256 protein-coding genes and 1 pseudogene (2 of these 257 only partly in view) are annotated in these 223,549 nt (G+C 47.0%); 138 read left to right on the plus strand and 119 right to left on the minus strand.

Going from position 1 to position 223,549, the window contains the following annotated elements; genetic code table 11:
* The 3 genes in view from KNQ03_RS00330 to KNQ03_RS00340 are tightly spaced (at most 28 nt apart) and all read left to right on the plus strand, a layout consistent with a single transcriptional unit that may run on beyond the window.
* On the plus strand, positions 1–22 hold the end of the coding sequence (locus KNQ03_RS00330) for a phosphotransferase family protein (protein ID WP_214722904.1). The gene continues 758 nt to the left of window position 1, outside the view; only the last 22 of its 780 coding nucleotides appear in the window; the start codon falls outside the window, past its left edge; the stop codon is at positions 20–22.
* A gap of 28 nt (positions 23–50) precedes the next feature.
* Positions 51–656 carry an AAA family ATPase gene (locus KNQ03_RS00335; RefSeq protein WP_214722906.1) on the plus strand — a complete coding sequence of 202 codons (606 nt, stop codon included), beginning with the start codon at positions 51–53 and terminating at the stop codon, positions 654–656.
* Entirely contained in the window at positions 653–1,285 is a 633-nt protein-coding gene (locus tag KNQ03_RS00340; RefSeq protein WP_214722908.1) for a DUF3108 domain-containing protein, read from the plus strand. The genes KNQ03_RS00335 and KNQ03_RS00340 overlap by 4 nt, the downstream gene beginning before the upstream one ends.
* Before the next feature lie 245 nt (positions 1,286–1,530).
* On the opposite strand, the gene KNQ03_RS00345 is transcribed toward KNQ03_RS00340, so the two are convergent.
* The gene (locus tag KNQ03_RS00345) at positions 1,531–3,474 is read right to left on the minus strand and encodes a CDP-glycerol glycerophosphotransferase family protein (RefSeq protein WP_214722910.1); all 1,944 of its coding nucleotides are present in this window, start codon (positions 3,472–3,474) and stop codon (positions 1,531–1,533) included.
* Positions 3,475–3,854: 380 nt separating this feature from the next.
* Between KNQ03_RS00345 and KNQ03_RS00350 the strand changes: the two genes are divergently transcribed.
* The 8 genes from KNQ03_RS00350 (at position 3,855) to KNQ03_RS00385 (ending at position 12,546) form a co-directional block, all read left to right on the plus strand.
* Positions 3,855–5,351: a glycosyltransferase gene (locus tag KNQ03_RS00350; protein WP_214722911.1), complete on the plus strand. Its 1,497-nt coding sequence runs from the start codon at positions 3,855–3,857 to the stop codon at positions 5,349–5,351.
* Between the two features lie 34 nt (positions 5,352–5,385).
* Positions 5,386–6,252: a UTP--glucose-1-phosphate uridylyltransferase GalU gene (gene galU / locus KNQ03_RS00355; protein WP_064300048.1), complete on the plus strand. Its 867-nt coding sequence runs from the start codon at positions 5,386–5,388 to the stop codon at positions 6,250–6,252.
* 93 nt (positions 6,253–6,345) lie between these two features.
* A complete protein-coding gene (locus KNQ03_RS00360) occupies positions 6,346–6,621 on the plus strand; it encodes a hypothetical protein (protein ID WP_214722913.1) in 276 nt (91 codons plus the stop codon).
* 408 nt (positions 6,622–7,029) lie between these two features.
* The gene (locus tag KNQ03_RS00365; protein WP_214722915.1) at positions 7,030–7,227 is read left to right on the plus strand and encodes a hypothetical protein; all 198 of its coding nucleotides are present in this window, start codon (positions 7,030–7,032) and stop codon (positions 7,225–7,227) included.
* 322 nt (positions 7,228–7,549) lie between these two features.
* A complete protein-coding gene (locus tag KNQ03_RS00370) occupies positions 7,550–8,362 on the plus strand; it encodes an ankyrin repeat domain-containing protein (RefSeq protein ID WP_214722917.1) in 813 nt (270 codons plus the stop codon).
* A gap of 208 nt (positions 8,363–8,570) precedes the next feature.
* Positions 8,571–9,245, plus strand: a complete 675-nt coding sequence (locus KNQ03_RS00375; protein ID WP_214722919.1) for a 5'-methylthioadenosine/S-adenosylhomocysteine nucleosidase family protein — start codon at positions 8,571–8,573, stop codon at positions 9,243–9,245.
* Between the two features lie 204 nt (positions 9,246–9,449).
* Complete coding sequence (locus KNQ03_RS00380; protein WP_214722921.1) at positions 9,450–11,492, plus strand: acyltransferase family protein; 2,043 nt, start codon at positions 9,450–9,452, stop codon at positions 11,490–11,492.
* A 37-nt stretch (positions 11,493–11,529) separates the two neighbouring features.
* Complete coding sequence (locus tag KNQ03_RS00385) at positions 11,530–12,546, plus strand: SMI1/KNR4 family protein (protein ID WP_214722923.1); 1,017 nt, start codon at positions 11,530–11,532, stop codon at positions 12,544–12,546.
* Between the two features lie 243 nt (positions 12,547–12,789).
* On the opposite strand, the gene KNQ03_RS00390 is transcribed toward KNQ03_RS00385, so the two are convergent.
* The 5 genes from KNQ03_RS00390 to KNQ03_RS00410 form a co-directional block, all read right to left on the minus strand.
* Positions 12,790–16,311 carry a CDP-glycerol glycerophosphotransferase family protein gene (locus KNQ03_RS00390; RefSeq protein WP_214722925.1) on the minus strand — a complete coding sequence of 1,174 codons (3,522 nt, stop codon included), beginning with the start codon at positions 16,309–16,311 and terminating at the stop codon, positions 12,790–12,792.
* A gap of 164 nt (positions 16,312–16,475) precedes the next feature.
* Positions 16,476–18,047 (minus strand): glycosyltransferase, encoded by a 1,572-nt coding sequence (locus KNQ03_RS00395; RefSeq protein WP_214722927.1) that lies wholly within the window; start codon positions 18,045–18,047, stop codon positions 16,476–16,478.
* Positions 18,048–18,192: 145 nt separating this feature from the next.
* Positions 18,193–20,085: a glycosyltransferase family 2 protein gene (locus KNQ03_RS00400; RefSeq protein WP_214722929.1), complete on the minus strand. Its 1,893-nt coding sequence runs from the start codon at positions 20,083–20,085 to the stop codon at positions 18,193–18,195.
* 165 nt (positions 20,086–20,250) lie between these two features.
* A complete protein-coding gene (locus KNQ03_RS00405; protein WP_214722931.1) occupies positions 20,251–20,631 on the minus strand; it encodes a hypothetical protein in 381 nt (126 codons plus the stop codon).
* Positions 20,632–20,746: 115 nt separating this feature from the next.
* Positions 20,747–20,986, minus strand: a complete 240-nt coding sequence (locus KNQ03_RS00410; protein WP_214722933.1) for a hypothetical protein — start codon at positions 20,984–20,986, stop codon at positions 20,747–20,749.
* 281 nt (positions 20,987–21,267) lie between these two features.
* On the opposite strand from KNQ03_RS00410, the gene KNQ03_RS00415 reads away from it, so the two are divergent.
* The 14 genes from KNQ03_RS00415 (at position 21,268) to KNQ03_RS00475 (ending at position 31,507) form a co-directional block, all read left to right on the plus strand.
* Positions 21,268–22,008, plus strand: coding sequence for a hypothetical protein (locus KNQ03_RS00415; protein ID WP_214722935.1), 741 nt, complete (start codon positions 21,268–21,270; stop codon positions 22,006–22,008).
* A gap of 573 nt (positions 22,009–22,581) precedes the next feature.
* A complete protein-coding gene (locus tag KNQ03_RS00420) occupies positions 22,582–23,883 on the plus strand; it encodes a suppressor of fused domain protein (RefSeq protein WP_214722937.1) in 1,302 nt (433 codons plus the stop codon).
* Positions 23,884–23,899: 16 nt separating this feature from the next.
* Positions 23,900–24,439: a hypothetical protein gene (locus KNQ03_RS00425; RefSeq protein WP_214722939.1), complete on the plus strand. Its 540-nt coding sequence runs from the start codon at positions 23,900–23,902 to the stop codon at positions 24,437–24,439.
* 30 nt (positions 24,440–24,469) lie between these two features.
* Positions 24,470–25,192, plus strand: a complete 723-nt coding sequence (locus KNQ03_RS00430) for a DUF2750 domain-containing protein (protein ID WP_214722941.1) — start codon at positions 24,470–24,472, stop codon at positions 25,190–25,192.
* 1 nt (position 25,193) lies between these two features.
* Positions 25,194–25,772: a hypothetical protein gene (locus tag KNQ03_RS00435; protein WP_214722943.1), complete on the plus strand. Its 579-nt coding sequence runs from the start codon at positions 25,194–25,196 to the stop codon at positions 25,770–25,772.
* 133 nt (positions 25,773–25,905) lie between these two features.
* Positions 25,906–26,445: a hypothetical protein gene (locus tag KNQ03_RS00440; RefSeq protein ID WP_214722945.1), complete on the plus strand. Its 540-nt coding sequence runs from the start codon at positions 25,906–25,908 to the stop codon at positions 26,443–26,445.
* 87 nt (positions 26,446–26,532) lie between these two features.
* Complete coding sequence (locus KNQ03_RS00445) at positions 26,533–27,705, plus strand: SMI1/KNR4 family protein (RefSeq protein WP_214722947.1); 1,173 nt, start codon at positions 26,533–26,535, stop codon at positions 27,703–27,705.
* Positions 27,706–27,715: 10 nt separating this feature from the next.
* Positions 27,716–28,195, plus strand: a complete 480-nt coding sequence (locus KNQ03_RS00450; RefSeq protein ID WP_214722949.1) for a hypothetical protein — start codon at positions 27,716–27,718, stop codon at positions 28,193–28,195.
* 15 nt (positions 28,196–28,210) lie between these two features.
* Positions 28,211–28,843, plus strand: coding sequence for a hypothetical protein (locus KNQ03_RS00455; RefSeq protein ID WP_214722951.1), 633 nt, complete (start codon positions 28,211–28,213; stop codon positions 28,841–28,843).
* A gap of 22 nt (positions 28,844–28,865) precedes the next feature.
* Positions 28,866–29,348 carry a DUF2691 family protein gene (locus KNQ03_RS00460; RefSeq protein WP_214722953.1) on the plus strand — a complete coding sequence of 161 codons (483 nt, stop codon included), beginning with the start codon at positions 28,866–28,868 and terminating at the stop codon, positions 29,346–29,348.
* 88 nt (positions 29,349–29,436) lie between these two features.
* Positions 29,437–29,823, plus strand: coding sequence for a hypothetical protein (locus KNQ03_RS00465; protein WP_058705264.1), 387 nt, complete (start codon positions 29,437–29,439; stop codon positions 29,821–29,823).
* A gap of 21 nt (positions 29,824–29,844) precedes the next feature.
* Positions 29,845–30,849: a DUF2716 domain-containing protein gene (locus KNQ03_RS16970; protein WP_251140216.1), complete on the plus strand. Its 1,005-nt coding sequence runs from the start codon at positions 29,845–29,847 to the stop codon at positions 30,847–30,849.
* 5 nt (positions 30,850–30,854) lie between these two features.
* Positions 30,855–30,980 (plus strand): hypothetical protein, encoded by a 126-nt coding sequence (locus KNQ03_RS17140; protein ID WP_256443264.1) that lies wholly within the window; start codon positions 30,855–30,857, stop codon positions 30,978–30,980.
* A gap of 17 nt (positions 30,981–30,997) precedes the next feature.
* Positions 30,998–31,507, plus strand: coding sequence for a hypothetical protein (locus tag KNQ03_RS00475; protein ID WP_133208731.1), 510 nt, complete (start codon positions 30,998–31,000; stop codon positions 31,505–31,507).
* 165 nt (positions 31,508–31,672) lie between these two features.
* On the opposite strand, the gene relB is transcribed toward KNQ03_RS00475, so the two are convergent.
* The 3 genes from relB to KNQ03_RS00490 form a co-directional block, all read right to left on the minus strand.
* A complete protein-coding gene (relB, locus tag KNQ03_RS00480; protein ID WP_133208730.1) occupies positions 31,673–31,897 on the minus strand; it encodes a type II toxin-antitoxin system RelB family antitoxin in 225 nt (74 codons plus the stop codon).
* 498 nt (positions 31,898–32,395) lie between these two features.
* Positions 32,396–33,343 carry a DUF2268 domain-containing putative Zn-dependent protease gene (locus KNQ03_RS00485; RefSeq protein WP_149427217.1) on the minus strand — a complete coding sequence of 316 codons (948 nt, stop codon included), beginning with the start codon at positions 33,341–33,343 and terminating at the stop codon, positions 32,396–32,398.
* Positions 33,344–33,590: 247 nt separating this feature from the next.
* Complete coding sequence (locus KNQ03_RS00490) at positions 33,591–34,142, minus strand: hypothetical protein (protein WP_214722955.1); 552 nt, start codon at positions 34,140–34,142, stop codon at positions 33,591–33,593.
* Positions 34,143–34,218: 76 nt separating this feature from the next.
* Here KNQ03_RS00490 and KNQ03_RS00495 point away from each other — a divergent pair, with 76 nt between their 5' ends.
* The 6 genes from KNQ03_RS00495 (at position 34,219) to sstT (ending at position 38,441) form a co-directional block, all read left to right on the plus strand.
* Positions 34,219–34,551 carry a hypothetical protein gene (locus tag KNQ03_RS00495; protein WP_371743229.1) on the plus strand — a complete coding sequence of 111 codons (333 nt, stop codon included), beginning with the start codon at positions 34,219–34,221 and terminating at the stop codon, positions 34,549–34,551.
* A gap of 278 nt (positions 34,552–34,829) precedes the next feature.
* Complete coding sequence (locus KNQ03_RS00500; RefSeq protein ID WP_214722957.1) at positions 34,830–35,087, plus strand: hypothetical protein; 258 nt, start codon at positions 34,830–34,832, stop codon at positions 35,085–35,087.
* Between the two features lie 43 nt (positions 35,088–35,130).
* Complete coding sequence (locus KNQ03_RS00505) at positions 35,131–35,775, plus strand: hypothetical protein (protein WP_214722959.1); 645 nt, start codon at positions 35,131–35,133, stop codon at positions 35,773–35,775.
* Positions 35,747–36,427 (plus strand): hypothetical protein, encoded by a 681-nt coding sequence (locus KNQ03_RS00510; protein WP_214722960.1) that lies wholly within the window; start codon positions 35,747–35,749, stop codon positions 36,425–36,427. Before KNQ03_RS00505 ends, KNQ03_RS00510 begins: the two co-directional genes overlap by 29 nt.
* Positions 36,428–36,533: 106 nt before the next feature.
* Positions 36,534–36,842, plus strand: coding sequence for a hypothetical protein (locus KNQ03_RS00515; RefSeq protein ID WP_214722962.1), 309 nt, complete (start codon positions 36,534–36,536; stop codon positions 36,840–36,842).
* 327 nt (positions 36,843–37,169) lie between these two features.
* Complete coding sequence (sstT, locus tag KNQ03_RS00520; RefSeq protein ID WP_058705288.1) at positions 37,170–38,441, plus strand: serine/threonine transporter SstT; 1,272 nt, start codon at positions 37,170–37,172, stop codon at positions 38,439–38,441.
* A 75-nt stretch (positions 38,442–38,516) separates the two neighbouring features.
* On the opposite strand, the gene KNQ03_RS00525 is transcribed toward sstT, so the two are convergent.
* The 3 genes from KNQ03_RS00525 to KNQ03_RS00535 form a co-directional block, all read right to left on the minus strand.
* A complete protein-coding gene (locus tag KNQ03_RS00525; protein ID WP_214722964.1) occupies positions 38,517–38,903 on the minus strand; it encodes a hypothetical protein in 387 nt (128 codons plus the stop codon).
* Positions 38,904–39,063: 160 nt separating this feature from the next.
* Positions 39,064–39,840 (minus strand): phosphatidylserine decarboxylase, encoded by a 777-nt coding sequence (locus KNQ03_RS00530; RefSeq protein ID WP_214722966.1) that lies wholly within the window; start codon positions 39,838–39,840, stop codon positions 39,064–39,066.
* 129 nt (positions 39,841–39,969) lie between these two features.
* Positions 39,970–40,281, minus strand: a complete 312-nt coding sequence (locus tag KNQ03_RS00535; RefSeq protein ID WP_214722968.1) for a DUF2834 domain-containing protein — start codon at positions 40,279–40,281, stop codon at positions 39,970–39,972.
* Between the two features lie 206 nt (positions 40,282–40,487).
* Between KNQ03_RS00535 and KNQ03_RS00540 the strand changes: the two genes are divergently transcribed.
* A complete protein-coding gene (locus KNQ03_RS00540) occupies positions 40,488–41,312 on the plus strand; it encodes a hypothetical protein (RefSeq protein ID WP_214722970.1) in 825 nt (274 codons plus the stop codon).
* 81 nt (positions 41,313–41,393) lie between these two features.
* The gene (locus tag KNQ03_RS00545; RefSeq protein ID WP_214722972.1) at positions 41,394–41,954 is read left to right on the plus strand and encodes a TetR/AcrR family transcriptional regulator; all 561 of its coding nucleotides are present in this window, start codon (positions 41,394–41,396) and stop codon (positions 41,952–41,954) included.
* A gap of 24 nt (positions 41,955–41,978) precedes the next feature.
* On the opposite strand, the gene KNQ03_RS00550 is transcribed toward KNQ03_RS00545, so the two are convergent.
* Entirely contained in the window at positions 41,979–42,557 is a 579-nt protein-coding gene (locus KNQ03_RS00550) for a LysE family transporter (protein WP_214722974.1), read from the minus strand.
* Positions 42,558–42,686: 129 nt separating this feature from the next.
* Here KNQ03_RS00550 and KNQ03_RS00555 point away from each other — a divergent pair, with 129 nt between their 5' ends.
* Entirely contained in the window at positions 42,687–43,568 is an 882-nt protein-coding gene (locus tag KNQ03_RS00555; RefSeq protein WP_214722977.1) for a LysR family transcriptional regulator, read from the plus strand.
* Here KNQ03_RS00555 and KNQ03_RS00560 read toward each other — a convergent pair.
* Positions 43,560–43,811, minus strand: coding sequence for a hypothetical protein (locus tag KNQ03_RS00560; RefSeq protein WP_251140217.1), 252 nt, complete (start codon positions 43,809–43,811; stop codon positions 43,560–43,562). The genes KNQ03_RS00555 and KNQ03_RS00560 overlap by 9 nt on opposite strands.
* Positions 43,812–43,886: 75 nt before the next feature.
* On the opposite strand from KNQ03_RS00560, the gene KNQ03_RS00565 reads away from it, so the two are divergent.
* Positions 43,887–45,161, plus strand: coding sequence for an alkaline ceramidase (locus KNQ03_RS00565; RefSeq protein WP_214722979.1), 1,275 nt, complete (start codon positions 43,887–43,889; stop codon positions 45,159–45,161).
* 629 nt (positions 45,162–45,790) lie between these two features.
* A complete protein-coding gene (locus tag KNQ03_RS00570; RefSeq protein ID WP_214722981.1) occupies positions 45,791–46,270 on the plus strand; it encodes a DUF4825 domain-containing protein in 480 nt (159 codons plus the stop codon).
* Positions 46,271–46,326: 56 nt separating this feature from the next.
* Here the strand turns inward: KNQ03_RS00570 and KNQ03_RS00575 are convergent, their stop codons facing one another.
* From KNQ03_RS00575 to KNQ03_RS00585, 3 genes are all read right to left on the minus strand, one after another.
* Positions 46,327–47,232: a TerC family protein gene (locus KNQ03_RS00575; protein ID WP_035397719.1), complete on the minus strand. Its 906-nt coding sequence runs from the start codon at positions 47,230–47,232 to the stop codon at positions 46,327–46,329.
* Positions 47,233–47,460: 228 nt separating this feature from the next.
* Entirely contained in the window at positions 47,461–48,411 is a 951-nt protein-coding gene (locus KNQ03_RS00580) for a TIGR03571 family LLM class oxidoreductase (protein WP_214722983.1), read from the minus strand.
* A gap of 11 nt (positions 48,412–48,422) precedes the next feature.
* Complete coding sequence (locus KNQ03_RS00585) at positions 48,423–49,625, minus strand: MFS transporter (RefSeq protein ID WP_052169465.1); 1,203 nt, start codon at positions 49,623–49,625, stop codon at positions 48,423–48,425.
* A 311-nt stretch (positions 49,626–49,936) separates the two neighbouring features.
* On the opposite strand from KNQ03_RS00585, the gene KNQ03_RS00590 reads away from it, so the two are divergent.
* Together KNQ03_RS00590 and KNQ03_RS00595 are read left to right on the plus strand one after the other, a co-directional pair.
* Positions 49,937–50,266: a winged helix-turn-helix transcriptional regulator gene (locus KNQ03_RS00590; protein ID WP_023468096.1), complete on the plus strand. Its 330-nt coding sequence runs from the start codon at positions 49,937–49,939 to the stop codon at positions 50,264–50,266.
* Positions 50,267–50,335: 69 nt separating this feature from the next.
* A complete protein-coding gene (locus KNQ03_RS00595; RefSeq protein WP_214722985.1) occupies positions 50,336–50,953 on the plus strand; it encodes a hypothetical protein in 618 nt (205 codons plus the stop codon).
* Between the two features lie 58 nt (positions 50,954–51,011).
* Here the strand turns inward: KNQ03_RS00595 and KNQ03_RS00600 are convergent, their stop codons facing one another.
* The 5 genes from KNQ03_RS00600 to KNQ03_RS00620 all read right to left on the minus strand — a co-directional run bounded on the left by KNQ03_RS00600 (position 51,012) and on the right by KNQ03_RS00620 (position 52,647).
* Entirely contained in the window at positions 51,012–51,314 is a 303-nt protein-coding gene (locus KNQ03_RS00600; protein WP_023468098.1) for a hypothetical protein, read from the minus strand.
* A 109-nt stretch (positions 51,315–51,423) separates the two neighbouring features.
* Positions 51,424–51,657 carry a hypothetical protein gene (locus KNQ03_RS00605; protein ID WP_214722987.1) on the minus strand — a complete coding sequence of 78 codons (234 nt, stop codon included), beginning with the start codon at positions 51,655–51,657 and terminating at the stop codon, positions 51,424–51,426.
* A gap of 49 nt (positions 51,658–51,706) precedes the next feature.
* The gene (locus tag KNQ03_RS00610) at positions 51,707–52,105 is read right to left on the minus strand and encodes a hypothetical protein (RefSeq protein ID WP_214722989.1); all 399 of its coding nucleotides are present in this window, start codon (positions 52,103–52,105) and stop codon (positions 51,707–51,709) included.
* 25 nt (positions 52,106–52,130) lie between these two features.
* Positions 52,131–52,331, minus strand: coding sequence for a hypothetical protein (locus KNQ03_RS00615; RefSeq protein ID WP_214722991.1), 201 nt, complete (start codon positions 52,329–52,331; stop codon positions 52,131–52,133).
* Positions 52,332–52,347: 16 nt separating this feature from the next.
* Positions 52,348–52,647, minus strand: coding sequence for a hypothetical protein (locus KNQ03_RS00620; protein WP_214722993.1), 300 nt, complete (start codon positions 52,645–52,647; stop codon positions 52,348–52,350).
* Between the two features lie 189 nt (positions 52,648–52,836).
* Here KNQ03_RS00620 and KNQ03_RS00625 point away from each other — a divergent pair, with 189 nt between their 5' ends.
* Together KNQ03_RS00625 and KNQ03_RS00630 are read left to right on the plus strand one after the other, a co-directional pair.
* Complete coding sequence (locus KNQ03_RS00625) at positions 52,837–53,754, plus strand: NAD(P)-dependent alcohol dehydrogenase (protein ID WP_214722995.1); 918 nt, start codon at positions 52,837–52,839, stop codon at positions 53,752–53,754.
* A gap of 93 nt (positions 53,755–53,847) precedes the next feature.
* A complete protein-coding gene (locus KNQ03_RS00630) occupies positions 53,848–54,600 on the plus strand; it encodes a collagenase (protein WP_251140218.1) in 753 nt (250 codons plus the stop codon).
* A gap of 381 nt (positions 54,601–54,981) precedes the next feature.
* On the opposite strand, the gene KNQ03_RS00635 is transcribed toward KNQ03_RS00630, so the two are convergent.
* Entirely contained in the window at positions 54,982–55,293 is a 312-nt protein-coding gene (locus tag KNQ03_RS00635) for a hypothetical protein (protein ID WP_214722998.1), read from the minus strand.
* A 404-nt stretch (positions 55,294–55,697) separates the two neighbouring features.
* Positions 55,698–56,756: a serine hydrolase domain-containing protein gene (locus KNQ03_RS00640; RefSeq protein ID WP_214723000.1), complete on the minus strand. Its 1,059-nt coding sequence runs from the start codon at positions 56,754–56,756 to the stop codon at positions 55,698–55,700.
* Between the two features lie 109 nt (positions 56,757–56,865).
* Between KNQ03_RS00640 and KNQ03_RS00645 the strand changes: the two genes are divergently transcribed.
* Complete coding sequence (locus KNQ03_RS00645) at positions 56,866–57,741, plus strand: MerR family transcriptional regulator (RefSeq protein WP_214723002.1); 876 nt, start codon at positions 56,866–56,868, stop codon at positions 57,739–57,741.
* A 145-nt stretch (positions 57,742–57,886) separates the two neighbouring features.
* Here the strand turns inward: KNQ03_RS00645 and chbG are convergent, their stop codons facing one another.
* Genes chbG through KNQ03_RS00670 form a run of 5 tightly spaced genes read right to left on the minus strand, consistent with a single transcriptional unit; the run spans position 57,887 to position 61,838 of the window.
* Positions 57,887–58,579 (minus strand): chitin disaccharide deacetylase, encoded by a 693-nt coding sequence (gene chbG, locus KNQ03_RS00650; RefSeq protein WP_214723004.1) that lies wholly within the window; start codon positions 58,577–58,579, stop codon positions 57,887–57,889.
* Positions 58,572–58,874 (minus strand): PTS sugar transporter subunit IIB, encoded by a 303-nt coding sequence (locus KNQ03_RS00655; RefSeq protein WP_047390543.1) that lies wholly within the window; start codon positions 58,872–58,874, stop codon positions 58,572–58,574. Before KNQ03_RS00655 ends, chbG begins: the two co-directional genes overlap by 8 nt.
* Positions 58,871–59,170 (minus strand): PTS sugar transporter subunit IIA, encoded by a 300-nt coding sequence (locus tag KNQ03_RS00660; RefSeq protein WP_214724268.1) that lies wholly within the window; start codon positions 59,168–59,170, stop codon positions 58,871–58,873. Before KNQ03_RS00660 ends, KNQ03_RS00655 begins: the two co-directional genes overlap by 4 nt.
* Positions 59,171–59,199: 29 nt before the next feature.
* Positions 59,200–60,519 (minus strand): PTS cellobiose transporter subunit IIC, encoded by a 1,320-nt coding sequence (celB, locus tag KNQ03_RS00665; RefSeq protein ID WP_214723006.1) that lies wholly within the window; start codon positions 60,517–60,519, stop codon positions 59,200–59,202.
* The gene (locus tag KNQ03_RS00670; protein ID WP_214723008.1) at positions 60,516–61,838 is read right to left on the minus strand and encodes a 6-phospho-beta-glucosidase; all 1,323 of its coding nucleotides are present in this window, start codon (positions 61,836–61,838) and stop codon (positions 60,516–60,518) included. The genes celB and KNQ03_RS00670 overlap by 4 nt, the downstream gene beginning before the upstream one ends.
* Positions 61,839–62,012: 174 nt before the next feature.
* Between KNQ03_RS00670 and KNQ03_RS00675 the strand changes: the two genes are divergently transcribed.
* Positions 62,013–62,729 carry a GntR family transcriptional regulator gene (locus KNQ03_RS00675; protein WP_058713528.1) on the plus strand — a complete coding sequence of 239 codons (717 nt, stop codon included), beginning with the start codon at positions 62,013–62,015 and terminating at the stop codon, positions 62,727–62,729.
* A gap of 99 nt (positions 62,730–62,828) precedes the next feature.
* Here KNQ03_RS00675 and KNQ03_RS00680 read toward each other — a convergent pair whose 3' ends face one another.
* The 18 genes from KNQ03_RS00680 to KNQ03_RS00765 all read right to left on the minus strand — a co-directional run bounded on the left by KNQ03_RS00680 (position 62,829) and on the right by KNQ03_RS00765 (position 85,175).
* A complete protein-coding gene (locus KNQ03_RS00680; RefSeq protein WP_193748182.1) occupies positions 62,829–63,047 on the minus strand; it encodes a hypothetical protein in 219 nt (72 codons plus the stop codon).
* 682 nt (positions 63,048–63,729) lie between these two features.
* Positions 63,730–65,616, minus strand: a complete 1,887-nt coding sequence (locus KNQ03_RS00685) for a DUF4084 domain-containing protein (protein ID WP_149427252.1) — start codon at positions 65,614–65,616, stop codon at positions 63,730–63,732.
* 210 nt (positions 65,617–65,826) lie between these two features.
* Positions 65,827–68,094 carry a putative bifunctional diguanylate cyclase/phosphodiesterase gene (locus KNQ03_RS00690; protein WP_149427253.1) on the minus strand — a complete coding sequence of 756 codons (2,268 nt, stop codon included), beginning with the start codon at positions 68,092–68,094 and terminating at the stop codon, positions 65,827–65,829.
* Positions 68,095–68,330: 236 nt separating this feature from the next.
* Positions 68,331–69,506, minus strand: coding sequence for a hypothetical protein (locus KNQ03_RS00695; protein ID WP_214723010.1), 1,176 nt, complete (start codon positions 69,504–69,506; stop codon positions 68,331–68,333).
* A 37-nt stretch (positions 69,507–69,543) separates the two neighbouring features.
* Positions 69,544–69,882, minus strand: a complete 339-nt coding sequence (locus KNQ03_RS00700; RefSeq protein ID WP_214723012.1) for a hypothetical protein — start codon at positions 69,880–69,882, stop codon at positions 69,544–69,546.
* Positions 69,883–69,900: 18 nt separating this feature from the next.
* On the minus strand, positions 69,901–70,182 hold the full coding sequence (locus KNQ03_RS00705; RefSeq protein WP_214723014.1) for a hypothetical protein: 282 nt from the start codon (positions 70,180–70,182) through the stop codon (positions 69,901–69,903).
* A 31-nt stretch (positions 70,183–70,213) separates the two neighbouring features.
* On the minus strand, positions 70,214–70,639 hold the full coding sequence (locus tag KNQ03_RS00710; RefSeq protein WP_251140219.1) for a hypothetical protein: 426 nt from the start codon (positions 70,637–70,639) through the stop codon (positions 70,214–70,216).
* Between the two features lie 234 nt (positions 70,640–70,873).
* Entirely contained in the window at positions 70,874–71,728 is an 855-nt protein-coding gene (locus tag KNQ03_RS00715; protein ID WP_050677785.1) for an NmrA family NAD(P)-binding protein, read from the minus strand.
* Between the two features lie 53 nt (positions 71,729–71,781).
* A complete protein-coding gene (locus tag KNQ03_RS00720; RefSeq protein WP_055967752.1) occupies positions 71,782–72,201 on the minus strand; it encodes an RrF2 family transcriptional regulator in 420 nt (139 codons plus the stop codon).
* A 36-nt stretch (positions 72,202–72,237) separates the two neighbouring features.
* On the minus strand, positions 72,238–72,531 hold the full coding sequence (locus KNQ03_RS00725; protein WP_023468121.1) for a hypothetical protein: 294 nt from the start codon (positions 72,529–72,531) through the stop codon (positions 72,238–72,240).
* Positions 72,518–73,396: an NmrA family NAD(P)-binding protein gene (locus tag KNQ03_RS00730; protein ID WP_023468122.1), complete on the minus strand. Its 879-nt coding sequence runs from the start codon at positions 73,394–73,396 to the stop codon at positions 72,518–72,520. The genes KNQ03_RS00725 and KNQ03_RS00730 overlap by 14 nt, the downstream gene beginning before the upstream one ends.
* A 233-nt stretch (positions 73,397–73,629) precedes the next feature.
* The gene (locus KNQ03_RS00735; protein ID WP_214723015.1) at positions 73,630–74,151 is read right to left on the minus strand and encodes a hypothetical protein; all 522 of its coding nucleotides are present in this window, start codon (positions 74,149–74,151) and stop codon (positions 73,630–73,632) included.
* Positions 74,152–74,284: 133 nt separating this feature from the next.
* Entirely contained in the window at positions 74,285–74,641 is a 357-nt protein-coding gene (locus tag KNQ03_RS00740; RefSeq protein ID WP_214723017.1) for a DUF7878 domain-containing protein, read from the minus strand.
* Positions 74,642–74,669: 28 nt separating this feature from the next.
* Positions 74,670–75,563 (minus strand): DMT family transporter, encoded by an 894-nt coding sequence (locus KNQ03_RS00745; RefSeq protein WP_214723019.1) that lies wholly within the window; start codon positions 75,561–75,563, stop codon positions 74,670–74,672.
* A 140-nt stretch (positions 75,564–75,703) separates the two neighbouring features.
* Positions 75,704–79,432, minus strand: a complete 3,729-nt coding sequence (locus tag KNQ03_RS00750; protein ID WP_214723021.1) for an ABC transporter permease — start codon at positions 79,430–79,432, stop codon at positions 75,704–75,706.
* 64 nt (positions 79,433–79,496) lie between these two features.
* On the minus strand, positions 79,497–83,201 hold the full coding sequence (locus KNQ03_RS00755; protein ID WP_214723023.1) for an ABC transporter permease: 3,705 nt from the start codon (positions 83,199–83,201) through the stop codon (positions 79,497–79,499).
* 210 nt (positions 83,202–83,411) lie between these two features.
* Entirely contained in the window at positions 83,412–83,933 is a 522-nt protein-coding gene (locus KNQ03_RS00760; protein ID WP_214723025.1) for a GNAT family N-acetyltransferase, read from the minus strand.
* A gap of 15 nt (positions 83,934–83,948) precedes the next feature.
* Positions 83,949–85,175, minus strand: a complete 1,227-nt coding sequence (locus KNQ03_RS00765; RefSeq protein WP_214723027.1) for an MFS transporter — start codon at positions 85,173–85,175, stop codon at positions 83,949–83,951.
* Positions 85,176–85,648: 473 nt separating this feature from the next.
* Between KNQ03_RS00765 and KNQ03_RS00770 the strand changes: the two genes are divergently transcribed.
* Positions 85,649–86,167, plus strand: a complete 519-nt coding sequence (locus KNQ03_RS00770; RefSeq protein WP_214723029.1) for a hypothetical protein — start codon at positions 85,649–85,651, stop codon at positions 86,165–86,167.
* Positions 86,168–86,212: 45 nt separating this feature from the next.
* Here the strand turns inward: KNQ03_RS00770 and KNQ03_RS00775 are convergent, their stop codons facing one another.
* A complete protein-coding gene (locus tag KNQ03_RS00775) occupies positions 86,213–86,650 on the minus strand; it encodes a hypothetical protein (RefSeq protein WP_064299957.1) in 438 nt (145 codons plus the stop codon).
* Positions 86,651–86,797: 147 nt separating this feature from the next.
* The gene (locus tag KNQ03_RS00780) at positions 86,798–87,391 is read right to left on the minus strand and encodes a TetR/AcrR family transcriptional regulator (protein ID WP_064299956.1); all 594 of its coding nucleotides are present in this window, start codon (positions 87,389–87,391) and stop codon (positions 86,798–86,800) included.
* Positions 87,392–87,625: 234 nt separating this feature from the next.
* Here KNQ03_RS00780 and KNQ03_RS00785 point away from each other — a divergent pair, with 234 nt between their 5' ends.
* On the plus strand, positions 87,626–88,510 hold the full coding sequence (locus KNQ03_RS00785) for an ABC transporter ATP-binding protein (protein ID WP_064299955.1): 885 nt from the start codon (positions 87,626–87,628) through the stop codon (positions 88,508–88,510).
* A 47-nt stretch (positions 88,511–88,557) separates the two neighbouring features.
* The gene (locus KNQ03_RS00790; RefSeq protein ID WP_214723031.1) at positions 88,558–90,168 is read left to right on the plus strand and encodes an ABC transporter permease; all 1,611 of its coding nucleotides are present in this window, start codon (positions 88,558–88,560) and stop codon (positions 90,166–90,168) included.
* A gap of 67 nt (positions 90,169–90,235) precedes the next feature.
* Here KNQ03_RS00790 and KNQ03_RS00795 read toward each other — a convergent pair whose 3' ends face one another.
* Positions 90,236–91,306, minus strand: a complete 1,071-nt coding sequence (locus tag KNQ03_RS00795; protein ID WP_214723033.1) for a peptidyl-alpha-hydroxyglycine alpha-amidating lyase family protein — start codon at positions 91,304–91,306, stop codon at positions 90,236–90,238.
* Between the two features lie 169 nt (positions 91,307–91,475).
* Between KNQ03_RS00795 and KNQ03_RS00800 the strand changes: the two genes are divergently transcribed.
* The gene (locus tag KNQ03_RS00800; protein ID WP_214723035.1) at positions 91,476–92,507 is read left to right on the plus strand and encodes a zinc-binding dehydrogenase; all 1,032 of its coding nucleotides are present in this window, start codon (positions 91,476–91,478) and stop codon (positions 92,505–92,507) included.
* 64 nt (positions 92,508–92,571) lie between these two features.
* On the opposite strand, the gene KNQ03_RS00805 is transcribed toward KNQ03_RS00800, so the two are convergent.
* Positions 92,572–93,066 (minus strand): hypothetical protein, encoded by a 495-nt coding sequence (locus tag KNQ03_RS00805; RefSeq protein WP_214723037.1) that lies wholly within the window; start codon positions 93,064–93,066, stop codon positions 92,572–92,574.
* Positions 93,067–93,206: 140 nt separating this feature from the next.
* On the opposite strand from KNQ03_RS00805, the gene KNQ03_RS00810 reads away from it, so the two are divergent.
* The 4 genes from KNQ03_RS00810 (at position 93,207) to KNQ03_RS00825 (ending at position 96,732) form a co-directional block, all read left to right on the plus strand.
* Positions 93,207–94,184: a DUF389 domain-containing protein gene (locus KNQ03_RS00810; RefSeq protein WP_214723039.1), complete on the plus strand. Its 978-nt coding sequence runs from the start codon at positions 93,207–93,209 to the stop codon at positions 94,182–94,184.
* Positions 94,185–94,208: 24 nt separating this feature from the next.
* Positions 94,209–94,559 (plus strand): potassium channel family protein, encoded by a 351-nt coding sequence (locus tag KNQ03_RS00815; protein ID WP_050677800.1) that lies wholly within the window; start codon positions 94,209–94,211, stop codon positions 94,557–94,559.
* Complete coding sequence (locus tag KNQ03_RS00820; RefSeq protein WP_214723041.1) at positions 94,556–95,788, plus strand: chloride channel protein; 1,233 nt, start codon at positions 94,556–94,558, stop codon at positions 95,786–95,788. Before KNQ03_RS00815 ends, KNQ03_RS00820 begins: the two co-directional genes overlap by 4 nt.
* Before the next feature lie 89 nt (positions 95,789–95,877).
* Positions 95,878–96,732 (plus strand): LysR family transcriptional regulator, encoded by an 855-nt coding sequence (locus KNQ03_RS00825; RefSeq protein ID WP_214723043.1) that lies wholly within the window; start codon positions 95,878–95,880, stop codon positions 96,730–96,732.
* Positions 96,733–96,802: 70 nt separating this feature from the next.
* Here the strand turns inward: KNQ03_RS00825 and KNQ03_RS00830 are convergent, their stop codons facing one another.
* The 4 genes from KNQ03_RS00830 to KNQ03_RS00845 all read right to left on the minus strand — a co-directional run bounded on the left by KNQ03_RS00830 (position 96,803) and on the right by KNQ03_RS00845 (position 99,261).
* Entirely contained in the window at positions 96,803–97,090 is a 288-nt protein-coding gene (locus KNQ03_RS00830; RefSeq protein ID WP_064299947.1) for a putative quinol monooxygenase, read from the minus strand.
* A 54-nt stretch (positions 97,091–97,144) separates the two neighbouring features.
* A complete protein-coding gene (locus KNQ03_RS00835) occupies positions 97,145–97,807 on the minus strand; it encodes a type 1 glutamine amidotransferase domain-containing protein (protein WP_214723045.1) in 663 nt (220 codons plus the stop codon).
* A 163-nt stretch (positions 97,808–97,970) separates the two neighbouring features.
* A complete protein-coding gene (locus KNQ03_RS00840) occupies positions 97,971–98,357 on the minus strand; it encodes a hypothetical protein (protein WP_214723047.1) in 387 nt (128 codons plus the stop codon).
* Positions 98,358–98,400: 43 nt separating this feature from the next.
* Positions 98,401–99,261 (minus strand): alpha/beta fold hydrolase, encoded by an 861-nt coding sequence (locus tag KNQ03_RS00845; RefSeq protein WP_214723049.1) that lies wholly within the window; start codon positions 99,259–99,261, stop codon positions 98,401–98,403.
* A gap of 243 nt (positions 99,262–99,504) precedes the next feature.
* On the opposite strand from KNQ03_RS00845, the gene KNQ03_RS00850 reads away from it, so the two are divergent.
* Together KNQ03_RS00850 and KNQ03_RS00855 are read left to right on the plus strand one after the other, a co-directional pair.
* Positions 99,505–100,188, plus strand: a complete 684-nt coding sequence (locus KNQ03_RS00850) for an ABC transporter permease (protein WP_058704043.1) — start codon at positions 99,505–99,507, stop codon at positions 100,186–100,188.
* A 1-nt stretch (position 100,189) separates the two neighbouring features.
* Complete coding sequence (locus tag KNQ03_RS00855) at positions 100,190–101,080, plus strand: ABC transporter ATP-binding protein (RefSeq protein WP_214723051.1); 891 nt, start codon at positions 100,190–100,192, stop codon at positions 101,078–101,080.
* Here KNQ03_RS00855 and KNQ03_RS00860 read toward each other — a convergent pair.
* The 3 genes from KNQ03_RS00860 to KNQ03_RS00870 all read right to left on the minus strand — a co-directional run bounded on the left by KNQ03_RS00860 (position 101,069) and on the right by KNQ03_RS00870 (position 103,369).
* Positions 101,069–101,680 carry a YdeI/OmpD-associated family protein gene (locus KNQ03_RS00860; RefSeq protein ID WP_214723052.1) on the minus strand — a complete coding sequence of 204 codons (612 nt, stop codon included), beginning with the start codon at positions 101,678–101,680 and terminating at the stop codon, positions 101,069–101,071. The two genes, KNQ03_RS00855 and KNQ03_RS00860, sit on opposite strands and share 12 nt — an antisense overlap.
* Positions 101,681–101,744: 64 nt before the next feature.
* Positions 101,745–102,830: a diguanylate cyclase gene (locus KNQ03_RS00865; RefSeq protein ID WP_214723053.1), complete on the minus strand. Its 1,086-nt coding sequence runs from the start codon at positions 102,828–102,830 to the stop codon at positions 101,745–101,747.
* A 155-nt stretch (positions 102,831–102,985) separates the two neighbouring features.
* Positions 102,986–103,369: a hypothetical protein gene (locus tag KNQ03_RS00870; RefSeq protein ID WP_023468155.1), complete on the minus strand. Its 384-nt coding sequence runs from the start codon at positions 103,367–103,369 to the stop codon at positions 102,986–102,988.
* 141 nt (positions 103,370–103,510) lie between these two features.
* On the opposite strand from KNQ03_RS00870, the gene KNQ03_RS00875 reads away from it, so the two are divergent.
* The 4 genes from KNQ03_RS00875 to KNQ03_RS00890 all read left to right on the plus strand — a co-directional run bounded on the left by KNQ03_RS00875 (position 103,511) and on the right by KNQ03_RS00890 (position 107,232).
* On the plus strand, positions 103,511–104,515 hold the full coding sequence (locus tag KNQ03_RS00875) for an ABC transporter ATP-binding protein (RefSeq protein ID WP_149427279.1): 1,005 nt from the start codon (positions 103,511–103,513) through the stop codon (positions 104,513–104,515).
* Positions 104,512–105,306 carry an ABC transporter permease gene (locus tag KNQ03_RS00880; RefSeq protein WP_208796383.1) on the plus strand — a complete coding sequence of 265 codons (795 nt, stop codon included), beginning with the start codon at positions 104,512–104,514 and terminating at the stop codon, positions 105,304–105,306. The genes KNQ03_RS00875 and KNQ03_RS00880 overlap by 4 nt, the downstream gene beginning before the upstream one ends.
* The gene (locus KNQ03_RS00885; RefSeq protein ID WP_133208690.1) at positions 105,303–106,094 is read left to right on the plus strand and encodes an ABC transporter permease; all 792 of its coding nucleotides are present in this window, start codon (positions 105,303–105,305) and stop codon (positions 106,092–106,094) included. Before KNQ03_RS00880 ends, KNQ03_RS00885 begins: the two co-directional genes overlap by 4 nt.
* A 148-nt stretch (positions 106,095–106,242) precedes the next feature.
* Entirely contained in the window at positions 106,243–107,232 is a 990-nt protein-coding gene (locus tag KNQ03_RS00890) for a DUF2268 domain-containing putative Zn-dependent protease (RefSeq protein ID WP_214723055.1), read from the plus strand.
* 149 nt (positions 107,233–107,381) lie between these two features.
* Here KNQ03_RS00890 and KNQ03_RS00895 read toward each other — a convergent pair whose 3' ends face one another.
* From KNQ03_RS00895 to KNQ03_RS00910, 4 genes are all read right to left on the minus strand, one after another.
* Complete coding sequence (locus tag KNQ03_RS00895) at positions 107,382–108,158, minus strand: hypothetical protein (protein WP_214723057.1); 777 nt, start codon at positions 108,156–108,158, stop codon at positions 107,382–107,384.
* An 85-nt stretch (positions 108,159–108,243) separates the two neighbouring features.
* Positions 108,244–108,666, minus strand: coding sequence for a MarR family winged helix-turn-helix transcriptional regulator (locus KNQ03_RS00900; protein ID WP_214723059.1), 423 nt, complete (start codon positions 108,664–108,666; stop codon positions 108,244–108,246).
* A 19-nt stretch (positions 108,667–108,685) separates the two neighbouring features.
* Positions 108,686–109,105: a MarR family winged helix-turn-helix transcriptional regulator gene (locus KNQ03_RS00905; RefSeq protein ID WP_029341581.1), complete on the minus strand. Its 420-nt coding sequence runs from the start codon at positions 109,103–109,105 to the stop codon at positions 108,686–108,688.
* Between the two features lie 153 nt (positions 109,106–109,258).
* Positions 109,259–109,789 (minus strand): hypothetical protein, encoded by a 531-nt coding sequence (locus tag KNQ03_RS00910; RefSeq protein ID WP_214723061.1) that lies wholly within the window; start codon positions 109,787–109,789, stop codon positions 109,259–109,261.
* Positions 109,790–109,988: 199 nt separating this feature from the next.
* Between KNQ03_RS00910 and arr the strand changes: the two genes are divergently transcribed.
* From arr to KNQ03_RS00925, 3 genes are all read left to right on the plus strand, one after another.
* Positions 109,989–110,390, plus strand: coding sequence for an NAD(+)--rifampin ADP-ribosyltransferase (arr, locus tag KNQ03_RS00915; RefSeq protein WP_064299934.1), 402 nt, complete (start codon positions 109,989–109,991; stop codon positions 110,388–110,390).
* A 20-nt stretch (positions 110,391–110,410) separates the two neighbouring features.
* Complete coding sequence (locus KNQ03_RS00920) at positions 110,411–110,926, plus strand: hypothetical protein (protein ID WP_149427283.1); 516 nt, start codon at positions 110,411–110,413, stop codon at positions 110,924–110,926.
* Positions 110,927–111,030: 104 nt separating this feature from the next.
* On the plus strand, positions 111,031–111,207 hold the full coding sequence (locus tag KNQ03_RS00925; protein ID WP_156501836.1) for a hypothetical protein: 177 nt from the start codon (positions 111,031–111,033) through the stop codon (positions 111,205–111,207).
* A gap of 17 nt (positions 111,208–111,224) precedes the next feature.
* Here KNQ03_RS00925 and KNQ03_RS00930 read toward each other — a convergent pair whose 3' ends face one another.
* Complete coding sequence (locus KNQ03_RS00930) at positions 111,225–111,656, minus strand: Rrf2 family transcriptional regulator (RefSeq protein ID WP_058265849.1); 432 nt, start codon at positions 111,654–111,656, stop codon at positions 111,225–111,227.
* Between the two features lie 163 nt (positions 111,657–111,819).
* On the opposite strand from KNQ03_RS00930, the gene KNQ03_RS00935 reads away from it, so the two are divergent.
* Both KNQ03_RS00935 and KNQ03_RS00940 read left to right on the plus strand, forming a co-directional pair.
* Positions 111,820–112,455 carry an NAD(P)-dependent oxidoreductase gene (locus tag KNQ03_RS00935; protein WP_058704052.1) on the plus strand — a complete coding sequence of 212 codons (636 nt, stop codon included), beginning with the start codon at positions 111,820–111,822 and terminating at the stop codon, positions 112,453–112,455.
* Between the two features lie 128 nt (positions 112,456–112,583).
* Positions 112,584–112,766 carry a hypothetical protein gene (locus KNQ03_RS00940; RefSeq protein ID WP_058704053.1) on the plus strand — a complete coding sequence of 61 codons (183 nt, stop codon included), beginning with the start codon at positions 112,584–112,586 and terminating at the stop codon, positions 112,764–112,766.
* A 56-nt stretch (positions 112,767–112,822) separates the two neighbouring features.
* Here KNQ03_RS00940 and KNQ03_RS00945 read toward each other — a convergent pair whose 3' ends face one another.
* The 4 genes from KNQ03_RS00945 to KNQ03_RS00960 form a co-directional block, all read right to left on the minus strand.
* Positions 112,823–113,104 (minus strand): hypothetical protein, encoded by a 282-nt coding sequence (locus tag KNQ03_RS00945; RefSeq protein WP_214723063.1) that lies wholly within the window; start codon positions 113,102–113,104, stop codon positions 112,823–112,825.
* An 89-nt stretch (positions 113,105–113,193) separates the two neighbouring features.
* Positions 113,194–113,562, minus strand: coding sequence for a hypothetical protein (locus KNQ03_RS00950; protein ID WP_214723065.1), 369 nt, complete (start codon positions 113,560–113,562; stop codon positions 113,194–113,196).
* Positions 113,555–114,358 (minus strand): hypothetical protein, encoded by an 804-nt coding sequence (locus KNQ03_RS00955; RefSeq protein ID WP_214723067.1) that lies wholly within the window; start codon positions 114,356–114,358, stop codon positions 113,555–113,557. Before KNQ03_RS00955 ends, KNQ03_RS00950 begins: the two co-directional genes overlap by 8 nt.
* Before the next feature lie 26 nt (positions 114,359–114,384).
* Complete coding sequence (locus tag KNQ03_RS00960) at positions 114,385–114,927, minus strand: GNAT family N-acetyltransferase (RefSeq protein WP_064300890.1); 543 nt, start codon at positions 114,925–114,927, stop codon at positions 114,385–114,387.
* A gap of 215 nt (positions 114,928–115,142) precedes the next feature.
* Between KNQ03_RS00960 and KNQ03_RS00965 the strand changes: the two genes are divergently transcribed.
* From KNQ03_RS00965 to KNQ03_RS00975, 3 genes are read left to right on the plus strand one after another with little or no spacing between them, the layout of a single operon-like run.
* A complete protein-coding gene (locus KNQ03_RS00965; protein ID WP_058704058.1) occupies positions 115,143–115,772 on the plus strand; it encodes a DedA family protein in 630 nt (209 codons plus the stop codon).
* Positions 115,773–115,826: 54 nt separating this feature from the next.
* Positions 115,827–116,954 carry an MGDG synthase family glycosyltransferase gene (locus KNQ03_RS00970; protein WP_064300891.1) on the plus strand — a complete coding sequence of 376 codons (1,128 nt, stop codon included), beginning with the start codon at positions 115,827–115,829 and terminating at the stop codon, positions 116,952–116,954.
* 17 nt (positions 116,955–116,971) lie between these two features.
* Positions 116,972–117,658, plus strand: a complete 687-nt coding sequence (locus KNQ03_RS00975) for a polysaccharide deacetylase family protein (RefSeq protein WP_064300892.1) — start codon at positions 116,972–116,974, stop codon at positions 117,656–117,658.
* A gap of 46 nt (positions 117,659–117,704) precedes the next feature.
* On the opposite strand, the gene KNQ03_RS00980 is transcribed toward KNQ03_RS00975, so the two are convergent.
* Together KNQ03_RS00980 and KNQ03_RS00985 are read right to left on the minus strand one after the other, a co-directional pair.
* Positions 117,705–117,953 carry a hypothetical protein gene (locus KNQ03_RS00980; protein WP_064300893.1) on the minus strand — a complete coding sequence of 83 codons (249 nt, stop codon included), beginning with the start codon at positions 117,951–117,953 and terminating at the stop codon, positions 117,705–117,707.
* An 82-nt stretch (positions 117,954–118,035) separates the two neighbouring features.
* Positions 118,036–119,145: a GGDEF domain-containing protein gene (locus KNQ03_RS00985; protein ID WP_214723069.1), complete on the minus strand. Its 1,110-nt coding sequence runs from the start codon at positions 119,143–119,145 to the stop codon at positions 118,036–118,038.
* 155 nt (positions 119,146–119,300) lie between these two features.
* Here KNQ03_RS00985 and KNQ03_RS00990 point away from each other — a divergent pair, with 155 nt between their 5' ends.
* Both KNQ03_RS00990 and KNQ03_RS00995 read left to right on the plus strand, forming a co-directional pair.
* A complete protein-coding gene (locus tag KNQ03_RS00990; RefSeq protein ID WP_050677833.1) occupies positions 119,301–119,834 on the plus strand; it encodes a DUF402 domain-containing protein in 534 nt (177 codons plus the stop codon).
* A complete protein-coding gene (locus KNQ03_RS00995) occupies positions 119,831–120,316 on the plus strand; it encodes an NUDIX hydrolase (protein WP_214723071.1) in 486 nt (161 codons plus the stop codon). Before KNQ03_RS00990 ends, KNQ03_RS00995 begins: the two co-directional genes overlap by 4 nt.
* A gap of 36 nt (positions 120,317–120,352) precedes the next feature.
* Here KNQ03_RS00995 and KNQ03_RS01000 read toward each other — a convergent pair whose 3' ends face one another.
* Positions 120,353–120,850 (minus strand): DinB family protein, encoded by a 498-nt coding sequence (locus KNQ03_RS01000; RefSeq protein WP_214723073.1) that lies wholly within the window; start codon positions 120,848–120,850, stop codon positions 120,353–120,355.
* A 90-nt stretch (positions 120,851–120,940) separates the two neighbouring features.
* Between KNQ03_RS01000 and KNQ03_RS01005 the strand changes: the two genes are divergently transcribed.
* The 5 genes from KNQ03_RS01005 (at position 120,941) to KNQ03_RS01025 (ending at position 124,405) form a co-directional block, all read left to right on the plus strand.
* Positions 120,941–121,705, plus strand: coding sequence for a helix-turn-helix domain-containing protein (locus KNQ03_RS01005; protein ID WP_214723075.1), 765 nt, complete (start codon positions 120,941–120,943; stop codon positions 121,703–121,705).
* Positions 121,696–122,331, plus strand: a complete 636-nt coding sequence (locus KNQ03_RS01010; protein WP_214723077.1) for a M15 family metallopeptidase — start codon at positions 121,696–121,698, stop codon at positions 122,329–122,331. Before KNQ03_RS01005 ends, KNQ03_RS01010 begins: the two co-directional genes overlap by 10 nt.
* Positions 122,328–122,573 (plus strand): phage holin, encoded by a 246-nt coding sequence (locus KNQ03_RS01015; RefSeq protein ID WP_023468184.1) that lies wholly within the window; start codon positions 122,328–122,330, stop codon positions 122,571–122,573. The genes KNQ03_RS01010 and KNQ03_RS01015 overlap by 4 nt, the downstream gene beginning before the upstream one ends.
* A 134-nt stretch (positions 122,574–122,707) precedes the next feature.
* Positions 122,708–123,844 carry a GGDEF domain-containing protein gene (locus tag KNQ03_RS01020; protein ID WP_214723079.1) on the plus strand — a complete coding sequence of 379 codons (1,137 nt, stop codon included), beginning with the start codon at positions 122,708–122,710 and terminating at the stop codon, positions 123,842–123,844.
* Positions 123,845–123,910: 66 nt separating this feature from the next.
* A complete protein-coding gene (locus KNQ03_RS01025; protein WP_214723081.1) occupies positions 123,911–124,405 on the plus strand; it encodes an Imm64 family immunity protein in 495 nt (164 codons plus the stop codon).
* Positions 124,406–124,458: 53 nt separating this feature from the next.
* Here KNQ03_RS01025 and KNQ03_RS01030 read toward each other — a convergent pair whose 3' ends face one another.
* Together KNQ03_RS01030 and KNQ03_RS01035 are read right to left on the minus strand one after the other, a co-directional pair.
* On the minus strand, positions 124,459–124,752 hold the full coding sequence (locus tag KNQ03_RS01030) for a hypothetical protein (RefSeq protein ID WP_029341604.1): 294 nt from the start codon (positions 124,750–124,752) through the stop codon (positions 124,459–124,461).
* A 200-nt stretch (positions 124,753–124,952) separates the two neighbouring features.
* Positions 124,953–125,630: a hypothetical protein gene (locus KNQ03_RS01035; RefSeq protein ID WP_214723083.1), complete on the minus strand. Its 678-nt coding sequence runs from the start codon at positions 125,628–125,630 to the stop codon at positions 124,953–124,955.
* A gap of 124 nt (positions 125,631–125,754) precedes the next feature.
* On the opposite strand from KNQ03_RS01035, the gene KNQ03_RS01040 reads away from it, so the two are divergent.
* Positions 125,755–126,828, plus strand: coding sequence for a threonine aldolase family protein (locus KNQ03_RS01040; protein ID WP_214723085.1), 1,074 nt, complete (start codon positions 125,755–125,757; stop codon positions 126,826–126,828).
* On the opposite strand, the gene KNQ03_RS01045 is transcribed toward KNQ03_RS01040, so the two are convergent.
* The gene (locus tag KNQ03_RS01045; RefSeq protein ID WP_035397549.1) at positions 126,798–127,205 is read right to left on the minus strand and encodes a MerR family transcriptional regulator; all 408 of its coding nucleotides are present in this window, start codon (positions 127,203–127,205) and stop codon (positions 126,798–126,800) included. The two genes, KNQ03_RS01040 and KNQ03_RS01045, sit on opposite strands and share 31 nt — an antisense overlap.
* 82 nt (positions 127,206–127,287) lie before the next feature.
* Here KNQ03_RS01045 and KNQ03_RS01050 point away from each other — a divergent pair, with 82 nt between their 5' ends.
* The 3 genes from KNQ03_RS01050 to KNQ03_RS01060 all read left to right on the plus strand — a co-directional run bounded on the left by KNQ03_RS01050 (position 127,288) and on the right by KNQ03_RS01060 (position 129,056).
* Complete coding sequence (locus KNQ03_RS01050) at positions 127,288–128,037, plus strand: SDR family NAD(P)-dependent oxidoreductase (protein ID WP_055967881.1); 750 nt, start codon at positions 127,288–127,290, stop codon at positions 128,035–128,037.
* Between the two features lie 559 nt (positions 128,038–128,596).
* Positions 128,597–128,773 (plus strand): hypothetical protein, encoded by a 177-nt coding sequence (locus KNQ03_RS01055; RefSeq protein WP_156323164.1) that lies wholly within the window; start codon positions 128,597–128,599, stop codon positions 128,771–128,773.
* Between the two features lie 34 nt (positions 128,774–128,807).
* Positions 128,808–129,056 carry a hypothetical protein gene (locus tag KNQ03_RS01060; protein WP_149427300.1) on the plus strand — a complete coding sequence of 83 codons (249 nt, stop codon included), beginning with the start codon at positions 128,808–128,810 and terminating at the stop codon, positions 129,054–129,056.
* A 68-nt stretch (positions 129,057–129,124) separates the two neighbouring features.
* Here the strand turns inward: KNQ03_RS01060 and KNQ03_RS01065 are convergent, their stop codons facing one another.
* Complete coding sequence (locus tag KNQ03_RS01065) at positions 129,125–129,451, minus strand: DUF3139 domain-containing protein (protein WP_214723087.1); 327 nt, start codon at positions 129,449–129,451, stop codon at positions 129,125–129,127.
* 363 nt (positions 129,452–129,814) lie between these two features.
* Between KNQ03_RS01065 and KNQ03_RS01070 the strand changes: the two genes are divergently transcribed.
* Positions 129,815–130,009: a hypothetical protein gene (locus KNQ03_RS01070; protein WP_064300907.1), complete on the plus strand. Its 195-nt coding sequence runs from the start codon at positions 129,815–129,817 to the stop codon at positions 130,007–130,009.
* Positions 130,010–130,212: 203 nt separating this feature from the next.
* Here the strand turns inward: KNQ03_RS01070 and KNQ03_RS01075 are convergent, their stop codons facing one another.
* Positions 130,213–130,629 (minus strand): hypothetical protein, encoded by a 417-nt coding sequence (locus KNQ03_RS01075; protein ID WP_214723089.1) that lies wholly within the window; start codon positions 130,627–130,629, stop codon positions 130,213–130,215.
* Between the two features lie 264 nt (positions 130,630–130,893).
* Here KNQ03_RS01075 and KNQ03_RS17195 point away from each other — a divergent pair, with 264 nt between their 5' ends.
* Together KNQ03_RS17195 and KNQ03_RS01085 are read left to right on the plus strand one after the other, a co-directional pair.
* A complete protein-coding gene (locus KNQ03_RS17195) occupies positions 130,894–131,799 on the plus strand; it encodes a methyl-accepting chemotaxis protein (protein ID WP_214723091.1) in 906 nt (301 codons plus the stop codon).
* Between the two features lie 172 nt (positions 131,800–131,971).
* A complete protein-coding gene (locus tag KNQ03_RS01085; RefSeq protein WP_058705061.1) occupies positions 131,972–132,907 on the plus strand; it encodes a cation diffusion facilitator family transporter in 936 nt (311 codons plus the stop codon).
* A gap of 47 nt (positions 132,908–132,954) precedes the next feature.
* Here KNQ03_RS01085 and KNQ03_RS01090 read toward each other — a convergent pair whose 3' ends face one another.
* A complete protein-coding gene (locus KNQ03_RS01090; RefSeq protein WP_023468204.1) occupies positions 132,955–133,272 on the minus strand; it encodes a hypothetical protein in 318 nt (105 codons plus the stop codon).
* 175 nt (positions 133,273–133,447) lie between these two features.
* On the opposite strand from KNQ03_RS01090, the gene KNQ03_RS01095 reads away from it, so the two are divergent.
* Complete coding sequence (locus KNQ03_RS01095) at positions 133,448–134,647, plus strand: MFS transporter (RefSeq protein WP_214723093.1); 1,200 nt, start codon at positions 133,448–133,450, stop codon at positions 134,645–134,647.
* A gap of 375 nt (positions 134,648–135,022) precedes the next feature.
* Positions 135,023–135,763 carry a sugar nucleotide-binding protein gene (locus KNQ03_RS01100; protein ID WP_214723095.1) on the plus strand — a complete coding sequence of 247 codons (741 nt, stop codon included), beginning with the start codon at positions 135,023–135,025 and terminating at the stop codon, positions 135,761–135,763.
* Positions 135,764–135,812: 49 nt separating this feature from the next.
* Here the strand turns inward: KNQ03_RS01100 and KNQ03_RS01105 are convergent, their stop codons facing one another.
* Both KNQ03_RS01105 and KNQ03_RS01110 read right to left on the minus strand, forming a co-directional pair.
* The gene (locus KNQ03_RS01105) at positions 135,813–136,952 is read right to left on the minus strand and encodes a globin domain-containing protein (RefSeq protein WP_214723097.1); all 1,140 of its coding nucleotides are present in this window, start codon (positions 136,950–136,952) and stop codon (positions 135,813–135,815) included.
* Between the two features lie 139 nt (positions 136,953–137,091).
* Entirely contained in the window at positions 137,092–138,705 is a 1,614-nt protein-coding gene (locus KNQ03_RS01110) for an ABC transporter substrate-binding protein (RefSeq protein WP_251140220.1), read from the minus strand.
* Positions 138,706–138,825: 120 nt separating this feature from the next.
* Here KNQ03_RS01110 and KNQ03_RS01115 point away from each other — a divergent pair, with 120 nt between their 5' ends.
* Together KNQ03_RS01115 and KNQ03_RS01120 are read left to right on the plus strand one after the other, a co-directional pair.
* Positions 138,826–140,061 (plus strand): MDR family MFS transporter, encoded by a 1,236-nt coding sequence (locus KNQ03_RS01115; RefSeq protein ID WP_214723101.1) that lies wholly within the window; start codon positions 138,826–138,828, stop codon positions 140,059–140,061.
* 15 nt (positions 140,062–140,076) lie between these two features.
* Positions 140,077–140,649 carry a GNAT family N-acetyltransferase gene (locus KNQ03_RS01120; RefSeq protein ID WP_214723103.1) on the plus strand — a complete coding sequence of 191 codons (573 nt, stop codon included), beginning with the start codon at positions 140,077–140,079 and terminating at the stop codon, positions 140,647–140,649.
* A 60-nt stretch (positions 140,650–140,709) separates the two neighbouring features.
* Here KNQ03_RS01120 and KNQ03_RS01125 read toward each other — a convergent pair whose 3' ends face one another.
* Entirely contained in the window at positions 140,710–141,468 is a 759-nt protein-coding gene (locus tag KNQ03_RS01125) for a hypothetical protein (RefSeq protein ID WP_214723104.1), read from the minus strand.
* Position 141,469: 1 nt separating this feature from the next.
* The gene (locus KNQ03_RS01130; RefSeq protein ID WP_214723106.1) at positions 141,470–141,793 is read right to left on the minus strand and encodes a PadR family transcriptional regulator; all 324 of its coding nucleotides are present in this window, start codon (positions 141,791–141,793) and stop codon (positions 141,470–141,472) included.
* Between the two features lie 159 nt (positions 141,794–141,952).
* On the opposite strand from KNQ03_RS01130, the gene KNQ03_RS01135 reads away from it, so the two are divergent.
* The 4 genes from KNQ03_RS01135 (at position 141,953) to KNQ03_RS01150 (ending at position 145,124) form a co-directional block, all read left to right on the plus strand.
* Positions 141,953–142,723 carry a CPBP family intramembrane glutamic endopeptidase gene (locus KNQ03_RS01135; RefSeq protein WP_214723108.1) on the plus strand — a complete coding sequence of 257 codons (771 nt, stop codon included), beginning with the start codon at positions 141,953–141,955 and terminating at the stop codon, positions 142,721–142,723.
* A gap of 85 nt (positions 142,724–142,808) precedes the next feature.
* Entirely contained in the window at positions 142,809–143,474 is a 666-nt protein-coding gene (locus KNQ03_RS01140) for a GntR family transcriptional regulator (RefSeq protein ID WP_174316277.1), read from the plus strand.
* Positions 143,474–144,406, plus strand: a complete 933-nt coding sequence (locus KNQ03_RS01145; protein WP_214723110.1) for a DMT family transporter — start codon at positions 143,474–143,476, stop codon at positions 144,404–144,406. The genes KNQ03_RS01140 and KNQ03_RS01145 overlap by 1 nt, the downstream gene beginning before the upstream one ends.
* Before the next feature lie 16 nt (positions 144,407–144,422).
* The gene (locus KNQ03_RS01150; protein WP_214723112.1) at positions 144,423–145,124 is read left to right on the plus strand and encodes a DUF554 domain-containing protein; all 702 of its coding nucleotides are present in this window, start codon (positions 144,423–144,425) and stop codon (positions 145,122–145,124) included.
* Positions 145,125–145,168: 44 nt separating this feature from the next.
* Here KNQ03_RS01150 and KNQ03_RS01155 read toward each other — a convergent pair whose 3' ends face one another.
* Both KNQ03_RS01155 and KNQ03_RS01160 read right to left on the minus strand, forming a co-directional pair.
* The gene (locus tag KNQ03_RS01155; protein ID WP_149427316.1) at positions 145,169–145,639 is read right to left on the minus strand and encodes an NUDIX hydrolase; all 471 of its coding nucleotides are present in this window, start codon (positions 145,637–145,639) and stop codon (positions 145,169–145,171) included.
* A 3-nt stretch (positions 145,640–145,642) separates the two neighbouring features.
* Positions 145,643–146,389: an arylamine N-acetyltransferase family protein gene (locus KNQ03_RS01160; protein ID WP_214723114.1), complete on the minus strand. Its 747-nt coding sequence runs from the start codon at positions 146,387–146,389 to the stop codon at positions 145,643–145,645.
* Between the two features lie 237 nt (positions 146,390–146,626).
* Between KNQ03_RS01160 and KNQ03_RS01165 the strand changes: the two genes are divergently transcribed.
* The 3 genes from KNQ03_RS01165 to KNQ03_RS01175 are packed head-to-tail and all read left to right on the plus strand — an operon-like array spanning position 146,627 to position 149,501.
* Positions 146,627–147,493 (plus strand): ABC transporter substrate-binding protein, encoded by an 867-nt coding sequence (locus KNQ03_RS01165; RefSeq protein ID WP_371743245.1) that lies wholly within the window; start codon positions 146,627–146,629, stop codon positions 147,491–147,493.
* Positions 147,494–147,552: 59 nt separating this feature from the next.
* Positions 147,553–148,536 (plus strand): FecCD family ABC transporter permease, encoded by a 984-nt coding sequence (locus KNQ03_RS01170; RefSeq protein ID WP_371743230.1) that lies wholly within the window; start codon positions 147,553–147,555, stop codon positions 148,534–148,536.
* Entirely contained in the window at positions 148,533–149,501 is a 969-nt protein-coding gene (locus KNQ03_RS01175) for a FecCD family ABC transporter permease (protein WP_214723118.1), read from the plus strand. The genes KNQ03_RS01170 and KNQ03_RS01175 overlap by 4 nt, the downstream gene beginning before the upstream one ends.
* Before the next feature lie 105 nt (positions 149,502–149,606).
* On the opposite strand, the gene KNQ03_RS01180 is transcribed toward KNQ03_RS01175, so the two are convergent.
* The 3 genes from KNQ03_RS01180 to KNQ03_RS01190 are packed head-to-tail and all read right to left on the minus strand — an operon-like array spanning position 149,607 to position 151,663.
* On the minus strand, positions 149,607–150,536 hold the full coding sequence (locus KNQ03_RS01180) for an ABC transporter ATP-binding protein (protein ID WP_214723120.1): 930 nt from the start codon (positions 150,534–150,536) through the stop codon (positions 149,607–149,609).
* On the minus strand, positions 150,536–151,225 hold the full coding sequence (locus KNQ03_RS01185) for an ABC transporter permease (RefSeq protein WP_149427320.1): 690 nt from the start codon (positions 151,223–151,225) through the stop codon (positions 150,536–150,538). The genes KNQ03_RS01180 and KNQ03_RS01185 overlap by 1 nt, the downstream gene beginning before the upstream one ends.
* A gap of 24 nt (positions 151,226–151,249) precedes the next feature.
* Entirely contained in the window at positions 151,250–151,663 is a 414-nt protein-coding gene (locus tag KNQ03_RS01190; RefSeq protein ID WP_058265893.1) for a DUF4064 domain-containing protein, read from the minus strand.
* 187 nt (positions 151,664–151,850) lie between these two features.
* Between KNQ03_RS01190 and KNQ03_RS01195 the strand changes: the two genes are divergently transcribed.
* Together KNQ03_RS01195 and KNQ03_RS01200 are read left to right on the plus strand one after the other, a co-directional pair.
* Positions 151,851–152,153 carry a DUF2089 family protein gene (locus tag KNQ03_RS01195; RefSeq protein ID WP_214723122.1) on the plus strand — a complete coding sequence of 101 codons (303 nt, stop codon included), beginning with the start codon at positions 151,851–151,853 and terminating at the stop codon, positions 152,151–152,153.
* A complete protein-coding gene (locus KNQ03_RS01200) occupies positions 152,150–152,434 on the plus strand; it encodes a hypothetical protein (RefSeq protein WP_050677872.1) in 285 nt (94 codons plus the stop codon). The genes KNQ03_RS01195 and KNQ03_RS01200 overlap by 4 nt, the downstream gene beginning before the upstream one ends.
* A gap of 114 nt (positions 152,435–152,548) precedes the next feature.
* Here the strand turns inward: KNQ03_RS01200 and KNQ03_RS01205 are convergent, their stop codons facing one another.
* On the minus strand, positions 152,549–155,770 hold the full coding sequence (locus tag KNQ03_RS01205; protein ID WP_214723124.1) for an ABC transporter permease: 3,222 nt from the start codon (positions 155,768–155,770) through the stop codon (positions 152,549–152,551).
* Between the two features lie 414 nt (positions 155,771–156,184).
* Between KNQ03_RS01205 and KNQ03_RS01210 the strand changes: the two genes are divergently transcribed.
* The gene (locus KNQ03_RS01210; RefSeq protein ID WP_214723126.1) at positions 156,185–156,508 is read left to right on the plus strand and encodes a DUF3784 domain-containing protein; all 324 of its coding nucleotides are present in this window, start codon (positions 156,185–156,187) and stop codon (positions 156,506–156,508) included.
* Between the two features lie 99 nt (positions 156,509–156,607).
* Here KNQ03_RS01210 and KNQ03_RS01215 read toward each other — a convergent pair whose 3' ends face one another.
* The gene (locus KNQ03_RS01215; RefSeq protein WP_149427324.1) at positions 156,608–157,075 is read right to left on the minus strand and encodes a GNAT family N-acetyltransferase; all 468 of its coding nucleotides are present in this window, start codon (positions 157,073–157,075) and stop codon (positions 156,608–156,610) included.
* A 119-nt stretch (positions 157,076–157,194) separates the two neighbouring features.
* Between KNQ03_RS01215 and KNQ03_RS01220 the strand changes: the two genes are divergently transcribed.
* A complete protein-coding gene (locus KNQ03_RS01220) occupies positions 157,195–157,806 on the plus strand; it encodes a DUF3885 domain-containing protein (RefSeq protein ID WP_214723128.1) in 612 nt (203 codons plus the stop codon).
* A 505-nt stretch (positions 157,807–158,311) separates the two neighbouring features.
* Here KNQ03_RS01220 and KNQ03_RS01225 read toward each other — a convergent pair.
* Genes KNQ03_RS01225 through KNQ03_RS01235 form a run of 3 tightly spaced genes read right to left on the minus strand, consistent with a single transcriptional unit; the run spans position 158,312 to position 160,850 of the window.
* Positions 158,312–158,689, minus strand: coding sequence for a VOC family protein (locus tag KNQ03_RS01225; protein ID WP_214723130.1), 378 nt, complete (start codon positions 158,687–158,689; stop codon positions 158,312–158,314).
* A 17-nt stretch (positions 158,690–158,706) separates the two neighbouring features.
* Positions 158,707–159,870 (minus strand): MFS transporter, encoded by a 1,164-nt coding sequence (locus KNQ03_RS01230; RefSeq protein ID WP_064300940.1) that lies wholly within the window; start codon positions 159,868–159,870, stop codon positions 158,707–158,709.
* Positions 159,867–160,850 carry an ROK family protein gene (locus KNQ03_RS01235; RefSeq protein ID WP_214723132.1) on the minus strand — a complete coding sequence of 328 codons (984 nt, stop codon included), beginning with the start codon at positions 160,848–160,850 and terminating at the stop codon, positions 159,867–159,869. Before KNQ03_RS01235 ends, KNQ03_RS01230 begins: the two co-directional genes overlap by 4 nt.
* Before the next feature lie 264 nt (positions 160,851–161,114).
* Between KNQ03_RS01235 and KNQ03_RS17200 the strand changes: the two genes are divergently transcribed.
* The 4 genes from KNQ03_RS17200 (at position 161,115) to KNQ03_RS01255 (ending at position 163,688) form a co-directional block, all read left to right on the plus strand.
* The gene (locus KNQ03_RS17200) at positions 161,115–162,020 is read left to right on the plus strand and encodes a methyl-accepting chemotaxis protein (protein WP_214723134.1); all 906 of its coding nucleotides are present in this window, start codon (positions 161,115–161,117) and stop codon (positions 162,018–162,020) included.
* A 108-nt stretch (positions 162,021–162,128) separates the two neighbouring features.
* Positions 162,129–162,617: a GNAT family N-acetyltransferase gene (locus KNQ03_RS01245; RefSeq protein ID WP_133208596.1), complete on the plus strand. Its 489-nt coding sequence runs from the start codon at positions 162,129–162,131 to the stop codon at positions 162,615–162,617.
* A gap of 34 nt (positions 162,618–162,651) precedes the next feature.
* The gene (locus KNQ03_RS01250) at positions 162,652–163,230 is read left to right on the plus strand and encodes a GNAT family N-acetyltransferase (protein WP_214723136.1); all 579 of its coding nucleotides are present in this window, start codon (positions 162,652–162,654) and stop codon (positions 163,228–163,230) included.
* A complete protein-coding gene (locus KNQ03_RS01255; protein WP_214723138.1) occupies positions 163,212–163,688 on the plus strand; it encodes a GNAT family N-acetyltransferase in 477 nt (158 codons plus the stop codon). The genes KNQ03_RS01250 and KNQ03_RS01255 overlap by 19 nt, the downstream gene beginning before the upstream one ends.
* 40 nt (positions 163,689–163,728) lie before the next feature.
* Here the strand turns inward: KNQ03_RS01255 and KNQ03_RS01260 are convergent, their stop codons facing one another.
* A complete protein-coding gene (locus tag KNQ03_RS01260; RefSeq protein ID WP_214723140.1) occupies positions 163,729–164,781 on the minus strand; it encodes a C45 family autoproteolytic acyltransferase/hydrolase in 1,053 nt (350 codons plus the stop codon).
* 162 nt (positions 164,782–164,943) lie between these two features.
* Between KNQ03_RS01260 and KNQ03_RS01265 the strand changes: the two genes are divergently transcribed.
* Positions 164,944–166,650 (plus strand): methyl-accepting chemotaxis protein, encoded by a 1,707-nt coding sequence (locus tag KNQ03_RS01265; RefSeq protein ID WP_214723142.1) that lies wholly within the window; start codon positions 164,944–164,946, stop codon positions 166,648–166,650.
* 127 nt (positions 166,651–166,777) lie between these two features.
* Here the strand turns inward: KNQ03_RS01265 and KNQ03_RS01270 are convergent, their stop codons facing one another.
* Complete coding sequence (locus KNQ03_RS01270) at positions 166,778–167,281, minus strand: DNA topology modulation protein (RefSeq protein ID WP_214723144.1); 504 nt, start codon at positions 167,279–167,281, stop codon at positions 166,778–166,780.
* A gap of 81 nt (positions 167,282–167,362) precedes the next feature.
* Between KNQ03_RS01270 and KNQ03_RS01275 the strand changes: the two genes are divergently transcribed.
* Positions 167,363–167,785 carry a hypothetical protein gene (locus KNQ03_RS01275; protein WP_214723146.1) on the plus strand — a complete coding sequence of 141 codons (423 nt, stop codon included), beginning with the start codon at positions 167,363–167,365 and terminating at the stop codon, positions 167,783–167,785.
* Between the two features lie 250 nt (positions 167,786–168,035).
* Here KNQ03_RS01275 and KNQ03_RS01280 read toward each other — a convergent pair whose 3' ends face one another.
* Complete coding sequence (locus tag KNQ03_RS01280) at positions 168,036–168,782, minus strand: bacteriorhodopsin (protein WP_214723148.1); 747 nt, start codon at positions 168,780–168,782, stop codon at positions 168,036–168,038.
* Positions 168,783–168,933: 151 nt separating this feature from the next.
* On the opposite strand from KNQ03_RS01280, the gene KNQ03_RS01285 reads away from it, so the two are divergent.
* The gene (locus tag KNQ03_RS01285) at positions 168,934–169,374 is read left to right on the plus strand and encodes a VOC family protein (RefSeq protein ID WP_214723150.1); all 441 of its coding nucleotides are present in this window, start codon (positions 168,934–168,936) and stop codon (positions 169,372–169,374) included.
* 19 nt (positions 169,375–169,393) lie between these two features.
* On the opposite strand, the gene KNQ03_RS01290 is transcribed toward KNQ03_RS01285, so the two are convergent.
* Both KNQ03_RS01290 and KNQ03_RS01295 read right to left on the minus strand, forming a co-directional pair.
* On the minus strand, positions 169,394–170,662 hold the full coding sequence (locus tag KNQ03_RS01290; protein ID WP_214723152.1) for an NAD(P)-binding domain-containing protein: 1,269 nt from the start codon (positions 170,660–170,662) through the stop codon (positions 169,394–169,396).
* Between the two features lie 36 nt (positions 170,663–170,698).
* On the minus strand, positions 170,699–171,145 hold the full coding sequence (locus KNQ03_RS01295; protein ID WP_214723154.1) for a MarR family winged helix-turn-helix transcriptional regulator: 447 nt from the start codon (positions 171,143–171,145) through the stop codon (positions 170,699–170,701).
* A 121-nt stretch (positions 171,146–171,266) separates the two neighbouring features.
* Here KNQ03_RS01295 and KNQ03_RS01300 point away from each other — a divergent pair, with 121 nt between their 5' ends.
* The 3 genes from KNQ03_RS01300 (at position 171,267) to KNQ03_RS01310 (ending at position 173,000) form a co-directional block, all read left to right on the plus strand.
* Positions 171,267–171,746 carry a GNAT family N-acetyltransferase gene (locus KNQ03_RS01300; protein ID WP_214723156.1) on the plus strand — a complete coding sequence of 160 codons (480 nt, stop codon included), beginning with the start codon at positions 171,267–171,269 and terminating at the stop codon, positions 171,744–171,746.
* A 154-nt stretch (positions 171,747–171,900) separates the two neighbouring features.
* Positions 171,901–172,518, plus strand: coding sequence for a flavodoxin family protein (locus KNQ03_RS01305; RefSeq protein ID WP_055968026.1), 618 nt, complete (start codon positions 171,901–171,903; stop codon positions 172,516–172,518).
* Positions 172,515–173,000 carry a YusW family protein gene (locus KNQ03_RS01310; protein WP_230088549.1) on the plus strand — a complete coding sequence of 162 codons (486 nt, stop codon included), beginning with the start codon at positions 172,515–172,517 and terminating at the stop codon, positions 172,998–173,000. Before KNQ03_RS01305 ends, KNQ03_RS01310 begins: the two co-directional genes overlap by 4 nt.
* 40 nt (positions 173,001–173,040) lie before the next feature.
* Here the strand turns inward: KNQ03_RS01310 and KNQ03_RS01315 are convergent, their stop codons facing one another.
* The 5 genes from KNQ03_RS01315 to KNQ03_RS01335 all read right to left on the minus strand — a co-directional run bounded on the left by KNQ03_RS01315 (position 173,041) and on the right by KNQ03_RS01335 (position 176,057).
* A complete protein-coding gene (locus KNQ03_RS01315) occupies positions 173,041–173,826 on the minus strand; it encodes an endonuclease/exonuclease/phosphatase family protein (protein ID WP_214723158.1) in 786 nt (261 codons plus the stop codon).
* Positions 173,823–174,353 carry a GNAT family N-acetyltransferase gene (locus tag KNQ03_RS01320; RefSeq protein WP_214723160.1) on the minus strand — a complete coding sequence of 177 codons (531 nt, stop codon included), beginning with the start codon at positions 174,351–174,353 and terminating at the stop codon, positions 173,823–173,825. Before KNQ03_RS01320 ends, KNQ03_RS01315 begins: the two co-directional genes overlap by 4 nt.
* 283 nt (positions 174,354–174,636) lie before the next feature.
* On the minus strand, positions 174,637–175,098 hold the full coding sequence (locus KNQ03_RS01325; RefSeq protein WP_214723162.1) for a hypothetical protein: 462 nt from the start codon (positions 175,096–175,098) through the stop codon (positions 174,637–174,639).
* Positions 175,095–175,304 (minus strand): helix-turn-helix transcriptional regulator, encoded by a 210-nt coding sequence (locus KNQ03_RS01330; RefSeq protein ID WP_214723164.1) that lies wholly within the window; start codon positions 175,302–175,304, stop codon positions 175,095–175,097. Before KNQ03_RS01330 ends, KNQ03_RS01325 begins: the two co-directional genes overlap by 4 nt.
* A gap of 471 nt (positions 175,305–175,775) precedes the next feature.
* Entirely contained in the window at positions 175,776–176,057 is a 282-nt protein-coding gene (locus tag KNQ03_RS01335; protein ID WP_149427343.1) for a hypothetical protein, read from the minus strand.
* A gap of 213 nt (positions 176,058–176,270) precedes the next feature.
* Here KNQ03_RS01335 and KNQ03_RS01340 point away from each other — a divergent pair, with 213 nt between their 5' ends.
* From KNQ03_RS01340 to KNQ03_RS01360, 4 genes and pseudogenes are all read left to right on the plus strand, one after another.
* Positions 176,271–176,447 carry a hypothetical protein gene (locus KNQ03_RS01340; protein ID WP_169738094.1) on the plus strand — a complete coding sequence of 59 codons (177 nt, stop codon included), beginning with the start codon at positions 176,271–176,273 and terminating at the stop codon, positions 176,445–176,447.
* Between the two features lie 80 nt (positions 176,448–176,527).
* Entirely contained in the window at positions 176,528–177,580 is a 1,053-nt protein-coding gene (locus KNQ03_RS01345) for a flavin monoamine oxidase family protein (RefSeq protein WP_214723166.1), read from the plus strand.
* Positions 177,577–178,488: a PhzF family phenazine biosynthesis protein gene (locus KNQ03_RS01350; protein WP_214723168.1), complete on the plus strand. Its 912-nt coding sequence runs from the start codon at positions 177,577–177,579 to the stop codon at positions 178,486–178,488. The genes KNQ03_RS01345 and KNQ03_RS01350 overlap by 4 nt, the downstream gene beginning before the upstream one ends.
* A pseudogene (locus KNQ03_RS01360) lies at positions 178,460–179,066 on the plus strand (HAD-IA family hydrolase). The gene KNQ03_RS01350 and the pseudogene KNQ03_RS01360 overlap by 29 nt, the downstream one beginning before the upstream one ends.
* 40 nt (positions 179,067–179,106) lie before the next feature.
* On the opposite strand, the gene KNQ03_RS01365 reads toward KNQ03_RS01360, so the two are convergent.
* The 3 genes from KNQ03_RS01365 to KNQ03_RS01375 form a co-directional block, all read right to left on the minus strand.
* A complete protein-coding gene (locus tag KNQ03_RS01365) occupies positions 179,107–180,288 on the minus strand; it encodes an MFS transporter (RefSeq protein ID WP_214723174.1) in 1,182 nt (393 codons plus the stop codon).
* Between the two features lie 17 nt (positions 180,289–180,305).
* The gene (locus tag KNQ03_RS01370) at positions 180,306–180,899 is read right to left on the minus strand and encodes a TetR/AcrR family transcriptional regulator (protein ID WP_023468277.1); all 594 of its coding nucleotides are present in this window, start codon (positions 180,897–180,899) and stop codon (positions 180,306–180,308) included.
* A 117-nt stretch (positions 180,900–181,016) separates the two neighbouring features.
* Positions 181,017–182,069 carry a YrzE family protein gene (locus KNQ03_RS01375; RefSeq protein WP_050677910.1) on the minus strand — a complete coding sequence of 351 codons (1,053 nt, stop codon included), beginning with the start codon at positions 182,067–182,069 and terminating at the stop codon, positions 181,017–181,019.
* A 282-nt stretch (positions 182,070–182,351) separates the two neighbouring features.
* On the opposite strand from KNQ03_RS01375, the gene KNQ03_RS01380 reads away from it, so the two are divergent.
* From KNQ03_RS01380 to KNQ03_RS01390, 3 genes are all read left to right on the plus strand, one after another.
* A complete protein-coding gene (locus tag KNQ03_RS01380; RefSeq protein ID WP_029341672.1) occupies positions 182,352–183,653 on the plus strand; it encodes a hemolysin family protein in 1,302 nt (433 codons plus the stop codon).
* 300 nt (positions 183,654–183,953) lie between these two features.
* Positions 183,954–185,246 carry a globin-coupled sensor protein gene (locus tag KNQ03_RS01385; protein WP_064300965.1) on the plus strand — a complete coding sequence of 431 codons (1,293 nt, stop codon included), beginning with the start codon at positions 183,954–183,956 and terminating at the stop codon, positions 185,244–185,246.
* A 112-nt stretch (positions 185,247–185,358) separates the two neighbouring features.
* Positions 185,359–186,021, plus strand: a complete 663-nt coding sequence (locus tag KNQ03_RS01390; protein WP_167507565.1) for a hypothetical protein — start codon at positions 185,359–185,361, stop codon at positions 186,019–186,021.
* A gap of 143 nt (positions 186,022–186,164) precedes the next feature.
* Here KNQ03_RS01390 and KNQ03_RS01395 read toward each other — a convergent pair whose 3' ends face one another.
* On the minus strand, positions 186,165–186,794 hold the full coding sequence (locus tag KNQ03_RS01395; protein WP_371743231.1) for a serine/threonine protein kinase: 630 nt from the start codon (positions 186,792–186,794) through the stop codon (positions 186,165–186,167).
* A 145-nt stretch (positions 186,795–186,939) separates the two neighbouring features.
* On the opposite strand from KNQ03_RS01395, the gene KNQ03_RS01400 reads away from it, so the two are divergent.
* The 5 genes from KNQ03_RS01400 to KNQ03_RS01420 are packed head-to-tail and all read left to right on the plus strand — an operon-like array spanning position 186,940 to position 191,097.
* Positions 186,940–188,418, plus strand: coding sequence for a carboxypeptidase M32 (locus KNQ03_RS01400; protein ID WP_214723176.1), 1,479 nt, complete (start codon positions 186,940–186,942; stop codon positions 188,416–188,418).
* Positions 188,418–189,140 carry a glycerophosphodiester phosphodiesterase gene (locus KNQ03_RS01405; protein WP_251140221.1) on the plus strand — a complete coding sequence of 241 codons (723 nt, stop codon included), beginning with the start codon at positions 188,418–188,420 and terminating at the stop codon, positions 189,138–189,140. Before KNQ03_RS01400 ends, KNQ03_RS01405 begins: the two co-directional genes overlap by 1 nt.
* Before the next feature lie 13 nt (positions 189,141–189,153).
* A complete protein-coding gene (locus KNQ03_RS01410; protein ID WP_023468285.1) occupies positions 189,154–189,624 on the plus strand; it encodes a hypothetical protein in 471 nt (156 codons plus the stop codon).
* Positions 189,614–190,171 carry a guanylate kinase gene (locus KNQ03_RS01415; RefSeq protein WP_029341679.1) on the plus strand — a complete coding sequence of 186 codons (558 nt, stop codon included), beginning with the start codon at positions 189,614–189,616 and terminating at the stop codon, positions 190,169–190,171. Before KNQ03_RS01410 ends, KNQ03_RS01415 begins: the two co-directional genes overlap by 11 nt.
* A 50-nt stretch (positions 190,172–190,221) precedes the next feature.
* Complete coding sequence (locus tag KNQ03_RS01420; protein ID WP_214723178.1) at positions 190,222–191,097, plus strand: phosphotransferase family protein; 876 nt, start codon at positions 190,222–190,224, stop codon at positions 191,095–191,097.
* Between the two features lie 94 nt (positions 191,098–191,191).
* Here KNQ03_RS01420 and KNQ03_RS01425 read toward each other — a convergent pair whose 3' ends face one another.
* The 4 genes from KNQ03_RS01425 to KNQ03_RS01440 form a co-directional block, all read right to left on the minus strand.
* Positions 191,192–191,437, minus strand: coding sequence for a hypothetical protein (locus KNQ03_RS01425; protein WP_023468288.1), 246 nt, complete (start codon positions 191,435–191,437; stop codon positions 191,192–191,194).
* A gap of 85 nt (positions 191,438–191,522) precedes the next feature.
* Entirely contained in the window at positions 191,523–192,008 is a 486-nt protein-coding gene (locus KNQ03_RS01430; protein ID WP_214723180.1) for a tetratricopeptide repeat protein, read from the minus strand.
* A gap of 72 nt (positions 192,009–192,080) precedes the next feature.
* Entirely contained in the window at positions 192,081–192,524 is a 444-nt protein-coding gene (locus tag KNQ03_RS01435) for a MarR family winged helix-turn-helix transcriptional regulator (protein ID WP_023468290.1), read from the minus strand.
* 71 nt (positions 192,525–192,595) lie between these two features.
* Positions 192,596–193,672: a GTP pyrophosphokinase gene (locus KNQ03_RS01440; RefSeq protein ID WP_231681756.1), complete on the minus strand. Its 1,077-nt coding sequence runs from the start codon at positions 193,670–193,672 to the stop codon at positions 192,596–192,598.
* 140 nt (positions 193,673–193,812) lie between these two features.
* On the opposite strand from KNQ03_RS01440, the gene KNQ03_RS01445 reads away from it, so the two are divergent.
* Positions 193,813–194,949 carry a Six-bladed beta-propeller, TolB-like protein gene (locus tag KNQ03_RS01445; protein WP_149427355.1) on the plus strand — a complete coding sequence of 379 codons (1,137 nt, stop codon included), beginning with the start codon at positions 193,813–193,815 and terminating at the stop codon, positions 194,947–194,949.
* A 131-nt stretch (positions 194,950–195,080) separates the two neighbouring features.
* Here the strand turns inward: KNQ03_RS01445 and KNQ03_RS01450 are convergent, their stop codons facing one another.
* Positions 195,081–195,503, minus strand: a complete 423-nt coding sequence (locus tag KNQ03_RS01450; protein WP_029341685.1) for an organic hydroperoxide resistance protein — start codon at positions 195,501–195,503, stop codon at positions 195,081–195,083.
* Between the two features lie 109 nt (positions 195,504–195,612).
* Between KNQ03_RS01450 and KNQ03_RS01455 the strand changes: the two genes are divergently transcribed.
* On the plus strand, positions 195,613–196,044 hold the full coding sequence (locus tag KNQ03_RS01455) for a MarR family winged helix-turn-helix transcriptional regulator (protein ID WP_069940681.1): 432 nt from the start codon (positions 195,613–195,615) through the stop codon (positions 196,042–196,044).
* Between the two features lie 17 nt (positions 196,045–196,061).
* On the opposite strand, the gene KNQ03_RS01460 is transcribed toward KNQ03_RS01455, so the two are convergent.
* Positions 196,062–196,517 (minus strand): hypothetical protein, encoded by a 456-nt coding sequence (locus KNQ03_RS01460; protein WP_023468294.1) that lies wholly within the window; start codon positions 196,515–196,517, stop codon positions 196,062–196,064.
* Positions 196,518–196,643: 126 nt separating this feature from the next.
* Here KNQ03_RS01460 and KNQ03_RS01465 point away from each other — a divergent pair, with 126 nt between their 5' ends.
* Genes KNQ03_RS01465 through KNQ03_RS01480 form a run of 4 tightly spaced genes read left to right on the plus strand, consistent with a single transcriptional unit; the run spans position 196,644 to position 200,345 of the window.
* A complete protein-coding gene (locus KNQ03_RS01465) occupies positions 196,644–197,135 on the plus strand; it encodes a PH domain-containing protein (RefSeq protein ID WP_064300972.1) in 492 nt (163 codons plus the stop codon).
* The gene (locus tag KNQ03_RS01470) at positions 197,132–198,580 is read left to right on the plus strand and encodes a PH domain-containing protein (RefSeq protein ID WP_214723182.1); all 1,449 of its coding nucleotides are present in this window, start codon (positions 197,132–197,134) and stop codon (positions 198,578–198,580) included. The genes KNQ03_RS01465 and KNQ03_RS01470 overlap by 4 nt, the downstream gene beginning before the upstream one ends.
* A 34-nt stretch (positions 198,581–198,614) precedes the next feature.
* The gene (locus KNQ03_RS01475; protein WP_214723184.1) at positions 198,615–199,535 is read left to right on the plus strand and encodes an alpha/beta hydrolase; all 921 of its coding nucleotides are present in this window, start codon (positions 198,615–198,617) and stop codon (positions 199,533–199,535) included.
* An 18-nt stretch (positions 199,536–199,553) separates the two neighbouring features.
* The gene (locus tag KNQ03_RS01480) at positions 199,554–200,345 is read left to right on the plus strand and encodes a PP2C family serine/threonine-protein phosphatase (protein ID WP_214723186.1); all 792 of its coding nucleotides are present in this window, start codon (positions 199,554–199,556) and stop codon (positions 200,343–200,345) included.
* Between the two features lie 35 nt (positions 200,346–200,380).
* Here the strand turns inward: KNQ03_RS01480 and KNQ03_RS01485 are convergent, their stop codons facing one another.
* The gene (locus KNQ03_RS01485) at positions 200,381–200,527 is read right to left on the minus strand and encodes a hypothetical protein (RefSeq protein WP_023468299.1); all 147 of its coding nucleotides are present in this window, start codon (positions 200,525–200,527) and stop codon (positions 200,381–200,383) included.
* A 148-nt stretch (positions 200,528–200,675) separates the two neighbouring features.
* Here KNQ03_RS01485 and KNQ03_RS01490 point away from each other — a divergent pair, with 148 nt between their 5' ends.
* Positions 200,676–201,272, plus strand: coding sequence for a DUF1129 family protein (locus tag KNQ03_RS01490; RefSeq protein ID WP_029341691.1), 597 nt, complete (start codon positions 200,676–200,678; stop codon positions 201,270–201,272).
* 21 nt (positions 201,273–201,293) lie between these two features.
* Positions 201,294–202,478 carry a hypothetical protein gene (locus KNQ03_RS01495; protein ID WP_214723187.1) on the plus strand — a complete coding sequence of 395 codons (1,185 nt, stop codon included), beginning with the start codon at positions 201,294–201,296 and terminating at the stop codon, positions 202,476–202,478.
* Between the two features lie 47 nt (positions 202,479–202,525).
* Here the strand turns inward: KNQ03_RS01495 and KNQ03_RS01500 are convergent, their stop codons facing one another.
* The gene (locus KNQ03_RS01500) at positions 202,526–202,936 is read right to left on the minus strand and encodes a hypothetical protein (RefSeq protein WP_214723189.1); all 411 of its coding nucleotides are present in this window, start codon (positions 202,934–202,936) and stop codon (positions 202,526–202,528) included.
* An 82-nt stretch (positions 202,937–203,018) separates the two neighbouring features.
* Entirely contained in the window at positions 203,019–204,482 is a 1,464-nt protein-coding gene (locus KNQ03_RS01505) for a potassium/proton antiporter (protein ID WP_214723191.1), read from the minus strand.
* 160 nt (positions 204,483–204,642) lie between these two features.
* Between KNQ03_RS01505 and KNQ03_RS01510 the strand changes: the two genes are divergently transcribed.
* The 10 genes from KNQ03_RS01510 to KNQ03_RS01555 all read left to right on the plus strand — a co-directional run bounded on the left by KNQ03_RS01510 (position 204,643) and on the right by KNQ03_RS01555 (position 215,302).
* The gene (locus KNQ03_RS01510; protein ID WP_023468304.1) at positions 204,643–205,515 is read left to right on the plus strand and encodes an SDR family NAD(P)-dependent oxidoreductase; all 873 of its coding nucleotides are present in this window, start codon (positions 204,643–204,645) and stop codon (positions 205,513–205,515) included.
* A gap of 223 nt (positions 205,516–205,738) precedes the next feature.
* The gene (locus KNQ03_RS01515) at positions 205,739–206,224 is read left to right on the plus strand and encodes a GNAT family N-acetyltransferase (RefSeq protein WP_214723193.1); all 486 of its coding nucleotides are present in this window, start codon (positions 205,739–205,741) and stop codon (positions 206,222–206,224) included.
* A 73-nt stretch (positions 206,225–206,297) separates the two neighbouring features.
* On the plus strand, positions 206,298–207,347 hold the full coding sequence (locus tag KNQ03_RS01520) for an oxidoreductase (RefSeq protein WP_050677930.1): 1,050 nt from the start codon (positions 206,298–206,300) through the stop codon (positions 207,345–207,347).
* Between the two features lie 183 nt (positions 207,348–207,530).
* A complete protein-coding gene (locus KNQ03_RS01525; RefSeq protein ID WP_058703424.1) occupies positions 207,531–208,607 on the plus strand; it encodes a C39 family peptidase in 1,077 nt (358 codons plus the stop codon).
* Between the two features lie 139 nt (positions 208,608–208,746).
* Positions 208,747–210,450: a DUF2339 domain-containing protein gene (locus KNQ03_RS01530; protein ID WP_214723195.1), complete on the plus strand. Its 1,704-nt coding sequence runs from the start codon at positions 208,747–208,749 to the stop codon at positions 210,448–210,450.
* Positions 210,451–210,584: 134 nt separating this feature from the next.
* Complete coding sequence (gene efeO / locus KNQ03_RS01535) at positions 210,585–211,403, plus strand: iron uptake system protein EfeO (RefSeq protein ID WP_214723197.1); 819 nt, start codon at positions 210,585–210,587, stop codon at positions 211,401–211,403.
* A 2-nt stretch (positions 211,404–211,405) separates the two neighbouring features.
* Entirely contained in the window at positions 211,406–212,638 is a 1,233-nt protein-coding gene (gene efeB, locus KNQ03_RS01540; protein ID WP_251140222.1) for an iron uptake transporter deferrochelatase/peroxidase subunit, read from the plus strand.
* Entirely contained in the window at positions 212,622–214,295 is a 1,674-nt protein-coding gene (locus tag KNQ03_RS01545) for an FTR1 family protein (RefSeq protein ID WP_214724278.1), read from the plus strand. The genes efeB and KNQ03_RS01545 overlap by 17 nt, the downstream gene beginning before the upstream one ends.
* An 86-nt stretch (positions 214,296–214,381) precedes the next feature.
* Positions 214,382–214,843 (plus strand): YflT domain-containing protein, encoded by a 462-nt coding sequence (locus KNQ03_RS01550; RefSeq protein ID WP_023468312.1) that lies wholly within the window; start codon positions 214,382–214,384, stop codon positions 214,841–214,843.
* Positions 214,844–214,936: 93 nt separating this feature from the next.
* A complete protein-coding gene (locus KNQ03_RS01555; RefSeq protein WP_214723199.1) occupies positions 214,937–215,302 on the plus strand; it encodes a YciI family protein in 366 nt (121 codons plus the stop codon).
* Positions 215,303–215,457: 155 nt separating this feature from the next.
* Here KNQ03_RS01555 and KNQ03_RS01560 read toward each other — a convergent pair whose 3' ends face one another.
* Both KNQ03_RS01560 and KNQ03_RS01565 read right to left on the minus strand, forming a co-directional pair.
* The gene (locus tag KNQ03_RS01560) at positions 215,458–215,775 is read right to left on the minus strand and encodes a hypothetical protein (RefSeq protein ID WP_214723201.1); all 318 of its coding nucleotides are present in this window, start codon (positions 215,773–215,775) and stop codon (positions 215,458–215,460) included.
* Positions 215,776–215,854: 79 nt separating this feature from the next.
* On the minus strand, positions 215,855–216,391 hold the full coding sequence (locus KNQ03_RS01565) for a flavodoxin family protein (protein ID WP_214723203.1): 537 nt from the start codon (positions 216,389–216,391) through the stop codon (positions 215,855–215,857).
* Positions 216,392–216,536: 145 nt separating this feature from the next.
* Here KNQ03_RS01565 and KNQ03_RS01570 point away from each other — a divergent pair, with 145 nt between their 5' ends.
* Positions 216,537–217,205, plus strand: coding sequence for a hypothetical protein (locus tag KNQ03_RS01570; RefSeq protein ID WP_029341707.1), 669 nt, complete (start codon positions 216,537–216,539; stop codon positions 217,203–217,205).
* On the opposite strand, the gene KNQ03_RS01575 is transcribed toward KNQ03_RS01570, so the two are convergent.
* Positions 217,193–218,044: an alpha/beta fold hydrolase gene (locus tag KNQ03_RS01575; protein ID WP_214723205.1), complete on the minus strand. Its 852-nt coding sequence runs from the start codon at positions 218,042–218,044 to the stop codon at positions 217,193–217,195. The genes KNQ03_RS01570 and KNQ03_RS01575 overlap by 13 nt on opposite strands.
* A gap of 113 nt (positions 218,045–218,157) precedes the next feature.
* Here KNQ03_RS01575 and KNQ03_RS17235 point away from each other — a divergent pair, with 113 nt between their 5' ends.
* The 3 genes from KNQ03_RS17235 (at position 218,158) to KNQ03_RS01590 (ending at position 220,493) form a co-directional block, all read left to right on the plus strand.
* Positions 218,158–219,162: a helix-turn-helix transcriptional regulator gene (locus tag KNQ03_RS17235; protein ID WP_214723207.1), complete on the plus strand. Its 1,005-nt coding sequence runs from the start codon at positions 218,158–218,160 to the stop codon at positions 219,160–219,162.
* A 159-nt stretch (positions 219,163–219,321) separates the two neighbouring features.
* On the plus strand, positions 219,322–219,648 hold the full coding sequence (locus KNQ03_RS01585) for a hypothetical protein (protein ID WP_050677942.1): 327 nt from the start codon (positions 219,322–219,324) through the stop codon (positions 219,646–219,648).
* A gap of 344 nt (positions 219,649–219,992) precedes the next feature.
* Positions 219,993–220,493 carry a hypothetical protein gene (locus KNQ03_RS01590; protein WP_214723209.1) on the plus strand — a complete coding sequence of 167 codons (501 nt, stop codon included), beginning with the start codon at positions 219,993–219,995 and terminating at the stop codon, positions 220,491–220,493.
* A 69-nt stretch (positions 220,494–220,562) separates the two neighbouring features.
* Here KNQ03_RS01590 and KNQ03_RS01595 read toward each other — a convergent pair whose 3' ends face one another.
* Complete coding sequence (locus KNQ03_RS01595) at positions 220,563–221,285, minus strand: SDR family oxidoreductase (protein WP_050677944.1); 723 nt, start codon at positions 221,283–221,285, stop codon at positions 220,563–220,565.
* Positions 221,286–221,396: 111 nt separating this feature from the next.
* Between KNQ03_RS01595 and KNQ03_RS01600 the strand changes: the two genes are divergently transcribed.
* On the plus strand, positions 221,397–221,750 hold the full coding sequence (locus tag KNQ03_RS01600) for a winged helix-turn-helix transcriptional regulator (RefSeq protein WP_069940701.1): 354 nt from the start codon (positions 221,397–221,399) through the stop codon (positions 221,748–221,750).
* Positions 221,751–221,764: 14 nt separating this feature from the next.
* On the opposite strand, the gene KNQ03_RS01605 is transcribed toward KNQ03_RS01600, so the two are convergent.
* Entirely contained in the window at positions 221,765–222,739 is a 975-nt protein-coding gene (locus KNQ03_RS01605; protein ID WP_214723211.1) for a hypothetical protein, read from the minus strand.
* A protein-coding gene (locus KNQ03_RS01610) for a DUF58 domain-containing protein (RefSeq protein ID WP_214723213.1) crosses the window boundary here: on the minus strand, positions 222,736–223,549 show its 3' portion. 233 nt of this gene lie beyond the right edge of the window; only the last 814 of its 1,047 coding nucleotides appear in the window; its start codon lies off the right edge, out of view; the stop codon is at positions 222,736–222,738. The genes KNQ03_RS01605 and KNQ03_RS01610 overlap by 4 nt, the downstream gene beginning before the upstream one ends.

A 223,549-nucleotide genomic window follows, 5' to 3' on the forward strand; every position in this document is an offset into this window, starting at 1 on the left:
CTCATATTTTTTTAATACTTAAGTATATACAGGTAGGAGGAACGCCATTCATGAGAACCATCATCTCGATCCAAGGGGCTATGGCATCCGGGAAGACGACGCTTGCGCAAGCGCTCGAAGACGCTTACCCGGAGTTGCATGTCTATTATGAAAATCCGTATCCGATCGTTCAAAAAAGAAAGGAGCTCGAATTAGACATCCGTACCGAAGACGGATTCGTTGAGAATCAGCGCTTGTTCATTCAAGCGGAACTCGAACGGTTTCGCCATTTTCCCGACGGACACATCATATTAGATCGTGGTCCGGAAGATCTTGAATTTTATACGCTTCATTATCCACAGGTACATGGGTATGACTGGGATATGGAATTCCGTTTAAAGACAGAACTAGAGGCATTAAGAAGATGCCGATCAGACCTGATTCTTTATTTACGGGCACCAGACCATCTCTTACGAGAGCGGCGCGACGCCGATCAGACAAGAACGCGCCAATCTTTCGCACAACACGAATCGCTTTGGAAACTTGAAGAAAACTGGTTTGAACGGTTTCCGGTACATCCGATTGATACGACAGCGAAAACGCTGGAGCAAGTCCGACAAGCAGCGGTTCATCGGTTGGCTGTCACCGGAATCTTAGGAAGGGAGAATGAGATATGAATGTAAAAGGGATGACCTATCCCCTCATCGAGGGAAAAGACGAAAAACAGGTTTACTGGATAGAAAAAGGAGAATCGGTTCAGATTGGACAGACTTACGAAACGATTCGGTTAGAAAAAACATCACATCAATCCATCCTTGTACGGGAGCAAGAATTAGTGTCAGAAAAAATTGGCAATCGAACGATTCGTTTGACGATGGATGCAGAAAGTTATGCGCCGCTCGAATTCGTCGAGTACCAAGAAGGTGTTCAAACCGTTCATGCGTTGTATCGAACGGATGAAGTCGTGATCACGCGAGGAAATGAGCAATCTGTCTTGCCCATCCGTACGAAAAGTGTTGATCTGTTTTCAATCGAATTTTTGTTGCGAGTATTACCACTGGCTGTCGATTCGACGCTCTCGTTTAGCGGCTTTAGTGCCGTTTCCGGACGTGAGGTGCCGGTTCAGGTGCAACCTCTGCGGTACGATCTATTGATGACCGAGTCAGGCGAACACCTAGAGACACTTTGCGTTCACGTTGCGTTTGGTGAACGTGTTCAGTATTACTGGATTGATCCAGTCAAGCGGGAGCTGTTAAAGCAGTCCTCACAGATTGCGGACGGGATCTCGTTGGAATTTCGTCGATGAAAAAAAGAGCTGACTCAAAAGTTGGTCTCTACAAAGAAAAGGGTGGCAGAATGATGATCTGCCACCCTTTTCTCGTGAAAATGACGCGTCACACGCCACTCCTACAGGAAAAAGCGCATTATGCGCTGTCAGAGACAAACAAGACCCGTTTTCCTGCTTAAATGAAGCAGGAAAACTGGCTTGTGTCTCGCCTGAGGAAAGGGCGTGAAAAGACGCGTCATTCTTTTTTGAGTCAGCTCCATTTGTTATAGCTGAAAATGGTGTTGCATCGCTTCGAAAATCCGTTTACTTGCTTTTGTATCGTCAAACGCATAGATGTGACTGAGGTGACGTTTGAACTTTTTAGGCATCTTCGATTCGCGTAGTGACTCCATCAAGGCGTCTCTTGTTTCGATGACGTCTCCTGGTAACAAATCCGTCGATTCGCCGGCGTTATCTTCGCCAACTAAGATAGGTGGGCGGTAGTAGATGACCTTTTTGTGCATCAAGGAAAAATCGAGACCGACACTCGAATAATCTGTGATCAACACATGATGATTTTCAAGTAGCTCCTTGACTGTGAACGCATCCTGACTGATGACATCGACGAAGTCCGAGAGGAACAAGTGGCTGAATTTTTGGAAGTTGCGATGAAGATAGAACGAGACTTCAATTTTGTTGTCCATCACTAAGCTTTTTAATCGTTCGTCCGTGATCAACGCTTGAAACTCCCGGTAATAGTCGCTTTCCATGAACTGTTCGTCTGAATACGTATCGAGTTTCGGTCGCCACGTCGGCATGATCAGTAGCTTTTTCCGGTTCTTGTATCGCTTGAGCCAACGTGATCGTTCCGTGATCAGGTGATCGAATCGGGCGAGACCCGTCACGATGATTTCGTCAGGATGAAAACCGTAATCGCGGGCGATGAGTTGTTTTTCCCGCTCCGAGGAGACGACGAATAAGTCGGTAAATGGATGCGGCATCTTTTTCCCATAAATGTGACTAACATCTTTTGATCCGATGACACCGTGTTGCAAGAACAGCTTTTGTTTCGTTTGCATCAATGCTTCCGTGTGATAGGTAGCGAACGGTAATGCATAACTTGAAGAATGCGTATGGCAGAGAATGTCTGCTGCTTGGACGACCTCGATGTTCTCTGGTGACTTGTAGAACACGATATGGTTCTCATATCCGACAAGATTTTTGAGGTCCGGACTCGACCGACTGATGATGTAGAAGATATTGAAGCGCTTCTGATGCTGGTCAACGAGATACTTGAAGAAAATCATCCCATTATCTTGTGCTTTATCCGGATATTCAAAACAGATAATTGTCTTCTTATTTGGATCCAGTCCAAGTAACGGTTGAGGGTCCGCGTAATACTCGACGGTCTCGACCGGCACCGGTATTAGACGCATCGCAAGTCGTTCCGACACGGTTGAATAGGGGCGGACCAACACGTCATGTTGATCATTTAACGATAACCAGTGCTCATCGTTCAAGAGTTCCGGGTGATTTTTGAAGTGACGAATCCGCGGTGTGAAACCAGAGATCGGCATCTCACGAATCGTAAATCCGAACATGAGGTCATAGATGTTCGCATTGAACGCGTCGTAGTTATACCGGTCACCGAGTAACTGCTCGACGAGTTTTGGTTCGATCACGGCTTCGACTTCTGTCTTGAAGCGACGAGCATCAACTGGTGTGACGCTGAAGCGATTAATCGGCAGAGCGATTTTTTGTTCCTGATGTCTGATTTTAATGAAGCAATGTGGCTGTTTCACTTCGAAATACTTTGAGTGAAACGAAAACTTCAATAGAAGGACGTCGTCTTGACGAGTGATGCCCTCAAATAGGACGTCTTGATCATAAAAATTCATGATGGACGGTTTTTTGTTATAGATCAGACTGAGCTCGTCGTCTTGGTCGATGAAAATGAAATAGGAATGTTTCCCTTGTTTGATGTAGCTATTCGGTGCGATGTCCAGTGGTTCCGAAAGATGTTTGAACGAAATCGGTTTACCGGATTCATCGACGAATTTAACAGGATGATTCTTTTTTTTGAAGATATCGAGCAATGTATCAATCGATAGCACAAAGGCTGTCTCAATTTTTTGGAGTGGTATCAGTTGTTCATTGATCGATAACTGTAGGCTTTGGTGCGGAAGATTCTCGATCAAAAACGTATGATCACGACAAGTGATTTTCATTGGTGCATGGCTTCCTTTCATACTCTGATTCAGTCGTTCTTAAACTACATCACTTACCATACAATATCTTCCGATTTCTGCAAAGATGTAGATTGATTGGAAACCAATGCAGTATAGTCTACTGGCTGAAGGATATTGGGAAAAGACAGACGTTACCGTATCTTCGACAGATCATTGGTTGCAGAACCATGACAATGATTGGATATTATGCAAAACCGATTGACTTTGTTCGTAAAAAAGGAGATAAATAGAAACTGTATTGGTAAATGCGACTAGTATCGCAAGAGGTTTATGAAAAAGCAAAGTCGGCTATATATAGAGGTTGAACTCACAGAAAAAAACAGGGATCAATCTTGAAGGGTGAAGGGGAGTAATGACAGATGCTGTATACGGTAACATCGACATTACCACCAAAACACGGTGGTAGAACGAAGTCGTTATTGAGTCGAATCGCGCTCATGGAACAAGAACTTGGCGCCGGTTCAACAATCGTTACGACGAACTACAATGCCAACTACATGGAAGTCTACGAATTGTTCCGAACAGAAGAGAAGGTCGGTCCGAAAGTACAATTTGAAAATATCTACGATTGGCTATCAGATTACAAATTGTTAAGTATTCCAACGACTCGTTTTCGTAACAAACCGATCATCAAAGAAACAGCGCGCGAAATCGAAGGATTAAAAAGCGTCGAGAAAAAAGGCAGTGACGCCGTTCGTTATTATGATGAGGAAGATGAGTATGTCCTCTACCGTAAATTTTACCCTGAAACGCAAGTCGTTGAATTCGAGGATTTCATGACGAACGCTTCCCGTAAAAAAGTCGAGCGCTGGGAATATAACGTCTACGGCCAATTGCACCGAAAGACAATTTATTCGCCGGTCCATCATGGAAAGATGATGGAAGAGTTGTATGATTCGGAAGGCAATGTCTATTGTAAGAAGTTCTACAATGAAATGGCGCGCCAGAAGCTTATCTTGATTCAGTTATACCGGAACGGCAGAATGTACAAAGCGTTCAAAAAAGAGAAGGACTTATTTGAGTATTACTTCAATCGATTGTTTAAAGACGGTGATGTCTTGTTCGTCGATGCGCGTTTACTGGACCGCTCGATTCTCAACATCAAAGCAGACGTCAAACGAGTCATGGTCATCCACAACTCACACTTGGATGGTTCGACCGTCAAAGGATCATATACGACGATGTTCTCGGAATCCGATAAAGTGACACGTTTCATCAGTCTGACGAACCATCAAAAAGAAGACATTTTGGAGCGGTATAACATCCCGGAAGAGAAGATTTCCATCATTCCGCACTTCATCGTCCCAGAACAAACGCAACGACGCGAACAGGTCAAGGATCAATTCTGTTTCATCGGTCGATTCGGTTTGCAAAAACAGATGGATCATTTGATCAAGAGTTATGCGATCTTCAAACAATCCGGTCACGCGACGAAGCTTGTGCTCTACGGCATGGACGAACAAGGGCAACTGGCGATGATGGAGAGTTTGATCGAGGAACTCGGCTTACAGGACGATATCGAAATCCACGGCTTCACGTCGAATCCGGCAGAAGTGTTCCGGGAATCGAAAGCCTCACTGTTGACGAGCGAATTTGAAGGATTTGGACTGACCGTCATGGAAAGTATCAATGTCGGCTGTCCGGTCATTTCTTATGACGTCAAATACGGACCACGCGAAATCATCGCCCACGGCGAGAACGGCTACCTCGTTCCAGCGAACGACATGGAAGCTTTTGCTGCCGCGATGGTGCAACTCGTCGAACGACCACTCGAGCGCGTCGAGACGAAGCCATCGCTGTACCTCGAGACGGCTGTAAAGAACTACGGACGATTACTAGAAGAATTAAGCAACTAAACCTACTACTTGACTGATGAAGAGGATGAACGTTATGAAGAAAATCACGAAAGCCATTATTCCAGCAGCAGGACTCGGGACACGTTTCTTGCCTGCGACAAAAGCAATGCCAAAAGAGATGTTACCGATTCTCGATAAACCGACGATCCAGTATATCGTCGAAGAAGCGGCAAAAGCCGGCATCGAAGATATCATCATCGTCACAGGTAAACACAAACGGGCCATCGAAGATCATTTCGATAACCAAAAAGAACTCGAGATCACGCTCGAGAACTCTGGGAAGACGGAATTACTCGAGAAGGTTCAATTCTCGACGAACCTCGCGAACATCTTCTATGTCCGCCAAAAAGAACAAAAAGGTCTCGGTCACGCCATTTTGACGGCAAAACAATTCATCGGGAACGAACCGTTCGCAGTCTTACTCGGGGACGATATCGTCGAGTCGGATGATCCGGCAATTAAACAATTGATGGACGTCTACGAGCAGACGGAAAAATCAGTCATCGGTGTACAAGAAGTCCGTCCCGAAGATACGCATCGTTACGGCATCATCGATCCTGTTTCACAAAACGGACGACTGTATGACGTGAAGAAATTCGTCGAAAAACCGGCTCCAGGCACAGCACCATCGAACCTCGCGATCATGGGACGTTACGTGCTGACACCGGATATTTTTGATTATCTAGCGAATCAAGGAGAAGGGGCAGGCGGTGAGATTCAATTAACGGATGCGATTGAGCGATTGAATGCGGATAGCCAAGTCTATGCGTATGATTTCGAGGGTAACCGTTATGACGTCGGAGAGAAACTCGGTTTTGTCAAGACGACGATTGAGTATGCCTTGAAAGATGCAGAGATGCGTGACGAGCTGAAAGCTTTCATCAAGACACTAGACATTTAACATGATGGACCACTCTGACATGATTCAGAGTGGTTTTTTTGTAATTCATGAAACCAATCCGTCTAGTCGAAAAGTAGAAAAAGGAGAAGAGAGGTGCTACATATGTTAACGTGGCTCGGTATGAGGACTGATAAAAAAGCAGGACGACAATTTTTCACAGGTGTCGAAAAGAAAACAATTTCCCTAATCTTGCTTCTATCGCTTGTGATCTTGAAGGGTGTGAAGTGGGGAATGACAGGACTCATCCCAACTGCATTTTTCAGTGATCCAATCGTTTCCGTGTTACCAGGCGTGCTTGGCGTCCTAACAGCAGTCGTTTTCATGCTTTTTGTAGAGCGCTCCCTGCATGATAAGTCGAGTGAAAAGTAAGAGATACACGAAGACCACCTGAAATTGGTCGATTCAGATTGAAGACAATGTGCAATTTTTCTCTAATTGAGAAAGATTGCGCTTTTTCGTTCATCTCGAATCATTTTTCAGAGTCAAGCTTCTCGCGGCTGCTCCTGCTTGTTTTTCTCTAGAAGGCGATTTTGAGCGAAAAAAATGCTTATGTGATTTTTTTTATCAATTCATTCAAATCAAACGAGAAATTGTTGATTTCGTTTCATAAATTGTTAGGTAGAACGTAATTGTCTCCTCGTTAAAAATAGGATAAAACCTTTTTTTAAGTTGAATTGGTAAAAAATAAATGTAATTATATAAATATAGTAAAATTGAAATGTTTTACTTCTATAAATGTAAAATAAAGTATGGAGAATTGAGAGGTGATACAGAAAGATGAAAAATCAAATTTTAGAAAGTGTTTTCGCAGCAATGTTTTTTCTTATTTTTCTAATGTTTTTTGAAGGAATGCCGAAGTCGACTGATACATGGGTCGAATATGGAATAAAGTCTGTGGCAATTGCTGTCATTTTCCTAATAACGGAAGGTGTTTTTTCTAAAAAATCTCTCAAAAAAAACATATCAAATCAATAAAGTATTCAATTGTTCTATTGCTGAGTACACGATAGAAGAAAGCCCACATGTGCTTCATAATGTGGGCTTTCTTCCATACAAAGTGATCAGTGAAATATATTACGATATGACGAATCCATTATTTTCACGATGTTTATCTATGCTCTGATCATGATTATTTTTCTTTTAATTCTAACGATCTCCCTAAAATCAATAAATGTCATGAGTGACGAACTGAACTTGGTACAAAAGACATCAGATGTTCAAAGGCGTTTTTGCGCATGACAACTGATTGTTGTTGTAAAATGAGAACAACGACGGAACAGGTGAGGGGCGAACGGACATGACGAAACGATCCATCCAAGATGCTGCTTTTTTAGGCAAACGAAAACAAGTAATGCGCTGCATCGAACGTGGTGACGATCTGAACGAACTGGATGAAGAAGGATTTGCGGCGCTTCATTGGGCGATTCAGGAAGGGTACCTACGGATCGTCGAATTGTTGCTCGATCACGGCGCGGATGTCAACCTTCCGAATCAGGACGGGATGTCACCGTTGCATATTGCGCTATATGATCAAAAGACCGACATTGCGTTACTTTTGATCAAGCGAGGCGCTCATCTTGATTTAGATGAACACGGATTCTCAGCGCTTCATTTAGTAGCGGGGCGTGGCGGCAATAAAAAAGTCTTACGGAAACTAGCGCAGAACGTCGAGTTGTTACATCAACGGACCGATGACGGGGAAGGTGTGACACCGCTACATTATGCGGCGCAGGAAGGTAAGTCGAAAAAAGTCCAGCTATTACTGGAGGCAGGAGCAGAAGTCGATGCTGTCGGATTAGATGGATTCACGCCGCTGTATCTCGCAGTCGGAAATAATCATCCGAAAGCGGTCAAAGTGCTTCTAAAGGCGGGAGCCGACATCGAGGCGGAAAACGTCGCGGATGGCGATACGGCAGTCCTCGCATTAGCGAGTGCTTACGGCTATGAACGGGTCGTCCGGTTATTGCTCTCTTATGGAGCCGATCCACTGCATCGAAACGAAGACGGGCGGACAGCGCGTGATGCGGCACTGGATAATGAACACCATCAGATTGCGGAGATATTGCGCCAAAAAGAGATTGATGCGTTATCTGAGGAAGAGAATAAGTGAACGGTGGACGACAAGACAGGAAACATCTGCGGATGTGTCCTGTTTTTAATTTTTAAAGGATTTTCAAATTGTTTTGTCAAAATAGTGATAAAAGAATACATATTCACCGTTGAAAAGCTTGTCTTATCACGAACGTAATTGAACGTTTTAGGACTAAGGTGGATGGGAGAATAATATCCGCATTAAAAAGATAAAGGAGAACGATGGAATGATCGGAATCAGCATCGCCACCACATGGGAGTTTGACGCGACACTTGCGTATTTTCATATCTCGCCTGAAGAAAGAATCACTTATCCGTATGGTGAATACTTCACGCGTGAGATAAACGGGAAGACACTTCTGTTTTACAGCACGGGCGTTCGAAAAGTAAATGGCATCGGAGCGAATCAATATATGATCCTCCGTTTCTCATTGACGAAGGTCATCGTTGCAGGAACGTGTGCCGGGATTGATCCGAGGTACGACGTACTCGACATCATCGTGCCGGATCGTGCCGTTCAATATGATTGCACGGTCAAAGAGATTGAACCACTGATCAAACCCTCGTTCGCCGTCGATCTCGATGTATCGAAGTATGGCAACGACTTTCATCTCGGAACGATCGGAACGGCAGACCGTGCCGTCGTCATGTGGCGAGACTATATAGAACTGCGGGATAACGGATTGACGATTGCCGATACGGAAGCGGGGGCTATCGCGTACATCTGTCAGAAAAATGCAGTCGAATGTATCATCATCAAAGGTATCTCCGATTTTCCGACCGAAGAGAAAGAAGAAAATGCTGTCGAAGCAAACGTCGAACAGATGCGGATCTATATCGAGAACACACCAAAAGTCATGCAACGGATTTTTGCCGACTACTTATACCGGGTTCTAACGTAATCTTTCATCAGTGCACTTCTTTTACATATTTTCCAAGTTTCTTGCGGTAATATAGTTCAGTAGCATTGTATTTTTTGAAATATGTTCTATCATAGTGAATGGAAACGTTTTCTTAAAATGGTGAGTACATACCGAACTGTACAAGAAATGCGCTGCAATCGTCAGGATTCGTAGGTGTAGAAGTAGATGGAGGGACATAGAAGCATGCAGGAATGGAAAGTATCTGGTCAACCGGGTCAGAAACGGATTGATATTGAAAGCCGGTTTCGCCCGGAAATCGAAGGGTTACGCACGGTAGCTGCCTTACTCGTCGCGATCTATCATATTTGGTTCAATCGTGTCTCAGGAGGTGTCGATGTCTTCTTCGTCATCTCGGGTTTTTTGATCACGACATCGATCATCTCGACGATCAACCGGACAGGGGAGTTCAAATTCCTGCCGTACGTGACAAAGTTGCTGAAACGACTCTTGCCATCCGTTTTGTTCATCTTAGGCGTCGTGTTAGTACTAAGCACATTTTTATTACCGGCATCGATTCTCGGGAAAACAATTCGTGAAGTCGTCGCCTCGATGTTCTTTTATCAAAACTGGCAACTCGCCGTCTCAAGTACGGATTACTTAGACGCGACCCAGATGAAGTCACCCGTCGAACATTTTTGGGCACTATCGATCCAGTGGCAGTTTTATATGATTTGGTTCGTTCTGTTCTCGTTCATCTTATGGATGATGAACACGTATCAGATTCGGTCGATTAAAGCCGTCCTGAACGGTCTGCTTGGCTTCTTGTTCGTCACGTCACTCGCTTACTCGATCTACCTGACAGAAGTGAATCAGCCGTGGGCGTATTTCATTACGCCGACGCGGGTCTGGGAATTTGCCTTAGGTAGTCTGTTATGTGTGAACTTGTCGGCGATTCGTGTTCCGAAGTGGATAGCGACAATCATCGGCTGGGTCGGTCTGCTTGGCTTGCTGACGACTGGTGTTCTGTTTAACGTCTCGCAAATGTTCCCTGGCTATATCGCACTCTGGCCGATGACGTGCGCCTTGATGATCGTGTTATCAGGAACGCAAGAGACACGATTCGGATTAAAACGATTCCTCGGATCAAAGCCGATGGTCAAACTCGGTGGGATCGCGTTCGGGATTTATCTTTGGCACTGGGTGTTGCTTGAGTTCTATCGCTACAATGTTCAACAAACGCCAGGTCTGCTCGTCGGGACACTGATTATCGTTGCATCGATCGGTTTATCCTACTTGATGACGGAATGGATTGAAAAACCGATTCGCACTTCGACTGTCAATCGGACAGCATTCAAGAAGCTAGGTGCGCTGTTGACAATCAACGTTTTGTTGATTGGATCCTTACTCGGACTCGCTTATATGGAAGAGCAAGAGCTGAAACAAGCGGTCAGCAAGAATAAGTATCCGGGTGCTTTAGCGATCGAACAGACACTGCCTGTACCGAAGCAAGATCCGTTCCCGTCTTATGCGAACGTCTTCAATGACTTACCGCTCGTCCATACGGATGGTAGCAACCAAGGGCTGCAAAAGACGGAAGCGAAAGTCGGTGAATACGGGAAGACGAAGGATTATAAAGCGACGATTGCGCTCGTCGGAAGCTCGCACTCGGAGCAATGGTTCGGTGCATTGCATGAAGCAATCAAAGGAACGGACATCCGTTTACTCAATCTGACGCGGTCAGGAACACGTTTTTCGACCGGCTATGAACCGGACTCCTTAAAAGGAATCTGGAACCAGAACGTCTTGAACTATTTGAAGGATGCCGATGTTGATTTGATCATCTCGCACGTGACTGCAGCGGATGCTTCAAAAGACAGCATCCATCAACAAATGGTCGACCAGATGCAGTTCGTCAAAGACGAGTATGGGATCGATGGTCTAGCACTCCGGGATAATCCACGATACGATTTCAACGTACTCGAGGCGCTCGAGACGACAAGCATCGCGGATACGACGAAACAGATGAATACGCAACCGAACCAAACGGATGAGGCGTACTGGAAACAGTTCGAAAAAACGAACCAGTCGCTCCATAAGCTGGATTTGACGCGTTACTTCCACGTCAAAGGCGAGTATCGCCCTGTCATCGGCAATGTCGTCATCTATCGTGACAACAGCCATATGACGAATACGTATGCGGAAAGTTTTGCTCCGATGTTCAAGAAAAAGCTCGACGAAGTGCTCGCGGACAAATTAGCGAGTACAACAGCTAACACGAACCAATAGAAATTTAGAACGTGTCGTGAAGCTTAACGAGGAGGCAATGAAAGAAACCATGGCAAATGTTAAGGCAAAGTTTAATCGGTGCTTAAAACTAATCGAAAAATACCCACAAGCTTTCATAGTGGGGAATGGGTCAACGGAAAATGAGATTCTTGAAGTCGAACATCGTCTTCAGGTCACGTTTCCGCCAATGTACAAAGAATTTCTAAAAAAGTTCAGTTATCTGGCTACGCATGATGAAGAGATCTGGGGAATCAGTCCATCAAACAACCAGTTAGATCTTGTATTTAGACTTGAAAAATATAATGAGGAACTCCGTAGCAAATCTCAAAGTGAAGTTCCTTCACATTTATTAGGAATACAAGTAGAGGACTTTAATTTGTCGCTTGTATGCCTAGACTTACATGCCATGACCTACAATGATCAAGACGCAAAAGTATGTTTTTACCCAAGTGATGAACATTATTATTCGGATTCTTTTGTACAAGTATTATTTGAGGTGTGTGATAGTGCCGTGACATCTTATTTAGAGGATGCAGAGAAGGTTCCATCACCAACTACTAAAAAGGTGAGTGCGATCAAGACGGAGCACAAGGATGTTTATTTCGAAGCAAAAGCATTGATCCATGCACATCCGGAGTTATCTGAGTTCGGAGAAGGGATTTCGGATGCTGAAGTCGAGGCAATTGAAAAAGAGTTAAACGTTACCTTACCTGAAAGTTACGTGATTTTTTTGAAAGAATTCGGAGGGGGTATCTTTGGAGACAACCAGTTTTTTACGATGTTCAATGATGAATTAGTAAAAACGAATCTCGAATTGTATCATCCAACAGAATTTGAGCATGCTCTTTCAAAACATCTAGTAGCTGTCTATTTTGATGATCTTGAGGAATTTTATGCGTGTCTTGATTTCAAAAATGTAGTGAATGGTGAGCCTAAAGTAGTGTATCGAGAAGTGAACGTACCGGAAGAAGACTATGATGATCGTGATGCATTCAAATCGTTCTCCGATTTTCTCTACTACATTATTCAAGACACCATTGAGGTCAATAGCTAATATCATCCGATCGACTACGTAAATGCTCGATTTTTCCGTCAAACGTATAAGCAACGTAATGAAACGGCTTGAGTCCAGAATTCAAAAGGACTCAAGCCGTTTTCCTATTCTCAGCATGACTTAACGTATGAACCATGCAGAAGGGCTGAACGAAAACACAGAAAAACTCCCTTCAAAATAAACGGTTGAAAGAATGAAACCGTCTGTTTTGAGAGGGAGCGTTTATTCAACAGATTGAAACAATTAAACGGAATAACTGCCGTCCGGTTGCTCAAGTAATTCGAGTGCTCCAGTGCGAATCTGTGGATTCGTTCCGAAGTACGCATCGACGACGCGGGAAGCGGCGAAGCCGTCCTCCATCGGACCGTACGTCGCACGGAACGTATCGAGTTGCGCTTGATACATTTTCGTCAGACGCGGAATGTCCGATAAGGCGTGAAGCAAAGCCTCTTCCGTCTCTAAGATGGGTCCCGGAAGATCGTTGTAGTAATCGAGATAGAATCCGCGCAGCGTGTCCCGATAGAGATCAAGGTCATACGCATAGAACATCATCGGTCGATTCATGTTCGCGAAGTCGAAGAAGACAGAGGAATAGTCCGTGATCAGCAGATCCGTGATCAAATACAGTTCTTGAATATCCGGATAGGCCGTCACGTCAATGAATTGTTCCCGGTGCTGTACTGGAATCTTCGGTTTTTTCGTGACAAGCACGTGCGTCCGAATCAAGAAGACGTACTCATCGCCTAACGCTTCCGCGACCCGGTCGAAATCAAACGGATAGTCGAAGTAGAACTTCCCTTTGCCAAGCGATTGATGATCGCGGAAGGTCGGTGCATACAAGATGACTTTTTTGCCTTCCGGCAGTTGCAACTGCGTCCGAATCCGCTCGATCGTTGCTTCATCATTCGCCGTAAAGAAGAGGTCATTTCGCGGATAACCGGATTCGACGACAGGACCGCTATACTGGAATGCACTTCTAAAGATGTTCGTCGCATAAGGACTCGGAGACAAGAGGACGCTCCATTGCGCGATCGAATTCGTCACTCGTTCGACGTAGCCTTCATCCCGTCCATGGATCTCATCTAAGTCGAACAACATCTTCTTCAACGGCGTGCCGTGCCACGTCTGGATGTACGTCGTCTCTTTCCGCCGCGTCATGTAGTGCGGGAAGTTCTGATTGTTGACCCAGAACTTCGCCGTTGCCATGTAATAGAAGTAGGCGGGAGACAGGCGTTTGACGACTTTCGCGTTCGAATCACTCAGATAGAGCTTTTTGTTATAGATCCAGACGACTTTATAGCCGAGAGCTTGCTTCTTCAGTTCTTCGTAAATGTAACGCGGGCTGTCCGCGTAATGTTTACCGAGACCACTCTCGAAGACGACGAGTTTCGGGTCGACCGGTAAGACGCGTTGCATGAGTCGATATCCTGCCTTCATCGTCGGGAAGTAGAACCGGCTACGACGATAGACCTTAAAGAGGATGTTCGCCGCTTCGTTCGTCTGAATCTTCTCTAAAAGACTCGTCTGCTTCGTATAGTTCGCGATTGTTTGATAGACCTGATCGGAATAGGTCGTATCCGTTTTCGTCAAGAAGACGTCAGCGCGGCGTTTGAATTCGTCATCCATCTCAAAATGACGGCGTGCCGTCGCATCGAGATCCTTGAACAAGTCATCGATCGTCTTCGAGATCCGCCCCGGTAATTCGTTTTCGAGATCGAGATACGAACCGAGCGGACCGATGAAGCGTTTCGGGTCGAATTGCAGGTAATGGACCGGTCGCTTCAAGAAACTGAAGTCAAAGGCGACACTCGAGTAGTCAGTGACGAGCAAGAGGCTTTCCTTTAACAACCCTTGGACATCACGTTCGCCTTGATGGATGACCGTGATCGGTAAGTTCTCGAAGTGACTCGAATATTGCTGCATGTTCGGATGCAGGCAAAGGACGATCTGGAGACGATGTTGTTTTGCGTATGCATGCAGACGCTCACTCGATAGGAACGCTTGGTACTGCTGATAATATTCCGATTCGAAGAACTGGAGTGGCGTCTGTAACCACGAGCGCCACGTCGGAATGACGAGCATCTGACGTTTGACTGGGACGTCGTCGTTCAAGAGGGCATCAAAACGAGACAAACCGGTGATTTTGACCTCTCGCTCAGCGTAGCCCATGTCTTGTGTGACGAGTCGTTTCTCACGCTCGGAACTGACGAGGAACAGATCCGTATCGAAGGCAGCGGCAAACTTGCCGTACTGGTCATTCATGTTCTTCGTTCCGAGAACCCCGTGTTGGATGAAGACACGATCCGCCCGCATCTTCCGTTTGAACGGTTCGGACCGGAGCGGATACAAGTATTCCGCATGATGTGTCCCGATGACCTTCTTCGCCATCAACGAGTGATAGATGTGTTCCTTCGATTTAATCGGCAAGACGTTTCCGAGCGGAGCGACTTGTGCGTATTCGTTCGACGTCGGATCGATGACGTAATAGACCGGTCGCTCCGGATGGGTCTCGCGCATATACTTGAAGAAGTGATATCCGTTGTCCTGCGCTTTATAGGGACGTTCTCCGACGAGCCACGTGTTCTTCTCGGCAAACAGCCGGTAGAGCGGGGCGAACGTCATCAGATGATTCAGATAGGCGTAATTTTCATTCGTAAACTCGGTCATCTCAAACGATAGATTCCGGTGACCGACCGTGTAGTACGGGATGATGTGCATCGTCGACGTATCATCTTTCCCTAACGCTTCCGGTGTCAGTTGACGCGTGATGTACCGGGCGCGACCGAGACGGTGTAATTTTGGTTCCGACCGGTGATAGAAGTCGAGCGCGACGAAGGCGTCATACACCCCTTCTTGTAATTGCGCTGCTTGATAGAGTTGCGACCAGTGGATCGTCGCCGTGTAGTGATAGCGATACAATCCGAATTTTTTCGCGCTCGTCTCATTTTGGTACACCCAATCGATTGGGACCGGTACTTGATTGCCACTTTCCCGGTGAACGAGGAGCAAACGTCCCGTCTTGATGAACGCGTGACGGGTAAAGGCTTTCCCGCTGATGATTGTCGTCGCTTTCGTCTCATTGCGGACCGCATCGATTTGGATCTTCGGCTTCGTCTGCGGTTCTTTATTCAACAACAGTCGCAGGTTGCCTTTTAGATCGGTATACAGCTGGACGAATTCGTTGAACGTCTCATCCATCAATGGCACGAGCGGCGCGGGAATCTGCGTGTCAACGAAACGTCCTAGCAGAATCTGGCGGGTGAAGACGGATGCATCGAGCGTAGCATGACTCGGTAAGCCGTCAGACTCCCATTTGTGTATTTGCTCTGGTGTGAGGTGTTCGACTTTTTTCGTAAACGTCAGCCAGAGTGAAAAACGACCGACTGGATAGGCAGTCTCTTGATCGGCTTCGACAGACTCGATTTCAACGAGACCGTCCTCTTCGACTGTCGGAACGTCCGCATCCTGCATCTGAGCAGCGTGTTGACTCAGCTGAGAGACGAGCGTATGCGGCAGTTGGAAAGAGAAGCGATGATCGTGCTGTTGGTTCGGCACTTCAAGGACCGTCTCTTGCAAACGATCGCGAATGAGTAACGACGTGATCGTCAGCAACGGATCGTTTAATTGACCGGATAGCGTATAGTCTGTCGGCGAAGATTGAATCTGTAACGACTCTTTTAACGCCGATCGTTTAAGTTTCTTTGGTTTCTTCGGAAGTACAGTGTGCCCGAATTGGAGCACCCGGAGAACAGATTTAAACAGCATGGAATCAAGGGACCTCCTACTAGGTGATATTTTATGAAAGCGTTATCTTCCATTAGCATTCTATCACAATCAATAGCTAAAACATCCCAAATTTTGAAAAACAATACGGACTTTGGTGGATAGACGAAAAAAACCTTCTCACAGAGGAGAAGGTCAATAACCGATTAGTCGAGCTCACTCAAAAGCGTTAACCAGTTTGTCGTAAAGAGATCATCAGAAAACCGATTGATCGAGTGCAGGGCGGCTTCTCCCATTTGACGGCGTAGAGCGGGCTGCTCCATCAAGCGGATCGCTGCTGCTGCAAAAGCTGACGTGTCATCGGGTGGAACGATATAACCGGTCGTCCCGTGCGCGATGATTTCACGCGGACCATAACAGATGTCATAGGCGATGACCGGAACACCATGACCCATGCTCTCAAGGATTGCCATCCCGAACCCTTCAGATTGCGACGTGAAGATCGTCGCGACGGCGCCATGATAGGCGTCTTGAATGTTCGTGATGAATCCGTTGAATCGGATCTGTTTCGTCAGTGACAGTTCCTTGATCAACGCGTGGAGATCCTTTTCGAGCTGATCGTTGTAACCGAAGCCATAGAAATCAAGGAAAGCATTTGGATGCTGGTCGACGATCTTCCGCATGATACGGATACTGGCAGCGACATCCTTTTTGATTTGAATGCGCGAGACGACGATGAACCGATTCGGATCAGGTTCAGGAAGAACCGTATAATCCGCTTCCGGCACCGCACCGACACCGTGAGGAATCGCATGGAAAGTCTCCGGATGACCAAACTGATCGGTCATATGTGCTTGTTGCCGAGGAGTTGCCGTGATGACTCGATCCCACTCGTCGATGCGACCAAATAACGTATCCCAGACACCGCTGACCGTTGCCGTCCCGTTGAAGGGGGAGACGAAGTGATTGCTGTGTCCGAAGGCGATTTTTTTGATATTCGGATGCTTGACGTCCAAGATGACCGCATCTAAATTCTTTTTCGGTAGGTTGGCAAGACGATCCCGGTATTCGGACGAGATCAAGACCGCTTCATGCTGACCTAACAGCTTATTCAAGACGAACGTATTAAAGGTCGCCGGATCATTGAACTGTTTTTCCTGACCGGCTTCGAAATAAAACAGATGACTCCAGTCCGCTGAATTGATTTTATGCCAAATCGTTAAATAACACGTCCCGTCACTATGGAAGAAGGAGCGAGAGACCGGCTTGTTCGACGTAAACGAATACTGGATCGTCTGCACCAACTGACCGTTATCCAGATATTCTTCGCGGCGCAGGCGATGACGATTCTCTGAAAAATAATCGATGAAGCTAAGCTGACCGTTAGTATCAAACCGGGCGTACTGGACGTATGTACCATTGTCGAACAACCGATACGAATCTTTTTCGGCGCGACTCGCGTCGAGGAACAACGTATACCGCTTTTCCCAGCGTGGAATCAATTCGGCTTTCGAAGAGACGACGGACCGTTTGTCTGCCTGGCGACGTGCTAAAAAATTGATGACGTTGACGACTTGGATGCGAGGATCAAGCAACCGTGCCTCGACCATTTCTTGATGAATCGTTTCAAGATTCGGTTGAATCCCTAACGTCACGAGCGTCACGTTTCGCTCCGGATCAGCTGCGATGATCGCATTCGCTCGTTTAATGACTGCTTTTGATAAACCGCCACGCTGGGTCGCTAACGTATTCAATGTAAAAAACAAATCTCGTTTCATAGGGCATCTCCTTATACAGCGCTTACAATTTTAATGAGCGTCATGAAATGTGAATCTCTTTGGTGAACCTTGCCCATACTATAGCATACAATGTTGGAATAATAAGGAACCTAGGGATGAAATGAAGATGTCCCTAGGCATATCGTTAAGCTTCATGAATGGGTTGAACGAATGAAAGATTGGCTGTGATGTACGTATCCTGAGCCGTTTTCAAGCGTGGGGTGCCTTTCGATGACAAAACGATCTTCTCAATCGAAAGAACCGTACCCGGTGTATTTTTTGTCGGTAGTTCGTTTTTAAAGTCACGATCAGCATACTGTTTACAAGTCTTTAAAATCCGGACTGTTGTCGGAAGATCAGTCAGATACGTCTCGTCATCAATCATAGGCGGAAGATGGACGTATTTTTTGTTTGCCGTGACGTAAGCACCATCAACCGTGACGAGTCGTGGTGTGCCGGCCAGTGTCAACTGAAGATCGGAAATCGCCAGCAATTGCCCGACTTCAAGTGCTGTCTGCTTATGCTCGAATTCCAGATCGTCATACAAGAAAGCCTTCTCGAGTACGACGACTTGCGTCGGTGCATCGACATGATACTTCGTCGCGTCGATTTTCTGTACAGGTGATCTGGATTCCTCGGGACGAAACTCGACTTTAAGTTGCTGGTAATGCAGATGCATCCCATTGACACTACTCGGTAACGTCATCCGGACGACGAACGGATGATAGTCGTCATGGATCAGCATCAATTGGAATGGATATGAATGTCGTTCGAGTGCCTCCGTCGGAATGAATAATTCAGTCCCTTCGATATGGAACGGAACGGCGGTTTCCGTTGCTTCATCGTTAGGCGCGATTAAGAGAACTTGATCGACCGAAGCCGTGTCGTCTTTGAGTAATTGTACGACTTCATAGAATACACCATCAACGAGACGCGTGCCTGCATACGTGGCAAAGAACGGCTCAAGGACAGGTCCGAGATGATGTAATGATTTTGGCATCCGGAAATAAAGGCGGTTCTCCGATACATAGCGCCGGGCTTTATGTTTTTGGACGAGGAGCGTGATGAAGGCGACGAAGCTGTCGTAATCTTTTTGCTGAAGCAAGGCGTACTGCTTTTGGAAGATGTCATCGAAAATGAAATCGGCTGGATCTGCACCATGACGTTCAAAGATTGTGATCATCTCGCGGAATAAATCAAAGAAGGTCTGATGTTGCGGATGCTCAAGGAACCGTTTGTTGTTGAACAGACGGGAGAGGAAATCCATCTCGATCAGACGGCTCAAGGCATGAGTCTTGGCGACTGTCGGAATATCCAGTTCAAGCGTTTTCTCAAGCACCTGTAAATTAAAGGTCGTCTTCTCGAAGATGCTCGTCTGTCCGACTAACGAATCATTCATCGCGAATCGGTTGACGTGATAGACAGGTGCCGGATTCATCGAAGCCGTTTGACATTTGGAGATGGCTTCGAAGAAGAAAAGTTTATCTTCACCGAACTGCATCGGGCTGAACCGGATGTTATGCTCGATCAAGACGGAGCGCTTCAGGATTTTCCCAGGAGGTCCAACCGCGCGAAATACTTTGTCGATTTCATACGGGACAAGCTGATTGGCAGTCGTGAACGACGCGAACCGCCCAACTTTTTGAATCGACGTGTCGGTATGTTTGATCGTTTGACCGAATGCGATATCGGCATCGTTTGAAGCGGCTTGCGCGACGAGTTGAGGGAATCCGACCGGATCGAGGCGATCATCAGCATCTAAGAACGTGACGTATGTACCTGTCGCTTCTTCGATTCCGACGTTTCGCGGATGGGCAGGACTTCCCGTATTTTCGGGGAGTTCGATGATGCGAATGAAATCCATCGTTTGTGCAGCCGTGTGGAGAATCGACAATGATTCGTCCGTCGAACCGTCATCAACGAAAATCGCTTCCATCGTTGAATGATCAAGCGTGAGTGCCTGAATCGACGCGATACAAGTCGAGAGATACGTCGCTTTATTGTATACAGGAATGATGATTGAAACAATTTTCCCCAACAGTAATTCCCACCTTAAAGAAAATATTTTAAAAAATACCATTTGAACTGTAACACAAAATGGATGCTCTTAAGCGTAAGAAAGGTGAGAAAATACAAAAAAGACGATGACCCGATCAAAGAAGGGAGTCATCGACCATTTAAATGCGGTCATAAAAAATTGGAATTACTTGATTCCAATGTTCTCAAGATATTTTTTTTCAGAGTCATCGATTTTACGGCTGATTTGTTTCGTATACGTCTTCCGCGCGTAAGTAGATCCTTTTTTCTGATAAATGGCTCTTTCTCCTCCAGATGATTGGTCGTAATAGATTTCGATTAAATCTTGATCCTCATAGACGATGACGCCCGTTTCTCCAGAATTTCGCTTTAGTTGTCGATCAACCTGTTGCTGCTTCAAGTATTGATTTTCAGATTTGAAGACTTGATCGATGGCTGCATCATATTTCTGTTTTGCTTTCTCACTCGTCGTATTTCCGTCTTGATCGTAATCGCTACATCCTGCTAGGCAGACGATCGAAAAAAGTAGGAAAGATAAAAGTTTCATTTTCAAGTATGAACACCTCCGAAGTACACGTTTTGTATTACCGATAGTGTACATCAAGGCAACCCTTCATATGTAACGTACTTGAGAAATAGGGAAGTGTCCTAGGGTGGGCAAGTTATAGTTCAATCGCATCGATGACGCCTTCAGGATATTCCCAGACGTTTCCTTCGATGAGCCATTGGTGGTGGCAGTTCGGACAAGCGACTTCCGAAGAGAAGTCATACTGGATTTCTACACCTAAGCGCCGCTCCTCGTGCGATACACTATGTAAATCTTCAATGAGAATTTCATCCTTGAATTTCTCGCGACAACGCGGACATTTGAATTTCGAATAATGACTGATGACCGTATACATTCGATTCAACCCCTTAATAAAGAATTAGTATCGTTTACAGTATAATGATAACGCTTACATATAAAAGTATTAATTTTGAATTGTAATCAAAATGGAATATATCAACTGATTTGGATTTTGATATATAGAGATCTCGAAGAAAAACTTTAAAAGGAATTACCCGTACTTATACATCCGTTCAATCCAATTGAGGCATATTTTTAGTCTAGATCAATAAAAAGTGCCTTAAGATATAAGTTGAAACCACCATATCATTACAGCTTTTAAGAGAGGTGAAAATCATGTTAGAACTCGAAGTGTTATATATTGAGAAAAATGCAAATAATGAGTTGGATATTAACTATTTTGATCCAAAAAATGAACCATTGATCTTTATGTTTCAAAGGATGTTGAAAAAATTAAAGGTACAATTTCCGAAATACAGTTCGCTTTATGTTATTTTTTATGAAAGTTTAACAGAAGAAGAAAAACTAAAAATCAGAAGTGAAAATGGTGAAGGACGCGAATATTATTTTAAAGAAACTAAGATGGAGGAATTAAAGTCAAAAAAGAATTTAGATTTTTTAAAAGAAACGTTGAGTACTTTATTAGAAGGAATTAGACATTCAATATTCCGAGAATGTATAACTAATGATGAATTAAATAAAATAGAAAATTATGTGTATGAACAGAACTTTATATTCGTACAGAACATAGGCAGGAAAAATAACAAAACGAAAACAATGAGAGCTACTCTAAAAGCAAAATTGACACCTGTAAATCTAAATTTGTATCTAGTGATTACTAATATGAAGTCTCGGAAAAGCCTATATGATGGATGTATATTTGAATTACCGCAATCAGTCATTATACCGTTAAGAAGTATATTGAACCCTATCTCTTTATATGGATATGAATTGTATTGGGAAAATGAGAATACGATCGACATCATCATAAACACAGTGGGAGATAGATTACGAACCAAAATTTATCGGAAGAATGATGACTCTGTTTTGGTTAAGCAACAAAAAATAAAGGCTTAAAGAAAGCATCATTTTTTTCCAAGTGATTGCGACATGGAGTCGCTCTTAACATGCAATTCGTTTCTTCTGTTCACTAGATGCTACACTTAAACCAACTATTACACATAAAAGGATGATATGGATGTGGAAGGCACTATTGTTTAATTCTGTTTGGATGGGTATCACATTGCCGATTCTTTTAAGTATTACTTTTACAATTTTACACCCTCTATTCGTTTCTGGTAATAATGGTGTTCTCATGATTGTCGTTGCGTTAATCATTGGTATAATTGATGTTTACCTATCAATTCGGATTTGGACATGGATCGAAGGAAAGTCCTACAAACGAAAACGGTCCATGTGAGTGAAGCCTAACGGATGAACACTTTAAAAAGTCGCTTTACCTTTTTACATTGCTATGAGATGGCTTCGGTATTGAACCGGAGTCATTTTTGTCGTTTTCAGATGTCACGATACCCTCCATTAGGAAAAAATAAAAAATCCCAAAATTGTATTATGAAATATATAATATATGGTAGAAGATATTTATTGGAAATGACATTTTTTAATGTCATGAAATGAGGATATAAAAATATGAATTACATAGAACACTTAGAAGCCCATTGTGGTGAAAGTACTGGTCACCTTGAGATGGAAGAATTACAAGATCATGCGATTCAATTGTTGCAGTTTCAAAATGCACCGTTTGCGAATGCGAATACCGTGACATCACTTGGATTATTGCATCACCCATTGCAATTCGAGAACGGTGCCGTTATCCATCAAGAAGTGATGCTGTCTGTCATGCAACAAGATGCCGAGTCGGATTTAATTGAATTGATCTATCGCTTGACGCTGGAAGCATTAAAGACTGGACACGCTTATGATTTAGGCGAGTACTTACCGATGCCGGTTGGGTTGTTATCGAAGTACGACTTCGCTGCCCTATACGTGACGACACCGTTCTACTTTGAAGAATCATTTCAAGTCTATAAAGGGAACGCGGCATTCGGGGAACCGGAGACGGTGTTACCAGTCTGGTTCGTACCCATCTTTGCTTCGGAAGTTGCTTACATCGAACAATACGGTACTGAGGAATTTAATGAGATGATGTATGAAACTGAGATGCAGCTACTTAATTTAAAGCGACATCCGCTTGTGGGAGACGATGAAGCGATCGAAGCATTGAACGCTAAGAGACAACTCTTCATTCTCGAGTGTGAAATCACGGATGCGTTTTTTGAAGACGAGATCCAACGACCGTTCGTACTAAATGGACCGTTAGCGAAGGCGTATCACATGAGTGTTGAATCGGGAGAACAAGGCGATACAGATCAAAATGAAACTTTCCTGTTTGATTTTCTAAATCATCAAAATCGTTTTCCGATCTACGCGACCTTTTTTGCTTTTGAAGAGGAAGACAAAGACAACAGGGCTTTTTTCTCGCAACATCATATGTCGTTCACTTCACATGTCTTGTCTAGACAGAAACAAACGAACGGTTGGTTACGTGGAAAACGAACATCGACAAGTGAGAGTCATTTTTTCACGGTAAAGATTGAAAATGCTAGGATGCTCGAACTCATCCTTGAACACGCTTATAGAGTTGCGTCGATGAACGAACTGTTCATGTTTTCGTATTCCAATCGCTTGTCGATTCAACAAGAGGTCGAAACGACGTACCGAAAAACACGTGTCTTAGAAGATCGGTTCGTTTATCCGGAAGATACGACCGTCGTGATTGTCGGTCATGATGGAACAATGCTTTATCTGCTATCGAACGAAGAACCCTTCGCTTATGATCTTCGGACGGACTGGGCGAAACGACTACGACAACAGTTACCGAACGATACGATGATTCGCCAGCTCAATGGCGAATTGTTCGCAGACCTATAAGAGTGGAGGGAACTTCATGCAACTCATCAAACCAATGAACGGTCAGAATCATTTTTGGCTGTTCGAAAAGGATGGACGGACACTCTACACGTTTCACGGCATCATGGGAGAGAGATTGAAAGAACCAATGAGTGAGCAAAAGTTCTCGCGCTTTTTTAATCTAGATGCCTATATCCGAGAACTCGTAGCTGAGAAAGAAAAGGAAGGATACTCGGTCGTTCAAGAAGCGGATTACCACGAAGTTGTCGTCGAAATCTTTTGTCAGGATACAGAGTATGACGTCATCTTTGAGCATCGTTCGAGCATTGAAGAAGACCTCAACGGTTTTCTTTTTGAAATCGGCAACGGGTATTTTGTTGAAGATGAATATGGTCCGGAAGCGATCGAATTCGTCCTTCATATCTTGGAGCCGTCCTATATCGTTGAACCCGTCATTGATTATTTTAAGGACCAGTTTGATCTGAAGAAAATCCGAATGGGGCAGGCAAAAGTTCATTATGGGAGACGATTGACCGGGCTTTATCCCACAGGCAAGAACTTTAACCGAAAAAATTAAACACAAAATGTATAAGAAGGAGTCACATAGATGACATATCAAATCGGTTTACCAGGTGTCACAGAAGAGAGACTACAAGAGGTAGAAGCAGAACTTGGCTTCGAGCTTCCGAAAGAACTACGAAATAGGTACAAGCACGAAAACAAATTCAGCATCGGCGAATGGGAGTTTCATCCGATCAAGGACGAACAATATATCAAGCGGACATGGGACGACCTTGTTCGTGTCAACACGACGGATGCGGAGGACTACCCATCCGGTTTCTTACGAATTGCCAGTGACGGAACAGGTGATGAACTCGGATATCAGCTTCCGGACACAGAGACGATCGTCTTGTGGGACCACGAAGAACAAGAACTATTTCCGGTAGCACCGACGTTGAATGCGTTCGTTGAAAAGGAACAACAAATGGAACAGAGTGCTGAACAAGCAGAAGACTTCTTACAGACAGTTCTCGAGACAGGTGCTGTCTATGGTCTATCGAAGTTGGAACAGTCGGGCTGGGCGTACTGTCCGTCGAATCAAGAGGAAACAGACGTCCTATTATTCTTTTCGACGGAAGCGGCGGCAAAAGCACTGCAGACGAAGGAATGGGCGAACTATCATCTGATTCGCTTAGATCTGGATTTGTACATGAATGGCTGGTTACTGAGCATGATTAACGACGGACTGTATTGTGGCTTGGATTGGGGACCGGAGCTCGTCGGACTTGAGCTAGATCCAGAAGATGTCCTAGCTGATCTGGAGGGTTAACATGATTCAGACACTCAGTAAACAGGTGGATGGCATTACGTACTTTTGGTACTTGTATCGTGATGGTCGAACAATCCAGACCTATCACGGTGTCACCGAGCAATGGAAGCTTGATCAAGATGTCAGAGATGAGAAGGAAGAACAGTACTCGACGAGGCGTCAAGCGAAACGACGGATGGAGGAACTGATTGCCGAGAAACAAGCGGAAGGATACAAGCAGGATGATATTTACGGGATACAACCTGGACGAAAGGAACGCGAGAAGTTTCGACGACGGACGTCCTGGTTCGCCTATCTTCTGGTGGGACTTGGTCTGTTTCAGTTCGTGACACCGTTCTCTGTCTTACCAATTGTAGTATTTGGAATGGGTATTCCCTTGATGTTTTTAGCTTTTATCGGTAAAGATTATCTTCCTACATGGCTTCGAATTGTCTGCTTCATTAGTTACTTTTTCATGCACGTGATTCATCAGCAGGAATCGTACATCCCGTATCTTTTCCCGGTTCTTTCGATAGGCACGGGAATACTATTATGGTTTCATCTTCGAAAAACGAGACAACAAATGAAAGTGGAGCAATGACATTTTTAAAAGGAGATGAAACATGCCGCTTCTAGATAAGTTATTACAAGACCCTATCGTTTCTGATCTACCACGTCTTCACACCGCTCTTCTTGCCAAAAATCGTGGCTTACGCAAAGCGTGGTTAGTACATATGGATAGATTCATTGAAGAAGCGAATACGTGGAACTTCGAGCGACAGCGAACGTTTGTGAGTTGGTTATTATCTACCTGTGAAGGAGAGACAGACGCTTCATTCCTCTTGATTCATCCGCTAAAAGAACGTCTTCTAAAACCGACTTTGAAGAAGTGGATGAAAGAGATGCCGGATGACGTCCGACCGTATCGCTGGTATGGTCTTTTCTTTGATGAAGATGACCGTTACATCTACTTACAAGAAGCGATTACGCGAGGTGGAAGACGGGAGCAGTTAGCGATCGAGAGAATGATTGACCATCTTTTGTACGGGTTATGGTATTCCTTCCATCATCTCGATGAAGATTTGTATTTAGGAGAAAAAGAGGAAGATGCTGCAACCTTAACAGAGGCTTGGTTACTAATCGAGCAACTCGAAGATGCACTTTTCAAATCGGAATGTATTAACGAATGGCAGAAGATGAATCAAACCTTAACGGATTGGATTCGTTTCCGGCAAGAGCAAACCACCGGATTCATGGAGTGGCGGATGCAATAAGAATCAAAGGGTTAAGTTTGATTAATCCAATGGCATTAGCAAGTTGGAAATGTCCTCTCCGTTATATTTAAGAAAGAGGTATACACCATGAAAAAACTAGGCACGTTTACAAGTCACAAAGGGAATTTGATTGTCTCGGATCCTGCTTTCCTTGAGCCGGATATAGAATACAACGTGACAATTCCAGTTGAACAAGGTTCGATTTGGACGGTCTTCTATGACGAAGATGAGTTCGAATCAATCAATTTGCTTTACCTAACAATGAATGAAGAAACGAAGATGGATCCATCCGATTTCGAGCCTTTATCCGATCTAGTCGTCGTCGATTCAGCGCAGCTCGTCGTCATGAACACAGCGGATTACGGGAGACGGGAAGCCATCGACTGGGAGATTCGAAATACGCTAGAGTTAGACGAAGAGATCGACCCGTTCTATATCGCAATCTCAGATGAAATGATGGAAGATGAAATCTTCCTGTTTCCGTTCGGTGTCGCCGTTCAGTTAATGGGGGACGGACACTATGAAGTCTTTGTCCGACGAGAAGACGGTAACGAGACAGGTATCGCAATCGTCCTCGGGGAACATGAGGCTTTTGAAGAACACGATGACGAGGAAGACGTGTCACTAGAAGACGTTGAAGTTCCACGACTGAATCATCAGAACACTGCTTTACCAGACGATGTCTTTCTTACGAATATCCTTCAGGCTATGCGACTCTTTTATGTGAACGATCAAAAATTCTTGAAATACAGTATTCCAATCGAAGGTGAGAAGATGGAGCACAAGCTGTATTTGTATGATTATTCATCCTCCATCCAAAACTATCAAGTGTCCGTGGAGAGTCCTTGTCCAGAAGCCCGCATCCAAGCATTCGAGACCAATCATTTTGCGATTCCGGAGTGGTATAAAGAGATTTTGAGAGTCTGTAACGGTATGCGTTTTTCCGAAGAGTTGAACTTATACGGTATACCGCTGACGAGCTGGAACGGGTTATCGCATGAGACTCAAGACAATCTCTCGGTTAGTCTTGATGAATACGCGTTAACCGAGTTCGATGCAATCCGCGACAAATACTTCTTTTTTGGTTCGTCGTTTAAACAGGACGAATACTATGCGGTATTGAAAGAGCGTCCGGACGAAGCCGTCTATCGCTTCGACTATAGAACGTTAAAACTCAAACCGAAGGCAACGACTTTCCAAGATATCGTCCGTGATGCATGGCGCGCGTGTAATCTGAAAGCACTCCATAAAAGAATGTGAGGATGATCTCATGAAAATAATCTATTCCCGTGAAGACTTACTCGCTCTCGAAGATCCCTTTGAATATGAAGTGAGTCTGCCGATTCGCATCAGAGAACTTCCGGCTTCCGTCATCGAAGAGGAGCTACCGGATAGCCGTGAACAATTAGATCGCCTTCTGAAAGAGGGCTATACCTTGGTCATTCAAAAACCGCGAATTCCGAACCCTCCCGTATTCGCGGGGTTACACGTGATAGCAGAGAACACGGTCATGAAATTATATGTCTACGAGGCGGATCATTGTGAAGATGCGTTATGGGATGTCCTGTCCGAGAATGAATACAATCGGCACTGGGCATATTTTTTACTGAAGAAAATCGAAGGTGTCAGATTCGAATTGCCTTATACGAATGAAGCTCAAAGTTCGCTAAAACTGTCTAATCTCAAAACAAATGAACTCGTACATCTACGATTTGAAACCAATCAAAGCGTAGCGTGTCAATGGGAATGAAAAAGGAGATACTTCATGAAAACGTATCTTGAAGAGCATAGCGATGCGACAAGCATCTTTCCATGGCTTGCGGATGCGAGTTCATCAATTCGCTGTCTATGTGTGGTCGGTGAGATGCTTTTGTTTCCAGAAGACATCGTCGCATTCAAACAAATCAGTAGTGAGATGTTCCGTGATGAGCTAAAGCAAAAGCGTGCGTTGAGTACCTATCGCTTTTATGTAGTAGTGTGTGTCGGAAATGAGTTTCAGTCCAAAAGAATCTTTGATTATTACAAGCTGTGGCGTCTACTCGAACGAGAAGAGACGCTCGATGGCTTCACCTCCCGAATGGAAGTACCGGTTCAAGTGGGCAAAGAACCGTACTACGTTGGAATTGCTGAATTTGGTATCAAACAGCTCACAACAGCCGTTAAGATGATTAGTGATTCTCCAGCTATGTATACCATTATTTGTGGGAATCATGATCGACCGTCACACTGTCAGGAGCTACTTGATCAGGTACTCGACATCGGCTTAACAGAAAGTGGAAATTTACCAGTCGTCGAGATGGTCACGACACTAACCGCACAAGGTTATGCCGTCTGCACGTGGGGAAGTTCGAGTGAAGAACAGGAACTACAGTGTTTTTATACGGCAGCCTTCTTATAACAATGTAGAAAGAAGGAATTCGATGAGTCTGCGTGGCGTATCGTTTGAAATTCCGAATGAACCGGGACGTGTCTTGCTCGATATACTAAGTGCGATCGAGATGAAAGCGTATGATTGGTTTCTTCGTAATTTTGATTTTCCGATCCAAGCAATGGACGGGGAATGGTATGACAGTTTAGAAGAGTTTTTAATCGATCAGAAAGCGACAGGACATGAATTAGCGAAATGGCTAAGGGGACCAAGCAATTACCTGATCTTTGCTGAATTATTTGCATTTCAACGTGGTCAGACTGAAGAAGTGGGAACAAGTTATGAGTGGTTTCAGGAAAGCAATTGTCAAATCGCGATTTTGGTATATGACTGCATGTACGTCGATATCTATTGCAAGGAGCAGCACGTATCTGAAGCATTTTATGAGAACGCCATGAGACGTGGATATACCGGAATCGAATGGGTGACAGATGACAATGATCCTCGCACCCGTTTGTCGGTATGGGCAGAATAAGACACTGTTCAGACGAATAGATGTAATCGGTAAGCGTTCAAGATGAGAGACATGAACTACGAAGTGTTGATAAAAGGAGAGAAAAATCATGAACCAAGAGATGGAAGAGTTTGTTCAAGCGGTCCATCGGACGGTCGTTCAGGACGGTATGGCAGATTATAAGGACATCTATGAAGAAGAAGTCGATCCAAACGTCAATGACTATACGGCCTGCATCGCGTTTTACCAACAGTCGAGCGAAGCGGATCAAAAACGAATGAGACAGATGATTGAACAGACGATCATCGATACGGTTTCCCATGTATTTAGTATCATCGATGGGAGTTCAGGACTAAATGGATCTGCGCTTGAAGCGAAACTGGCACTTGTCCGAGTTGACGAAGCAGGAGATCCGGTCGATACCGTAGAGACAGATGGTGCATTGCAAGATACGTTTTTAGGCTACATAGAAGATCGTGACTTGAACGCATTGTGATGGAGGGAGCGGAAACCACTCATGATCCAACTGACAAAACAAAACGGCTCGGATACGCTCTACCAAACAATCTATACAGAGGGACGCCTCATCGTTCAACATCAAGGAATCGTTGGAGCGTGGGTGAAAGCAGAAAACGTAAAGCAAATGCGCGTCTCGCGCTTCAAACGATTAGGTGTACAGATTTTGCAGCTGATCGAGAAGTTTGAACGTCAAGGCTATCGCGAGCTGAACGAGACCGATTATACGGAACTGGTAGTCCAGTTTTCTTATGAAAAGGATCAGAAAGAAACAGCGCTCGAGCGACGTCACATGATGGAAGAAGTAATCAATGATGGTTTGCTTCATACGGGGAACGGCTACTGCGAAGGGGGAGATATCGGTAGCGGTACGACGAATATCTTTTACCATGTCCTTGATGTCGAGGCAGCCATTGCACTAATTTTTGAAGAAATGAAAGCACGCGATGTACAAGACGAACCAAAAATTGCAGTACAAGAAGGAGCAGCGTACACCGTTCTATATCCTCAAGGAGCGACGTTCGATTTGATTGGTGAAGGTAAACCATGGAGCTGGATTCCGATGACGCAAGCGGAGGACGAGAAGATATGGCATGTCATTGATCAACAATTTCAATTCACACCCAGTACGACAGTTTTCCCCTCATACCATGCCCCAAGTCCGTTCATTACATACGAAGTGGATTATGAGAAACGCGAAGAAATCGAGCAAACGTTAAAGCGTATTCTGACCGAGCTGACCGTTGAAGGGGAACGCGTCATGGCACTCGATTGGAATCATCAAGGATACTGGATCGACCCAAGGCGCCCGTTTCTTCGAAATGAAGAAGGAGACTGGATGATTCCAGCAGTTCCAGATGGCGATTACTCCTTTTTCATCGCTCGTGATTTTCGCTGGGGATATCTCGGTCATCCGTGGGAACATAGCATCACGTTGTTTGGAGAAGATCTGATCTCTGCTTTCCAAGAGACAGAGAGTTTTACGAACGAAATCCGAAAAGGGTGAGTAAGATGAAAATGACCTTTCAACGAAACGACTGGATCGATGTGTTCCGGGAACTACTACCACGCGGCGATTGGAAAGACCTCGTCCGTCTAATTACAACAGCCTTTAAAATTAAATTGATGATGAACTGAAATGGAGTGTACCTATAATGAATTCTTATAAAAATCCAGAAGTAATATTGATAGTACTACTAATCATATCTGGTTTTCTATTTTATTTTGGGAATCAGATGACTGCTGCTCCTGGAAGTAGCAGTGGGAATGGTAATTTAGCGATTCTTTCTATGATTGCACTTGTTTTCATTATTCCTATTTTTATTTTTTTCTTAATGATTACTCTAAAGAATCTAAGATTAAAATTAGGTTATTTAGTAACTATGATAATACTCTCTTTGTCGTATGTGATTGTTGGATTCTTGTATCAATCAAACGAGTATTCGAAATACAAAAACTTGGTTAAAGAAATAGTATTAGCCAAAGGCGTGACTAAAGATTTGGATTATATAGATAGCATAACCAGTGGTATTTTTTCTCCATTTATGAATTCACAGTTCTTCAATTTGAATACGTATGTCATGTTTGTCTGTTTCGTGATTTTTGTAAGTAGCATGATTATTTTATATTTTAAAAAAGAAGAACACGGCGACCGCGGCATTTAAACGATGGTTTCGTTCGATGGTAAATCTTAAGACTCAATCTCTGAAAGCTAGAGATTGAGCCTTTCATTATTCTTATTGATCCAGGATATGATGACCTCGCTTGTGGGAGTTCCATTTTCTTGAGAGATTTTTGAGCCCCATTCTCAAACTCTACTGTATATGCTGTCATCCTAAATCAAGTTCCTTCATCATGTCGTCGAAAGAGATTACTTCTGATTTTTTACGGTGTGCTGACATAGAATCATGATAGAGTTGTAAATCGATTTCGCCTTCGATGCGGTCGAGGACGGCATCACGAACAAGTGTTGAAATCGTAATGTTCTTTGCCTTCGCATATTCCTTGATGAGTCGTGCATCCTCATTATCCAGACGTACAGAAATGGTTCTCATGATTATTAGCTCCTTTGTAATACATTGAAATACAAATTGAGGTTTTAGTACATAGGATCGGTCGATAATCTTGAATAATGACTCTTTGAAGAGCTGAAATTCGAATTGTAAATATCCTAGATAAGTACGATTAAATCTAAAAAAGTGAATGAAATAATTTTCAAATTGAAGTAAACATAGTCATTCATCTTTGTTTTGACCATGTTTAGGGAGGCGATGATCATGATAAGTTCTTTCATTCTCCTCGTTTCCGACAACAGGATATGCAACAAACGCTGCTCCGTATCGATTACAGAAAGACAAAAAGTGTTTTAAATTGAAGAAAGATCAAGGTACAGATCTGTTTAAAGCATCTGTATCTTGATCTTTTTTTGTCATAGATATTGGTCCATATTAAGATGTCATTGATCGCGATAGAGAAATTTCCCTATGACACGTAAGCTGTTATTTTTATTTCATCTGTCTGTTTTTATGGAATGTATCAAAAATATAGTTCTCTCACTGAAGTAACTCTTGGTATTTGTATCCTTTCAAAAGATCAGCTTCACCTTTAAAGGACCATTCATCTATTTTAGAATCTGGATGTAATTTAAAATAATGGTCTAGGATATCGTGTCCTAAATTGTAGTTACTCCAGCGGGGAATGTCTTTTTGGGGACTACCGCCTACAAGGTCCTCGTAAGTAGCTTCACCAGTTTGAATCAATTTTGCGACATGTTTGATTGTCGCATCATCCATTGGTTCATCCCACGGGGCCTTCACATTTTTTAGGACTCGATCAGCAAAAGCATCTGCTTTTCCTTCAATAATAACCGAATCGAGTAATTTATTCATCTGATATTCGGGTCTATCTTGAAGAATTAAATGATGGTATTCATGTGCAACGGTGTAGGCGAGAGCATCTTTATCAAAATCTTCCGCCAGATATAGCACGACCGCATCTTTGTACGTTCCTGCTGCTACTCCACCCATAGGCTCGGTCATCGTCGTATATTCCGAGTTGATCGGTACGATGAAAATCGTACTCTTTTTCTTTGGAAGAACTTTATGCGAAGCAGTGTAGTTTTTTGTGATGATTTTTTTAATCTCGTCTTGTCGTTCTTCCAGAGCATCGATTCGATCAAGCAGTGCTTGCTGATAAGCAGTTGATTGTAGCATGAAGAAACCTTTTAAAGAAGTAGTATCAAAATCTTCTTTTTCACCCGTTTTATCGATATCGCTAAGGACATATTGTACGTAATTTTTTTTACTCATTTCAGTATCATTATCTTTGAGTGAAGCTTTTAAGTATTTTTGATAGGGTGAATAAAGAGGTACGATATTTACTTCACCGTCATTGTTGATTTCAATGGACTCGGATTTGTATTTTTCGCTTTGCCCCTCTTCCGAGCATGCAGTTAAAACAAGTAATGGAACACATAACAAAGGTCCAAATATTCTTTTCAAAATATGATCATCCCTTCAACACATACATGAATAACCTGGAAGATTATTTAAAAAATAAATAATCACTAAAATAAAGATAGCATCCCTTCTCTTTACAGTCAAAATATGTAATTTTAGAATAAGAAATGCTGTTTATTTATTCCCTACACGTAATAATTGAAGAGACTAAAACTAGTACTAAGGATTAGTAATTAATTTCTTAAAATTAAAGAAACTCGCCATTATTTTCTTTAGCACAGTTTCACTTTTATTTTGTTGCCTCTGCTTCATACTTTTCTAAAAATTCATCAACAGAGACCTTTTCATTTACTTCACTCGTTGATTTACTCGAGGAAATGGTGTGGGACGGTCCTTTTAAATCATCTGGACTTGATTGGATTTCGAGCACTAATGTATCACCTAAACCCGTTTCAAGCCCACTTCCGAAGCTAAAAGTTCGTGTTACATAAGCTTCAGCATAATTTCGTTGATTTTCGGAATACACTTTTACGTTAGAAATCTTATAACTAAATGAATGTAGCTTTTGTTTATCCACTTTTGTACTAGATAGAAAAATTAATACAGCCTCGTCGCGTGAAGATAATCTCGATTGATTGGTGTGTGCTAACGGCGTATTGTTTAAAAAATCCGCTTTTTGTTGCTCCAGGACTTTCGTGAAAAAAGTGAGGGCTTGCTCCTTTGAAATCGAGCTTTCAGATTTTTCCTGTGAAATATTAGAAGTCGCTATTGCGTTACTTATCAAAAAACCAGAAGATAGAAGTACACCTAAAGAGAGTGATAATAAAATAGTTTTCTTCAATATCAAAACCTCTTTCTGTTGTATGGATAATGTTACTATATAACAAAAAAAACCAAAAAAGGAAAGGTTGAAAAAGATGGGTAAATCGAATTCTAAGAAAAAGAACAGAAAGAAAATAGTCCTGATATGTTTCGGAACGTTAGCTATCATCGTACTACTCATGCCAATCCTATCACCGGTTCTGTTTACGGATGCTTCGCCGAGAGGTGCTTTAAGACACGAACTTTATAAAGAAGGATATTTCTATCAAAGTTACTTTGCAATCATTTCGGAACAAGATCCGCAAGCGGAGCGTTACAACATGTTTTGGTTTGATTGGAAAAGTGAAACAGGCGGAACTCCTTTTGTCTGTTATTCAAAGAAGGTGAATGAAGAAAAGTACGCGGTCTCTTGTGGTACAGGTCCATGACCTGATTTTTCGGACAAGAATCTTACATATAGAAAAGTGAATACATCATGCGAAATAGGAGTGCAGACTGGTGCGATGAAAGCGTACATAGTTCTGCACTCCTTTTGTGGAAAATGGAGATTTGAGAGAAAAAATCATACGTCAAACATCATAAATGTAGACCAGACATAGGAAAAATTTCAATGAAACTTAATAAAGGAAAATATCGTAATTAATAGTTGTATAATAACTTCATGAAGCAAACATATTCAAAGAATACATAATCGGAGGAGACGTCGATGGTGGTACCGTTTCTTGGTCTTGGTGTCGGGATATTCTTGTTGACGTTAGGCATCTATTTCATCCGCTCAAAGCATGCGAAAAAGACACCGTTAGAAGGACATGGGGATAGCGTCGGCACGGTGGATTCATTCGTACTCAGTATCATTCTGTCAATTGGCGTCATCTTATTTTGTTCGTTGACCGTCAGACATTATGGTTACGTCTGTGTCTTAGGTGGACTGTTCATACTATACGTGGTCAGCGCAGCATGGTGAGACCTATAAGAATGTAGAAGGTAAGATAAAAGGAGCACAAATCATGATTCAATTAGTAAAACAAATCGGCGATCGTGTGTATCACATCGTCTTTCACCAAGAGGGGCGCACTTTATTCTGCCGGGAAGGTGTTGCCCGAAAAGAGCAAGCAGTCGATAGCGAGGACATGATGGAAAGGAATGAAGAGTCCGCAACGAAGCGGATCGTCTTCAAGAATTCGTTCCTCGCGTATCGGCAGAAAAAAACGTGGGTCCGTGAAAAATTAGACGATGGATACATCCGTTCACCTTTTGCTCTGTCTGAAGTGATGGATTTTCGAGCGGACCGACGCATCATAAAGTTGCGTATTTTAAGCGCTTTACTCGTTCTGTTGAGTGGATTACTGACGCTAACAGATATCTTGCCAATCCCAGGATACATAACACTCGTCGTTCTAATGATTTTCTGGCCGATACATCTCGAAGGGAAATCTGCACGTACTCGCATGTATCGCTGGTCAGGAGCACTTTTCATGTTCGCGTTAGCGGGCTCATCAAAAAACTATCTATCACCAATCAATCTCTCGATTAACGGAACGGTCTGTCTCATTTCAGGGTTCATTCTCCTGTTGTACGCGACAGAACAATTACAGGAACTTGCGACGAAAGGAATCACATATCATGACGAATCAACAAACGAAGGTGATTGAACTCAAACGCGACAATGGTCAAACGACCGACTACTGGGTCAGTTACCGGATGGGGCGCACGCTGTATCAGGTATCCGTGCAAGAACAAGCGGATGGTCAAACGGATGAAGGGGAGGTCGTCAAAGAACGTTTTCCGTTCTATTTCGGGATGAAGACACGAATGCTTGAGTTAGCGGAAGCGAAAGTAGCCCTTGGTTTTCGACCATTGACCGAAGCGGAGAAAGCAGCGCCCGTCATCGAGGAAGAGGAAGCGCAGCTCGATCCTGCTTTCTTTAAGCCCGCGATCCGATACGCTTGGTTGATGCTTGGTCTTGGTATCCTTCTTTTCCTTCTTCCTTCGCCGATCCTAAACGGACTCGCGTTCGGACTTGGCTTATACATTTGGTATGAGACATTCGGGCAGCCAGGAATACCGCGCAGCTATCAACGGTATTTCCACGGGATGCTTGCGGGATTGACGATCTTACAGGTGCTATCGGTGTTAGAGTTCGAGCGCGTCGTGCAACCGTACTATGCGACGATTTGTGTGATTTCCGCTATCGTACTAGTAATGCTCGTCGTTCAGCACCGCTTGAAAGAGACCGATCAAATCGGTCAGGAGGAAAGTGTTCGGGTTAGGAAAATGAAAGACTATCCTGATTTGGATCTTTAAAAACTCATTTGCTTAACTTTTGGAAGACTTGAAAATTTTATGATGCTGTAAAATATAGGTATCATTTAAATTTTTTTAGGCATTCTACAGAAGAGGAGAGTAAATAATGGACGTCATCCCAAATGATCAATTGATTTTAGAAATGATCTTGCTTGTCTGGGCAATCGGTGCACTTGTCATCATTATTACGCAAGTACGAAACACGAGAAGTGTAAAAGCGAGTCTGTTACGATGTACTATCGTGAATCTTGTATATACAGTTATCATTTCGCTAACGTGGTTTTACGCAGTGGCTATCGATGGATTCAGTCAGGTGTTTGGTGTGTATTTCTTTGTAGGGATGTTTTTGATTCTCGAGATTGTATTCCTTGTTGTTCTCTTGATTGTCAAACGCAAAAAATCAACTGTCTCATGAGGAGTAAAGGAAGGTCATTTAACACTCATAAAAAAGATTTAGTTTACATAATGAAGTAGGAGAAGGAACGCATCTTCTTCTACTTTTTTTGTAATTATGCAATCGATTGCATTCGTATGCTCACTTAACATCCAGGAAAAGGAATCATATTTCTTGCAAAAAACTAGTTTTTATTTCACACGATTTATGCAAAAATAGAACACAACAAACTGCGAGAATTTTTAGAAAAGTGAATGACTAGACTATTCATCCTTTTGAGTAGAAGAGAGAAGTCATCGTTTTTCGAATTCTAAATAACTTATTTTTTGTAAGCCTGGAGGGGAACGTATGAAATTGTTGAAGATGTGGAACCAAATCAGTTTAGTGAAACAAATCGCGATTGGCTTGATCGTAGGGATTATTTTAGCCGTCACGATTCCTGAAGTAGCGAGTTCTTTGACCATCTTTGGAACATTATTTGTTTCCTCACTAAAGGCAGTCGCGCCGATTTTGGTCTTTTTCCTAGTTATGGCTTCGATTGTGCAACATAAAAAGGGACAGCAAACGAACATGAAATCAATCATCTTTTTGTATCTACTCGGTACGTTCTTAGCCGGGGCGATTGCGGTCGTCGTCAGCTTCCTGTTCCCGGTCACGATTACACTTAAAGAGAGCACGGAGGAACTGACAGCGCCGGGTAACGCGGTCGAAGTCCTCAAGACACTCGTCCTCAACATGGTCGATAACCCGGTCAATGCATTAGTCCAAGCAAACTACATCGGCATTCTGACATGGGCGATCATCTTAGGGCTAGCACTCAAAAATGCGTCAGATTCAACGAAAACGTTCATCTCGAACTTCTCAGATGCACTTGCGAAAATGGTAGGTTGGATCATCAAGCTTGCTCCGCTCGGTATCATGGGGCTCGTCATCGGTTCGATTACGGAGAACGGTCTCTCGTCACTTCTCGATTACGTGAGTCTGTTAGGGTTACTGATTGGCACGATGCTTGTCGTCGCATTGATTGTCAATCCATTGATCGTCTACATCAATGTTCGTCAAAACCCATATCCGCTCGTCTTCAAATGTCTACGTGAGAGTGGGATCACAGCATTCTTCACACGAAGTTCTGCAGCGAACATTCCAGTCAATATGGAATTGTCTAAGAGGCTCGGTCTTGATAAAGAGACGTACGGGATTTCAATTCCGCTTGGTGCAACGATCAACATGGCGGGAGCGGCCATCACGATTTCCGTCTTGACGCTTGCTGCCGTCAATACGCTTAATATTCAAGTTGATCTTCCGACAGCCATCATCTTAAGTGTCCTCGCTGCTGTCTGTGCGTGTGGCGCATCTGGTGTCGCTGGCGGATCACTTCTCTTGATTCCGCTCGCGTGTAGCTTATTCGGGATTCCGAATGACGTTGCGATGCAAGTCGTCGCTGTCGGATTCGTCATCGGTGTATTGCAAGATTCATTTGAGACAGCGCTCAACTCGTCAACAGACGTTCTATTTACGGCGACAGCTGATTACAGAAAACGTTTGAAAGAAGGCGAGCAGCTGTCAATCAATCGTCAGTCGATGAATGAAGCTGTGTCTGAAAAAGTCGTCAACGGCTGATCAGCTTCTCTACTATCATCATGATCTAAATAAGAAAAGGCATCCTCAACTGGGATGCCTTTTCTTATAGACAAATTAACCTTCTCCTAAAGCAACGTACTTTTTTAATTTCCCGTTGAAACTCACTAGCAGGATGTCATTTCTTTCTTTAGAAGAGTATAGGGCGGTACCCTTGGAGAGTTTCGTAGCAGTCCCATTATCAAAATCGTCTCTATCCGAACTTCTTCTTTTAATTTCTCCAACTTTTTTATTCTGAGTGACTTCGGTTTTCTCTGCCCATGCTACATCTGATTTGTAGATCGTATCATTGAATTGAAAAATATCTGCTTTAGAATCTTCGCTCAATACTTCGGATGCCGTCGGTTTTTCACTAGTACTTTGCATTATCTCTTCATTATTACAACCAACTAATATCCATACAGCCATAATTGAGAAAGCGCAAGATAAAACGACTTTTTTCATAACATAACCTCTTTCTCATTTTTATATGTTATTCCATGTCGATATCTGTTAACTTCAACTGTTCTTCATGGTTGCCATCCCATTGAACAGTGGTTTCCTTTAGTCTAGCAAATTCAAATGTTTTCTTAGTCAGGAATCTTAACAAAAAGGGAATCCATTTTTACGGGATCCAGCGTCCGATCTGCTCACCCATCTTGACGCGACGTTCAATGCCTGGTGCGAGTTCGACGGTGTCCGGTGGCAAGACGAGGATGAAGGTCGAACCGAACGAGAAGTAGCCGAACTCTGCACCACGCTCCAGCAGTCGTCCTTGATGTGTCTGAACGATCGTATTGACGTTCAGCGCACCGACCATGACGTGCTCGATTGCGCGGTGATCGACTTGCAGACGCGTGACCCGACGATAGTTTCGTGTCAACGGACGTTTGCTGAATCGTAGCCCCATGTCATTGACGGGTGCCGATTCTCGCCCCAGTGTATAACTCGTCGTGATTTCGCCCGTGACTGGCGAGTGGACACGGTGATAGTCGGTCGGACTCAAATAGAAAATCAAGGCGACACCGTTCGCATACTCCTGGGCGCGTTCGCTCGAGCCAATCAGCTCAGCAACGGTATAGTCCTGTCCTTTGATCGTAAACCGGCTATCTTGCGTTAATGCTGGGACGATGGAGAGGACGGCGTCACTCGGACTGACGAAGGCATCCGGCGCGGTTGCGATTGGTCGCATACCGGGACGTAACTCGCGTACGAAACAATCGTGCAGCGAGGTAAACGAATCAACGGACTTCAGCGCTTGATCCGTCTGAATGTGATAGGTGCGAATAAAAGGTCGGATGAGCGGTTTACTAAAGCGACTCATCGCAAACCGTTTTAGTGTGTTCGCAACAACGGGTCGAGCATTTAAGTGGACGATCGTATCAAAGATGGCTTTCTTCATGAGGTAAAAACTCCTTTAAGTTGTAATCTACCTCTTAGGATACGGTCGAATTCTGTTGATAGACGGAGTCGCTTTCTTAAGTTTGTCTTAAGAAAAACACGTACCGAAGATGCGGCACGTGTCAGAACGTCATGATTTTCGAGTCAACAAATAGAGTAGAGGTCCGAACGCACCAATCGCGAGGGTGATGATCGCCCAAAGCGGAAAGCTTCGTCCGGTACGACGTGTATCATGGCGGAGCCAAACGATGATGAAGAGGGCGCAGAGAATCAGGTCGACGAAAATCTGGAGCGTCGCCGTGTTTTGTGTCGCTTCCGCAAAGATGCCAAGTACACCAAAGTCAATTATCGAAAACGCGGTTAAAACAGCGAAAGCGATCGTAATGATGAGCAATAAAGGTTTCGGGATGGTGTCTACAAATGAAGCTTGAGATTCTTTCATGAAGGATCCTCCTCGTAAATGTAGTGTTTACTACAAATAAATGTAGCATGTACTACAATCGAACGTCAATCGAGGATATGTAGAAGGAAAGTTATTACCCTGATCCGTCAAATAACGAAATGTGATGCTGTTAAATTTGGTATAATACGGAAAAAGAAACGTAGGATGATGAGAAGGGACGGAGCGAACATATGAAGGTAAAGCGATTGCGAACAATCTTCGCCTGTAGTGCGGCTGTAGCCTTATTGATGAGTGGAGCGAGTATCGGAAGTGGAAGCAGTCTTGTCGAAGCAAAAGTGGTCCAGACGAAAAAAGCATTCGATTATAAAAAATACCGTGCCGATCAATTGAAGGTCATCACGAAGTACGGCAACATCTTATCGGATCTTAGCTCCAAATCCCCAATCAAAATTCCTTCTTATTATCAAAATGAAGCATATCGGACTGCGGTCGAGCAGTATAATCCGAAAGTAGAAAAATACGATTCAGATAACGTGAAGGAGTCAAGAAAAATCAGAGCGATGCGAGTCGATCTAAAAGCAGTCGATACATCGTCTGAGAAAAAAGCGTTCGATAAACGAATGGCCGCAATGAAAAAAGAAGTCAAACGACTCGTCAAGGTCGAGCAGGCATTAGCGAAGGAAAGCAAGCCACTCTATCAAGAAGTCATGGATTACGAGCGACAACAAATGGAAGCGTTCGTCGCCCAATATGGACCGATTGATCCGACATTGACATTGATTAAGTCACTTCCATACGTTCAGGAACTCGAACGAAAACTGATCAAGAAAAAAATCAGTAAGCAAGACCGAGCAGAGCGCGTAGATCGCGCAGCTGAAGCGATGGTACGAGAACGTGAGACGTCGAGTGGGCGAGTCGGACCCGAGCGTGGGAAAGTGACGATCTTGATTTACGAGAATAAATTCGAGGAAGCAGCAGCTGTCTTTGAAGAAGCGAAACAGCTGACGAAAGACGAGAACGTCCGACTGGATCTTGCTTTCAAGAAGATCATCAATCGCTTTTTAAAATGAAGCATCCTTCGTGGATGCTTTTTTGCGTAGTGCCTGTTTCTTAAAATCGAGTATGATGGAAAGGGAAGGAGTCGATCGGATATGGATAAGTTTGAACAGAAGCGACAGGATTATACGCATCACATCGCAAAAGCGACGTTAGCATCAAGCATCAAGGAGATGAGTCTGAAGAAAATGGCGACCGCTGCCGGGACGAGTGACCGGATGCTGATGCATTATTTCAAGGATAAACAAGACATCGAGACCGCGGTGTTGACCGCGATTAGCCAAGAACTGATTGATTTACTGCAGCAACCAGATTTAAAACTCGAGTTCACGGCATTCGTCCATTTTTTGCGACAAGCAATCGATGAGCCACGAATCAAGCCATATTTGAATCTTTGGTTCGAGATCACCCACCTCGCAACGAGTCAGGGAGAACCGTATACGTCGATCACGCGGACGATTGGAGAATCGTTCGACGATTGGATTAAACAGATCTATGTACCAACAGAGGGGGAAGATGTCGAACAGCAAACAGCGTTGCTCTTCGTCTTCACGGAAGGACTCGTCGTCTTAAATAAGATCGGCTTACAAGAGCGGATGGACGCGGCAGTGGAAGCAATGATTGCATTAAAAAAGGACAACATGCCTCGCAACTGAGGTGTGTTGTCCTTTTTCTGCATCTCACTGAAAAATCGTCACAGCTGAATAAAGGAGTAAGCCACACATGATGACGCGAAACGCGACATCATATCTTTGAAATAACGAACGAAACAGGGAGCCACTTCCTGCCCAAAGCAATAAGGCGATCCACCCGAGAATGATGGCATACGACGTGTATTGAACGGTTTCTACAGTAGACGTGCTGTGCGGCAGAATGAACGTCGATAAGGCGGTCAAGAAAAAGAGGATACTCTTGACGTTGATGAGTTGGAACAACAGACCGGATAAAAATGTCGCTGGCACGGTATCGATCTGACTTGCTGTCTGTTTCGGGAAACCAATCTTATAGGCAAGATAGACGAGGTATGCGGCACCAAGCCACTGCAGAATCAGTTTAATCATAGGCAACGTCGCTTGTAAAACTGTCGTCCCTAATGCGCTGACCAACCCGAGTATCATGAACCCTAGTAAGATTCCGGTATTAAATCGCCAAGCACCACGAAAACCGAAGTGGCTCGATTCATGCATGACTAACAGATTACTTGGTCCAGGTGTGATGGACGTAATGATGACATAAGATAAAAAAGCAACAACATTCATAAGAAAACTCCTTTTTCATTCTATCGAATACTTGAATTCTAGTGTAAGATGACAAGATCGATAAATAAAATTGAAATAAAAAATCATGTCATCATTTTTTTCGATGGATGATGGAAGGAGAGTCTTGGAATGGAAATTCGCCATTTAATCAGCTTCTTGAAGATCATTGAGACGAGGAGTTATACGGCAGCAGCGAGTGACCTCGGCTACACACAATCGACGATCACGTCCCATATGCAATTGCTTGAACAAGAAGTAGGCGGTGCTTTGTTTTTCTATGCCAATCGTACGCTTCAGCTTACACCGCTAGGTCAGGAAATCATCCCGCTTGCTGAAGACTTACTAGCGACACACGAGAAAATCAAGTCGATTCAACAACAGGATCCCTTTGAAGGCGTCTTGAAAGTCGCAGCGCCAGAGTCACTGACGATTTCTCGTCTTGGTTCCGTCTTACAGACGTTCATGACAGCATATCCGAAAGTCAACATCATCTTATCAAATGGGACATGTCAGGAAAATCAAGACGAACTCTTACATGGACGGGTCGATGTCGCCTTGATGCTGTATCCGATGTTTTCCACCGAACGTTGTACGCATGATGTTTTGACAGAAGAGAAGATCGTCATCATTGGTCATCCGACGATGCCGGATCATTTTGACGCGATTCGATCTTCCGCAGACGCATACGTCTATCTGACGAATGAAGAAGGGTGTAGTTACCGAACGATGTTTGAGGCGTGCGTCAGAAACCAAGACATCTCGTTTCAGACACAGGAATTGTGGAGTATCGGGGCGATCAAGAAGATGGTGATGAACGGTCTTGGTTTTGCTGTGTTACCGTATGTGACGGTAGCAGATGAAGTGGAAGCAGGTGCGATAAAAATCATTCAACATGATGAGACGTTTGAACCGATGTATGCCCATCTGCTTACGAAACAGTCGAAGTGGGGCTCACCCGTGACACGCGCGTTTCAGGAAATCGTCCTGGACCAATTCACGAAGTCAAAGTGAATCGAGTATCTCGACCCAGACTTGATAATAGATTTCTTCATCGAGGTGAACCGTTGCCGACCGTACGCGATAGTCTGGGTTCTCCGCTAAATAAAAAGCAAGAGTCGTCGCGACTTTAAAGTCAGGGGTGCAATATCCGGTGATTGAACGACCATGAATCTCATTCGTGATCGAGTCCGCCCAGACTTCTGCTTCACGTAATGTCTCGAACTGAAGCATCTCTTCCTTCCAACGAATCGACATCTTATGTCCTCCTCTACTGTAGTTAATGTTAGTATATGGAAGAAATAGTGTGTTACTCAAGGGGGAACGTTAGACATGAGTCGTTTTGGAATACATCAGGAAGTAATCAATCCGCCGCTCGGTGCCGCCTTCATCGGTTATCACCGAGAAGAAGGTGTCGCAAGCATACACGATCCGCTATATGTCACAGCGAGCATCTTTGAAAGTGAGCAGACGACATCGGTTTTCGTCAGCATCGATAACATCGGTTTGCTCGTCGCCGATACCGATACCATCCGTGAAGGCATCGCGGACCGGCTAGACGTGTCGAAGGAAAAGATCACGGTCGTTTACACACATACACATTCAGGTCCAGCGACAGTGGGAACTGAACCGTTGACCGTCGCCTACAAAACGATCTTGACGCAACAAGCGATCGTATCTGCCGTCAAAGCAAGCGAAGCGATGCAGTCGGTCGAGATTGGTTGGGGTGTGACGTCTGGAAAGCTTGGCGTCAACCGACGGGAGAAAAGGAATGGTCACGCGGTGATGGGAACGGATCCGCTGGGAGTGACGGATGACCGAATCGGAACGCTATTGGTTCGACGTGCCGATGATGCGTGTCTCGTCGGAGCCTTCGTTTTCTGTACAGCGCATCCGAACGTCTTGAAATCAGACAGTGTCGTCTTATCCGGTGATTATCCGGGTGTCGCTCGAACGATACTCGAACAGGCACTCGGCTGTCCAGTCGTGATCGTCCAAGGGGCGACGGGGAACATCAATGCGAAATATCGCGGTGACCTAGCAAGTCTACAGAAGATGGCGTTTGCTTTAAGTGGACACGTCTTGACGACGATTCCAGACGTGTCGTTTCAACCGTTAACGCACCACCGGATTCAGTCGATGATTTATCCGATGCGCTTAACAGAAATACCGGTTGCGGACGTATTGCAAGACATGGCAACTTACGCTGAACAGACATGGGGCGTCAGCGCAGCACGCTGGTTGGCGTACGTTCAAGAGCAATTGGGAACAACACTCACTATCCCGCTTGAAGTTCAATTGTTTGAACTAAACGAAGGTTCGTTCTCAGGCATCCCGATGGAGCCGTTCTGTGAAACAGCGTTACAGATTCAACAGATGCGTCAAACGGAACTCGCCTTTTTCGGAGGCTATACGAACGGTTATATTGGTTATTTGCCGACAGCGGAAGAACATCCGCACGGTGGATACGAAGTGGCGATCAATCCTGTCGTCTACGGTCCAGTAACGGGGCTCTGGATGCCACCTGTACCGGAAACGGCAAACGGCATCGTGCATCGTATCCGACAACTCTATGAAACGAACAACAACCCGGCTTCTCTCGTCTGAGAGACCGGGTTGTTATGATTACGATTTGATTTTTCTGATGATCCAGAATAAAGCAAAAGCGATTCCGCATGTTAGGAAGATGAATAAAAAGAGCAGAATGAGTAAGTTAGACATTTGTAACATCAAAAACCTCCGTGAATAGGTATAACATTATTTTCGAACTTTCGAATAGTAATAGAGTAACATAGTAATTAACAATATATAGGGAAATGACTTGTTGTTTTCTATATTTTTTAAATGAGTTACTCATTATATGAACGAATAGCTATTTTATTCCATTATAATTGAGATGGAAAATATCATGATTATCAAAAGATGTATTCTTAGTGTTGTCATCACGTAATTATTCCTCAGTTTGATTTTATCCTTCAGCATCGGATATACGATCGATTGGATTCCGGAAGTAACTTTAGCTCAAAAGATAAAAGGTTACGCTTTTGAAGGGTTCACTCGTTTTAATTTTATTTAGCTTTTAATTGCTGTAGGTGTAGGTACTTTGTACAGCCTATTCTACTTAAAACCAAGATCATCGAGTTCACTAAAGCGTTGATTTCCTTTATTTTGAAACTTTTCTTTATTTGTTTCGTTTATTAGGATGAGAACGAGTCAACGTATTAGGGGAAATAAATATGAAAAAGACAGTTGGCGCAATCGTCTTAGCGGGCGGTATGCTAATACTCGGTGGTTGCGGAACCACCGCAACACAAACCGATTTGTTTAATCAACAAGGTACATATCTCGGCGACAATAGTAGCGTACGAGAAATCGTCCAACAGCTACCTCATGGTGATCAGTTGAAGAAGATGGAACTTTCGACGAAGGATAAACCGTATCAACTCACGTTACGTTATGCTGGATATGAAGAAGGACAGGTCGAACAAAAAAGTAATCGTACGGCAATCTACAATGCAACAGCGCTATTCACTTTGATTCCGAATGTCGACCACGTCAACATGACGATCGAGGATGCTTCGTATCACTTTACGAAACAACAGCTGCGCGATTGGTACGGGAATGACTTTACGACGTACGATAATGAAAAAGCGTTAAAGGCGTTTACGAAGCCTTTTATCGAAGATGAACTGAAAGTAAAAGAAATACTGAATTGAAAAGAAAAAGTGGAAGTAGATGAATTTTCATCACTTCCACTTTTTTATACTATTGATTATTTCCCTGGCTTCGTCTTGTAGAAGCTGTAGAAGACGCTGATCAGGATCACGAGGACGATCGTACCGAGTGACATCCAGATTGGCATTTTGTAGACGTCACTGAAGATCATCTTCGCTCCGATGAAGACGAGCATGAAGCTAAGACCGTGTTTCAAGTAGTAGAAACGATCAATCAAGTTCGCGAGGACGAAGTAGAGACTACGGAGTCCAAGGATCGCCATGATGTTCGCATAGAAGATGATGAACGGGTCACGCGAGTACGCGAAGCTTGCTGCGACCGAGTCGACGGCGAAGACGATATCCGAGATCTCGATGAAGACGAGCGCGATCAAGAGTGGCGTGAAGAACAACTTCCCATCAATCCGTTTCGCGAACTTACCAGACGAGATGTCTTGCGTGATCGGTAAACGTTTCTCTAACCAACGAATCGTTTTGTTCTCTTCGAGCGACGTCTCTTGACCGATGTTTTTGTACATCATCCAACCAGTGTAGACGAGGAACGCTCCGAAGATGTAGTAGACCCAAGCGAAGTTCTCAAGCAACGAAACACCAGCGACGATGAAGATGACGCGGAAGAAGATTGCACCAAGAATACCCCAGAATAAGACTTTGTGCTGATACTTCAATGGAATCGCGAAGTATGCGAAGACGAGCGAGAAGACGAATACGTTATCGATCGCGAGAGCCTTCTCGATGAAATAAACGCTCGTATATTCGATTGCAGCGGAACTTCCTTGATCGAAGTAGAGCCAGCCACCGAAGGCGACGGCAATCGCGATCCAGACGAACGTCCACGTCCAGGCCTCCCGAAGCGAAACTTCATGTGCCTTACGATGGAAGACTCCAAGGTCAAGGGCGAGCATGATGAAAACGATGGCTAGAAAAGCAATGAGTAGTGTCAACAGCGCTTCCTCCTTTAAGGTAATTGTTATCTTGAATTTATTATAAGGTCATGAGAACTCAAAAGTAAAGCGAAAAATGTTTGGAATGTGCAATTGGTTAAAAAACAATCCCCGAAAGTGGACGAATGTATTCGACGTGATGTGCAATGAAACGACATGAAACCCAGTTCCGAAAAGGTACTGGGTTTCATGCATGTGACTTTTAATTATAAAGTGATTTTTAAGGCATCATGATAAGGGAGGAAAGTGCGGCACGACGTACGTTCCGAGTTCATCGATGACGTCTTCCGCTGATCGCTCACCGTCGAATAGGGCGAAGAACAAATGATTGACGCCAAGCTCGCGGTACAATTCTAGCAACTCGATCAGTCGATTGCGCCCGATCCGAAAACCGAGTCGAATCGGTGTCGCTTCCTCGTTCGGATCCGCGGATAAATCAAGATGCATCGGCATCGAAAACGGGCGGAACGTTGTGTTACCGGCTGCTTGACTGGCAGCACGCCATTGTTCGATGGCACGTGCTTGTTCGAACGGTCCTTGCGGATAATACATCCAGCCGTCACCGTTTTTTGCGAGCCAGTCCATATCCTGCTGTGCGAAACCCGTGATCATCGTCGGGATTTTTTTCTTTGGTCGTGGCACGAGTGTCGCACCACGGACTTCTCCATACGTCGAATCAATTTGCGGATAATCTTCATATAAAGCTTGTTCCATCACTTGCAGTGATTCCTTGAACTGAGCACCACGACTTGGGTGATCGACACCGAGTCCATGGAAGTCGGCTTGCCGGTCACCGGACGAAACACCGAGAATCAGGCGTTCCGGGAACAGCGCATTAATCGTCGCGACTTCTTTCGCAGAGCGTAACGGATGACGGAGCGGCAAGACGAGTGCTGACGTTCCGAGAGCAATCTGTTTCGTCTGACTAAGGAGATGCGTCCCGTATATCAGCATGTCATGAATCTGTCCGACAGCCGGATCAAGAAAATAAGGATCCTTCAATAAGACGTCGCGTAACCAGAGTGTCGTAAAACCATAGTTCTCTGCTTTTTGTGCGAGCTCGACTTGATTGGCAAGCGTCGGCGTTCGCATCTTGAAATTCTCGAGCGGGACGTGGAGACCGAGCGTGAGCTCGCCCTCCCGGTACATCCGCTGATAACTTGCATGATCGTTCAACATAGTAGTCCTCCTTATTGATGTTCGAGACGACGCGAGACACCAGTCAAGATGACGGCAAGAATGACCATGATCCCGCCGACCCATGGTGTGTGGACGAGACCGATCGTATCGGTGACGAGACCACCAATCGTTGCTCCGAGTGCGATCCCAATATTGAAGGCTGCGATATTCAAGGCAGACGCAACATCGACTGCTGCTGGGACATATTTTTCAGCCAACTGAACGATATAGAGCTGGAGTCCAGGGACGTTCATGAACGCAAGGAGTCCCATTAAGATGATACCGATGATACCGGCGACCTTGAACGGAATCATGAACGAGAGGGCGATCATGACGATGGCATGGATGATGAACATATAGAACAACGCTTTAATCGGATTACCGTTCGCGAGTTTTCCACCGACCGTGTTCCCAATCGCAACCGCGATTCCGTAGACGAGCAGAATGATACTGATCAAGCTCGGACTGATTTTCGTGACGTCCTGCATGATTGGTGTCAAGTACGTAAAGGCGACGAACGTTCCACCGTAACCGAGGGCAGTGATCAAGAAGCCAAGCATCAAGCGTCCGTTCGTCAACAATTTGAACATGTCGGAGAACTTAGCAGGTGGTGATTGTTTCAAGTCTTTTGGAATCAAGAAGAAGCTTGCGATGATCGCGATGATGCCGAGTGCAGCAACCGCGAAGAACGTCGCGCGCCAGCCGAATGATTGACCGATGAATGTCCCAAGTGGAACACCTGTGACCGTTGCGACTGTCAGACCTGTGAACATCAAGGCGATGGCACTCGCTTTTTTATGCTCCGGTACGAGCTGGACGGCAATCGTCGCACCAATCGAGAAGAAGACGCCGTGCGAGAAGGCAGTGATGAAACGGGCGACGATCAACAATTCAAACGTCGGTGAAATCGCGGAAACGAGGTTACCAGCAATGAAGACGACCATCAATGCCATCAGTAACGTTTTCCGATTCATTCGGTTCGTTAGTGCTGTCAAAATCGGAGCACCGACAGCGACACCGATCGCGTAACCAGAGATGATGAGACCAGCGAGTGTGATGCCGATATTTAAATCACCAGCGATCGCTGCGAGCAGTCCGACGGGAACGAATTCCGTCGTACCGATCCCAAAGGCGCTGATTGCTAAGGCAAGTAGGGCAAGTCCGCCGTTTCTTGGGACCTGTTCCTCCTGGATCCGTGAGTTTAATTGATTCATGGGGATTCCTCCTAAAAATGATTTCAGTAGGGATCGTGTTCAGTGGGCCCGACCGAACATGATCCGATTGACATGACCCCAGCATAACCGGGGTGTTTCCTTTCGGGAAGTACGTACTTTAAAGTGCGATAAGCACTAAAAAGTACCCTACTCCTTCATTTAGATGCAAGGTCTAAAAGGAGGTTGTACTTTCCGTTGACAATTGCTATCATATAGCCAGCTAATCTGCTTGGGAAGTACGCACTTTCAAGTACGATAGGCACTAAAAAGTACCTATACCTTTAATTGAATCACGAAAGGATGGAACATATATGCCATACAATATCCCGGTCGAAGCAACACTTGAAGTCATCGGTGGAAAGTGGAAGGTCGTCATCATGTGTCATTTGATCAAAGGCGAGCGTCGGACGAGTGAGCTCCGCAAGCTGATGCCGACAATCACTCAAAAAATGCTGACGCAACAATTGCGCGAGTTAGAAGAAGACGGCGTCATCATCCGGACGGTCTTTGAACAAGTCCCACCGAAAGTCGTCTATTCGTTATCCGAGTACGGCTGGTCGCTGAAGCCGATTCTTGACGCGATGTGCGCATGGGGAGAAGGACATATCGATTTGACGGGTGGAGAAGTCGTCTCGTCATGACGAACAAAAGTGAGTCTCGCTCGAGGCTCACTTTTTTGAGTACATCATATACAGAATAGGGGTAGACAGATGGAACAACCAATCGTTCAATTTGATTCGATTACCGTTAGTTTTGAGGATAAAGCCGGCAGACGCCAGTCAATAGAGGAGTTTGCACAAGGATTCGAGCATGGCATCTTATTTTTCGGTCATCCACCGGAAACTAGCGACATCAAAGTCGTCTTGGATTTGAAGACAAACTTTGGTGAACGGACGTTTCGGTTTAACTTTTGCCGAATGGACCGGGCAATCGGCCATTATCTAATCGATGGGTTGGTCTGGAAATGGGTCATCTTGTGGGAATGGTATTACCAGGAGAGTTATCAAACGGGTGAGTCCTACCATATCAATCGTCCAAAGGAAGGAATTCGTGATTTTTATCGACAAATCGATGTACAAAATGAGACCTGTTCGAATGATTATTTAGAGTCAGGCATTCTCGAGGAGGACGTATCGTGTACGGATAGTTATACAAATTTTGAGAACCTAGATTGGGTCACCGAAGGAGATCCGATTAATACATTAGAACGGATGCGGAACCAAGGTGTCTTTTTCGAGTATTATTTTAAAACCTGGATTGATTTAGAGCATTCATTGCCCGCGATTCGACGCGTCATGGATGAATTAGATGTACATACACCTGAATAACATTTGAATGAAACGAGCACCGCTCCCTCTGTCGTCGACAGAAGGAGCGGTGCTTTGGTTAGAACGCTTTACGTTGACCTTTTAAAATCGTCTGTTGCAGAGGACCAAAGTCCCCTGGAACCGTCCGTTCCATGAACAGGTACGGTTTTCCATCGACGATGAATTTTCGATCTCCAAGATACTCGAAGTGGCGACCGTCATCCTTTAATCTTCGCTTAACAGCTTGAATATGGTCTTCATGATGGATGAACCGCTCGTTAAACGTCATGACGATATTTCCTTTTTTGAATCCGAGTAAGAAGACATAGTAGAACCAATATCCAACGAGACAAATACCAACGGCCAATAACAAATCATACATGTGTGTCGATCTCCTTTCGTGTATACAGATTTTTACGAATATTACTGTAAAAAGATTCAATCAATTTCAATTAAAAGTAAAAAAATATTCATCTGAAGATGAATACTCGTTATTTTTGAGCGATATATTTTTTTTGATCGAAATCATATTTAAATTCAACGATCATCCAATCATCACCCGTTGGATTCCGATACGAGTAAAAGAGCGATGTCTGTTTTTCTGGATACACGACTGTACTGTCATCAAAAGCTTTTCCAATCTTAGAGTAATCTTCTGTGCGGTGAGCCGTCATGACACCTAGCCCCTTACCAGAAAGAATATGATCGAATTCAGCTATCGTCATGCCTGGTTTAAATTTCTTTCCTGGCAAGAGTCGTTTTTTCGAAGGCGTTTTAGGGGTGCGCAAGATATAACGTGTGACCTTTTTGTATCGTTTTGAAGATCAGATGCATGCGCTGTAAAGACCAATGATCGTTTTTTTCATCGTACGGATAAAATGAGAAAGCGTATAAAGCATAGTCGTCTTTAATCTCACTCAATACTACACTGTGATTGAGTGTCGTGACGCCATGTTCTTTTTTTATGTATTTCTTAAACGATTTTCCGTAAAGTGACTTTGCGACGTCTGTCGCGGTCATGCCGAGTTTTAGCTTTTTGTAAGATGTATACTCCTTAGTCACTGCATCGACAGAATGAGGTGCGAAAATAGCACCAATCATCGAAAGCGTGATCAGAAGCGCGAAGAGTACTTTCAACTGAATAAGGTGTGATTTTTTCGTACGTGCCATCATGATTGTGTCTCCTTTGACAAACTTATTAAAAACCGTGCGATTCTTTTCGTTTGAGATACCAGAGTAGTCCGAGGGTAATACAAAAACCAATCGCACCTATGATTCCGATGAACAGGAAACCAACGAGATCACTGCCGATGTTCTTTTGAAAAAAATAGGATGAACCAAAAATCGCAGTGGTAATCATGAAAATATTGCGTAGATGGCGAAGTACTTGGACTATCATGGAGAACCCCTCTTTCTTAGTTTTTCGTTCGACGGATCTCGGTCGCGACAATCGAGTCCTTTGCAAACGTCACTTGAATCGTGTCACCCGTCTGAATGGCAGACGTGTTATCCGTTTTGCCATACACGATCGTGTCACTTGTGACGCGAATCTCTGTCAATGCATACTGTTCGTCCGGTTTTTGTTCGCTCGGAGCAACGAATAACGTATCCCCTGTAATTTTCTCGACGATACGTGCATCGTTCTCGTGTGTACAGGCACTAAGCAGTATACAAAGGAATAGGATAAAAGCAAAAAGCCACCGACGTGTCGGCATGAACCAAGCACCTGCTTTCGTCTGTTAATAGGGTTAGATGAAATCGTATGATTATATAAATTTTACCAGTTGAGACATCGATTGATGTAAAACAAAAAAATCTTTCTTACTCCAAAATAACAGGAATTCAGATTGAAATCGGCGTATGATTAAGGGAATACCATCATCTCGATATGAGGAGGCATTACGATGAAGGCAGCCATCTGTACCCGCTACGGATTCCCGGACGTCTTGCACATCACAGAGGTACCTCGTCCGGTTCCAAAATCAAACGATCTACTGATTAAAGTACATGCATCTGCCGTCCATTCCGGAGATCGTCGCATGCGTTCGCTCGATGTCCCACTGTTAGGGAAACTTCCAATGCGTCTGGCTGTCGGCTTCAAGCGACCGCGACAACCAATCCTTGGCGTTGTTCTTGCCGGTGAAGTCGTCGAAGTCGGTCAAGACGTCAAGCAGTTCCAAGTCGGAGACCGTGTCCATGCCTTGACGGGATTTGGCTTCGGTGGATACGCCGAATATGCGTGCGTGTCTGAGAAACGTTGCATTGCTAAAATGCCACAGCACGCATCGTACACGGAAGCCGTCTGTCTCCCGTTCGGTGGTACGACGTCGCTCCATTTCTTCCGGAAACTTCAAATCGATCAGATGAAGACAATCTTGATTTACGGTGCGTCAGGCGCTGTCGGGACGGCTGCCGTTCAAATCGCTAAAGCAAAAGGGCTGCAGGTGACGGCTGTCTGTAGTGGACGAAACACGGAAAGGGTCAAAGCGCTCGGTGCCGATCACGTCATCGATTATACAAAGGACGGTTACGATGGATTGTTGCTGAAGTATGATGCAGTCTTCGATGCTTCCGGAAAAATCAATAAGACGCAAGCGAAACGGCACGTCAAACAAAATGGCGCCTTTGCATCCGTCGCGGGACAAGGTGTGGCGAGAGAACGGAAAGAAGATCTACACTATTTAAATGAACTGTTTGAAGCGGGACGATTCAAAGCCGTCATCGACCATATCTATTCACTTGATGAGATCGTCGAAGCGCATCGTTATGTCGATACCGGGCAAAAGTTCGGTAACGTCGTCGTGTTAATAGCAAACGAATGATTCATCGAACCACCTGATTCAGGTGGTTTTTTTATGGTTATCCAATATATGTTAAAATAAAATAGGCTATTTTAAGGATGGGGGGATATAGCGATGATGAAACAGATTCATGCGTTTGAGACAAAAACGGACTATGAGAAATACGAAGCGGTCACGCATCGCTTTCGAACACGGTTAGACGAGTATCAAACGATCTTACAAGAGAAGTATCAACTGATCGACGTACCGAAAGGAATCGTTTGGACGTCAGCGGAACTCGCGACGACCGTCTTCTCGGACATTCCGATCCCAGCATTTACGAATAAGGACTTGATTTACATATCACCAGACGTTGCAGAATGGCGAACGTTATTTTTGTCTCAACTCGATGGGAAGGACGTACCGCATATTCGAGCATTCTACGAAACGCTTGCGGAAGATCACGTCTTGACGATTGCTGGTCATGAACTGACGCATCACTTGGATTTGTTCGTTGATGAATTCGACGATGAGAGAGAAGACGGAATCTGGTTCGAAGAGGGGATGTGTGAGTATCTACCCCGGAAGCATTTGTTGTCGGACGAAGCATTCAAGCGAATTACGACAATTGAGACAGAGCTGGTCGAGCTCTTTCAGGAGGAGTATGGAGCGCGCTCGATTGATCAATTTGGGAGTGCCTCCTATGCCGGTAGTCTGTCGAGTATCATGTTTGATTATTGGCGGAGCTTTCTCGCAATCCACCATCTCATCGAGGAACGATATGACGGGGACGTCTTACGCGTTTTCGAAGCATATCGGAACTGGCATGAACAGGGGCGGATTGTGCCGCTCTCGACATACTTTAATCTTCAGACGGTAAGACGCTAAGCTGTATTTGTAGTGGAGGAGGGCTTATGAATCGTTACAGTATTCTTTCGTTATCTGCATTCATCTGTTTTTGTTTCTTATTTTTCTTGATGAAGAGCGGAGTCAGTCTGAAAGGGTTTGGAACTCTCTATATCCTGCTTCTGTTTATCGTTCCGTTAGTCGGCGTATACACAGGGTACAAAACGAAGCATCGAGTACTTAGATGGCTATTCGTTGGTATCCATCTTATTATGTTCTGTATGATGTCCTATTTGCTGTTACTAGCTTACGGTATTTCTGAGCCGTAAAAAGGTTAAGCGAAAAGGTCAGTTGATTCCGAGTAAAAAAGAATCTTCTGACCTTTCGTGATATGTAGTATGAAATTAGAAAGCATCACGTGATTTAGTTTCGCTTGGGCAAACTGGTCGTCGTGCCCATCTCGACGACGTGATCATCTTGAAGACGATACAAGAAATATTCCTCTTTTTGAAGTCCTTGCCCCTGTACTTTTACGGCAATCTTATAGCGTTTTTCCTTATCGCGATGTTTGTCGTCATAAGCAGAGTGGAGGGAGACGACACGAGCTGGACCGTATTTTTTCTCGACATAGGTCTCAACTTTTGTGCTGACGTGCTGCTCGAATCGTTTATCGTATCGGACGTCTAAGTAAAACAGCAGTCCTCCTAATAGGAGTAAGGCAACCAAAACGTTCATTCCGACTTTTTTCAATTCATCACTTCCGATCGTTCCATAGCATTAAACCTAGAAAAGCTGTTACTGATGATCGGAAGACGATGCATCATAACAGCGATTGAATCATTAAGTTGAAAAATCTACATCATGTGAGTGATTGTTTTAAAGATCGACTCCAACTAATTTAAGAATGATGACGATTGTGATAGCTGAGAGCGCAAAAGAACCGGCAAAAGCAAGCTGTTTTTTCAAAAGTATCTCCTCCTTATGAAAAGGTTACCATTATTATGCCATTAAGTAAGATGTCTGTAAAATTAATTCCAATTAGAACCCTGGATTTTCATCATAAAATTTTAGGAATAGATGACAACATCCCCACTCCTCGTTTTGTCAAGAGAGCAGGGATTTTTCATGTTTCCTACATTCTACTTTATTAATAGTCGATGAATCGCCCTTGCCTCAGCATATGTCGATTCCTGTCCGAACCAACGATAAGTGAGAGTTGATAATGGCGAAGTTCCAGTGTCATTCAATAAAGCGATAGATAAATTATTCTTCCGATCAACGATTAAAAACTGTCCGCCTGATCCTACTCCCCATAACAGAGGATTTTTAGCATTTGATTCTAACCACCAAAGATATCCATATCCTGAAAAACGATCGACGTCCGAAATCTTAGAGTAAGCCATTGTACTCTCCTCAACCCACTTGATTGGAATAACGGATCGTCCTTTCCACTTACCATCTTGGGCATAAAGCGCACCAAATCGGGCAAGGTTTTCGGCAGACATATAAAATCGATACATCGGAATGGATGTTTCTTCATTCTTTTCATAAGTGACATGAGAAGGGCTGAATGTTTTCATGCCAACAGGCTTGGCGATCCATTGTTCAAAAGCATCTCCGATTTTCATTTTCGTCTCTTTCTCAAGAATAAGACCCAACATGTTAAAATCCCAATTGTTATAGTAATAAAAACTTCCTGGAGTATGACTTTCACGTTTTGGACGTAAATCTTTCATTCGTTGTGATTCACCCAATGCGTTTAAGTAGATACCTGATCGTGCTTGTAATAAGTCCCGAATTGTTGCGGACTTCTCTTGTTTCGTTAAGGGTTGCTTGGAATCATCGACAGAGAGTTGTCCCAATGTCATATCCAAGTCTACTAACCTTTTTTCCTCTGCAATCCCAAATAGTGCACTGATGATGCTTTTACGAATAGAAGCAACATTATACAATTCGTTCGAAGAGCCGATGGATGCCACTTGTTGGGTATCCTGAATTGCATATAATGCGTCCGACTCATTGCGTTTCATCTGCTGTTGAAGACTTATCTTCAACTGTTCAGTATCTGTTTTACTTTGAAGTGAAATATTTTCATTATCTGTTTCGTTTTGTACGAACGGGCGGGTAAGATGGACGAAAAGACTACCAATTACGATTAGAGATAAAAATAAAAGAGTACGTTTCCTTCTTGACTTCATAGTTCAGTTCTCCTTCAATCAATGTTGTGATGACACTGATTGATTATCAACCTTCAAGTAACTTTAAGGTCAAGCTTTCTATAAAATATAGTTTAAAAGGAGAGATAACTTGAGTTTATTTAAAATTGGAGAGGCTGCAAAACAAAGTGGGATACCTGCATCGACACTACGATATTATGATCAGATTGGTCTGATCCGTTCGCGTCAAATCGATTCACATAGTAAGTATCGATATTACACACAACACGACATCACACATATGAAAATCGTCCAGCATCTGCGCAGGATGAATTTTTCTCTTGAAGAAGTTCAACTTTTTTTAAACGAAAGAGATGTGAATCTTCAACTTGGATTGTTAGATAAGAAGAAACAAGAAATTAAGTTAAAGCGGTTGGCACTTCTTCAGACTGAGAAGGAAGTGCATCGCCGAATCGAATTTATAGAAAAGGAATTAATTTCATCAACAATCACGAAAAAGGATAGTTGGGAAATAGTAGTGAAACATTTTGATGAACGACCTATTCTATCGAAGCGAAAGATTTTCGACAGAGGCGGAATTGATATCTATCAAGACGCGTTTCTACAGTTACTCAAAGAAAATTCGTTTGAGGATGTACCCGTTACATCGCTCGTGTTACAGCATCATCATATCCAACTAAATGAAGAATTTTCTCACTTCGAAAGACATCTTCCAGAAATCGATTTAGAGGTAGGCGTGCTTCTTCCTTCCATGACATCCCCGTTTCAGAATGCGACTTTGCCTAGTGGTAGTTATGCTTGTATTGTGAGTAGAGGTATGGCAGGGAAGGAACGTTTTCGTAAATTATATTCATTTCTACAAGAATGGCTTCAAGAAAACAACTATAAAGTCGAGGGACCATTAATTGATATCGTCTTAACAGACCTCACTCAGTTAACTGCGATTGATTATACGGAAGATATACTTTCTGAGACTCAATTTCGCATTACACCAAATAATGCGTAGTGTGAAAGCAACAATCATTTTGTACTTTAATTTTATATATGTAAAATTAATTCTAAAAAAATCGCAATTTCTTATTACAACGTTTCATAAAGAAAATGACAACATCCCTACTCCTCGGTTCGTCAAGGCAGTAGGGATGTTATTTTCATGTCCACCAATCCGGTGGAGTATATCTCGTTAAAAGATCTTTCTCGACGAGTCGCTGATTCACATAAGATGTGACGCTTCGAAGTAGCGCATCCATGTTGGCAGGGTGCACCATGACCTCAACGGATGAACCGGGTGTGATTGAATCAAGTGTCGCAAACGAAACGCCCTCTCCATAAAACCGCTCATCGAAGCGATTCGTCAGCCAGAGATCCCGGTGCTTCTCGTTCCCCGCAGCACGGAACGTCGTTTGATATTCGTTAGCGAGATCGACGATGATGGAATCGATCGCCGACCAGCCGTGGATATGATGGTGACTGTCTAAGTGGTGCAACGACAGCCCGGTAGCAAGAAAAGCTTCAATCTGGGCTTTCCATTCTAGGTAGACGTCTTCAGGATCCGGTGGCTCTTCTTTCAAAAAGCGACTCGTGAAGCGGAACGTTCCGTCCTCCTTCGTTAACGACTGACTTGTCGAAGCGAGCGGTTTTCCCCAAGAGAGCACGAGATGTACGCCGACATGCAGGTCCGGGTGTTGCTGAGAAAGTCGAACAGCTTCTTCGACCGCATGTCCGTTCATCATCAGCGTCGTCGAATTGACGGGACCGTAAAGATGACTCTCGATGATGCCTTGGTTAATACCCGTCGTCAAACCGAAATCATCAGCATTGACGATTACACGCGTCTTAGGCATGTGCCGTGCCAGTCAGCGAGAGTGCTTGATCAAGCACTTGATCGCCCTTCATCAACCCGTATGCCATGTTGTCAATCACAGCAACCGGCACGTTAACTGCTGTACGGATTTTGTTCTCGAGGTAGCGGACTTGCGGACCGATCAAGATGACGTCCATCGTCGTATGTTCCTTTAGTCGCGATTCGGGTACTGCTTCGATCGTTGCGTCAAGCCCTCGTGCTACGGCTTCCGTCCGCATTTTTTCTACTAAGATTGAAGTGGACATGCCTGCTGAGCAGACGAGTAAGATATTCATTTCGCTTCCTCCAGTCGATTGATTTTAGTGATCATGTCGATCATCTCGGTCGCCAGTTCCTTGACCGTCATCGCCGTCATCAGATGATCTTGAGCGTGGACGAGTAGGACACTCATCTCGTTGCTCGTTCCTCGTGCTTCTTCTTGCAAAAGTTCCGTTTGAAGTTTGTGTGCTTCAAGAAACGAGGTTTCAGCTTCTTCCAGCTTTTCTTTTACGAGCGCAGCGTCGCTGCGTTTGGCAGCGGCGATCGCCTCAAACGCACTTGATCGTGCATTTCCGGCATGTAAGATGATCATGAACGATAATTGTTGGATTGATTCTGTTTTCAACTGATTTTCTCTCCTTCGTGGATGCTGTCTTTGTTTCGATTGATTTCGGCAGTCATGGCGCGTGCTCCTGCTACGACGAACGGGATGTAAATGAGTGTCGCGAGCGTCAAGTTGAACACCTGAAGCAGGACACCGCGGATGCTGCCACCGGTGACAAGATACCCGCTGATGATCGGTGGTGTCGTCCATGGTACGATGGCGACCGTCTTTGGAACCATCCCGGTTGATAGTGCAACATATGAGACGACCGTCAAGACGACCGGTGCAAGAATGAATGGAATCAACATGACCGGGTTGAGCACGATCGGCATGCCGAAGATGACCGGTTCGTTGATGTTGAACAGACCAGCTGGAGCGGATAGCTTAGCGACTTGATGATAGGGATGATTGCGTTGTTTCCTTATGACGATGAAGATCGCAAGTAGAAGTGACAATGTCGTACCAGAGCCACCCATGAAGACGAACGCATCGAGAAACGGTTTCGTTACGGTATACGGGACGTCATAGGCGGAGGCGCCAGCTTGAAATGCAGCTAAGTTCTGTTCGATCAGCGGCAGGTAGATTGGCTCGATGACCGACCCGATGATGTTCGTGCCGTGTAGACCGAAGAACCAGAGGACATGGTTCAACAAAGCGATGATCAGACCAGCGGCAAGCGAATCACCGAAGCCTTGAAGCGGTTGCTGAATCGCCTTGAAGATGACCTCGAAAATGCTGAGCTCGAGTTTTACTTGAATGAACAACTGGATTGCAGCAACGACCGTCAAGATGATCATTGAAGGAATCAATGCTTGGAACGATCGGGTGACACCACCGGGCACACCGTCCGGCATCCGGATCGTCAGCTTCGTATGAATGAGAAGGCGGAACGCTTCCGTCACGAGGAGCGAGACGATGATGGCGACGAATAAGCCTTGTGCGCCGAGCCAAGCGAAGCTAAGTCCCCAGTCCTTCGTGACTGGAACAAGCATGACGTAAGACGCAATTGACAGGATACCAGCGGCAAGACCGTCGATATCGTAGGACCGTGCCAAGTTATAGGCAATCGAGAAAGCGACTAGTAAGCCGAGGATCGCGAAGGAGGCATTCCAGATGTTGCCACCGAGCCGTTGCCAACTGCCTTCACCAAAAGCGTTATTCATCGAGCCGACGAAGTCGAGCGACCAGCTGCCGAGCTGGATGGCAGGGAAGTTATTGATCAGGATCGCGAGCGAACCGACGATGATGAGCGGCATGACGGAGACGAACCCGTCACGGATGGCGACGAGATGGCGCTGGGAACCGATCCGTCCGGCGATTTCAATGAACTTGTTCATGAGAGAACCTCCTTAAGTTGGAATTGGGGTAAGTACGGGTGATGCGCGCGAAACAGCTCTTCAAGTAAAGCGTCGATCCGTTTTTCGTCTTGGATCAATGGGTTCATCAGGGCAGCGAGATAAGCATCCTCATACTTCCCGGAGATGGCGGCTTGAATCGTCAGTTGCTCGAATGTCTTTAAGTTCGTGATCAGTCCACGGACGGAGAGTGGTAAGCTACCGATCGACAGAGGTCGCGGTCCTGCTTTTGTGATGACGGCGTTGACCTCGATGACCGCATCTTCCGGTAAGTCACGGATCGTTCCTTGATTCAGCGTATTGACGGTTTGGATATCACCACGGTCGTTATAGAGCGAGTCCATTAAGTTACACGCTGCATCCGAGTAGTAGGCTCCACCGCGTTGCTCAAGCTCCTTCGGTTTTACATCGAGCGATATGTCTCGGTATTGCTCGAACAGTCGGCGCTCGACTTCTTGGACGACTTCAGCGCGTGTCCCGTTCTTTTCGTAAGCCTGTAGATCTTTTGCGAGCACGTCACGCGTTTGGAAATAATACTGATGGTACGGGTTCGGCAACATTTTAATTGAATTCAGGAACGACTCCGACCAGCCGAGTCCGACGATATTCGCTGGTGAGTAGTCATTCCCTTGACGCAATGCAGCAAGAACGTCTGCCGTCCGGTCCACACCATTCACCAAGACTTGTCGACCGAAGATGAAGTGATTCAATCCGATGAATTCGATCGAGACGTACTCGACGGAGTCGTGCAGGATTTCAGCAACGGAGTTCCGCATGTTGAACGGGATGTTACAGACTCCGATCACCTTCTGATGCTTGGAATGTTTCAATAGTGCTTCGGTCACGATTCCTGCAGGATTGGTGAAATTGATTAGCCAGGCGTTGGGGCAAAGTTCCGCCATCTCGTCAGCTAGCTCGAGTAAGACAGGAATCGTCCGAAACGCCTTGAACATACCGCCAGCCCCATTCGTTTCTTGTCCGATGAAGCCGTGCTTCAGTGGGATGCGCTCATCAAGCGCACGTGCCGCAAGACCACCGACTCGGATTTGCGTCGAGACGAAGTCGGCTCCTCGGAGCGCTTCTTTTCGATCGAGCGTCCAACGAAGCGTAATCTTCACGTTAGACTTGTCAATCATGCGTTGAGCGAGTTGACCAACGACTTCAAGCTTCTCTTTTCCGTCTTCGATATCGACGAGCACGACCTCATCGACCGGAAAGGAGTGATGACGCAGAATGAATCCTTCGATGATTTCCGGTGTATAGCTGGAGCCTCCACCGATGATGACGACCTTGAGTGGCATGTTGTGAATTCCTCCTTATGAAAGCGATTTCTTTTTTGTTGTAACAAATGTAACAAATAATACAACTTAGAGCAATATAAAAATACAAATAAAACAAATTATGATTTGTATTTGCATTTGTATGATGTCTGTATCACAATAAAGGCACAAAGGATTAGAGGAAGAGGTGGGGGTATGTCGCAATCGACGTTACAGACGGCAATCAAGGAAGAGTTACTGTCGCGAATCAAGAGAGGCTATTACGAAGAAGGGAAAAAATTCCCGACGGAGTATGTACTTTGTGAAGAGTTCGATGTCAGTCGGACGACCGTTCGAGGTGCATTGAACCAGTTGACGCTTGAAGGGTATCTGATTCGACAGCAAGGGCGTGGGACGTTCGTCGCCGGTAAAAAAGTTCGGCAGACCTTGTCGCATACACCAAACAATTATGCCGCTCAGTTAGCGGTGCAAGGAAAGCGGGGCGAGGTGTCGTTGATTCAATTGTCTGTCGTCTCTGCGACCGACGTCCTAACGGAAGTCTTTCCTGTAGAAGAGCAAGCGCCCATCCAGAAGATTGAACGGATTCGTCATGCCGACGGTGAACCGACACAATATGAGATCTCATTCATCCCGTGGTCGATTGCTCCAGGAATTACGAAGGAACAAGCAGAACATTCGTTGTTTGATACGCTATCGAAGGTCTTCGATATCCAAGTGGCGAAAACGACGGAGTCACTCGAAATCGTCTTAGCGGATGAAGCCATCAGTAGTCATCTGAAATGTCCGGTCAATGCGCCGTGTTTTTATATCGAGACGGTGACAGAGGATCAGGAAGGTCAGATCATTGAGTATTCACGATCCTACTTCCGTGGGGATAAGACAAACTTTGTGATTGAACGTTCGTATCGTTAAATGGAATAGCATTGTTGCCGAGAAGCACGAAAAAAGGTTGAATCCCTTCACACATCGAAATGGATTCAACCTTTTTTGACGTCATCATTTTGTTTCAACTCACATTATGCTAAGTAATAGTTGAGGCTGTTCGGAGAGTAAGTAATCGTTTTCGACGTAGCGATGATAGGACAATGACGAATCGTTCACATGAAATAGCGTCAACTGTCGACTCTCGAAGTCGACTTCTTCTATGTAGACAAGTTCTGTAATGCCACCGGAATGATGGGGAGGAAGCAGTTTTAAGGATAATCTTTCCCGTAAAGCGATGAATAACATGACGTCCATTTTATAAGTCATAGTAACGGAAGTATCATTGTGAAGAATAATGGATGAATCGATGGAGAGACAAATAAGCGGATTCATAGTGGGTAACGATACCGGATGAGTCATTTCTTTTTGAAGGTGCTGCATGATGAACCTCCCTATAATAAGAACGTATGTTCATATTATGGGGTATGAATACATTTTTTGCAATATTATTTGAGGTGAATCGTTTATCAAGGCATCAATCATGATTGTTCAAAGAGTTTGAATGGAGTTTTATAGATGGATTCTGGTACAAACGATAAGATCATGCTTTTCAAAAAAGGATGCTGAATTTTCATAGGTTTTGAGATAATCGGATCATATCCGTGCACCGGATTCCGTTTTCAATGATTTCCTTTTTGTAGTGCCTCAAGAAGTAGTTCGTATCGACACCGATTATTCGAAATCTAGACGTTTGACTATCTTATATGAGGGTTCTGCCACTAGCAAAAAATTCATCGGAGGATTTTCCTGATGAGACAATTGACGAATGTTTACATTCATAACTGTATTCTTCTTACATTTTAAGATGAATTAGCGAACCACTATTTTTATTAAATATAATATCAATTAATAAAAACCAGCATCTGATAAATAATCAGGTGCTGGTTTCATATTCTAAAGAGTCTATATCCAAGACAAATAAGTTTTTTTAACTCGGCATATGTTGAAGTTCATTATAAAGAACGTAGCTTCCTGAGGGAATGTCTTTTGCGCGATACATGGCGAGATCCGCGTGCTGTAGCATCTCGAGCATACTCGAGGCATCCGTCGGATAGCAGGAGATACCGATGCTTGGCGGACAAGAAATCATATGATTGGCAATCTCATAAGGTGCTTGTAACGTGCTCAACAACTGATTTGCCATACGATGAAGTTGTTCGTATGATTTAACATTCTTTAAAAGTAATGTAAATTCATCACCGCCTTGCCGTGCCATCATGTCAAAATCCGCATCGAATGATTGTAGTCTTCTAGCGACCGCTTTCAATAATTGGTCACCGACATCGTGTCCCAGAGTATCGTTGACTGCTTTGAATTGATTTAAGTCCATGAAAAATAAAGACACATTTGATGGAGGATGAAAAGAATCACTTTTAATGAGCTTTAACAGGCGTTCTTCGAACGCAAGGCGATTGAATAATCCTGTCAACGCATCATGATAGGCAAGGTATTGAATACGTTGTTCATTTCGCTTTATTTCAGTCACATCCTTACCGATACCGAAGATTCCAACAATTTCGTTTTGGACGATGATTGGAACATTGGTGATGTTCATATACATACTGGAACCGAATGCATTTTCAACAACGGTCTCATAACTTCGGGGCATACCTTTAAATACTTCCTTTAGTTCTTCTGCGACCGTCATTCGATGTGTATCTTTGACATAGCGAAGGCTATTTTGACCCATCAAGTCGGTCTTAGAGACGCCGAGAAGATCGCTACAGGCAGTATTCGCACTATCAAATTGACCTTTAAGGTCAGTTGAGTACACTGGATCTGGATGATATTCGAACAAGGATTTATACCGTTCTTCACTTAATTCAAGCGTTTGTGCTTGATCGTAGTAGCGACGGACTAATTTATGATTCTCGATAATAATTAAGACTTGCCGGGTAATGACGAGTAAAATGGAAAGTCCTGAACCTACTGTCACGATATCGAAACTACGCGAGTGAAATCCCATGAAGACGAACAGAATCAAGACTCCCCCATAAGGCGTGAGCATTTGAAAAATATTTAACTTTTCGTGATGAGTCGTTAACGTTGTACTTATAGTATTTGGCTGATGTTGAAGACCTGAAAAAGCTAAAACGATCATTGCTATGATGAACAGAGGATCAATTAAACTACCTGAGATGTATGTGTCTTGAGCAATCAAATACAAGTAAACAGAGTCAGCGATTGCTTGTATCGTGACGGCTGCGATAATGAGATACATAGATAAACTTTTATCCTTACTCGTAAGGTTAAAGAATAAAAAGGAAGCGGCGACTAACATGCCCAAGTCTCCTAAAGGGTAGATTAGGGAGACAATGAGAGCATTCATGGTTGCCGCACTCGTATCCAAAATAGGCTCGATTAAAAAGTGCCAAGAGAAGGTACTCGCAACGACTAAAATAATCATGACATCGAATAAAAATGAAATGCGTTGCTGTATAGCTGCATCCTTCAAAATTTTGTAAATCAGAGCGTAAAGCAGGAAGATAACTTGTAGAATGTAAAACACGTCTGGCCATCCTGGAAACGCCACGTTTTTGTGAAAAATATTTTCTGTGAAAAACCAAATCAATTCGGCGATTAAATAACAAAAGGTGCCGAAAGTGATAAGTAACCAGAACTTACGATCATTTGAATCAGCCCATTTGATAGCAATCCTCAAGTAGAGAAGGGCGATCAACAATCCTGCAATTGAAAAAATATTTCCCCCTAGTGCTTCAAGAAATTGAGAATCAGAAAAAGTGACAATCCATCCATAATAGCCTAAAGCATAAAGTAGAATGATGAGGATAAAGCTTTTAGGTTGTTTAAACATGCTATTCTTATACTCCTTCTTATCATATTCACTTAGTATACAATGAGCTTATTTTTTGAAAAGAATTTGTTTATAAAACAGGTCTATACTGGTTTATCAGCAGAGCATCTTAAAATTATTCCTTAAGATCAAGATAGAAAAATAAGTCGCCATCATAAAGTGCATGACATAAATGATCAAACGTCATCTACGGCATGCACTTTAAAATTTTTAGAGAGATGTGGTCTTCAAAACATCTTGTGTTTGAAGCAATGTAACAAATGCGTCAAAATCGATTGGACGAGAGAATAAGTAACCTTGACCGATCGTACATCCGTAAGAAGTAAGAACCTCTTTTTGTTCAATCGTTTCGATTCCTTCCGCTACGACGGTTAAATTAAGATTCAAGCCGAGCTCGATGATCGTCTTGACCATAGGCGATTTTTGATTAGAAAGCAGGCGATCGATAAATGACTTATCGATTTTCAATGTATCAATCGGAAGTTGCTCGAGTACATTTAAGGACGAATACCCTGTTCCAAAGTCATCGATGGATGTTTTAATCTGCGAGGTCTTCAAACATTGCAAAATCGAAACGCTCTCTTTGATGTTTTGAACAATGCTCTCTGTAATCTCAAGTTCGAGCCACTGCGAGTCAAGAGATGTCTCCTCGAGAATCTCGATGACACGCCGGCAGAAGTTTGGACTCTGAAATTGAAGAACAGAAACGTTGACCGATAGAAGTAAGGGTTCGAATCCTAAAAGCTGAAGTTGTTTACTTTGGTAAGTCGCAGTGAATAGGACCCACTCTCCGATTTCATTGATCAGACCTGCTTCTTCAGCGATTGGGATGAACTCAGCTGGTGAAATCCACCCTAACTTTGGATGATGCCAACGGAGCAATGCTTCCATACCAACGATTCTCCCAGAACGAAGATTGACTTTAGGTTGATAGTAGACGCTCAATTGATGCTCACGTATCGCATTTCGTAAATAAGATTCAATTTCAAGCTTTCGTACTAAGTTGGATTGAAGTTCAGTTCCATAGGAAACAAATGCGTAATTTCCATTCTGTTTAGCTTGATAAAGAGCTTCAGCTGTATGAGCCTGTATTTCTTCGATCGTCAAACTTTGGTCAGGAAATACACTGACACCACCATGCGCTACAATATTCAATTCTAGCTCCTTCAAACGGATAGGAGCTGCAAGATGAATAAGTATCTTTTCATTCACAACAGTGATATTAGATCTCTCTGTTTTCAGAAGCACAATCATAAACTCATCTTCACTGTACCGATACATTTTAAAATTCTCTTTCAGTACATGTTTTAAGCGGAAAGATACTTCTTTCATGATCTGTTCTCCAACATGATGCCCGAAAATATCTGTGTACATCCGCACTCGTTCTACTTGAAGCAATATGAAGGCAAGCGGTGCGTGTTCATCTTTGAGGCTATTTTTGGTGTCTTGTAAAAATGATGCACGATTACCTAAGCTCGTTAATGGATCGATATATGCGATTTGGTTTAATTCAGCTAATAATTCACTATTTTTCATGACAGTAAAAGCTTGTCTAATGATGATAAGAAAAAAAATCATGATCCATCCTGTACTTAAGGCATTTAAATTCCAGGCATAACTTTGCATCATTAGGATGGAGAGGATCAAGATGCTCGAATAAGGAAAGATAAATTCTTTTTTAGTTGAGACATTAAGAGCAAATGGATCAATCATATTTCCTTGTCTAGGCTCTTTTTCATGATATCGAGCGGTGTAACCGATAAATAGTAATGCGATAGTCCAAATCAAATCGACACTGCCACCTGATATATAGCTATTCTTAATTGTAAATTGTGCAAAAGTGATATCTCCGATGACTTGTAAAAATAAACCGATGATGAGATAAGTCAAATATGCATTTCGTTTGTTGAATAGAATTAAATAATAAAGCGTGATGATAAAAAAAAGAATTCCTAAATCGGCAATTTGGAAAAGAAACGTGTGGGCGATGTACCACAAAGACTGCTGATTAATCTGATAAAGCGGATAAAGCAGGTAATGATAACTAATTGAAGTCGCGGCTATCATATAAATCATTGTATTAAAGAAGAATGCCGAGTTTGAAAATTTTCTCGTTTGATTCATAAGTTGATTTAACAGGGCAGCAAAGTAAAAAAAGTAAGAGCAGACCCAAGTTAAAGATGATAAGTCCGGTGTATTTATGACATGATTCGTAACAAGTAAGATGATCCAAACAAGTGTGCCAAGGGCAGAAAAACTCGTTCCAAGACCTAAAAACATCCAAAAACGTCTAGCGGATTCATTCTTGAGATAACTTTTTATGATCCAACTCGTACTTAAAATACCGACGAACAACTGGACCGTGTTTAATAGAACCAATCGCATCCATTCAGATCCTTCAAAAAAATGGTTCCCATACCAAAACAATAAACCAATTCCGATGGACAGAAGGAAGGGATAACTTATAGTTGTACGCAAAGATTTAGCCTCCCTTATATTTAAATAGCTTTCAAATAAGTATCGGATATATTGGATTTATATTTAACGTAATGTTCTGATGTCATTTGGATTTAAAAAAATCGCTACTATTACGTCATCTACGTCATCGAACTAAAATAAGCCTAGATCTCTCAATTGAGTAGATCTAGGCTTATTTTTAGTTCGTAAAGTATCGTGGTGTAAATGACCTAAAAGCTTTTTATCGTCATGTCCTTTTAATTTGAAGCTTTCAAGTGTAAAACATGATACGTCGTTTTCGTTCCATTCGTGATGCTATACGCTAGTACCTCATCATGATATAGAGGAAGGGATACCAACTCTTCGAAGTCCGTCAAAGGAGTGACCGTCTTCGCTTTTAAGTCCGCATACATCAACTGATGGATGCCTTCGCGGAAGACGACTTGTGTATTTGAGAGGAACTGAATGCCGTCGATCGTCGTCTGGGCACTGGAAGCGGAATAGTTCAGCGTCTTTTGGTCTAGTCCGATGGGTTGGAACATGGCGTCGCCTTCTGTTCCAAAAGCGAGATAGGTACCGCTGCGACTGAAATCAATCAATCCGGATATCTCTTTTTTGTAGGCACCATCCAGAGTCTCAAGCACACGGATGTTCTTTCCGTTGTTAAAGTGAGACGTGTACAAGGTCACCCCGTCATCGCTATCGCGGTGCTCGTATGTGAATAGACCGTCTCGTGCCTTTTCTGTTTTTAAGATAAAGGACTGGAGTGGTGTGATCTTTCCGGTTTTTAACGAATACGACTTTAACGTGGAAACCGTTTTTTGTGCAGTCGCTTCTTGCGTGATCCAGGACGCACGAGTTGACGTGACATCGATTCTCGGAGGAGATGTATCGAAGCGACTTTCTCCAGTATCCAGCGTCGTCACCTGATTCGTCGTAATGTTCAATTGACGAATCGACCATTTGACTCCGGTTTTTGTCTGCTGTTCTGTTTCGACCCATAGTAAAAACGCACCTGTACCCGTCATCATCGGGATTGCATTCTTCGTCGCATGGACGATTTTGTTGTGCTGTCGTTTCGTATCGTATGTATAGATGACACTCTTATTTTCTTGTAGGTCAAAGTAGAAGATCTGGTTTTGATAGAAATACTGCGGATCAATCGAGACACGGTGTTTGCTCAGTAATGAAGAGAGGTCGTACGTTTTCGTTTGACCTAACGTGACGCGCTCCGTTTGCTTTTCTAATTCGATTACTTGTTGGTTATTGGAGTCGGTCGTTGCTTTCTTCAAGAAAGTGTTCACTTGTTCAGGTGACAAGACATTTTTTTGTGCTACACGCGGTGTTGCTTGTTCTTCCATCATGGTACAACCCGCTGTCGTCCAAACGATGGTCGAAAGATAAAAGACGGATGCGGATCGATGTAATTTCATATCGGATAGCTCCTTTAAAGGTTTTCGGAAATGTAGTTCATTGCTGTACCTCATGTGAAGAGGTACTCGGACGACGGGTGTAAAGAAACACGAGATACCACCACTTTAATGTGTAGGCGAACAAGAAGACACACATCCATGCCCACGGTCGCAGTGTCGTCAATCCTTCGTAAAAATGTCTGAACTCTGTAATGTCAAGACGGTACAAAGAGTTCCAAATGAATAGTGCATACAGGAAAAGCAACGCTACCACCGCTCGAATCGATGCTTTTCTCAAGGCTGGATGCTTGATCGCGACGAAGATTGCACTGATAAGTGTGATGAAAAAGAAAGCATAGAATAATACCCACACCCACATGTCATTGGTTGGACCCATATGTATTTTCCTCCTCAGTTAATCATGGATGCGTCTAGACGATCTTCTAAACAAAACAGAAAGAATGACATCAATCAGTAAGCCGATCAAGAACCAACTGATCAAGGTCAGGATGTTGATCAGAAAAAGTGGGACATGGAAGGAATCTAGCCATGTTCCAAGAAAGGATCGTGATTCAAGAAGCCAGAAGACAGGGCTCGTCAGAAACAACAAGATATTTTTGTCGTCGTAGCTGAAGGCATTGAACAGACAGACAACAAGTGAGAGCAAGGGTAGCCAGAGTCGAAAACCTGTACGCATTATTATTCATCTCCCGTTTGAGTGGGGGGGTTCATCGGACTTGAATCAAAAAGGCGGATAGACCGTCACCATGTTCGTTCCATCCGGCAACGACCTCATAGGTATACGTACCTTGAGAAGAAGGTGCGTTAAGAATGTCGTTTTTTAATGAAACCTGTTCACTTTTCGTTTTCGAATCCCAGCGTACGACTTCGAGCGAATCGGGTTTACGATCAAACGAGAGATGAATTTTGTCAGAGGGTGAGACGATGACGGGTTTACTTTTTTCAGTCATGTGTAAAGCATCCACATAGATCATGTCCGCACATTGAGCACTGAACAAACTGGACCAGCAATAAGAACCTTGGACAGTTGGGATCGCTTTACCGTTTACTTCGACGTTTGAGTCATAGGGTTCGATCCGAAATGGCTCAAAATAGATAAAAAAAGCAATCACGGCAAGTAGTGAGCCAATCAAAATGAATTTAAGGATACCAGCTCCTCCTTTATTGAATAAATAATAGTGTTAAATCGGAAATTAAAATCAATCAAGTCATATATCGTGGAGAAGAATCCTTGTATAGAATCATTTTCCACAATAAACTATCAAATCCCTTCAAATGGATGAAGGGATTATGAATGAGGCACACGTGTCTCTTTGAGACGACTAGGTTTTGAGGAAGTCATTTTCCTTTTACGAAGAATGGAGGAATCAATGCTTCTCCCAGTGGGCTTGATAATCGAGAATATATTGACTTAGGGGAATCGGCTCGGTGCCAGTCACTTCGCGGAATTGACGGTTCGTTCGTTTCGTGAGTCCGAGACTAATCGGGAGGTGTAACATGATGACTTCATTGACGTAGCTTTTCGGATATCCTTTTTGGACCATCTTCATTTGGAAGAATGGAATCGAAGGGTTCGTGTAACGAATCGTCTTTCCTAAGAGTAGCGTCATCAGACTTGCGATCTCATGGAAACCGAAAACTTCCTCGCCATGCAACGTATAGACACGATTGAAATGGGGGGCAGGATGTTCGAGGCAATGGATGACGAACGTCGCGATATCCCGGATGTCGATCATGCTTGTCTTCCCAAGACCAGCGGGCGTAACGATCTGCTCGTGAAAACGGATGTCATCACGCATGAAGAGATTCAAATTTTGCATGTAGTATCCGGGACGGATGATCGTAAACGGGATACCGGTCTCTTGAATGATCTTTTCGATCGTATGGTGAGGTGTCAGCGGAAAGACTGGAACATCCTTGAACGAGAGATAAACAATGTGCCGGACTGAGGTGAAGCGCAAATAGCGCAGAAAGAGATGGAACTGTCGTGTTGATACTTGGGACGGATACATCAAAAAGAGTTGATCGACGCCTTTTAACGCTTGTGAAAACGTTGAGATATCGGCGTAGTCCAGGTGACGATAGTGAAAAGCATTGCCGAATTTCTCTGAAGCAGCTGCTGGGTCGATGACAGCCGCATGAAAGGGAATATGTCGCTTCATCATTGCATGACCGACGGCTAGTCCGACGTTTCCTGTGAATCCTGTTACTAAAATCGTCATGTGTAACGTCCTTCCTGTACACTTGACTGAACTGCTGTTTGATGAGAAGTAAATCATGATATGTCTAAGAAAAAGTGAGGTGGTAAATCGTCCGCTAATTGCTTTATCGTAACTTGATTGAGCGTATTAAAGAACGAAATCAGTGCAACATCTAATAGTTGATCTAACGCACGTACCTGATAACGAGTTCCCGGGAAAAGCGGACGTTCGAATAATGCGACGACTTCTCCGACCCGGACAGTATGACTCAATGGAAGGAGTTGAACACCACCTTCTCGTCCAGCATGGGTTCGTAAAAGACCTGCTCTTCCTAAAATTGAAATGATCTTCGTAAGATGCTCGTACGAGATGTTACATTGAAGCGAAATGTCTCTCGTCTTTACGTATTCTCCTCTTCGTGTCATCGATTTTGAGGTGTGTGCCAAAAAAAGTAATGTCAGCAAGCCGTGTTCCGTAGCACGTTTCAACCGCACGATCGCATCTCCTTTCATTTTTGACTGACGATGATTTCAGACAATCAAGAGACAATATCGCGTCATGGAGGAAAAGGGCGCTTTCGTCATGTAAACATGCGTGTAGGAATCATCGAATGTGATCAAAGCAGAAATGAGGTGTGCGCGAATGTACCGACAGGAGAGGCTTCGCCGTTGAGGCGTAATCAGTTCATCTCTTCGAGAGTCGAAGTCGAGCAACAATTGCAATGGGTACTCTGTGAATATCGTCACCTGACAATGAATGCCGAGCCGGTGATAATAATCGACGATGCATTGACGAACGAACAGTGCTCGTTCATGAGTAATCATATGCTTTGCCCTCCTCTTCATTTACCCAATCGGATAGATGGTCTTTTATATATTGCCGAAGGGTGATCGGTCGTTCACCAATTAGTTCTAGAAAGTGGTTATCCGTCTCATCCGCTAGACCTAATAAGATCGGCACATGAAGTTTGATGATTTCATTGGTTTCTTCGTAAGACAATCCATGTTGCATCATAAAGGACCGGAAAAAATCAATCGACGGGTTCGTATACATGATCTCTGTTTCAAGTTCTTCTCCGAGAAGCCGGGCGACTTCGTAAAAATTGTAAGCCGCTTCACCGCTGATCGTATAGATTTTATTGAAGTGAGTGGCTGGGTTTTCAAGACACGTCATCACGACGGTCGCTACGTCACGGGCATCAATCATGCACGTCTTACCAATTCCTGCCGGTGCGAAGAGGTGTGCATGATCTCGTAACATATCTCGCATGAACATGTTTAAATGCTGCATGTAGTAGCTAGGACGAATGATCGTGTAGGGAATGTCGGTTTGGCGAATGACGACTTCAATACGATGATGTGGCGTGAACGGGAGGGATAGAGCGTCTTTGGCTGAGAGGTAGACGATGTGTTGCAGGGCAGTCTGTCTGAGATAATGAATAAAATATTCGAATGTTTCCAAGTCCGCGTTTGCAGGAAATTCGAGAAAGATTTGATCGCATCCTGCGAGTGCTTCTACGAACGTCGAGGCATCCTGGACATCGAATCGACGAAAGTCAAAATGCTCTCCATATAATTCGGAAGCGGCTTGTGGATCGGATACCCCAATGCAAAAAGGCTGTTCTTCCGTGCGCATACGTTGGCTGACGAGCTGCCCGATCGGTGAAGAAAAGTCCGTAATGAAAATCATGGGAAAATTCCTTTCCTCTCTTAGATGAGCGAGGCATCACTGATGTTGTAAAGTGGTAAATAAAATACTTGTATTAGTTATATAATACCCTAATTATCCTTCAAATACCGGATAGATGATAGTTCCTGCTCAAAACATAATTAAGTAATCCATTTATTCAATATATGAACCTTAATATTCAAAAAAATTAATTATAAATACTTATGTTTACATATCTAGGTTTATTATGAATATTACTCGACGTACTTGTCGTGAAAGCTATTGTAAAGTTCCGCGTATGTTTCCTTGAGTGACCTAATCGCATTCACATCTGTTCCGATGACATCCACTACATCCGTCGACATATACAAAAGAAAAACTGAGTCATAGAAGACGATGTAAGCTGGCGTGTGCCCTCGATAGACGTTTAAGCAGTAGGAGATGACTTCATCTAGCTTTATATGTTTCACATGTGCATAGACGACACCCGTATAATCTCCTTTATCTTCCACGATATACTCTTTCCAGTTTCGAATCGTAATCGACGAGCCTACTCGTGCCTTTGCTGAATAACGACGAAAACGATGAATGTACGCAGCGACGAATAGAAGATGGATGGATCTGTCTTCTTGAAAAATCGTCTGAAGAATTTCTTTCAACTGCGAGGCATTTAGGTCTTCCATTAAAAAGCGGATACAGCGTTCTGGTATTGACTGAAAATAGGGTGTTGGCTTTTTGATATCAAGCTCGATCTGGAACCGAGATAAATCAAGCATATAGAAGTCTCCTCATTCTATTAAAGTTTTGGTGACGAATAGGGAATGTGACGGATGAAGGCATCCAGCTGAATGTCGAAGTACGCTTCAAGATCGAATCGCAGTTGCCTTTCTAAATCAGACAAGCACGTCACTAAGGTGTCGAGCGGAAAACAGTGTTCATCCGTTCATCGCCCCAAATCGATTGAATGTTTCCTTGATCAGCAGAAGGGATCATCGATACGATTGCCCCTTCTTCATCATGGTCAAACTCCACCGAATAATAATAAAAGGCAGGAGTACATGAAGGTGTCACCAATCTTTTCCACCGATACAACGATTTATAGAACTCGAAGATGGCTAATGATGTTTCAAGATATAGTGCATGATCAATGATGATTTTGACATTCGCTTCAATCGACAGAATGGTGGGGATGTCTCTTGCTGAAGCATTTGAAATAGCGTTCGGTGAATTTAAAAAATCATATGTACATCTGATTTGAGAAGACATGTTCATCACTCCGGTTCATGAATTGACATTAGCTGAATACTTTATTTTGTTGCCGAAACGGACGAATCCCTAGAGCAATCGAAGCCCCGATGCAACTAAATAGGCAGCCGATGATTAAAGGAAGAGACAGCGTCGATTCACCAATCAATACGGAAGCAACACCGCCAATCAACGGAAATAGCGCGACCATATAGCCGCTCTTCGCACCACCGATCCGTTCGACGAGTTTCAAATAAAACAGCCAGGCAAGAAACGATGCAATCACGGTTAAATAGAGTAAGGCAGAAAGATAGGTGACGGTTGTCGGGAGCGTAAGCGGTGTTCCTTGGAACCAGACGATGGCGCCCATCAGTAGACTCGCGACAGTGAATCCAATCGCGTTGGCATGAACCGGGTTGATTCGTTGCTTGGCGTTCCGAGCTGAACTGGCGTCACCTACTGACGTCAATAGCGTGCCGACTAGAGCAATCAAGACACCTTTTAAATCGGTCAGTCCATGGATGCTACCTAGACTCGGAACAATCAGGACACCGACGCCGATGATACCAAAACATCCGCCAATCCAAACGCGCGCATGGAGGGTCTCTTTTAAAAACAAGCGCAGAGCGATTGGTGTCAGAATGACCTTGAGTGAGAAAATCAATGTTACGATCGCAGCAGAGCTTAACATCGTCGCGTAATAGAGACATAAGTAACTAAGCGCGAAGTTACAGACACCGAATACGACGATGAAAGGCATGTCCGTCGCGGTAGGTTTGTTCGTTCGTTTAACGAGCAACGCGAATAGGATGAAAAGAACAGCGGTCATCGCTAATCGATAGGTCAGGGATACTTCTAAGGCGACAGGTGTTCCTTGGATTTTGACAGCAATGAAGTTCAGTCCCCAGACGATCAAACAAAACAGATACATGAAATAGGTCATAGCAGGTCCTCGTTTAAGTAGTTTACTTCCAATTCTTTTCCTGTATTTCATCTTACCAAAAGTAGAACGTTAAGAAATTAATTTCGGTATAAATAGAAAAATCACTGACCGTCATATGACAGCCAGTGATTAAGTAGTAATCATAATTTGATTTTAACGGTGTAGAGAAAACCGGTAAATCCTGTTTTTACGTTCATGACGAAGGTGTTTTCATTTTTCGGTACGATGTAGATGACATCAATTTTTGAGTGTAACGGAGCGTAATAACCTAAGCTTTCTGAATAGGCTTTTTTGTTTAGGTTAATCGTTTCTTCAGGCGTGTAGCTTTTCTTGTGACGATCAATCAATGGGAAAGAAGAGGGTTTATAGTCGATATAAGAGTCAGCTGAATCTTCACCCTTTACCTGCATCTCAAGTCTGACAGATACGGCTTGTTTATCTTTCGGAAGATTCTTAAGTGGAACACGTTTCGCCGAACTGACCATGAACCCACGTTCTTTCATTAAATTTTTATCACCAGCATAAGTCTGAAGACCACCTTTATTCATCAGTTCTTCGATGGCGTCTGTATTCGTTTTCTTTGACTTGTTCTTTTGTCCGGTCTTCACGTTGGTTGATGCAGCATTCGCAGCATCGACTTCGATTTTGACGGTCGTCGGCTTCGCAATGGCTTCGCTTGTCGCGAGAAGCACATACGTATTTTTATCACTTGGAACACGGAACACAAGATCGACGCGAGAAACGAAAGGTGGGAAATAGCGATAGCCGTCCTTCCAAGCGTCTGGGTTCCGGTTCTCATAATCGACAGCTTCGTATACATTACCGCTTGTATCCTCTAACGTGAATAGATTTGGCTTATAAATACCATATCCGCCATTTGCGTCTTTATCCTTGTAGTTCTCAAGGATGACGGGAACGGTAACATATTGTTCATCATCAAGAGTTGGTAATTTCAACTCCTTTGGAGGTGATAGGAGAAGTTTATCAACATGGAAAATATTGCTTTTTGTTTTAGGATCTCCCGGATAGGTTTGAACGACTCCACGATTCATTAGTTGATCGAGCTTGCTCGAATTGACTTTTTTCGTAGAGGACGTTTTCTTTTTCTTGTCTTTTACATCTGCCAATTTCGTTCCTGTCGTCTTGACCGTTGGTGCAACTGTTTGTACCGGTTTCGTGGACGCAGGTCCTTCTTCTGTCGTAGCAAAGAAGAATAGGGAAGCGACACCAACGACAAGGGCACCACCAACTGCGGATAAGGCGAGTCGGAAACGTCGTTCCGTCGCTTTCGTATTCGTTGCGACACTTCCAATCGCAGCATTTGGTGTAATGCTGACGGCGCGTTGAGCGGGTAAGAGGGCACCGAGAACTCCCGTGATGGCAGGAATCAACAACATAACACTCAAGAAGCCGAGCTCACCTGTTGGGAACTGGTTATAGACGAAGCCGATCATCGCAAGAGCGATCAGTAAGCCGATGATTCCAGCGAACAGTCCGGTCATCAATCCTTCACTTAAGACGAGCGTCCGGATTTGACCGTTCCGCCAGCCGGTTGCCTTCAAGACGGCAAGCTGACTCTTTCGTTCGTTGACGTTTTGCCACATGATCTCCGTCGTCGTCAGGATAGCGATGAGTAAAGCGACACCCATTGCGACATAATGCATCGTGCCGACTTCGAGTGCAACGTATTCGCCGAGCCATGTCGCATACAGGACACCTTTCAGTCGGAAGGTGATGAACAGGAAGAAAATGAACAGACTCGTCGGCAAGGCGATCGCGATTGTCGAGAGGATCGTCCGTTGCCAATACGTTGCAAGTTGGTTGATGCTCATCCCAAGGACACTTTGTGCCCGGACGAAGCGACGACCTTTTGAGACTTCACCAGAACGCATGCTTTCGAATGGTTGAATCCGGCGGATGAGCGTCATCGGGACGAGCGTACCGCCCCAGTAAATCAACAGTCCGGCGAGTCCAATCAAGATGATCCGTGATAAGGCAATCGGATGATCCGTCGTTAGCCAGAACGAACCGAGGATCGTCCAAGAAATCAAGGCGACGAGTGTGCCGAGTAACGTTGCTTCTAGGAACAGAAGCTTCGAGAGCTGACGTGGACGCCAACCGAGCGACAGTAAGATCGCGAATTCCTTCTTGCGGGCATAGAGTAAAATGATATTTGAACTAAAGACATACACGAGCGCAACAGCGATGACACTTGCGATGATGCCGCTCATGCCGACTTTCGCTTCTTGGAAGATGGCCATCGACGAACCGAGTTTGATCCAAGGTTGCTGGATCCAACCGAGTGCCGATTCACCTTTTAATCCAGGGAGGTATGTCAGCGCAAGCTGTGGCGAGGAGCCGAGCGTGACATCGGTGATCAGACCGGTCTTGTCCTCGATCTCTTGAGCAACAGCTTTCAACTTTTTCTCACTCGTCGCGTTCATCGTCTCGACACCTTTGACGTTGACACGAATGGCAGAGATAGCTTTATCACCACGTAACTTAAAGGCGGCGTCAAGCGTCGTCAGCATCGATGGTGGTTTCGTCAAGAAGTCATACGGATCGTTCGTCGGTTTGACTTCTCGGACTGGATTGACCGGTTTTTCATTCTTGTCCATGACCCATTGGGCTTTCGCCGGGAAATAGGTCTCCATCGGCAGTTCCGTCAATGGGTCTTTTGAGATGTTCAATTTCTTCGGATCAAAGACACCAATGTAGTTCAAATGCATTTTCGGTACTTTATCAAGGTTACCCGTGTTGTCACCGAAGAGACGAGCTTTTCGATACATCGATCGTTTCGAAATGAGGGCGTCCTTATCGACTTCTTGAGGTGTTACTTGATAGGTGAACGGCCAACGTTTGGCAAAGGGACTAGCAATCGTTTGATACTCGACAGACGATGGCTTTAAAAACATCCAGTCAAAGCTACCACTTGCTTTTTCCGGAACCTTATCTTCGAGAATGTTCTTAATAAGTTGCTTTGATGCTTGCTCTGTCGAAATATAGTATTCCTTCGTATCTTTAACAGGAAGCGTCTTGAGATAGGATTCGCCACCTTTTTTCATAATACTGCGCACCGTTTCAACCATTGAATCTTTGACGAGCGGGATATCGACTTTCTCGTAGCGATAGGTCCGCGAAGCATTGACGTATTCCTGACTGTTCATGATCAATGGGATGTCCCAAACACCGTCACCATAATCGTTCACGACATCGTCCTTCGTGAAATAACGACTATGCGTAGCCTTTTTGGTTGCCTGATCGAGTCCAACGAGTTGTGCTTCTGCTTCCGGATCAATCCCGGCAAGCATCACTGCGCTCCCGTAACCGTAGATGGGAAACTCGCCTAATTCTTGCGGTGAAACATCTCGATTCAATCCGTCACTCTCAGGAGGGAACCAACCGGCTCCGGCAAAGAATGAATAAGATTCTGTTTCTTTCTTCAGCCCAGTATCTTGCATATCCGTAAACGAAATTTTGTAAATGCCCGGTTCTTTGAAATTATAGGTATCCGTTTCAGCATTCGTATTGTAGTTCCCAATCATCGCAATCGGTGCTGCGACTTCGACGTCAGCAATCTGCTTGATCGTCTCGTACTGCTTACGGGTAATCCCACCGTCGAGCCCGCTCATATAGTTCGGCTCGAGCAGGTTCAAGTCTTCTGTCACGCTCCGGCTGCCTTCCGGACGAACGACGATATCGTACGATGAGCCCCAGCGTTTTTGCAGTTCATCGACGACCGTTCCGTTATTTGCTTGCGTCGTACCGATTAAGTAACTTAGTCCGGTACTGACGATCAGAACGCCGACGAGGAGCAGAATGAACCGCTCCTTGTTGCGCCACCAGGAATTCCAGATGAATTTAAGCATCGATAAAACCTCGATTCCTTTCAATGATGGTACGACCCATGTCAAATTCCTCCTAGTGATTAAATTATTGTTTCGTCAGATCGATTTTGACGGTCGTTGGTTTAGGGAACGCTGGATCAGAAGCGAACAGAACGAATCGCTTCTGATCGATTGGTACTTGATAAACCAACTCCACTCGTGACTTGTACGGTGCGAAATATTGAAACCCGTTTTTCCAGGCTTTCTCATTGCGATTCACATAATCGATCGGTTCATAATCGGTTCCTTGCAAGTCTGTCAAGGCATACCGATTGGGACGATAAGTTATGAATCCTCCCAGATCATCCCCTGTATCTTGCATGACGACAGGGATCGTCACGAAACGATAACCAGCACGTTGCTTTAAATTCAGTTCTTTTGGTGTATTAATCAATGCTTCGACATGAAAACGATCAAATTGATGTTTCGGATTCCCGGGAGTTGTTTGCGTGACACCTCGCCCCATCAATGTTTTTAATTTTTCCGTTTCCTCTGTTGAAGGAGTAGTAGCTGACGTATTCGCTTTTTTGATATCGTCGAGCGTGATCTTGACGGTCGTCGTTTTTTCGACGGCCTCATCTTTTGCAAGCAATACGAACACCTTTTGATCAACTGGTACTTGGTAAACAAGATCGACCCATGATTTTTTCGAATTGATGTATTTGAATGCATTTATCCAAGCCGTTTTATCGTGATTGACATAATCGACGGGAGTGAACTCTTTTCCGTCAAGAGCAATCAACGAGAAGGTTTGTGGTCGATACGACGAAAACGAACCTGCAGCTAATTCATCCCGGTTATGAAGGAAAACTGGAATCGTCACGAAACGATATCCTGACTTCTCCTTGAGCTTTAACTCTTTTGGTGTTGAGACGAGCTTTTTAACAAAGAAGTCATAATTCTTCGCCGCCGGGTCACCCGGGTACGTCTGAATAGCGCCTGCGTTCATCAATTGCTCCAGTGCCGTGTTGTCTTCGGCAGTATGTTTCTTATCGTCAGGATCTTGAGCGAGATTTTTTAATTTTTGTCCGGTCGTTTGTACTTTTGGTGTCGTTATTTCTTTTTGAGCCGTTCTCGTTTCAGGTGCAGCGAGGAGGAATAAACTCGTCGTCCCGATGACGAGCGTAGCAGCGATGCTACCGAGTGCCCATTTGAAGCGACGTTCGGTCAATTGTTGATTATCGTTTACGCCACCGATGGCAGCATTCGGTGTGATGTGTACAGCACGCTGGGCAGGAAGCAAGGCACCGAACACACCAGTCGTTACCGGAATCAGGAGCATAAGACTTAAGAAACCAAGTTCACTGGATGGGAACTGATTATAGACGAAGCCAATCATTGCTAAGGCAACAAGTAGACCGACGATTCCAGCGAAGAGTCCAGTCATCACACCCTCGCTTAAGACGAGAAGTCGGATTTGACCGTTCCGCCAGCCTGTCGCTTTAAGGACAGCGAGTTGATTCTTTCGTTCGTTGACGTTTTGCCACATGATCTCGGTCGTCGTCAGGATGGCGATGAGTAAGGCGACGCCCATTGCGACATAATGCATCGTACCGACTTCGAGCGCGACGTATTCACCGAGCCAGGTTGCATATAAGACGCCTTTCAGTCGGAACGTGATGAACAAGAAGAAGATGAACAAGCTCGTCGGTAAGGCAATTGCGATGATGGACAGAAGCGTGCGTTGCCAGTATGTCGCGAGTTGGTTGATGCTCATTCCAAGAACACTTTGTGCCCGGACGAAACGACGTCCTTTTGAGACTTCGCCAGAGCGCATGCTTTCAAATGGTTGAATGCGTCTGATGAGTAACGTCGGAACAATCGTACCGCCCCAGTAGATCAAAAGCCCGGACAATCCGATCAAGATGATGCGTCCGAGGGCAATCGGGTGATCCGCTGTTATCCAAAATGATCCGAGAATCACCCAGGCGATGAGTGCGACCAGCGTTCCAAGAAGTGTCGCTTCTAGGAAGAGGAGTCTCGATAGCTGCCGTGGACGCCATCCGAGCGAGAGTAAAATCGCGAATTCTTTTTTTCGAGCATAGAGCAAGATGATGTTCGAACTGAAGACGTAGACGAGCGCGACAGCGATGACGCTCGCGATGATGCCACTCATTCCGACTTTCGCCTCTTGGAAAATCGCGATCGACGACCCGAGTTTGATCCACGGTTGCTGGACCCAACCGAGTGCCGATTCTCCTTTTAGACCGGGTAAATACGTCAAGGCGAGTTGCGGGGAGGAACCGAGTGTGACGTCCGTGATCAGACCCGTCTTATCCTCGATTTCCTGTGCGACAGCTTGCAATTTTTTCTCACTTGTTGCGTTCATCGTCTCGACCCCTTTGACGTTGACGCGAATCGCAGAAATTGCTTTATCCCCGCGTAACTTAAAGGCAGCATCGAGTGTCGTCAGCATCGATGGTGGTTTCGTCAGGAAGTCATAGGAGTCGTTGGCGGGCTTGACGTCACGGACTGGATTGACCGGACGATCATTTTGATCCATGACCCACTGTGCTTTTGCCGGGAAGTAAGTTTCCATTGGAAGTTCAGTCAACGGATCCTTTGAAACATCGAGCTTCCGTGGGTTAAAGACACCGATAAAGTTGAGATGGACTTGTTTCCAGCCTTTAAAACCACCTTCAAACTCACGTGCTTCGCGATACATGCTTCGCTTGAAGAGTAAGGATTCCTTGGCAACCTCTTTTGGTTGAACTTGGTAGGTAAAGGGCCAACGGGAACCGTACGGACTTTTAATCGTTTTGTATTCAACCGGTGAAGGTTTCAAAGTAATGGAAGACAGTGAATCACTATTGTTCGCATCGCCTGTTGGCAAGGTGTTTTTGAGGATACCATCCACCAGCTTTTTTTGGACGTCTTGAGTCGTGATCGAATAGGAGGTAGGCTCTTCTACCGGTAGTTTATTCAGGTATGTTTTCCCACCTTTTTGTTCAATCTTTTGGACCATGTCTGCAACACCGGTTGCAGTGAACGGAAGCTCTACCTTTTCATATGTATAAGTGCGCGTCGCATCGACGTATTCGCGAGAGTTCAATAAAATCGGAATCTGCGTCGCTTGATCACCGTACGAAGCGGGAAGATCCGTTTCGGTGAAGAAACGGCTATATGTTCCAGTAGTAGTCGCTTTTTTCAAACCGACGAGCTGGTCTTCGGCAGCAGGGTCGATTCCGGCGATCATGACTTGTGAGCCGTAGTCATAGAGGGGTTGTTCACCGAGCTTCAAAGGGGAGACGCCTGTGCGCGTTGCATCACCCATTGGTTCCCAGCCAGCAGCGAGAAACGTTGTCATGGTATAAGACTCGTTTTGGAGTCCCGTATTTTGAGAATCCTTTATTTTCAAACGATAAATCCCTTCTTCTTGAATCGTATGGGTTCCGACACTACTCGATGTCAATGTATAACCAATCATCGCGATCGGTGCCGCAACTTCGACGTCGGCAATCTGCTTGATTGTCTCGTATTGCTTGCGGGAAATCCCGCCGTCGAGCCCACTCATGTAGTTCGGCTCGAGCAGGTTCAAGTCTTCCGTCACGCTCCGGCTGCCTTCCGAACGAACGACGATATCGTACGATGAGCCCCAGCGTTTTTGCAGTTCATCAACGACCGTTCCGTTGTTCGCTTGCGTCGTACCGATTAAGTAACTCAGTCCGGTACTGACGATCAGGACGCCGACGAGGAGCAAAATGAACCGTTCCTTGTTGCGCCACCAGGAATTCCAAATGAATCTCAGCATGTACTATCCCTCGCTTTCGTATAAATTAAGGAAAATCGTGCAATGTTACCTCCTTATCACTTATATACATATCCATATATTTCTTTTTATATTTCCATTATATACAAATAATAGAGAATTGACTAAAAAATCTGTTAATTAGGTATGTTCGTTTTTAAGAGATTAGAAAAAGCACCTCTCGAAGGAGGTGCTGCATCAGGAGTGATTCTTTTAAGCATAGAGTGGGTTGCATGTCCGCATGATGATTTCGTCGAACGAACGCCCTTCATAGGATACAGCATCAGGAATCGTTTCTACGATGTCAAAGCCAACTTTTTTATACGAAGCGATGGCTCGCTCATTATGCGAAAACACTTCAAGTTCAAGTTGATGAAGTCGAAGTTCCTCGAAACAAAACCGGATGATACACGCGATCGCTTCTGTCCCGTATCCTTGACCGGTCCAGGGGAGGGCACGCATCGAAATACGAAAGCCCGCTTGTTTCAACTCTGCCTCAATGTCTAAAATGGAACATTCACCAATTATTTCACCGGAATTCAAACAGATAGCGAAATCGAAGCGCGATGGATCAGCTTGAATCGAAAGAATGTGCTGTTCAATCTGTTCAATCGAAAACGTTGCTGTCGTACCAGTCAAATAACGTAATGTCTCATCCTGGGTTTGTTCGAATAAGACGTGTGCATCGGTCACGTCAAGCGGACGGAGGAAAATTCGTTTTGCGGTCAGGTTCATGAATACCTTCCTTTCTCATGACGAAAGCTTGATCGTTTCGTCCGTTTCCGTCGTAAAATGATGCCATTTCGTTCGATCCTGGACGATCCAAACGATCCATCCACCGATGAACAGGAAGCTGACTGCAGCGACGGTATACGTCAAGCGGATCGAGGTCTCCGCATAGAAACCAATCAACGCCGTCAAGAGAATGACACCAGCTGACTGCACGACGTGGATGCTACTGAGGAATCGTCCCATCGATTCGACCGGAATGTGCGTTTGAGCGAACGTCATGAAGCCGGTGTTCGCAAACGCGAGGGCAAACGTCAGCAAGAAAAAGCCGATTGCTGCCGTCAGGAACGACGTCGCTGTGGCAAAGATCACATAACCGATCGGTGTCATCAGTGCTCCGAATTGAATCAAGAAGCGGAGCGACAAGCGATGCGTGAAGATCGCATTGATGGCAGAACCACAGATGATGCCGATTCCAGCGATACTGACGAGAAATCCATACGTGCTTTCATCCAGTTGCAACACGATCGTCGCAAACGAGGCTTCGAGCGAATCGAGTCCGCTCATCAGGACGATCATCAGCGCATAGAAGGCGTAGACGAGCGTGACGTAGCGCCGAGTCCGTGCAAACTGAAGCGTCTCTTTCCAGTCCGCAAGAATCACTTGGAGTGAGAAGGACGTCGCTGGAGTCTCTGCCTGGCGGACGTCGGGCAAGACGAATAGTAAGGCAGCAGAACACAACAACGCTCCTGCATTCAGGATGATTGCCGTCTCCGGAGAACCGATTAAAAATAAAAATCCAGCAATCGACGGTCCGAGAATAAAGCCGGCTGATTGAATAAAGTTCTTCAACGCATTGAACCGTTGGCGACTCGTCTCCGGGACGAGCTTCGTCATGTAGATCAATGACGATGTCTCAAACAGTGTGTTGCCGATGTTCAGGATAAAGACGAGGGCATAGAGGACATACAACGAATCGATCAGTGTCAGTGAAAAGACGAGCCCGGCACGCGAGACGTCAAGCATGACGAGCAAGCGGCGCTGATTGATCCGATCGACGACACTACCGGACCAGAGGCTCGTCAACAGTGCGGAGATCGGCAACAGAATATAGAGAACGGAGACGGCGAACGCTGATCCCGTTCGTTCAAGGACAATTAAATTCAAGGCGATGAAGTAGACCCAAGCGCCGATGTTCGAGACACCAACACCAAGTAATAGCAATCCAGGGTATTTCCAATTCGACATATGACACACTCCTTTTTACTGTTTTTTAAGCCAATAAAAAAATCCCACCTCCAAGACGTTGGTCTTGGGGACGAGACTGTGCGTGTCGTGGTGCCACCCCTGTTCGCGAGACCGTCACCGGTATCGCCTTCATCGGTACGACCGTTTTCAAACGGCAAATACCTGAGCTCGATAACGGGAGCACCCGTCACGATATCCCCGATTCGGTTCCACCGTGCTGCTCAGAGGCTTGGTTCGGTCAATGGCTGATGCTCCTTTCCACCAATCGGAGCTCTCTAGGAAAAGCCGAGATGACGTACTGTTCTCTTCGACGCGTTTAATTCATATGATTTGTCTCATCCTAGCATATACAGAATGAAACCGTAAAGAATTTTATCAATTTTTTACAATTATTGAAAATGATACATAGATATCAGAATTAGAAAAAGCGAACTAAATGGTAAAAGATGTAACAGGTTGTATGATACATTGTCATGGTCACACGTTCACTTTCAAGAAAGTCGTACGAAAGGAGGGAAAGAAATGAAACGTTTGATTTTTTCATATCTCCACTCCTTGTTCTAACCGGAGCTGTCTTTTTCACGACGTTCCGTCCAGTCGAGCAAGCAATCTATTTCTTAATCTTATTTTTACTGACCTGTCAATCAGCGATGATTCTAGTGGAGCGTTTCGTCAAACGTCATGATGTGATCCGTCGACTAAATACGATCCATCCACTTATCGGAATCGTAATGGGGACAGTTGTGCTTGCCGTATTAGTCGGTGGTCTAGCACCTTCGTTGACGAATCCGAGTCTCGTTGGTCTTCTCGTCATCTTCCTTTCCATGTATAGCGTAATCCTCGTTCTCGGTTTCATCATCAGTTGTTTCTTCGAAGGCATTACGCGTCAACCGAAGGATCAATTGATTCGCCCAGTCTTTCTGTTCATCGGAACAGGCTATCTCATCTTGACCGTCTTCGGAATTTTGCAACTTTATCACCAAGCAGGATGAAATAACCCCCTTGACGTACGATGACATCAAGGGGGTTATTTGTTTTTACTGCACTTTCAGTAAGAATCCGAATTGTCCGTCTCCTTGTTCCCAGCGCGAGTTTAGTTCGTACGCATAGAGGCCAGGTTCTGTCGGGGCGTTGAACTGATCTTTTTTCAAAGCGACAGGGGATTCCTGTTTTTGATCATCCCATTGTGATAGTTTTACGCTTTTAAGATCACCAGATAATTCGACACGGACGGGTGCTCCAGCAGAGACGGTAACTGGCGTTTTCCCTTTTGCTAGGTCAAGACCGTCACGGTACGTCTTATCGACACATTGACTGCGGAGTAAGCTATCCCAGCAATAAGATCCTTGGACAGTCGGAACATCCTTTCCTTTTGCCTCGACTTCGGGATTAGGTGGCGCACCACGGAACGGTTCGAAAACGATGATGCAAACGACGAGGATCAGTAGAACGGCTAATGTTAGACCACGTTTCATGAGACACCCCCGATGGATTTTCTTTATTTTACCAAAATATAGAAAGGCAACATTGCTGCCTTTTCAATTGAGGTCATTCATTTTTTCAAAAACCGTAGGCGATGTCGTTTCCTAGTTAGGTTTTATCACTCTCAAGTCAAACCGTATTTATCGAGGTGAAATTCCTTTGATGATTACTTCTGAGAAATTCGACGTGTAAGGTAAGAGTTGCTCGTAAATCTGGGGATGTGACAGGCCTTCCGCAAGTGTTTGGAAATAGAGTAGCAAAAATTCATCGGAATACTTCAAGTCGATCTTCTGTTCCTTACGACCACGGTGAAATAAATCGAGCATCATCGCGTGACTATCACTTGCGAATTTCTCCATTAATACTGACAAGCCATCATCCTGTTTCGTTGTGATTTGTTGCATCATCTCAAGATAAAACGATTCATCGAGATCCTTCAGAAATCGTAATTTATTGAAGCTGATTTCAAGAAGCGTTTTTTCGAAAGACTCATTTTTGGATAAGATGACTTCTACGGATGTACTCATCTCCGTAATGAACCGTTTGTACACTTCTTGGACCAATGCCTCTTTATTACCGAAGTATTTGAAAATCGTCGTTTTGGCGACATTTGCCTGTTTGGCAAGTTCATCGACTGTCATTGTCTTATGACCATCTTGTTGATTCATTAAGCGAAACGCTGTATCGAGAATCTGTTTTTTCTTTTCTTCCGTTCGTTTTTCAAAACCATTCATTTGTCTCACCTCTTATAAAAAATACTTCTCCCTCTAGTGTAATGGATTAGAAATGGACTATCAAATTAATTTTAGTACATTATTATCTTTACAGATAAAAATAAAAAACATAAAATGAACTAAAATAGATTAATTGGTATTTTATTTAAACTGATTGTTTTAGTTTAATACTACACTTGTTGATTTAGTTTGTTTTAAGTCTGAATTTAGAGATGAAGAGAGGAATGAAGAAACATGAATCCGATTATTGAACTAAAAGGAGTTAAAAAGAAATTCTCGAAATTTCAAGCTTTATCCGACGTCACGTTCTCGGTTCAACGAGGTGAAGTGATTGGCTTCATCGGTCCGAACGGTGCAGGGAAATCAACGACAATTCGGACGTTGCTCGGGATCATCAAACGAGATGCGGGAAAGGCGGAAATCTTCGGGAAGGATGTCTGGCGCGATAGTGTTGAAATCCATAAAAGAATCTCATATGTGCCAGGGGACGTCGCATTATGGGGGAATCTGACGGGTGGAGAAATCATTGATCTATTCATGAAGTTACACGGTGGTGGAGACCAAACGAAGCGTGATGCTCTAATCGATCGCTTTGAACTTGATCCAAAAAAGAAGGCGAAAAGTTATTCGAAAGGAAATCGGCAAAAAGTCGGTCTGATTGCCGCGTTAGCAGTCGATTCCGATCTCTACATCTTCGATGAACCAACATCCGGTCTTGATCCGTTGATGGAATCTGTTTTTCAAGAAGAGGTAGAAAAAATCAAACAAGCTGGAAAATCGATTTTATTGTCATCGCACATTCTCAGCGAAGTCGAACGACTAGCGGATCGTGTCGTCATCATTCGAAAAGGCGAAATCGTTGAGACGGGAACGTTACAAGAACTGAGACATTTGACACGATCGGTCATCACGTTAGAGACGAAACAGGATCTTTCATTGATTAAAAACTTGGACGGTGTTCATGACTTCACGCAGCGCAATATAAATCAGGCAGTATTTTCAATGGATTCTTCTCGCATGAATGCGGTTCTTACAGAGGCGATAAAACTGGAAGTAGTTCATTTAGAAGCAGTGCCTCCATCACTAGAGGATCTGTTCATGCGCCATTACGAAAAATGACGACGGTATATACTACGTGCTGCACATGATAAAGAGGAGGAAGACGAATGCGATTTCAATTTACCTGTTGGCAGATCCTGTTGTCTCAGTATCTCAGACGGGATAGCAAAAAAATCATAATATGGACGTTCGGTGTGACCTTATTTACGGTCGGCTTTATTCCTTCATTCGAAGAGATGGCGAAAGGGGATAGTCTGCGTGGATTATATGAAACCTTGAAAAATCCAGCGATGATCTCGATGATCGGTACGACGCCTGTCTCAATAGCGGACTATACGTTAGGCGCGATGTTCTCACATCAAATGCTCATCTTCTGTGCATTATTGTCGATGGTCTTATCGTCACTCCATGTCATTCAACACACACGGAAGGAAGAAGATTTAGGGCTGACGGAGTTGATGCGTTCTTTTCAAATCGGACGACAAGCCAATTCACTCGCTATTCTAATTGAAGTGATTTTAATCAATCTTAGTATTTCGATACTGATCAGCGGTGCGTTGATTGCTTTTCAAGTCGAGACGTTTTCAAATGCGGGTGCAGCTCTATTCGGTCTTTCGGTTGGGGCTGCAGGGATCTTAGGTGCAACGTTTGCCTTACTGATTGCTCAAATCATGCCGTCGTCTTCTAGTGCGACGGCAGGTGTGATGGGATGGATTGGTCTTCTTTATTTAGGACGCGCCGGTACGGATGTATCGAATGACCAACTATCAGTGCTCAATCCGCTGGGATGGACGTATTTGACCTATCCATTCACGGAGAACAATTGGCTGTTTCTCGTAATGGCGATCGGAGTGAGCCTCATTTTGATGACCGTGGCTCTAGTTCTTGAAAATCATCGGGACATGGGCGCAGGGTATCTGCCTGAAAAAGAGGGACGTGCTACAGCCAATCGATCCTTGTTATCGATCCGTGGTCTGTTGATTCGGATTAGTCGCGGAAGCATCATCGCATGGATGGTCGCTTTTCTAATCATGGCTCTTGCCTATGGTTCGATTTATGGAGACATGCAGACATTCATTGACAGCAATGCAACCATCCAGCAGATGTTCACGGTTTCAGGTGTTACGATTGAAGAATCCTTTACCGGCACGATCATGATGATCATGATGGTCCTCGTTGCGATTTTACCGATTACGCTCATGAACCGGTTATACACCGAAGAGGACCGTCGGCGCTTGAGTCCGTTGTTCGCGACGAAAGTCTCACGACAGCAACTGTACTGGAATACGATTGGTTTAGCTGTCGCGTCATCTCTCATCTCGATGTTCATCGTCATCAGTAGTCTAGGTTTTACTGCCATTTCAGTAATGGGACCGGACGCGACCATGACATTCACTGACTTTTTCATTGCCGGAATCAACTATCTGCCATCAGTTCTCCTGTTTCTTGGATTGGCTGCTCTATTCATCGGGTGGCGACCAACGTGGAGCAAGTTAACCTATGTATACGTGACCTATTCCTTCTTTATTGGGTATTTCGGTGGAATCATCGACTTACCAAAATGGGTGGAGTATACGGCGATCCAAGGATTGATTCCGCAAGTACCGACGGAAGACTTCGATGGACTACTGTTCGGTGTCCTGCTCGTAGTAGCATGTCTTCTTGTTGTCATCGGTCAAGTCGGATATGCACGTCGTGATTTTCAGGAAGGATCTTAAACGAAGCAGCCTGTCTCGATTTAATAACGAGACAGGCTGCTGACGTATTAAGGCGAGGTATATTTCATCACTTGGAAAACACCTGAAGTCGCTCATTCATTAGTTCCGCGACATAAATCGTTCCATCCGAACCGACCGCGATGTCGTGCGCAATCCGGAGTTGTCCCGCTTCTTTGCCCCATGCACCTAATCGTTTCTCAATCCTTCCTTGTTTGTTCAAAATGACGATTTGACTCTGCGCGTTCTTTTTTTGTCCATTTAAATAGTTTCCGCCATCAGCGACGTAGACTTTACCGTTCGCACCGACTTCGATTCCGTACGGTCGACCGAGTTCTTTTGACGACCACGTATCGATGTGTTTGCCGTTTCGATTAAAGATTTGGACCCGGGCGTTGTCCCGGTCCGCCACATAGAGATTCATCTCATCGTCGCTACTGATCCCATGCGGCAGATTGAACTGTCCGTCTTGTTTGCCGAGTTCATTGACTTCCCATTTGACTGTTCCTTTTGGATCGAACATGACGATGCGACTATTCCGGTAGCCGTCAGATACGGCGAACGAGCCATCCTTGAGGACGGTGACGTCTGTCGGACGAGCGAATGTCTTTTCATCCAGATGTAGGGGGATGCTTGGCAAGACGTTTCGGATGCGCAGACCGACTTCCGTGAACGGACCATATGCGTTCCCGAACGCTTGCAAGACTTTGCCTGACGGGTCGAGCTTGAAGACTTGGTTCAGGCTGATGTCGGTAATCCAGATGTTGTTTTGGTCATCGACTTCGAGACCGTGCGGTGACTTGAACAGTCCTGCGCCTAATCGCTTCTTCACGTGCATCGTCTTTCCGTCGAGCACGATCAATGTCGGTTCTGTGATGTAGGTGTCATCCCCGTATGAATTACTACCCCGGTGTAAATAGTAGACGTCACCGTTCGGAGCAACAGCGACGCCGCTTGCTTCGCCGGCAATCGAACGATCGCGCGTTTCAAGTGGCCAAGCGACCTGACCGCGATACGTCGTATCTTTTGGGATGGGTGGATAGTTGTCTTTCATGACGGGATCTGCGCCGCCTCTAGACCAAACAAGACCTAGTAATGTAAATGTTGCTAATGTACCTATAAAGATCAGTCGTTTTTTCATGCATCGTTCCTCCAGACGTGAATTCGTATCCAAATTATATCTAGATATTAAACGAGGTCGAATCGTTCTACAGTAGGAGACAGCGGGTTACGGAAGCAGGATATTAAAATCAGGACGAACGGGTAAAGAAGAGAGATATCATATGGAAGAAAGAAAGTGAGGCAAAAACATGAAGGCAGTCACCGTAACGGGGCATGGTGGGCTTGAGCAGCTCGCTTATATCGATCAAGAGACACCACAACCGAAACAAGGAGAGGTACTGATTGAAATCAAAGCTTGTGCCTTGAACAATACAGAAATTTGGATGCGGGAAGGCGCCTATGGTGCAGAGAGTGAATCGGGCTGGAAAGCAGAAGGGGTGCAGTTTCCCCGGATTCCCGGTTCAGACATCAGCGGTCGGATCGTCGCGGTCGGAGACGGTGTCGCCGAGACGGAAATCGGACGCGACGTCGTCTTGTTCCCGTTCACGGCGAGTGGAGAAATCGCTGACGAACAGAGTGCCGAGGACTTATCGTTCATCGGTTCCGAGTATGACGGCGGATACGCGGAGTATGTCTGCTGGCCGCTCGAACTCTGCTACGACATGCCGCTTGCTTCCTATACGGACAGTGCGGTCTTCTCGGTCAGTGGATTGACGGCGTGGCACATGGTCGAGCAACTTGACTTACAACAAGGACAGACGGTTCTCGTAACAGGTGCCAGTGGTGGTGTCGGCTCACTCAACGTCCAGATTGCAAAACGTGTCTTCGGAGCCCGTGTCGTCGCACTCGTCGGTGACTTGAAGCTGACGGATCAATTGCACGAACTCGGGGCGGACTTGGTCGTTTCCTACCGTGAGCAGAACTGGGATCAGCAGGTCAAGCAAGAAGTCGGTCCGGTCGATGCGATTCTCGACGTCGTTGGCGATGCGGTGTTCAAACAAGGACTGGATCTGCTAAAGCGCGGCGGAACGTACTGTATTTCTGGATCGTCCGGGGGACAGGTAACTTCGCTCGATTTTCGGACGCTTTATTTGAAACATATCCGTCTACAAGGATCCGTCCTTGGCAATCGCCATGATTATGAGAAATTACTGGAGGCCGTTCGGACACAGACGATTCAGCCCGTCATTGACCGGACGTTCCCGCTCGCTGAAGCGCGAGAAGCCCAAGCGTACTTCAAACAAGCAGGTAAATTCGGCAAGGTCGTCTTGCTACCATAAGAGAAACCGAACAAAACGAGCTATCCTCTTCCTGTGATGGAAAGGATAGCTCGTTGTCGTATCGTTAACGGTTAGGCAAGATGTAAAAAAGCGTGACGGTCGAGCTGACAGGCTCCTCTTCCGTATAATCGATGAATTCCTCCTGTGATTCATGAATCGTATACCGGTTGCCCGGAAAGAGTTCCGTTACCCAGGTCGGAACGTGTGAAGCGAGAGGGAACGACTGAATCCGCTCAAGTGGGAATGGGGTTCCGTCCGGATTCGTCGTGTGGACATGTAGTGCGTCTTGTGAAGCATCCTCGAGGACAATCGTTATGTAAAGCTGATGTTCAATCTGTTTTTCCGCTAGTTTTTGTCGCATGTCCTGCATAGCGCTCAACGCGATCCGAAGATGTGCTTTACGAATGCGCAGACTCGCGTTGCCATGTCCAGAAAAGTCAGGGTGCTCGTGCCAGTCGTTAAACCAAACGTCTGGATCAATATAGGCTGGAGAAGAAAAACTGTTGAATTCCAGTTCGAGATTTTTAAAATAACGGCGTTTGCCGCGGAATTTTTTCATGAATGATGTACCTTTCATTAAAGGGATTTTTTTATTTTCATAAGGGAAGTAAGGCGAAGACACTAAAAATTGGGTAAATAAAAACCAATGACTTGAATGGTGCGACTCGTATTAATCGACGGTGGAAAGGTGGAGCCTTCATGGAAGCATCGGTCTATGATCTGCAAGAGACGAGAAATAAAATCGATCGGGAGCTGACGATTCGATCGAGCAATGCTGTCATCTTGATGTGTGCGATTTTCATCGCCTCGATCGGATTGAACTTGAATTCGACCGCTGTCATCATCGGAGCGATGTTGATTTCGCCGCTGATGAATCCGATTCTCGGTCTCGGTATGGCGTTAGGGATCTCGGATATACCTCTGTTCAAGAAAGCACTTCGGCTGTTGCTCGTCCAGTTGACGATCAGCATCGTGACATCGACCGTCTATTTCTATTTTTCGCCTTTGACGGCAGCGAGTGATGAACTGATTGCGCGGACGTTCCCGACGATTTGGGACGTACTGATCGCCTTTGCTGGGGGAGTCGCGGGATGGATTGGTTTACGCAAGAAAGGGGCGAATAATATCGTTCCCGGTGTCGCGATTGCCACCGCCTTGATGCCACCAGTCTGTACGGTCGGGTACGCCATTGCGAATCAGAACATGACCTACGCGCTTGGTGCTAGTTATCTGTTCCTGATCAACTGTAGTTTCATTTTGATCGCGACGTTCCTAGGTGTCAAATGGCTCTTACGGACGGATCAGAGTTTACGGATCCAGGCATCAAAACGAATCAATCGTTCCTTGATCGCGCTAGCCTGTCTCATCAGTATACCAAGTGTCTATACAGCCTATCTGCTTAGTCAGGACAGTTTGTTTGAGACGAATCTTGACCGTTATGTCGAGGAAACGTTTCAAGAGACGTTCGTCGTTCAGCATAGCTATGACGAGAAACGCCAGCAATTGACGGTGACGACGTTAGGCAAACGGTATGATGCACGTGAACGGGAACGGCTGGAACAGTCGCTCGACGACTATGGACTATCACGTGTCAAACTGACCTTGATCCAGATCCCTGATTTGAATCAACTTGATCCTGACCAACTAGAGGAATTGTTTAATGAACGTATGCAGTGATGACGGAACTGAGGAGGAAAGAGCATGCTGGCGTTCTTTATCTTGATCCGAAATTTTTTTCATGTCATCCGTATCTTATTCAAGCAAGAAGAACAAAAGGCATTGATGATCATGGTCGGGGCACTTTTCTTGATTGGGACGGTCTTCTATCACAATGTCGAACAGTTCAGTATTCTGGATGCCTTCTATTTCTCCGTTATGACGCTCGCGACGGTCGGATACGGGGATCTCGTCCCTCAGACGGCGTTCGGTAAATTGTTTTCGATCGTGTATGTCATGCTTGGCGTCGGTGTTCTCAGTGCCGTCATCGTGAACTTCAATATGGCCCTAAAACAATATCACCGGGACAAGAAGAAGAAGGAGGAGCAGAAATGAAACCACATCTGACGCACTTCTTGCATTGTCTGATCCTCGGAGCAATCGTCGGATTGACGGCTGCCTTGTTTTTAAGTGGCATCAACGCATCGATTCATTATGTATGGGAGTGGTTACCGTCTGTACTGGATGTATCTTTCTATGGACTCGGCGTCGGTCTACTCGGTGGTATCGGTATTGGTCTGATTCAAAAGTCTGTGGGGGATTACCCGAAGACGATGCACGAGACGCTTGCTAACTTTAAGCAAGAAGGTCGTGTACCTTATCGCGGTGCCCTCTGGAAAAACGCCGTTGCCGCATGGATCGTGCTGACGTGTGGAGCGAGTTTAGGACCAGAAGCTGCGCTGATCAGCATCTTAGGGGGAATGGTGACGTGGATCGGTGACCGGCTAAGGTTGACGGAGCCGGAACGGCAAAGTTTCTTGCAGACGGGATACGCTGCGATGCTAGCGACGATATTTCATGCCCCGTTCGTCAGTGTCTCTGAAGCGATCGAGGAGGAACCGATGCAACGAGCAACGTCACGCTGGCAAAAGATACAACGCATCTTTTATTACGGCATTTGTACGCTCGTCGCAATTACCTGTTTTCGTTTCATCATGCACCTCGTACCCCATGACCGCTTGTTCGCAATCAAGATACCACCGATTACGTGGAATGCGACTGTCATGTGGTTCATCCTTCCGGCGATTCTCCTCGGTATCGCGTTCGGACTCTTCTTCTTATGGATGGAGCGGGTGACGAACTGGATGGTCTCTCGCGTCGGCAACCCAATCCTTCTCGCACTCATTGCGGGAATCGCGATTGGTCTTGCATCCATGCTCACACCTTACTTACTGTTTTCTGGTGAACATGAAATCCTAGACTTTACGAAGGAAGGAGCCTCATGGTCAATCGGCGCCTTATTGTTGCTTGCGATCGGAAAGGTGGGATTGACGCATCTTTGTTTTTCCTGCGGCTGGAAAGGTGGAAAGATATTTCCGTTGATTTTTTCGAGTACAGTCCTGGCATTCTGTCTCAGCCAATTAAGTCCGTTCATGCCTGGATTGATCGTAACACTTGTCGTCACGGCAAGTTGTGCTGTCGTCTTGCGTCAGCCACTCGTGACCGCTACGCTTCTCCTCTTTCTATTCCCGTTGCAATTCTTTCCGTTGATCCTACTTGTCTGTCTTGGCGTTCAACAATTCATGAAATACTACAAAAACCATCTTTCATTATCCGATAAATAAATTTATGACTTACTAAATTATTCGTTATTTGTCTTATGGATTAAATGAATCTATACTTTTCAGGAAGACCTAGTAAAAGGAGAACACACATGATTGATTTTGAATGGTATCGGAGTTTCATTCACGTTTACCAACAACGTTCCGTCTCAGCGGCAGCCCGAATTCGCTTTTTGACGCAACCGGCGGTCAGCCAGCATATCGCGGCACTGGAAGCAGAACTAGAGACATCCTTGTTTATCCGTGCGCCACGGCAAATGATTCCGACGGACGCGGGAACAGCTCTCTATACACAAGTCGTCGGATTGATTGATCGGCTCGAGGAGTTATCGCTTGACATGAAGTACAAAGCGGGGGAACAATCTCGTCCGGTCTTGAAGTTCGGGGGACCAACGGAATTCGTCACGCATGGGATCGTACCGAAGCTACCGCTCGACGTCGCACAGTTCACGGCAGTTTTTGATTTGACGGTTCCCTTGTTGCAACGCTTGCTTGCGAATGAGCTCGACTTCATCATCGCAACGAAGCGGATCGATGAACCGGGCGTCCAGTACGTCCCGATTGCTGACGAACGCTTTCATTTGATCGCCCCGATCGGCTACGAAGTTCCGGAAGCGGATCTAAAGGAATGGATGGACCGACAGCGCTGGATCAGTTACGGACTCGAGCTGCCGATCATTCGTCGGTACTATCAGACGCAGTTCGGAGAACGACCTGGGATCCGTCCGGAAATGATCTTACCGAACGTCGATGCGATACTAAAAGCGATCGAAGCAGGACACGGGATCAGCGTCTTGCCCGATTATCTCGTCGAGGCAGCGGTCAGTGCTGGACGAGTACAACGGATTGCGCCGGAACGATTCGCGACGAATCAGTTATACGTCGCCTATCGAACGGACTCGCGCCACGATCCGGTTTTGCAACAGGTGATTAAGGCGTTAGGTTGAATTGTATGAAAAAAGTCCAATCCACAAGCAAATGCTGAGAGGATTGGACTTTTTTTGTATGAATTACATATTACTTTGATACGTCATCTAAGAACGTCAAGTATCGATCAACGACGAGATTGGCACTGTCTGCTCGATAGGCTTGATAGTGTGGTGAGGCGACATGCTGATCGAAAGCGTCTTGATCACGCCATTGTTCATAAAAATAGAAGACGTTCGGATCATCGATAGCGCGATGTGTCTGATACGTCAGGCAGCCTGCCTCGGCACGCGAAGGGGCGATCACACCTTCGATGATAGAAGCGAGCTGTTCGCCTTGATTCGGATGCGCTTCGATCCGGGCAATCAGTTGAATCATCGATAGAACCTCCTATGAAAAGAGATCCTTCATCCAAAGGATCCCTTGTTTCGATTAGTTAAGTGTATTGATGACGGCTTTCGCGACCGCAATCGTAGATTGTGGATTTTGACCCGTGACAAGGTTTCCGTCGACTTGGACGTTTTCCGTGAAGTTGTCAGCCGTGATGATGTTCGCTCCGAGTTCACGAAGACGTGTCTCGAGCAAGAATGGCATGTAGACGTCAAGACCTGTCGCGCGTTCTTCTTCATCCGTGAACGTTGCGATCGTCTTTCCAGCGACGAGTGGTGTTCCGTCTGAGAGTGTCGCACTGACGAGTCCAGCTGGTCCGTGGCAGACCGCAGCGACCGTTTTGTTCGCTTCAAACAATGTCCGAAGGGCGTTGTTCAAGGCATCACTTTGTGGCAAGTCGAACATCGTACCGTGTCCACCTGGCATGAAGATTGCATCAAATGCTGAGAAGTCCTGGATTGCTTTTAAATCAAGTGTCTCTTTCAAGAGTGGAGCTGTTGCTTGGATTTCAGCTGGGACTTCATCTTCAAGGCTCCGTGCGTCGATTGGTGATTCGCCGCCGTTCGGACTTGCAACCGTTACCGTATATCCTGCGTTTTTGAACTCAATGTATGCTTCTGCGAACTCAGACAACCAAAGTCCTGTTGCGTGACCTTCCTTCATTTCTTTTGCGTTCGTGACGACCATTAATACGTGTTTACTCATGATATGTTCCTCCTTTTTCGTTTGCCGATTGGCTACGTGATTAGAATATGCCCGCATGAATCAAAAAACAAATTAATAAAAATGAGATTATCGATAAATAAATTTATACTTAAAAATAAAAACTGCTTCCTATCATGACGACGGAAGCAGTTTGAAAGATAGATTAACGTACGTCAGAAGAATAGTTAGAGAACATCGAGTGACTTCGTACCGTCACGATGACACTAGCAAGACTTGCGACCGTTCCAAGGACAGCGACGATGATCGTCGAGGAACCGTTCGGAATCAAGAAGCCGACCGGAATTAGTCCGACGAAGCTAAAAACGATCAGTGATTGATAAATGACATTGACGATCTTCAGTACAGGGTGTTCGAAAAACGATAGGACGAGCGGTGGTAAGAATAAGAAGACAATTAGTCCAATCGCGATGTAAACCGATAACGGCTCTTCAAACGAAATGGTGTTTCCAGTTGAGTGGCGTGCAGCGACAAGGGTGGCGACGATCGCGACGCATAAGGTCACACAAACGAACGTTAGCCGTTTTAACATATGAACCCCTCCTTTTTACTTTAATTCCATAATAAACCATTTTTCAAATGGAAGACAATCTTTTTCCGGACGTCCAGTAGTGACGAATCGCTTCGATGATGACGTCAGGACGATCCCAGTGTAATAGATGTCCTGTCTCGGGGACGAAATGGACCGTCGCTTGCGTCATCTCATGTAATAGATCCGTCGCATGCTGACGGATCGATGCTTGATCTGTCGGTAACGTAGCGACGTACAACTGAATGTCCACTGGTGGAACGTCCGGGAGGAAATCAAGAACATCCTCGTAGTGAAGCGCGCGTACGATCGCAGCAGCCGTCTCTCCTCGCGCATGCCAGTGGTATCGTCCTTGCTCCATCCGAAGAAGATCGGCACCAGCTAGATCGAGGGAGGGCGAGCGACGTGCATCCGGAGCATAGACGGCAACATCCAAAAATTCGTCCCATGTCGAAACGGAATCCTCGAAATCTTGTTCATAAAAGGCGACTTCTTCCTCTACAGAACGACCGTAAAGTCGTTTACTGTGATAGCCGCCGTCAATTAAAATCGTGCCGAGCACACGATCCGCATGTTCAATCAAATAATAGAGAGAGAGTACACTGCCCCACGAGTGCGACAAGGCATAGCACCGCTTGACATCAAGGATGTGTAAGACTTCGTCGATCCAGCCCGTAAAGGGTTTCATGCGATAGTGTAGGGGATCTGAGAAAGCTGGTGTTTTGCCGTGACCGGGTAAATCAATCGCAATCAGACGGAATTCGTCCGCGAGCGCTTCAGCGATTTCGATGAAGCTGAGACTCGTACTGCCGAGTCCGTGCAGACAGACGATCGTCGGAAGCTGTTCGTTTCCCCATTCCGTAATATGAACGGATTGATGCTGACAGGTGATCGTATAACGTTTCATTTGCCGTCTCCTTTTTTCTTTTTACTGTACCATGAGGAGAATATTGGGAATTGAAAAATAAGGAAACTTTCTTCAAAGAGTAGCGTAGAGTAAGATGACACGTCATTTACATAGAGGAGAATTCACATGGAAACCATCATCACGATGTTCTTAACAGCCGTTACCTTATATGGACTCGGTGTCCTTGTCACGAAAGTAAAAGAACGCTTGCGTTAATCAAAAATATGTCCGAAGGAGTCCGTTATGTTTCCAATCGTAAAACAAGAATTCACGAGCAGCTTCAAAAGCGTCAAAGCGATTCTATTGATTCTTTTTCTGACGATCACGTCTGTCTTCACAGCATCGTATTTGACGAGACATCCGGAACTGCTTGCTGGCGTTAATCAACCGTCTGCTTATACTTCAAGCATTAAGTTCTTCATCCTGTTCTTCGGTTTTCTGTTCGTGGCTGCGTTATCACACGACATCATCAATCGTGAAATCGAGACGCGGACGATTCGTTTACTGGTCACGAAGACGTCGCGTCTGCGAATCGTTTTGGAGAAGTTTCTCGGTTCATTGTTGTTCTGGTGCGCGACGCTTACGATCAATTTTCTGATTGTCTCGCTCTATGCGCAGCAATGGTTCTGGATCGATTATCTGACGGTTCTTATCGTCATCCTATATATCACCAGTTTCAACATCTTTTTATCTACGATGATTGCGAAGCCTGGTTTGACGATGTTTCTCGGTATTTTTCTCGGGATCGTCGTACCGATCATCGGTCTTTGGTCAGCGTTCTCAGAAAAATGGTATCTGGTACCGTTTCAATACATCTTGCCGTACCATGCCGTCATTATGTCTGGAACGTTATTACTGTTACCTGTTTTATGGAGTGGATTGTTTTTGACGATCTCCTATCTCACGTTAAAGCGAAAGGATTTGTAACATGAAAGCGATTGAAGTAAAAGGGTTGAAGAAATCGTTCGGTGCGAAGGAAGTCTTACGAGAAGTGAATTTGACGGTCGAACGAGGAGAAATCTTTGGTTTTTTAGGTCGTAATGGTGCTGGGAAATCGACGTGCATTCAGATTATGACCGGAATCACACAAGCGACAGACGGAACTGTCGCACTTCTCGGTGAACCCGCTGATCAACTGGATGCCATCAAACAACGGATCGGGGTCATGCCGGATATATCAAATTTGTATCATGATATGACGGCACGTGCGTTTCTTAACTATATGGCAGGATTATCAGGAGTTCGCATCACGAAGCAAGAAGTTAGAAAATTGCTTGAACAAGTCGGATTAAGCGGGACGGAGCGACAAAAAATCGGGAGCTTCTCGTTCGGGATGAAGAAAAAGATCAGCATCGCACAAGCGCTCACCGGAAATCCGGAATTACTCTTTTTAGATGAACCGACGTCCGGTCTTGATCCAGAATCGGCGATCGAGATCCAGCGATTGTTGCTTGCATTAAAAGCGGACGGAAAAACGATTTTCTTAACCTCGCATAACTTGAATGAGATCGAAAAGATGTGTGACCGTGTCGCCATCATGACGGAGGGAAGAATCGTCCGCTATGGAACCGTTGCGTCCTTACAAGAAGCAATGAGGCAGGAGATTAAAATCCGTATTCGGACTGTTCCGCGATTAGCGCCATCGCATCTGCCAGCATACGCTCGGCTTTTGTCGCAAGCTGATGATTTTACACGGCTTGATTTATCGACGGAAGAAGATATTCCAGAGTTACTCGTCATGCTTGCGAAACAAGACGTCAAAGTCTACGAGGTGCAGATCGAACGCCAATCATTAGAAGAGATTTTCTTAGCGGTCTGACCGACTAGCCTCTGATTCCGTCTCCGGAACATCTTCGAGTAAAAGACGACCCCCGTCATTCCACTGACCGTACATCTGATTCCGTTTCGTTTTTTCAATCAACGTTTGCAGACGTTTTTCATAGAGAACGGGATTCTTGCGTACACTTTGAATCGTATCAATCCGGATCCGTCGATAGAGCTCCGGGAAGTCATTAAACTGTTCATAGACGATCGGGTCTTCTTGTAGACGCGCCTGAATGGCGTCATCGATGACGAACGCATCAGTGCGCATGTCTGGTAGAACCTGTCGTCCGGACGGTTGCATCAAGCCGAGACGTTCCAAGCGGCGGACCCGTTCCTTGTTCAGTTCGGTCCAGTTGCTGTTCTTTCGTCGCGGAGTGAACCGTTGCGCCAGTTCACCGTCTTCGGTCTTTTTTGCAATGCCATCAATCCAGCCGAAGCAAAGTGCCTCTTCGACGGCATCGAGATAAAGTAACCCGTCCCCGATTTGTTTTCGACTGAGAATCACCCAACAGAAGGCCGCGTGATCTGCGTGTTTCGTCAGCCACTGTCGAAAGCCATCGCGATCGGTAAAGCGTAAGACATTCGTGATTTCCACGTTCGTTCCTCCATTTCAGATAGCAGTGCCCCCTTCACGTCACGCGAGGGGGCACTTTTTTTCTTTAACGTAACGGGTCATGATGAAAGACACAATTCCGACCACTCTTCTTCGCTTGATAGAGGGCAGCGTCTGCCTGCTGGATCGTCTGCAGAAAATTATGGGTCTCAGACGGTTGATGAGTTTGGCGAGACACACCAATCGATAACGTCACTTGCAGCGGTTCTGTCGCTGATAACTCATACGTCCGTTTGGCACTGGCTTCACAGATTTGTTCCGCGAGTCGACGCGTCTCCGGCAACGAATGCTCCGGCAACAACATCATGAACTCTTCGCCGCCGAATCGTCCGAGCACACACGTTGGGGGACAATACGATGCAAGCAAAGAGCTGATTTGCCGTAAGATATGATCACCGCGGTCATGACCGTAAGTATCATTGACCTGTTTGAAATGATCGACATCGATGATCATGATTGAAAAATCCGTTTGTTGTGATTTGTACCGTTGGACGGTCTCTTCTAGACGACGTCGATTATCAAGCCCTGTCAATGTATCCGTCAAGGCAAGACGCCGATGCATCCGGACTTGATTGAAGTGCCAGCGGACTTGATGCAAGATGCTGTGCAAGAGAAAACCAGCGCAGCCATTCCCGACGAGAAAGATCGTCATCGCTGTCACGTCATTCGGTTGAACATGTTGAACGTATGGTAAACAGAGAATGAGTGCAATCGTGAAGATGACCGGAAACGAGATGAATCGATCCGGTGCTTCATTTTGTAAGTACAAGACAACGATGCTGACGATCAGATACGTACCGATCAGCCAATAGGCATGAGCGGAATCAAAAACGAACGTTTGAAGGGAAGCGAAGACGAGGGTCGTGATGAAGCCGCTACTGATACCTCCATAAATGAAAGCGATGACGATCAAGGTAATCGACAAATCGAAACGGAATCCCTCATAGGTGATGGCGTTATGGATGACCCAGTAGCCGGCACCTGTCGCAAGAGTCAGTACTAACAGATTTTTCTTCAGCCAGCTGTCGAACGTGTTTCGAAACTGAAATCGTTTAAAAAAGAACAGGGAGATGAGCACGAAGAAAAAAGTCAGAGCGACGTTGAGGATTAGATGGTTCAGTATATTCCACATATTCGTGTTCCTCTCAAATGAGTTCTGAAAAATAACTACAAAAAAATGTTTCATTCAATGAATATTTATTCTATATAGCCAACAATACCCTAAAGATGTATGAAAATATCTTGATTTCCGTATATTTTAAAAAAGATTAGATTTCTTCAACTAAATCAATAATACTCTGAGATTTTTTCACGTGAAGACTCGACGAGATAATCAAGTGAGACGAAATTGCGAATGAATGCATACGAGCCAATTTCCTCGATGGATACGCCTAATCTCTCTGCCTGGTGACTGCGGTCATCTTCTTGCGATTGCAGCATCTCGAAGCCTGCTGCTTGCATCCGCTCTCCGTCGAATTCGAGCGTAACGACATCTCCATCTTGCCAATCATTTTTTAATTGATGAAAGTGCGTTTGATACGCTGCGCTTGGAGGATCGACTTCAAAGGCGATCCAGCCTGTTGGTGCATCGATTTGGAATGTCGGTGACAATCCACCGCGTGTCACGATTGATTTCATATGATGCCGATGTGTCATATGACGTAATAGCATGGTCAGACCACTCCTTTTTTATCTATTATTACGCGACAGCGTCAGAATATCGAGAAAAATTTTCAAAAGAGATGGAAGGATATTGGATTTTTCTGGTATACTACGTTTTCGGAAAGCGTTTGCACAAAAGGGGGAGAATACATGCAACCATATGCCGTCAAAGCAACGGGACTGACGAAACACTATCAAATCCTACAACGGGAACCGGGACTACGAGGAGCGATCAAAGCGTTGTTTCACCGAACGTACCGGACGAAAGAGGCGGTCAAAGCGATTGATTTAACGATCGCGCCAGGAGAACGGGTCGGCTATATCGGTTTCAACGGTGCCGGGAAATCGACGACGATCAAGATGCTCGCTGGTGTCCTGCGTCCGGACGCGGGGAACGTCCGGGTGTTCGGACTTGATCCACACGCCGACCGCGTCAAGAACGCATCGCAAATCGGAGCCGTCTTCGGTCAGCGGACGCAACTGTTCTGGGACATTCCGGTCCAAGAATCGTTTGAGCTGTTGAAGGAAATCTATCAAGTGCCGACGTCAGAGTTTGCCGAGACGCTCGCGTGGTTTCGGGAGAAGCTCGATCTCGCACCGCTTCTAGACGTACCGGTCCGACAACTGTCGCTCGGACAAAAGATGCGCTGTGAACTAGCCGCAGCCTTCCTGCATCGACCAAAAGTCGTCTATCTCGACGAACCGACGATCGGACTTGATATTGAAATTAAGGAGACAATCCGTCACTTCATCCGCGAGATGAGTGATCGCTGGGGAACGACCGTCATCTTGACGACGCACGACATGCAGGACATCGAGGAAGTTTGTGACCGGGTGATTGTCCTCGACGACGGCAAAATCATCTATGACGATACGATCGATCAGTTAAAGGCATCGTTCAGTCACGAGCGAACACTTCGAATCACGCTCGAAGAACCGGTGCCGTTCGTTTTACCGACGGCATTGATCAATCGTGTGATCATGTTTGAGACGGATGAACTAACGTATGAGCTCGCCTTCGACGACCGAGAACTGTCAAGCGGTCAAGTCATCAAGGAAATCGTTTCGCTGTACGCCGTTCGGGACGTCTCCGTGTCCGTACCGAAGATGGAGACGTTAATCCGCAAGCTCTACCAAGCGGGGATCAGTGCATGAGAATCCGTAAATATACCGCGTTGATGCGGTCCCAAATCAAAGTTGATCTCGCCTATACAGCCTGGTACTGGGCAAGCATGTTTAGCGTGACGATGCGTCTGTTCATCCTCTATTTCTTCTGGCAAGCCGTGTATGCCAATAAGACCGATGTTTCCGGTATCTCGCTGTCAACGATGCTGACGTATGCGGTGCTTGCGACGATGATCGATCAGTTCCGCGGGGGTGCCGGACGCGATCTCGCCCGGATGATCAAACAAGGGGCAATTGCGATCGAGTTACTCCGTCCGTATCACTTGCTCGATAAGTTACTCGCCCAAGACATCGGCTCAAAAGTCTCGGTTTTGTTCCGCTCGATCCTGCCACTCGTCCTCGTCTCGATTTTGTTCATCGGCGTGGATCGACCACAGTCATGGCTAGCTGGCATTGCCTTCGTCGGTAGCGTGATTTGTGCCGTGTTGCTTGCGACATTGATTGATCTGCTCGTCGGCATCTTTGCCTTCTATACCGTCAACATTTGGGGACTATCCGTCTTACAAGACGCCATCATCACGATCATGTCCGGTGCAATCGTCCCGTTGACGCTGTTCCCGGACTGGTTTCAGACGATCAGTCTGTACTTACCGTTTGCTTCACTCGTCTACGTCCCGGTTGCGATCTATACGGGAGAGATCGGGGCAAGCGGTATCCTGCAAGCGTTACTGATTCAAATCGGTTGGTTGATTGGATTCTTTGTCATCTTGCGGATCACGTTCGCGCTCGCGATCCGGAAAGTGACGGTGTTCGGCGGATGAAACGATACATAAAACTCTACTGGTTGTATGTCAAAAGTCATTTTAAAGTCATGATGGAATACCGGATTGATTTCCTGATCGGTGTCTTGTCGGTCTTCGGTCAACAGTTCGCCTCACTCTTTTTCCTGTCGGTCGTCTTTCAGCATATCGAGACGCTAAACGGCTGGGACTTTTACGAGATCCTATTCATTTACGGGATCGCTTTTTTAGGACGAGCCTTACACCATATCTTCTTTGATAACTTGTGGACGATCGGCTGGCAGTACATCCGGACCGGGAATCTGGATCGGTTGTTGATGCGCCCGGTCAATCCACTGTTTCAAATCGTCGCTGAGCGCGTTCAGCAAGACGGGTTCGGTCAACTATTGATTGGCGGTGGGGTGCTCTATGTTGCTTCCGATCACCTCGACATGATCTGGAGCTTCGGTGATGTCTTGATGTTAATCGTACTTGTTCTTTCGAGCGGATTGCTCTATATCGCGATCAACCTGTTTTTTGCGACGTTCTCGTTCTGGATGGTCGACAGTTTACCGGTCGTCTCAGCGGTCTTCAGTCTGAGTGATTTCGCCCGTTATCCGATGACGATCTACTCGAAAGTCTTGATGTTCGTCTTGACCTACATCATCCCGTTCGGATTTACTGCCTTTTATCCGGCGATGTATTTCTTTGACGGAAAAGGCTATGGAGTGATGGCGATTGCGACACCACTTGTCGCGATCATCGCCTGTTTGATTGCTTATCGATTCTGGTTGTTTGGACTGAAGGCATTCGCGAGTACGGGTTCATGAAAGAAGGAGAACCTTGAAGTGTTGCGACGCTTCAAGGTTCTTTTTGTTTCTAATCAATTTAGATATGGATTTTTATGTAAAATATGAAACTTTTGTTATTAAATGACAGTATAAAATATTGAGACATGAATCTGAGGGAGGGGTTACATTGAAAAAGGGATGGCTCGTATTACTGTGTTTGGTCTTGGTTACCTTATCGGGGTGTACCGTTTGGGAAAGGACAGAAAACTTCTTTTCACCGAACGACGAAACGATTAAAAACAAGACGATCAAGATTGGTCAAGAGGATCAGGTCAAGATTGTTCCGCTCTATACGCAATACAATCAGTACTTAGAAGAAGCGATGCAGACAGGAAACTCAGACGACAACACGAACAGTTACCTAAAACATGTCTTAGGTTACATCGATGAAATCGGTGAGCAACAAGATCTCGATCTAACATATATGAAAAGTTACTTTATGCTACAAGCAACTGAGTATAAAGAACAATTACTAAGTCGGACGAAAGAGCTGATGAAACAAGATACAGAGATCAAAAAAATCATTGAAAAAAGTTACACTGCTTCACATCGGGCATTACCAAAACAAACGAATACGATACTCATCGTGCCTGTTAACACGGAATTCATGCAGCGTATGGATGTCATGGGAGGGGTCGCAGGATTGGCAACTAGAGATTGCTTCATGCTATTCCTTACCGCTGACTACGATAAGAAAATGTTGGAATATGCAGTAGCCCATGAATATCACCACACTGCTTTATATGATCGGATGAAGCTAGATACTTCCTTAGGAGAGGAAGCTAGTCCACTGATCCATTCACTCCTCCTTGAAGGGAAAGCGGATCAGTTCGCGAAACGCGTCGTTAAAGGTGTGACACCAGCTTGGGTCGAGCCATTAGAAGAAGAGACAAAACAGCGTGTTTTACGTTTAATGAAAAATGGTGAGTTAACGCAAGAAGATATCATGGACGGCAATAAGGATCAGGATGTTCCTATGTGGAGTATGTACCGATTAGGTAAAGATATCATGGACGCCTATCTTGAAAAACATCCTTCAGAATCGATAGCAGATTGGACGACTAAAGACGCGGAAACGATTTTAAAGGATTACAAGTATAAAAATGATCTACTTTGATTCAAAAAATAGACCCGTCAGCATAAAGAAGCTGATGGGTATATTTTTATACTTTTGAAATTTTTCGAAATTAAGTCGAACGCTTTTGAACGATTGATGAACAGAAATAAAACGGCTGATGAACAGAAATAAAACGGCGAACGTGTTTTTTAGGAAATATCAGTTCGGGCGAGTGAACGGATAGCGTTTGACATGGCAGGGGAGACAAGATGAATCTGTTCGATGTAATCGAGGATCACTAGTGCAGCCGTTTTATTATGTGAATAGCCTGGCATCATCTCTGAGAATCGGTTGACCATTTCTGGGAAACGTTGCTCAATCCGACGTTCCGGAGCAAACGGATCAACAGATGTCGCTTCCTCTTTTTCAAATGAGGACAGAACGTGTAACAATTGACCAACGGCAAATTGTTGAATCAAACGGAAGGCTGATAATGTTTCGCCACGTGCTTCGCGACAGAGCCCGACATATAGATTCGTCAGTGCTTCATGGATGGCGTAATCGACGGATGGATGTTCGCTCGAACTGTTACGTGGTTGTGGGACTAAGCGTTCAAACGCGTCGAAGGAAGGATCGCACCACACGATACGACCAGCGGAAAATGCAATTTCAGAAAGTTCATCTAGTTCGAAGATGGCGAATTCGGCATAGATACCGTCGTCAAACATGACTTTATGTCCATCCTGCGTATTTTGAAATTGAAAGTGAAAAGGGTATGTGTTTTCTAACCAGTCGAGTTGATCGATGAATCGAGCCTTTTTACCGGGCTTTGCGATGATGAAAAAGTCTAAGTCCGAATAATCATCGAGTCGTTCAAGTTCTTGACCGACAGAACCGAGTCCGAGCAGGACAAGCGCATCATCTGTTTGTGCAATCGTTTGCCCAATTGCGTCTAATCGTTCCAATAATACGTCTCTATGTGTCATCTCTGTTGCTCCCTCTTTATGGTGTTTATATGTAAGAATTGCGGACACCTCATTAGGGAAGCGTCCGCGAGTGTCGGTAGGGCGATCAAAAATGATCGCTTTGCATCTTATGCAGCAATTGATCAAATGTTTCATGATCCTTACTTGAAAAAGCACGGAAATAACGATCGTCAATCTCTTCGATCTCTGGAGCTGAGGTCTGAATCAGCGCTGCACCATCTTCCGTCAAGAGAATCCGTTTTTCCCGGTTGATTCGTTTTCGGATGACGAGGTGTTCTGCGAGCAACTTCTTGACCGTTTGCGAAATGGCACCGCTTGAGAGTTCAAGCGTGCGTTCAAGTGATTTTTGTGTCGCACTCTCTTGATGATATAGGGTCATCAATAAATCGAATTGGGATTTTGAGAGCCCTTTTGGTTTCAGTACATCGTTGACTTCTTTCGAATAACGAGAATGGATTCGCTGAATGGCGTTCCAGTGTTGCATTGAAGATTCGAATGTGAAGGTCATGATTTTTCCTCCTCTTCTGTCATGCAGGGTTGAGCTTATCGAAGAAACGGATTAATTCTTCCTGTTGTCGAGCCGTCAAAGCGGCGAATTGTTCTTGTTGAAAACGTTCGTAGGCGGGCAACACTTCTTGAAGAATAGCTGTTCCTTTTTCCGTCAATAGCAGATAGTTCGTCTTCCATTTGCGCTTGCGGGTGATGAGTTGCCGATCAAATAAACGTTTGATTCCGTGTGAAATCGTACCATCGGTCACTTGGATCCGTTCTGCGATTTCCTTCTGGCTCGTGCATGAGGTCGTTTGTAGGCAACGCAATACTTCAAGATTCGTATGGGAGAGATCCCATTGTTTCAAGAAAGCATTGACGCGCTTGATTTGTTGATTATGATACGTCGAAATCGTATGCCAGCATGTCATGGGATATGTCTCTGTCATTGTTGTCATGGGGAACCTCTTAAATGTAGAATGTACTGCTGATGAATTACTTTTACCATACCATATTAAAAATATGTAGTGCTACTAGTTTGAACGCAAACCCATCACTTCCCATCATTGCCTAGGAACTGTACAAAAAAGACCTGAACGTGTCAGGTCGGTTCAGGAAGGAATCCCATTCGAAAGCGTGAGATAGGAATCCATTAACTGGAATCCATATTTCGTAAAACATTGATCTGAGACGCGTCCTTGTAAGGTGATCGTCGCATAATCGCCACGAATCGCGTAATGAGTGTACTTTTTTTCAATATCATGAATCAATGACTCAAGTAACAGACCACGCTCGCCGAGTCCTTCCTCGCGAACGTTGATCTCAAGTAAACAGAATGTACCGTATTCGGTGAGGGACGTGCGTTCCGTTCGTTCATGAAGCACGGTTAAGAACGAACGTTTTGAGATGAGAGATCGACTATGGGGTGGCTCAAGAATCGTAACGTAATAACTGAGCGCTGGGGGGCGCATGTTGCGCGTGACTTCGACGACTTGCCGCTGATTGTTGTACGCGAGACCAACAAATTGTTCTTGCGGATGATGCGGCACGGTCAGTCCTTCTTGCTCACAAACGGTTTGCCACTCGGCTTCTGGAATCCAGACAGCCTCTTCGGTTTTCGCTAAAGCTTTAAAGAACTTCACGTTGAACGGATGACCTCCTATAGGGTATGTAAAATGACTATTCCCATCATGCCTGATGGCTAGACAAAAAACGAGTTACAATCTGACGACAAATGATCTTCCTTTGCTATAAGTATACCGTGAAATTTCGTTTTGAAACAGACTACACCTGAATCAATCGACTGTCTATACTAAATGTATCCAGTCAGGAGGCGAGCGTATGAAACCAGTCGAAGGTCCGTTTTTCCATGGCACGAAAGCCACGTTGCGAATCGGTGACGAATTGAAACCAGGGCACGCGTCGAATTTTCGTGAACGACCGCTCCAGCACGTCTATTTCACAGCAACACTTGATGCAGCGAAGTGGGGCGCGGAGCTCGCACAATCTGACGCTCCGGAGCATATCTACCTCGTCGAGCCACTCGGAGCGTATGAGGATGATCCGAACTTGACGAACAAACGGTTCCCAGGCAATCCGACTCGGTCGTATCGGTCGACAGAACCCGTGAAGATCATTGCTGAACTCGGAACGTGGGAGCGGCACACAGATGAAGAGATTGAGACGATGAAAGCATCCTTGCAGCGGTTACGCGCAGAAGGGAAGGATATGATCATTGACTAAAAGAGCGGGGGGAGAAAAGCTTGCCTGTACATGATTTTAAATCGATCCAACCGACGAATGTGAACGTCATTGATCAATTATTAGTCAATCACTTGCACGCCATCCGCCTGAATCAACAGGACGAGCGATGGATCACGATCCTTGGAGATCCGTTCGTTCCACCCATTGAAACGATCGTTGGCGTCTATTGTGTCTACCGGAAATCAATTCTTGATCTGTTGCAAGGTAGGATTGCCTCTATCGAATCGTATGACTTTCAGAAGGCATCTGCGAATGACAAACTCATGACAGCAGAAAGCGTCGAAGGAGTGCTTGATATGGCGACATTCGTCGTCATTGCTTCAGAAGACGACACCTATATGTCTCACTACTTCATCGGTGGTGATGCAAAGAAACTCAATTCGATCTTAAACGTATGCTTTGGTCATCCGAATGCGTTGGACGAACAAGCATCAAAACATTCTATCAAACGCTTCGAGCAGGATGTTTTGATCGTTGAAAAGATGGGATTCATGAAATTGCTTCGAAATGAATAGAGAAACGAATTGAATGTAAGATAAGCACTACCACGTATTTTTTTGTCAGAATGTACTGCAAGGTGAAGATGGAATGGTACAATATGTAAAAGGGGGGCGTTTATATGTCTCGCTTCAAACAAGAAAAGAAACAACCACTCGATCATCTCCGCGATGGTGTCGATCAAGGTCTCGGTAGTGCCGTACCACGTGGGCAAAACGACGGGATGCGTGGTCTGGAGATGCTCGCAGTGCTTGTCGTCCTCGGTGGAGGATATCTACTATATCAATGGTTTTTCTAAAGCAAGAAGCATCGCCCTTACGAGGACGATGCTTCTTTTTGTTCGATTTCACTGACGATATCATCTAATGTGACGTGAGCGAGTACCTTCTCAAGCGCGGATTGCGCAAGCTCAAAGATGGGTGTGACTGTCGATTGGATGTTTCGTCCGACTGGGCAGTCTGGGTTCGGTGCGGCATGGACGCCGAACAATTCCTTGTCCGGTACGACAGCAACGGCGTGATAGACGTCAAGCAGCGTAATCTTAGACAACGGGCGGGCGAGTCGCGCACCGGCGACACCCGGACGGACCTCGATCAAATCAGCTTTCTTCAACATGCTCATGATTTTACGGATGACGACCGGATTCGTATTGACGCTGCCAGCAATCAAGTCGGATGTCATCTTCTCGTCGGTCGCGATCAACGAGAGAATATGGATGCCGACGGAAAAACGTGTACTGATGGCCAACGGATGACCCTCCTTCTTAAAAACATTGTTCTCTCATTATACGTCGTATTGTTCATTTGGCAAGAAACGGGGAATAGGAACAACACTGTTGACAAACAAAGTAATTGTAACTATATTAGTTACATGTAATCGAAATAGTTACATATCAAAAGGAGGAATCATCATGAATATCGGAATCATCGGCGCAACAGGAAAAGCAGGGCAATTGATTTTACAAGAAGCAATCACACGTGGTCATGACGTCACGGCAATCGTCCGTAACGCGGCAAAAGTGACGGCAAACGTCACGATTCTCGAGCGTGATGTACTCGCACTGACGAAAGATGACTTAAACGGGTTTGACGCCATCGTCAATGCGTTTAACTCAGCACCGGGTGAGGAGACGAAACATATCGAAGTCGGGCGTCATTTAATCAACGTGTTAGCAGGAAGCAAGACACGACTTTTCGTCGTCGGTGGGGCGGGAAGCCTATTCGTCGATGCCGAGCATACAGTACGTGTCATGGAAACACCGGATTTCCCGGAAGCGTATTATCCGACAGCCTCGAACATGGGAAAAAACTTGATCGAACTGCAAGGGCAGCAAGACGTGACATGGACGTATCTCAGCCCCGCTGGATTCTTTGATCCGAGCGGTCAACGTACAGGAGCGTATACAGTCGGCGGTGAGCAGATGATTCTAAACGCAAAAGGGGAAAGCTACATCAGTTACGCGGATTACGCCATCGCTGTAGTGGATGAGCTAGAAAACGCGCAACATCTCAACGAACGATTCTCGGTCGTTGGCGAACAAGGGTGATGGTGTCAGACCGACTTACGTAGTCGGTCTTTTTTAATGGGCGTAGTGAGAGATACAGCGGAGGACGGATGGCATAGTAGCATGGTTTGTTTAATATGAGAATAGAAACGACTAAAGGAGTATAAATCATGATGCGACGAATGTTTAGTATCATCAGTCTATTAGCTGTCTTGATCGTCTGTACGACATCGACGCAACCGTCCCGATTCGAACGTTCGGAACCCGTCGCGACGATCGAGGATCATTACGAGGGACAAATCAATTGGCCGAGTGAAAGCGATCCGTTGATAGAACTTCACGCCAAACCGTGATCTACATATTGCCGATAAAAGCCCGTCTTCTTGAAGAAGACGGGCTTTTAGTGACGTTAAATGACAGTCATTGCGTTCAAGAAGACGAACAAGAACGTAATGCCGCTCGTCAAAATCAAAAAGGGGAGGACGATCAGTAATTCAAGATGCGGACGAACACCGTGGAAGAACAGAAAGAACAGTGTCAAACAGGCGGTCGTGATCGTCAACGCAAGTGAGGCAATCAATTCATGAAGGGGTTCAACGAACGGAATGAGGGACGCTCCAGTGATCGTGTCAAAAGCGAAACCGAAGGACAAAAAAATGAGTAAGTACAAAAGTGATTTTTGACGAAACATGCGGCATGTCTCCTTTACTGAACGATACATTCAGTATAATGCCCAGCTTGTCATTCTTATCTAACAAAAATGTAAGAATGTGGATGATTTCAAACAACTGAATCGTTTTTGTATAGTAATGTCAAACGTGTCAACAAAAAATAGAGGAAGGCGGCGCTACTCGCAATCGCCTGAAAATAGAGCGGTTGAAACAGACCATTGAAGACGATTAATAAGATGCCACCAATAAGGAAGGCGATGCCTTGATTCAGAAAGAGATGTGATGTAAAGGAAAGTGGACGCGTTCGGAAGCCGAAGTAACGAATCGCGTCAGTCAGGATGCCGCCGACCGTGATGACAATCATAAACGACAGCAATGTCTCGAAAACACCTGAATAATACCCAGCGTCCGTCTCGGCCATAAGGCGTGGTGACGACGGGAGATATTGATACAGCATCAAAAAAATCCAGTTAGTCATCAGTAGTCGAAATGACAGACGGATCATGGTGTTCCTCCTTCCCGGTTTTCATGACGATGAATAGACGGGTGACCATCACATATAAAAAGGCAGCGACTACGTTTCCGATGAAAAATAAAGCAGGAAGTGAAGTGAACAAAATGAACGCGCCAGCAAACACGAAGACCGTGCCTTGATGAACGAGGAGATGTGTCGTCCACGGTAGCGAACGTTTCGTGAAACGGACAGCTAACAGCAAGTCACCCAACGCGATGCTACTGAAAAACAGTAGCATGACAGCATCCAACTGTTCATTGACCAACTGCTCCGTGTAGGACAAAAACGGCACCATCATCGTCATCGAACCAAACAAGTTAAGAAACAAAAAGAAGCTGAGGACGGTCCGACCAAGCCACCCGAACAGATAGGGGAGAAATGACGGATACTTCCGTGCCGACTCGGAGACAAGAAGATACACTAATGCTACTCCAGAACAGAACAAGACAAAATAGAACGAAAATGGATTGGGTTGCACAAGTAGATAGAGGACGATACTTGCGAACAACGCGACGACCTGATTGAGGATGATCCGTTGTGCGAATGAGATAGTCGAACGGAATAACAGGCGCGGCAGCCCTCCTGTCAAGAGTGCGCCGATTAGGATGACTGGACCGGCAAACAGTAGACCAATCAGGAAGAAGTCGGTGAAGGACGTGCCGTAGATTGCTGGATCCCCCATCTCATGCCCAGCAATCAGTGCGTACAAGAAAGCGAACAATATCGCGGAAATGAAACTGTTCTTTACGATTGATGCCATAGAAATAAGTCCTTTCCGTTTGTTGCTCAAAATAGTTTGTACCAATACAGCGTCAGATCGATGTCTGGATTGGCGGATTGTTTTAGGCTATCGACACCACCGAGCACGAAGCCTTCTCGCGCGTAAAACCGGCAAGCTATCAGATTATCGTCCTGTGCTTCAAGGGACAGACCGATCAACTCACGTTGCTGTGCCCACTTCGTCGCAGCGGCGAGCAGTTGGTGTCCGACGCCTAGTTTACGAAACGATTGTTTGACGGCGATGTTCTCGATGTAGGCGAAACGGTTCCAGTCACGTACGAGACGAATCTGACCGATACAAGAAGTGCCGGAGAAGGCGAGTAGGACGATACGATCTTTATGATCAATATAAGTAGACCAATCGAGACGGTCGTCCGGGAAATGGGTCTCGGTAACTGTTTCATAAAGTTCTTCCGTGTAGGACCAGGTGGTACCGGAAAACTGCGGAACGATGTGTCCGATGATTGGAAACGGATCGTTGGCATCATTGACGAGTGGAATACTCTCGATCGAGAGAGGGCGAATTTTCAATTGTTCAGTCTCTTTCATCGTCATCCTCCTTCTATCTTTAAAGATATAGTTCACTCTCTTCATCATCTCCTAAATGCTGAGAACTGTCACGAGGAGAGGTACGAGAACAGGTCAATTTTTAGCTGAAAACGGGTTTTAATTTTTCTAAAAAAGGAATTGCATGAACAGGAACGAATACATAGTCAGAAGACGATGAAACAGTACAGAGAGACAGCAGTAGAGGACGTGACAACATGAACATGGATACGGTCAACCAGTATCTCGATGCCTATGGATATGGCGTTATTTTCATTTTTTTATTTTTTGGCATCGTCGGGATCCCGGCACCGGAAGAATCACTACTCGTCCTGATTGGTATCTTAAGTGGTCAGAACGAAGAACGTTTGATTTATTCAATCTTGACGGCATTCGCCGGAACGTACGTCGGCATGTTGACGGCATATGGCGCGGGGCGCTTCTTTGGACCGACCGTCTTACGATACGGTCGGTTCATCGGATTGACGAGGGAGCGCTGGGAGCGGGTGTCAAACGGCTACATGGGACGCATCAATCGGACGATCATCGCCGGTCTTTATATTCCGGGCGTGCGGCAAATCAATCCGTATTTTGCGGGGATGAAGCAGATTCCGTTCGGTCGTTATTTCTGGGTGTCGGCACTTGGTTCCGCGCTATGGGTCGTTCCTTTCGTCTTACTCGGTCACTTTGCCGGGAAGACGTTCCATATCAAGCCGGAAGTCGTACCGTATTTCGGACTTGCCTTACTCGTATTGTTCCTGCTCGGTGTACTCGTCAAATGGCTCAAGCGTAAACGGCTTGAAAAACGCGTCGTTTCAGGGAAAAACCAAGCGGGAAAAGAAGACTAAGCGATACTTCTTTTTAAAGGATTTTTGCGGATAGTTTGAAGGAGTGGACATACGATGCAAAAAATAGTGATCTTTCCTTTTTTAAGGATGCGATCCGGTCATCATCTCGTCGCGGAAGCCATCGCCGAACGATTGCAGGGACCAGATGTTGAAGTCAAGGAAGTAGAGTTACTCAGTACGATCAGCCCGTTCGCGGAATGGGTGACATCGAAGTTTTATCTGAACTGGATCCGACATTTCTCAAACGGTTATAGTCGTTTTTACCATCGGCATATTGCCGGGCGTTCAAGTAACGCGCGCTCAAGGGGATGGACGTCGCATTATTTCCAACAGCAAATGTTACGAATCATCCGAACGGAACAACCGGATGTCATCATCTGTACGCATGCATTTCCGTCCTATCTCTTGAATCAATTGAAGGAACGAAACCTTTGTGATGTACCCGTCATCAATGCCTATACCGATCTATTCGTCAGTCGCGTCTGGGGAAAGAAGCATATCGAGTATCATCTGTTGCCGAATCGTGAGGCGAGGCGGGAATTGCACGCGCACCATGCTGTACCAAAAGAGCGGTTGTTCGTAACAGGAATCCCTGTCCATCCAGCAATTTCTGGTGGTTCCATCATTCGTTCGACGCAGTCCCGCAAACAAATTCTTGTTGCTGGCGGAAACGGTGGACTCGGTCAACTCGAGACGTTGCTGACGCAAATCGAACAGTGTGCGGAAGCAGATTTTCATGTCTTGTGCGGGAACAATCAGACGCTCTATAAACGACTAGCCACGCGACGTCATCCACATATCCATCCACTCGCCTATATCGATTCAAGGGATGAGATGAATCAACTGTATGAACGGATGGATGCGATCGTCACGAAGCCGGGTGGCGTGACGGTTAGCGAAGCGTTCGAAAAACGTATACCGCTGTTCATTCAACACGTCCTACCGGGGCAAGAAGAAATCAATCGCACGTATTTGATGGAGAAAGGGCTTGCGTTCTCCTTTAATCAAACGGATACACTCGCGGACGTCATCCGTCGGACGCTTGAGAATCCGGACGTCATGCACGCTTGGCAACAAGCGGTCACACAGTATCAAAATGATCGCGTCATGGCCGATCAGCGATTTTTCGCTGAACGGATTGCGGGTTGCCTGCAAGATCGTCGTCAAAAAGTAAATGGATAATAAGGGAGTTAGTTTACATGCGTTCACGTCTTGTCACAGCGGGAGTTCTCGCGACACTCGCCTATACGGTCGTTCCGTATATGGCGTCACGCGTCTTTGGATGGCGCGTGACGAAATCACTGGACTCACGATCCGTCGCCTTGACGTTCGATGATGGTCCAGATCCTGTCTATACGGCAGAACTTCTTGATCTCTTACAACAAGAAGGCATTCATGCGACGTTTTTCGTCGTGGGTCATAAAGCAGAAGAACATCCGGACCTCATTCGCCGGATGCACGAAGAAGGGCATCAAGTCGGTATCCACAATTATATCCATCGTCCGAACTGGTCGATGCGACCGTCGACCGTCCGGACAGGCATCGAGCGGACGGCTACAATCATTGAACGGATCACGGGCGAACGTCCGACGGTCTATCGTCCACCGTGGGGTGCGCTTAATGCTGGAGATGTCCTTTGTCCTCCTTCTTACAACATGATTCTCTGGTCGAAGATGGCAGAGGACTGGAAGCTAGAGGGCGGAAAGGCAAAAATCAAACGGCTGCTATCAAATGTGTCAGAAGGAGACATCATCTTGCTCCATGATAATGGGGATACGTTCGGTGCAGATCCACAAGCACCCGTGCAGACGATTGCGGCGCTGAAAGAACTCTTGCCGGAGTGGAAAGCACGCGGCTTACAGTTTCGGCGAATCGATCAAGCATAAAGAAAGAGGACTTACCGGTTTCATGGTAAGTCCTCTTTTGCATGGATTAAGCATTGCGTGACATGTCGTCCTCGTCTGCTTGACTATGATGGAGGATCAAGCGTCGTACGACGAACGAGCGTAAGAATAAGATGAAGGTGATGAGCGGAAGTAGTAACCACCACGATTGTGTTAAAAATAAGTCATCAAACGTCGTGATCATGACGAAATGACGCCCAATGTACAGCCACATGAACAAGGAACTGACGAATAGAATCGCTTCTGATGTCGTCATGAACTCAAAATCGGATTTCATTGCTTCACTCCTTATGGATGGATGATCTGTTTTTGCATCATCCAGCGCAATCTACTCAATAATCGAATGCGTATGATAAAGATTAAGAACGGACCGGTTCGCGGTCTTGTGTCGTCATGGCTGCCTCAGCATCGACCTCGTACAGAATGACACGGTTCCGCCCTTGTTCCTTGGCGGCATATAACGCTTCGTCGGCAAGGATATTCATCCGCTGGGCAGCAACGTGTTTCCCATGGGCGATGCCGACGGATGCTGTGATCGAGATGGCGGGAAAACCGTCGAGCTGAAAGCGCGTGTTCGCGATTCGCTCCCGGATTCGGTTAGCGACCTTCGCGACTTTCGAAGGCGTCAAATCATAGACGAGGACCATGAATTCCTCTCCACCGATGCGCGCCGTGATATCGTGCGGACGCGTTTCTTCCTGTAAGATCCGTGCGAATTGTTGTAAGACGAGATCACCGTTCGCATGCCCGTATGTATCGTTGACATGCTTGAAGTGGTCGATGTCGAGTGCGAGCACATTGTAGACACGTCCTTCTTCTTCGAGCAACGCCGTCCGTTCGTCCCAAACACGGCGATTGTACAGTCCTGTCAAATGATCAAGTTCCGCTGATTGTTTGTAGCGCTGCACCTGTTCGTTGAGCAACTGAAAATCAATCGTCAATAGACTCGATAACAGTCCGACTGCGAGTCCGATCGTCCATGTCGAAGCGAGCAAGCGAAGAGCGGCGTCACTAAAGCCGAGATTGATTGAGACAGCAATCGAGATCATGAACAAGGCCCAGACGTTCATGATGAGATTTTGCAGTAACGGTCGGTGGAGCAACCGTTTATGGATGAAGTACATCCCGGAGCTGATGCCAAGGACTGCAAGAAACGCGACGACTGCTTGTGGTGTCCAACCGAAATAGAACCGGGAGCAGCCGATGATCAGCGTTGCGATGATCAGTGGCGAGCGGACGCCATAAAAAGCGAGTAAGACGAGCGGTAAATGACGCAAATCCATCCGTAACGACTCGTTGACGGCAATTCCCTTAAACATCAACAGTACCCCGAGCAGCCCGGTCGCGAGACCGACGATGAGGGATTTCAAGCTACTTGACGCGAGACGTTGACTATAAATGATTTTGGCGATCAAATAAAAGCCGGTGAAGGCGATGCAAGCATTCAATAACAACTCGGCAATGAACATCGGTTCCACATCCTTGAGTATGATACCTTCACGATAGCAGTTTGATAAAGGATGTCAACGAGAGACTCTCAAAATTTTAGTAAATCAGGTAAAGACTTGCTTCGATATGATCATTTGGTAAAATAAGAGAGCTTTAGGGAAAGGGAGGGATGAGGTTGGAACCGAAACATCTAACGATTGAAGCGCGGAAGTTTGACGGACGTCCGCACTACTCGTGGGACGGAGACGTTCTTGTTCAGACGGAAGCGTATCTGCTCGTCGCGAATACGCCAGGACGGACACTTTTACATCATCGTCGCGAAGCCGTTTATACATATGACAATTATAGTCTGGAATTCTATCCGCTTGATGCTGATTTTACGGTCGGTCTCGATATAGAGCGGACGGGAGAAGTGACGTACTACTGTAACATTTGCTTACCGCCGGTACTTCAAGGAAATACCTTATCGTTCATTGATCTGGATCTCGATCTCGTCCATCGCGAGGGAGTGTGGACGGTCGTCGACGAGGACGAATTTTTAGAAAACCAACAATTGTACGACTATCCGACTGATGTGATTAAACGAGCTCGTGCATCGTTACTGAACCTACAACAGCGAATCGCGCAGCAGCAGTTTCCGTTTGACGGCTTTTTGGATCCATTCATCCCGACCGTCCTGCAGATGAAGAGAAGGGGGAATGACACATGAAGACGATTCGTTGTCACCGGGCATTCGGTGTCTATGGATTATTGTTGAAGGATGATGCCTTACTCGTCATCGACAAGAATGGTGGACCGTATATCAATCGCTATGATTTACCAGGGGGGAGCCTTGAAGAAGGGGAGACGCTCGCTACGGCGATGCGCCGGGAATTCACGGAAGAGACAGGGCTCGAGGTGGCACTCGAACGGCAGATCGGCGTCGCGGACTTCAAGCTTCCGTGGGACTGGCGCGAGTTCGACGAAGTCCATCACATCGCTGTTTTTTATCTCGTCCGACAGACGGGGGGAACGCTTAGTATCCCTGAACAATTTGTAGGACAAGACTCGCTCGGTGCGCGCTGGGTCAAGGCGAGTGACGTCTCGATTGATAACGCGTCACCGCTCGTACTCGAAGCGTTTCGCTGGATCGAGGAACAGCAACTCGATCTCGAGGCACGACACTTTTCGAGTTGGGACGTCTTGAAATGAACAGGAGCGCTCTTCGTTAACGGAGAGCGCTTTTTCTTATGGGAGATTCGCTAATGCGGCATCAAGCCGTCGTTTTTGATGGCGATGGTGCGCGAGATGATACATGACGAGAGCATACCACTCGGCGGCATTCAACCAGCCCATCCCACCGTGTTGCGTCTTTTGGTCAGCGGGTGCCGACTCTGCGATGGAAGCAAGTGCAGTGTGACGATCGGTCAACTCAAGCCAACGCGTCCGTAATCGGTCGACGTGAGCCGTCTCGTCCGGTGGTGCGTTCATCGCATCCGGTAACCGGATCGGTGTCGCCGGAAACGCACCGGCAGCAAACAGCCTTTCGCCAAACGGTGACTTTCCGGACGTGGTCATGGGTGCGAACTGGCACGACTCGACCTCATCCAAATACTCATGACTGACGACGATCAGATGATCGTACATCTGACTGATCGACCATGTGTCATGATCCAGATGATGAATCAAGGAATCCGGTTGATAGTGATCAAGCTCCTGTAGATAATAGGTGAATAGTTCGTTCATCCTGTCACTCCTCTCAAAAAACATCTCCCTATTCTTTTCGAACAATCCTCGACTTCTTCCTGTCATATTTCCTAGAAAGGAGGAATCACCATGCAAGTTCCATATCTCCCGGTTCCCCATACGCTCTTACGGAGCGGGACGGCATTTGCGTCCGTCCATGAAAAGATGATCTATCTGATCCTTGAAAGCTTCAGTGGTCAGGATGGTCAAGCATTCCCGTCCTATCAAACGATCGCCGACGCTGTTCCGTGCAGTAAATCGACGGTCAAGTCGTGTATCCAGTCCTTGATCGCAAGCGGTCGGATCGAGAAAGTCGAACGGTTCACGAAACACGTGGGACAGACCTCGAATGCTTACCGTGTCCTGCCCCGTGCCGACATACCGTCCCCGGCGAGTCACGAGACGACTGCCCCCGAGGTTTCTGCTGACTCCGAAGAAGAAGTCTTGAAGAAAACGACTTTAAAAAAGGAACTGGTGCAGCAGTACGAAACGAATCTAGGTAAAGCGACACCACGAATCGAGCAGGAATTGCTACAGCTGGCAACAGACCATCCGATCGAGCGAATCCAGTATGCGATCGAAGAGGCAGCGCGGGCGAACAGTCGTCATTTTGGTTACATCGAGCAAGTCGTCAAACGCCTTGCGACCGGATCTGCGGCAGTACGTCCGAAACAAGGAACCAAACGTTCAAGAAGAGAAACTTCATTATTTCAATTACCGAATTGGATGGAACGAGAAAAATCAGCGCAACGAGCATATGAAGCACACCATAAAGAGAAACAGACCATACCTGACGACGCCGAAATTGCAGAATTATTACAAGCACTGACAAGGGAGGGAGCTTTATGCAACTAGAAGAATTACTCCGACGTGCCAATCAAAAACTATCCGCTCCTGGCATGCATCCGTCTGTCATCCGGATCGCGCGTGACGTGATACGAGAGCTTTATCCGCATGGAATCAAGCTCGGTGTAGCGCAAAGTTTTCGGAGTATCTCGGAACAGAATGCGTTGTATGCAAAAGGACGGACGACACCAGGGCCCATCGTGACGCAAGCCCGCGGCGGACAATCGAACCATAACTTCGGTGTCGCAATCGATGTCTTCCTTTACGAAGACGGAGCAGTATTCCTTTCTCCACCAGATGCGCGACTCCGGCGGATTGTTGCAGCGATGAAACGACGCGGAATGGACTGGGGAGGGGATTGGTCTCGTTTTCCCGACTACCCACATTTTGAACTGTACGATCATGTCAGTCTTGCCCGCCATCATGTGCCAAAACCGGGACACTATCTACGGGAAAAAATCCAAGCACCGGAACTCGTCCGAGCCCTTGAAAAACGCTTGGGACTTGTGGTGACGGGAGTCTTTGATGCCCGATTGACGCACGCCGTTCGAACGTTCCAACAGACGTGTCGTCTAGTCGCTGACGGGATCGTTGGTCCGCAAACATGGCGTCGTCTCTTTCCGGTGTCACCATGATTCGTCTTCAGGCGTGGATCCGTCTCTTGATTCCGCTCTATGTCTTTCTTGAGTTACTCTTACCGACGCTCGGTTTTACAGCATTGCCAGTATCGTCAAGTGACGTCGAACGGTTCGTGACGGGTCTGATCGGACTGGTCGGTCTACTCGTCGCTTGGTGGAAGAACAATGATGTGACAGAACGAGCACTGAGACGAAGGCAGTCACAGGAACAGCTGGAAAACACATCCCTGACCGATTAAGAAGGCTGGAAGCGTTTGGAATGTTCTAGCAACGGGCATTATTTCATACAAACGACTAACAGTTTGATTTCAAGACACCGATATAAGGGATAGACTTTAGTCAATTAGATAGAGAAAGAAAGGTCGGTCTTTTTGTGAAATGGTCAACGTTGCAGCGCTATTTGTTTTTGGCACTCTGTGCGCTTTTATTTACAAGCGTCTGGAGCTATCAAGCTTTCCTAAAAATCGAACGAGAGAATGCACGCATCTTAAACGAGGCGATTCCGATCTCGACGGAAGCAGCAGAGTTGTTTCCGGCGTTACTAAATCTTGAACTGGTCGTTCGCAGTTACATCCTCTCACCGAACGAGGCGGATCTAGCCCAGTATGATCGGACGATTGATCGGCTTGATCAAACGGTCAAGCGACTCAATCAACTCGATGAGAATCATCCGATCATGCGAAAGCTCGTCCGGACGGAAGCGATCCCACGAATTGAGACGGCAACCCGGTTTTATGATGCCCAACTGGCACTCGTTCGAAGCGGGGATCAAGCAGTCGCTGAGGCAAAACGCTATCAAGGGATGCAATATATCGAGACATTTCGTCCGATCGATGCCCGTCTACGGACGGACGTCAACCGAATCATTGCCGAAGCAACGAATCGTTCCGAACAAGCATCGAGTGCTGCGAAATGGGTCATCGTCGTCGTTGCAAGCATCGCTGTCATCGTCTTGATTGCCTTCATCCAGACGTTTCGGATGGAACGCAGCAAACAAGCCTTGATTCATCGTTCGCTTCACGACGCCTTGACCGGCATCCCGAATCGACGAGCGTTCGATGAACGATTGGAACATCTCCTCGAAGAAGCCAAACAACAGCAGACACCACTTTCCCTGATTTTGATCGATGTCGATGCCTTTAAATCGTATAATGATACGTATGGTCATTTAAAAGGGGATGAATGTTTAAAGGAAGTCGCCCGCGTCTTGAAGCGTCAAGCACGGCATGGGCAAGTCGCACGGTACGGTGGGGAGGAGTTCACGGTCTTGTTGTCGCGTGGAGCAGAAGAAACCCGGCACATTGCAGAACGAATTCGTCAGGACATTCTCGATTTGAATATCGTACATGAACGGTATGAACCACTTTGCCGGGTCAGTGTCAGTCTTGGCTTGACGTCGCTCGTACCTGGAGCAGAGACGACGGAAAAAGAGGTGATCGACCAAGCCGATCAAGCGTTGTATCGGGCAAAAGAGAATGGTCGGAACCAAATCGGTGACATGGCAGGGTAATGCATAATCAGATGGGAATGAAGAATGGTGATACAGGTAGGATTTGTTTTTGAAAAAACGGAAAACATGGAAAACGCTGCTCGAACGGTCTTGGATGCATTTCATTCAGACATACGAGTTCTCGGATACAGTTACGCGACGGATATTGATGGATCACATTGGGGCGAGGAAAAAGGTCTTCCGAAAGACTGGCGTCCATTGCTGAGTCATCATTACGGGAATGCCTCGCTTGTCTTCTCAGCGTATCATGGTTTAACGACAATACCTGTTCGAATGACGATTGAAAAAGAGCCTGACTGCTTTGGTTTTCGATTCGGTTTTCAAGAAGAGAAGTTAATTCCGTTGACGACCGACCAGCAAGAATTGTTGTTCATGGAGGACATGCAAAGGGTTGCTGGCAGGTCAAACGCTCTGTATGCCTTTTGTGATTTTGATGCGGAAATCGAGCATCCGATAACAGAACGGGAACACATCAATCGAGAATATGCGATCATCTACTGGTCCAAGGAGCAGACTTTTTTAAAGAACGGTTGGAAAATCGATGCTTTTACAGACCGATGAACACAAAAATACCCCACGTGAGAACTTACTTCTCATACGGGGTATTTTTATGTTCATTGTAAGATGACGCAATACGATCGATCGGAAATGAGAGGCGCCGATATGACATAGACCGCTTTGACGGGAACACCACCAACACGTGCATCGAGTTGTTTGAGCTGGGACCGAATCTTGCGGCTTAAGCCATAGCGTGTTTCAGTACTGAGCTCATCGACATCTTCTTGGACGTGCAAGAGAAGTTGGAACGGTTCAAGTGAAAAGATTGAAAAATCACAGGAAATCCGCGGATCCTCGAATTTTTCATTCAATTCCTTCTTGATGTAATAGGCTTCTTGTGCACTAATCATCTTCTCTCACCTCACTCTCCTGGTTGAACGACTTTTTCTCTACTATAGTCTATATTACCCAGTTTTCTGGCAACTAATCGTCTGATTTTGAAAAATAGTCAATCCAAACTTTAAAAACACTTGAAACGTTTTTTTAAGATGTCATCCTACTCGACAGCAAAAGAAAAACCGCCGAGCTTCAATGAGCAGGGCGGCAGGATTCAAGAGATCGATGATTGAACTTGGCATGTCCGAAGATACTGCTCCATCGCTTGGGCGAAGAAGGTCAATTGATGCGTCGAGATGACCGGTACCTTCCCATACCGCACTTCAAAGTAGAGCGGATCAACAGGAGATGGGAACGCAATCCGATCAAACCATTCCGTTACCGTCTCGTGGGTCCGGCGTTGTAAGGACAGCGGCAATTGTGCATTAAAGTGAGCGAGTTGTTTTCGAATCGAGTCAGCAGGCAGGTCTTTTGTCTCATAAATGAAGATTGGAAATCGTGGCGGAAGCACATACCCTGATGGATCGATACGAGGTCGACGCAACCACTGGAGATAATACCAGAAAAACCAGCTACAAAACAGGAGAATGAGACATAGTATGAGAAGATAAGGAGGTGTCGTCACCGAAGAATCGAACCCTGTCCGGAACCATGGAGCTGGTGGATCGACTTCGCTCATCGTGACCGTGCTTTCACCATAAGACGTTCCTTCTTCGATCGTATCGATGATCGATTCCTTTGGACCGCAACGGTCGACGCAATATGTATTCGTTGCTGGATCAATTCGTCCAAGCAGTGACGTATAGAGCGACGGGACGAATTGTTGCATGGTGAGTAGTAGTAGACAGACAAGTGGAATAAGAAGCAATAGACGAGTGCGAAGCGTTTTCACGATAGGAACACCTCCTTTGACAAGTACGTTTAACAGACTTTCGCTACACAGTATAGCAAAAGTGGAGAGGGAATATTTTGATTTTTTCAAAAAATAGTCATTGATTTAGAAGGGAATGAAAGAGATGGATTTACGATCGAGTTACCAAGAAACGACGAAACGTTTAGATGGACATGGGAGTCGGACGGTCGGCGTGTTACAAGAAGCGCTGCAAACTGTCTCGGCTGATCAACCAAGTGACATCTATGGCAATGGCGAATTAATCAAGACGTTCGAGCGCAAGATGATAGATTTACTCGGGCACGACGATGCGGTCTTTTTCCCGAGTGGCACGATGGCGCAACAGATTGCGCTACGTATCTGGTCGGATGAGCAGAACAATCGTAAGGTCGCGTATCACCCGCTCTGTCATCTCGAAATCCATGAACAGGACGGCTTAAAGAAATTGCACGGGATCGAACCAGTACTAGTCGGAGAAGCGGATCGGTTGATGACGATAGACGACGTCAAAGCTTTGCAGGACGTCAGTTGTCTGTTACTCGAACTGCCGCAACGCGAACTCGGCGGATTGCTTTCGTCGCGTGAAGAACTCGAAGTGATCTGTGCGTATGCCCGTGAACGAGGAATCCGTCTTCACTTGGACGGTGCCCGTTTACTTGAGGTCTTACCGTATTATGAGGCAGAAGCAAAGGACATCGCGCAACTGTTTGACAGTGTTTACATCTCTTTTTATAAGGGACTCGGCGGTGTCGCAGGAGCAATCTTAGCTGGACCAGAACCGTTTTGCCAAGAGGCACGAATCTGGAAACGTCGCTACGGCGGTGACTTGATCAGTCTATATCCGTATATTCTGTCTGCCGATTTTTATTATGAACAACGAAAAGACCGCATGGCAGAGTACCATGCAGCCGCAAAGGAGCTTGCGAGCAGTTTGAATGCGATTTCGGGCATCTCGACTCGTCCCAAAGAGCCAGTCTCGAACATGTTTCATCTCTACTTCAAGGCAGAAAAAGCAGTCGTCGAGGAAAAATTGATTGAAATCCAATCGCACGGAAAAGTTGGTATCGCTGGTTATCTCGTTGAGAAAGATAGCGGCTGTGCGACGGAAATCAACATCGGCGACAGTTTTCTCGCGTTAACGCCTATTGAGCGTGAAACGGTCTACCGTCAATTGACGGAGGCGTTCTCAGAGGATTGAACAACATCAGGAGCGGGAATTGTAGGATGGAGGCGACGATAGGTGTCGACTTTTTCTGCAATCATTCGCTCCGTTTCTTGTAATGCTGCTAGTTGTGCTAAGACGTTCGCATGGTGGGCTTCAAGCAATGCGAGCCGTTCTTGCGTCGTATCCTGCTCGCCGTGAGCAAGAAACAGCGTCACGTAAGAACGGATTTGCTCGATCGGCATATGCGTTTCGCGCAAGCGAAGGACGAACCGAAGCCACGTCACATCTTGGTCGTCGTATCGACGTTGACCGTTCTGGCGCTTCGGAAACAGTAGCCCTTCTTTTTCGTAATAGCGGATCGTATGGGCACTCGTATCGGTCAATCGACTGATTTCAGAAATCGTATACATACATCTCACCTTTCTGCTTGACTTAGAGTTCACTCTAAGGATTAGACTCTCACTATACCAAATCAAAAAGGGGATATGCTACATGAAGTACACGGTCATTACAGGAGCAAGTTCAGGAATTGGATATGAGACGGCAAAACTACTCGCAGGAAAAGGGAAATCACTCGTTCTCGTCGCGCGACGGACGTCTGAGCTCGAAAAACTTCGGGATGAAGTCAAACAAATCTCACCAGATAGTGATGTCATCCTCAAGTCGGTCGATCTCGCAGATAACCAAAATGTCCATGATTTATATGAGGGACTAAAGGAACTCGACATCGAAACGTGGATCAACAATGCTGGATTCGGCGATTTTGATCTCGTCCAGGACATTGAGCTTGGGAAAATCGAGAAAATGCTTCGCTTGAACATCGAGGCGCTAACGATTCTATCGAGTCTGTTCGTCCGCGATCATCATGACGTTGACGGAACGACGCTCGTCAATATCTCGTCAGCAGGTGGCTACCGGATCGTGCCGAACGCGGTCACGTATTGCGCGACGAAGTTCTATGTCAGTGCTTATACAGAAGGGCTCGCGCAAGAACTGCAAAAAGGTGGGGCAAAACTCCGGGCGAAAGTACTGGCACCAGCTGCGACTGAGACAGAGTTTGCGGATCGTTCGCGCGGCGAAGCAGGTTTCGACTACAGCAAGAACGTCAAAAAGTACCATACGGCGGCTGAAATGGCAGGCTTCCTGCATCAGTTGATTGAAAGCGACGCGATAGTCGGCATCGTCGACGGTGAGACGTATGAGTTCGAATTGCGTGGTCCATTGTTCAACTACGCAGGATAAAATGGAACAAGGTCCCTTTTTCGAATGAGAAAGGGACCTTGCTTATGTAAGCATGATTGATACGAATTTCAGCAATGAATCAAAAAGGGACATCCATCATTTATTTTTTAAAGAGTTTTTTTGCTAATTTCCAAACGACATAGACGACTGCACCAATAATCAAAAGATTCATCAAGGCGCCGAAAATCATGAATTGTCCCACGAGTTAACCACCTTTACATACTTTTTAGAGCTATAAGCATTCTATTTACGTTTTCGCTTTGAAAACCTCAAGCTTATAAAAAATAATGCCATCAGCATGATAGCGATGTTCACGGCTAACGTTAATCGCTCATTTTCGATCACTCGACCATTCAAGAGATTCAAGATGATAACAATCAACATAAATGACAATAAAAAGTATTTTATGGATTTTTTTATCATGAACGACTTCCTTTTTTTGTGTTCTTGTATTAGTTTAAACATATCGCGGATTTTAAAACAAGGGGATTCAAGTTGGACGAAACATGTCAGAACATTGGATGTAACGTCAGATGACCATTGTAAAAGAGGTGATCGAATGAAAAACATGATGTTCTTAGGACTCGTCGTTCTCTTACTCGTGATGCTCTTTTCACTTCATTACGGGCTACACCTCATCAGTGATACGACGCTGAAAATATCTTTGTTGGCTTCACTGATCGTAGTATTGATTGCGCGGAAAAAATGGAAGATTACGTTTTCTACTCCGGAATGATCTAGAGAACGTATGAAGAATTGGGAGAGAGAGAATGAGCGTCAGTGAATTTTTTGACTGGAAAATCAACTTAGATGATGAACTGTATGCTGTCATTGATGAGAAGGCGAGAAAAATGGTAGTGATGGGGGACTTCATCGAACTGACTGCGGTCTTGTGGTTGGATCGAAATGATGTCCTTCAGTTAAAGCCGACATGGGATTGTGTCATATCCATCGATGATGCTACAAAACAAATTACGATTCGCTCGGCAGAATCACTGAACATGAAAGAAGAATGTTAAGAGGTACATAAATCGAGTCCATTCGTGCGATCGCTGAATGGGCTCGATTGTTATTTAAAGTACGATGTCTACTTTAATTCATGTTGAACGGAGCCAGTCACTTCAACATGATGCTGGTCGTATACAGTCGTCAGTACATGATCTTCGACGATTTCATAGTTGTATGTATAGTCTGGTTCATTCGTGTATTTGATTTCCAGCACGTATCTTCCGGTCTTCGACTCAAAGACCGTTTCTTTTTTTGAAATATCTTGGTCGTATTCTGATTCAACTAACATTCGTTCAATCTTGATTTCAGTCATCGTTTTAGAAACGAAGAGGTAAGTCGGATAGGCAGCTATCAAGATGACGAGAACGATAAGTGTATAGATGAGTGGACGTACTTCTTTTTTCATACAATCACATCCGTTCCGATGAAATGAATAGAGAAGCTAGGTATTCTATATTGAAGATGAGGAGAGATATGTGATGGGAAAAAACAAGGACGAGATACCGTACTATATGAGGAACGTTCCGTTCTTCTTCCTAACGGCACTCCTCGCACCCGTCGCGGTACTACTTGTACTGCTCAATTGGGATAAGCTCTCTACACAAATGAGAAATAACCATTTAACGTTTTCAATCCTAATGACCATGTTATATATCTCAAAAATACTGTCTGACGGCCTATTTAAAATCATATTCGCGGTTTTTACGTGGACGTTGATTCTTTTCGTGACATACATCTACTTCGGTGGCGGTAGAAAAGGAGGGGAATCATGAGTAAGTATCATTTATCGAGCATTCGGTTAGTTCTCATTGTCGTCATCACATCGTCAATCTTGTATTTTGGATTCGATTGGGAACTCGGGTATGGCATCATTTTTTTAATAGTAACAGTAGGGTATACCATATATCTCAACTTCAAATCAGCCCAAATCGAAAAGGCTGAAGCAGAGACGAAGAACGATTGATTTCATTTGAAGTCAATCGTTCTGTTTAAATATGACCCCACCGAACTAAATCGTCGAGATAATCACGATACGATTCCGATTATTATCTTTTTCACCGACGCACTGGAATTCACCTGCTTTTACACAAATAGACCGTTGGACGAGTGACGAGTCCAATGGTCTATTTGTGTTATTTGTCGTCCTGTAGAACACATTTCATCGCCTTAGATCATTTTATATCCCATTCGTCTCGCCTCGATGAAAGCAGCAGCAAGAAAGGCGAAGACCCCCCAAAGGATCCATGCTGCCCCACGTCCGACGAGTAAGGGATCCGTTCCATAAAGCGATGTGCCCCACGTTAGAACGATTCCGTCTAAAAACGTCGCCATTAACAGTCCGAGACTGACACCCGGCACCATCTGTTCAGCATTTAAACGAGCGACTTTTTTTATGATGATGACGGAAATCCACGAGACTGGTAAACCGATCAGGAAGGCAATCACGTTTCCAGCGTTTTCGAACATACCGATTCCAGATCCGAATCTGACTGACAGGGCACCGACGAACCAGAACGCTACACCAAGTACGACCAAGACGATAGCTTGTCCTTTCGAAAATAGAGGGGGCTTGTTATGCGTCATTTTTATTTCCTCCTTTAAAAAAATGTAGTATTTACTACATTAATAAATGTAGCATCTACTACGCTTTTTGACAATGCCATGGTGTATCGATTGTAACTGTCACAATATTTTTATCGAAGTGATTTCGTTTTCGTGAAAAACAACTTGAATAATCGCCGATTCAGCTATAAAAAAGGTCAATCGATGACGATAGATAGGTACAGATTGTTCTTTTGAAAAACTGTCTTAGTACATGAACGATACATAGAAGGAGTTAATGACACCATGAATGAAACCTTACCGAGACCGCTACGCTCACCAGCGATTTTGTCGAGCCTTGAAGCAAACGTCGCGATGATCTATTTTGATCGCCAACGACGTGTCGTCGACGTCAATGACTTGTTTGCGAAAACGATGAAATATAAACGAGACGAGATGATTGGCTTACAGCACCATACGTTTTGCACACCAGAATTCGCGAACAGCCGTGAGTATCAAGATTTTTGGACACGCCTGTTTTCGGGATTCAGTACAGCGGATAAAATCAAACGAGTCGATGCCCGGGGCGACATCTTGTGGCTTGAAGCAACCTACATGCCGATCTTTGAGGGAGAAGAAGTCGTCGGTGTCGTCAAAATCGCCAGTAACATCACGGACCGGATTGACCGGGTACAAGGATACGCGAAAAGCTTCCAGACGCTTGCTGAAGGACTGAATCTGCAGTCGATTCAAGGATCGAAAGAGGGCACCCAGCTTCAAGAGACGATGAACACGATCTCGAGTGAAACGGCAGAAAACCAACAGACGTTCGAAACGCTGTATGACCAAGCTATCGAGATCACGAAGATTGCTGATACGATCAAGGAGATTGCTGCTCGGACGAACCTGTTGTCACTGAACGCGGCAATCGAAGCGGCACGGGCTGGAGAACACGGTAAAGGCTTTACGGTCGTTGCAAGTGAAGTCAAAAACTTATCGGACCTAGTCGGCAGTGCAGTTATCGAAGTGCGCACGAATACGGAAACGATGAATTGTCAAATCATGGCGATGATGAAAAAGATTGAAGCGTCCCATCTCGAAGTCGCGTCGAGCCTTGCGACGGTAAAAGAAACGATGCAACGCTTTACCGCAATCGAAGAGGTCGCACGACAACTCGAGCAACAAACAGAGGATTTCCGGTCGTTTATTTGAAAATGATATAGAAAAAGCGATGGCAATGGGCCATCGTTTTTTTGTTTAGTCAGATGAGTCGTTTTGGAAGAGTAAAGGCGTGGGATATAACAGATGAGCCCGTTGACCACAGAACGAAGGCACGTTATAATTCAAATAGACGTTTGAATGTATGGTAAAAGGAGGCAACGTCATGGCACATGATCATCATCACCACCATCATCATACCGACAATAAAAAGGTACTGGGCCTGTCGTTCCTGATCATCACCGCGTTCATGATCGTCGAGGTCATCGGCGGAATTTGGACGAACAGTCTCGCGTTGTTATCTGACGCTGGGCACATGTTAAGTGATTCGATTTCACTTGCGATTGCTTTGTTAGCCTTCCAGTTTTCGAGTCAAGCACCGGATGCGAATAAGACATTCGGTTCAAAACGCTTTGAAATCTTAGCCGCCATCATAAATGGTGTGACGCTGATCGTCATCGCCCTCTATATTTTCATTGAAGCCATCCAACGCTTCATCGATCCACCCGCTGTCGCAACGACCGGGATGCTGATCATCAGTGTCCTCGGGTTGCTCGTCAACATTCTCGTTGCCTGGATCATGACACGCGGCGGAGGGCATGAGCACAACCTCAACATGCGTGGTGCCTATCTGCACGTCTTAAGCGACATGCTCGGATCCGTTGGTGCGATTGCAGCTGCTCTTCTGATCATGTTCTTCGGTTGGGGATGGGCGGATCCCTTGGCGAGTGTCATCGTGGCGATCCTCGTCTTACGGAGCGGCTATTACGTGACAAAGGCATCCGTTCACGTCTTGATGGAAGGAACGCCGAGCGACGTCGATATCGATGAGGTCGTTTCGACGATTCAGACGAACGAAGCCGTTCTCGGACTACATGATCTACACATCTGGTCGATCACGAGTGGTTATAACGCGTTGTCGTGTCACGTCGTCGTCAAGGAGGACATGACCGTCCGGGAATCGGAGTCGATTCGCGAACAGATTGATCACGATTTAAAACACGTCGGGATTAACCATGCAACGATCCAGGTCGAAACGGATCAGCATGCGCACGGTAATACGTTGTATTGTGACGGTAAACACGAATCGCATACGCATTAAAAAAACGAGCACGCGTCCAAGTCGGACGGGTGCTCGTTTGCTTATGCTCAAATGATCGGCACCGTTGGTAGAAACAGCGTCGCGAACAGACTGATACTCAAGAACATCGAGTATCCGAAAAAGGTCGTTTTGGCATTTCCAGCCGCTCGGTTACCTAAGTACATGAAAAAGACGATGGATAAGAACGTCAAACCCGTCAATACGGACGAGTGGTGTTGATCCGGCGAAGGAGCAAGCGACTGGACAAGATGCGCGAGACCAAGCGGCAGGACGATTAAGAGAAAGTAGTAGCCTAGACGTGCCTCGGATGGGACGTCGACCTGTTCCTGTTCGGTTTCATAGTCATAACGCGTTTGCGTTTTCATGGATCTTCACCTCCCTATGCGTTTTAGTATAGCGAATGAACATGTCGGCTCTGTTACAGACGGGTAAGAATGCCTTAACAGACGATGACGATGTGATGACGAAAAAAGAATGGGCAGCAATTGAGAAAAATTGTAAGATAGACAAGAAGTCGTTTTAGGAAAGGAATAAAGCATCATGTCACGTGCGTTTCGTTTTATGTATGTCTCGGATTTGTTATCGACCGTCGGGACGAGTTTCGTTTATATCGCGATCTACTGGTTGAGCGCGGAACAGATCAGTGCTTCTGGCGTCGCCCTGATTGCGACTGGTGTATTCTTGATTCGTTTTCTCGTTTCAACGTTCGTCGGACCATGGATCGACCGATTCGTCAGTGCATCGTTGTACCAAATGTCGTTGCTCATTCGATTGCTTGCACTTGGTATTACGTTAGCAGGAATCGGGATGACGGACGTCGTCCTGCCTTGGTTACTCGGCTTACTCGTCGTTCAGACGATTCTGCAAATCATTGGCGGCAATGCCGTCTTCACATGGGTCGTTGATTTAGTCGAAGATGACCAATTGCCGCAAGCGAATGCGTATCTTGCAACGATCGAACGGATCGGTACGTTGAGCGGATTTTTACTCGGTGGGATGATGGTCGCCCATTTCTCGATAGCGAGTATCTTATGGCTTGACCTTGGATTGCATCTCGTCGCCTGGTTACTCGTTCGACATATGTCAGGGCAAGTCGCAGAAGGAGCGCGTCAAGGTTCGTACCGCGAAGCGTTGCTCGAAGGGATTCATCACGTCGTCCGTGACGGTCGCCTTAAATGGATCCTTGGTTGTGCGATTCTCGCAAACTGGATGATCACACCGATGAATACCTTACTTGCGCCATATGCCAAGAATGTCTTATCGGGAAATGCTCAGACGTTTTCTGCACTCGAACTGGCGACGGTGATCGGGGGAATCGCGATGTCGCTCCTTTACGGGAAATGGATCGCCTCCGTACGACAGGATAAGCTGTTTCGTTTTGCCGTCGTCTTGCAAGGACTCGCGATTGCGATCGTCGCCTATGTCTCGTTCGTTCCAGTGGCAGTTGGTGGGTTCGTCTTACTCGGGATGGCGCTGACGTTGTTCGGAATTCCGTTTGCGACCTTGTTACAGCGCTCGACGCCTGCGCATTTGCTCGGCCGGGTCCGGACGGCGATGGTCGCTGCATCAACGGCATGTTCCGCGCTCTGTTACGGTTTGTCGTCGTACTTGACGTCGTTATTTAGCATCTCATTCGTTTTCCTGTTCTTTGCCTTAAGTGGTCTTGTCATGACCAGTATCTGGTTGCTCTTTAATCGTACCGTTTCCTTTGCTGAAGAACGACAGGACAAGGTCGGATGAAATATCCGCCTTGAGGTGGAGGTAAGCGGTTTCGCACTCTTATACACTAGAGATAGAAATGAACGATGAGGAGTGGAGTCGATGGAGAGTTTATGGATTACAGCGTTATTGTTTTTGATTCCGATCAGTGGGATGACGGTCTTCTTGAATGTACTGTGGCGTCGAATGGAGACGGAAGGCGTTTCGGAGTAATCATGAACTAAATAGTGCGTCTGCTTACCGATGTTAGTTCGGACAGCGGACGTTTTTTTCATTTGAGGCACAGATGGTCGTAGGAGAATCACCTCAGACTCGTTAAATCAACACTTCCCGTGTAAACTGATGTAGTAAGTAGTTTTATGATGTTTCGATTAAACATAAGGGGGATGAATCACCATGAAAGCGATCATTACAGGTATGAACGGAACGGTAGCGCCTGTCGTTGCGGATGTCTTAGCAAAGCACGACATCGAGACAGTCGCCTGGGACCGAACGAAAGTCTCGACGACTGACGAATCCGCGATGCGCACGTTTTTAGAAACAGAACGACCAGATTATTTTTTACATATCGGGATGGGGTCTGTTAGTTGGACGGAAGCGCTCGTCCGCTTGTGCCAGGAATACGAGATTCCGTTCTTTTTCACGAGTACGGTGTCTGTTTTCTCGGACGACGTGCCGGCACCGATTGACAAGGACGCAGTACCGGATGCGACCGACGAATACGGTGCCTATAAGATTGCCTGCGAACAAGCGATTCAAGCACTCGATCCACAAGCAAAAATCGTTCGGATCGGCTGGCAGGTCGGGACGGAAGCTGGTTCGAACAACATGGTTGATTTCTTCACGAACGAGATGAAACAGCACGGCGTCATTCGGGCGAGTCGCGAATGGTATCCGTCAAGTTCGCTACTTGAGGACACGGCGGAAGCGCTCGTTACGATTTTACTTGAACACGAAGCAGGTCTCTATCAGTTGAATGGCAACGATCATTATTCAATGTACGACTTAGCGCGTGCCTTGAATACGCTTCACGCAAAAAACTGGACGATTGAACCAATCGATGAACCACGCCGCGATAACCGAATGGCGACGGACGTCGTCTTGGTCCGCCCATTGTCAGAACGATTGCCCCTCTAATCAAACATCCCGCTCTCCTTGACACGTGTCAAAGAAAGCGGGATGTTTTTTATTGAGCAACTGGAGTTTCTGCTGAAAAGGCAAGCGTTGGTCCAAAGATTTCGTAATGCAGTTTATCTGGTGATGCCGTGAAGTGTTCGATCACATATTGAATCATCGCTTCCGGGCCACAGACGTATGTCAGATCCGTGATGTTTGCGATGACGTCTTTCGGCAGGCGACCTGCTTGATCTATCGCCTGATGCTCCGCGTAACGAATGACGCGCGCACCACGCTGTTCAAGCATAACGAGTTGTTCGTTAAATGGACGATTGCGTTCATCTTGGACGGCGTGATGTAACGTTACATGGCGACCAGCAGCTAACGCTTCGTCTGCCATCGCAAGCATCGGTGTGATCCCGATGCCACCAGCAATCAGAACGACTGGTTCGTCTGAAGCATCGAGTGTGAAAGCACCCGCTGGCGCACTGATCAATACCGTGTCACTGATTGCAGCTGCATGTAAGTAGTCCGAGACAATGCCTTCTCGTTTGACACCAATCGTATAAGTATCCGTGTTTGATGCCGTCGTCAGACTGTATTGACGATTGTGCCATAAGCCGTCTTTGTCTTGAATCCGTACCGTAATGTATTGTCCGGCTTGGTAAATGGGGAGCGGACCGTCCGTGCGGAAGGTCAAGGCGCGAATCCCATCCGCTTGTTCCTCGACATCCGAAATCTCGACTGTTTGATAACCGGAAAAACCTTTTGCTTGCTCATCCTGCGCGTAGAGTTCGGCTTCGAGCGTGATGAACAGATCGGCAATCTCACCATATGCTTCTCCCCACGCGTGCAAGATGTCTGGCGTTGCGGCTTCTCCTAAGACATCTTGCATCGCCCCGAGCAATTCTTGTCCGACGATGGGATACATCTCCGGTTTGATTTGTAGACTACGGTGTTTATGTAGCACCGGTAATAAGACCGGCTTTAACGTCTCGAGTCGATCGATGTGAGCAGCAGCGGCATACACGGCGGTCGCGAGTGCTTGCGATTGGCGGTCGCTCCGTTGATTCGATTGATTGAAGACGTGTTTCAGTTCCGGATGAGCTTGAAACAAGCGCTGATAAAAAACTTTCGTGATCGCGGCACCGTGCGACGCAAGGACGGGAACAGTCGATTGAACGATTTGAATGGTAGAGGTTGATAACATAAGACCACTTCCTTTTCACTAAGTAATGAAGACAGTCTTAGTATTTCGCAGCCCCACCTTTAATACAACATTTAAAATACTAGATTAAAGAATACCGTGCGTTTTGTCACAAGCAGGTCAAGATTTCGTCAACGATTCGTCACGATTGGTTGGAAATCCAGAGCTTCGAGAAATCAAAGTAACCGAACGAGTCAATCGTGATGTTTTGCAGCTCGATCGGATACGGAATCAGTCGTGTATCGTGATAGAACGGGATGAAATACGATTCGTCGATCAAGTAACGCTCGATCGTTTGATGAATCGGGAGCCAGTCTTCGAACGGTGTCGCGTCATATTGTTCGATCGATTTCAACATCTCTGGCATCTGCTGAAACAGTCGGATCGGTGGTGAGAACGTGTTCGTCATGAACTGATAAAAGGCGTACTGGATATTTCGCTCGAACACTTCGGCATGGATGGCGAGATCGATCGTATCGTAGACATGAAAATCCGTGATGCTCTCTTCAAATCCGACCTCGACGAACTCATACGGAATCCCGTCTTGATCAAACCGCTGACAGAGCCAGCGTGTCACCTTGTCCGTAAAATCAGTCAGCTTGATTCGGATCGGTTGCGTGAACAAAACGGCAGGACCATCCGGGACAGTATACGGTTGACTATAGGACTCAAGAAAACCACAATCGTTCGGTTGTGCCCGTTCATGGAAGTCATGAATGCCACCACGGACTTCCGCGACGAGCCGGTGGACATAATGTCGCGCTGCTTTTGATTCAAACGGACCACCGGCGCGTGGATGGAGCAAGACGAGACCAAACCCGGATTGTGTCGCGATCGTATCAATCGGACTGGAGTCAGATGCCGATGTCCGGTAGACCGGGTCATATTGCTCCGGCATCTGGATGAACTCAATCCGGTCGAGCAGGGCACGGATACCAAAGTAATTCGGGAACGCCGTCAGAACGGTTTTCTTGTCGTCATGTTGCGTCAGTTGGAACGGTCCCGTTCCAATGCCGTCCTTGATGATGCTCGTATGTATCGAGGCAAGCTGCGGAAAAATCGAACTCCGGCGTTGATCAAGTGTGAGGTCGACCCGGTACGGACCGTTCGAGACGATCTGTTTTACGTGCCGATAGGAATAAGCGTAAGCCGGATAGGCGATCAAGGCACGCAGACTCTTCGTCACTTCCTTACTCGTCAGGAGCGAACCGTCATGGAAACGGACGTCCTTCCGTAAGAAGAGACTGAGCGTCGTTCCGTTCCAGACATAATGATGCGCCAGTTCACCTTGAATATTGCCGTCGCTGTCGATCGTAAACAGCCGGTTGAAGACGTTTTGGACGAGGTGGGCACTATGGATATCGGCTGCTTCTAACGGGTGGGTCGTCAGGAAGTTCCGTTTTCGCGGAATCAATAACGCGTCAGCCGTCGTCTGTGTATAGCCGAATTTTCGTTCGAGTTGCCGCATGAAGCGTCCTGCTTGCGCCGGCGACCAGTCCCACGTCAATTCCTCCGTCACCGATTCGATCGAGTCACGGTCGATCCGCTCGAGCATCTGTTTCGCATACTCCCGTTCGACGTGACGCAACCAGACGAGTTCACTTAAGTTGCCTCGTCCGCGGCCGCTCGTGTAACCAATCCAGCCGTCTTCCTGCCATTTATTGAGATATCGTTTCGTTTGTTTAGGACTGAGATGGATGGCGTCGGCAAGCGTCGCAATCGAGTAGTGTCCATTTCGGCAAGTCTTCCATAACATAAAAAGATAGGCATCCATCGTCCTTCTCCTCCTTAAAAGGGGACATCTTTTTTTGATGACGTCCATTTTTCCTATGTCTTGTCTTGTTTATGATACAGGTAGAGAATGGAAGGTGACAATATGAAATGGAAAGAAATACCGAAACCAATTAAAGTACGTCTCATCACATCGTTTTTCAACCGGGCTGTTTCGTTCTCGATCATGCCGTTCATGGCCCTCTTGTTCGTCCAGGCATTCAACGAAGTCATCGCCGGTGCATTTTTGATCGCGATGGTCTTCGTCAGCTTCATCACGAATCTGCTCGGCGGATACCTTGCCGATCGTTTTTCCCGCAAACGTCTGCTTGTCACGACTTCTGCGCTCACGGCGCTGACATTCATCACGATGACGATCTCATTGACATTCGATTGGATGCTGTTGTTCATGGTCATTTACGCTGTCTTCTCGGTGACAAGTAATCTTGGTCGACCGGCAATGAGCGCAATTATCATCGATGCAACGACGAAGGAAAATCGCCAAGCGGTTTATGCGCTTGACTACTGGTTGATCAATCTCTCGATCGCCATCGGTACGGCGCTCGGGGGCTGGCTCTACGTCAGTAATCAACTGCTGTTGTTCGGTATCCTGAGCTTCACGTCGTCCGTTTTACCGATTGCGTACTACCTGTTTCTCGACGACACGCCACGGACGTGGCAGCGCCAAAAACTACGTGGTGTCCTCACGGATATCTTCACGAGCTATCAACTCGCTTGGCGGGACCGTCCGTTCGTCAAGGTCGTTTTCGGTTCGATGTGTATCTTAGCGGCTGAGTTTTCGATGGGCAGTTACGTCGCCGTCCGACTCGCCGATTCGTTCGAACCGCTATCATTTGCCGGGTGGTCGATCAACGGGGTCCGGATGATGAGTGTCATCAACATCGAAAATACGTTGCTCGTCGTCACGTTGACGTTCATCGTCCAGCGACTAGCGAAGCGTTTGTCTCCGCGCCGGACGCTCGCTGCGGGTCTCATGCTGTACACGATCGGTTACGTTGTCGTGACGAGTGCCAATAGCATGACGGCACTGATGGTCTTCATCTTCATCGCAACGATTGGCGAGTTGCTCTACTCCCCGGTCTTGAACACTCAAAAAGCAAACATGATGCCAGCCGATCAACGCGGAGCGTACTCAGCGTTCGCGGGAACGTCGTTTGCTGGAGCGGACTTACTTTCTCGATCGACGATTCTAGTCGGAACCTTCTTGATCCCGTCGATGATGAGTGTATATCTCGGATTGATCCTCTTAACGGGCTTTGGATTAGTCTATACGAGTCTGTTCGTGAAGGAATCTGTCGAACGAGAGCGAAACGTATCTTAATAAGGGGGAATACAGATGAACTTACCAGATACTATCGAAACGCCACGGCACCTTTTACGCCGTTGGCAAGAAGACGATGCAGAAGCATTGTATGCTTACGCCAAGGATCCAACTGTTGGACCAAAAGCAGGCTGGGCGCCGCACGCGTCACTTGACGAAAGCCAGGAAGTGATTGGCATTTTCCAAGCGTCAGTTGGCGAGTATGCCGTGACCGATAAAGAGACGGGGGCAGTCATCGGGAGCTTCGGATTTCACTTTAATCGTCGGCCGGACGATTCGATCACCCATGACCGTCAAGTTGAGATCGGCTATGTCCTCGCGCCTAACTACTGGGGAGAAGGGCGGATGCCGGAAATCGTTGAAGCAATGCTTGATTTCATCTTCCGGGAACTACCGATCGATGTCGTTTGGTGTGGTCACTTTGATTTTAATGATCAATCACGCCGTGTCGTTGAGAAACTCGGGTTTACGCCTGTTCTTGACCGACCATTCGTCTTAGAACGAATCGACGGACGGACCGTGACGAGCCATGTCTACAACTGGACGCGTGAGCGGTATGAAGCAAAGAACGGGATGAAGAATACGTAATACATCAAAAACGACCTCAGCGCTGAGGTCGTTTTTTGGTATCAGAATTAAATAGATTCTTTAGAGTTTTGTATTTTTTGACTGATCTTGTTTCGATTCGTGGATAAATACGACTGTGATCGTAATGGCAGCAACAGCATATCCGACGAGTCCGGATGTCAATTCAGACCAATCAAATACAGAACGGAGAATGATTTGGGGAGCGAAATAGACGAGCAATGCAATTGGCAAAATCCATGTCTTCGTCTTCCATGCCGTGATTAGAATCCAGGCAATTAGAAGGGCGCCAATTAACCACCCGACGCTTGGAGATAAAGTGATTTTGGGCGAATCAATGAGTCCGTTGACGATCAACAGTCCGACGATTAGAAGAACATGAACACTCCCATGAATCCCGTAACGCATGATGCGAGGGCGAGCGCCATCACGTAATGCGTCTTGACGGAATAAAAACGACAGGGTCGTCAAATAAACAGCGCTAATCAGCAGGAAGCCACCAACTAGCAAGATACTGAATGTCGTTGTTCCATTCAGCAGATTTTGGAGATAGAGAAAACTCGATGCACCGAGAAAGACTTGCATGACGATCCAAAATGCTTCTATCGGATCGAACGCCATCTCTTTAGAAATCGACTGGATGTAGTCAGCCGGACTGTCACCTGTGATCGCGCGAACCGATTTGCCATCCGCTTCCGCTTCAATCAGATGGTCTTCGAGTTCAAGGACGATCTCGTTCGTCGCTTGTTCATTTTTTCCCGAAGCAAGCAGGTAGACCTTCAAGTCTTCCAAAAATCGGGTTGATTCCGTTGATAGGGTCATCTCAATCATCCTCCTTTAAAATGCTTTCAACACTTGTCGAAAGGTGTTGCCATCTTTCCTTGAAGGCGGTGAGTTCTTCTGTACCGCTCGTCGTGATCGAATAATACTTCCGTTTTGGACCGGACGGAGAGACGCGTGAAGTCGCTTCGATCCAGCCCAGTTTTTGCATCCGGATCAATAAGGGATAGATCGTTCCTTCGCTGATGTCAGCGAAACCGTATGCTTTGAGTTTCGTCGCCAGTTCGTAACCATAAATCTCTTCTTCCGCGATCAGTGCAAGTAAACAACCGTCGAGAATCCCCTTTAACATTTGCGTCGATGACATCCGCATCATCCTTTCGCTACTTGGTATTACAAGGTAATGATATACCAAGCTATTTTGTATTGCAAGGTAGCTGGAGGAAAAAGATTTATTTCCCTGAAAAAAAGGTAAATAAATCATAAAGTAGATACGTCGCTTGTTTAGAAAAGGGAGGTATTGATCGTGGATAAGCGGAATACTGTCGTCTCGGCAACCGTCGTCTTCATCATCATGGGTATCGTCATGGCTGTCTCTGCGTTTGGTTTCGGCATTCGTTATGGTGAACCGGAGTTGTTACGTATCGCGATCTTCGGTGAAGTCGTTACAGCGATTTTTCTCGTCTGGTACATTCGTCGTCATGCCACGTTTGCTGCCGTCGGGTTTTCGAAATTGCAGTCGCGGGGTCTAATCTGGTACATTCCGTTACTGCTGATCGTTCTCGTTCAAGTCGGATTGATCGTCAATGCGTTGTTCACGTCCTCGATATCATCATCGGCACTTCAACTTGTCGGAATAGTCTTCCTGACGACCTTATTCGTCGGTTTCAATGAGGAAGTCTTGTTTCGCGGCATCATCTTACGCTATCTCAAACCGAACGAACATCCGTATCGTGCCGTCCTCATCAGTGCGCTTCTGTTCTCATCTTTCCACTTGCTTAATTTGATCGCCTTGATTCCGCCGGCAGCGATGTTGTTCCAACTTGCGAACACATTCGTCTTTGGTGTGTTCTTAGCGATCATCGCACTGAAGCTGAATAACCTCTGGCCATTAATCATTTTCCATGCGCTGTGGGATTTCGCGAACATCGCAGCGGATGTCGTGAACGTCAATTTAGGCATCACTCCTCTTTTGACACAAGCTTATCTACTCGTCGCGATTGTCATTCAATTGATCTTGTTGAAACGGCACGATCTCAGTCACCTGAATGGACCGATGAATCCACGTAACGTTTGAATAGCTGACTCTCCGTTGTTTGACGGGGAGTTTTTATTTTTGAATAAAGCTAGTATCAATGATTAATATGTAATATATTACTTGTATGAAACCTACAGATGATTTAGCCATTGCACGACTTCCTCTCAGTGAGGAAGTATATCGACGTTTACAGCATCACATCATCACTTTACGCCTCGCCCCAGGCGAGAAGGTGAACGATCAAGCGCTCGCGGAAATGTTCGGAGTCAGCCGGACACCGGTCCGCGAAGCCTTGAAACGACTCGAGGAGGAAGGATTGATTTTTGCGAAACGGGGCTCGCGGACGATCGTGACAGAGCTTGACGCTGAACAGGCACAGCAAACCTATCCAATCATCGCGACGCTGCATGGGCTGGCAGCGCGTCTTGCCGGACCGCAATTGACGGAAGACGACTTGATGGAACTTCAGACGATCCATCAACAGTTCACGACGGCAATCGATCAACAGGAGACGGAGACAGCACTGACGTTAGACGATGCCTTTCACGATGTCTTTGTGTTGCGCAGTCAGAACGCTCAGCTACGAGAAACGATTCGCCGATTAACACCGCTGATCCGCCGGCTTGAATACGCCCAGTTCGATCGACTCGGACGCCAATCGATTGCCGATCATGCGGCGATTTTGATTGCATGTCAACAACGGGATGTCGAGCAGCTCGTCCAGGCGACGGAACATAACTGGAACGGGCTCGGACGTTTACTCGTCTCGACACTAAAGGAGGAGCGCTGATGCGACCAATCATTTATGGGATCTTGGCGGCGATGTTCTTTGCCGTCACCTTCATCTTGAATCAATCGATGCAAGGAGCAGGGGGGCACTGGATCTACAGTGCGTCGCTTCGCTTCTTCTTGATGTTGCCGTTCTTCGTCGTCATCGTCTTGATGCGTCGGGGAATTGGTCGCGTCTTACAGGCACTGCGAGCCGACTTCGGTTTTTGGTTACTGTACGGAACGATCGGTTTCGGACTGTTTTACGGTAGCATCTGTCTTGCTGCCGATCATGCGCCGGGCTGGCTGATTGCCGGAACGTGGCAATTGACGATCCTAGCCGGACCGCTGCTTGCTCCCTTGTTCAAGCAACGGATTCCGTGGTCGGCCCTTAAGTATTCCGTCTTGATCGTCCTTGGCGTCGTCGTCATGCAGTTATCCGTCGCAGGAAGTCTATCGCTACAGTCGCTGTTGTTCGGTGCTTTGCCGGTGCTCGTCGCTGCGATCGCCTATCCGCTTGGGAACCGGAAGATGATGGAACGGTATGGGGAGGAGCTCGACGTCTTTGAACGGATCCTCGGGATGACGATCGCGAGTTTACCGTTTTGGATCGTTCTCTCGGTGATTGCTTACATACAAGTCGGTTTGCCGAGTGTCAGTCAAGTGACTCAGTCCGGCTTCGTCGCCTTATTCTCGGGCGTCATCGCGACATCGCTCTTTTTCTACGCGACGTCGCTCGTCCGGACGGAACCGGTCCGGTTAGCTGCGATCGAAGCGACGCAGTCGTTTGAGATCGTCTTCACCGTTCTCGGCGAGATTCTGTTTCTCCATGCGGCACTACCGACGGGACTCGCGACACTCGGCATCATCCTTGTCATGCTCGGGATGACGTTGCATAGCTTGAATCAGGCGGAGCGGACGGTCGTCCGTCCTGCGAAACGAAAAATCAATTGAGAAAGTAGGCTGTCAGATGGTTTTAACAGGTACACTCGTCAATACCGTCCTGATCATCATCGGGACGTTGCTCGGATTGATGTTCCACCGGATTCCGGAACGGATGAAGGAGACGGTCTTGCAAGCGATTGGTCTAGCCGTCGTCGTCCTCGGGATCCAGATGGGAATGAAAAGCACGAACTTTTTGATCGTCATCGGTAGTCTTGTTCTCGGAGGTGCGATCGGGGAATGGTTCCGTCTCGATGAGAAGCTCGACCGGATGGGGGCTTGGCTCGAGCGTAAGATCAGTCGCGGTCGTCCATCAAATATCGCCGAAGGCTTCGTCACCGCGACGTTGATTTTCGTCATCGGAGCGATGGGTGTCCTCGGTGCGCTCGACGGTGGACTGCGTCAGGATCACGATGTCCTCTATACGAAAGGGTTGATTGACGGCTTCACGGCGCTCGTCCTCAGTTCAACGCTCGGGATCGGCGTCATGTTCTCAGCGATTCCCGTCTTTATCTATCAAGGGGCGATTGCACTGAGTGCCGTTGCGATCACGAAGTTCATTCCCGACGCCGCGCTGCAAGAATTCATCTTGGAGATGACGGCGACCGGTGGGGTGATGATTGCAGCGATCGGTCTCAATCTCGCCGGAATCACGAAGATCCGCGTCGCGAACTTGTTACCGGGCATTGTTATCGTTGCTGTCATCGTGACGGGCTTACATCTATTCTAACGAGACATCCCCGCCTGTCCGAAAGGACAAGCGGGGATGTTGTGTTATGTCTCAATTAATTCATGTGTCTCGTATGCCGTGATTGTATGTCCATCGTAATGGAAGTCATGCAGTAACGGGTGTTCGGTCGACAGAACAATCGGTAGGTAGTGCCGGAGGTTGCTGATGACACCCATGTTATCGTCGCCTAAAATCCAGTCGAGTGATTTCCAATCGAGGATTCCTTCAACTGTCATGACCGGTGTTGGAAACGGACGATCTTCTAAATCAGCCAGGTAGAGGTACATGCCAGATGTCTCTTCCCCATGTAAGCGAACGATGCCTTTTGATGTCACTGAGGTGAGCGTGATGCCTGTCTCTTCAAACGTCTCGCGGATGACGGCGGCTTCCGGTGTCTCGCCCGGTTCGATCTTACCACCGACACCATTCCACATGCCCATCGCCGGACGTTTTTGCCGATTGACGAGTAAAAAGTGGTCTGCGTGTCGGATTAAACAAAGTGTATAACGATCCATGATTTACGACTCCCGTCCTAAAAAGTGTGTGTTGTACAGCATCTCGAATTGGGCGGGACCTGCGACCGGTAACTCGGTCGTCGTCGTTTCTTCAATCCGTAACGTCCGCTCAGTCAACGTCTTTTGTCCGCGCGGCGTCCGCATTGCAACGAGGCGACCTTTATTGAACGGCGAAGCGTCGCTCTGCTGGATGATCTGTTCCATCTTCGATAAGTCATCTGTTGTAATGGGTGTCTCTTGGTCGAACCGGTAACCTGTCACAAATCTCGCTTGTCCCGTCCGCTTCATCTCAAGTGTGTCATCATTGATGATCCGGTAACTGCCGCTTGCGGAATCAACGGTCTCCCCACTCAACGGAACAGGAACGAGCGGTAAATTGACGCCGAAGCCGGTATCGAGCAAGTGCGTTTCATTCCAAATGACCGCAACATGGGTCGGTCCGGTCGCTGACCAGGCGTCCGACTTCGTATCGTAAACAGTCGCTTGAACGAGTCGAACGGGACAATTTAGTTCCTGCAGGACCCGGTGCAGCAGTCCGTTTAAGTCATAACAGACACCACCGCGTCGTTCTGTCAGAAACGTCTCGATGAAGCGCTCGTCGCTAAACGGACGGATTCGCTTCTCAAGGACGGTCGTATTCTCGAACGGTAACTGGTAGGCGAAGGCTTCGAGTAAGTCAGGTAACTGATCAAACGTGATTGCATCGAGCGGAAACGCAATTCGCTGTTCTAAGTCTTTCATCCAATCCATCTCTGATCCCTCCTTTGTTCACTACCTGATTATCCCATATTGCTTCAGAGAATGTGAATGTTAGCCTATATTATCTGAAAATAAGGATTTCCCTTTTGTTCGATGGAAATCTTTGATATGCTGAGACAGGATTAATTAAGAATGATTCTCAATGTCGAATCACGAATCAAAGGAGGTCTCACCATGAGACGGAAAACTTGGATGACAGCGTTGACGCTCCTCGTGTTGAGCAGTTTGATGCTTGCGGCTTGTTCTAGTCAAGCAGAGCAATCGAACGAAAAGACGCGGACGATTACGCACGAAGCAGGAAAAACGAAAGTACCGGAAAAGCCGAAGAAGGTCGTCGCGCTCGAATTCTCGTTCGTTGATGCGTTAGACGAACTAGGCATCACACCGGTCGGGATTGCACAAGAAAACAAGACGGATGTCTCTGGATTACTCGGAAAAGACATCGAGTTCACGGAAGTCGGTACACGCCAACAACCGAATCTTGAAGTGATCAGTTCCTTGCAACCGGACTTGATCATCGGCGACTTCAATCGTCATAAAGGAATTTACAAGCAATTGCAAGAAATCGCACCGACGATCATCTTGAAGAGTCGCAATGCGACGTATGAAGAGAACATCGATTCGTTCAAGACGATTGCGGAAGCGGTCGGCAAAACGAAACAGATGGACGATCGCCTTGCGCTTCATGAAGAGCGCTTGCAGGCAGCGAAGAAGAAGGTTGATCCAAAAGATGACCGGAAAGTCATGGTCGGTGTCTTCCGCGCCGATTCACTGACAGCACACGGTGAGACGTCGTTTGACGGTGAGCTGCTCGAGAAGATCGGTATCGAGAATGCCGTTACGAAAACAGCGGAACCGACTGTGACGATCACGTTAGAGCAGATGGTCAAGTGGGATCCGGACGTCATCTTCATGGCGGAAGCCGATCCGAAGTTACTGAAAGAATGGAAGGATAATCCGCTCTGGAATCAGATCACAGCGGTCAAAAACGGAGAAGTCTACGAAGTCAATCGTGACCTCTGGACACGTTACCGTGGTCTGGACGCTGCTGAACAAATCGTTGACGAAGCAATTCAATTGCTCAAACAGAAATAACGAACGACAAAAAGCCGGAGCAATCTGGCTTTTCGTCTTGATGAAAGGGGAAAGATCCGGTGCAGCGGAAACGTCTGATTTTCGTACTTATCTTACTCAGTTGCTTGGCCGTTTATAGTAGCTTGTTCTTTGGTATCACACAGATGAATCCAATCCACTTAGTGCAGGAGTGGATCAGTGGCACGACCTCTAAAGCGGGACTCGTCCTGACGAATCTGCGGTTGCCGCGTCTCTTACTCGGGTTGTTGCTCGGAGCGAATCTTGCCGTCGCTGGAGCGATCATGCAAGCCGTGACGCGTAATCCGCTCGCTTCACCACAAGTCTTTGGTGTCAACGCCGGTGCGTCGTTTCTTGTAGTCGTCAGTCTCCTTGTCTTTCCGTCACTCGGGACGGCGAACTTGCTTTACTTCGCCTTTGCCGGTGCCTTGCTCGGTGGCGTGCTCGTCTTTTCGTTCGCTTCGATTCGCGGGATGACGGCGTTAAAACTCGCCCTCGTCGGGATGGCGATTCATCTCTTGTTGACGTCGCTAACGAAAGGCTTGATTTTGTTCAACGACCGGATCACGAACGTCTTGTACTGGTTGTCCGGTTCGCTCAGTGACGCAAGCTGGCTCGAACTCCGGATCGTTCTCCCATGGTCGCTCGCAGGTTTGATTCTTGCGGCAAGTCTCGCGAAGTCGCTCGCCGTTTTCCAACTCGGGCAAGACGTCGCGGTCGGACTCGGACAAAAAGTGACGTGGATCCGTCTGCTTGCCGGCATCAGTGTCGTGTTACTCGCAGGGGTAACGGTTGCCGTTGCCGGAGCGATCGGCTTCATCGGTCTGATGGTGCCGCATATCACGCGTCGCCTTGTTGGTGAGGACTACCGGATCGTCTTACCCGTCTCTGCCGTCATCGGTGGTCTGTTGTTGACGTACGCCGATGTCCTGGCGCGCTTCATCGCCTATCCGTATGAATCACCAGTCGGCATCGTGACATCATTGCTCGGGGCACCTTTCTTCCTTATCTTGGCACGCCGCCAAATGAAAGGGGGATTACGATGAGAGAGAGGCGTCGGATTCTACTTGTCGCAGTAATCGTCCTTGTCACAAGCTTCTCCTTACTGTCGGTCGGTTCGATTCAGTTATCGTTAACGGAACTCTGGCAGTCGTTCTTTAGTGGAAAGGATGCCTTCATCGTCCAAAATTACCGGCTGCCGCGAACGGTCCTCGCCTTTTTAGCAGGAGCGAGTTTCGCTCTTGCTGGAGTCATCTTACAAAGCGTCATCCGTAATCCATTGATCTCACCGGACGTGATCGGAGTGACGAACGGAGCGTCTCTGTTCGCTGTTTTGACGATCGCCCTCGTGCCGGATGGTCCGCTCTTGTTGACACCGATCGCCGCCTTCATCGGAGCAGCACTTGTCATGCTGGCGTTGATGATGCTTGAACGGGGAGGAAACGTCTCCCGCAGTTCGTTTGCGTTACTTGGTATTGCCGTTAGTGCGATCTGTGCCTCGGGAACAGAATACCTGTTGATTAAATTTCCACTTCAGACGAACGATTCACTCGTCTGGCTTGCTGGAAGTCTGTTCGGGAAAGGGTGGCAGGAAGTGTTGATCTTAGCGCCTGTGCTCGTCGTGATCGGTGCGATCCTCTTCTATCGCCATCGTCAACTCGATGTCTTATCACTTAGTGAGGAAGTCAGCATCGGTCTCGGCTTACCGATTCAGCGAACGCGGCACGTCTTCTTGGCGCTCGCTGTCGTCCTAGCCGGTGTTGCCGTCGCAACGGTCGGTGCGATTGGCTTCATCGGTCTGATTGCCCCACATATGGCACGTCGTCTCGTCGGACATAAACATCTCGCCGTCTTACCGATGGCGCTGTTACTCGGCGGTGGGTTACTCGTCGTCGCTGATGCGCTCGGTCGTGGAATTCATCCGCCGCTTGAAGTACCAGCTGGATTGATCACAGCAATCATCGGTGTACCGTACTTCCTGTATCTCTTACGAAGAGAGCGGGCGGCTTGAACGGATGAAAGTGAACAAAACAATCCCCCTCATTTCGTAATCGGAATGAGGGGGATTGTTTTATAGAAGTTTTTGTTTAATTCATCATGAGGCATGTTTTTCACTTTATGCTGAGCGTACTTCCGAACCTAGATTCAAGAAGATCTCTTCCAAGGACGCTTCCTCGACTTCGAGTCGATACACGTTAACCTGTTGCGAGACGAGGTAGCTATTGATCGTAGCAATATCGTGTTCACTTTGGACGATGAACGTCGAGTGAGTAGAGGAGACGTTGACGTCTTTCGCAAGTGTCGACAACTTGGTCTGCAGATGTTGTTGTGTATCATTGTCGAGCAACGCATGTTTTACGTGAACGGTGATGTTCTTCTCATGTTGTTCCCGTAACTCCTCCATCGTGCCTTGCGTCTGAATCGTTCCGTCCTGCATGATCGCAATCTCCGTACACAGTTTTTCGACCTCGTCCAAGTTATGGGACGTTAAGAAAATCGTCGTTCCGTCTGCTGCGATCTTGCGAATCAAAGTATGAATCCCGAGAATCGAGTTGGCATCCACGCCAGACGTCGGTTCATCTAAAAATAGCATTTCTGGTCGATTAATCAGAGCTTGGGCGATCCCGAGCTTTTTTTTCATCCCGAACGAGTAGTTCTTCGTTTTCACATCGATTGCGTCTTCGAGTTGGACATCACGGAGGAGTTGCTTTAACTCGTCCGTTGTCGTCTTCAGACCGAGGACTTTGCTGAAATACTTCAAGTGATCGAGCGCCGTGAAGTTTTCGTAAAAGGTCGAGTAATCCGGCAGGACGCCGATTCGAGTTCGGACGTCCTTCAAGGAATCGTTCGGTGCTCCGAGTAACTCGAACGTTCCGGATGTCGGGCGGACAAGACCCGTGATCATGTTGATGAATGTTGATTTACCGGCGCCATTTTGACCAAGGAAGCCGAAGATGGCCCCTTGTTTGATTTCGAGATTCAACTGGTTGACGACGGTCTTATTGCCGTACTGTTTCGTTAGATTGGTTGCGCGAAGGGCTAGCATCATAAATCTCTCCTTTTAAAGATCATCAAGCTCGCGATGACGAAGACGGCGATATGGATCAAGACAAGATACGTGTATGCAGTGTTTTCTTGCGTGTAGTAATAATAGGGCGTCAAGTAAGACAACGTATCAACGATGACATTCTTCGAAATAAGACTCCACATCCCAATGACCGGAAGCGCGATCGAGATGAAGATACCGACGAACATCGTCATTGCAGAGCTGTTGACGACTGTCGAAAGAAACAGCGACAGACCGATGAAGTAAGAGACGAAGATGATGCTTTGGATCAAATCGACGATCGGGAACGATTTTGAAAACGGAACGATCAACAAGAGGGCAACTGTCAGACAGAGGACCCAGAACGAGACGTTGCCTAAAAACTTTCCGAAAATGATGTTCTCACGAGATGTTTTCGTCGCAAGAAAACGAATCGTCTTCGATTCGATCTCTTTGTTGACGCTACTATGAGAAATACTCGTCACGAATAAAGGAGATGCTAAGAACAGAAGCAGCATCAAACCGATGATATAGGCGTTGTCACCTAGACCGAGATCACTAAGTTGTCCTTTGAACTGGCTGACAAGCTTAGCGGAACCAATCGTCACACCGAACAAGACGACGATGATCAGGATGGCTCGAATACTTTGGAAAAGCGATTTAAATTCTCGAAGTGTAATCGCGAACATATCGACACACCTTTCTGTTTGAGTTTAGTATTGCCGTGCTATCTTTTTATTCTTCGTGACGTTAGTGATACCGGCGATCAAATAAGCGATTGAACCAAAGACACCGGCGAGTAATGTGAAGATCCCACCGAGAATTGCAGTAATGATCAACATCTTTCCTGCTGAACCGTTTTTGCGAATCCGGACGATCGAGACGATTCCGCCTATCGTACATAAGAGAGAGACGGCACCAAGGTACAAGAAGAATTGTTGGAAGGATGTGAGGATTTGGGTAGACGTGACATCCGTAATGTTCTCATCTTGGATGAATTGATCGACCAACTCCTTCATGCCAGCGTGATCCGCAATCGATCCAGACAATAGAAACCCACCTAAACATAATGATCCAAACAAGACGATACCGATGACAGCAAATATGTATTCCGTTGTTCTTTTCAAGTAAAACACCCCTTTTCCTTATTTTTCCGATTTGACATTCCTAAACTACCATGACTCGAATCACTATGACAAGCGAAATAATGAATATATTTTAATTATTTATTGGTTAAATGTTTAATTAATATCAAAAATACTTTAACTTTATTTAATTGGATGCTATTATGGTGACATGGGAGGGAAATGGAAAATGAAAAAAGATGATGTTCCAGATTGGGTTTTATCTCTAGAATTGGAAGAGGTGGAATTCGTTAAAAAATTCATTGTAAGCTCGGGTTCTTTGAAAGAACTGGCGAAACATTATGATGTCTCCTATCCCACAGTCCGGATTCGCGTCGATCGGATCATTCAGAAAATCGAAGTGAATGAGAAAATTGAGAATGAACCGTTCATCGCATACATTAAACAAATGGCCATCGAAGACCGGGTCACGATTGAAGATGCCAAAAAAATAATCGAAAAATATCGACTTGAGAGGGGTAACAACCAATGAACTTTTTCATTTCTGCTCTAATTATCAGTATCTGTTTAGGAATACAATATTTTTTATCGAGTCGTCATAATCCGTATCTCGGTATCATCATGCCAATCGTTTTAGTGATTTTCCTGACATGGCGTTACTTTGATGGTAGATACAATAGTTTTTTAGCCTATGTATTGATTTTAGGGGTCGGTATGATTTCACTGTGGGAACAATGGTCGCGTGGTCGAAAGAAGCTTAAAGAGAATCAAGAAAAAGAATTAGAACGGATGCGCGTGCACGATACGTTGTGAGTTACAACCATACATATCTTTTTTAGTAAAAAATGAGAGTAGCCTCGGTTTCGATGATGAAACAGAGGCTACTCTCATTTACGTGTTAAGGACTATATTCATATTCCGTTCATTTTAATCGAGTTCAATCTTCACTGTCGTATCCTTTGGAAAAGCCTCATCTGATGCATAAAGAACAAATACCTTTTGATCGTCAGGAACTTGATAGACTAAGTCGACAAGTGACTTATATGGAGCGAAGTACTGATAGCCGTTCTTAAATGCTTTTTCATTATGATTGACATAATCGACGGTAGAATATTCTTTACCGTCTAGCGAGGTCAGCGTAAATGTTCCTGGTCTGTAAGTTGAATATGCACCTTTACTTTGTATATCCGAGTTGTACATAAAGACAGGAATTGTGACATACCGATAACCAAGCTTTTCCTTTAAATTCAGTTCTTTTGGTGTTGGAACGAGTGATTTAGCATAAAATAGCTCATATTTTGCTTTCGGATCACCCGGATAGGTTTGAATAACTCCTTTCTCCATTAGTTTTTTAATTGCCGCCTCTTGATCACCTGTTTTCTTGTCATCAGATGATTTCGTTTCTGAAGCCAAATCCTTTAATTTATGTCCGCTCGTCTGTTGTTGAGGAGCACTCTGTGTTGTAGTCGTCGAGGATTCCGTTGAGGCGAACAAGAACAGGCTGGCCACTCCGATACACAAGGAAGCGGCGATGGATCCGAGTGCCCATTTGAAACGCCGTTCTGTTGCTTGCGTATTTTCGACGATACTACCGAGTGCGGCATTTGGTGTAATCCGGACGGCACGCTCGGCAGGAAGTAAGGCGCCTAACACGCCGGTGATCACAGGAATCAAGAGCATGATGCTGAGGAAACCAAGCTCTTGGACCGGAAATTGTCCGTAAACGAAGCCAATCATTCCAAGTGCTGTCAAAAGACCAATCACACCAGCGCAGAGCCCTGTCATCATGCCTTCACTTAGTACGAGTAAACGAACTTGACCGTCTTGCCAGCCTGTTGCTTTAAGGACGGCGAGCTGACTTTTCCGTTCATTGACGTTTTGCCACATTATTTCGGTCGTCGTCAGGATGGCAATCAGTAAAGCGACACCCATCGCGACGTAGTGCATCGTCCCGACTTCGAGTGCGACATATTCGCCGAGCCACGTTGCATACAAAACACCTTTCAGTCGGAACGTGATAAACAAGAAGAATATGAACAAACTCGTCGGTAAGGCAATCGCGACGACGGAGAGTAATGTCCGTTGCCAGTGGGTGACGAGCTGGTTGATGCTCATCCCAAGCACGCTACGCGCGCGGACGAAACGGCGACCTTTTGAGACTTCACCGAAACGCATGCTTTCGTACGGTTTGATCCGACGGATGAGCGTCATCGGCACGAGGGTTCCACCCCAGTAAATAAGTAAACCAGCAAGACCAATCAATAAAATTCGACCGATTGCAATCGGGTTGTCCGTCGTGACCCAGAACGAACCGAGAATCGTCCAGGCAATCAAGACGACGAGTGTCCCGAGCAGCGTGGCTTCGAGGAACAGTAGTTTTGACAGCTGGCGCGGACGCCAACCGAGTGATAGTAAAATCGCGAATTCTTTCTTTCGTGCATACAGCAAAATGATGTTCGAGCTGAAGACATAGACGAGCGCGACAGCGATGACACTTGCGATGATGCCACTCATCCCGACTTTTGCTTCCTGGAAGATCGCAATCGACGAGCCGAGTTTTATCCACGGTTGTTGGACCCAGCCGAGTGCTGATTCGTCTTTTAGACCCGGTAAATAGGTCAAGGCAAGCTGCGGTGACGAGCCGAGGGTCACGTCCGTGATTAAACCCGTCTTCTGTTCGATTTCTGTCGCTACCTGTTGGAGCTTCTTCTCGCTAGTGGCATTCATCGTCTCGACACCTTTAACGTTGACGCGGATGGCTGAGATTGCTTTGGCACCACGAATTTTGAACGCAGCATCGAGCGTCGTCAGCATCGACGGTGGTTTCGTCAGGAAATCATATGGATCATTCGTCGGTTTAACGTCTCGAACCGGATTGACCGGACGTTCATTCTTATCCATCACCCACTGGGCTTTTGACGGGAAATACGTCTCCATCGGCAGTTCCGTTAGCGGATCTTTCGAGATGTTCAATTTCTTCGGATCGAAGACCCCGATATAGTTCAAGTTGACTTTGGGCCAATCCACGCTATCTTTTCCGAACATCCGCGCTTCCCGGTACATGCTGCGTTTAGCGAGTAAGGAATCTTGCTCGACTTGTTTCGGTTGGACTTGGTAGGTGAACGGCCAACGTGATGCGTACGGACTTTTGATTGAGCGGTAGTCGATCGGAGACGGTTTTAAGGCAATCCACGTAAAGGAATTACTGTTCGTCTCTTCAGCGGTCGGTAACGTATGTTTCAAAATATCATTGACGAGCTTTTTCTGGACATCTTGTGTCGTGATCGTATAACGTTTCGCACCACTTGTCGGTAAGGAGTCTAAGTATTTTTTTCCGCCTTTTTGTTCGACCTGTTGTACCAGATCGTTAATGGATGTTTCTTTCGACGGCAGCTCCACTTTTTCGTACGTGTAGATGCGTGACGCGTCCACGTATTCACGATTGTTCAACAGGATCGGAATTTGGACACCGTCTTCACCAAACGAGGTGACCTGATCATCTTTTGAAAAATAGTTACTATAGGTTCCTTTGGTCGTCGCTTTATCTAAGCCGACGAGTGCAGCTTCCGCCTCAGGGTCAACCCCTGCAATCATGACTTGACTCCCATACTCAAAAAGAGGCTGCTTTCCAAGTGGAAGGGGGGACACGCCTGATTTTACTGCATTTTCTGTAGGTTCCCATCCCGCAGCTAAGAAGGTGACCCCACTCGAGGATTCTTTCTGTAACCCGGTATCTTGCGTGTCTTTGATCGTCAGTTTATAAATCCCTTCTTGATCGATCGTATGCGTACCGATACTCGAAAGTGTTTGGTTATACCCAATCATCGCGATGGGGGCAGCAACCTCGACGTCAGCAATCTGCTTGATCGTGTCGTACTGCTTGCGAGTGATCCCACCATCGAGACCACTCATATAGTTTGGCTCGAGTAACTTCAAGTCTTCCGTCACACTGCGGCTGCCTTCTGGTCGAACGACGATGTCGTAAGAGGAGCCCCAGCGCTTTTGCAGTTCATCGACGACGGTTCCGTTATTGGCTTGCGTCGTTCCGATCAAATAGCTCAGTCCAGTACTGACGATCAGAACGCCGACAAGTAGCAGGATGAATCGCTCTTTATTACGCCACCAGGAATTCCAGATGAACTTAAGCATCGGCAAACCCCTCCTGGAGTAAGATGTACTGTCTTGTGATGGACCTTGCATCGACCGTCGACTGAAGTGACGTATAGCTATGGATGTGTACCGATTCAGTCATGTGCGAACCCTCCTTTAAATGAGTGTTTTTATTCCATATGTAAGTAAAAAAACCAATCATTACCTAATTATAATAGAAGGTTTAGAAATCGGGCTATAAAAACAGAAAAATCAGAAAAATGAGTCAATGATTCAACTTAAGAATGACATTGAAGGGGACAAACATATTATCATGTGCTCATGATAGGAAAAAATCTACATAATACGATTTATGTGATTAATTCAAAAAGGTTATGAAACCTGAAGGAGTATAAAAGCGTTAATGAATTTACATGTGTCTTACATTAAAACGAGAGAAAGGAGCGGATGGTCATGAGCGAATCCATTGTTTATTTTGTAATCCTTGTTCCTCTGCTGGTGTTTGCTATCGTTCTATCGAGAGGAAAAGGTGCATCACTGCTTGCAGGATATAATACGTTGTCTGAAAGTAAGAAAGAACACTACGACGAAGTCGCCCTATGTCAATTCATGGGTAAGATCATGTACGGCGTTTGTTTTAGCATCCTGTTGTTCGCGGGGAGTGAGCTGTTTGGATATTACTCTTTGTTTACTTTGGGCGTCATGCTACTATTCTTTCTTATTGTATTCGCAGTCGTCTATTCGAACACGAGTGACCGATTCAAGAAAAAGAGATAATTTTGTTCACGTCAGCAAGACCTCCATCATTTAAACCATAATGAGAAATCCTTTAAGACAATTAACATCGAAATGACTTTCGTCGTTCATATGAAGATATCAAACCTCATCAATCGTGTATGAAAAAATGTGTATGGGTAACTCCGTCGTCTCGATCGTTTCGACCAATGTCCATCCTAATTTTTTATAATATGCTGAAGCGTTTTCTGTTTTTAAATAGATTGTTGTGATCTGTCGTGATTTGGCGTAGATGATTAATTGATTGATGAGTTGCTGCGCGATCCCTTGATTCCGATAGACTTTTTCAACGAATAAAGAAGCGAGCCAAGGCGTATAGGCTGGTCGTTCATTCAAGTCATTTTCAAAGAGGGAGACGGTTCCGATACACGTGACATCATCTAAGGCAACGAACGTCACAGGGTAAGGTTCACTTGGTTTTTTGTCTAAAAATGCTTTTACTTTTTCATAAGGTGCCGTCCCTTTTTTCTTTTGAACGAATTCGGTATGAATCATTGTGGAAACCACTTCTAATTGTTCAGGATGATTCGATAATGTATCAATGATCATCTTCTTATCCTCCTTTCTACACTTATTGTATCGATCATTAAATCGATTCGTCCTGCAACATACGATTGTAGTTATTTAAAACAGTACATCTGTCCTCATCAGAATAAAGGAGCTTTGGAATGAACTTAGAACAATACTTACAACAACATTTTGGGAATGTGAACTTATTTGATCGTTCCTTCGTCAAGAAGGATTTAGTAATTCACGTAGACTTAGTGAAAAATCTTTATCAGTTAAAGAAAAATTCAGATGAAATCAATGAGGAATACTTCAAACAGGCATACGAAAAATCGAACGAACTGTTTAAGGATCTATTCCGAGAAGAGGACCCCCTTTTTTTCGTCGTGCATGTGAGAAGTGAGCGCGGTAAGTATCAAAAGTCAGCGACGAAAGTGTTTCGTCATTTAAGACGTAGAGAAGATCAATACAACATAAAGTTCGTAGAGAGAGTGATTGATGAAGAAGAGCAGGTATCCGAATATGCCGTGTTATTACCGAACAAAACCGCGTTAGATTATAAGCGTGTAATCAAAGCAATCTGCAATCAGGATTTCCCGCCGCTACAACTAAGATTTCGTCAAACGTATACATACTATCCGGAAGTCTTTTTCGTGAACGTAGATCGAAATATCGTTTTGAATATCTATGATGATCGCGGTTGTTTCCTTTTGTTCGGTGATTCAGCAACGTATGATATGTTCAAGAAGAAATATCGTAATGATATCAGCTAATCGATTTTAATCGCTTTTAGAAATACTCAAGCTAGTGCTAAGAAGCCGATCACTGAAAAAATAAAAAGAACTAATAGAGAAGTGAGCAATGTTAACGCGAGGATTTTCCCCGTATTTCTTAGACTTATGATGGCGCACACTAGCGCAAGCAATAGTCCAACTAACATATAGTTCGTACCCCAAAAACCATTGAACGGTAAGAGCTTAACAGTAAGGAAAGTGAAAACCACGATGCCGATTGAGATCCATCCTAGATGCTTTCGCATAAACTACCTCCTCGAAAATGAATACGCATAGTCATAATTTGGTTCTTTTTTAGCATAACATTACAAATGTTTACAGTGAAAGAGTTTTGTAATCGTCGCCTAAAGATAGTCTGAATGAAATGCGTGTCATACACCTACTCGTCACGAGATATACCAACAAGCAGCAAACGATGGAACAGCTATCAATCGACAAACAATCCCTCACTCTAATCAGAATGAGGGATTGTTTCGTTTCAACATTAGACCGTCAACTCGATCACATTACCTTCCGGGTCCGTGATTGTACTTTCATAATACCCGTCACCCGTCGTCCGGGGACCGTCAAGGTGTTGTACACCTGCGTCCTGTAACCGAGCCGTCCAGTCGTCGACCGCTTGTTTGCTGCCGAGCGAAAAGGCGAAGTGGGCATACCCGAGCGCATTCATCGTCCGTTCCGTGATATCCGTCCGTTGCATCAACTCAAGACGCGCACCACTCGAGAATGTCAGGAAATACGATGTGAACCCTTTCGTCGGATTATGATACCGATCGCCTGCCGTAGCATCAAAATGTGTTTCGTAGAATTGACGCATCCCGTCAAGGTCTGCCACCCAGAGGGCGATATGTTCAATCTTCATCTCCATTCCTCCTTTTTTCAAGACGCTTTTGCCAATCGCTGTCTGAACAACATCCGGTTCAACCCTTCCGTAGCGACCAGCATCAAGAAGATGAGACTGATCGTAAACCAATGGAACAACGATAAGGAATAGGACGTCGCCAGCCAGCCGAACAATGGCGGCATGAAGGTACTACCGGTATAGGCGAATGCCATTTGTACCCCCATCAGCCGTTGCGCCGCAGCCTCCCCGAAGCGAACCGGCGTCTCATGGAGCATTGCCGGATAAATCGGTGCGAGACCAAGCCCGACAAGTACGAAACCAAGCGGCATCCAGGCAGCGGGTGCGAGGATGAAACAGGTAGCTCCGACGAATGCCGTCCATTGACCGACACGAATCAAACGACGATTCGACCAGCGCAGCGACAGAAAACCACTTATGAAACGCCCCGCGGTGATGCTTCCGTAGTAGACGGAAATCCACGTCGCTGCTGACGTCACGGAAAAGGAACGGACTTGGACAAGATAACTACTGCCCCACAGCCCGACGACCGCCTCGGCTCCACAATAAAAACAGAACGCTGCGAGTGCGGCAATCAATCCGCGTGGTTTTCCGGACGACGTATTTACGGTCTGAACCTGTTCAGACACGTGTTTCGGAGCCCGTTTCCAGAGCGGTAAGCTGACGATCAAGATGATCATCAAAACGAGTTGCAATGCACCGACGACGAGGTAACCAAAACGCCAGCCGGAATCGAGCAATACGCCAGCCATGATGAGCGGACCAGCCGTCGCACCGATGCCCCAGAAGCAATGGAGCCAGTTCATGTGATGCGCTTGATAATGGGTGGCAACGAAGTGGTTTAATGCCGCGTCAACGACTCCAGCACCCAGTCCGAGCGGGATCGCAAGAACGAAGAGCCAAATCAAGGACGGAGCAACGTAAAAACCAATCAACGCCAGTGCCGTCAAACCGGCAGAAACTGCCGTGATTGGACCCGTTGAATAACGTTCGATCAGACGACCGCTAAACAGACTCGAGACGATCGTTCCGGCAGCAATCGTCATGAAGAGCCATCCCGCCATGTCGAGCGGTGCGTCGAGATCGAGCCGCATCACGGGCCACGCTGTACCGAGTAACGCGTCCGGAAGACCAAGACTGATGAAAGCCAAATAAATCAAAGGTAATAGTAGACGGGTCATCGGGTGAGTCCTCCTAACGGAATTTGTTCAATGAATGATTGTATGCTCAGTTGCATCAAACCATCCAAATAATCGTTTTCCCAGTCGCCTTGCCGCAACCGAGGTAATTTGTCGAGCGGAAAGCGCTTGGCGCATCGATCCGTCAAACGTGCTAATCCGTCATCCGAGACATCTGACGCTGTAAACAAGATGACATCTGGGTTCAAGGTGACGCTAAACGAGAGGATGATCCGGCTCAACGCCTCATACCAGTCGTCAGAGTGAGGCGAGCTTGTCGCAAGAACTTGACCGACATTTCGTTTCTCGTCAAACGGAATGAACGAGATCTCTCCAGCAAAGTGATGCGCTCCTCGGACGACACGACCTGAAACGGCGACACCGGCACCCGGTCCGTTCGTGCCAAGATAAATGTAGACGGTCGCCTTGTTATCAGGAGCTTGCGCCCGAACCGCCGCATTCATGTCATTTTCGACGATGACTGGTCGCCCGAACCGCTCAGTCAGTTCTTGTTGCAAGGGGCGACCGTCAAGCGTCGGATAATCTGGGGCGAATAGGATCGTGCCGGTTGTATCAACGGCACCAGCGACACCAATCGCAAGCGTTTGAATATATGGATGATCGTCAAGTAATGTTGTCAGCGTTTTCAATAAAACAGATACATGATCCGACGAATCGAACGTCAACCGATCCGTTGCGATCAGATGTCCACCGACGTCGTGGATGCGATACTGCAGATACGTGCGTTCGAGATATAGAGCGAGTCCGTGGAAGCGATCCGCGCGATAGCGATACCGTTTTGCCGGACGCCCTCCGCGAACCAATTCAAGTGGTGTCTCTTCAATTTCAAGAGCAGCGATCATCTGATCGATCTGTTTGCTCGCAGTCGGAAAACTGACATCCAAGACTTGACGAATCGCAGGGATCGTATCCAGATGGTCGACTAAAAAAGCGTGACGTGTAAGTGAAATGAGTTCAGTCAAACAAAGACCTCCAATCTACATCACTTATTAAAAAAGTTTAATAAGTTTTGATTTGAGTATAGCAGGTCGGAAGAAAAAGACAAGTTTAAAAAAGAGGTGTAGGATAAGAATATTTAGAGAAATAACGTTTCATCCTATCGTTGTCTGGATATATAAAAAGAAGATAAAAAATTTTAGTCATATATCTTTAATTCATACTATTCCGATTTGTAATATCTTGGATAGCCTGTAACAGGAGGTAGATGGCGAGAGGAGCTTGTAATCATGACCACCCAACTTTCAACCGACCTAGGATCCCAAGATATTTTAGCCTCCCTGCGAGATAATGTCGCAATGATTCGATTCGACCGGCAACGTCGTGTCGTCGACGTCAATGGTTTATTCGCAAAGACGATGAAATATAAACGAGAAGAGATGATCGGGATGCAACACAACCTCTTCTGCACGACGGAGTTTGCAATGAGTGACAGTTACCAAGCATTTTGGCAGAAGCTGTTTAGTGGCTTCAGTATGGCAGATAAAATTGAACGCATCGATGCGCATGGTCAATCGATTTGGCTAGAAGCAACCTATATGCCGATTTACGATGGAACGGAAGTGACCGGTGTCTTGAAGATTGCCTCCGATATTACGAATCGTCAGCAGACGATTCAAAAGTTCGCGACTTCGTTTGACACGATTGCTAGTGATTTGAATACACGATCGACGCATGGCGAGCAGGAAAGCGAAGCGTTACGGCGAACGATCGAACAGATGGCCGAGACGACCCGTGATAACCATCAGACGATTGAACGGCTGCAACGCCAGGCGCAGGACATCGCTCAAGTGACTGAGACGATCAAAACAATTGCGTCACAGACGAATCTCTTGTCACTGAATGCATCGATCGAGGCAGCGCGAGCCGGAGAACACGGCAAAGGATTCAATGTCGTCGCGACGGAAGTCCGAAATCTCTCAAAGCTCGTCGAACAAGCCGTTGTCGATGTTCGACAGACGACGCAGCGAATGAATGATGAACTGCAGCGGATTGCCCGTGCGATGACGCAAGCAACGTCGGATGCACAAGCAAGCGTCACGGTCGTCGCAGAAACGGTCGATCGCTTCCATGACGTTCAAAGTGCGGCATCGACGTTAACGGAGACAGCGCAAGACTTTACAAAAGCAATTTAAGTGAGAGACGGCATTCCGGTAAACGGAGTGCCTTTTTGTATAAAAGTACCCCTATACTTTGGAATAATATGTTAATATACTACAAAACGGAAAGGGAGCGAACTTCTGATGAATATCCGCACTGCTCGTCCTGACGATTTTCAGGCCTTGATTCCATTGTTCCAGCAAATCCACGATCAACACGTCGCTTTACGACCCGATCATTACCGTCCGCACGAGATGCCGGTTCCGGAAGACTTATTTCTGTCGCAACTCGAGAATCCAGATTTTGCATTACTCGTTGCGGAACAAGACGGGCTTGCCGGTGTGATCGTCCTAAAGGAAGACATCGTCGAAGGGAGCGGTTTCGTCTTCGATAAGCATTACTTACGCATCATCAGTCTCGTCGTTGCGGATACGCATCAAAAACAAGGCGTCGGGAAACGATTGATGCAAGCCGCTTACGCACATGCGGAAACGGTTGGCTGTGACAAAATCGAACTCGGCGTCGATGACGCCAATCAAGAAGCGATCGCCTTTTACGAGGCACTCGGAATGGCTGTCCGCTCGAGACGAATGGAATGGAACGTGACGTCAAGCAGGGAAACGTCGACGTGATGTCAAACAACAGGTACTAGAAAGGAGAGAGGTCATGTTCAGATTACAAGTATCCGATCACGTATCGCTTCAATTGTTTGAACGGCACCATGCGGAAGGATTATTCGCCCTCGTCGATGCCAATCGCGCACATCTCCGCGAATGGCTTGGTTGGGTCGATGGTGCAACAGAGACAAGTACATATCAGGAGATCGTCATTCCAGCATGGCTGCAACAATTCGCCGATGGCAACGGCTTTACATGTGGCATTTATCTTGAGGACGAGCTCGTTGGAACGATCGGTTTGCATGAGATTAATCAACACCTTGGGCAAACGTCGCTCGGCTATTATTTAGGAGAAAAGGGACTTCGAAAAGGCGTCATGACGGACGTCGTCCGGTTCGTGACAAACTACTGTTTTGAGACGCTCGGCTTGAACCGGGTCGTCATCGAGTGTGCGACTGGAAACGTCCGGAGCAGACGAATCCCGGAACGACTCGGCTTCAAGGAAGAAGGCGTCTTACGGGACGCCGAGAAATTATACGGGACGTATCATGACATTGTCGTCTATGCGATGTTAAAGCAGGACTGGTTAAAAACAAAGGAGGTGGCAGCATGCGTATCGAGCCAATGAATCAGGCGACCTATGAGTCGTATCTACCGGTAGCAATCGAGGAATATGCGGCAGATAAGTGTCGCGCTGGTACGTGGTCAGAGAACGAGTCGCTTGAGAAGGCGACTGAAGAGTTCGCGGCGCTGTTGCCAGAAGGTTTGAAAACGAAGGATCATTATTTGTTTACGTTTCGTGATGAGACAGATAGCGACATCGGGATGGTTTGGGTCCATGTGACGGAAGAATCACGCGGACGTTCCGCCTTCATCTTCGACGTCAAGATTACGTCCGACAAGCAGAACAAAGGCTACGGCAAGAAAGCGCTCCGATCACTAGAAGTGATATTAAAACGGATGAACGTCAAGAAAATCTCCTTACATGTCTTCGCGCATAACGAACGGGCGATTCATGTGTATGACTCGCTTGGGTATGAAAAAACGGATTATTATATGTCGAAACGTCTCGATGACAGCCATTAAAAAAGATTCCTCTTGTGCAAGCAGGAGGAATCCTTTTTGTTTAACGCCACGTCTGTAATGTATTCGCGAACTGAATGTTTGTCTCCAGTTCACCCGTGATCTCGCTTGCTGTGAAGTCATTGCCAGCGAGCCAGTCGGCAAAGTCGAACGTGACCGGTTCCTGATCACCACCGAGCGCGAACCAGACCTTCAACTCTTCCGGGAAGTAGGCAGACGTATGGATCGTTCCCGCCCACTGCGCATATAAATCAGCGAAGACACCTTTATCGGTATCGTTGAGTAGTCGGAAAGCGGACTCCGCATCTTGAATCATATGTTGATGCGTCTTTAGCTCCATCATCCGACGTTTCGAGTCATCGAGGTGATAGCGGTTTTCATGCTGTAGCAAATCAAAGTGGTTCGTGCACATGTTTGTCTCGCGCACTTGCACATCCCGCGCCGTCGCCTCGATGACGAACGAACGCGCCGATTTATCGTGGACGACATACGTGAACGATCCGCGATGCGGAATCTCCTTGACGAGTGAGATCGCGTCGTCGACCGACGTGCACATCTCGAGGATGATCCGCCCGATCATGAAACTGACGAACCCATCGCCCGGACGCCGACGATTGATGAAGTTATAGCCCATCGCAAGACCATGTTCATTCATCCCGTCCATCCGACCGGTCACCCGTGATGCCGGACCGATGATCGCTGATCCGCCATCGTTCGGTTGAAAGACGGAAAATCGACCATCATATGTCATCGGATGGTAATCATAGTTGCGGACGAGGAAATTATCACCTGTCATGATCGAACAACCGCTTTTCGGTCCTTCGACCCGATAATGCCCGAAATGGAGTAACGTATCCGGAAGCGACAGTTCAAGTTCGTCCTGGAGTCCGAGTAACTCGTCCCAAATATGCGGGGCGTACCGGAGAAACATCTCCTTCGTCTCGACCGGATCGACTTGAAAGCGCGGAACACGGATCTTCCAGTTGTCTTCCCGGTTATGGAGCAACTGGTTTCGTTTTACGTAACGTCCTTGTTCGCGACCGAACTCATAATGACTGCCGCGGAATTGTGTGATCTCATTGGCTACACGTTGCATACGATTCATCCTTTCTTCAACTGCTGTATGCTGATTATATCGAACGCGAGGGAGAATGTCGTATGGCAAGTCTTTACTGAAGCACATCTAAAGTATGGGAATATTGAAAAAATAGTCAACTTTTTCATTCTTATACCGATAACAAAAACGGGAGGGGATGGAATGAAACACATGTCAGTCAGACGGAAGATACAAGCTTTGATCGCAACAGCCGTCGTTGCGATGCTTTTGATTGCGGGAGCAGGACTTTATTTCTTAAATCAGATGTCGAATGCTTCCCGAGCGATGTATCAGAAAAACTTAATACCGATCCAGGAAGTGGCGCAAATCCGGATCGATACACGCGCGCTCGATTCGTTTTTAGTCGAGATGATGTTAACGAAGGACGATACGCGGGTCACGGAACTGCAAGCTGAGATCGATACGCGTCAGGCGCAGATTCGTTCGTCGGTCACGAAGGTCGAAAAAACAGGGCAATTCGATGCTAAAGAGAAGAAACAGCTTGAAGAATTAAAGGATAACGTCCTAGCCTATGATAATTCGATGACAATCGTCCAGGATGCGGCGACGCGCAACGAAACCGAAGAAGCCTATACGGCATACACGCAAGGTCTGGAACAAGTTCGGGATAACGTCGCGGATTCTGCGAAGTCGTTGATGGCTTCGATGACAAAACAAGCGAAGACGTTAGACGCTCAGAATCAAGCAGAAAAACAAACGGCCTTTTACTTAATGCTCGGCATCTTTTTACTCGCGGTCCTCTTGTTTGCAGGACTTGCAATGTACATTACACGTCTCATCACGCGTCCGATTCGTCAATTGCAGGGGTGGATGGATCAATCAGGGAACGGGGACTTGACCGTCCGTGGAACATACGACTCAAAAGACGAGCTTGGACAGTTGACGACGTCCTTCAACGAGATGATTGCGTCACAGCAACAAGTCGTGCTTGAACTAACGGGTACGGCTGACCGCGTCGCTGTCGCATCGGATGAGTTAAGCGTCAACGCGGAATCGACGACGAAAGCAACGGAAATGGTCGCCGTGACGATGGAAGAGATGGCAAGCGGTGCTAGTCAACAATTGCATCAAGTATCGGATGCCTCACGGACGATCGAAGAGTTGACGACGTCGGTCCGTTACGTCGCCGGTAATGCCCAACAAATGACGGAACGCACAGCGGATGCGATGGAAAAAGTCGCACTCGGTGGTCAAGTCGTCGGAACACTCGGTACCCAAATGGGACGGATTCAAGAAGATGTTTCTCGACTGAGCCACGTCATTGACGGTCTTGGTAACCGATCGCAGGAAATCGGACAAATCACGGATTCGATCAAAGGTGTCGCGGCACAGACGAACTTGCTCGCGTTAAACGCAGCAATCGAAGCAGCGCGTGCTGGCGAACAAGGACGCGGATTCGCCGTCGTCGCAGCGGAAGTCAAGACGCTCGCGGAGCAGTCGGCGGTCTCGGCAAAACAGATCGAGTCGTTGATTCGTGTCATTCAACAAGAGACGGAAGCATCGGTCGCCTCGATGGAGAAGGTTTCGACCGAGATGACGAGTGGAATTGCCGTCGCTGATCAAGCCGGTGCCTCATTCTTAGAAATCGAGACAGCGATCACCGACGTGACAGGGCACGTCGAAGAAGTGTCCGGTGCCGTACAGGAAATGGCGGCAGCGAGTGAGCAGATTGCCTCCGTCATGCGAACGATTCAAGCAGTGACGGAAGGGACTGCTGCCGGAACACAAAACATCTCCGCTTCGACGGAGGAGCAGATGGCATCGATGGAAGAAATCTCATCCGCGTCCCAATCACTCGCGACGATGGCAGATGATTTAAAACAAGTCACAGGCAGATTCACCGTGTAAGATATTGAACGACGACCATGAGGTAATTCATCATGGTCGTTTTTTTATTTGTGGTAATGAATGGAAAACAAGCAGGGGAGTAAGCGTGTGGCGTCGTATGTACAGGTTAAGTAGCAGCAGATAGATGTTATGAAAGTGATTGAAGAAATTGTTTGACAGCACGACGGGACGTCAGATGGATGACTTGTTTATCGGACGTCGCTGTAAGCGTTGAAAGGATATTCGGTCGTTTATCGATCGGGAAACGCCAAATCCATTTCAGAAAATCAAACGATAGTTTCTCTGGACAGCCTGCCGCCATATCCGGTCGACCGATCTTGCGATAGCGCCACGTCCGTTTCAATGCCCGGTACAGACAGAGTGCCCGTGGTAGGTCAAGGAAGATGATTGTATCGGCGGCATCAATTCGTAAATCAAGCGTTCCACTGTAATTACCGTCGATGATCCACGTGTCGCGCGATATAAGTGTTTGTTGAATCTGGCGTTGTTCCTCACGCGAAACTGTCTCCCAGTTCGGACGCCATAATAAACTGTCGAGGTGATCAACAGGATAGCTGAGTTTTTTGCCCATCTCGCGGGCAAGTGTCGATTTACCGGATCCACCAGAACCAATCAAAATGATCTTTCGCATCGTAGACCTCCTATTTTTTGTCATAGAAATTGATCATACCACGGTTTTCTAGTCGAGGATAGAACGAAAGGAGTGAATGAGATGGTACCAAATTTCATAATCGAAGGGATGACGATCGTTTTTACACTACTCGTAATCGGTTGCGGCGTGATATTCCTGCCGCAGCGTTGGAAGCGGTATGGCTTGATTTTGCTTGGTTTAGTGGCAATCGGGTGTAGTTCCTTTTGGTACATCCGACCGACGCTCGTCAATCAACAGATTGCTGAGGATGAGAAATTGCTTAAGATAGAATTAGCACGGCAATTTCCGGATGAAGTCTACACTACAAAAACACAAAAATTTTCGTATGAGTCTTCGGCGAATCCGGCTTCAATCGAAGTCGAATTTGCAAATGAACCTAACGTAACTTATTTTCTAGATATGGATGGGAACCGGATTAGGCTTTCAAGTTTTATCTTTAAAAACGGAGGATTTCCACAGGATTTACAGCATGAATTCAAATGAAGAGGCTGACTCAAAAAAAGAATGACGCGTCTTTTCACGCCCTTTCCTCAGGCGAGACACAAGCCAGATTTCCTGCTTCGTTGAAGCAGGAAAGCGGGTCTTGTTCGTCTCTGACAGCGCATAAATGCGCTTGTTCCTGTAGGAGTGGCGTGTGACTTGTCATTCTTTTTGTTACTAAATAAGGGAGGCAGATCATTATTCTGCCACCCTTATCTTTGTAGAGACTGACTTTTGAGTCAGCCCCTTTTGATTAAGTCGATTTCAAATTTTTCGTAACAGACATCGTTTTGACAGCGAAGAAGGCAATCAGACCAAATCCGACCTTGTTGATCAAGTCAGCGAAGTTATAGATCAATTCGCGGACGAGTTGCACTTCGATACCGGGTGCAAACAAGGTGACCGCGTAACCGACCGGATAGATCGCCCATCCGATCAAGATAAACAAGCGCATCTGCAGCAAGGCTTTACGAATCGGGGCAGGCTTATCTTCAGCTGCTTTCGTGACGTTCGTGAACAAGAGATAAATGATATAAAACCATGCGATACAACCGACGACATATGCCCAAAGACCGAGTTGCGTGAAGCCACCCGCTAGATTGATGGACGACTCTCCGATGTAACCACCGATGATCATGATGATGTCCGCGATGACGAGTTTCGTCAGAAGGGAACGCCCTTTCCCACCTTTTAAACCGAGTAACAGCGGAAACTTGATCAGCAAGAGAGGCGTCGTCACGAGCCAATCGATGTAGCGGATTTCAGTCGGAAAACCATCGATCTCCGACAACAAACCCGATTCCCCTACAGCTTGCTTCATGAAATAGTAATGAATCGCAGCGACGAACGTGACGAGAGCAGCGACTGTTGCGGTTGAGCGGTATTCCGGGGCAAGGGAATTTCGTTCGACGAGAAAATAGAGCGTACCGGCGGCCATTCCGACGAATCCGACCCAGAACATGTACTGGGTCGCAAGGACGAGAAGGTTAACGTCTTCCATGTTGTTTCGACTCCTTTTCGTAAGTGGACACGACCTTTCATACTTTTATTTTACTGACGATACAAACTTCAGACACCACGTCGAAACGCTCTTGATGTGCAGTCTGTCAACGGTTTGACAACATTTTGACACACTTGAGGAGGAGTGACGGATGTCGATTAAACGAACGGATCATATCAGCCTGAACGTCTTGAATCTAGAAGAAGCGATTTACTTTTTTTCACTTTGTGGTCTCGAAGTACGCGGACGTTGGGAGATGAAAGGAGCGTTACTCGATCGTTTATTGAATCTAGAGGGAGCGGAGACGGAGTGTGCTGCACTCGGATTACCAAGTGAACCGATATGGCTCGAACTCGTTCGGTTCAAACACCCACGCTACACGGCTTCCGTAATCCAATCCGTCCATGCGAGTGGATTGCGTCATCTCTGTTTTGAAGTAACAGAACTCGGCGCGCTCGTCGAACGTTTAGCGGACAATGGATATCAGTCGATTGGCGACGTCGCGAATTACGAAAATGAGTATCGCCTATGTTACGTAAGAGGACCAGAAGGCGTGATCATTGAGTTGGCAGAAAAAATCGGACCCGTCTAGACAGGTCCGATGTATATTTTTAAGAACAACAGGAAGTCGATGATTGTGGCAGGGAAACTTTGCACACACCCGTCTCCGGTAATGATAACTTGACCTGCTTCGCACGTGCCTCGTCTCCGACAAGAAAAGCAACGACTGATCGAACTTGTTCATAACCGGTCGCAAGCAGGAAGGTCGGAGCACGACCGTAACTTTTTGCACCGACCAGATAAAGTCCGTGATCAGGATGACGTAACTCCGCTTCCCCATGTGGACGGACAGTCCCGCAACTATGAAGGTTCGGATCAATCAGAGGAGCAAGTATTCGACTACTCTCGGTCACAGGATCGATATCAAGCCGTACTTCTTCAAGGAACGAGAAGTCGGGTCGACTTCCTGCGTTGACGATCAGCTGATCGATATGATGGAGAGACCGACCATCTTGAGCAGTGATGTCAAACGACTTTCCTTTCGATTCAATGGATTGGGTCTTGAAACTGGAGTGAACCCTAATCTGATCTCGTTCAACGAGCTGACGGATACGCGAACCGAGTGCCCCGCGACCTTCTAGTGCATCCTTATCTTCTCCGCCGTAGGCTTGAACGGGGTCAGATTTGCGAAGAATCCAATGAATCTCCGTTTCAGGGTAGTGCGCTTTAATGGAAACGAGTTCAAGGAGCGAGTTCAAAGCCGAGTGCCCGCTACCGATGACAGCGACGGATTGATTAGCGAAAACAACAGTATCACGTTTCGCATTTACGATCGAATACCGGACAGGTAAGTTCTGCTCGATTTCGACTCGATGACCAGAACTGATTGCAGGATTTGGTCGCCCGAGGACGCCAGACGCATCGATGACCGCGCGAGCGAGAATATGTTTACGTCCGTTCGGCGTGTCTATGACTAATTCGAACGGTGTTACATCACGTGAGGCATTCGTCATCTTGTCTAGACCTGCCCGTGAGATCGAGAGAATCTCATGTTGGAAATGTAGAGAGGGAGCAATTTCCGGTAATGCAGCAAGTGGGGCAAGGTATTGTTTGATCAATTCAGTTCCGGTCGGCACAGTATCGTTTGCTGGTGCAATCCAGTCCGTCAGCTCGAGCAAGTGACGTGCTGCGTCACTAATATTGTATTGCCACGTCGAAAACATCCGAACGTGTTCCCATTGTTTGATATGGTGGGCAATCGAAGGACCTTTCTCAAATAGTAAAAACGATTGACCTTCCACTACAAGTTGAGCTGCAGCTGCAAGACCGATCGGACCGGCACCGATGATGACGATGGGGTGGGAAGAAGCGTATGACATGAATAAAACCTCCTTTTTATTTGTAAGTTGCAAGTATTAGAGACATGGTTTACAGCAAACGTCACTCTCGCCCATCTTCGTGTTCAGCAAGTCGATTGCCTGGAGGACATGTGCTTTTTCGAAGGAAGTCATTGATGAGAAGATGGAATCAAGATACGTGTTCATCTCTTCGTCAATGGCTTGAGCAACACGTAATCCTTTCTCGGACAGGCGAAGTAGGTGAATTCGCCGATCGTTGATCGCGGGACGCTTTACGAGTAGGTCCCGCTTAATCAATGTTTGTACTTGTCTGCTGAACGTAGTGATATCAAGAGCGAGTTGGTCAGCAATTACTTGCATTGCGGAGTCAGGATGTTTGGCAACCTGATATAGCAGATGACTTTGAACGAGAGATATCTCTTCATCTAGGACGGCACAACAATTCTTATTCAATAATCCGAAGCGCCGGGTGAACGTTTGAAATAATTCACGAGTTTCATTCATGTATAGCTCTCCTTTCTCTATTTTGCTTATGAATCAGTTATACGATATAAACTTGCAAATTGCAAGTAATAAATATATGATTTTCTCATATTCAATTTTAAATAAGGAAAGGGGGAATTGGATGCTTGTTCGTTCGATGGAAGAGGAAGATCGTAGCACTGTGTTAGCCATCTATCGTCAAGGAGTAGAAGAAGGGAACGCGACGTTCGAAACGATGATTCATGAGCAAGAGTGGTGGACAACGCTGACGCAATCTGAACGATTCGTTCTAGAGCAAGGTGGAAAAGTGATTGGCTGGGCTAAACTGGGACGTGTTTCTGAACGTCATGTCTACCGTGGCGTTCGAGAAGTCAGTATATATCTGGAGCGTTCCGCTCGAGGACTCGGCGGTGGACGATTCTTAATGGAGGCGTTGATCACCTATGCGGACGCCAACGGGATATGGACGCTTCAATCACACATGTTCCCAGAAAACATCGCAAGCAGACGGCTGCATGAGCGACTTGGGTTCGAGCTAGTCGGTCGACGACGTGCCATCGCACAGCATCATTGTGTCTGGCGAGACACGTTGTTATTTGAGCGACGAAATGACCTCAGGTAATGAAGTGATGTTTACACGCTTGATTGTTCATTTCAAATCTTCTAGCATGACCTGCCTTCGCTGAAGCGAGGGTTTTTTAGTTTATCCGTCGATGGAAGAAGGAAAGTACTAAAGACGTATGATGTTACTTAAAATGACGGAGGAGGATGGATGGATGTTGCACGCCTTATTTTTAAACTGCACCTTAAAAGCATCACGTGAACCATCGAATACGGAGGCGCTGATCCGTGACGTGATTGCATATTGGAAACAAGAGGACGTCACTTCAGAAATTGTCCGGATCGTCGATCACCAAGTGGCGTTCGGCGTCACGGAAGACGAAGGCAACGGGGATGAATGGCCCGTGATTTTCGAAAAGGTGAAGCGGGCGGACATCGTTGTCATCGGAACACCGCTCTGGTTGGGTGAAAAAAGTAGTGTTGCGACGCAAGTCATTGAACGATTGTACGGAGGGAGCGGCCTGACGAACGATCTTGGACAAGCAATCTACTACAACAAGGTCGGTGGCGTCATCGTCACGGGGAATGAAGATGGAGCTAAACATGCGTCTGCCTCCATCTTGTACGGTCTGTCGCATATCGGCTTTACGATTCCGCCGAACGTCGATGCTTACTGGGTCGGTGAAGCGGGACCAGGACCGTCTTACATCGAAGCAGGACGAAACAACGATTTTACGAAGCGGCACGCACAGTTTTTAGCTGCCAACCTATACCATTTTGCGAAGATGTTAAAGGAACACCCGATTCCAGCAGAAGGGAATGTGATGGAATGAAAAAACAACGTTTAACAGGGTACGGTGTCGCCACATTGTTCGCGATGAGTTTAATGCTTGCGGGTTGCGGAAACGACGAAGCGTCTACGGACAAGGTTGAAGAAGGATCAACGAATTCGAACACGACTGACGATACGATGCAGGACAAGGATACGGTAACGAAAAATGCCGACACCGATTATGGCTTCAACAGTCTGTCGATTGAAGCGGACGTTGAAGGGGATAACGATGCCATTGATATTAGTTATGATCGGGATAATGACGGAACGGAAGCGGAATATCGCTATAAAGGGGAGCAAAAGCAAGGAGACGACGCGATGACGGAACTCGACGCGAAGTTCAAGAACTTAAAGATTGATGCGGATACATCTGAAAAAGAGGTCATCAGTGAGGTTGAACGTGTGTTTGCGATCCAGGATGCTTCTCGCTTAGAGGTTGAAATCGAATTCTCAGACGGAACCGAAAAAGAATATAAAAAATAAACAACAGGTCTGCGCCCATAAGGGGTGTAGACCTGTTGTCTTAGTGTAGCTTCACATGAGCGAGGACACCGTAATGATCGCTCGGTACAAGGTGATGCTGCAGTCGATGTTCTCCGATCAGCTGGACGTGCTGTAAGGTCACAAGTAGAGGCGAACGCTGACAGAGTAACCAATCGTACCGGGAAGGTGTCGTGACGCCGTCATTCTTTTTGGCATAAGGGTTTGTCACGGGATTTAAAGTCGTTGCAGCGAGTTGACCGGTTCGCGTCGCGTAACTGTCAGCAAGATCGACCCACTTGTGTAATGCGACCCGATGCAGGGGAGACTCCGGAAAGTCATTAAAGTCACCACCTAAGAACTCGATCGTCGTGTCATCCGTCTGTGAGGCAATCCATTCGTTGACGAATCGAAGTTGATCGAGACGGATGTCTGAAGCACGCCAATTAAAATGAATGTTTGTCACGGCAAAACGAACACCGTCAATCGAAAACGGGATCCGAATCGCACAGTGGTGGTTGATGTTTACTGTCGCAGCGGCACTCGAATCCGTTCGTTCAAACGGCAATTTCGTCAGAATGGCAAGTCCTTCATCTGGTGAATCCATGTAAGGATCCATCATCCAATACGGATAACCGGTCGCCTCTGCGAGGTGCTCAGCAATCGAGATGAATGGTTCATCCGGATGAAACGTCGACATGACTTCTTGTAGGAGGAGAATGTCCGGTTGATGTTGCTTGATCTCCGCGCACAACGCCTCGAACCGTTCTTGTCGTTTGTGCGTGTGATGCCAAATGTTATATGTCGCAATCGATAACGAAAGACTCATAGCTGTAAGCCCATCAGAACCGTATCGTAAAAGCAACCGTCCGATAGTAACCGGTCATGACGCAGTCGTCCTTCTTCCTGAAATCCATGTCGCTGATAGAGACGAACAGCGCCGAGGTTCGTCTCGACGACTTCGAGCTGAATTTTTTGCAGGGATTGCGCTTTTGCCCAAGCAATCATCCGTTCCATCAGTTGCGTACCGATTCCTTGCCCCCAGTCGGATTGAAGTACACCGAGTCCAAATGATGCCTTGTGCGCGAAACGTTTTAAATGAAAACCACGACACCGGACGTAGGCGATGAGTCGTCCATCGCGCTCGACGACGAGGATGCGATCCGGAACCGAGGAATTACGTAACTGATCTGCGAAATCCGTCGCCGTCATCACGTCCTCACCAGGCATCCGGTCGAAGTATTCCGTTTCCGCATCGAGCGTTTGGCGTAATTCAGCGAGGGCTTCAGCGTCACTGAGTCGAGCCGGTCGAATCTGGTACCGTTGCGTATCGAACGAGTGGTGCATCGTCTGCATATGTAATCCTCCGTTCTAGATGGAATATGCTATCATTATGGCAGGAATGGTATCATTTGTAAATTTAAGGAGAGAAGAAATGAAAATTCAATTAGGGTCAGAACAATACGAAAGGGTGACTCAAAAAAAGAATGATTCGCCTTTTTGCACTTTTTCCTATCGGAGTTGCGTGTGACGAGTCATTTTTTTACGAGATAAGGATGATAGATGATTATTCTGTCACCCTTATCTTTGCAGAGAATAATTTATGAATCACCCTCCATGATGTGTTCAACAAATGATTTTAACGCCGGACGTGCACGATCCAAGCTGACATGTACGTAAGTGTTCCGATCGATAAGATAATTGCAATCGCATAGAACGGAAACGCTGGATACAGTTGAAGTAACGGTTGCTCGAACAAAAAAGCAATCATTAGGACGGGAAGGCTGATCATAAAAGCAACATACGCGGCACGAGTCGCTTTACCGGTGATCAGTGCCTCACGTTCATCGGAGTCGGAAAATTCTGCTGTCGCAAACGAACGTGTACGGTCTTCTCGTAAGAAATAGCTGACGATCGAGAGGACAATCGCAATCACTAGCACTGGAAGGACAATCATTACATCTAATTTCAGCGACAATCCCGTACCGGATACCGGATCATCTTGAAATAGTTGTAGGTTCGCATGAATGGCACTAATGAGATAAGCCGCTAAAAAGTAGAGACAACAATTAAGTAAGGATTGAGTGACGACACGTTTCATCGGGATTCCTCCTCTAATTGAAATAGTTCCTCGATCGGACGATCAAAGACGCGGGCAATCTGCATCGCGAGTAATAGCGACGGGGTATAGCTTCCTTTTTCAAGCGAGATAACGGTTTGTCGGGTCACACCGATTCGTTCGGCGAATTGCTCTTGCGTCCACTTGTGCTGTTGACGATATAGGCGGACATGGTTCGTCAGTTTCATCTGACGACCTCCTTTCCAGTTGTTTACATTGTAAAGTCGGGTTTACATTTTGTAAAGTAGACTTTACGTCATGTATGTAAAAAATGGAGCTGACTCAAAAGTCAACTCCTCAGACTGAAGACAAAGCGTAAATTTTTTTTAACGAAAAGGATTGCGCTTTTTTGTTCATCTCGAATCGTTTTCCTGGGACTAGCATCGCTTCGCTTCGCTGCAGGGTCGCTCTTGCTTGTTTTCCCTAGAAAGTGATATGGAGTGAACAAAACGCTTCTTTGATCCTTCTTCTGGATATAAAAAATGACGCATTACACGCCACTCCTACAGGAAAAAGCGCGATTTTGCGCTGTCAGAGACAAACAAGACCCGTTTTCCTGCTCGAACGGAGCGGGAAAACTGGCTTGTGTCTCGCCTGAGGAAAGGGCGTGAAAAGACGCGTCATTTTTTGGGGGCAGTCATCTGAAGCCCACGTGAGCATTAAAATGCGTAAGGTGTCAAAATGACAGCCATGAGACAGGCGAACGTCGTCAATCCCTGATGATGACGTAAGGATAAGAAAAGCGTGACCAGCCCAGTGATCGTCATACCGGATAAAATCCATCCTAGCCAAAACTCCGTGCTATTCGAAGCAATCGGGATGCTCAATAAGTAAGCTGTCGTGTGCGGAAAGAAGCCGATGGCATCTAACAGGATACCGCCAAAGACACCCATCAGCAGCAAGCCGATCGACAGACGAAATAGTGCTTGACGTTTAATCATATGCATACTCCTATTCTGTTTGGTTGACGCAAGAAATCCTATTGTTGCGCCTATTCAATATGTTTCTACAAAAAGCGAGGGATTCCTTTCTGTTATCTATCCCTGAACTCTATCAAAAATCCTTGCTTCTGCACATCAATCGGAATATTCAGATAATTATCGGGTATTCTGTTGAAAACGCCATCGCCGATTCAGTGGAGAGGAGAAGAGAAGATGATGCCTGAACTGATACCGGATGACCGGGAGCTCGAACGAAGGATTCGGATCGTCCATCTGTTGCGAAAACTGGGTAAGACGGACGAAGCAATTGCCCGATCCTTGTATGTTTCGATCGAATGGGTTCAATCGATTTATGAAGAAGACGACTGGCAGCAAATGCAATCATCCTAAGGCAAGGACGTCTCGTCCTTGTTTTTTCACGTGTTCCGGTATACTAAAACAAGCATCTCAAATCGAGAGGATGAAGTGAAATGAACGTTGCCATCATAGGAGCAGGAATCAGTGGTTTATATCTCGCGACGCGTATGCAGGAGCTTGGACACGACGTGACGATCTATGAAGCACGTGACCGAATCGGCGGAAGAATTGAGACGGTCGATTTCAACCTAGCAGGACAATCATATGCGTTTGATCTTGGACCGACCTGGTTTTGGCCGGACAGCGAACCACTGATGGTCGATTTGATCCATCGATTCGATTTACCGACACTGGAACAATATGCGACGGGAGCACTTCGACTCGAACGGGCTGACGGAATCGAGTCACATCTGGTTGCGAATCAACCGACGGCGCTTCGCCTTCGTGAAGGAATCCGCTCCGTTGCTACGGCACTTGCTGCACGACTCACACCGGGAACGATTCGACTCAAGTCTCCGATCAGCCAGATTGATGTCATGAACCGGATTCTCGTCAGTTCAGGAAGGAAAAGTCGACCGTACGACGAGATCGTCCTCGCACTACCACCACGTCTAGCGGCAAGACTATCGTATGTGCCAGCTTTACCTGAAGCAGTCCTGGATGAACTCGCAGCATTACCGACCTGGATGGCGCAGCAAGCGAAATGTCTGATTTTTTACGAGAAACCGTTTTGGCGTGATTCGGGCTGGTCCGGTCAGGCAATCAGCTGGACTGGGATGGTGCAAGAGATTCATGACGCTTCCCCACAAGACGGACCGGGAGCGTTGTTCGGTTTTTTCCGGACACCGGCACGTGAACGACAGTTATTGACCGAGGCGGAAATCAAGGAAACCGTACTCGCGCAGCTGGTTCGTCTGTTCGGTGAACAAGCGCGTCAGTCGATTGGTTGGGCGTATAAAGACTGGTCGACGGATAGTTTGACAGCAACACGAGCTGATGCAGCACCGCTCGTGGATTTCCCGGCATATCATGCTATCAATCTCGGAATGGAGCATGCAGCGATTTCACTGATTGGGACAGAGACCGATCCGAGTCATGGTGGACACTTAGAAGGGGCCATACGATCCGTTGAACGCTATTTAGAAAAGAGAGGAGTAAAAAAATGATCGAGACGCTACATTATGATGTGTTCACGACGACGCCAGGAAGCGGTAATCCAGCTGGGGTCGTCTTAGACGCCGATCAATTGACTGAGTCGGAAATGCAACGAATCGCGCGTACGAATGGCTTTACCGAGACGACGTTCGTCCTGTCATCCGAGCAAGCGGACTACCGCATGCGCTACTTTGCACCGGAACGGGAAATGGACTTATGCGGACATGGTACGATTGCCGCATTGACGGCACTTGATTCAAAGATCCGTTTATCTATGGCATGTCAGATCGAGACAAAGTCAGGCATCTTGCCCGTGATGCGTTTAGCGAACGGAATGTTTCGCTTGCAACAGGGACAACCACAATTACATCAGTTTGACGGTGACATAAAGCACGTTCTAGCCGCGATTGGTCTCGAATTGACACATCTCGATGAACGATGGCCAATCGTATACGGCAGTACTGGGAACTGGACACTGCTCCTCCCGATTCGTCGACTTGAGGACTTTCACCGGATGGTGCCGGATAACCAACGCTTTACCACCGTGTTGACCGATCTCCCACAAGCCTCGATTCATCCGATTTGTCTCGATACATATGACCGACAAGCGACGATGCACGGACGTCACTTCTCGGCAACAGGAGCAGGGAGCATCGAAGATCCGGTTACGGGAACGGCGAGTGGTGTGATGGGTGTCTATTACCGAAAATTCATCCAGCCATTTGAAACGGAAACTGCGATCATCGTCGAACAAGGACACGAGATGGAACGACCCGGTCATGTCGGAATCCGTATTTCTGGCGAAGGTCTTGATCACAGCAAATGGAAAGTCGAGATGGACGGGCAAGCCGTCTTTGTCGGCGTCAAGAGAGCGGGAGAGGAAGAGGCAGATGTTAAAACACTTCATTTGGGATTTTGATGGCACCTTGTTTGATACATATCCGGTGTTAGTCGATGTGTTCGTGGAATTACTCGAGCGTGAGGGGCGAACGGTTGAACGCGAGCAAGTAGCAGAGCTGATGGCGATCTCGGCAAAAACGCCGTATGAGGCGTTTGGTGTTTCCCGAAGCGTTCATTCTGAACTACAAGCAACAAAAGATGATCATCGAACAAGAACAGTCTGAACCGTTTCTCGGAATCCGTGAACTGCTAGAGGTGTTATCGACGAGAGGTGCGACGCATCATATCGTCACCCATCGCGGAACATCGATTCATGCGTTGCTTGCAAAACATGGGATGGCGCATCATTTTCAAGACGTGTTGACAGCACCGGATGGATTCGCCCGAAAACCGGATCCGGAAGCTGTCACGTACTTGATCGATCGGCACCAGATGGCACGAGACGAGACGATCATGATTGGAGACCGGGAACTCGACGTCTTAGCCGGACATCGTGCCGGTATCAAGACGTGTTTGATAAGCGAACATACGAGTCAGACCGTTGCGACGTATACCATAACGTCGCCCGGTCGATTAAAGGAATTGTTACTGACATAAAAACAGCCCCGCTTCCAGTGATGGAAACGGGGCTGTATTTTTAAGAAGACAATCGATCTGCTTTGGTGGCTTCAGCGCGTGGTGCACGCCAGAAATACGTCAGGAAAATACCGACTGCGAGCATGGCTGTCGCAAAATAGAACGGATAGTTCAAATTGACGTCAAAGAGTAGTCCACCAACGATCGGTCCGAGAATGTTGCCGATGCTCGTAAACATCGAGTTCATTCCGCCGACGAATCCCTGTTCATCTCCGGCAATCTTCGAAAGATAGGTCGTGACAGCGGGGCGCATCAAGTCGAACCCGACGAAGACGACCATCGTCACGAGAATGATCGAGATATAGTTCGTCACGAACGTCATCAAGACGACGAGCAGTGTCGAACCAATCAAACTGTACCGGATTAAACGAATCTCACCGAACCAGCGTGTCAAACGATCGAACAGTCCAACTTGGACGATGACGCCGACGATCGCACCGAGAGAAATTGCGAGCGCAATGTCCTTCGCTGTGAAGCCGAACTTCCGGTCGACGAACAAAGCGAATAACGACTCGAACGAGGCGAGACCGAACGATGAGATCAACAGGACAAGAAAAGCGATGAAGTAGAGCGGACTGAAGACTTTCCGGAAACCGGTCTGTTGTTTGACCGTCGTTGTCTCGTAGTGACGTTTCGGTTCTTTAAGCGTAAAGACGGATAACACCATCGCTGTCAAACCGAACGCAGCAGCAAAGAAGAACGGCGTCCGCGAGCCGAGGTCAGCGAGGAACCCACCAATCCCCGGTCCGATGATGAAACCGGTCGAGATGGCAGCAGACATATATCCGAGCGCTTTCGGACGAGTCTCGTTCGTCGTGATATCAGCGATGAATGCCGTGACGGCTGGCATGATGAAAGCCGCACTGACACCACCGAGAATCCGTGACGCGAACAGGACTTCGACGCTTTGACCGAGACCGAATAAGAGCTCGGACATACTGAAGATGAACAAACCGATGATGATCATCGGTTTACGTCCGTACTTATCGACGGCACGTCCCGCGAGTGGTGAAAGAATTAGTTGCGCAAAGGCGAAGGCGGAAACCATGTAACCGACTGTCGCCCCGGAGATGTTCAACTCGTTCATGATCGTCGGTGTGACGGGAATGACGAGTCCGATACCTAAAAAGGCGATGAATAAGTTGAGCAGGAGTGTACTTAAAATCAATGTATTGTTTTGCATAGTTCACCTCAATAGAATTAAATCGTTTTTGACATACCGCGCCAGACGATCGGCCAGACAGCTTGCTGTCGAGCGTGAAACGCGTCGACACCGTTGTAGACGAGTTCCGTCAGCGTACCTTCCGCAACCGTCAGATAGGCGAGAGCGGCACTTTTGTAATCCGTCGAATAGAGAATCTGTTCCGTTCGGTCTCGTTCGCGTAGTAATCGCGTTAATAGATCGTGCAGTGAATCGAAAAACGGATTGAAGCGGTCCGTCATTTCTTGTTCGAGCTTCTCCGGTGGAAAATAGGCAGCCCGAAGGATGAATCGCATCAGGATATCGTCTTGCTGTTCCGAAATGAACCAATCGAAGAAGCCGTGCAGCGATTGCTCGAGCGGCTGCTGCCGCGTACTCGTGAAATACGTCGCAAAGCGGCGCTTTTGTTCTTGCAAGGCGTACGTCGTCGCTTGCAGGAACAGGTCGTCCTTCCCTTTATAGTGCGCATAGATCGATGGCTTTTTTATGCCAACCTCTGTCGCGATCTCTTGCAACGATGCCCCTTCATAGCCGTGTGCGGCAAAATGATGGATGCTCGTCTGTAACAATTGTTGGGCTTTCAGATGAATCACCTTCCTAACGGTCGTTAGGTAACACTGTAACAGCAAATTTCAAATGTAGTCAATCAGATTGTCTTACCGCACAAAAAAACTGACTCCGCGAAGGCGGAATCAGTTAAGGAAGAATCATTATTTATTCATGACACGACCGCGTGTTGCGACGCGTGAGCCGACGATTCCTGCGAATGACGTAAAGATAAGAGTCAGAAGCAGTCCGACGAACGCCCAGATTGAAACTTTTGACGCCGTTTGTGTCGCTTGTTCTGTTTGCTCGCGAACATCTTGGACCGTTTTCTTGAGGTCAGCGGATGTTTCATCAAGCGTTTGTTTAGCAGTCTCAATTTGTTGCGTCGTTTCTTTTGTTGCCGTGTTGAGACCATCGACGATATTTTGCGTCGCTTCTTCCGCTTCAGCACCTGTCAAATCGGTGTTTTTCGCGACTGCATCAGCGATTTTATCTTCATCGACTGATTTCTCGATTTTTTCAGCTCGTGCTGTCAACGAATCACCAAGATCCTGGACGATCGTATCGAAGTTTTCTGGTTTCGTGATCGCTTCCTTACCAGCAGCCGTGACGTCTTCTTGAACAGCGTCAAGTTCGTTCTGCAAGTAACCTGGTTGCAATTCTTTGATGTCCGTATCTTTTAAGATTTCGTCGACGTTCCCTTCAAGCTCTTTTGTATCGACTTGTGATACGTTTTTCGTAATCGAATCGAATCCTTTCGTCGCAGCGTCTTGCGCCGTCGAAGCAACGGATCCGATACCGTTACCAGCCGCACCACCGACCGTACCGAGTAGTGAACCAACGGATTGTAACGTATTGACCGTCGTGAACGTCAAGAGAGCGAACAAGAGAATAACGCTCGTCGACCATGTCAAGAAACCGTGGACGAGACCGGCACGTGCCGACGTCACACCGGAGACGAATCCAGCAACGAACAGCGAGATGAGCAATGAAAGGATTGCCCAGATGATCAAGCCTGTTCCGACACCGTCAAACGGGTTATTCGACGTGACGTCCGTGACGCCGAGTCCGATTGCTGAACCGATTAAACTAAATAAGATTAATAAAGATAGAAATGATACCACACCTGCAAAAATCGAGCTCCATGAGATGTTACGACCTGCTCCGTCCGCTTCCGCTCGGAAATGCGACGAAAAGCCTCTGTTTGTCTTTTCCATAATAAGCACTACCTCTCCCCAAATTGGTCTTTCAAGTTCGAGATGTTCATGAATGTAAAAGCTTCATCTCAAGTTTCTTACGCGCATAGCTCTTATATAACCGGTAACTAAATAAGAGAAACCTAGTATTACAGGTACATGATTAATGGTCGTCTGAACTTCAACGAAGTGATATTGGTTGCGTTTGAAGAAAAAGCATCGTACACTCTTATCAAGTGTCACGTTATACTGTACAGTTTAAAATCAAAAGGAGGTGATCCCCCGCTTTTAGGGGGATACAAGTTGGACATCGTCTTAACACTGAATTTGTTGTTGCTCGTCGTATTGATTGGTTTGACCGCGTTTTTCGTCGGTTCGGAATTTGCTGTCGTTAAAGTCCGGATGTCACGTCTCGACCAGATGGTGCAAGAAGGAAAAAAGGGAGCAGTACTTGCGAAGAAGGTCGCAGGAGATCTCGATTATTACTTGTCGGCCTGTCAGCTCGGTATTACGATCACTGCACTTGGTCTTGGTGCACTCGGGAAACCGACCGTCGAGAAATTGTTGACACCGGTCTTTGATGAACTTGGTGTCGCCGTTGCGCTGTCGACGATTCTCTCATACAGTATCGCTTTCATCTTCGTGACGTTTCTCCACGTCGTCATCGGAGAGCTCGCACCGAAGACGCTCGCGATCCAGTATGCGGAACGGATGACGTTACTGCTAGCGCCTTCACTCTATGTATTCGGAAAAGTCATGTATCCGTTCATCTGGATCATGAACGGTTCGGCCCGTGTCCTCTTGCGGATGTTCGGTGTGAAACCAGCCGGTCACGAACAAGCCCATTCCGAAGAAGAGTTGAAAATCATCATGGCACAAAGTTTTCAAAGTGGTGAGATCAATCAATCGGAACTCGCCTTGATGCAAAACGTCTTTGCGTTTGATGAGCGTGTCACGCGCGACATCATGGTGCCACGGATGAACATGATGGTCATTTCGGACGAGATGAGTTGGGAAAATCTATTACAGACGATGTCTGACAATCCGTATACACGTTACCCGGTCAGTGAAGGAACGGATAAGGACCGGATTAGTGGTTATATCAACGTCAAGGAAGTGCTCGCCCATCACGCGGTACAAGACGAACGAGAACTTGCATCGTTCCTTAAACCGTTGCCGGTCGTCTCGGAATTGACACCGCTGCAAGAAACACTCTTGAAGATGAAACAGACACGGTCACACATCGCTCTCGTCATCGACGAGTATGGTGGGACATCCGGTTTGATCACGATGGAGGATATTTTGGAGGAAATCGTCGGTGATATCCGTGATGAATTCGATGAAGCGGAGCAAGCCGAAATCGAACAGTTACCGGACGGCTCGTACCGCTTAGCGGGTACTGTCCTATTAGTTGAAATTGAAGAACGATTTGGTCTTCGGTTCACTGAAGCAGAGGCGGTCGACACGATCGGTGGATATATCCAATCACGGACGGCTGCTTTTGAAGAGGGAACGATCGTCACAGATGAGGCGTTTACGCTTGAAATCTTGCGTTCTGCCCAATATCAGATTCAGGATGTCAAGTTGACCTTGCCGTCAAGCTAACAGAAAGACTCGTTTTGCTTAGTAGTTCAATCTACTGAGCTGGCGGGTCTTCTTTTATCAAACGAGGTCTTAGCGCGTTCATCAAAGAGAAGTATGATAATATTCCGGACCGACGAGCTCGCGAATCGATAAGATTTGGCGATAAAGCGAGAGTATATCTACTAGATGCTCAGGAAAGTGGTCTCTTTAATCAACAAACGTTCAAGGTTATACATAATTATTGTGATTTTCCATTCAATTGTTAGAAGTTCGAGACGATATAAGGAATGAAGTTCACAAATGAACGAGGGAGAGAAGCATATGAAATGGTTCGCGAAATCAGCATCACCGTCCTTTGATGCGCGCATCGAAGGCGAACGCGCTCATGTCGTGTTGAATGTTCCGACATCCTTACATGAACAATTACGTTTAATCGGTCTAGAAGCAGTCGATTTACAAATTGTCCGGGTCATCCGCGAAGATGTATCCCGTTGGATGCCGAGCATGGTCGACGCGTTCTACGAGGAGCTGGTTCGTGTTCCGTCACTCCGGCATTTGATTGAACAGCATTCGACGCTCGAACGATTGAAAGGCACTCTCGCTCGGCACATCCTGCAAATGTTCGATGGTCAGGTGACAATGGACTATATCGAAGCCCGGCGCCGGATCGCCGAGCGACATGTTCAAATCGGGCTGCATAATAAATGGTATATCGCCGCCTTCCAAAAAGTCTGGAACGTCCTCAGTGAACAGATTGACGGCAGTGATTGGCCGGAAGCAGAACGTGTCCGGATCATGCGGGCAGCGGGGAAACTCTTCAACCTCGAGCAACAGATCGTCATGACGATGTATGAGGATCAAATCGATGAGGAACGCCAAGCGATCGCGACAGCCAAACGGCACGTCGGAGATGGCGTTCAAAAATCAACGGAAGAACTTGCTGCGATGAGTGAAGAGTCGTCAGCGAACTTCCAAGAGATTGAACGGCACGCCAAACACGTCTCGACGACGACAGACGCAATTTCAATCCAGTTGACGGAAGCGGTCAGTGAAGCAGAAGCAGGTGTCGTCCTCGTCGAAGAGGAGACACGTCGCTTTGAACATGTCGTTGCAGATTTATCACGGACGACCGAACAAGTCGCTGAACTGTCTCGTCTGTCGCAGGAAATCGAGCGAATCGCTGGGATGGTGACGACGATTTCTGATCAGACGAACCTTCTCAGCTTGAACGCCTCGATCGAAGCGGCGCGTGCCGGGGAGATGGGGCGCGGATTTACCGTCGTGGCGCAAGAAATTCGGAAACTCGCTGAAGAGAGTAAACAGTCGGCAGCCGAGACGTCGCGGATCGCCCAAGAAATCACGCAAAAGATGCTCGTCGTCTCAGAGCGGATGGGAACGACGGAGACGGCGGTTGTCCGAACGACGACGGAGATGCAACAAGTCGTCCGTGCCTTCTCACGTATTTCGGAACAGACGGATGCGGTCTCGCGGCAAATTCATGAACTATCGACCGATACGAAGGATGTCGCCGGGACGATCGAAGGTATGCGTAAGATTGCAGAAGCGATTGCTGAGACAGCGGATGACTTACAAGAAGTCGCAGCAACCTTATAAGTGATCCCTCCTTTCTACGGGAAAGGAGGATTTTTTTGTCGTTTTATGGAAAAATGTAAAGTGGAGGTGTGAAGGATTCATGATGAAAAGTCTTGGATTGATTTTTGTATGTATGATCGCTTTTGTAGGAAATTACGTGATAGCAGGTGACCTCGCTCCACGGGAGTTCTATGCCTTACTCGGTTTAATGGGTGTCGCTTTCTTGACCGGCGGGATTGAATGGTGGCAAATCCGGCGCGATTTACGTTATCGGGGAGTAGAAGAGGGGATATCCGTTCGCTTGGCAGATCGGGCGAGCCGAAAGACGAATACGGTCTTTCTCGCGCATGAACGATGGCTGACGTTCTCACGTCGATACGCCACGTGGTGGCAGGCAATCCTTGCGCGCTTCGAAAAGTTCGAATCATTTTTTCTCGACGTGACGTTCGAAGGAGACGGGGAACAATTACAAATTAAAGAGACGAGAACGGAGTGGCTACGCAATACGACACATTTCGTGATTCGCAAAGACGGACGCGATGTCGGAACGATTCGTAACGATGCGGCACTGCGTCAGCAACTGCAGCTGCAAGAAGTCTTACTCGTCTCGTATGCCGATCAGGAGTATCAGATTCGGTCCTCGACGCTTACGCGAAAAATCGGCGTCTATCAAAACGGGGATTGTATCGCGACGGGGTCACGACACGGGGCGCGACTCGTCTTTGATTGTGACACGAACGAACGTCTCTTAGCCGTCGCTAGTATGATCGTCTTTCGACTTGTTTATTCGAAGTGATTTTATTTCACTGACCGTACTATTGATTTAAAAATTTAAAGCACAAGAAGTAATAAGATAGGTCCGTTCCCCTAATGATTATATGAATACATACAAAAAAGGCGCGCTGGATCTCTACAGAAGAGAATCAGCACGCCTTTTCGTTAACCGGTCTTTCGGATCGATTCGAACAACCGTCCCTTATAGACGTCGGCAATCGTATTGAGGAACGTCTCGCTCAACTTTTTCGGGAAGAACGGTTTTGCATATACATAATGATATGCCTTCTTCAAATCATCCCATTGTGTACACGGTTCCGTTTGACGGAACCGTGCGACGTCGATGATCCGTGTTCCGTTAGCGGTCAAAAGGATATTGCGTAAATGGATGTCTGACGGGTTCAAACCGACGGATTGTGCTTGTGCTAAAGCCGTATCGACTGTCGTTAAGACGGATTCCGGGATGAACGTCCCGCTGACGAGACATTCGAATAACGTTTGACCTTCAATGTATTCAAGCACGATATAATCGGCACCGTATTCGTAGACTTGCGCATACGTCGGAAAATCAGTCAACTGTGCGTAGATGCTCCCTTCGAGATCAGCGAGCGATCGAAACGACGGGTAAAATTTCTTGATGACGCGATCCGTGCCGCGGATACGAAAGACGAACGCACTTCGTCCTGTCCCGATTAAGTCAAGTTCACTCGGAAGATGCTCGATCGTACAAACGAAGCCTGTTTCTTTCAATTGGATCAATTGCGCTAACTCAGCGTCAGTTTTCAATGGTGTCACTTCCTTTCCTCCTTCATTTCTTATACCCATTATACGCTCATCTGACAGGAAAAGTTTCAAAAATCGCTTGTGTGTGAAAGTTTTGAACATTATGTGATATGCTAAAAATGCTACACTGTTACATACTTTAAGGGGGTTTTTAATCATGTCAACGACACAACAATGGCGCGACCATTTTGATGGTCTTCGCGCATACGAAGAAGCCGTCGCATTACTTTACTGGGATATGCGGACATACATGCCGGATCAAGGCGCAGCGAACCGTTCCGCGTCGATCGGATTCCTCTCGACGGAGAGCTTCCGTCGCCGGACAGGCGAAACATACCAACAATTACTGGCAGCGATGGAGCAAGAGACGCTGACGGGTATCGAAGCGATCTCGTTCGCAAAAGCAAAAGAAGCATTCGATCGCGACTCGAAGATTCCAGAAGCCGAGTACCAAACATTCATCACGTTGATCTCTGAGGCAGAGAGCGTCTGGGAAAAGGCGAAGGACGCGAACGATTGGTCGATGTTCGAACCATACCTCGAGAAAATCGTCGCGATGGAGCGCCAGTTCGTCGAGTATTGGGGCTATGACGCGCACCCATATGACGCACTGCTCCATGATTATGAACCTGGGATGACGGTCGCGACACTCGACCCATTGTTCGCAGAACTCCGTCAAGCGATCATCGGTTTGCTCGGTCAGCTCGAAGGAAAAGACTTTCCGACGCTTGATTGGTCAGCGGACCGCGAGACACAGATCGCCTTGAACCAAGAGTGGCTCCGCGATATCGGCTATGACTTCACGTCTGGTCGCTTAGATGAGACGGTCCATCCGTTCCAGACGACGATCAACCGGAAGGACGCACGCATCACGACGAAATACGATGAGAACGACTACCGGAACTCTGTCTTCGGCACGATGCATGAAGCCGGACACGCGACGTATGAGCAAGGGATCGAACCGGAACTCGATTCACTCGGTCTTGGTAACGGGGCTTCGATGGGGATTCACGAATCACAATCACTGTTCTTTGAGAACTTCATCGGACGCAACCAAGGTTTCCTCGACGCACGTTATCATGGCTTACAACAAGCGATTCCGTCACTGGCTGACGTTCCGTTCGAACGCTTCTATGCCGCGGTCAATGAAGTCAAACCGTCACTGATTCGGATCGAAGCCGATGAATTGACGTATGCGCTTCATATCATCATCCGCTATGAGCTGGAAAAACGCTTGATGACGAAAGAGCTCGAAGTCAAGAATCTTCCGCAAGAATGGAACCGTCTCTATAAAGAGTATCTCGGTGTGGATGTGCCGAGTGACGCAAAAGGCGTCTTACAGGACGTCCATTGGTCAGGTGGCTCGTTCGGTTACTTCCCAAGTTACGCGCTCGGTCTCGTCTATGCGGCACAGCTCAACGAAGCGCTTCGTCGTGACGTCGATAACGTCGATGGTCTGATCGCGGCCGGAACACTCGCTCCAATCAAAGGCTGGCTAAAAGAGAACATCCACCGTCACGGGAAATCGAAGACACCGGCTGAACTGATCGAAGCAGCAACGGGTCAATCGATCTCGGTCGCACCACTCGTCAACTACTTGACGAAGAAATACACGCGTGTCGTCGAGGCACTCTGATGTTATGGTTCGCACACCGCGGCGTCAGTGACCGTTTTCCGGAGAACACGCTTGAAGCCATCGCTGCTGCGATTAAAGACGACGTCGATGGGGTCGAATTCGATGTCCATTTCTCAAAGGACGGTGTCGGTGTCATCATTCACGATGAGACCGTCAACCGGACGACGAACGGGAAGGGGCGCGTCATCGACATGACGGTTGCCGAACTGCAGGCGCTGGATGCTGGAGCACGATTCAAAGGGGAACCGATCAAGACGAAGATTCCGACGCTTGACGAAGTCCTCGCAATCCTTGCACCAGTGACCTTACGGCTCAACATCGAGCTGAAGACGGATACGATTCGCTATGACGGGCTTGAAGCATATGTCCTTGAACGCTGTGCATCGCACGGCATCGCGACCGACCGGCTGTTATTCAGTTCGTTCAACCATTATTCGGTTGCCTTGATTCGGAAGCTCGACCCAAGCGTTGAGACGGCGATTCTCTATCCGTATCCGATCTATCATCCGGAAGAACAAGCCCTCCGGATTGGTGCGACCGGTATCCATCCCGATTATCGACGGGTGACGGAAGCGGACGTCGCGTTCGCTCACGCGCAAGACGTCACGGTCCGGGTTTACACTCCGAAGACGGTCGAGGATGTCCGGCAGATGCAGCGGATCGGCGTCGACGCCGTCATCGTTAATGATCCAAAAGGGATGCGCGATACACTCGAAAGATGAGGAGGAGGAAGGGATGCGCAAGGAATACGTATTCGTCATCAGTTTGTCGCTCGTCGCTTTATTCGTCGGACTTCAGCTTGGCTTTGCCCGCTTGCCGGAACCAAAACCGAAGCAAGTGACGACGACACCGATGCGCCCTGCGGATTATCAGGCAGGACTTGCGTCAGCGAAACGGGAACTGAAGCAGATTCAGCGCTTCACCTTGAAAAGCACCCTTCCTGCGGATGGAACGACGGTGACCTGGATTTATGAGACCCCATCCGATGAACGAATTGCGGTCGATTGGTATTACGTCGAGAGTTATCCGGAAGAACAAGTCCAGATGACACGAAACGAGACATCCCGGATCATCTCGTACGAACGCTATTTAATCGTCATCCGACCGATTTACGGAACGGTCGTCGATAGTGAACTGGAACAGTTCGCTCTTCGCTTTACAGGTTACTTCACGACACAACAACAGGGGGAAAACGATGTCAGGTAAAATCATTCTCTTGATTGGTGGATCGGGCAGCGGAAAGTCCTCCCTGATCAAACGTCTGCGGACGGAATACGCGCACGTCCGGTTCATCCCGTCGGTGACGACCCGACCGAAACGACCGACGGAGATTGATGGAGCAAGCTATCATTTCGTCGACGTCAAGACGTTCCAACAATTGATCCAAGACGACGGCTTCATCGAATACGCCCACGTCCACCGGGCGTGGTACGGGACACCGCGTCAAGCGTATGTCGATGTCCTCGAACAGGATCAAATCGTCATTAAGGACATCGATCCGAAAGGGGCGGCGAACTTCAAGCGTTTGTTTGGCGACCAAGTGATCACGATTTTCGTCTCGGTCCCACCCGACTTGATGAAGGAACGACTGTTGATGCGCGGGGATACACCGGAGTTTGAAGCGCGACTCGTCGATTACGAGGAAGCGTGGAAAGACCGCGATCATTATGATTATATGATTGAAAACATCGATTTTGAGACAGCGTATGCCGATCTGCTTGAGATCATTGCTGGCTACATTCCACAGGCATGACGAAGAGGACGCAAGATGCGTCCTCTTTTTGATGTCAGAAAGGAGTCTTCATGCTACCTTTGCATCCCTTACTCACGCACGTTGAGAGCGAAAGACAGTTATCTGGTCGATCGCGCCAAGCCGTCTGGTCCATCAAGACGGCAACAGCGCACTACATCGTCAAGGTCGTGACGGATCCGTCTAGTCGTCAATTTGAACGAGAAGCCGCTTTAGCGATTCCAAAACAAGCGGGATTGTCTCATGCCTTACCGCTAGCGACCGGACGGACCGCAACGACCGCTTACGGCATCTATCCGTACCTACCCGGAAAAACCGTTCGAAGCGTGCTCGAGGAGTCACCGGAATTAGCACCCAGACTCGGTCAGGAGACAGGGCAAGCGTTGAGACGCATTCATGACGTCACCGCACCGAGCGAAATGACGTCTTGGAGCGAACGTTGCCAGGCGAAACATGACCGCTATCGCGCGGCGATTGATGGGTTGCTTGAGCCAACGTGGATCGAGCGTCTTGATCGATTCATTAGCGAGCGCATTCCGTTACTTCAGACACGTCCAAACCGGTTGCAACATGATGACGTTCATCTCGATAATCTCCTTGTCGAGGATGGGCATCTTTCCGCCTTCCTTGATTACGGGAACCATGATTATGGCGATCCGTGGCATGACTTCGTCAAATGTGGTCTGTTTCAGGTCGAGACGAGTCCGCTATTTGCCCGTCACATGATTGAAGGGTATTTCGAGAACGAAGTACCGTCCGACTTTTGGCGAATGTATAGTCTTTACATGGCGATGGTCGTCTTTTCAGCACTCGTCTGGGCGAAGCGGTTCGATGCAGATGGAATGCAAGCGATGCAACGACGTGTCCAGCGAATCATTCAGGATCATGCTGGTTTTCAGCGGGACATCCCGCTTTGGTATGAGACTTGAACAGCAAGGACAACAAAAACATGATGCGTTCGTCTCTCTTGACTGAGAAACGAACGCATCATGTTTGGTCTGAATCATATATTCGAAGCGATACTTACCACTCGAAGCCTTCTTCACTATACTTGCCGTTCGAATTGAAGAATCGTTCTTCTGTTTTACCGTTTACCGTACTCGTATAAATGACGTAGACGTCGAGATGATCATTCTGATCCGCCATCTTTTTAGCAGCTTTCTTAGCATCGGCTTCATTCGTATATGTCTCTGACTTGCTTGCCTTGCCGTGTTTTTCTTGCCCTTGTTCTTCGTAACCTTCTACTGTCCATACTTTTTTTGATGACATTCTTAACTTCCTTTCCTGCCAAAAGCGAGTCCGCTTGGCTGTTACATTATGCTGTGCAAAACGATCACTCGTCAACCGTTGCTGTTCATTCTTTGACGATCTCGTCCAAATGATCGGCATAATAACGGATTGCTCGGTCAAATGTCTGGATCGAGGCGTCCGACGACGTCGTAGCAAGACTCTTCAGCAACCGACCGACTGCCTGATCGGCTTGACCGAGATTGTACTCCGTCATTGCGAGGAAGGCTTGCAGGGCATGGGCGTCCGGAAACTCACGGAGCGCACGATGAAACACGTCTGACGCAACTTCGAACTGACCGATGACACGATATGTACTGCCGAGCCCGATATATGCCTGCAGACGGTCTTCGCCAGTAAGACCGAGCGCTAGTGCTTGTTCATAATAGGGAACAGCAGCATGTTCCTCACCGAGACTATCATGACACCACGCCATCTGATAGAGGACGGTCGGGTCGTTAGGTGCCGTCTCGACATACTGACGGACGACTGCCTTCGCTGCTTCATATTGCCCCGTCTGTCGTAACTGTTGCACCGATTCGAAATCAAACATCGCGTTTCCTCCTCATTTATAAACTAAAAAACGGACCCGGTCGTCCTGACCGGATCCGTTCGATTGAACAGCTTAGATTGTTTTTTCAAGCTTCGTTAAGAGCGTCCGGAACAGTTCGAGTTCCTGATCCGAGAAGTCCTCGAAGACGTCTGCGAGGTAATCCATCTTCATCGATTCGAGTTTTTCATAGAGCTCGATGCCTTTTGGAGTGGCGCGGAGTTCGACGACACGACGATCGAGTTCACTTCGCTCACGCGAGATCAACTCTTTTTTCGTCAATTCGTCTGCTAATGCCGTGATCATGCTCGCTGAGAATTGGAACTCCTGCGAGAGGGCAGAGGCGATTTGCGGACTGTTCGCACAAAGGGACTTCAAGATGAAGAATTCATTGCGTGTCAAGTACGTCGTGAACATGCTACGCACGTCCTTTTTGATCGCGCGGTAGTTCATCCGTAATCCTTTTTCTGTATCAACGATCAACTGATCGCGTTGTGCTACTTCTAGTGTAGTTGCCATGTATCGTTCACTCTTTCTATACCGTAGTTTCTTTCACTCGTGATTTAGTATAGTGAAAAATTTTAGTTTAATCAATATTTTTCTCTTGAATCATCTGTTTCGACGACGCGGGCGACTTGGGCGACGATCTCTTCTACGTTGCGCAGTTCTGGATAGAAGCGGCGGAAGAAGTAGTCGATCCGGTGTGTATCTTCGCCAGCAATCGTCAGTGCCATGCAGATATAGGCGATGCCGATTCCTTGACGGGGCAGGAACGGATTCGGCATGACCTTCGCACAGCGTAAGGCGAGCGGACTGTGGGTCGTGACGGCTTCAATCAATTCCCCGTATGTCCGGATATCGACATAATGGAACATCCGAATTAGTTCGTTGATCAATTGTTGATCGGAATCGAGCATCATTTGCGATGTAACGAGTCGTTTATCGAGCTCGTTGATGACCGGGGAGTGATCGATGAAGTAGTTCAAGTTATCTGCCGTGATCCGGACTTGATGTGGGTCAGACAAGATTTGTTGAACGGTCTCGTCTTCAAATTGTTTTAACTGTTTCTTGATGTTGACGAACTCCTGATCGGCGATCTCGAGTAATCCTGCCACCCGACTGAAGCTGCGCCGGACTTCTGCTGGGACACTGTTCGGATTTTTATATCCAAGATCATGTTCGATCTCCGCCCACGCGTGTTGCAGGATCGAGCGAATCTGGATCTCAGCCGTGTAGTCTTTAAAACGTCCATACTCGCTCAGGGCAAGCCGCTGATCGCTGAGTGAAGCGACGAAGTGGACCGAGAGATAACCGAATTCCGTCGTATCGAGCAACGTCGACTTATCGACCGATTGATCGCGATCGATCGCGAACTCATTCTCGATGATTCGTGCCGCTTCCCGGACGTCGTCATGGAAATAAGTGACGATCCGAATCCCGGTCAAGTCATGGACGTCCTTGAGTGAACGGTATTTGTTCGGTTGCCGTAAGACTTTTTGATACAGACTCTCGGAGTCCTTCGTCCGGGCGACGATCGAGTGGTATTTGATGCCTGCCGCGTCCAGCAACTCGGACAAGAGCATCTTCAACTTGTCGGCGTAGGCATCGTATTCTTCCTTATCGTTGACATATTCGAGCATCATCGTATTTAAATCTTGTGATTGCACCGTTTCGCACCTTCCTCATCCTGTAGTCATCTAGCCATATTGTAGCACTCTGCTTCGTTAAACGCACAGCAAGACCCTGTTTGAAGCAGTACGATTCGTGGGAAAAAGACAAGTAGTACGTGTCCGGGAGGAGATTAATCATGGAAATAGTGGATGCCCGTGCTTTACCCGCCGATCATATGGATGTTTTACATGTCACACCATCGTCGATCTATTTTCGACGTCGTCTTGATGACGCCCGTTACCACATCAGCCGGTATGATCTTGAAGATCAAGAACAGGTCGATCTAACGCCAGAAGCCTTGACGGATCACGGACCAACCCGACCGTTCGTGCGGCACGGAAGAGTCTATTGTTTGAATGAACATACGCAAGAACAGGGCGGGGAGACGGAAGTGCTCGTCATCGATCTCTTGTCCGGTAAACGGGAGCAGATTGCATCGTTTTATGTCGAAGGGGATTTGACGCTCTACTGGGTGCTCAATGAGAACTATCTCGTATTCTTACAGACGACGGATACGACGTCTGCGTTTCTGTATGACGTCAAGGATGAATCGCGGCAGACGATTCGCGATCCACGGCTCTACGGGATGACGGAGAATTACCGGGAACTCTATTTCTTTCTCGTCACGCTCGAAGACAAGGAGTACATCGTCTGTAATGCTCGGCTCGATGAGTTCTCGTTCTATGATGCCCTTGAAAGTGGTGTCATCTCACCAGAAGATCCGATCGACCACTCGGAAAGTCTGTTGATTGCCCCACTACCGACCTTGATCGAGGAGATCGAACAGGGTGTTGAGCACTTATCGTTCGCAACCTTGTTGAAGTTAGAAGGGGAAGGGGATACCGTTCAGTATCTCGGAGAACAGGAAGGGCATCTGATCTTTAGTGCCTATACTGACCGTCTAAACGAAGAAATCTTTTACCGGATTGATACGGAAGCGAGTGTCGAAGAGGTTGCCCGAATTCAGTGGAGTGACTATGAACCGCTCGACTTCACGTACGATGACGTCGAGTCGACGATCTTCATCGTCAATGACCGGTCTGAACACCATCATGAAGTGATCAACTTACGCAACGGTGCCCGATTCCTCGATAAGGAACCGTTCGAACGTGTCTTACGTGGACGCTTCTATTTACACGAAGCGATCGGAGACGACGCGGAACCGATGGTCACGGTTTACGACGCAGAACATAATGAACGCTACCGGTTCGAGGATGCCTATTATGTCACCGTGTCCGGGGAACTCGTCATCTTATCGGTCCATCAACTATAAAAAAGAGCGGTTGTTCTTTTCGTGAGAGCAACCGTTCATCATCAAGAATATAATTATTTCAACTACCGAAATTATTATAAAAAATAAAAACCAGCCGAGAGTAAACCTCAGGCTGGCTAGAAATGCTACACTTATTCTGCGTCAGTCGTACGTGTATAGACGTCGACTTGGATGTTTCCAGCAGTTGCACGTGAGTAAGGGCAGACCGTATGCGCAACTTTCGCAAGTTCAGCCGCCGCTTCTTCCGAGATCCCGCGGACGAGAACATCGAGTTCGACAGAGAGCATGAATCCGTCAGCTGCTTCGTTTAATGTTACGTGTGCTGTAACTTCACTTCCGTCGTGTTTGATGCCTTGTTTACGAGCAACGAGATTCAATGCAGAGTCGAAGCAAGCAGAATATCCTGCAGCAAAGAGTTGCTCTGGGTTTGTGGCTTGTTTTTTCGATCCTGGTACCGGCATTGCGAGGGCGACGTCAAGGATTCCGTCCTCCGATACGACGCGTCCGTCGCGACCTCCGACAGCTGTTGCAGATGATGTGAACATTGGTTTCATGTGTGTAACTCCCTTTCGTTGTTAGATTCAAATAAGTAGCTTACAATTAGATTGTATACAATTTAAATCAAAATGCAACTCGTTTGCTCACGATAGGAGGAATTTTTTTATGAACCCATTAGCGTTAGATGAACAACTCTGTTTTCCGTTTTATGCGATTTCGCGTGAGATCACGCGTCGTTATCGTCCGTTACTTGAACCACTTGGTCTGACGTATCCGCAATATCTCGTCATGCTCGTCGTCTGGGAGGAGGAGGGACAATCGCTGAAAGCCATCGGTGAACGGCTCCATCTTGATTCGGGAACGTTGACACCGTTACTGAAGAAACTCGAAGCAGCAGATCTGTTGCGACGCGTCCGTAAGCCGGAAGACGAACGGCACATCCAGATCTTTTTGACGGATGCCGGTCGTGCATTACGGAAACAAGCAGAGACCATTCCGCTTGATCTCGTCCGGACACTCGACGTCGACGAAGAAGACTTGCGCGTCGTCAAAGCGGCACTGAATCGTCTCGTCATGAAAATGAGCGACCCGGATTAACCGGATCGCTCATTGTCTTATTTACGGCGGAAACCTTCTTCTTCAAGATAGTTCGCTGCTTCCTTATACGAGTTGAATGCACCGTCTAAAAGATCACCAGCGTAGACGAGCCACGTGTCGATGTCTTCATTGAGCAACGTCAATTCAAACTGATTATCGTTGACCCATGTTTCTTCGAGTGTTTCGACCGATTGGACCGTCGAGAGTGCTTTGATTGCATCTTCTAATAAGAGAATTAAAGCAGGCTCTGAGAATTCACGGATGTTGACGAATCCTTTTTCGTCCGTTTCATAACCTGGTAGACCAGCGGCATAGACGAAGCCGTTCCCGTTCGGATGCAAATGATAGACGAGATTCTTCTTCTCATACTGACTGTCCGGGAATTGGAAATTGACGCGCTTCAGCGAGACATCTTTGCGGACGAGTTGTGGGAAGGTCTCGATAATTCGTAGTTTTTCTTCAAATGTTAACATGGTTCCTCCTTGGTGTTACAGTTCTTCACTTCTATATATGCGATGAAATCAAACAAAATGTCAACCGCTGTCTGAAACCAAGCGACGTTTTTAACCGTAAATGGAAACGAAAGGAAGTGTTTTTTGATGTCTACTGTACAATGGCATACATTGCCAGAACGATCGATTCGAGCAGAACGGCTCGGATTGTTGCCGTTACACGGCTTGATCGCCGTCATTTTGATCGGAACGACGATCACTCAAGTCATGTGGCTCGACCTGACACCCTGGTGGATGGGCATCGTCGGTCTGCTTTGGCTGATCTATTTCATTCCCCGTATCGTCTACATACCCGTTCTTCGCGTGAAGTATATGCGTTATCGTATCGATGAGGAATTTCTCGTCGTCCGCAACGGCATCTTCTTCCGCCGCGAAGTCACCGTGCCGCTCGTCAAGGTGCAACTGATTGACAGTCAAACGGGACCAATCCTGCGTCGCTATGATTTGATCACACTGGATATTCGAACGGCATCCGGATTCGTCACGTTGACACGACTCGATCGTGCGCAAGGAGACGCGCTACGCACACAAGTCGAACGCTTCGCGAAACTCGAGGAGCGGGAGGAGGAATCGTTATGACCCGGCGCGTCCACCCGCTGTTCATCGTGATGTCGAGTATCTCGATCATCCGCTCGCTCCTGATTCCGTTCGCTGCCTTGATTTTAAATGCGATCCGAAAAGGTGAGATCAACACCTATACGTGGATCGGGATCAGTATCGGGATTGTGTTCGTCCTCTTATACGGGATCGCCTCCTGGTATTTCTATACGTTCACGATTGATGCCGAGACGATTCGGGTCCGCAAAGGGATTTTCCAAAAAAGTGAACGGACGACGCAACGTAAACGGATCGAGTCGATCGGTATCCAGCAAAACGTCATCGAACGACTGTTGCGTCTTGCGACGTTGACCGTCGAGACGTCGTCCGAGAGCGGAACACCGGAAGTCGAACTAAAAGGGATCCGTCTTGATTTTGCGAAAGAACTGAAGTCGTCGATCAAAAATGAGGGACAGCTCGTCGTCGAAGAACAGCAGGCGGAAGTCGCCTATACGATCCCTGTCCGCGATTTGGCATTAGCCGGTGCCTTGTCAGGACGCGTCGGACTGGCGCTCGTCGGGATCGGAACCGCCTATCAATTCATCGATCAGTTCATTGAACGTTATGTCGATCGACTGTTCTCGGAGCTCGCGCATTTATCACTGTTCGTCTTGACGGGACTTGGCGTAATCGTCTTACTCGTCATCTATATCGGCTCGATCATCGTCTATATCTTGAAGTACGGTTCGTACCGTGCCGTCTTGCAACACAACCGATTGTTGATCGGATACGGGATGTTGAACCGGACCGAGGTCGCGTTTCATGCCGACAAGATTCAAGCCCTCGTCATTCAGGAAAGCTGGATTCAGCGGTTGATTGGACGGGCTAGCCTGTCCTTGCACATCATCTCGGCGACTGGAGAAAAGGAGCGACTGTTGCTCCATCCGTTCATCCGGACGAACGAGATTGATCCGTTCCTAGCGACGTATCTACCGCGCTTTCGTCAGTTCCACCCGCAGCACGAAGTCGCACCGATCGGCTTTCGTTACCGGGTTCGTTGGCCGTTACTCGGTTATGCGCTGTTATTTACGGCACTAAGCAGTGTCGTCATCATCGTCCTTGATTCTTCCTGGCGCTTCTTAATCTTGCTTCTATTCATCTGGTTACCGTTCTATTACTTCGCTGTGCGTAGCGGTTACCGAAAGACCCGTTTCGGCACCGGACATGATCTCTTGATGTTACGCAAACAATGGGTCCAAAAAGAGACCGTCTATACGCCACGACTGAAGATCGAGGAATTGACCTGGTCCGTCTCCCGTTGGCTCGAAGCAAAGGAGATTGCCCGGATCGAAATTCAATTACGAGGCAATACTGCCTTTAACGCGCTCTATTTTGAACGAACGGATATCGATACCTTACAGCGCTGGTATAAACAATCGTTCCTTTCGACCCCGTTAGCAGGGGAAGTGAAAACTGACGACGAATAAGGAAAGACTCACTGTCGGAAAGGAAGCGAAGCACATGCGCAAATGGGGAATCGGCATCGTGTTGCTCGTCACGTGTCTGCTATTGTTCATCGTCTATGATGGATACCGGATGCAAGAAACATTGATCGGTCAGTCGGACGCTTCTCCGATTCTGAAGACGACGAGAACGGACGGACAGGTGACGAAAGACGAGACATGGTTCAAACAAACAAGCGAGACACAGCAATGGTCGAAGGACGGGCTCGTCCGCTTCGGTCGTTATCTACCGGTTGACGGTAGCAAACAGACAGTCCTCCTCGTCCCGGATGAGATGATGTTTTCACAGACCGGTGTTTATGCGCTTGCCCGTTATTACCATGAGGCTAATTTCAATGTCTTACTCATCGAACGGCGTGGGCAGGATCGAAGCGGTGGCGTCCGGAACTACGGTTGGCTCGATCGACTGGATGTCTTGGAATGGACGAAACGCCTGCTTGCTGAAAACGGAGACGATACACGGATCGTCTATCACGGACTCGGTGTCGGCGCAGCGACCGTCTTACTCGCTTCTGGCGAGACCGTACCGACACAAGTCCGGGCGATCGTCGCTGAAGGAGCTTACGCCCGACTCGACGACTGGTTCAGTCTACTCGCGGACGAACAGATCCGTTACCCGGCACTGCCGTCTCTGACGGTCGCGAGCATGTGGAACAAAGGCGAGCAGGATTTCTTTTATGGCGACGTCTCGGTGACGCGCCAAGCAACGAAGAGTCGGGTTCCGACGATGTTTATCCACGGACTGAAGGACGATCTCGTCCCGGTTCGGATGATGTATGAACTGTATCAAGCAAAAACGGGATTAAAACAATTGTATCCGGTTCGCGATGCCGGTCATGACGAGACGTATACGATGGACCCGGACAACTACGAAAAACGATTACGCTTATTCCTGCAACCGTACTTGCGGGAGATGTAAAGAAGGGAAGACTGATGCATGCAGACGACACAATCATCCTACTACTGGGTCGGATTCGACGAACCATTCGTTGACACGAAGCAGATTGACCAGATTGGTCGGGTGACGCTCGGTCGATTCGGAGGCTGCTCAAGAAGCGGTCAATATAAAAACGAAGACGGGGCTGCCATCTTGATCGGCGACGATTGGGAGATGACCGTCGTCTTAGACGCTCATAAGACAGCGGATAGTGCAGTACTTGTCTTACAGCAGTTAGCACAACACGAGTCGCGCATTCGGACTGATCTTGATGCCCCACTTACGGACGCATTCCAACGAATCGAGACGACCGTGCTGGATCTATTTCAAGATCCGGACTTTTTAGCGGCGTGTGCGACGTTGCAAGGGGAAACAGCGTGTCTGATTGCCGTCCGGAAAGGGCGTTTCATCTGGTGGTTCTCGGTCGGTGACGTCGTCTTGTATCTGTTTCACCCGGAGCTGATGAAGATGGGACAAGCCGCCTTGAATGAGCGGCAGTTCTATGAATGGATTGGACGCGCGAACACGTTTGCGTTACCGGTCCCGAGTTACGCGCGTGGGATCCGCGAATTGCGTCAAGGCGAGAATCAGTTGTTCGTGACGACGGATGGTTTGCTTGAGTGCCCGGGAACCCCATATGCTGACGCGATGCAGATCGAGGACACTTTACGATCAGGTGGTGTCAAAGAACTTCTCTCGACGATCGAGGCACAGGGTGTTCGTGACAGTACGACGGTCGTTACATGGACCGTAACGATTGACGAACGCGTCACCCAACCTAGTGATACATGAAATAACCCGCGCTCCTGCTTGAGCGCGGGTTATTGTTATTCTGTTTCAGGCGTTTGTTCCTGTTGCTGATCGAGTTCGACCGGTTCTTGGTCCACAGGTGGCTTCGCTTCAGCCAACGGGAAGGCGATGCCCGCACTTGTCAGCAAGGTGATCAAGGCGGCGCTCGTCAATGTTTGACGCATGGTCCGACACGTCCTTTCTGTCTGATTCCGACACTATATTTTAATAATTCTGAACATTCTTCATCGTTTCGTCAAGCAATCTTTTACTTCCACTACGTATTTTTCCCAAAAACCCAGTATACTTAAACATGAAAAAGGGGGAAATCGATTGAAATTAACGAAAGCCAACACACGTCTATTAGAAACCGTTTTACCACGCTTGAATCTGAATGTCGCAGAACCGGACCGGACGGAGATTGAAGACCGTCTGCGGGCAGATATCTATGAAGCCCAGCGGAAACAACGACCGTTCGAAGAGATTCACGGTCTATCGGTCGAAGCACGCCTCGATCAGATGATCGCTGAATTACCACAACGACACCGGATGGAGACACAAAAACGCTGGACGCGAAACTATGTCTCGTCGATCCTGATGTTCATCTTCATCGAAGGGATCGATGGATTGTTCCAATTCGCTTTGATTGACTACTTATTCTTCTCGATCATCGCTCTATTCTTGATCGATGCGATGTCACAAGTCATCACGGCACCGAAGCTTAAACAAGTCAAACCGCGGGTGTGGATTCAATTCGTCATCAGCTTCATTTTGTTTTCAACCTACAAGGCACTGCTCGTGACGGTCTTCCCGGCACCAGACGTCTTGATTCAAGTCAGCGGAACGCCGTCTTATATCATCGGCATCGCGGGACTCGTTGGTCTCTACATCTACTGGTCAAAGAATCCGTTACGAAAGCGCGGCGCATAATTCGCGAGAGGAGAGGATTGCGTGGAGTTCACACATTGGAAACGACGGCTGCAAGATCATTTCGAACGAATGGGCTTTTCCCTACTGACAGAACGATTAGCATCGCAAGATATGGTCAAGCTCGAAGCGACACATGGTGCCTTCCTGTTCTTTCCGGTGACAATCCATCTGTATGAGCGGTCCGGCTGGAAGATGGTCGCCTTTGAAGCAGAGACGGAGGAGGAGCCACAACTCGTCGAGCAGCAGATTGCGTCGTTGTTCCAACTCTTGATGGTGACCTTTCAGGAAGAAGAGCGCGAGTTCCTGCTCGGATTTCATGCGAATACCGGTCGTTACCTGACGGACCGTAATGCACCCGTCGGACGGCTCGTCCGTCTGATCGAAGAGTGCTGGTATGACGGTGACGTCCTGCGAGTCGACACATTCGATCCGTTTCCGGGACTGTTCGTCGCACCACCTTTTGCCCATCAAAGTTATGCCTTCATGCCGGAAGAACGGACGTGGCGCTTATCTGTCGGGCGTACTGGACGTCCGGCGAACGATTATCGTTTCGACGGAACGATTTTGTCCCCACACCGCTTACCGGAGTCGGAATTATTCACCGTGACACCAAAGTCGGTATCGTTAGAAGACGATAACGCGATCCGGACCTTACTGGAAACAGAACGACAGACGATCACTAAGTTCCATGATCGCGCCATGGCGACGATTCGGGCGTACGATCCATCATTTGGTTTTGCTTGGCGCGGGACGCAGACATTTTTCCACGGTGTTCCGGTCAATCCATTCGCACAGCGCTTGTGGCTCGAGAACGGCGTGACGCGATACCGGATTCTACAACAAGGATCGACGCGATTGCTTGCTTCCGGTGAGACTTGTGACGCTGTCATCGAAATGCTCGATGATGCCGTCAGCAGTGAAGAACCGGATGGTCAATCTGTCAGTCCGATTGGTCAACTGATCCTCGGGATTTGGCAACAGATCGAGTCGGACGAAGCAACGTATATCACGAACGTCGATTGCCGCGGCATCTCGCGTACACAAGCCGATAACCGGATCCGCCACGCGCTAGCAAGGCAAGAGACGATCGAGTGGGTGCACCGGGCACCGAACGAAGATGATATTTGTCGCTTTGCCGGTCTGACGTTGACCTTCCCGCATCGTCCACCGGGTGTCATCACGATTGAACGAACGGAAGCAGAATAACACGAACAGGCACGTCCGCGAGTAAGCAGACGTGCCTGTTCGTTTTTTTAGTGCGCGTGCTGTGACAATCGATTAAAGACGACGGACAGACTGTAATAGATCATTGCTGTCAGAGCAGCGATTGTAAAAGAAAGTGGCAGATCAAATGCGTCCTTCGTCGTCAATACGATGAGAAGACTCGCAATCACTATACCGTACACTCCGTAACCGAAGACTGTCGGCACATACGCTAATGTCGTCGATGACCGGTTGATGATCATGCCGATAAGGAAGTCGAGTAAGAAGCCGGACAGCAAGATGATCGGCAAGGCGAATAAGACGTATGACAAAAATGTTGAACCGAATGAATCATACATCGTATCCGATGTCCGATCTCGGAGCGGTGTATAGGATATGTATGCTAGGACGGTGCAAACGAGCGTGGTAGTCAAGATGACGGCAAGTAATCGTTTCAACATCAAGGTTCCTCCTTTATTTTCCTTTTTGAGTATACCAATCTACATCAAAAAACACACCCTCCTGGAGGATGTGTCAAATGATCTATATTCCGAGTGACGCGATCAACCGTCGCACGTCCTGATCCGCTTGTTTAGGTGTTAAAATCAACAGTTGATCGTCTACGAGGACACGTGTTTGACCACGCGGCGTCAGGATTTCATCTTCACGAATGATCGCAACGACGAGCACATCCTGGGGCATCTCGATATCCTGTAACGTTCTTCCGGCAATCACACTGTTTGTCGAGACCCTGACCTCGATGATCTCCGCTTGCGGATGGGTGACGGTCATGAATTTCAGGAATGGTTCGACCGTCGTGTCGCGCTGTGTCTCAAGCCCCATCCGCCGGACGATCCACGGCAATGCCGTCCCTTGTAAAAGAGCAGACGTCATAACGGTGAAGAAGACGATATTGAAAAGAAGCGGCGCTTCAGAAAGACCACTTGAAAGCGGATAGGTCGCGAGAATGATCGGAACGGCTCCACGTAGACCAGCTGCCGTGATGACACTCTGTTCTTTGACCGTGTACCGAAACGGAAGCAGCGATAAGACGACAGCAAGTGGACGAGCGAGCAGGATCAACGTCAAGACGATGACGGCCGAGACGAACAAGGTCCGAGGATCGAGCAATTGTTTCGGGAAGACGAGCAATCCGAGCATGATGAACATGCCGATTTCTGCTAAATGTGACAAGCTACCACTAAATCGTTTGAGCGTCTCGCGGTAGATCATATCATGATTGTTGATCCAGATTCCGGTCAAATAGACGGCGAGAAACCCACTGGCGTGCAAAATCGTCGCGAGACCATACGAGAAGAGCGCCCCACTGAACAGGAGCGTCGGATAAAGGGCGGACGATGGCAACTCAATCCGGTTCAGCAGTTGCGTGACGAGATACCCGATTGCAAGACCAACTAGTGTCCCAAGTCCCATCTCGTAGATGAAGGACAGAATACCCGCACCGATCGAGAACGATTCCGGCGCTAACGCAAACGACGTGAACAAAATCGTCAGGAAGACGGCCATCGGATCATTCGTTCCGGACTCCGCCTCGAGCGTATGTTTGACTTTTGCGTCGACCGGTCGTCCACTGAGCAGGGAAAAGACAGCGGCCGCATCGGTCGAGCCGACGAGCGCGCCGATCAATAACGCGACCGGCCAAGAAAAATCAAGTAATAGATACGCAACGATGGCAATGATCCCGGTCGTTGCAAGGACCCCGACAGTCGCAAGTGACAGGGCAGCGGGGAGAATTTTCCGGAAGTGTACCCATTTCGTATGCAAGCCACCGTCAAACAGAATCAGAACGAGCGCCATCGTCCCAAAAAGACGAGCTTGCTCGAAATCACCAAAGTTGATGATTCCTGTGACATCTGACCCTGCCACGATCCCGACGACGACGAACAGGATCAACGTCGGTACATTTAACCGGACGGCAAACTTCGTCGTGATGATCGCAATCAATAGTAACGTTCCTGCGACGAATAAGATCGTCCCTTCTTCCATCCGACCACCTCTTTCGTGATAACATGTTCTCCTTTTAGTATACGTTACTTTTTGAAAATTTCGAAAAATAACGTCAAAACGAGGTGTACAAACGAAAAGAAAAAGGAAAACTAGAAACAGAACTATTTGCGTTCAATACGGAACACAAGGAGGAAAAGGGATGAACATCTGTATCGTCACGGGTGCCAACTCCGGCATGGGGATGGTCACGATTCAAGAATTATTGGAACGAGGAGATCGGGTCATCGCTACCGTCCGTTCGCAGAAAAAAGCGACGGCACTCGTACAACTACTGCGAGAACATGGTGTATCGCATACGCACCTGGAAATCGAGATCGTTCAACTCGATCAACTGGACTCCGTCCGTCGCTTCGCGGATCGTCTGTTTGATTTAGTCGGTCGGATCGACCGCTTAATTTTAAACGCCGGTGTCATGGTACCGCCGTATCATGTCACGAAGGACGGCTTCGAATCACAATTTCAAGTCAACTACTTGAGTCATTTCTATTTGATCGAGCGCTTATTGCCGTTACTTGAGAAAGGGAACGATCCGCGCGTCATCTCGATTTCGTCGCTCGCCGGTGAAGGCGGCTTGATTCGGACCGACGTCGAACTCGAAGCGATCGCCCACGTCAAAAAAGAACACTATAGCCCGATGCGTTCCTACCGCGAATCAAAGCTCCTGCAAATGATTCATATGCGTGAACTGGCTGAAAAGCACGGCGACCGGATCACGTTCGTCAGCGTCCACCCGGGGATCGTCAATACGGATCTGTTCTATCGCGGCAAGTACGGCAAAGTGATGAAGACGTTACTCAAACCGGTCGCGCAAGTCGGATACTGGACCGGAAAACTCTATACACCAGAATACGGCGCGAAGACGGCACTCTATCTCGCAACGACCGACGATCCGCTCGATAACGGCGGCTACTATGCAGATTCCGCTCCACGACTCAGTAATCCGATCGTCGAAGACGACGAGTACCGGGCGCAAGCACGGAATTTGTCGCGTCGCTGGGTTGAACTCGCCTGAACGACAAAAAACGACCGGCTCGTGGGAAGCCGGTCGTTTATCCGTTGTGACGACTGGGGGTCAGATCACTCCTAAAGGATACGTTACATTGAAATAAAATTGTGGAATATGAAAAAAATCACAAAATAATGGGCAAACGTGAAATCTTGAAGCAAAAAGGTTTTCTTCTCGCTGTACATTCGTTAGGATAGAGAAGAATTTTTTTTGTAACAGGAGGAATAACATGATACGACAAGCTACATCAAAAGACGTTCGAAACATCGCAACCCTACTTGAGCAAAAAGCGCTCTCCCTCAAAGCCAGTGGTAGTAGCCAGTGGTCTGCTTATCTGGAGCAAGACATCGAGCAACTCGTCGCGCGAGATTTAGAAGCAGGTCGCTTATATGTCTTTGAGGATCAGAACGAGCTGCTTGGTTCCGTTGCCCTGCTTCCTTCGCTCGAATGGGATCAATCCTTGTGGGATGATGTAGAAGGTCTGTATATCCATCGAATCGTCGTCAGCGACCGCGCCAAAGGACGCGGGATCGGTCGGAAATTGCTGGAACACTCGATTGCTGTGACAGAGGATGAAGGAGAAATCCTACGACTCGATTGTGTCGCTTCAAACGAGTTTCTCAATGCATATTACACGTCCTTCGGATTCGTCTATCAAGGAACACGGGACGGCTTCTCGATTTATGAGTATGAACGCATCGAAGCGACAGCCTGAAGCGGTTCAATCAAGACAACGGTCGTTTCGTTTGGTATGGTAATAGAAAAAGAACGGTTCAAGGAGTGATCGGATGCGATTGAATATCGGCTTCATCGGCTTTGGCAAAAGTACGACCCGTTACCATTTACCGTACGTGATGATCGAGGACAACTATCACGTCACCTGGATTTACAATCGGAAGGAAAAACCGGAGCTGTTCGCATCCTATCAGGATCGACTGCCGGATGCCCGTTTTACGACGGATCTGTCCGAAATGCTCGCTGACCCGGCACTTGATGTCGTCGTCATCAATACACCACCGGCGACACATTTCGAATACGCGTTGCTCGCGCTGCAACATCAAAAGCACGTTCTCGTCGAAAAACCATTTACGGTGACGGAAGAGGAGACGAAGCGTCTATTTGCAGAAGCACATGCGCAAGGCGTCAAGATTCTCGCCTATCAAAACCGACGTTACGACAGCGACTTCCAAGTCGTCGCGCAAATCATCCGTTCCGGGAAACTTGGTCGTCTCGTCGAGGTCGTCTCGCAATTTGATCTATTCCGCCCGGAAGCGGCGTCAGCTGATGCGCGTCACGAAAACGGTGCGCTTTACGGACTCGGCGTCCATACGCTCGATCAAATCATCGCTTTGTTCGGAAAACCGGACAAGGTCGCCTTTGACGTACGAAGTGTTCGACTGCCGCATAATCCAGACGACGCGTTTGCGATTGATCTCTATTATCCGGAGCTCAAGGTCAGCGTCCGGACGAGTCATGTCGCACTTGCCCCGGCACCCCGGTGGATGTTACACGGCACGAACGGGACGTTCATCAAACAACACGTCGACCGGCAAGAGCTCGACCTGAAAGCGAACTACTTCCCGGGAGAAGAGGGGTTCGGTGAGGATTCAGAAGACGATTATGGGCGTTTGATCTATCACGATGAACACGGTCATCTGCAAGACGTCCGAATCCCGAGTCCTGTTGGTGATTACGGTAAAATGTATCGCGCCTTTTACCGCAGTATCGTCGAAGATGCACCGCTTCCGGTGAAAGAAGAGGATACCTTGTTTGTTGCCCACCTGCTCGAACAAGCTTTTGCGCAACCGTCACCTTATATCTTGACGATCCAAAATTAAATTTTAATTTGATTGCAGGTTGATGACAACTCGACTGTGCCCATAGGCATGGTCGGGTTTTTTTGATATAAAGAACAGGTGCATTCCTTATTTTTCAGATTTTTCTAAAGAAATGTTGATTATTTTTTCAAAAAGTTGGGAATAAGGGAATGTCTCACCAAATCAAAACATAGGGGGTCTATCATGAAACGATTCTTATCCGCATTGCTCGTAGCGGCTGTCATCGTTGGGGTACTCAGCCCTTCGTTGATCGCTGAGGCCGCGACGAAGTTGACCGTGACGACGGATGTCTTGCGCGTCCGCGAGAAACCTTCGACATCGAGTAAGATTCTCGGTAACGTCTACAAAGGGAACGTCTACACATCAAAGGGAACGTCCGGCAGCTGGTATAAAATCAGCTACAAATCCCGCACAGGCTACATACACAAAAACTACGTCAAATCGTCCTCGTCGAAATATACGTCGACGGGAACGAAGTATACGACGGTCGGCACACTCAACGTCCGGACGGGTGCTGGAACGAAGTATAAAGTCGTAGGACAGCTGAATAAAGGGGTTGCCGTTGCGACATACGGCACGTCAGGGAGCTGGACACGGATTCTCTACAAGGGAAGCTACCGCTATATCTCGACGCAATACGTTTCGAAGTCAAAACCATCGACGACGACGAAAAAGTTAAATGTTCCGTACTACAACCAATATTCACTCGGGTATCCATCTGGTTGTGAGTTCGTCTCGTTGAAGATGGCACTCGAATACAAGAAAAAAGCCGTCTCTGCTGCGTCACTCTATAATCAAATGCCGAAAAGCATGAAGAACGCGACGTATAAGAACGGAAAATATTACTGGGCAGATCCAGAAAAAATGTTCACGGGGAATCCAGCCGGAACGCTCGATTACTACAAGAACTGGGGCATCTATCCGAAAGGGATCCTACCACTTGCGAAAAAATACCGCAGTGGTGCCGTTGATATCTCGAAACAAGGCGTCTCGAAAATTGAGAGTGAGATTCGTAGCGGTAACCCGGTCATCGTCTGGGCAACGGTCGATTTCAAGAATCCATATGGCTACTTCTCTTGGATCAAACCGGACGGTAAAACATTTACTGGTTACCGGAACTATCACGTCATGCTCGTGACAGGTGTCTCAAGCGGTTCGTTCTACGTCTCGGACCCATACCGCGGCAAGTACAGTGTCAGTCGCTCGCAGTTCACATCCGTTTTCAATCAAACGGGACAATATGCGTTATCTGTTCGTTAAACCCTCATCCGGTCGCTCCCACGCGACCGGATTTTTGTCATTTTCAGGCATATCGATACGAAATCTACTGTAAAATGAAGGAGTTCACCTGCTAGGTGTGTAAAAGAATGACAATGTATCTATGAAAGGAAGTGAAGAGATGGAAGATCCACGGATCACGCGTCTCGAGCAGGAGGTCGCGGCGTTACGACAACGAGTAGCTGCCCTTGAAGGACAGCACACTTCGCCTGTCGCACCTGAACCGAGCGAACCAGAAGTAAGTACAGTCGCTCGCCCAGCTCCGCGCCCTGCTTATACGAAACGAAAACCGGTTGTTCCTCCACCAACATTTAAGGAAAAACGCTCCCGCGAAGAATGGGAACAGGTCATCGCGACCGTCTGGTTACCCCGGATTGGAGCGATATTCGCTGCACTCGGAGCCTTGTTTCTGTTCTCCTACGCCTCGGTTGCCGGTCTGATCAGTCCGCCTGTCCGCATCGGAAGTGGGGTATTGATCGGTCTACTCGTCATCGCCCTTGGAGAATACCAGTATGAGAAGAAACGACGTGAGCTCGGGGTCGGACTCGTCGCGACCGGTACGATCGTCGCCTTGGCGGCACTGTTCGCCGGGATGGCCTTATATCAATTCTATCCACCGTCTTTAGCCTTCTTACTTGAGCTCGTCGTCGTCTTCATCGCGTACGGTTTGATGCTCTGGATGCGATCGCAAGCCTTGCTCGTCCTCGTATCCATCACCGGTTTCTTATTACCGTATCTACAATTATCGGACGACCCGAACTTACCGCTCTTCTTATTGTACGAAGTCGTCCTGTTCGCAGCGATCTTCTTTGCGGTTGACCGACTGAAGGCCAAAAAAGCGTTCGTCTTCGCTTGGGTGATCTTTACGATCGCACTCGCGTTCGGCCTACTCTCGTTAGAGCTCTACTGGCTTGATGAACAGGTACCACGACTTGATGAATGGTCTCTCTTACTTGCGACATTCTTCGGTTACGGTGCGACATCGTTCGTCGGACGACGCATCCAGTTTCAGCCAAACGTGCCAAGCTGGCTTGCCGGGATTGTCATCTTACTGACGTTACTGATCCTCGATTGGTCGTTCGGGACGCTTGTAGCGATTCTGTTCGCCGGAATTGCCTACGTGCTTGCGGATCGATTAAAGGATCCGGCTCAAAACGGCGTCGGTCACGTCGCCTTACTCGTCGCTGTCCTCTTGATTCCGGCAGATGCCCTCAGCTGGACGTATCAACTGCGCTACTTCTTGATTGCCGGGTTGATCGCCGCATTTTGGTTCGTTCCGCGGGCGCGAATGCCGCATCAACGGTTGTTTAACGTCGGGTTGTATGTCGTCTTTATCTTTTCAGCCGTCGTTGATTATGAATCTTATCAAAGCATAGGGCTGTCGTATGCGTTGACGGTGCTCGCGATGGTCATTGCTTCGACGGCATTCGTCTTGCTCCTCGTTCAGACACATCGTGATCCGGTTTGGAAAGGGTCATGGCAACTTGTCCTCGTCTTAGCTGCAATCGGTGTCTTTACGACATACACGTTGATCATCATGGAGTTACCATTCTACCGCGGTCTTGAAGAGACGGCGCGTAGTACGACGTTGTCCGCGGCCTATATCGTCCTCGCACTCGTCCTTGTCGCGATTGGTCGGATGCGGACGTCGTCGACGTGGCGATTATCCGGGTTGTTGCTACTGACCATCAGTGCCGTCAAGCTTTTACTATTCGATTTGTCGTTCCTGAGCTTATTCCAAAAAGCATTCGTCTTCATTGGCTTCGGAATCGTCACGTTCATCATTTCACGGACGTACTTCAAAAAACGCAAAGAACAAGCCTGACACAGCGCTTGAATCGGTTGAAATGAACCGGTTCAAGCGTTTTTAATTGCTTAAAAATTTTTATTGATAACGATTATCATTGTCGTCTATACTATTTAAGGAACTGACTTAATTAGTAACAGGGGGAACTATACATGAAACAAGTATTATTGATGACAGGGGCGCTCGCCGTCGTTTTAGCAGGTTGCAGTGAAGCGAAACAAGCGGAGACACCAGCACCGAAAAAGACGAATTTTGACCAGGTCGTCACGGATTACCGGACGTATGCGATCAACGAAATCGATACGTTCGTCCGCGAGACGGAAAAGTTCACGGATGCCGTACAAGCGGGAAAGCTTGAAGAAGCGAAAGCGTTGTACGCACCGACGCGGATGTATTACGAACGCGCAGAACCAATCGCGGAAGTATTCGGTGACCTTGATCCGAAGATCGATGCGCGAGCAGGCGACGTGAAAGCGTCGGAGTGGGGTGGCTACCACCGGATCGAGCAAGGATTATTCGAAAAGGGAACGACAAAAGGTTATGAAGCATACGCGAAACAATTGATGAAGGACGTCCACTTACTGCGGGCAAAGGTCGAGACGGTCGAGGTGACACCAGAATTACTCGTAACGGGGGCGACGGATCTATTGAACGAAGTCTCGACGTCAAAAGTGACAGGGGAAGAAGACCGTTATTCGCATACCGATTTATATGACTTCGCGGCAAACGTCGAAGGGGCTGAAAAGATTTACGAACTGTTGAACCCGGCGCTAAAAAAACAAGATGCGGCGTTATCAAAAGAGATTGCTGCTCGCTTCAAGGATGTCCACGCGTTACTCGATGCGAAGAAACAGGGTGACGGCTATGTTCTCTATACGAGTCTCTCGAAACAAGACGTCAAACAGATGAGTGTCGCCATCAATGAACTCGCGGAACCGCTCTCGAAGATGGGCATCGTACTGGAGGGATAAGCATGAAACCAATCCAAGAAGGCGTCACGCGGCGTGACGTCCTGAAGGTCGCAGGCTTGACGAGTCTCGGGGCCGCCCTGTATGCCAGTGGTCTTGAGAAGTTCCTTCCGCGGACATTGACTGTTGAAGCAAGTGATCAAGAGCCGTTCTACGGGACGTATCAAGCGGGAATTCTGACACCACCACAAAATCACGTCCAAGTCGTAGCGTTTGATATCAAGACGGAGCGACGCGATGAGTTGGTCGATTTATTAAAACGCTGGACGCGGTTATGTGCCAGACTTGCTGCCGGGTTACCATACGGCGATTCCGACTCCCGTTACGTCCCACCGGAAGATACGGGAGAAGCGGACGGATTATCGGCCGGTCACTTGACGTTTACGTTCGGGTGCGGTCCAAGTCTGTTTGACGGTCGCTTCGGCATCCGTCATAAACGACCGGATGCACTTCAACCGTTGCCGGCGTTCGACCTCGATCGTCTGGACGAAAAATGGAGTGGAGGCGACCTCGTCGTCCAAGTCTGTGGTGATGATGCCCAAGTCGTCTTCCATGCGATCCGTAACCTCGTCCGTGTCGGGCGTGGGACGGTCGCGATGCGTTGGTCCCAAGCTGGTTTCCAGCGCAGTAAAGCAGCAGATGCCTCTGGTGGGACGCCGCGTAATCTGTTCGGCTTCAAGGACGGCACGGGGAATCCTGATGTCTCGAAGAAGCAGGTCCGGAAAGAATCGCTCTTTTGTCAGTGGCAAGATGGTACACCGTGGTTGACGAACGGCTCGTTCCTTGTCGTCCGTCGCATCCAGATGCATCTCGAAGTCTGGGACCGGACGATCCTAAAAGAGCAAGAACGGACCTTCGGGCGCGAACGCGCTTCTGGGGCACCGCTCGGCTCAACAGACGAATTCGCTTCCGTTACACCGGCGAAACGTCAAGCTCGTGGCGAAGCTGCTTTACCGGTTGACTCGCATACCGCTGTCGCGCATGGGGATGGGAAGACAGCGATCTTACGCCGTTCCTACTCGTATCAGGACGGCATCGATGAGAAGACAGGTGCCCTCGATGCGGGTCTACTCTTTTTATCGTATCAGCGTTCACCAAAACAATTCATCGAGATTCAGCGTCGCCTTGCCGCACAGGATCGATTGAATGAATACATCACGCACCGTGGAAGTGCCATCTTCGCCTGCTTCGGTGGAATCTCGAAAGGAGGCTACATCGGTGATGCGTTATTTGCGTAATCTCGTCCTTGTACTTGTATTCCTTGTAGCCGGTCAACAAACGGTGCCTGTCTATGCTGCTTCGACGGATGATCTCTATGTCGCGATCGGACAAGCCCTGTCTGCCGTCGCAAGTAAAGATCGCGCAGCACTGAATCAAGCGATTGATGAACTAGGACAAGCTGCTCAAGACTTACCTGATCAACAAGCGGCAATCACGAAAGCCGTCAAACAGGTCGATACGAAACGGGAGGCAACGTTTCCGGAAGTCCGCGAGCAACTGACGGCACTCTCTGCTGCTGTCCGGAAGCAGGAAGAAGCAACGAAACCGAAGACGGACCCGATTGCGAAAGCAAAAGTGAAGCAATTGCTTTCGTTGACGAAAGAGATGCGGCAGGTCAAGGCGAGCGATCGTCCGGCAGCGGAGCAACGGTTGTTGACCGCATGGGCGACGCACGAGAGTCTTGTTCGCAACGACAGTGTCGGTCATTATGGCAACATCGAGATGGCACTTGCGTCGATCCGGATCGCGGCGGCGCGTGATTCCGCGGATACGAAGGAATGGAAAGCCGCACTTGATCAGTTCGATACGGCCGTTCAGTCTTTCCTCGACGGAGAGAAAGTCCAGGCGAAGAAAACGGGACTGCAGTCGCTGCTGACGCCACTCGAGGAGGCGCAAACCTCACTAGCTGCAAATGATTTACCGAAAGCGAAACAAGCACTCGAATCGTTTCTGAAGACCTGGCCACGTGCGGAAGGTGAGGTCCGGACACGTAATGAAGGTCTCTATTCCCAGCTTGAATCCGATGTACCACTGTTACTTGCCCGCCTGACGCCGGAAACGCGGGAAAAGACGGCACAAGAACTCCAGTCGTTTGAGAATGCTATCGCACAATTACAAACGAAGACGCATTATACGTTCGTCGATGCAATGCTCGTCATGCTGCGGGAAGGTCTCGAAGCGTTACTGATCGTCAGTGCGCTCGTTGCCTTCGCTCGCAAAAGTCGTTCAAAACAAGAAGGGAAGGTCTGGGCAGGTGCTGGGCTTGGTCTGATCGCAAGCGGTCTGTTAGCGCTCATCCTCCAGACGGTCTTTCAGGCCTCGTTCGCGGCGACGGGTCGGGAACAAATCGAAGGCTATACAGGAATCGTCGCGGTCGTTGTCATGTTGTTCGTCGGCTACTGGTTGCACTCGAAAAGCGCCGTCGCCAAACGAAAACACTTTTTATCGACGCTTTCGACGACGTCCTTATTCTTCGTCAGCTTCTTAACGATCTTTCGGGAAGGCGCCGAGACGTTGTTATTTTATATCGGAATGGCACCAGCGATGACGAAAACTGCCTTGTTATCCGGAATCGGTCTCGCGATCATCATCATCGGTCTCGTCTCGTATGCGGTCATCCAGATTGGTATTCGTTTACCGATTCATCGTCTGTTCCAAGTCGCGTCCTGGTTGATTTATGTGATGGCGTTCAAGATTCTTGGTACGAGTCTGCACGCGTTGCAGCTGACGAACGTCTTACCGATTCATCCGATCAATGGACTCGGAACCGCCGGCTGGATTGGTTTCTACCCAACGCTCGAGACGCTTATCCCGCAAGTCGTCCTGATGATTCTGATTGCCTTGTTTACGATCTGGCAAAAGCGGCGCACAGCAGCAATCCAGACTGCTGCTTGATCCATTTTTCAATTTCAGGTTTCAACTATTATGTTTCGGGTATAACTTCTTATCAGCAGCTTGCTGCATGAAAGAGAGGGATTTTTATGCTTGAAACACGCATCGTACGAAACATGACCGCTGTCGACGCAGAAGTGACGAGCCTCAAATCAAGTGGCTATTCGAATAAACAGATCTACATCTTTGCAAAAGACGAAGAACTCGCGGAACGCATCGCGAATGACACGCAGACGTTACCATACCGCGTGACGAAGAAGTCGTTCTTCGAGACGTTATTATCAGCCGTCCGGAGTAACCGTAATGATCGGATTGCTCAATTGTCCGAGCTTGGCATGACAAAGGATGTTGCTGAGGATCTAGAAGATGAAGTCCGACACGGTCGGATCGTCATCGTCGGTTCGAAATCCGATTTACTGAATCCAGCGTTCGCGGCGTCGTACGTGACGGATGAAGCAACCGATTATGGTGCTGGCGTACCGAAACTCGAAGACGAGGAAACGACGACGACGTTACCAGCCGATCAAAACGTCAAGTTAAAAGATGAATGATACATAAGCCTTCTGTTTCTCAGCGTAGAGACAGGAGGCTTTTGTTTAGTCTGCTCATGGAAGGGAATGGGAAAATTGAGAGGAGGAGAGACGATGCAATTCTTATATGTCGGCTATTATAATGCAGACCGAATGGATTCTTTATCGAAGGAAGAGATCGATACGTTGATGTCGCGTTGTGATGCGTTAATGGACACCTTCAATGAACAAGTCAACGTCCTATCAGAGTGGCACCCTGGTCTTACGACACAAGCATTTTACTGGCAGGATGGGGTCGTACAGAAAAAAGTAGAACCGGATCGAACGCATGGGGAGCAGATCGGCAGTTTGATCGTCTTTGAAGCACGTGATTTCGAGCAGGCGATGGAACTGGCTTCCCTTCACCCGACGACTCAAGTCGCAGAAGGGGAATCTTACGGGTGGCGCGCGGAAGTCCGACCGTTATCAGCTATCTCTTAATGTACAGGTTATGAACGACGTTTACGATTCAAACTAGTCTACGGCACGCCCGTTGCTCGAACATGTTGAACATGTACTGGAAGATCAACCGCTCGGTGGCAAAGGACTCATGTAAACCAAAACCCCTCCTCTAGTTGAGAAGGGGTTACATACTGTTAGGTTGTCTTCCACTCGATATCGATGACGTCCGCTGCTCGTACCATGCGGCGCATACCTGTCGATGTGACGAGTTCAATTGTTCCGCGGTCATGAAAAATCGCTTGGATCGAACCGGATATCGTATCGAGTTGTTTCAATCGGACGTGGACCGTCTGTCCGGTCCGGACTGCACGTTCCATGATGTGTTGTAAGGAGAGGCGATCACGAACGATCGTCTCTTCGCGTGATTGATACAGATGCTCAAGATGAAGGATATGCTGGCGTGAAGTCAGTTGTTTCCACTTGCGATTCGATCGTTTTTTAGATGCGAACATGGCTGACCACCTCCTGAATTGAGTCGTACGCTAGATAGTCGTGCGCTCTGCTTCAGTTATTTCCCTTCACGAACAGTGCTTAAACACGTGCTCCTGACATTTTTTCACGAAACGCCGCGATTGCCGCAATCGCTTCTTGATCGTACTCGACCTCACCTGGTGCATTTCCTTCGGCAAGAATCGCTGTCTCAAGCGTCGCGCCAAGGAACGATGCGATATGCTCGAACTGCGTGACGAGCGCTTGTCCTTTGTCGCGTGCATTGTCTCCTCCGACTGCGATCAAGTGGAATCGTTTCCCCGCCATCCGGCTTTTGAAGTCGAGCTCTTCGTCGCGCAGTGATTCGCTGAATCGATCGATGAATAATTTCATCTTCGTCGACATCGAGTACCAGTAAACCGGAGTGATGAACAGGATGTCATCGTGTTCAAGCATCTCTTCGACGATCCGGCGATAGTCATCGCCAATCGGCAAAAAGCCTCCATGATGACGGCGGTCTTCAATCGGCTGAATCGAGACGTTCGCTAAATCGACAGCAACATGAGGGATTCCTTTCAATGCTTGTTCCCCGAGCCATTCACTGTTTCCTTTGCGTGAGCTACCAAAAATCGTATACATATCGTGCATCTCCTTTTGAATTCGATTGTTCTATTCTATTCCAAACTGCACTGTCAATACACCGATATGCTCACAATTGGTTTTGAATAAGGGTTTTGCGGAAAAAGACAAGAAGACGAAAAACAAATAGGGGAGGAACGGTCGAATGGAGAGAAGTACGCTCATTGCGCTAGAAAAACACTTATATGCCATCCACCTCGAGATGGATGGACTGGCGCGACTCATCACGAAACAATTGATTCATTTGAGCCAAGTGGCTGCATCCGTCGAACATTTTCGACGGATGAGCTTTGATATCTATAAACATCGGACGTCACTCGAGCAGATCCCGTCACAAGTCTTGTATGAGACGGCACTCGACTACGAAGACTGGCTCGAGGAAGAGTTTGATGAGATTCCTGCTAGCTGGCAACTGGCGACGAAAGAAGAGGAGGCACTCGAGCAGCTTTGGTGGTTCGAATTCTCACGAATTCAAGCGGAGCTCGAAGAATGGCTTAGTCTCTATCTGATTCGCCGGATTCGAGAAGACGTTCGTTACATGCCACCGGTGATCGAGAAAAATGCCTATGCTTTATCAGAGGATGCCCGTCACGTCTTTTGGCGTCTCTTACAACGCTCCGTCGCGAAGCCTTCATCAAAGATCAAGGCGAACCAACTGTCATGTCGAATGGGCATCGCTGAGATTGCCCGCTGTGCCCGACTTAATCAAGACCGGACACGTCGCGCGATTGGTGAATTGACGCGTCGTGGTCTGATTGCAATCGAAGAGGATGATGAGAAGCTAAAAATGCGGCTCCGCCTTCAAGTCATCTGATTGAAAGCGATGAACCGTTCGATCAGCCGTTCATCCCGACGCGCGGATGGACCGATCCAGATCAGGTGACCGGGACTTTTCGATTCAATGAACTGCGCGTGAGGAATGCTCCGTCGTGCGTGTTCCGCATGCTCGAACGGAACAGCACGGTCTGACTTCGAATGGACGATCAAGACAGGACACGTGACGGCTTGAAGCCGTTCTCGTTCTATGTCTTGTGTGATATCAAACAAGACACCTCGCCCAGGACCATTTTGAAGACCAACCTCATATAATAACGATGCATCCGTCTCACTAATGTGGGTACGGATCGTTTCGCGTGGTAACAGACTCGTCATCTCGACCATTCGAACCGCTGCTTCTTCAGGAAACTTGCGAATCTTATCCTTCACATACGTCCAAAGCCCCCACTGGATGAACTGCAAAGGACGTTGTAAGACCGGTTGGATCAAAAGACGGTGATACGGCAGCGAGATCCGGTGCGTCATCGCACACGCTAAGACGAGGGCATGGACGCCTGGATCCATTCCAGCAAGTGCAATTGCCGTCGGTCCGCCGGCAGAGATGCCGTAAACGGTGTACTGTTCAATCTGGCGGGAAGCAAGCCACCCAGCGTAGAACGTTGCAAGCGCCTCTGGACTATCTGCGAGCTGAAGTGGCGTTCTTCCATATCCCGGACGTGACGGTACGATAACACGATATCCTGCCGTGATTAACTTTTCGACATGGTAGACCTCCCGGTAATCCGACTGCGTACCATGAATCAAAAGAATGACGGGACCGCTCCCGCTATCTCGGTAATCAAAGCGCTGACCATTCCATTCTGCGATATAATGCATCCAAATTCTCCTATCTCTTAATTTTTACCATTTTATTGTTAATCTCGTGTTTATTTTCATGTATACTGTAAAGTATAACCAAACCATTGTGACTTAGGAAATGAGGATGCGTAGTGTCTAACGAAAAATTAACGAACCGTGACCGCTTACTTGCTGTACGAGAAATCTTCGAACGTCAGTCGGATGAAGACCATACGTTGACGCTTGAGGAATTGAGCATGGAACTCTCGAAACGAGGACTGATCGAGAAGCTATCCCGAAAATCGTTGAAGGATGATATTGCGGCACTTGCCAAATCAGGTTTCGACGTCGTGGCGGAAGAGACGAAGAATGGACTTGCCATTCCGTATCATCTCGTCAGTCGTCCTTTTGAGCATCATCAGCTCCGATTGCTGGTCGATGCCATCGCCAGTGCGAAGTTCATCTCGGAAAGTGAGACGACGTCGCTCGTTAAGACGATTCAGTCGTTGACGAGTGACAAGATGGCGGAGTCACTCCAACCGGTGCTACATACTGTCAAAAAACCAAAAGGAATGACGTCGCGCTCGATCGATACGATCCAGAAAGCAATTAGCGATGGGTTCGTCATCAGTTTCCAGTACCAAGGAAAGTTTAATGAACGGACGCGGAAGTTCGAGTTACGGAAGGATGGCGAGCATTACCTCGTTTCTCCGGCTCATCTGTTGATGGATAACGGAAATTACTATTTGATTGGACGCGATGAGCGGATCAAAGAGATCCGAACGTACCGGGTCGACCGAATCGTCGATTGTAAAGCGTTCGAACCGATGGAAGAACCGGTCCATGTCGAGCCGAGTTACTTAAGTAACATGTTCAACATGTACGGGGGAGAGAACGAGCAATTGACGCTTAAATTCCAGGAGAGTCTGATGCCAACCGTCGTCGACCGGTTCGGAACGGATATCCGCTGCCGTCGTCTCGATAATCTCTGGTTCGAGGTCAAAGTCGATGCGCTCTTTTCCGACGGTTTCATGATGTGGCTGATTCAGTTCGGCAACCAGGCGGAAATCATCGCGCCTGTCGAACGGCGGGAGACATTCAAGAACAAGGTGGCAGGTCTTGCGACGATGTACCAAGTCGAAACACCTGCTCTCTAAGAGCTAAAGCAAGGTTCACTTGACCGTGGATCTTGCTTTTTTAAATTGTCGAGAAAAAAACTTTTTGTCGTTTTTTGTCGGATATTCATATTTGAATATTTTAAGCGAATAGTTCCAGTTACTATTAAGGGTATCTGATACTTATGTAGGAGGAACGACATGCAACAGATGGAAAAAAGCCAATCAAACGGGATGCGGAAACTAGCTGCTTTCCTCTTCTTCGTTTGTCTATCCTATACATCGTGGTACTTATTCTCACTTTTTGTCTTTCATCTCGTGTTTCCAGAAGATGTCGTGACATCCTTAGATATCGTCGTGTTCGGATTCAGTCCGGTCGTCGCTCTTGTCGTCACCATCGGCTCGCTACGCTTGATCGAACGACGCATGAAACCTAAATTCACACCCCTTTTATTCATCGGATATACGCTCTCGACAAGTATCTTGATTTATTACGCGATCGTGAACGAACTTCTGCCCCGACTGTGACTTGCAACTCCCCAGCAATTGGCATATGCTACGCTTATAGCTTGCTAGGTAAGGGGGGATACGATGAACGCACAGTATATCCTCGACTGGATGCCGCTCGTGATTCCTGTCGGTGCCATCGTCTTTATTGTCGTCATTGCAAAAAAAGCTTCGAAAATCGATGCTGAAAAGTAAGGAGACTCCAATCAAGGAGTCTTTTTTTATTGGCTTCTGTTGGTACTTTATTCACGCGATTTCCCTATTGTGCAAAAACATAAAGTCACCCATTTCTATGGTATAAAGGAACTAGGCGAAAGACCTAATATTAGGAAATCATGGAGGGACAGATGAGACAAAGAACCGTCATGACTTTACTTGCACTCAGTCTACTGCTTACCGTATGTATGATGAAAAAACCAACGTTGACGCCAAAAGCCAGTACCATCGATCTCACCATCGCCGTCGTCGGAACGGCTCCAGTTCTTACGCAATCACCGGACTTCCACTCGATTGATCTGCAGGAGATCAAAGGAGATTTACGACGATACGACGCCGTCATGATTATGCCGGAGTACTTACATCAGGCAGCGGGACGTGACTATGCCACCGTCTACCGGAAGGCGCAGATTCCCTTTTTCTTTATCGGCTCTCAAAAATCCATCGAACCGTTTCTTGATCCGAGTCTATCCTATGAGGAAAGCATCTCGGTGCCGAATCCGACGTTTGCGGCTGGTATGCTCTATGACGATACACAAGAGACGATCTGGTTGTTTGGTGAGGGAATCGAACGACCGAATCGTTCAGAGCAACTGAAGATCTATCAATCGATCTTTCAAACGATTGAACAGAGTCACTTAGCAAAGTAACGCTTGAATGAAAAAGACCGAAGTGCTCGGAAGTACATCTACTTCCAAACACTTCGATCTGTTTTTTCGTCAATCGAGTTGTTTCGTCGGGGCTAAGACGATTTCCCGGATGTTGACATGTTGCGGCTGCTCAAAGGCGAATAAGACAGTGTCCGCGACGACTTGCGGATCGAGTCCACCGTCAATCGACTGTTTCCATTCGTTATAGCCGTCCTTGATCGCATCACTTGTCGTATGACCGAGTAATTCCGTCTCGACGACACCTGGTGCGATCGTCATGACGCGGACACCGTGAGACGCGACTTCACCTCGGACGTTCTCACTCATCGCGTGGACGGCGAATTTCGTACCGACGTACGCGGCGTGGTCTGCGAACGTCTTTTTACCGGCAATCGAGCTGATGTTGATGATCGTGCCGGTCTTCCGTTTCACCATCGAGGGAAGGACAGCTTGCATTCCGTGTAAGACACCGAGCGCGTTGACATCAAACATCTCTTCCCATTCTTCCGCATCTTGTGTCTCGATTTGACCGAGTAACATCCGACCCGCATTATTGATTATGGCTTCGACCGGTCCGAACGCTTCCGTCGCGTCTGCTAAAGCAGCATCGAGGGCAGCTCGGTCGGTGGCTGCGACTTGGCGAATCAAGACATCGTCTGAAGCAAGGCTCGCCAGACGATCAATTCGTCGTCCGAGCAATAAGACGCGGTACCCTTTCTGAATGAACGTTCGCGCAATCGCATGCCCGATTCCTGACGTCGCACCTGTGATGGCAATGAATCCTGTTTTCATGATATCGTCTCCTTATTTGATATGATAAATTGAAGATAACAGAGGGAAACCAATCCGAGAAGTACGCACTTTTAGGTCAGTCGGTTACCTTTTGGTAAGGGAGGGAACGGTATGCCGTATCTAAATGAGTTCGATGCGACGATGCGTCAGATTCAAGGCAAGTGGAAAGTGATGATCTTGTACGAGCTGCATGAGGAAGGTGCGGTACGTTTTAATACACTGGAGCGTTATATCCAGGACGTCTCACCGAAGACGCTGACACAGCAACTGAAGCAACTCGAACAAGATGGCTTGATTACGCGGACCGTCTACCCGGAAATCCCACCTCGTGTTGAGTATGCGTTAAGCGCGAAAGGTACGTCCTTGATTCCCTTACTCGATGCGATCTGCGACTGGGGTCTTGCGACGACACCACGCAACCAATTGATGCGCACATTATGCGACGAGGAAGCCCCCGCTCCATGAGCAGGGGCTTTTCATTAGCGTTCGATTTGTTCGCGTACTTGACGGCGGAACGTCTGGATATCGTAGGCCGGTTCACTTGGACTGAACTCAATCCCGTCAATCAGACGAGCGTTTTGCACCGTATCCGGGAACTCGATCCGTGTCAGCCATTCAAGCGTCGTCTCTTCATGGCGTCTTGGGAAAGCTTGCTCGAGCTGAGAAGCAATCTTCAGAAGCGGATGATGACTATGCCGTTTTGGCGCATGCGCCCGTACTTGTTTGGAGTGCTTGACGGTTTGTTCTTTTTCGATTGCTATGACTTTTCGCTTCCGGATGACATAAAGCGTAACCGCAACTAAGATCACGGTCAGAAGCGTCGTTGCGATCCAAATCCAATCCGGTGTTCCTGCCTGGACGGCAGCTTGCTCCACGTCTTGAACACCTTTGATATTCTCTAGCCCCATTGCCCGGTTCGTCATCGTGTCCGCTTCCCGACCAAGTGGTTCCGTCCAAAGGAATAATGAACCGAATGCTTCAAATAGCGGACGAATCGCACTCGTGACGGATCCGACGAGCGCTTCTTTCGTGAGCCGGAAGACGACAGCGATGATCAGCCCCGCGCTAAGTACGAGAGCAATCGTCGGGAAGATACGCCGCCATTCTGTCATGTACGTGACGACGAATGGATACGCGACGACGAAGAGCAGAAGTAAAAAGGCGCCAATCGGTGGTGTCACTCCTGGGAACAATACCATCACGACGCCGATGACCATCGCACTCGTAGCGTATCGCCACGTCGAATCGACCGTATCAAGAAACGCGGTCCAGGCAACGAAGACGAGAGCTAAGACGCTAGCTATGGGAGAGAGGAAATATAATGATCCCGCTACGAGTAGCTGTAATCCGATGCGAAGCGAACGATGTGGCACGAAGGCAAGTGCCGGAAGAGCAAGCGCGAGATAGAACGGAACCGGTAACAGACTCGCAAGGAATATCCACCAGAGAATCATGCGCTTACTCCTTTCTGCCGGTGACCGAGATGGATCTCCGCCGTCGTCGACGGTACACTACGTTGCAATCGTTTCGTGAAGTACCGGCGTTCGAGCGGTAGATCGTATTCGGAAATCCGAGCAAGGCATTCCATCGTCCGTAGGAATTGATGTTTTCCCGTCCCAGACGGAACATGGTACCACTGCCCGGATCGGTTGACCATCGAAATCCAGAGGCTGTAGGAAGCCCCTTGTTTCTCGAGTTCACGGATGATCGTCGCGGCACGCGATAATAGTTTCTCGAAGTCCGAGCGGAGAGCGAGTCCGTCTGCGGACAAGCCATCGACGATGACGGCATAATCATGGTTACGTTTTCGGTCATATTGATACGAGTACAGTTCATTTGTCTTCGCATAAGCGGACCAGTAGATCGACTTCGCATCTCCGGAGTAGGGGACGACGGAGTGGAAACTCGAGCGATCGGTGAACGGACTCGAGCGATCAATCGTCTCACCGGGAATCATCCGTTCATTCCACTCGACCGACGCTGGTGCAAAGTCAGGGAAGACGTGCCCCAGCTCTTGGATATCAAGCGTCACATAAATTGTGATCAAATGAAACGGATCCGAGATCATGACGTCAAACGACTGAATGCGAATCGTTCCCCGGTGAGCGGCAATGACATCGATTGAAAACGGCACAATTGTCTGTTTGCTGACATATAAGTGTTGACGCCAAAATTGACTACTCGCATCAGGAAGCTTGATCTGATCCCCGAGCAAGCCAGAGATCGTGATGCGACCGAGTGGTAATTTCGTTGGGTTCGACAAT

It is taken from the genome of Exiguobacterium sp. s143 (assembly GCF_018618895.1).
Taxonomy (GTDB): domain Bacteria; phylum Bacillota; class Bacilli; order Exiguobacteriales; family Exiguobacteriaceae; genus Exiguobacterium_A; species Exiguobacterium_A abrahamii.

Excerpts from the sequence above, each read along its gene's own strand:
- KNQ03_RS00630 (WP_251140218.1), top strand. The coding sequence starts at position 53,848 with ATGATGAAACAGATTCATGCGTTTGAGACAAAAACGGACTATGAGAAA.
- KNQ03_RS01090 (WP_023468204.1), bottom strand. The coding sequence starts at position 133,272 with ATGAAAACGCAAACGCGTTATGACTATGAAACCGAACAGGAACAGGTC.
- KNQ03_RS00455 (WP_214722951.1), top strand. The coding sequence starts at position 28,211 with ATGAAAACGTATCTTGAAGAGCATAGCGATGCGACAAGCATCTTTCCA.
- KNQ03_RS00745 (WP_214723019.1), bottom strand. The coding sequence starts at position 75,563 with ATGACCTATTTCATGTATCTGTTTTGTTTGATCGTCTGGGGACTGAAC.
- KNQ03_RS01305 (WP_055968026.1), top strand. The coding sequence starts at position 171,901 with ATGTTGCACGCCTTATTTTTAAACTGCACCTTAAAAGCATCACGTGAA.
- KNQ03_RS01285 (WP_214723150.1), top strand. The coding sequence starts at position 168,934 with ATGTCGATTAAACGAACGGATCATATCAGCCTGAACGTCTTGAATCTA.
- KNQ03_RS00505 (WP_214722959.1), top strand. The coding sequence starts at position 35,131 with ATGATTCAATTAGTAAAACAAATCGGCGATCGTGTGTATCACATCGTC.
- KNQ03_RS00660 (WP_214724268.1), bottom strand. The coding sequence starts at position 59,170 with ATGATCATCTTACATGCCGGAAATGCACGATCAAGTGCGTTTGAGGCG.
- efeO (WP_214723197.1), top strand. The coding sequence starts at position 210,585 with ATGAAACAAGTATTATTGATGACAGGGGCGCTCGCCGTCGTTTTAGCA.
- KNQ03_RS01230 (WP_064300940.1), bottom strand. The coding sequence starts at position 159,870 with ATGACCCGTCTACTATTACCTTTGATTTATTTGGCTTTCATCAGTCTT.
- KNQ03_RS01115 (WP_214723101.1), top strand. The coding sequence starts at position 138,826 with ATGAAATGGAAAGAAATACCGAAACCAATTAAAGTACGTCTCATCACA.
- KNQ03_RS01480 (WP_214723186.1), top strand. The coding sequence starts at position 199,554 with ATGCAGACGACACAATCATCCTACTACTGGGTCGGATTCGACGAACCA.
- KNQ03_RS00615 (WP_214722991.1), bottom strand. The coding sequence starts at position 52,331 with ATGATAGTCCAAGTACTTCGCCATCTACGCAATATTTTCATGATTACC.
- galU (WP_064300048.1), top strand. The coding sequence starts at position 5,386 with ATGAAGAAAATCACGAAAGCCATTATTCCAGCAGCAGGACTCGGGACA.
- KNQ03_RS01385 (WP_064300965.1), top strand. The coding sequence starts at position 183,954 with ATGAAATGGTTCGCGAAATCAGCATCACCGTCCTTTGATGCGCGCATC.
- KNQ03_RS00560 (WP_251140217.1), bottom strand. The coding sequence starts at position 43,811 with ATGTCGATTCGTTGGAAGGAAGAGATGCTTCAGTTCGAGACATTACGT.
- KNQ03_RS00800 (WP_214723035.1), top strand. The coding sequence starts at position 91,476 with ATGAAGGCAGTCACCGTAACGGGGCATGGTGGGCTTGAGCAGCTCGCT.
- KNQ03_RS00655 (WP_047390543.1), bottom strand. The coding sequence starts at position 58,874 with ATGAATATCTTACTCGTCTGCTCAGCAGGCATGTCCACTTCAATCTTA.
- KNQ03_RS00975 (WP_064300892.1), top strand. The coding sequence starts at position 116,972 with ATGCGTTCACGTCTTGTCACAGCGGGAGTTCTCGCGACACTCGCCTAT.
- KNQ03_RS00755 (WP_214723023.1), bottom strand. The coding sequence starts at position 83,201 with ATGCTGAGATTCATTTGGAATTCCTGGTGGCGCAACAAGGAACGGTTC.
- KNQ03_RS01275 (WP_214723146.1), top strand. The coding sequence starts at position 167,363 with ATGGTACCAAATTTCATAATCGAAGGGATGACGATCGTTTTTACACTA.
- KNQ03_RS00840 (WP_214723047.1), bottom strand. The coding sequence starts at position 98,357 with ATGTTAAAACGGCTAACGTTCGTTTGTGTGACCTTATGCGTCGCGATC.
- KNQ03_RS01455 (WP_069940681.1), top strand. The coding sequence starts at position 195,613 with ATGAACCCATTAGCGTTAGATGAACAACTCTGTTTTCCGTTTTATGCG.
- KNQ03_RS00395 (WP_214722927.1), bottom strand. The coding sequence starts at position 18,047 with ATGAAACGAGATTTGTTTTTTACATTGAATACGTTAGCGACCCAGCGT.
- KNQ03_RS01120 (WP_214723103.1), top strand. The coding sequence starts at position 140,077 with ATGAACTTACCAGATACTATCGAAACGCCACGGCACCTTTTACGCCGT.
- KNQ03_RS01450 (WP_029341685.1), bottom strand. The coding sequence starts at position 195,503 with ATGAAACCAATGTTCACATCATCTGCAACAGCTGTCGGAGGTCGCGAC.
- KNQ03_RS01060 (WP_149427300.1), top strand. The coding sequence starts at position 128,808 with ATGAGCGTCAGTGAATTTTTTGACTGGAAAATCAACTTAGATGATGAA.
- KNQ03_RS01390 (WP_167507565.1), top strand. The coding sequence starts at position 185,359 with ATGATCGCTTTTGTAGGAAATTACGTGATAGCAGGTGACCTCGCTCCA.
- KNQ03_RS01150 (WP_214723112.1), top strand. The coding sequence starts at position 144,423 with ATGGTTTTAACAGGTACACTCGTCAATACCGTCCTGATCATCATCGGG.
- KNQ03_RS00380 (WP_214722921.1), top strand. The coding sequence starts at position 9,450 with ATGCAGGAATGGAAAGTATCTGGTCAACCGGGTCAGAAACGGATTGAT.
- KNQ03_RS00775 (WP_064299957.1), bottom strand. The coding sequence starts at position 86,650 with ATGAAACGTGGTCTAACATTAGCCGTTCTACTGATCCTCGTCGTTTGC.
- KNQ03_RS00830 (WP_064299947.1), bottom strand. The coding sequence starts at position 97,090 with ATGATTCAACTGATTGCCCGGATCGAAGCGCATCCGAATCAAGGCGAA.
- KNQ03_RS00405 (WP_214722931.1), bottom strand. The coding sequence starts at position 20,631 with ATGAAACTTTTATCTTTCCTACTTTTTTCGATCGTCTGCCTAGCAGGA.
- KNQ03_RS01520 (WP_050677930.1), top strand. The coding sequence starts at position 206,298 with ATGCGATTGAATATCGGCTTCATCGGCTTTGGCAAAAGTACGACCCGT.
- KNQ03_RS00820 (WP_214723041.1), top strand. The coding sequence starts at position 94,556 with ATGAAACCACATCTGACGCACTTCTTGCATTGTCTGATCCTCGGAGCA.
- KNQ03_RS01435 (WP_023468290.1), bottom strand. The coding sequence starts at position 192,524 with ATGGCAACTACACTAGAAGTAGCACAACGCGATCAGTTGATCGTTGAT.
- KNQ03_RS00935 (WP_058704052.1), top strand. The coding sequence starts at position 111,820 with ATGAATATCGGAATCATCGGCGCAACAGGAAAAGCAGGGCAATTGATT.
- KNQ03_RS00795 (WP_214723033.1), bottom strand. The coding sequence starts at position 91,306 with ATGAAAAAACGACTGATCTTTATAGGTACATTAGCAACATTTACATTA.
- KNQ03_RS01465 (WP_064300972.1), top strand. The coding sequence starts at position 196,644 with ATGTCTACTGTACAATGGCATACATTGCCAGAACGATCGATTCGAGCA.
- KNQ03_RS01330 (WP_214723164.1), bottom strand. The coding sequence starts at position 175,304 with ATGAAACTGACGAACCATGTCCGCCTATATCGTCAACAGCACAAGTGG.
- KNQ03_RS01000 (WP_214723073.1), bottom strand. The coding sequence starts at position 120,850 with ATGAACGAACTATTCACCTATTATCTACAGGAGCTTGATCACTATCAA.
- KNQ03_RS00810 (WP_214723039.1), top strand. The coding sequence starts at position 93,207 with ATGGAAGCATCGGTCTATGATCTGCAAGAGACGAGAAATAAAATCGAT.
- KNQ03_RS01555 (WP_214723199.1), top strand. The coding sequence starts at position 214,937 with ATGCAATTCTTATATGTCGGCTATTATAATGCAGACCGAATGGATTCT.
- KNQ03_RS01600 (WP_069940701.1), top strand. The coding sequence starts at position 221,397 with ATGCCGTATCTAAATGAGTTCGATGCGACGATGCGTCAGATTCAAGGC.
- KNQ03_RS01530 (WP_214723195.1), top strand. The coding sequence starts at position 208,747 with ATGGAAGATCCACGGATCACGCGTCTCGAGCAGGAGGTCGCGGCGTTA.
- KNQ03_RS01070 (WP_064300907.1), top strand. The coding sequence starts at position 129,815 with ATGAGTAAGTATCATTTATCGAGCATTCGGTTAGTTCTCATTGTCGTC.
- KNQ03_RS01575 (WP_214723205.1), bottom strand. The coding sequence starts at position 218,044 with ATGCATTATATCGCAGAATGGAATGGTCAGCGCTTTGATTACCGAGAT.
- KNQ03_RS00410 (WP_214722933.1), bottom strand. The coding sequence starts at position 20,986 with ATGTATACGGTCATCAGTCATTATTCGAAATTCAAATGTCCGCGTTGT.
- efeB (WP_251140222.1), top strand. The coding sequence starts at position 211,406 with ATGAAACCAATCCAAGAAGGCGTCACGCGGCGTGACGTCCTGAAGGTC.
- KNQ03_RS16970 (WP_251140216.1), top strand. The coding sequence starts at position 29,845 with ATGATCCAACTGACAAAACAAAACGGCTCGGATACGCTCTACCAAACA.
- KNQ03_RS00725 (WP_023468121.1), bottom strand. The coding sequence starts at position 72,531 with ATGATTACTCATGAACGAGCACTGTTCGTTCGTCAATGCATCGTCGAT.
- KNQ03_RS00865 (WP_214723053.1), bottom strand. The coding sequence starts at position 102,830 with ATGTGGAATATACTGAACCATCTAATCCTCAACGTCGCTCTGACTTTT.
- KNQ03_RS01400 (WP_214723176.1), top strand. The coding sequence starts at position 186,940 with ATGTCAACGACACAACAATGGCGCGACCATTTTGATGGTCTTCGCGCA.
- KNQ03_RS00500 (WP_214722957.1), top strand. The coding sequence starts at position 34,830 with ATGGTGGTACCGTTTCTTGGTCTTGGTGTCGGGATATTCTTGTTGACG.
- KNQ03_RS01375 (WP_050677910.1), bottom strand. The coding sequence starts at position 182,069 with ATGGAAAAGACAAACAGAGGCTTTTCGTCGCATTTCCGAGCGGAAGCG.
- KNQ03_RS01565 (WP_214723203.1), bottom strand. The coding sequence starts at position 216,391 with ATGTATACGATTTTTGGTAGCTCACGCAAAGGAAACAGTGAATGGCTC.
- KNQ03_RS00900 (WP_214723059.1), bottom strand. The coding sequence starts at position 108,666 with ATGACCTTCACATTCGAATCTTCAATGCAACACTGGAACGCCATTCAG.
- KNQ03_RS00855 (WP_214723051.1), top strand. The coding sequence starts at position 100,190 with ATGAAAGCGATTGAAGTAAAAGGGTTGAAGAAATCGTTCGGTGCGAAG.
- KNQ03_RS00635 (WP_214722998.1), bottom strand. The coding sequence starts at position 55,293 with ATGAACGTTTTGGTTGCCTTACTCCTATTAGGAGGACTGCTGTTTTAC.
- KNQ03_RS00880 (WP_208796383.1), top strand. The coding sequence starts at position 104,512 with ATGAGAATCCGTAAATATACCGCGTTGATGCGGTCCCAAATCAAAGTT.
- KNQ03_RS00375 (WP_214722919.1), top strand. The coding sequence starts at position 8,571 with ATGATCGGAATCAGCATCGCCACCACATGGGAGTTTGACGCGACACTT.
- KNQ03_RS01205 (WP_214723124.1), bottom strand. The coding sequence starts at position 155,770 with ATGCTTAAGTTCATCTGGAATTCCTGGTGGCGTAATAAAGAGCGATTC.
- KNQ03_RS00570 (WP_214722981.1), top strand. The coding sequence starts at position 45,791 with ATGAAAAAGACAGTTGGCGCAATCGTCTTAGCGGGCGGTATGCTAATA.
- KNQ03_RS01265 (WP_214723142.1), top strand. The coding sequence starts at position 164,944 with ATGAAACACATGTCAGTCAGACGGAAGATACAAGCTTTGATCGCAACA.
- KNQ03_RS00905 (WP_029341581.1), bottom strand. The coding sequence starts at position 109,105 with ATGACAACAATGACAGAGACATATCCCATGACATGCTGGCATACGATT.
- KNQ03_RS00715 (WP_050677785.1), bottom strand. The coding sequence starts at position 71,728 with ATGACGATTTTAGTAACAGGATTCACAGGAAACGTCGGACTAGCCGTC.
- KNQ03_RS00465 (WP_058705264.1), top strand. The coding sequence starts at position 29,437 with ATGAACCAAGAGATGGAAGAGTTTGTTCAAGCGGTCCATCGGACGGTC.
- KNQ03_RS00345 (WP_214722910.1), bottom strand. The coding sequence starts at position 3,474 with ATGAAAATCACTTGTCGTGATCATACGTTTTTGATCGAGAATCTTCCG.
- KNQ03_RS00525 (WP_214722964.1), bottom strand. The coding sequence starts at position 38,903 with ATGAAAAAAGTCGTTTTATCTTGCGCTTTCTCAATTATGGCTGTATGG.
- KNQ03_RS00895 (WP_214723057.1), bottom strand. The coding sequence starts at position 108,158 with ATGACACATAGAGACGTATTATTGGAACGATTAGACGCAATTGGGCAA.
- KNQ03_RS00965 (WP_058704058.1), top strand. The coding sequence starts at position 115,143 with ATGAACATGGATACGGTCAACCAGTATCTCGATGCCTATGGATATGGC.
- KNQ03_RS00475 (WP_133208731.1), top strand. The coding sequence starts at position 30,998 with ATGAATTCTTATAAAAATCCAGAAGTAATATTGATAGTACTACTAATC.
- KNQ03_RS01315 (WP_214723158.1), bottom strand. The coding sequence starts at position 173,826 with ATGAGTCTTTCGTTATCGATTGCGACATATAACATTTGGCATCACACG.
- KNQ03_RS00765 (WP_214723027.1), bottom strand. The coding sequence starts at position 85,175 with ATGTCGAATTGGAAATACCCTGGATTGCTATTACTTGGTGTTGGTGTC.
- KNQ03_RS01460 (WP_023468294.1), bottom strand. The coding sequence starts at position 196,517 with ATGTTAACATTTGAAGAAAAACTACGAATTATCGAGACCTTCCCACAA.
- KNQ03_RS00605 (WP_214722987.1), bottom strand. The coding sequence starts at position 51,657 with ATGACGATAGCTGAATTCGATCATATTCTTTCTGGTAAGGGGCTAGGT.
- KNQ03_RS00980 (WP_064300893.1), bottom strand. The coding sequence starts at position 117,953 with ATGAAATCCGATTTTGAGTTCATGACGACATCAGAAGCGATTCTATTC.
- KNQ03_RS00845 (WP_214723049.1), bottom strand. The coding sequence starts at position 99,261 with ATGAAACGTTATACGATCACCTGTCAGCATCAATCCGTTCATATTACG.
- KNQ03_RS00735 (WP_214723015.1), bottom strand. The coding sequence starts at position 74,151 with ATGCTTGATTTATCTCGGTTCCAGATCGAGCTTGATATCAAAAAGCCA.
- KNQ03_RS01505 (WP_214723191.1), bottom strand. The coding sequence starts at position 204,482 with ATGGAAGAAGGGACGATCTTATTCGTCGCAGGAACGTTACTATTGATT.
- KNQ03_RS00515 (WP_214722962.1), top strand. The coding sequence starts at position 36,534 with ATGGACGTCATCCCAAATGATCAATTGATTTTAGAAATGATCTTGCTT.
- KNQ03_RS00780 (WP_064299956.1), bottom strand. The coding sequence starts at position 87,391 with ATGAATGGTTTTGAAAAACGAACGGAAGAAAAGAAAAAACAGATTCTC.
- KNQ03_RS01130 (WP_214723106.1), bottom strand. The coding sequence starts at position 141,793 with ATGTCATCGACGCAAATGTTAAAGGGGATTCTCGACGGTTGTTTACTT.
- KNQ03_RS01175 (WP_214723118.1), top strand. The coding sequence starts at position 148,533 with ATGAGAGAGAGGCGTCGGATTCTACTTGTCGCAGTAATCGTCCTTGTC.
- KNQ03_RS01210 (WP_214723126.1), top strand. The coding sequence starts at position 156,185 with ATGAGCGAATCCATTGTTTATTTTGTAATCCTTGTTCCTCTGCTGGTG.
- KNQ03_RS01570 (WP_029341707.1), top strand. The coding sequence starts at position 216,537 with ATGGAGAGAAGTACGCTCATTGCGCTAGAAAAACACTTATATGCCATC.
- KNQ03_RS01510 (WP_023468304.1), top strand. The coding sequence starts at position 204,643 with ATGAACATCTGTATCGTCACGGGTGCCAACTCCGGCATGGGGATGGTC.
- KNQ03_RS00985 (WP_214723069.1), bottom strand. The coding sequence starts at position 119,145 with ATGTTCATTGCCGAGTTGTTATTGAATGCTTGCATCGCCTTCACCGGC.
- KNQ03_RS01590 (WP_214723209.1), top strand. The coding sequence starts at position 219,993 with ATGACTTTACTTGCACTCAGTCTACTGCTTACCGTATGTATGATGAAA.
- KNQ03_RS17200 (WP_214723134.1), top strand. The coding sequence starts at position 161,115 with ATGACCACCCAACTTTCAACCGACCTAGGATCCCAAGATATTTTAGCC.
- KNQ03_RS17140 (WP_256443264.1), top strand. The coding sequence starts at position 30,855 with ATGAAAATGACCTTTCAACGAAACGACTGGATCGATGTGTTCCGGGAA.
- KNQ03_RS01085 (WP_058705061.1), top strand. The coding sequence starts at position 131,972 with ATGGCACATGATCATCATCACCACCATCATCATACCGACAATAAAAAG.
- KNQ03_RS01290 (WP_214723152.1), bottom strand. The coding sequence starts at position 170,662 with ATGTCATACGCTTCTTCCCACCCCATCGTCATCATCGGTGCCGGTCCG.
- relB (WP_133208730.1), bottom strand. The coding sequence starts at position 31,897 with ATGAGAACCATTTCTGTACGTCTGGATAATGAGGATGCACGACTCATC.
- KNQ03_RS01485 (WP_023468299.1), bottom strand. The coding sequence starts at position 200,527 with ATGCGTCAAACATTGACGAGCGCCGCCTTGATCACCTTGCTGACAAGT.
- KNQ03_RS01155 (WP_149427316.1), bottom strand. The coding sequence starts at position 145,639 with ATGGATCGTTATACACTTTGTTTAATCCGACACGCAGACCACTTTTTA.
- KNQ03_RS00870 (WP_023468155.1), bottom strand. The coding sequence starts at position 103,369 with ATGCTATTACGTCATATGACACATCGGCATCATATGAAATCAATCGTG.
- KNQ03_RS01160 (WP_214723114.1), bottom strand. The coding sequence starts at position 146,389 with ATGGATTGGATGAAAGACTTAGAACAGCGAATTGCGTTTCCGCTCGAT.
- KNQ03_RS01320 (WP_214723160.1), bottom strand. The coding sequence starts at position 174,353 with ATGCAGACGATGCACCACTCGTTCGATACGCAACGGTACCAGATTCGA.
- KNQ03_RS00705 (WP_214723014.1), bottom strand. The coding sequence starts at position 70,182 with ATGCGTACAGGTTTTCGACTCTGGCTACCCTTGCTCTCACTTGTTGTC.
- KNQ03_RS01295 (WP_214723154.1), bottom strand. The coding sequence starts at position 171,145 with ATGAATGAAACTCGTGAATTATTTCAAACGTTCACCCGGCGCTTCGGA.
- KNQ03_RS01215 (WP_149427324.1), bottom strand. The coding sequence starts at position 157,075 with ATGATCATTGATACATTATCGAATCATCCTGAACAATTAGAAGTGGTT.
- KNQ03_RS00580 (WP_214722983.1), bottom strand. The coding sequence starts at position 48,411 with ATGTTGAACGATCATGCAAGTTATCAGCGGATGTACCGGGAGGGCGAG.
- KNQ03_RS00875 (WP_149427279.1), top strand. The coding sequence starts at position 103,511 with ATGCAACCATATGCCGTCAAAGCAACGGGACTGACGAAACACTATCAA.
- KNQ03_RS00785 (WP_064299955.1), top strand. The coding sequence starts at position 87,626 with ATGAATCCGATTATTGAACTAAAAGGAGTTAAAAAGAAATTCTCGAAA.
- KNQ03_RS01585 (WP_050677942.1), top strand. The coding sequence starts at position 219,322 with ATGCAACAGATGGAAAAAAGCCAATCAAACGGGATGCGGAAACTAGCT.
- KNQ03_RS01405 (WP_251140221.1), top strand. The coding sequence starts at position 188,418 with ATGTTATGGTTCGCACACCGCGGCGTCAGTGACCGTTTTCCGGAGAAC.
- KNQ03_RS01040 (WP_214723085.1), top strand. The coding sequence starts at position 125,755 with ATGGATTTACGATCGAGTTACCAAGAAACGACGAAACGTTTAGATGGA.
- KNQ03_RS00350 (WP_214722911.1), top strand. The coding sequence starts at position 3,855 with ATGCTGTATACGGTAACATCGACATTACCACCAAAACACGGTGGTAGA.
- KNQ03_RS01420 (WP_214723178.1), top strand. The coding sequence starts at position 190,222 with ATGCTACCTTTGCATCCCTTACTCACGCACGTTGAGAGCGAAAGACAG.
- KNQ03_RS01255 (WP_214723138.1), top strand. The coding sequence starts at position 163,212 with ATGCGTATCGAGCCAATGAATCAGGCGACCTATGAGTCGTATCTACCG.
- KNQ03_RS00555 (WP_214722977.1), top strand. The coding sequence starts at position 42,687 with ATGGAAATTCGCCATTTAATCAGCTTCTTGAAGATCATTGAGACGAGG.
- KNQ03_RS00535 (WP_214722968.1), bottom strand. The coding sequence starts at position 40,281 with ATGAAAGAATCTCAAGCTTCATTTGTAGACACCATCCCGAAACCTTTA.
- KNQ03_RS01030 (WP_029341604.1), bottom strand. The coding sequence starts at position 124,752 with ATGATTAGTGCACAAGAAGCCTATTACATCAAGAAGGAATTGAATGAA.
- KNQ03_RS00565 (WP_214722979.1), top strand. The coding sequence starts at position 43,887 with ATGAGTCGTTTTGGAATACATCAGGAAGTAATCAATCCGCCGCTCGGT.
- KNQ03_RS01025 (WP_214723081.1), top strand. The coding sequence starts at position 123,911 with ATGGAAAACGCTGCTCGAACGGTCTTGGATGCATTTCATTCAGACATA.
- KNQ03_RS01350 (WP_214723168.1), top strand. The coding sequence starts at position 177,577 with ATGATCGAGACGCTACATTATGATGTGTTCACGACGACGCCAGGAAGC.
- KNQ03_RS00670 (WP_214723008.1), bottom strand. The coding sequence starts at position 61,838 with ATGCCACTCAAGGTCGTCATCATCGGTGGAGGCTCCAGCTATACACCG.
- KNQ03_RS00945 (WP_214723063.1), bottom strand. The coding sequence starts at position 113,104 with ATGTTTCGTCAAAAATCACTTTTGTACTTACTCATTTTTTTGTCCTTC.
- KNQ03_RS01560 (WP_214723201.1), bottom strand. The coding sequence starts at position 215,775 with ATGTTCGCATCTAAAAAACGATCGAATCGCAAGTGGAAACAACTGACT.
- KNQ03_RS01245 (WP_133208596.1), top strand. The coding sequence starts at position 162,129 with ATGAATATCCGCACTGCTCGTCCTGACGATTTTCAGGCCTTGATTCCA.
- KNQ03_RS01200 (WP_050677872.1), top strand. The coding sequence starts at position 152,150 with ATGAACTTTTTCATTTCTGCTCTAATTATCAGTATCTGTTTAGGAATA.
- KNQ03_RS01140 (WP_174316277.1), top strand. The coding sequence starts at position 142,809 with ATGAAACCTACAGATGATTTAGCCATTGCACGACTTCCTCTCAGTGAG.
- KNQ03_RS01100 (WP_214723095.1), top strand. The coding sequence starts at position 135,023 with ATGAAAGCGATCATTACAGGTATGAACGGAACGGTAGCGCCTGTCGTT.
- KNQ03_RS01095 (WP_214723093.1), top strand. The coding sequence starts at position 133,448 with ATGTCACGTGCGTTTCGTTTTATGTATGTCTCGGATTTGTTATCGACC.
- KNQ03_RS00940 (WP_058704053.1), top strand. The coding sequence starts at position 112,584 with ATGATGCGACGAATGTTTAGTATCATCAGTCTATTAGCTGTCTTGATC.
- KNQ03_RS01270 (WP_214723144.1), bottom strand. The coding sequence starts at position 167,281 with ATGCGAAAGATCATTTTGATTGGTTCTGGTGGATCCGGTAAATCGACA.
- KNQ03_RS01185 (WP_149427320.1), bottom strand. The coding sequence starts at position 151,225 with ATGTTCGCGATTACACTTCGAGAATTTAAATCGCTTTTCCAAAGTATT.
- KNQ03_RS01475 (WP_214723184.1), top strand. The coding sequence starts at position 198,615 with ATGCGCAAATGGGGAATCGGCATCGTGTTGCTCGTCACGTGTCTGCTA.
- KNQ03_RS01345 (WP_214723166.1), top strand. The coding sequence starts at position 176,528 with ATGAACGTTGCCATCATAGGAGCAGGAATCAGTGGTTTATATCTCGCG.
- KNQ03_RS00750 (WP_214723021.1), bottom strand. The coding sequence starts at position 79,432 with ATGCTTAAATTCATCTGGAATTCCTGGTGGCGCAACAAGGAGCGGTTC.
- KNQ03_RS01605 (WP_214723211.1), bottom strand. The coding sequence starts at position 222,739 with ATGATTCTCTGGTGGATATTCCTTGCGAGTCTGTTACCGGTTCCGTTC.
- KNQ03_RS01365 (WP_214723174.1), bottom strand. The coding sequence starts at position 180,288 with ATGCAAAACAATACATTGATTTTAAGTACACTCCTGCTCAACTTATTC.
- KNQ03_RS00430 (WP_214722941.1), top strand. The coding sequence starts at position 24,470 with ATGACATATCAAATCGGTTTACCAGGTGTCACAGAAGAGAGACTACAA.
- KNQ03_RS00445 (WP_214722947.1), top strand. The coding sequence starts at position 26,533 with ATGAAAAAACTAGGCACGTTTACAAGTCACAAAGGGAATTTGATTGTC.
- KNQ03_RS01250 (WP_214723136.1), top strand. The coding sequence starts at position 162,652 with ATGTTCAGATTACAAGTATCCGATCACGTATCGCTTCAATTGTTTGAA.
- KNQ03_RS01050 (WP_055967881.1), top strand. The coding sequence starts at position 127,288 with ATGAAGTACACGGTCATTACAGGAGCAAGTTCAGGAATTGGATATGAG.
- KNQ03_RS00585 (WP_052169465.1), bottom strand. The coding sequence starts at position 49,625 with ATGAATCAATTAAACTCACGGATCCAGGAGGAACAGGTCCCAAGAAAC.
- KNQ03_RS01445 (WP_149427355.1), top strand. The coding sequence starts at position 193,813 with ATGGAAATAGTGGATGCCCGTGCTTTACCCGCCGATCATATGGATGTT.
- KNQ03_RS00610 (WP_214722989.1), bottom strand. The coding sequence starts at position 52,105 with ATGATGGCACGTACGAAAAAATCACACCTTATTCAGTTGAAAGTACTC.
- KNQ03_RS01055 (WP_156323164.1), top strand. The coding sequence starts at position 128,597 with ATGAAAAACATGATGTTCTTAGGACTCGTCGTTCTCTTACTCGTGATG.
- KNQ03_RS01335 (WP_149427343.1), bottom strand. The coding sequence starts at position 176,057 with ATGATTAAACGTCAAGCACTATTTCGTCTGTCGATCGGCTTGCTGCTG.
- KNQ03_RS01220 (WP_214723128.1), top strand. The coding sequence starts at position 157,195 with ATGAACTTAGAACAATACTTACAACAACATTTTGGGAATGTGAACTTA.
- celB (WP_214723006.1), bottom strand. The coding sequence starts at position 60,519 with ATGAACAAGTTCATTGAAATCGCCGGACGGATCGGTTCCCAGCGCCAT.
- KNQ03_RS00805 (WP_214723037.1), bottom strand. The coding sequence starts at position 93,066 with ATGAAAAAATTCCGCGGCAAACGCCGTTATTTTAAAAATCTCGAACTG.
- KNQ03_RS00550 (WP_214722974.1), bottom strand. The coding sequence starts at position 42,557 with ATGAATGTTGTTGCTTTTTTATCTTATGTCATCATTACGTCCATCACA.
- KNQ03_RS00370 (WP_214722917.1), top strand. The coding sequence starts at position 7,550 with ATGACGAAACGATCCATCCAAGATGCTGCTTTTTTAGGCAAACGAAAA.
- KNQ03_RS00760 (WP_214723025.1), bottom strand. The coding sequence starts at position 83,933 with ATGAACCTGACCGCAAAACGAATTTTCCTCCGTCCGCTTGACGTGACC.
- KNQ03_RS01015 (WP_023468184.1), top strand. The coding sequence starts at position 122,328 with ATGATTCGTCTTCAGGCGTGGATCCGTCTCTTGATTCCGCTCTATGTC.
- KNQ03_RS00385 (WP_214722923.1), top strand. The coding sequence starts at position 11,530 with ATGAAAGAAACCATGGCAAATGTTAAGGCAAAGTTTAATCGGTGCTTA.
- KNQ03_RS01145 (WP_214723110.1), top strand. The coding sequence starts at position 143,474 with ATGCGACCAATCATTTATGGGATCTTGGCGGCGATGTTCTTTGCCGTC.
- KNQ03_RS01525 (WP_058703424.1), top strand. The coding sequence starts at position 207,531 with ATGAAACGATTCTTATCCGCATTGCTCGTAGCGGCTGTCATCGTTGGG.
- KNQ03_RS00680 (WP_193748182.1), bottom strand. The coding sequence starts at position 63,047 with ATGTTATTCATCGCTTTACGGGAAAGATTATCCTTAAAACTGCTTCCT.
- KNQ03_RS01425 (WP_023468288.1), bottom strand. The coding sequence starts at position 191,437 with ATGTCATCAAAAAAAGTATGGACAGTAGAAGGTTACGAAGAACAAGGG.
- KNQ03_RS00495 (WP_371743229.1), top strand. The coding sequence starts at position 34,219 with ATGGGTAAATCGAATTCTAAGAAAAAGAACAGAAAGAAAATAGTCCTG.
- KNQ03_RS01075 (WP_214723089.1), bottom strand. The coding sequence starts at position 130,629 with ATGACGCATAACAAGCCCCCTCTATTTTCGAAAGGACAAGCTATCGTC.
- KNQ03_RS00335 (WP_214722906.1), top strand. The coding sequence starts at position 51 with ATGAGAACCATCATCTCGATCCAAGGGGCTATGGCATCCGGGAAGACG.
- KNQ03_RS01065 (WP_214723087.1), bottom strand. The coding sequence starts at position 129,451 with ATGAAAAAAGAAGTACGTCCACTCATCTATACACTTATCGTTCTCGTC.
- KNQ03_RS00590 (WP_023468096.1), top strand. The coding sequence starts at position 49,937 with ATGCCATACAATATCCCGGTCGAAGCAACACTTGAAGTCATCGGTGGA.
- KNQ03_RS00415 (WP_214722935.1), top strand. The coding sequence starts at position 21,268 with ATGTTAGAACTCGAAGTGTTATATATTGAGAAAAATGCAAATAATGAG.
- KNQ03_RS00620 (WP_214722993.1), bottom strand. The coding sequence starts at position 52,647 with ATGCCGACACGTCGGTGGCTTTTTGCTTTTATCCTATTCCTTTGTATA.
- KNQ03_RS00950 (WP_214723065.1), bottom strand. The coding sequence starts at position 113,562 with ATGACTAACTGGATTTTTTTGATGCTGTATCAATATCTCCCGTCGTCA.
- KNQ03_RS01125 (WP_214723104.1), bottom strand. The coding sequence starts at position 141,468 with ATGACCCTATCAACGGAATCAACCCGATTTTTGGAAGACTTGAAGGTC.
- KNQ03_RS00835 (WP_214723045.1), bottom strand. The coding sequence starts at position 97,807 with ATGAGTAAACACGTATTAATGGTCGTCACGAACGCAAAAGAAATGAAG.
- KNQ03_RS01310 (WP_230088549.1), top strand. The coding sequence starts at position 172,515 with ATGAAAAAACAACGTTTAACAGGGTACGGTGTCGCCACATTGTTCGCG.
- KNQ03_RS00730 (WP_023468122.1), bottom strand. The coding sequence starts at position 73,396 with ATGATTTTCATTACGGACTTTTCTTCACCGATCGGGCAGCTCGTCAGC.
- KNQ03_RS00545 (WP_214722972.1), top strand. The coding sequence starts at position 41,394 with ATGGATAAGTTTGAACAGAAGCGACAGGATTATACGCATCACATCGCA.
- sstT (WP_058705288.1), top strand. The coding sequence starts at position 37,170 with ATGAAATTGTTGAAGATGTGGAACCAAATCAGTTTAGTGAAACAAATC.
- KNQ03_RS01470 (WP_214723182.1), top strand. The coding sequence starts at position 197,132 with ATGACCCGGCGCGTCCACCCGCTGTTCATCGTGATGTCGAGTATCTCG.
- KNQ03_RS01340 (WP_169738094.1), top strand. The coding sequence starts at position 176,271 with ATGATGCCTGAACTGATACCGGATGACCGGGAGCTCGAACGAAGGATT.
- KNQ03_RS01325 (WP_214723162.1), bottom strand. The coding sequence starts at position 175,098 with ATGAAACGTGTCGTCACTCAATCCTTACTTAATTGTTGTCTCTACTTT.
- KNQ03_RS00675 (WP_058713528.1), top strand. The coding sequence starts at position 62,013 with ATGTCGCAATCGACGTTACAGACGGCAATCAAGGAAGAGTTACTGTCG.
- KNQ03_RS00970 (WP_064300891.1), top strand. The coding sequence starts at position 115,827 with ATGCAAAAAATAGTGATCTTTCCTTTTTTAAGGATGCGATCCGGTCAT.
- KNQ03_RS00960 (WP_064300890.1), bottom strand. The coding sequence starts at position 114,927 with ATGAAAGAGACTGAACAATTGAAAATTCGCCCTCTCTCGATCGAGAGT.
- KNQ03_RS01260 (WP_214723140.1), bottom strand. The coding sequence starts at position 164,781 with ATGCAACGTGTAGCCAATGAGATCACACAATTCCGCGGCAGTCATTAT.
- KNQ03_RS00460 (WP_214722953.1), top strand. The coding sequence starts at position 28,866 with ATGAGTCTGCGTGGCGTATCGTTTGAAATTCCGAATGAACCGGGACGT.
- KNQ03_RS01225 (WP_214723130.1), bottom strand. The coding sequence starts at position 158,689 with ATGAAGATTGAACATATCGCCCTCTGGGTGGCAGACCTTGACGGGATG.
- KNQ03_RS00685 (WP_149427252.1), bottom strand. The coding sequence starts at position 65,616 with ATGTTTAAACAACCTAAAAGCTTTATCCTCATCATTCTACTTTATGCT.
- KNQ03_RS00700 (WP_214723012.1), bottom strand. The coding sequence starts at position 69,882 with ATGGGTCCAACCAATGACATGTGGGTGTGGGTATTATTCTATGCTTTC.
- KNQ03_RS00825 (WP_214723043.1), top strand. The coding sequence starts at position 95,878 with ATGATTGATTTTGAATGGTATCGGAGTTTCATTCACGTTTACCAACAA.
- KNQ03_RS00450 (WP_214722949.1), top strand. The coding sequence starts at position 27,716 with ATGAAAATAATCTATTCCCGTGAAGACTTACTCGCTCTCGAAGATCCC.
- KNQ03_RS00790 (WP_214723031.1), top strand. The coding sequence starts at position 88,558 with ATGCGATTTCAATTTACCTGTTGGCAGATCCTGTTGTCTCAGTATCTC.
- KNQ03_RS01180 (WP_214723120.1), bottom strand. The coding sequence starts at position 150,536 with ATGCTAGCCCTTCGCGCAACCAATCTAACGAAACAGTACGGCAATAAG.
- KNQ03_RS00885 (WP_133208690.1), top strand. The coding sequence starts at position 105,303 with ATGAAACGATACATAAAACTCTACTGGTTGTATGTCAAAAGTCATTTT.
- KNQ03_RS00340 (WP_214722908.1), top strand. The coding sequence starts at position 653 with ATGAATGTAAAAGGGATGACCTATCCCCTCATCGAGGGAAAAGACGAA.
- KNQ03_RS01005 (WP_214723075.1), top strand. The coding sequence starts at position 120,941 with ATGCAAGTTCCATATCTCCCGGTTCCCCATACGCTCTTACGGAGCGGG.
- KNQ03_RS00695 (WP_214723010.1), bottom strand. The coding sequence starts at position 69,506 with ATGAAATTACATCGATCCGCATCCGTCTTTTATCTTTCGACCATCGTT.
- KNQ03_RS00995 (WP_214723071.1), top strand. The coding sequence starts at position 119,831 with ATGAAGACGATTCGTTGTCACCGGGCATTCGGTGTCTATGGATTATTG.
- KNQ03_RS00925 (WP_156501836.1), top strand. The coding sequence starts at position 111,031 with ATGTCTCGCTTCAAACAAGAAAAGAAACAACCACTCGATCATCTCCGC.
- KNQ03_RS01045 (WP_035397549.1), bottom strand. The coding sequence starts at position 127,205 with ATGTATACGATTTCTGAAATCAGTCGATTGACCGATACGAGTGCCCAT.
- KNQ03_RS00770 (WP_214723029.1), top strand. The coding sequence starts at position 85,649 with ATGGTCACACGTTCACTTTCAAGAAAGTCGTACGAAAGGAGGGAAAGA.
- KNQ03_RS00440 (WP_214722945.1), top strand. The coding sequence starts at position 25,906 with ATGGATAGATTCATTGAAGAAGCGAATACGTGGAACTTCGAGCGACAG.
- KNQ03_RS01010 (WP_214723077.1), top strand. The coding sequence starts at position 121,696 with ATGCAACTAGAAGAATTACTCCGACGTGCCAATCAAAAACTATCCGCT.
- KNQ03_RS01280 (WP_214723148.1), bottom strand. The coding sequence starts at position 168,782 with ATGGAAGACGTTAACCTTCTCGTCCTTGCGACCCAGTACATGTTCTGG.
- KNQ03_RS00740 (WP_214723017.1), bottom strand. The coding sequence starts at position 74,641 with ATGTCTTCTCAAATCAGATGTACATATGATTTTTTAAATTCACCGAAC.
- arr (WP_064299934.1), top strand. The coding sequence starts at position 109,989 with ATGAAACCAGTCGAAGGTCCGTTTTTCCATGGCACGAAAGCCACGTTG.
- KNQ03_RS01500 (WP_214723189.1), bottom strand. The coding sequence starts at position 202,936 with ATGTTGAAACGATTACTTGCCGTCATCTTGACTACCACGCTCGTTTGC.
- KNQ03_RS01195 (WP_214723122.1), top strand. The coding sequence starts at position 151,851 with ATGAAAAAAGATGATGTTCCAGATTGGGTTTTATCTCTAGAATTGGAA.
- KNQ03_RS00530 (WP_214722966.1), bottom strand. The coding sequence starts at position 39,840 with ATGAAGAAAGCCATCTTTGATACGATCGTCCACTTAAATGCTCGACCC.
- KNQ03_RS01430 (WP_214723180.1), bottom strand. The coding sequence starts at position 192,008 with ATGTTTGATTTCGAATCGGTGCAACAGTTACGACAGACGGGGCAATAT.
- KNQ03_RS01105 (WP_214723097.1), bottom strand. The coding sequence starts at position 136,952 with ATGTTATCAACCTCTACCATTCAAATCGTTCAATCGACTGTTCCCGTC.
- KNQ03_RS01545 (WP_214724278.1), top strand. The coding sequence starts at position 212,622 with ATGCGTTATTTGCGTAATCTCGTCCTTGTACTTGTATTCCTTGTAGCC.
- KNQ03_RS00595 (WP_214722985.1), top strand. The coding sequence starts at position 50,336 with ATGGAACAACCAATCGTTCAATTTGATTCGATTACCGTTAGTTTTGAG.
- KNQ03_RS00625 (WP_214722995.1), top strand. The coding sequence starts at position 52,837 with ATGAAGGCAGCCATCTGTACCCGCTACGGATTCCCGGACGTCTTGCAC.
- KNQ03_RS01595 (WP_050677944.1), bottom strand. The coding sequence starts at position 221,285 with ATGAAAACAGGATTCATTGCCATCACAGGTGCGACGTCAGGAATCGGG.
- KNQ03_RS01415 (WP_029341679.1), top strand. The coding sequence starts at position 189,614 with ATGTCAGGTAAAATCATTCTCTTGATTGGTGGATCGGGCAGCGGAAAG.
- KNQ03_RS01300 (WP_214723156.1), top strand. The coding sequence starts at position 171,267 with ATGCTTGTTCGTTCGATGGAAGAGGAAGATCGTAGCACTGTGTTAGCC.
- KNQ03_RS00425 (WP_214722939.1), top strand. The coding sequence starts at position 23,900 with ATGCAACTCATCAAACCAATGAACGGTCAGAATCATTTTTGGCTGTTC.
- KNQ03_RS00850 (WP_058704043.1), top strand. The coding sequence starts at position 99,505 with ATGTTTCCAATCGTAAAACAAGAATTCACGAGCAGCTTCAAAAGCGTC.
- KNQ03_RS00955 (WP_214723067.1), bottom strand. The coding sequence starts at position 114,358 with ATGGCATCAATCGTAAAGAACAGTTTCATTTCCGCGATATTGTTCGCT.
- KNQ03_RS00390 (WP_214722925.1), bottom strand. The coding sequence starts at position 16,311 with ATGCTGTTTAAATCTGTTCTCCGGGTGCTCCAATTCGGGCACACTGTA.
- KNQ03_RS00435 (WP_214722943.1), top strand. The coding sequence starts at position 25,194 with ATGATTCAGACACTCAGTAAACAGGTGGATGGCATTACGTACTTTTGG.
- KNQ03_RS00640 (WP_214723000.1), bottom strand. The coding sequence starts at position 56,756 with ATGAAGTCAAGAAGGAAACGTACTCTTTTATTTTTATCTCTAATCGTA.
- KNQ03_RS00600 (WP_023468098.1), bottom strand. The coding sequence starts at position 51,314 with ATGTATGATTTGTTATTGGCCGTTGGTATTTGTCTCGTTGGATATTGG.
- KNQ03_RS01550 (WP_023468312.1), top strand. The coding sequence starts at position 214,382 with ATGCTTGAAACACGCATCGTACGAAACATGACCGCTGTCGACGCAGAA.
- KNQ03_RS00815 (WP_050677800.1), top strand. The coding sequence starts at position 94,209 with ATGCTGGCGTTCTTTATCTTGATCCGAAATTTTTTTCATGTCATCCGT.
- KNQ03_RS01515 (WP_214723193.1), top strand. The coding sequence starts at position 205,739 with ATGATACGACAAGCTACATCAAAAGACGTTCGAAACATCGCAACCCTA.
- KNQ03_RS00365 (WP_214722915.1), top strand. The coding sequence starts at position 7,030 with ATGAAAAATCAAATTTTAGAAAGTGTTTTCGCAGCAATGTTTTTTCTT.
- KNQ03_RS01410 (WP_023468285.1), top strand. The coding sequence starts at position 189,154 with ATGCGCAAGGAATACGTATTCGTCATCAGTTTGTCGCTCGTCGCTTTA.
- KNQ03_RS01110 (WP_251140220.1), bottom strand. The coding sequence starts at position 138,705 with ATGTTATGGAAGACTTGCCGAAATGGACACTACTCGATTGCGACGCTT.
- KNQ03_RS00420 (WP_214722937.1), top strand. The coding sequence starts at position 22,582 with ATGAATTACATAGAACACTTAGAAGCCCATTGTGGTGAAAGTACTGGT.
- KNQ03_RS01165 (WP_371743245.1), top strand. The coding sequence starts at position 146,627 with ATGCTTGCGGCTTGTTCTAGTCAAGCAGAGCAATCGAACGAAAAGACG.
- chbG (WP_214723004.1), bottom strand. The coding sequence starts at position 58,579 with ATGCCTAAGACGCGTGTAATCGTCAATGCTGATGATTTCGGTTTGACG.
- KNQ03_RS17195 (WP_214723091.1), top strand. The coding sequence starts at position 130,894 with ATGAATGAAACCTTACCGAGACCGCTACGCTCACCAGCGATTTTGTCG.
- KNQ03_RS00510 (WP_214722960.1), top strand. The coding sequence starts at position 35,747 with ATGACGAATCAACAAACGAAGGTGATTGAACTCAAACGCGACAATGGT.